The sequence below is a fragment of the Solitalea agri genome (genome assembly GCF_023914155.1).
In the GTDB taxonomy this organism is placed as follows: domain Bacteria; phylum Bacteroidota; class Bacteroidia; order Sphingobacteriales; family Sphingobacteriaceae; genus Solitalea; species Solitalea agri.
In genome coordinates this window covers 115344-344698 of record NZ_JAMWYS010000036.1, presented here as the reverse complement: position 1 = coordinate 344698, position 229355 = coordinate 115344, and the positions used below count along the sequence as shown (strand labels likewise).

At 37.8% G+C, this 229355-nt stretch carries 184 protein-coding genes, 4 tRNA genes and 1 riboswitch (1 of these 189 only partly in view); of the genes, 69 read left to right on the top strand and 119 right to left on the bottom strand.

From position 1 onward, the window contains the following. Window positions 1-97 precede the first annotated feature (97 nt). Together ggt and NF867_RS12445 are read right to left on the bottom strand one after the other, a co-directional pair. The gene (gene ggt, locus NF867_RS12450) at window positions 98-1822 is read right to left on the bottom strand and encodes a gamma-glutamyltransferase (protein ID WP_252588326.1); all 1725 of its coding nucleotides are present in this window, start codon (window positions 1820-1822) and stop codon (window positions 98-100) included. 184 nt (window positions 1823-2006) lie between these two features. Continuing rightward, window positions 2007-5750 (bottom strand): S8 family serine peptidase, encoded by a 3744-nt coding sequence (locus NF867_RS12445; RefSeq protein WP_252588325.1) that lies wholly within the window; start codon window positions 5748-5750, stop codon window positions 2007-2009. A 167-nt stretch (window positions 5751-5917) separates the two neighbouring features. Here NF867_RS12445 and NF867_RS12440 point away from each other — a divergent pair, with 167 nt between their 5' ends. Further along, window positions 5918-6388 (top strand): hypothetical protein, encoded by a 471-nt coding sequence (locus NF867_RS12440; RefSeq protein ID WP_252588324.1) that lies wholly within the window; start codon window positions 5918-5920, stop codon window positions 6386-6388. On the opposite strand, the gene NF867_RS12435 is transcribed toward NF867_RS12440, so the two are convergent. The 4 genes from NF867_RS12435 to NF867_RS12420 all read right to left on the bottom strand — a co-directional run bounded on the left by NF867_RS12435 (window position 6382) and on the right by NF867_RS12420 (window position 12482). Then, window positions 6382-6801 carry a response regulator gene (locus NF867_RS12435; protein ID WP_252588323.1) on the bottom strand — a complete coding sequence of 140 codons (420 nt, stop codon included), beginning with the start codon at window positions 6799-6801 and terminating at the stop codon, window positions 6382-6384. The genes NF867_RS12440 and NF867_RS12435 overlap by 7 nt on opposite strands. 95 nt (window positions 6802-6896) lie before the next feature. Continuing rightward, window positions 6897-8198: a TolC family protein gene (locus tag NF867_RS12430; RefSeq protein ID WP_252588322.1), complete on the bottom strand. Its 1302-nt coding sequence runs from the start codon at window positions 8196-8198 to the stop codon at window positions 6897-6899. 20 nt (window positions 8199-8218) lie between these two features. After that, a complete protein-coding gene (locus NF867_RS12425) occupies window positions 8219-11332 on the bottom strand; it encodes an efflux RND transporter permease subunit (protein WP_252588321.1) in 3114 nt (1037 codons plus the stop codon). A gap of 82 nt (window positions 11333-11414) precedes the next feature. Further along, entirely contained in the window at window positions 11415-12482 is a 1068-nt protein-coding gene (locus NF867_RS12420; RefSeq protein ID WP_252588320.1) for an efflux RND transporter periplasmic adaptor subunit, read from the bottom strand. Window positions 12483-12731: 249 nt separating this feature from the next. Here NF867_RS12420 and NF867_RS12415 point away from each other — a divergent pair, with 249 nt between their 5' ends. The 7 genes from NF867_RS12415 (at window position 12732) to NF867_RS12385 (ending at window position 22726) form a co-directional block, all read left to right on the top strand. Beyond that, complete coding sequence (locus NF867_RS12415) at window positions 12732-14441, top strand: DUF1800 domain-containing protein (protein WP_252588319.1); 1710 nt, start codon at window positions 12732-12734, stop codon at window positions 14439-14441. 56 nt (window positions 14442-14497) lie between these two features. Beyond that, the gene (locus NF867_RS12410) at window positions 14498-16078 is read left to right on the top strand and encodes a DUF1501 domain-containing protein (RefSeq protein WP_252588318.1); all 1581 of its coding nucleotides are present in this window, start codon (window positions 14498-14500) and stop codon (window positions 16076-16078) included. 904 nt (window positions 16079-16982) lie between these two features. Beyond that, entirely contained in the window at window positions 16983-18086 is a 1104-nt protein-coding gene (locus NF867_RS12405) for an MBOAT family O-acyltransferase (RefSeq protein ID WP_252588317.1), read from the top strand. A gap of 11 nt (window positions 18087-18097) precedes the next feature. Then, entirely contained in the window at window positions 18098-19006 is a 909-nt protein-coding gene (locus NF867_RS12400) for a hypothetical protein (protein WP_252588316.1), read from the top strand. 35 nt (window positions 19007-19041) lie between these two features. Next, a complete protein-coding gene (locus NF867_RS12395; RefSeq protein ID WP_252588315.1) occupies window positions 19042-19284 on the top strand; it encodes an acyl carrier protein in 243 nt (80 codons plus the stop codon). 9 nt (window positions 19285-19293) lie between these two features. Continuing rightward, window positions 19294-20700 (top strand): AMP-binding protein, encoded by a 1407-nt coding sequence (locus tag NF867_RS12390; protein WP_252588314.1) that lies wholly within the window; start codon window positions 19294-19296, stop codon window positions 20698-20700. A gap of 259 nt (window positions 20701-20959) precedes the next feature. Further along, complete coding sequence (locus NF867_RS12385; protein WP_252588313.1) at window positions 20960-22726, top strand: M61 family metallopeptidase; 1767 nt, start codon at window positions 20960-20962, stop codon at window positions 22724-22726. A gap of 81 nt (window positions 22727-22807) precedes the next feature. Here NF867_RS12385 and NF867_RS12380 read toward each other — a convergent pair whose 3' ends face one another. The 3 genes from NF867_RS12380 to NF867_RS12370 all read right to left on the bottom strand — a co-directional run bounded on the left by NF867_RS12380 (window position 22808) and on the right by NF867_RS12370 (window position 25506). Beyond that, window positions 22808-23776, bottom strand: coding sequence for a CapA family protein (locus NF867_RS12380; RefSeq protein WP_252588312.1), 969 nt, complete (start codon window positions 23774-23776; stop codon window positions 22808-22810). Window positions 23777-23938: 162 nt separating this feature from the next. Further along, window positions 23939-24445: a PaaI family thioesterase gene (locus NF867_RS12375; protein ID WP_252588311.1), complete on the bottom strand. Its 507-nt coding sequence runs from the start codon at window positions 24443-24445 to the stop codon at window positions 23939-23941. A gap of 20 nt (window positions 24446-24465) precedes the next feature. Continuing rightward, window positions 24466-25506: an NAD(P)H-dependent flavin oxidoreductase gene (locus tag NF867_RS12370; protein ID WP_252588310.1), complete on the bottom strand. Its 1041-nt coding sequence runs from the start codon at window positions 25504-25506 to the stop codon at window positions 24466-24468. Window positions 25507-25779: 273 nt separating this feature from the next. Here NF867_RS12370 and NF867_RS12365 point away from each other — a divergent pair, with 273 nt between their 5' ends. Together NF867_RS12365 and NF867_RS12360 are read left to right on the top strand one after the other, a co-directional pair. Further along, on the top strand, window positions 25780-27540 hold the full coding sequence (locus tag NF867_RS12365) for an AMP-dependent synthetase/ligase (protein ID WP_252588309.1): 1761 nt from the start codon (window positions 25780-25782) through the stop codon (window positions 27538-27540). Between the two features lie 374 nt (window positions 27541-27914). Next, window positions 27915-29693 carry an AMP-dependent synthetase/ligase gene (locus NF867_RS12360; protein ID WP_252588308.1) on the top strand — a complete coding sequence of 593 codons (1779 nt, stop codon included), beginning with the start codon at window positions 27915-27917 and terminating at the stop codon, window positions 29691-29693. Between the two features lie 192 nt (window positions 29694-29885). On the opposite strand, the gene NF867_RS18400 is transcribed toward NF867_RS12360, so the two are convergent. After that, on the bottom strand, window positions 29886-30737 hold the full coding sequence (locus tag NF867_RS18400) for a sugar transferase (protein ID WP_279640077.1): 852 nt from the start codon (window positions 30735-30737) through the stop codon (window positions 29886-29888). Between the two features lie 1646 nt (window positions 30738-32383). On the opposite strand from NF867_RS18400, the gene NF867_RS12350 reads away from it, so the two are divergent. Continuing rightward, on the top strand, window positions 32384-33466 hold the full coding sequence (locus tag NF867_RS12350; protein ID WP_252588307.1) for a right-handed parallel beta-helix repeat-containing protein: 1083 nt from the start codon (window positions 32384-32386) through the stop codon (window positions 33464-33466). Between the two features lie 109 nt (window positions 33467-33575). On the opposite strand, the gene NF867_RS12345 is transcribed toward NF867_RS12350, so the two are convergent. From NF867_RS12345 to NF867_RS12260, 18 genes are all read right to left on the bottom strand, one after another. Further along, window positions 33576-34808, bottom strand: coding sequence for a glycosyltransferase family 4 protein (locus tag NF867_RS12345; protein WP_252588306.1), 1233 nt, complete (start codon window positions 34806-34808; stop codon window positions 33576-33578). 35 nt (window positions 34809-34843) lie between these two features. Further along, entirely contained in the window at window positions 34844-35986 is a 1143-nt protein-coding gene (gene wecB, locus NF867_RS12340) for a non-hydrolyzing UDP-N-acetylglucosamine 2-epimerase (RefSeq protein WP_252588305.1), read from the bottom strand. Between the two features lie 51 nt (window positions 35987-36037). Next, window positions 36038-37159, bottom strand: coding sequence for a glycosyltransferase family 4 protein (locus tag NF867_RS12335; RefSeq protein WP_252588304.1), 1122 nt, complete (start codon window positions 37157-37159; stop codon window positions 36038-36040). A 69-nt stretch (window positions 37160-37228) separates the two neighbouring features. Continuing rightward, complete coding sequence (locus NF867_RS12330; RefSeq protein ID WP_252588303.1) at window positions 37229-38461, bottom strand: O-antigen ligase family protein; 1233 nt, start codon at window positions 38459-38461, stop codon at window positions 37229-37231. A gap of 10 nt (window positions 38462-38471) precedes the next feature. Next, on the bottom strand, window positions 38472-39863 hold the full coding sequence (locus NF867_RS12325; RefSeq protein WP_252588302.1) for a polysaccharide deacetylase family protein: 1392 nt from the start codon (window positions 39861-39863) through the stop codon (window positions 38472-38474). Between the two features lie 15 nt (window positions 39864-39878). Then, window positions 39879-40904: a hypothetical protein gene (locus NF867_RS12320; protein WP_252588301.1), complete on the bottom strand. Its 1026-nt coding sequence runs from the start codon at window positions 40902-40904 to the stop codon at window positions 39879-39881. Between the two features lie 7 nt (window positions 40905-40911). Beyond that, complete coding sequence (locus NF867_RS12315) at window positions 40912-41883, bottom strand: GNAT family N-acetyltransferase (RefSeq protein WP_252588300.1); 972 nt, start codon at window positions 41881-41883, stop codon at window positions 40912-40914. 90 nt (window positions 41884-41973) lie between these two features. Beyond that, window positions 41974-43071, bottom strand: coding sequence for a Gfo/Idh/MocA family protein (locus tag NF867_RS12310; RefSeq protein ID WP_252588299.1), 1098 nt, complete (start codon window positions 43069-43071; stop codon window positions 41974-41976). Between the two features lie 23 nt (window positions 43072-43094). Next, a complete protein-coding gene (locus NF867_RS12305; protein ID WP_252588298.1) occupies window positions 43095-43703 on the bottom strand; it encodes an acyltransferase in 609 nt (202 codons plus the stop codon). Further along, a complete protein-coding gene (locus tag NF867_RS12300; RefSeq protein WP_252588297.1) occupies window positions 43675-44820 on the bottom strand; it encodes a DegT/DnrJ/EryC1/StrS family aminotransferase in 1146 nt (381 codons plus the stop codon). Before NF867_RS12300 ends, NF867_RS12305 begins: the two co-directional genes overlap by 29 nt. Window positions 44821-44863: 43 nt before the next feature. Continuing rightward, entirely contained in the window at window positions 44864-46138 is a 1275-nt protein-coding gene (locus tag NF867_RS12295; RefSeq protein WP_252588296.1) for a nucleotide sugar dehydrogenase, read from the bottom strand. A gap of 54 nt (window positions 46139-46192) precedes the next feature. Further along, window positions 46193-48550, bottom strand: a complete 2358-nt coding sequence (locus NF867_RS12290; protein ID WP_252588295.1) for a GumC family protein — start codon at window positions 48548-48550, stop codon at window positions 46193-46195. Window positions 48551-48581: 31 nt separating this feature from the next. Next, the gene (locus NF867_RS12285; protein ID WP_252588294.1) at window positions 48582-49355 is read right to left on the bottom strand and encodes a polysaccharide biosynthesis/export family protein; all 774 of its coding nucleotides are present in this window, start codon (window positions 49353-49355) and stop codon (window positions 48582-48584) included. Window positions 49356-49733: 378 nt separating this feature from the next. Then, window positions 49734-50984 (bottom strand): outer membrane beta-barrel protein, encoded by a 1251-nt coding sequence (locus tag NF867_RS12280; RefSeq protein WP_252588293.1) that lies wholly within the window; start codon window positions 50982-50984, stop codon window positions 49734-49736. Beyond that, a complete protein-coding gene (locus NF867_RS12275) occupies window positions 50968-51579 on the bottom strand; it encodes an RNA polymerase sigma factor (RefSeq protein WP_341870047.1) in 612 nt (203 codons plus the stop codon). Before NF867_RS12275 ends, NF867_RS12280 begins: the two co-directional genes overlap by 17 nt. A gap of 182 nt (window positions 51580-51761) precedes the next feature. Continuing rightward, window positions 51762-52208 (bottom strand): hypothetical protein, encoded by a 447-nt coding sequence (locus NF867_RS12270; protein WP_252588292.1) that lies wholly within the window; start codon window positions 52206-52208, stop codon window positions 51762-51764. A 275-nt stretch (window positions 52209-52483) separates the two neighbouring features. Beyond that, window positions 52484-52560 (bottom strand) — tRNA-Met (locus NF867_RS12265). 94 nt (window positions 52561-52654) lie between these two features. Continuing rightward, window positions 52655-52731 (bottom strand) — tRNA-Met (locus NF867_RS12260). A 222-nt stretch (window positions 52732-52953) separates the two neighbouring features. Between NF867_RS12260 and era the strand changes: the two genes are divergently transcribed. The 3 genes from era (at window position 52954) to NF867_RS12245 (ending at window position 55686) form a co-directional block, all read left to right on the top strand. Further along, window positions 52954-53832 (top strand): GTPase Era, encoded by an 879-nt coding sequence (gene era / locus NF867_RS12255; RefSeq protein ID WP_252588291.1) that lies wholly within the window; start codon window positions 52954-52956, stop codon window positions 53830-53832. A gap of 149 nt (window positions 53833-53981) precedes the next feature. Further along, a complete protein-coding gene (der, locus tag NF867_RS12250; RefSeq protein WP_252588290.1) occupies window positions 53982-55286 on the top strand; it encodes a ribosome biogenesis GTPase Der in 1305 nt (434 codons plus the stop codon). 199 nt (window positions 55287-55485) lie between these two features. Then, window positions 55486-55686 carry a PG1828 family lipoprotein gene (locus tag NF867_RS12245; protein WP_103789711.1) on the top strand — a complete coding sequence of 67 codons (201 nt, stop codon included), beginning with the start codon at window positions 55486-55488 and terminating at the stop codon, window positions 55684-55686. Between the two features lie 59 nt (window positions 55687-55745). Here NF867_RS12245 and NF867_RS12240 read toward each other — a convergent pair whose 3' ends face one another. Further along, window positions 55746-57383 carry a S41 family peptidase gene (locus NF867_RS12240; RefSeq protein ID WP_252588289.1) on the bottom strand — a complete coding sequence of 546 codons (1638 nt, stop codon included), beginning with the start codon at window positions 57381-57383 and terminating at the stop codon, window positions 55746-55748. Between the two features lie 196 nt (window positions 57384-57579). On the opposite strand from NF867_RS12240, the gene murQ reads away from it, so the two are divergent. Next, a complete protein-coding gene (gene murQ / locus NF867_RS12235) occupies window positions 57580-58386 on the top strand; it encodes an N-acetylmuramic acid 6-phosphate etherase (RefSeq protein WP_252588288.1) in 807 nt (268 codons plus the stop codon). A gap of 8 nt (window positions 58387-58394) precedes the next feature. Beyond that, entirely contained in the window at window positions 58395-58964 is a 570-nt protein-coding gene (locus NF867_RS12230) for a hypothetical protein (protein ID WP_252588287.1), read from the top strand. Window positions 58965-59021: 57 nt separating this feature from the next. On the opposite strand, the gene NF867_RS12225 is transcribed toward NF867_RS12230, so the two are convergent. Next, window positions 59022-59363, bottom strand: a complete 342-nt coding sequence (locus NF867_RS12225) for a hypothetical protein (RefSeq protein WP_252588286.1) — start codon at window positions 59361-59363, stop codon at window positions 59022-59024. A gap of 175 nt (window positions 59364-59538) precedes the next feature. Between NF867_RS12225 and NF867_RS12220 the strand changes: the two genes are divergently transcribed. Beyond that, window positions 59539-60762 (top strand): hypothetical protein, encoded by a 1224-nt coding sequence (locus tag NF867_RS12220; RefSeq protein WP_252588285.1) that lies wholly within the window; start codon window positions 59539-59541, stop codon window positions 60760-60762. A gap of 49 nt (window positions 60763-60811) precedes the next feature. On the opposite strand, the gene phoU is transcribed toward NF867_RS12220, so the two are convergent. The 8 genes from phoU to NF867_RS12180 all read right to left on the bottom strand — a co-directional run bounded on the left by phoU (window position 60812) and on the right by NF867_RS12180 (window position 68224). Next, entirely contained in the window at window positions 60812-61498 is a 687-nt protein-coding gene (phoU, locus tag NF867_RS12215; RefSeq protein WP_252588284.1) for a phosphate signaling complex protein PhoU, read from the bottom strand. Window positions 61499-61628: 130 nt separating this feature from the next. After that, window positions 61629-62381, bottom strand: coding sequence for a phosphate ABC transporter ATP-binding protein PstB (gene pstB, locus NF867_RS12210; RefSeq protein WP_252588283.1), 753 nt, complete (start codon window positions 62379-62381; stop codon window positions 61629-61631). Between the two features lie 80 nt (window positions 62382-62461). Next, window positions 62462-63319, bottom strand: a complete 858-nt coding sequence (pstA, locus tag NF867_RS12205) for a phosphate ABC transporter permease PstA (protein ID WP_252588282.1) — start codon at window positions 63317-63319, stop codon at window positions 62462-62464. Then, window positions 63312-64190 (bottom strand): phosphate ABC transporter permease subunit PstC, encoded by an 879-nt coding sequence (pstC, locus tag NF867_RS12200; RefSeq protein WP_252588281.1) that lies wholly within the window; start codon window positions 64188-64190, stop codon window positions 63312-63314. The genes pstA and pstC overlap by 8 nt, the downstream gene beginning before the upstream one ends. A 102-nt stretch (window positions 64191-64292) precedes the next feature. Then, window positions 64293-65303 (bottom strand): PstS family phosphate ABC transporter substrate-binding protein, encoded by a 1011-nt coding sequence (locus tag NF867_RS12195; protein WP_252588280.1) that lies wholly within the window; start codon window positions 65301-65303, stop codon window positions 64293-64295. 197 nt (window positions 65304-65500) lie between these two features. Next, window positions 65501-66076 (bottom strand): hypothetical protein, encoded by a 576-nt coding sequence (locus tag NF867_RS12190; RefSeq protein WP_252588279.1) that lies wholly within the window; start codon window positions 66074-66076, stop codon window positions 65501-65503. Between the two features lie 95 nt (window positions 66077-66171). Further along, window positions 66172-67521, bottom strand: a complete 1350-nt coding sequence (locus NF867_RS12185; RefSeq protein ID WP_252588278.1) for a hypothetical protein — start codon at window positions 67519-67521, stop codon at window positions 66172-66174. Window positions 67522-67639: 118 nt separating this feature from the next. Beyond that, window positions 67640-68224: a YceI family protein gene (locus tag NF867_RS12180; RefSeq protein ID WP_252588277.1), complete on the bottom strand. Its 585-nt coding sequence runs from the start codon at window positions 68222-68224 to the stop codon at window positions 67640-67642. 239 nt (window positions 68225-68463) lie between these two features. Further along, a riboswitch (SAM riboswitch) is annotated at window positions 68464-68565 on the top strand. Window positions 68566-68710: 145 nt separating this feature from the next. Here NF867_RS12180 and metH point away from each other — a divergent pair. Together metH and metF are read left to right on the top strand one after the other, a co-directional pair. Further along, window positions 68711-72415 (top strand): methionine synthase, encoded by a 3705-nt coding sequence (metH, locus tag NF867_RS12175; RefSeq protein ID WP_252588276.1) that lies wholly within the window; start codon window positions 68711-68713, stop codon window positions 72413-72415. A gap of 94 nt (window positions 72416-72509) precedes the next feature. Next, window positions 72510-73463 carry a methylenetetrahydrofolate reductase [NAD(P)H] gene (gene metF / locus NF867_RS12170; RefSeq protein WP_252588275.1) on the top strand — a complete coding sequence of 318 codons (954 nt, stop codon included), beginning with the start codon at window positions 72510-72512 and terminating at the stop codon, window positions 73461-73463. A 63-nt stretch (window positions 73464-73526) separates the two neighbouring features. Here the strand turns inward: metF and NF867_RS12165 are convergent, their stop codons facing one another. From NF867_RS12165 to NF867_RS12150, 4 genes are all read right to left on the bottom strand, one after another. Further along, a complete protein-coding gene (locus NF867_RS12165) occupies window positions 73527-74828 on the bottom strand; it encodes a RagB/SusD family nutrient uptake outer membrane protein (protein ID WP_252588274.1) in 1302 nt (433 codons plus the stop codon). Window positions 74829-74845: 17 nt separating this feature from the next. Continuing rightward, a complete protein-coding gene (locus NF867_RS12160) occupies window positions 74846-77956 on the bottom strand; it encodes a SusC/RagA family TonB-linked outer membrane protein (protein WP_252588273.1) in 3111 nt (1036 codons plus the stop codon). A gap of 535 nt (window positions 77957-78491) precedes the next feature. Beyond that, window positions 78492-79055, bottom strand: coding sequence for an SRPBCC family protein (locus tag NF867_RS12155; protein WP_252588272.1), 564 nt, complete (start codon window positions 79053-79055; stop codon window positions 78492-78494). A gap of 116 nt (window positions 79056-79171) precedes the next feature. Beyond that, entirely contained in the window at window positions 79172-80122 is a 951-nt protein-coding gene (locus tag NF867_RS12150; protein WP_252588271.1) for a glycosyltransferase family 2 protein, read from the bottom strand. 93 nt (window positions 80123-80215) lie between these two features. Between NF867_RS12150 and NF867_RS12145 the strand changes: the two genes are divergently transcribed. From NF867_RS12145 to NF867_RS12135, 3 genes are all read left to right on the top strand, one after another. After that, window positions 80216-81685 carry an ArnT family glycosyltransferase gene (locus tag NF867_RS12145; protein ID WP_252588270.1) on the top strand — a complete coding sequence of 490 codons (1470 nt, stop codon included), beginning with the start codon at window positions 80216-80218 and terminating at the stop codon, window positions 81683-81685. Window positions 81686-81695: 10 nt separating this feature from the next. After that, window positions 81696-82616 carry a ribosome small subunit-dependent GTPase A gene (gene rsgA, locus NF867_RS12140; RefSeq protein ID WP_252588269.1) on the top strand — a complete coding sequence of 307 codons (921 nt, stop codon included), beginning with the start codon at window positions 81696-81698 and terminating at the stop codon, window positions 82614-82616. Between the two features lie 192 nt (window positions 82617-82808). Continuing rightward, window positions 82809-83357 (top strand): RBBP9/YdeN family alpha/beta hydrolase, encoded by a 549-nt coding sequence (locus NF867_RS12135; protein WP_252588268.1) that lies wholly within the window; start codon window positions 82809-82811, stop codon window positions 83355-83357. Between the two features lie 79 nt (window positions 83358-83436). Here the strand turns inward: NF867_RS12135 and NF867_RS12130 are convergent, their stop codons facing one another. From NF867_RS12130 to NF867_RS12115, 4 genes are all read right to left on the bottom strand, one after another. Continuing rightward, complete coding sequence (locus NF867_RS12130; RefSeq protein WP_252588267.1) at window positions 83437-85884, bottom strand: hypothetical protein; 2448 nt, start codon at window positions 85882-85884, stop codon at window positions 83437-83439. After that, the gene (locus NF867_RS12125) at window positions 85850-86890 is read right to left on the bottom strand and encodes a hypothetical protein (protein ID WP_252588266.1); all 1041 of its coding nucleotides are present in this window, start codon (window positions 86888-86890) and stop codon (window positions 85850-85852) included. Before NF867_RS12125 ends, NF867_RS12130 begins: the two co-directional genes overlap by 35 nt. Window positions 86891-86967: 77 nt before the next feature. After that, window positions 86968-87906 (bottom strand): DUF3078 domain-containing protein, encoded by a 939-nt coding sequence (locus tag NF867_RS12120; RefSeq protein ID WP_252588265.1) that lies wholly within the window; start codon window positions 87904-87906, stop codon window positions 86968-86970. A gap of 179 nt (window positions 87907-88085) precedes the next feature. Beyond that, window positions 88086-90104, bottom strand: a complete 2019-nt coding sequence (locus tag NF867_RS12115; RefSeq protein ID WP_252588264.1) for an alpha-ketoacid dehydrogenase subunit alpha/beta — start codon at window positions 90102-90104, stop codon at window positions 88086-88088. Between the two features lie 125 nt (window positions 90105-90229). On the opposite strand from NF867_RS12115, the gene NF867_RS12110 reads away from it, so the two are divergent. From NF867_RS12110 to NF867_RS12090, 5 genes are all read left to right on the top strand, one after another. Further along, window positions 90230-92662, top strand: coding sequence for a hypothetical protein (locus NF867_RS12110; protein ID WP_252588263.1), 2433 nt, complete (start codon window positions 90230-90232; stop codon window positions 92660-92662). An 80-nt stretch (window positions 92663-92742) separates the two neighbouring features. Next, window positions 92743-93399 (top strand): leucyl/phenylalanyl-tRNA--protein transferase, encoded by a 657-nt coding sequence (gene aat, locus NF867_RS12105; protein WP_252588262.1) that lies wholly within the window; start codon window positions 92743-92745, stop codon window positions 93397-93399. Between the two features lie 642 nt (window positions 93400-94041). Further along, a complete protein-coding gene (locus NF867_RS12100; RefSeq protein WP_252588261.1) occupies window positions 94042-94704 on the top strand; it encodes an SPFH domain-containing protein in 663 nt (220 codons plus the stop codon). Continuing rightward, a complete protein-coding gene (locus NF867_RS12095) occupies window positions 94661-94882 on the top strand; it encodes an SPFH domain-containing protein (protein WP_252588260.1) in 222 nt (73 codons plus the stop codon). Before NF867_RS12100 ends, NF867_RS12095 begins: the two co-directional genes overlap by 44 nt. 29 nt (window positions 94883-94911) lie before the next feature. After that, window positions 94912-95091 (top strand): type II toxin-antitoxin system antitoxin, encoded by a 180-nt coding sequence (locus NF867_RS12090; protein ID WP_252588259.1) that lies wholly within the window; start codon window positions 94912-94914, stop codon window positions 95089-95091. A gap of 66 nt (window positions 95092-95157) precedes the next feature. On the opposite strand, the gene NF867_RS12085 is transcribed toward NF867_RS12090, so the two are convergent. Then, complete coding sequence (locus NF867_RS12085; RefSeq protein ID WP_252588258.1) at window positions 95158-96546, bottom strand: LutB/LldF family L-lactate oxidation iron-sulfur protein; 1389 nt, start codon at window positions 96544-96546, stop codon at window positions 95158-95160. Window positions 96547-96705: 159 nt separating this feature from the next. On the opposite strand from NF867_RS12085, the gene NF867_RS12080 reads away from it, so the two are divergent. The 4 genes from NF867_RS12080 (at window position 96706) to NF867_RS12065 (ending at window position 99666) form a co-directional block, all read left to right on the top strand. Continuing rightward, a complete protein-coding gene (locus NF867_RS12080; RefSeq protein WP_252588257.1) occupies window positions 96706-97533 on the top strand; it encodes a YrzE family protein in 828 nt (275 codons plus the stop codon). Between the two features lie 2 nt (window positions 97534-97535). Next, window positions 97536-98531 (top strand): hypothetical protein, encoded by a 996-nt coding sequence (locus tag NF867_RS12075; protein WP_252588256.1) that lies wholly within the window; start codon window positions 97536-97538, stop codon window positions 98529-98531. A gap of 45 nt (window positions 98532-98576) precedes the next feature. After that, the gene (locus NF867_RS12070; protein WP_252588255.1) at window positions 98577-98987 is read left to right on the top strand and encodes a hypothetical protein; all 411 of its coding nucleotides are present in this window, start codon (window positions 98577-98579) and stop codon (window positions 98985-98987) included. A gap of 292 nt (window positions 98988-99279) precedes the next feature. Then, window positions 99280-99666, top strand: a complete 387-nt coding sequence (locus tag NF867_RS12065) for a response regulator (RefSeq protein ID WP_252588254.1) — start codon at window positions 99280-99282, stop codon at window positions 99664-99666. A 61-nt stretch (window positions 99667-99727) separates the two neighbouring features. Here the strand turns inward: NF867_RS12065 and NF867_RS12060 are convergent, their stop codons facing one another. The 10 genes from NF867_RS12060 to NF867_RS12015 form a co-directional block, all read right to left on the bottom strand. Continuing rightward, entirely contained in the window at window positions 99728-101308 is a 1581-nt protein-coding gene (locus NF867_RS12060) for a M28 family peptidase (protein ID WP_252588253.1), read from the bottom strand. A gap of 90 nt (window positions 101309-101398) precedes the next feature. Beyond that, window positions 101399-101830, bottom strand: a complete 432-nt coding sequence (gene rpiB / locus NF867_RS12055) for a ribose 5-phosphate isomerase B (RefSeq protein WP_252588252.1) — start codon at window positions 101828-101830, stop codon at window positions 101399-101401. Between the two features lie 118 nt (window positions 101831-101948). After that, window positions 101949-102830 carry a twin-arginine translocase subunit TatC gene (gene tatC / locus NF867_RS12050; protein WP_252588251.1) on the bottom strand — a complete coding sequence of 294 codons (882 nt, stop codon included), beginning with the start codon at window positions 102828-102830 and terminating at the stop codon, window positions 101949-101951. Window positions 102831-103153: 323 nt separating this feature from the next. After that, window positions 103154-104494 carry an acetyl-CoA carboxylase biotin carboxylase subunit gene (gene accC / locus NF867_RS12045; RefSeq protein WP_252588250.1) on the bottom strand — a complete coding sequence of 447 codons (1341 nt, stop codon included), beginning with the start codon at window positions 104492-104494 and terminating at the stop codon, window positions 103154-103156. A gap of 111 nt (window positions 104495-104605) precedes the next feature. Next, window positions 104606-105091 carry an acetyl-CoA carboxylase biotin carboxyl carrier protein gene (gene accB / locus NF867_RS12040; RefSeq protein ID WP_252588249.1) on the bottom strand — a complete coding sequence of 162 codons (486 nt, stop codon included), beginning with the start codon at window positions 105089-105091 and terminating at the stop codon, window positions 104606-104608. A gap of 118 nt (window positions 105092-105209) precedes the next feature. Next, window positions 105210-106193 carry a beta-ketoacyl-ACP synthase III gene (locus tag NF867_RS12035; RefSeq protein WP_252588248.1) on the bottom strand — a complete coding sequence of 328 codons (984 nt, stop codon included), beginning with the start codon at window positions 106191-106193 and terminating at the stop codon, window positions 105210-105212. A gap of 149 nt (window positions 106194-106342) precedes the next feature. Continuing rightward, the gene (plsX, locus tag NF867_RS12030) at window positions 106343-107281 is read right to left on the bottom strand and encodes a phosphate acyltransferase PlsX (RefSeq protein WP_252588247.1); all 939 of its coding nucleotides are present in this window, start codon (window positions 107279-107281) and stop codon (window positions 106343-106345) included. A 21-nt stretch (window positions 107282-107302) separates the two neighbouring features. Further along, window positions 107303-107494 (bottom strand): 50S ribosomal protein L32, encoded by a 192-nt coding sequence (rpmF, locus tag NF867_RS12025; RefSeq protein WP_103789768.1) that lies wholly within the window; start codon window positions 107492-107494, stop codon window positions 107303-107305. A gap of 36 nt (window positions 107495-107530) precedes the next feature. Continuing rightward, entirely contained in the window at window positions 107531-108058 is a 528-nt protein-coding gene (locus NF867_RS12020) for a YceD family protein (RefSeq protein ID WP_252588246.1), read from the bottom strand. A gap of 193 nt (window positions 108059-108251) precedes the next feature. Beyond that, a complete protein-coding gene (locus NF867_RS12015) occupies window positions 108252-109247 on the bottom strand; it encodes an isoaspartyl peptidase/L-asparaginase family protein (RefSeq protein ID WP_252588245.1) in 996 nt (331 codons plus the stop codon). Window positions 109248-109421: 174 nt separating this feature from the next. On the opposite strand from NF867_RS12015, the gene NF867_RS12010 reads away from it, so the two are divergent. From NF867_RS12010 to NF867_RS11995, 4 genes are all read left to right on the top strand, one after another. Further along, the gene (locus tag NF867_RS12010; RefSeq protein ID WP_252588244.1) at window positions 109422-109976 is read left to right on the top strand and encodes an NUDIX hydrolase; all 555 of its coding nucleotides are present in this window, start codon (window positions 109422-109424) and stop codon (window positions 109974-109976) included. A gap of 16 nt (window positions 109977-109992) precedes the next feature. Further along, a complete protein-coding gene (locus NF867_RS12005) occupies window positions 109993-110829 on the top strand; it encodes a chromate resistance protein ChrB domain-containing protein (RefSeq protein ID WP_252588243.1) in 837 nt (278 codons plus the stop codon). 79 nt (window positions 110830-110908) lie between these two features. Next, the gene (locus tag NF867_RS12000; RefSeq protein WP_252588242.1) at window positions 110909-111361 is read left to right on the top strand and encodes a chromate resistance protein ChrB domain-containing protein; all 453 of its coding nucleotides are present in this window, start codon (window positions 110909-110911) and stop codon (window positions 111359-111361) included. Next, entirely contained in the window at window positions 111343-112527 is a 1185-nt protein-coding gene (locus NF867_RS11995; protein ID WP_252588241.1) for a chromate transporter, read from the top strand. Before NF867_RS12000 ends, NF867_RS11995 begins: the two co-directional genes overlap by 19 nt. Before the next feature lie 25 nt (window positions 112528-112552). On the opposite strand, the gene NF867_RS11990 is transcribed toward NF867_RS11995, so the two are convergent. Both NF867_RS11990 and NF867_RS11985 read right to left on the bottom strand, forming a co-directional pair. Next, window positions 112553-113134 (bottom strand): non-canonical purine NTP diphosphatase, encoded by a 582-nt coding sequence (locus tag NF867_RS11990; protein WP_252588240.1) that lies wholly within the window; start codon window positions 113132-113134, stop codon window positions 112553-112555. After that, a complete protein-coding gene (locus tag NF867_RS11985; RefSeq protein WP_252588239.1) occupies window positions 113124-113699 on the bottom strand; it encodes a hypothetical protein in 576 nt (191 codons plus the stop codon). Before NF867_RS11985 ends, NF867_RS11990 begins: the two co-directional genes overlap by 11 nt. Window positions 113700-113837: 138 nt before the next feature. Here NF867_RS11985 and NF867_RS11980 point away from each other — a divergent pair, with 138 nt between their 5' ends. The 3 genes from NF867_RS11980 (at window position 113838) to NF867_RS11970 (ending at window position 116851) form a co-directional block, all read left to right on the top strand. Continuing rightward, the gene (locus NF867_RS11980; RefSeq protein ID WP_252588238.1) at window positions 113838-115217 is read left to right on the top strand and encodes a peptidylprolyl isomerase; all 1380 of its coding nucleotides are present in this window, start codon (window positions 113838-113840) and stop codon (window positions 115215-115217) included. 228 nt (window positions 115218-115445) lie between these two features. Continuing rightward, window positions 115446-116411 (top strand): AAA family ATPase, encoded by a 966-nt coding sequence (locus NF867_RS11975; protein ID WP_252588237.1) that lies wholly within the window; start codon window positions 115446-115448, stop codon window positions 116409-116411. A 248-nt stretch (window positions 116412-116659) separates the two neighbouring features. Next, a complete protein-coding gene (locus NF867_RS11970; protein WP_103789778.1) occupies window positions 116660-116851 on the top strand; it encodes a cold-shock protein in 192 nt (63 codons plus the stop codon). Window positions 116852-117005: 154 nt separating this feature from the next. Here NF867_RS11970 and NF867_RS11965 read toward each other — a convergent pair whose 3' ends face one another. The 8 genes from NF867_RS11965 to NF867_RS11930 all read right to left on the bottom strand — a co-directional run bounded on the left by NF867_RS11965 (window position 117006) and on the right by NF867_RS11930 (window position 130644). Further along, a complete protein-coding gene (locus NF867_RS11965; RefSeq protein WP_252588236.1) occupies window positions 117006-118634 on the bottom strand; it encodes a S8 family serine peptidase in 1629 nt (542 codons plus the stop codon). Between the two features lie 5 nt (window positions 118635-118639). Next, the gene (locus NF867_RS11960) at window positions 118640-119995 is read right to left on the bottom strand and encodes a TlpA family protein disulfide reductase (protein ID WP_252588235.1); all 1356 of its coding nucleotides are present in this window, start codon (window positions 119993-119995) and stop codon (window positions 118640-118642) included. 158 nt (window positions 119996-120153) lie between these two features. Next, window positions 120154-121515, bottom strand: a complete 1362-nt coding sequence (locus NF867_RS11955; protein WP_252588234.1) for a TlpA family protein disulfide reductase — start codon at window positions 121513-121515, stop codon at window positions 120154-120156. Window positions 121516-121669: 154 nt separating this feature from the next. Then, window positions 121670-123310 (bottom strand): RagB/SusD family nutrient uptake outer membrane protein, encoded by a 1641-nt coding sequence (locus tag NF867_RS11950; protein ID WP_252588233.1) that lies wholly within the window; start codon window positions 123308-123310, stop codon window positions 121670-121672. Window positions 123311-123329: 19 nt separating this feature from the next. After that, window positions 123330-126761 carry a SusC/RagA family TonB-linked outer membrane protein gene (locus NF867_RS11945; protein ID WP_252588232.1) on the bottom strand — a complete coding sequence of 1144 codons (3432 nt, stop codon included), beginning with the start codon at window positions 126759-126761 and terminating at the stop codon, window positions 123330-123332. A 24-nt stretch (window positions 126762-126785) separates the two neighbouring features. Then, the gene (locus NF867_RS11940) at window positions 126786-127838 is read right to left on the bottom strand and encodes a FecR family protein (protein WP_252588231.1); all 1053 of its coding nucleotides are present in this window, start codon (window positions 127836-127838) and stop codon (window positions 126786-126788) included. 163 nt (window positions 127839-128001) lie between these two features. Then, complete coding sequence (locus tag NF867_RS11935) at window positions 128002-128631, bottom strand: RNA polymerase sigma factor (RefSeq protein ID WP_252588230.1); 630 nt, start codon at window positions 128629-128631, stop codon at window positions 128002-128004. A 93-nt stretch (window positions 128632-128724) separates the two neighbouring features. After that, window positions 128725-130644, bottom strand: a complete 1920-nt coding sequence (locus NF867_RS11930; RefSeq protein WP_252588229.1) for an OstA-like protein — start codon at window positions 130642-130644, stop codon at window positions 128725-128727. Between the two features lie 111 nt (window positions 130645-130755). Between NF867_RS11930 and tilS the strand changes: the two genes are divergently transcribed. Further along, complete coding sequence (gene tilS, locus NF867_RS11925) at window positions 130756-132066, top strand: tRNA lysidine(34) synthetase TilS (RefSeq protein ID WP_252588228.1); 1311 nt, start codon at window positions 130756-130758, stop codon at window positions 132064-132066. Between the two features lie 157 nt (window positions 132067-132223). On the opposite strand, the gene NF867_RS11920 is transcribed toward tilS, so the two are convergent. The 6 genes from NF867_RS11920 to NF867_RS11895 all read right to left on the bottom strand — a co-directional run bounded on the left by NF867_RS11920 (window position 132224) and on the right by NF867_RS11895 (window position 136722). Beyond that, window positions 132224-132754, bottom strand: coding sequence for a dihydrofolate reductase family protein (locus NF867_RS11920; RefSeq protein WP_252588227.1), 531 nt, complete (start codon window positions 132752-132754; stop codon window positions 132224-132226). 53 nt (window positions 132755-132807) lie between these two features. Further along, on the bottom strand, window positions 132808-133239 hold the full coding sequence (locus tag NF867_RS11915; RefSeq protein ID WP_252588226.1) for a DUF1801 domain-containing protein: 432 nt from the start codon (window positions 133237-133239) through the stop codon (window positions 132808-132810). Between the two features lie 80 nt (window positions 133240-133319). Then, entirely contained in the window at window positions 133320-133628 is a 309-nt protein-coding gene (locus tag NF867_RS11910) for a YdhR family protein (protein ID WP_252588225.1), read from the bottom strand. Window positions 133629-133957: 329 nt separating this feature from the next. Next, window positions 133958-135064 carry a ligand-binding sensor domain-containing protein gene (locus NF867_RS11905; protein ID WP_252588224.1) on the bottom strand — a complete coding sequence of 369 codons (1107 nt, stop codon included), beginning with the start codon at window positions 135062-135064 and terminating at the stop codon, window positions 133958-133960. 136 nt (window positions 135065-135200) lie between these two features. Next, the gene (locus NF867_RS11900; RefSeq protein ID WP_252588223.1) at window positions 135201-135941 is read right to left on the bottom strand and encodes an NYN domain-containing protein; all 741 of its coding nucleotides are present in this window, start codon (window positions 135939-135941) and stop codon (window positions 135201-135203) included. Window positions 135942-136182: 241 nt separating this feature from the next. Next, window positions 136183-136722, bottom strand: a complete 540-nt coding sequence (locus NF867_RS11895) for a MauE/DoxX family redox-associated membrane protein (protein ID WP_252588222.1) — start codon at window positions 136720-136722, stop codon at window positions 136183-136185. Between the two features lie 410 nt (window positions 136723-137132). On the opposite strand from NF867_RS11895, the gene NF867_RS11890 reads away from it, so the two are divergent. The 6 genes from NF867_RS11890 to NF867_RS11865 all read left to right on the top strand — a co-directional run bounded on the left by NF867_RS11890 (window position 137133) and on the right by NF867_RS11865 (window position 142403). After that, complete coding sequence (locus tag NF867_RS11890) at window positions 137133-138299, top strand: HlyD family secretion protein (protein WP_252588221.1); 1167 nt, start codon at window positions 137133-137135, stop codon at window positions 138297-138299. A 30-nt stretch (window positions 138300-138329) separates the two neighbouring features. Next, window positions 138330-140483 (top strand): peptidase domain-containing ABC transporter, encoded by a 2154-nt coding sequence (locus tag NF867_RS11885; RefSeq protein WP_252588220.1) that lies wholly within the window; start codon window positions 138330-138332, stop codon window positions 140481-140483. 150 nt (window positions 140484-140633) lie between these two features. After that, on the top strand, window positions 140634-141014 hold the full coding sequence (locus NF867_RS11880; RefSeq protein WP_252588219.1) for a hypothetical protein: 381 nt from the start codon (window positions 140634-140636) through the stop codon (window positions 141012-141014). A 110-nt stretch (window positions 141015-141124) separates the two neighbouring features. Then, complete coding sequence (locus NF867_RS11875; RefSeq protein ID WP_252588218.1) at window positions 141125-141304, top strand: hypothetical protein; 180 nt, start codon at window positions 141125-141127, stop codon at window positions 141302-141304. Window positions 141305-141321: 17 nt separating this feature from the next. Further along, window positions 141322-141501, top strand: a complete 180-nt coding sequence (locus tag NF867_RS11870; protein WP_252588217.1) for a hypothetical protein — start codon at window positions 141322-141324, stop codon at window positions 141499-141501. A 185-nt stretch (window positions 141502-141686) separates the two neighbouring features. Continuing rightward, on the top strand, window positions 141687-142403 hold the full coding sequence (locus NF867_RS11865) for a CPBP family glutamic-type intramembrane protease (protein ID WP_252588216.1): 717 nt from the start codon (window positions 141687-141689) through the stop codon (window positions 142401-142403). A gap of 554 nt (window positions 142404-142957) precedes the next feature. On the opposite strand, the gene NF867_RS11860 is transcribed toward NF867_RS11865, so the two are convergent. After that, the gene (locus tag NF867_RS11860) at window positions 142958-143401 is read right to left on the bottom strand and encodes a hypothetical protein (RefSeq protein WP_252588215.1); all 444 of its coding nucleotides are present in this window, start codon (window positions 143399-143401) and stop codon (window positions 142958-142960) included. A 218-nt stretch (window positions 143402-143619) separates the two neighbouring features. Here NF867_RS11860 and NF867_RS11855 point away from each other — a divergent pair, with 218 nt between their 5' ends. Continuing rightward, complete coding sequence (locus NF867_RS11855; protein WP_252588214.1) at window positions 143620-144621, top strand: sensor histidine kinase; 1002 nt, start codon at window positions 143620-143622, stop codon at window positions 144619-144621. Then, window positions 144618-145319: a LytR/AlgR family response regulator transcription factor gene (locus tag NF867_RS11850; RefSeq protein WP_252588213.1), complete on the top strand. Its 702-nt coding sequence runs from the start codon at window positions 144618-144620 to the stop codon at window positions 145317-145319. Before NF867_RS11855 ends, NF867_RS11850 begins: the two co-directional genes overlap by 4 nt. A 247-nt stretch (window positions 145320-145566) precedes the next feature. On the opposite strand, the gene NF867_RS11845 is transcribed toward NF867_RS11850, so the two are convergent. The 4 genes from NF867_RS11845 to NF867_RS11830 form a co-directional block, all read right to left on the bottom strand. Continuing rightward, complete coding sequence (locus NF867_RS11845) at window positions 145567-145752, bottom strand: KOW motif-containing protein (protein WP_252588212.1); 186 nt, start codon at window positions 145750-145752, stop codon at window positions 145567-145569. Window positions 145753-145801: 49 nt separating this feature from the next. Further along, entirely contained in the window at window positions 145802-146344 is a 543-nt protein-coding gene (locus NF867_RS11840) for a GNAT family N-acetyltransferase (RefSeq protein WP_252588211.1), read from the bottom strand. A 120-nt stretch (window positions 146345-146464) separates the two neighbouring features. After that, the gene (locus tag NF867_RS11835) at window positions 146465-146959 is read right to left on the bottom strand and encodes a DUF2975 domain-containing protein (RefSeq protein ID WP_252588210.1); all 495 of its coding nucleotides are present in this window, start codon (window positions 146957-146959) and stop codon (window positions 146465-146467) included. 373 nt (window positions 146960-147332) lie between these two features. Next, window positions 147333-148772, bottom strand: a complete 1440-nt coding sequence (locus NF867_RS11830; RefSeq protein WP_252588209.1) for a nucleoside recognition domain-containing protein — start codon at window positions 148770-148772, stop codon at window positions 147333-147335. A 237-nt stretch (window positions 148773-149009) separates the two neighbouring features. Here NF867_RS11830 and NF867_RS11825 point away from each other — a divergent pair, with 237 nt between their 5' ends. From NF867_RS11825 to NF867_RS11805, 5 genes are all read left to right on the top strand, one after another. Then, complete coding sequence (locus NF867_RS11825; RefSeq protein ID WP_252588208.1) at window positions 149010-149489, top strand: hypothetical protein; 480 nt, start codon at window positions 149010-149012, stop codon at window positions 149487-149489. Window positions 149490-149632: 143 nt separating this feature from the next. Beyond that, the gene (locus NF867_RS11820; protein ID WP_252588207.1) at window positions 149633-150508 is read left to right on the top strand and encodes a UbiA family prenyltransferase; all 876 of its coding nucleotides are present in this window, start codon (window positions 149633-149635) and stop codon (window positions 150506-150508) included. Next, window positions 150505-151605 carry a type III polyketide synthase gene (locus tag NF867_RS11815; protein ID WP_252588206.1) on the top strand — a complete coding sequence of 367 codons (1101 nt, stop codon included), beginning with the start codon at window positions 150505-150507 and terminating at the stop codon, window positions 151603-151605. Before NF867_RS11820 ends, NF867_RS11815 begins: the two co-directional genes overlap by 4 nt. A 24-nt stretch (window positions 151606-151629) precedes the next feature. Further along, the gene (locus NF867_RS11810; RefSeq protein ID WP_252588205.1) at window positions 151630-152337 is read left to right on the top strand and encodes a methyltransferase domain-containing protein; all 708 of its coding nucleotides are present in this window, start codon (window positions 151630-151632) and stop codon (window positions 152335-152337) included. After that, window positions 152327-153454, top strand: a complete 1128-nt coding sequence (locus NF867_RS11805) for an NAD(P)/FAD-dependent oxidoreductase (protein WP_252588204.1) — start codon at window positions 152327-152329, stop codon at window positions 153452-153454. Before NF867_RS11810 ends, NF867_RS11805 begins: the two co-directional genes overlap by 11 nt. A gap of 231 nt (window positions 153455-153685) precedes the next feature. Here the strand turns inward: NF867_RS11805 and NF867_RS11800 are convergent, their stop codons facing one another. The 16 genes from NF867_RS11800 to serS form a co-directional block, all read right to left on the bottom strand. After that, window positions 153686-155218 carry an MFS transporter gene (locus NF867_RS11800; RefSeq protein WP_252588203.1) on the bottom strand — a complete coding sequence of 511 codons (1533 nt, stop codon included), beginning with the start codon at window positions 155216-155218 and terminating at the stop codon, window positions 153686-153688. A gap of 222 nt (window positions 155219-155440) precedes the next feature. Beyond that, the gene (locus NF867_RS11795; RefSeq protein ID WP_252588202.1) at window positions 155441-156940 is read right to left on the bottom strand and encodes a calcineurin-like phosphoesterase C-terminal domain-containing protein; all 1500 of its coding nucleotides are present in this window, start codon (window positions 156938-156940) and stop codon (window positions 155441-155443) included. 8 nt (window positions 156941-156948) lie between these two features. After that, window positions 156949-159171 (bottom strand): kojibiose hydrolase, encoded by a 2223-nt coding sequence (locus NF867_RS11790; protein WP_252588201.1) that lies wholly within the window; start codon window positions 159169-159171, stop codon window positions 156949-156951. A gap of 15 nt (window positions 159172-159186) precedes the next feature. Continuing rightward, the gene (locus NF867_RS11785; protein ID WP_252588200.1) at window positions 159187-160863 is read right to left on the bottom strand and encodes an alpha-amylase family glycosyl hydrolase; all 1677 of its coding nucleotides are present in this window, start codon (window positions 160861-160863) and stop codon (window positions 159187-159189) included. A 146-nt stretch (window positions 160864-161009) separates the two neighbouring features. Further along, window positions 161010-162539 (bottom strand): RagB/SusD family nutrient uptake outer membrane protein, encoded by a 1530-nt coding sequence (locus tag NF867_RS11780; RefSeq protein WP_252588199.1) that lies wholly within the window; start codon window positions 162537-162539, stop codon window positions 161010-161012. Window positions 162540-162559: 20 nt separating this feature from the next. Continuing rightward, window positions 162560-165868, bottom strand: coding sequence for a TonB-dependent receptor (locus NF867_RS11775; protein WP_252588198.1), 3309 nt, complete (start codon window positions 165866-165868; stop codon window positions 162560-162562). A 151-nt stretch (window positions 165869-166019) separates the two neighbouring features. Beyond that, complete coding sequence (locus tag NF867_RS11770; RefSeq protein ID WP_252588197.1) at window positions 166020-166979, bottom strand: FecR family protein; 960 nt, start codon at window positions 166977-166979, stop codon at window positions 166020-166022. 118 nt (window positions 166980-167097) lie between these two features. Further along, window positions 167098-167805 carry an RNA polymerase sigma factor gene (locus tag NF867_RS11765; RefSeq protein ID WP_252588196.1) on the bottom strand — a complete coding sequence of 236 codons (708 nt, stop codon included), beginning with the start codon at window positions 167803-167805 and terminating at the stop codon, window positions 167098-167100. An 84-nt stretch (window positions 167806-167889) separates the two neighbouring features. Then, entirely contained in the window at window positions 167890-171330 is a 3441-nt protein-coding gene (locus NF867_RS11760; RefSeq protein ID WP_252588195.1) for a pyruvate carboxylase, read from the bottom strand. A gap of 735 nt (window positions 171331-172065) precedes the next feature. Continuing rightward, window positions 172066-172671: a thioredoxin domain-containing protein gene (locus NF867_RS11755; RefSeq protein ID WP_252588194.1), complete on the bottom strand. Its 606-nt coding sequence runs from the start codon at window positions 172669-172671 to the stop codon at window positions 172066-172068. A 79-nt stretch (window positions 172672-172750) separates the two neighbouring features. After that, a complete protein-coding gene (locus NF867_RS11750; protein ID WP_252588193.1) occupies window positions 172751-173350 on the bottom strand; it encodes a hypothetical protein in 600 nt (199 codons plus the stop codon). A 74-nt stretch (window positions 173351-173424) separates the two neighbouring features. Further along, window positions 173425-174423 (bottom strand): aspartyl protease family protein, encoded by a 999-nt coding sequence (locus NF867_RS11745; protein ID WP_252588192.1) that lies wholly within the window; start codon window positions 174421-174423, stop codon window positions 173425-173427. 178 nt (window positions 174424-174601) lie between these two features. Next, window positions 174602-174790, bottom strand: coding sequence for a hypothetical protein (locus NF867_RS11740; protein ID WP_252588191.1), 189 nt, complete (start codon window positions 174788-174790; stop codon window positions 174602-174604). A 78-nt stretch (window positions 174791-174868) separates the two neighbouring features. Next, window positions 174869-175186 (bottom strand): hypothetical protein, encoded by a 318-nt coding sequence (locus NF867_RS11735; RefSeq protein ID WP_252588190.1) that lies wholly within the window; start codon window positions 175184-175186, stop codon window positions 174869-174871. Between the two features lie 86 nt (window positions 175187-175272). Then, a complete protein-coding gene (locus NF867_RS11730; RefSeq protein ID WP_252588189.1) occupies window positions 175273-176097 on the bottom strand; it encodes an HlyD family secretion protein in 825 nt (274 codons plus the stop codon). A gap of 284 nt (window positions 176098-176381) precedes the next feature. Beyond that, a complete protein-coding gene (gene serS, locus NF867_RS11725; protein WP_252588188.1) occupies window positions 176382-177653 on the bottom strand; it encodes a serine--tRNA ligase in 1272 nt (423 codons plus the stop codon). A gap of 131 nt (window positions 177654-177784) precedes the next feature. Between serS and rsmI the strand changes: the two genes are divergently transcribed. The 3 genes from rsmI to NF867_RS11710 all read left to right on the top strand — a co-directional run bounded on the left by rsmI (window position 177785) and on the right by NF867_RS11710 (window position 181830). Continuing rightward, a complete protein-coding gene (gene rsmI / locus NF867_RS11720) occupies window positions 177785-178525 on the top strand; it encodes a 16S rRNA (cytidine(1402)-2'-O)-methyltransferase (protein ID WP_252588187.1) in 741 nt (246 codons plus the stop codon). A gap of 99 nt (window positions 178526-178624) precedes the next feature. Beyond that, a complete protein-coding gene (gene lnt / locus NF867_RS11715) occupies window positions 178625-180271 on the top strand; it encodes an apolipoprotein N-acyltransferase (RefSeq protein WP_252588186.1) in 1647 nt (548 codons plus the stop codon). A gap of 272 nt (window positions 180272-180543) precedes the next feature. After that, entirely contained in the window at window positions 180544-181830 is a 1287-nt protein-coding gene (locus tag NF867_RS11710) for an acetyl-CoA hydrolase/transferase family protein (protein ID WP_252588185.1), read from the top strand. A 143-nt stretch (window positions 181831-181973) separates the two neighbouring features. Here the strand turns inward: NF867_RS11710 and NF867_RS11705 are convergent, their stop codons facing one another. The 3 genes from NF867_RS11705 to NF867_RS11695 all read right to left on the bottom strand — a co-directional run bounded on the left by NF867_RS11705 (window position 181974) and on the right by NF867_RS11695 (window position 185346). Continuing rightward, window positions 181974-182879: an ROK family protein gene (locus NF867_RS11705; RefSeq protein ID WP_252588184.1), complete on the bottom strand. Its 906-nt coding sequence runs from the start codon at window positions 182877-182879 to the stop codon at window positions 181974-181976. A gap of 124 nt (window positions 182880-183003) precedes the next feature. Continuing rightward, entirely contained in the window at window positions 183004-184692 is a 1689-nt protein-coding gene (locus NF867_RS11700) for an NAD+ synthase (RefSeq protein ID WP_252588183.1), read from the bottom strand. Between the two features lie 75 nt (window positions 184693-184767). Next, window positions 184768-185346 (bottom strand): porin family protein, encoded by a 579-nt coding sequence (locus tag NF867_RS11695; protein WP_252588182.1) that lies wholly within the window; start codon window positions 185344-185346, stop codon window positions 184768-184770. A gap of 191 nt (window positions 185347-185537) precedes the next feature. Here NF867_RS11695 and gldB point away from each other — a divergent pair, with 191 nt between their 5' ends. The 3 genes from gldB (at window position 185538) to msrB (ending at window position 188053) form a co-directional block, all read left to right on the top strand. Beyond that, window positions 185538-186557 (top strand): gliding motility lipoprotein GldB, encoded by a 1020-nt coding sequence (gene gldB / locus NF867_RS11690; RefSeq protein WP_252588181.1) that lies wholly within the window; start codon window positions 185538-185540, stop codon window positions 186555-186557. A gap of 96 nt (window positions 186558-186653) precedes the next feature. Beyond that, a complete protein-coding gene (locus tag NF867_RS18395; protein ID WP_279640076.1) occupies window positions 186654-187445 on the top strand; it encodes a patatin-like phospholipase family protein in 792 nt (263 codons plus the stop codon). 92 nt (window positions 187446-187537) lie between these two features. Next, on the top strand, window positions 187538-188053 hold the full coding sequence (msrB, locus tag NF867_RS11680) for a peptide-methionine (R)-S-oxide reductase MsrB (protein ID WP_252588180.1): 516 nt from the start codon (window positions 187538-187540) through the stop codon (window positions 188051-188053). Window positions 188054-188087: 34 nt separating this feature from the next. On the opposite strand, the gene NF867_RS11675 is transcribed toward msrB, so the two are convergent. The 7 genes from NF867_RS11675 to eat all read right to left on the bottom strand — a co-directional run bounded on the left by NF867_RS11675 (window position 188088) and on the right by eat (window position 199536). Beyond that, on the bottom strand, window positions 188088-190169 hold the full coding sequence (locus tag NF867_RS11675) for an LTA synthase family protein (protein ID WP_252588179.1): 2082 nt from the start codon (window positions 190167-190169) through the stop codon (window positions 188088-188090). A 235-nt stretch (window positions 190170-190404) separates the two neighbouring features. Beyond that, entirely contained in the window at window positions 190405-193194 is a 2790-nt protein-coding gene (locus NF867_RS11670; protein ID WP_252588178.1) for a phosphoenolpyruvate carboxylase, read from the bottom strand. A gap of 209 nt (window positions 193195-193403) precedes the next feature. Then, a complete protein-coding gene (locus tag NF867_RS11665) occupies window positions 193404-194768 on the bottom strand; it encodes an aldehyde dehydrogenase family protein (RefSeq protein ID WP_252588177.1) in 1365 nt (454 codons plus the stop codon). Between the two features lie 27 nt (window positions 194769-194795). Then, complete coding sequence (locus NF867_RS11660) at window positions 194796-195494, bottom strand: gamma-glutamyl-gamma-aminobutyrate hydrolase family protein (protein WP_252588176.1); 699 nt, start codon at window positions 195492-195494, stop codon at window positions 194796-194798. Between the two features lie 16 nt (window positions 195495-195510). Then, window positions 195511-196659, bottom strand: a complete 1149-nt coding sequence (locus NF867_RS11655) for an iron-containing alcohol dehydrogenase (RefSeq protein ID WP_252588175.1) — start codon at window positions 196657-196659, stop codon at window positions 195511-195513. A gap of 197 nt (window positions 196660-196856) precedes the next feature. Next, entirely contained in the window at window positions 196857-198215 is a 1359-nt protein-coding gene (locus NF867_RS11650) for a glutamine synthetase family protein (RefSeq protein ID WP_252588174.1), read from the bottom strand. Next, complete coding sequence (gene eat / locus NF867_RS11645) at window positions 198184-199536, bottom strand: ethanolamine permease (protein ID WP_252588173.1); 1353 nt, start codon at window positions 199534-199536, stop codon at window positions 198184-198186. The genes NF867_RS11650 and eat overlap by 32 nt, the downstream gene beginning before the upstream one ends. Before the next feature lie 435 nt (window positions 199537-199971). Here eat and NF867_RS11640 point away from each other — a divergent pair, with 435 nt between their 5' ends. Together NF867_RS11640 and NF867_RS11635 are read left to right on the top strand one after the other, a co-directional pair. Beyond that, on the top strand, window positions 199972-201357 hold the full coding sequence (locus NF867_RS11640; RefSeq protein WP_252588172.1) for an alpha-amylase: 1386 nt from the start codon (window positions 199972-199974) through the stop codon (window positions 201355-201357). A gap of 63 nt (window positions 201358-201420) precedes the next feature. Continuing rightward, window positions 201421-202389: a hypothetical protein gene (locus NF867_RS11635; protein ID WP_252588171.1), complete on the top strand. Its 969-nt coding sequence runs from the start codon at window positions 201421-201423 to the stop codon at window positions 202387-202389. A gap of 74 nt (window positions 202390-202463) precedes the next feature. On the opposite strand, the gene atpG is transcribed toward NF867_RS11635, so the two are convergent. The 6 genes from atpG to atpB all read right to left on the bottom strand — a co-directional run bounded on the left by atpG (window position 202464) and on the right by atpB (window position 207731). Then, window positions 202464-203342, bottom strand: coding sequence for an ATP synthase F1 subunit gamma (atpG, locus tag NF867_RS11630; RefSeq protein ID WP_252588170.1), 879 nt, complete (start codon window positions 203340-203342; stop codon window positions 202464-202466). An 84-nt stretch (window positions 203343-203426) separates the two neighbouring features. After that, a complete protein-coding gene (atpA, locus tag NF867_RS11625; protein ID WP_252588169.1) occupies window positions 203427-205001 on the bottom strand; it encodes a F0F1 ATP synthase subunit alpha in 1575 nt (524 codons plus the stop codon). Between the two features lie 35 nt (window positions 205002-205036). Continuing rightward, window positions 205037-205594, bottom strand: coding sequence for an ATP synthase F1 subunit delta (gene atpH, locus NF867_RS11620; RefSeq protein ID WP_252588168.1), 558 nt, complete (start codon window positions 205592-205594; stop codon window positions 205037-205039). A gap of 81 nt (window positions 205595-205675) precedes the next feature. Further along, window positions 205676-206170: a F0F1 ATP synthase subunit B gene (locus NF867_RS11615; protein ID WP_252588167.1), complete on the bottom strand. Its 495-nt coding sequence runs from the start codon at window positions 206168-206170 to the stop codon at window positions 205676-205678. Window positions 206171-206275: 105 nt separating this feature from the next. After that, entirely contained in the window at window positions 206276-206485 is a 210-nt protein-coding gene (gene atpE / locus NF867_RS11610) for an ATP synthase F0 subunit C (protein WP_103790345.1), read from the bottom strand. An 85-nt stretch (window positions 206486-206570) separates the two neighbouring features. Further along, on the bottom strand, window positions 206571-207731 hold the full coding sequence (atpB, locus tag NF867_RS11605) for a F0F1 ATP synthase subunit A (RefSeq protein WP_252588166.1): 1161 nt from the start codon (window positions 207729-207731) through the stop codon (window positions 206571-206573). Window positions 207732-207889: 158 nt separating this feature from the next. Here atpB and NF867_RS18335 point away from each other — a divergent pair, with 158 nt between their 5' ends. Then, complete coding sequence (locus NF867_RS18335) at window positions 207890-208015, top strand: hypothetical protein (protein WP_256471397.1); 126 nt, start codon at window positions 207890-207892, stop codon at window positions 208013-208015. A gap of 317 nt (window positions 208016-208332) precedes the next feature. Here the strand turns inward: NF867_RS18335 and NF867_RS11600 are convergent, their stop codons facing one another. From NF867_RS11600 to NF867_RS11590, 3 genes are all read right to left on the bottom strand, one after another. After that, on the bottom strand, window positions 208333-208554 hold the full coding sequence (locus NF867_RS11600; protein ID WP_252588165.1) for an AtpZ/AtpI family protein: 222 nt from the start codon (window positions 208552-208554) through the stop codon (window positions 208333-208335). Beyond that, entirely contained in the window at window positions 208511-208939 is a 429-nt protein-coding gene (locus tag NF867_RS11595; protein WP_252588164.1) for a bactofilin family protein, read from the bottom strand. Before NF867_RS11595 ends, NF867_RS11600 begins: the two co-directional genes overlap by 44 nt. An 81-nt stretch (window positions 208940-209020) precedes the next feature. Then, window positions 209021-209884: a murein hydrolase activator EnvC family protein gene (locus NF867_RS11590; RefSeq protein ID WP_252588163.1), complete on the bottom strand. Its 864-nt coding sequence runs from the start codon at window positions 209882-209884 to the stop codon at window positions 209021-209023. Between the two features lie 193 nt (window positions 209885-210077). On the opposite strand from NF867_RS11590, the gene porW reads away from it, so the two are divergent. Both porW and NF867_RS11580 read left to right on the top strand, forming a co-directional pair. Then, the gene (gene porW, locus NF867_RS11585) at window positions 210078-212774 is read left to right on the top strand and encodes a type IX secretion system periplasmic lipoprotein PorW/SprE (protein ID WP_252588162.1); all 2697 of its coding nucleotides are present in this window, start codon (window positions 210078-210080) and stop codon (window positions 212772-212774) included. Window positions 212775-212782: 8 nt separating this feature from the next. Beyond that, entirely contained in the window at window positions 212783-215017 is a 2235-nt protein-coding gene (locus NF867_RS11580) for a penicillin-binding protein 1A (protein ID WP_252588161.1), read from the top strand. A 110-nt stretch (window positions 215018-215127) separates the two neighbouring features. Here NF867_RS11580 and NF867_RS11575 read toward each other — a convergent pair whose 3' ends face one another. Next, window positions 215128-216087, bottom strand: a complete 960-nt coding sequence (locus NF867_RS11575; protein WP_252588160.1) for an isopenicillin N synthase family dioxygenase — start codon at window positions 216085-216087, stop codon at window positions 215128-215130. Window positions 216088-216306: 219 nt separating this feature from the next. Between NF867_RS11575 and NF867_RS11570 the strand changes: the two genes are divergently transcribed. Next, window positions 216307-217155 (top strand): dienelactone hydrolase family protein, encoded by an 849-nt coding sequence (locus NF867_RS11570; protein ID WP_252588159.1) that lies wholly within the window; start codon window positions 216307-216309, stop codon window positions 217153-217155. A gap of 62 nt (window positions 217156-217217) precedes the next feature. On the opposite strand, the gene NF867_RS11565 is transcribed toward NF867_RS11570, so the two are convergent. From NF867_RS11565 to recO, 4 genes are all read right to left on the bottom strand, one after another. Next, entirely contained in the window at window positions 217218-219359 is a 2142-nt protein-coding gene (locus tag NF867_RS11565) for a glycoside hydrolase family 97 protein (protein WP_252588158.1), read from the bottom strand. Window positions 219360-219723: 364 nt separating this feature from the next. Beyond that, window positions 219724-219798 (bottom strand) — tRNA-Val (locus tag NF867_RS11560). 24 nt (window positions 219799-219822) lie between these two features. Further along, window positions 219823-219897 (bottom strand) — tRNA-Val (locus tag NF867_RS11555). Window positions 219898-220031: 134 nt separating this feature from the next. Then, window positions 220032-220766, bottom strand: a complete 735-nt coding sequence (gene recO, locus NF867_RS11550; RefSeq protein WP_252588157.1) for a DNA repair protein RecO — start codon at window positions 220764-220766, stop codon at window positions 220032-220034. Between the two features lie 89 nt (window positions 220767-220855). On the opposite strand from recO, the gene NF867_RS11545 reads away from it, so the two are divergent. After that, window positions 220856-223222, top strand: coding sequence for an efflux RND transporter permease subunit (locus NF867_RS11545; protein ID WP_252588156.1), 2367 nt, complete (start codon window positions 220856-220858; stop codon window positions 223220-223222). A 5-nt stretch (window positions 223223-223227) separates the two neighbouring features. On the opposite strand, the gene NF867_RS11540 is transcribed toward NF867_RS11545, so the two are convergent. After that, a complete protein-coding gene (locus NF867_RS11540; protein WP_014681542.1) occupies window positions 223228-223548 on the bottom strand; it encodes a helix-turn-helix domain-containing protein in 321 nt (106 codons plus the stop codon). 409 nt (window positions 223549-223957) lie between these two features. Here NF867_RS11540 and ileS point away from each other — a divergent pair, with 409 nt between their 5' ends. The 4 genes from ileS to NF867_RS11520 form a co-directional block, all read left to right on the top strand. Continuing rightward, entirely contained in the window at window positions 223958-227323 is a 3366-nt protein-coding gene (gene ileS, locus NF867_RS11535) for an isoleucine--tRNA ligase (protein WP_252588155.1), read from the top strand. Window positions 227324-227352: 29 nt separating this feature from the next. Beyond that, a complete protein-coding gene (locus NF867_RS11530; RefSeq protein ID WP_252588154.1) occupies window positions 227353-227751 on the top strand; it encodes a TraR/DksA family transcriptional regulator in 399 nt (132 codons plus the stop codon). Window positions 227752-227785: 34 nt separating this feature from the next. Beyond that, window positions 227786-228397: a lipoprotein signal peptidase gene (locus tag NF867_RS11525; protein WP_252588153.1), complete on the top strand. Its 612-nt coding sequence runs from the start codon at window positions 227786-227788 to the stop codon at window positions 228395-228397. Window positions 228398-228627: 230 nt separating this feature from the next. Further along, window positions 228628-229355, top strand: the 5' portion of a protein-coding gene (locus tag NF867_RS11520; RefSeq protein ID WP_252588152.1) for a S1 family peptidase. It continues 448 nt past the right edge of the window; 728 of the gene's 1176 nt are visible here — the first part of the coding sequence; it begins with the start codon at window positions 228628-228630; its stop codon lies beyond the right edge, outside the window.

Sequence of the window (229355 nt, the reverse complement as noted above, 5' to 3'; positions counted from 1 at the left end):
AACAAATCCTGCTTTAACTTGTTGATAACCCCTGAAAATAGAAAGAGGCCGTCCTTTTGAGACAGCCTCTTTAGTTATATTAAATATTTTGCTATTTCTACCACCCTTGAGAGTTATCGTCGCCCCGCTTATCGGCACCGGTTTGATAAGTTCCTGATGGAGTTCTTAAAATCGCATCGGTTCTTCCAATACCATTTCTCAATTCAAGCATATACCCTTTTTGCTTTAAGGCTTCTAGAGTAGCAGCAGCTACGCCTTTTTCTTCGTACTGAACAACATCAGGCAACCACTGAAAGTGAACCCTTCCTGCATCAACAGCTTGTTGCATGTTCATATTATAATCAATAACGTTCACTATAGTTTGAAAAACTGTGGTTATAATGGTAGAGCCTCCCGGAGTTCCCACTACCATAAATAGTTGCCCATCCTTTTCTACTATTGTAGGCGTCATAGAGCTTAGCATACGCTTACCTGGTTGAATTGAGTTTGCCTCTCCGCCTGTAACTCCATATAAATTCGGCACACCCGGTTTTGCACTAAAATCATCCATTTCATCATTTAATAAAAATCCAGAGCCCTGCACAAAAACGTGTGATCCATAGCTGTTGTTTAACGTGGTAGTGATAGCCACCGCGTTTCCTTCCTTATCAACAATTGAAAAATGGGTAGTTTGCTCACTTTCTTTTTTCGGTGATCCATTAGTTGGTCCTAAATCACCGGGCTTTATCATTGAGCTAGGTGTTGCTTGTTCGAAAGAAAAATTGGCCATTCGAGTTTTCAAGTATGACTCATTCAACAATGCATCTACCGGAACTTTGTAATATTCAGGATCGCCTAAGTAGGCTGATCTGTCGGCATATACCCTTCTTTCGGCTTCGGTAATTAACTGAATGCTTTTTATGGTGTTCCAGCCCATGGCTTTTAAGTCATAAGGTTCAACCATTTTTAAAAGCTGAAGCAAAGCAATTCCGCCACTCGAGGGAGGTGGCATCGAAATAATTTTATACCCTCGATAATCATCTTGCAATGGTTTACGCCAAACCGACTTATAATTTTTAAGATCTTCTTTGGAAATCAGACCCTTTCCGAAGACCATTTCCTTAACAATATTATCTGCGGTAATACCTTCATAAAAACCAGCCCTACCCTTATCTCTTATCAGTTCCAGCGTTTTTGCCAAATCTTCCTGTTGTAAAACATCCCCTTCTTTCCAGTCATCAGTATTAATTAAGTAGCTGCTAGCAGGTTGATTATATTTGATAAAATCAGGTTTATGCTTATTCATTTCACGGGCTTGCATAGCCGTAATCTTAAAACCAGTACGAGCCAATTGAATTGCCGGCTCAATCAGTTCTGCCCATTTCAACTTGCCATATTTTTTATGAGCTTGTACCATCCCATCTACAGCCCCTGGCACTCCAGCAGATAAATGGCCATAAATACTTAGATCCTTAATAACATTTCCCTGAGCATCAAGATACATGTCTTTATGAGCTGCAGCTGGTGCAGTTTCCCTGAAGTCGAGCGAATTTACCTCGCCTTTCTGCGAACGATATACCATAAAGCCTCCGCCACCAATATTTCCGGCATTGGGATAAACAACAGCCAAGGCAAAATGAACTGCCACCGCAGCATCTACAGCGTTTCCACCTTTTTTTAGAATAGCTAGCCCTACTTTTGATGCCTCACTATGCGCCGTAACTACAGCCCCATTTTTGTAACCATCGCTACTCTCTTTATCCGGATTAACAATTGAAAAGGAAACAAGCAGAAATGAAAGGAGGATAGTTGAAAAAAGGAATTTGAATTGATTAAGGTTCATTGAGTTTATTGATAAGTGATACAAACACTAAATTACCAGGAGATAAAAAACAAAAGCGTCTTTAAATTAAAAGACGCTTTTTCAACATTAAATGAAATTATATATAGACTTAAATAAGATAATTGATTCATTCAAAAAATAATTAAACCGGTCTTTCCAAATCAAATCTCTACTTTTTAATTTTTTATTTGATCACCGTTAATTTATCTGAATAAACTTCGTTATTGATAATTACCCGAACAAAATACACCCCCGGATTAAATCCATCCAAGCGATAATTCTTATTCATATACCCACTAAAACTACTTGCTGTTTCATCAACAAACAATTGACCTAATGCATTTATTATTGAAACTCGAACTTTTGAAGGTTCCCAAACATTAAACTGAACAGTTACATCTTCAGATGTTGGAACCGGGTAAAGTTTGAGCCCGATATCTTTGGGAACATTGGGCAATTGATACGCTATCTCATTTGAGGTAGCGCTGCAATTATCAACTAATTTTACTATATAAACTCCAGAATGGATCGGCGTATATGTTGGCCCTGTTGCTCCCTCTATAGGAACGTCGTTTAAAAACCATTGCATTGAACCCTCAACATTCGCGGTAAGGATATCATTATTAAGTGTTATTTCCACTTTTTGAAGCGTGGCGACAGACCTTGGGCTTACACATCCTAATGCTTTAACCTCCATATCATAGAAATAATACCAATAATTATCAGGCCCGGTGGTGCCACTTATACTTGCGGTATTACCCGTAATATCCAAAACTCCTGGAATAGATATCGGGTAGCTGATTGGTGTATCTTGTTTATTACGGAAAATGGTCGCGTCATTTTCGTAGGCAATATTGATAAGGTAATTGCCAACAGTTGGTATTTTTAAATTAAGATCATAAACGGCACCCTGATCGTTACTAACCGTTGGTTGCGATCCTGCCGCTTCGGGGTTTCTGGTAGCCTTTACATTAAGTTTAACCGATGACACTTCAACCCCGGTTTGTTCATCCGTAACAGTAAATGTTATTGTTCCTGAATGACCAATGTACAAACGAGCTCTTTGCAACACAATCGGTGCATTAACTGTTAACCTTACTGAAGGTGTAAACTGATTATATGCATTATCACCACTTCCGTATACGGTACGAGTTGTAGGGCCAACCTTTCCTGAGAAATCATTAAGCGCTCCATAAATTACTGATGGCTTTGTGCTGACATAGGCATTATTTCCAACTGCAATTGGATTTGAGGAGGTGGCAGAATCAAACCAATATACCGTTCCGTCCGTTACCGAAGACCTTAGCAATAAGCCCTCATCATCACAAGCAATAAAATTCAATTGTGGAGCTTCAGGGTTTACTGCAATCGAAACTGCGGTTCGAATCGAGTCATTGCTTCTCACCTGATCAGTAGTCAAGCCAGTATAGCATTTAAACAAATATGAAGCTCCCGATACCGTTACAAAGCTTTCATTAAAGATAAAATTGGTTTCTGCATCCGGGCTCAACACTTCATTAATTGTTCCTGTTAACTTTTTAACCAAGGTTCCATTGGCACTAATTTCTACCGCAACTGGTATTGCACTTGCACTCTTGCTACCATAATTTTTTACTGAAACGGCCACTTTCATGACGTTGTTTGCACATGAAAAATTCTCTGGAGATACTAATGCACTTACTCCAACATCATTGGAAGGAGGTGTAATTTTTAACGCGTAATCTTCTGTTTCTCCTTTTAGATAGTTTCCACACGCTAAAACACTAGCGCTCTGCGACGTTTCAGTCAAAACAAGTCGCATCCTTAAAATATCACCTACATTAACGGTAGATGGAATGGAAATATTAGTATTAAACTGCCCCGAGGCATTTAATAAACTACTCGTAGCAACTGCCTCCCCCGAATCATCAAAACTACCATTGCCGTTCCAGTCAACAAATAATTTAACAAACCCATTAGTACTTGCCGAACAAGCATTTAACACAACATTTATTGGCAAAGTTTGTCCCGGCTCAGCCAATGCCGGATTGTTTAAATAACTTGAATATCCACTACAAGCTGAACTAGTGTTATTAAAGTTTCCAATTTTAACGCTACCAATTTTCAGGCCGGTTGTTCCAGTTGCTGCAGAAGTACAATACGCATTACCTCCAACTCCTGTTGCAATTAATGAAAAAGCCTGTTGCCTGTTTTGTAAAGTATTCTTATGGGTAACTGTTATTGTATATGTTTCACCAGGCTCGGTATTATCAATCAGAATTTTCTCGACGTTATCTCTAAAGTTATCACCCTTTGAGGCATTATTTGCAGGATTGGAAGGATCCAAAATCCATGGCTGAAAAACATCTGATCCCTTGGTAACACGAACATCCAAATCATTCAATAGTTTACTGGAAAGATCATCAACCGTACCATCAGGAGTTGCTGTGGCTGCTGGATCGGTCCAGCTAATGCTTACCGAAAGAGGCTCTCTTCCTGATGCAATTACTTTCAACTCGTAACTTTTTCCTTGCTGAAGCACTTGCTCGCTTATTATGCTGTACTTTCCATTTTCAGCAATAAGGGTAGCTGCATTTGCAGTGTTCATTACTCCCCAGCCCATTTTATAATCAGGACCAGCAGCATTGCCAGCTTCATCCGCAGTGTGAATAATCAGCCCTTTGAGCGTGGCTGAACGCATAAAGTTTCCATTATTGAATTTTGAGAACTGTTCTTGCAGTAACAATGCAGACCCAGCAACCGATGGCGCGGCCATCGAGGTGCCACTCAATATGCCATAATCATCATCACTACCTGCCAAGGTCGACAATACATTAATTCCGTTAGCAACTATATCAGGTTTTATTCGCCCATCATCAGTTGGCCCCCAGCTGCTAAACGGTGCCAATCGCACATCAGATGCCTTTGTATAGCCATTGTCCAAACCATAAATAGCTCCAACTACCAGTATATTTTTAGCATTGCAATTGGTGGATAAATTATCGTAAGAATCATTACTTGAAATAGCCCCCTGAACTCTTGCACTTCTCAAGGTAAAGTTACCTGCAGCATTGCGTTGATAATAGGGTTGGCCAATATCTGGGCCATTTTGGTTTTGATTATTCCCGGCCGACTTAACAATTAAGTAATAAGGTGATTTAAAAGAGATATCATCCCAGGCAGCCACAGAAGCATCATAATCACCAAACTTATAATCTTCAAACTTCCCATCTTCACCGTACCATTCCCAATTAGGATCGGTATCCGTGCCTGCTCTCGATTCGCGAAAATACCAACCCGCAATATTTCCGTATGAATGGTTAGATACCAGTAAACCATACTTAGCAACAGCAGTTGCCATTTCGGCATCATCATTATTAAAATCGAAGCCGATCAAGGAAGGAGCTTTAAAGGCCATGCCTTTTGCGGCCGGATTTAGGCCCGCAGCAATCATTGTTCCACCAACGTGTGTCGAATGATCTTGTGAATCAGTCGTTTCATCACCTGATTTTATACGGCTTTGAAACTCACGATGGGTAAATAGCGGTTGGCCGCCATCCCATATTGCTAGCTTATCTCTTAAAATTGAACTTGAACCACTTAAGCTAAAACCGGTCGAACCACCCGGCCAAACTTTAGCAGTTCCGATGGTGACTGCTGATTTAATATTGCTATTGGTTGTAACATACACTAACATCCCGTTTGCATCAATACGGTGCACCGCAATAATATTACCTTTAGAATCTACTGTACGAAGAGGCAAGCCTCTTTTTTCAGCAAAAAGCTTTGCCTGCTTAAAGTTTTTCTCATGTTCATCATGAAGTTTACTCGCTAGTTGCTTAAGTGATTTCCGCTGTGTTTTAGTTACTTCCTTATATGACTGAGCACTAAGAATAGACGGTAATACAATTGAAATTATCAGAAAAAGGAAACCTAAACGGATCTTCATGAATGTGAATTACTTTTTGTTTACGAAACACTAATTTATTCTTTTTTGAACAAACCAATTAGTTCGATGATATCAGATGTAAGTTTTAATACTATTTAACTACAAAAGTTACTTTTTTGTCGGCCAAACCAACAATTCTGTTTTATAAATTGTTTAGCTTTATTAGTATGAAGCCTATTTTATTGACGTATTGCTTTTTGTCTGCTATTTTCTTGCCAAATAGTTTTTATCAAAAAACTGATCCTAATACATTTTCAGATAGTAGCGGAGTTTGCGGAACGGTAGTATTCCGATCGGGGAATTACATGCCATCAATTGGGGAAAAGAAATCGGCGAACCAGGGAAAAGCCATTGAACGCGAAATTGTATTTTATGAGCTTACCAATGTAAATGAAACTACTGCCAACGGCTCATTTTACAGTAATATAAAAACTAGGGAAATAAAAAGAGTTTGGTCAGATAAAATGGGGAAGTTTAAAGTTTTACTTCAACCGGGTAGTTATTCCGTTTTCGTTAAGGAAAAAGAGGGATACTTTGCCAACCGTTTTGACGGACACAACAATATATGCCCAATTGAAGTAAAAAAGGATAAAATGACTGAATTAAATTTGGTTGTTGATTATAATGCGGCTTATTGATCTACCTCATGCTGTGCCGAAAACTCTTCTTCCAATATCTGACGCGTTAACGGTTTTCCTAAGAACTTTTTAACAAACTTATAGTTGCTAATTCGCTCATGGTCAACAGGATCAAGTGATGAAGATAGCATGTATATTTTGCATTTTTCTAAAATAGAAGGATCTAACTGCTCAAACATCTTGAGAAAATCAAAACCATTCATTTCAGGCATTCTTATATCTAGGAAGATCAATTCAGGGAGGTCCAGTTTTTTTTCCAGCTGCTTTTGAATATAATCAAGCCCGTCTTTAACAGCCACTACACAATGTACATTTTTGACAAAATGATAGTTGACAAGAATTTTCTTGTGTATCAAATTATCGATCGTACTATCGTCAATAATAAGCGCTGAATTAAATATAAAGTTCTCCATCCACTCTAGTTCTGGTTTTTGGTAATTGCTTATACGTAGAATGCCAATACAAAGTTCTATATTATGAAAAAAAAACTACAAAAACCAATGTATCTCTATCGAACATTTCCCGCAAGTAATTTTAAAGCAATTTCTGCCGTTTTTGCATCGTACTGAGCATTGATATATCTAAAATCGGCAATAATAAAATTTTGCTGAGCCTGCCGCAATTCCAATTGGGTAACACTTCCCAGTTTATATTTTTCAAAGGTAATATCTTGATTTTGAAGGGCCACCTGTCTGTTTGCAGCTTCAACCCCCACCAGAGAAATACTGTTTTGATAGTTGATATATGCCGTACTTAATTGAGCATCCAAACCCTGCTTCAACTGTTCATAGAGCAAACCAGATGTGTTAATTTCCGTTCTGGCATTTTGCTCCCTCTTATTCTGAATTAAGCCATTAAACAAATTAATTGAGGCAGTTGCGCCATAATTTAACCCATTGTTCAGATTAGACAATACCTGACCATAGCTAGACTGTGACTTTGTATAATTATACCCCGTATTTAACTTAACTAGCGGAAAGCGATCACCTCTTATTTCTTTATAGGTTAATGAAGCAATGTTTTTGTTCAATTGAGCCGCCTTTAACTGAGGGTTATTGGTCAGAATGCTTTGCCTTACCGTTTCATATTTCAGCCCATAATCAATAATGATAGTATCAGTAACATTAAAATTGGTAGTTACATCCCTTGCCAATAATTGATTCAAAAGTATTTTACTCGATTGCAGGTTTTGCAATTGGCGCATCAGGTTTGTGGTGTCGGCATTTAAATCAACTGTTGAGTTTAACACATCCAGCTTAGAGGCCTTACCTACCGAATATTTGTTGGTTTCGTCTTTCACCCGTTTCCTCGAAAGCTCCAAAGCATCCCGTAAACTCTTCGTTTGATTTTGCTGACTTACTACTGTATAATAGGTGGAAACAATGGCATAAACCGTTTGCAAAACAGTAATTTGTGTATTGGTTTCGCCCAATTTCTCAAACTCCTTGTACTTATCATAGGTTGCAAACATTCTTAACCCATCAAAAATGGTCCAGCTTAAACCTACATTTCCGTTATAACTATGCGATTCAGCCCAGTTACGATTTTGGATGGAGTCAGTATTAAACACTAGCCTAGTATTCACTCTGCTCCCATTAAAACCAGCTGATGCACTAGCTACCGGTAAAAGTGTTGTATAAAGATCACGGGCATTATTAGTGCTAATTTTCTCGTCATTACGGGCAATTCTTATTGAATAATTATTCTCCAACCCTATTTCAATGGCTTTATTGATATCTAATAGTTCCTGTGCTTTTGAACTAGCGGAGCATAAAAGTACAACCAATAAAGCTGTTGTTATTTTTTTCATTCGTTAATATTGTGTAATGCCTAAGCTTCGGCAGTAATTAATTTTGGTTCTGAATCCTTATCTTCTGATGCATGTTCATCAGGATGAGGCTTATGCTCTTGCGACATGTATGAATAGATGGCTGGAATAACAAATAAAGTTAATGCCAGGGAGAACAAAATACCTCCAATAACAACTATCCCCATACTCATACGGCTTTTTGCTGCGTCACCTAAAGCCATTGCTATTGGCAATGCTCCTAAAGCAGTAGCTAAACTGGTCATTAAAATTGGACGTAAACGAGCAGCTGCAGAATCTCTGATAGCCTTTTGCAGTGGAACTCCCCGCTCTTTCAATTGGTTAGCAAACTCAACAATCAAAATACCATTTTTAGTTACCAAGCCCACCAACATAATAATACCAATCTGACTAAAAATATTAATGGTTTGGTTGAATAACCATAATGAGAAAACAGCTCCTGCAATTGCCAGAGGAACCGTGATCATAATAATTAATGGATCAACAAAGCTCTCGAATTGGGCTGCCAATATTAAGTAAATAAGCACCAGTGCCAATACGAAGGCAAACATGATATTTGAAGAACTTTCGGCAAAATCTCTTGAAGCTCCATTCAAAGAAGTTTGATATGAATCATCTAATACCTTTTTCTTAATTGCATCCATAGCAGCAATACCATCTCCTATAGTTTTGCCTGGTGCTATACCTGCCGAAACTGTTGCTGACGTAAATCGATTGAAATGATATAATTGCGGAGGGGAACTGTTTTCTTCAATCTTGATCAGGTTATCCATCTGGATCAACTTATTCTGATTATTACGAACAAATATTGAAGTAAGATTAGAAGGATCTTCACGGTCAGAACGATCAAACTGGCCAATTACCTGGTATTGTTTACCATTCATAATATAATAGCCAAATCGCTGACCACTTAAGCCTAGTTGGAGTGTTTGTGCCACATCAACAAATGAAACGCCTAAAGCTTTGGCCTTATCTCTATCGATGGTAATATTAAGTTCGGGTTTATTAAACTTCAAGTTAACATCGGTCATTGTAAAAGTTGGATCCTTCTGCACCGCCTCCATAAACTTAGGCAGTATTTCTTTCAGCTTTTCGAAAGTTGGAGCCTGTAATACATACTGAATCGGTAATCCACGGCCTCCTCCTGCTGAAATAGTTTGCTGTTGAATAACAAAGGTCCTGGCTTCTGACATGCCCGATGTTAGCTTAGTAAGATAGTCGGCAATTTGTTGTTGTGAACGAGTTCGCTGATCCGGATCTTTTAATCTCAGTCGACCAAAACCCGTATTAGTTGCCGAGTTACCGAAACCTGGAGCTGTTACCGTGAGCAACACCTGCTTTTCAGGAATTGAGTCCATTACCGTTTGTGTGATTTTCTTCAGGAAGTTATCGGTATAATCATATGAAGCTCCTTCGGGTGCTGTTACTGAAAGACTAATGAAGTTACGATCGTCCAGCGGAGCTAACTCCGATTGAAGCATTTTTCCAAAGAAAAAGATCATGACAACACAAAGTCCGATAAGCGGAAATGCCATCCAACGCTTGGACAGGAAACTGTTTAATGAAGACCGATAGCTCTCAACCATGTTCACAAACAAAGGCTCGGTTAGTTCATAAAAACGACTTTGTTTTTGGTTTTTACGAATTAGCTTCGCATTAAGCATGGGCGTTAAGGTCAATGATACAAACGCAGAAATCAATACTGCTGCGGATATCACGATACCGAACTCACGGAACAACCGGCCAACAAATCCTTCTAAGAAGATAATTGGTAAGAATACAGCAGCAAGCGTTATTGAAGTAGAAATAATAGCGAAGAATATCTCGTTGGAACCTTTGATAGCAGCCTCAAACGGCGATAATCCTTCCTCCACTTTTTTATAAATATTCTCGGTAACAACAATACCATCGTCAACAACCAAGCCTGTGGCCAAAACAATGGCCAACAAGGTAAGTACGTTAATGGAGAAGCCCATCAGGTACATAATAAAGAATGTACCGATTAACGAAACCGGAATATCAATCAACGGACGAAATGCAATTCCCCAGTTTCTGAAGAAAATATAAATGATCAACACAACCAGGATAAGGGCTACACCCAATGTTTCAACTACCTCGTTGATTGACTTTTTGATAAATATGGTATTATCTAAGGCTATATCGGTTTTATAATCTTTTGGCAAATCTTTTTTGATCTGCTCATATCGCTTATAAAACTCATTGGAAATATCAATATAATTAGCTCCTGGTTGAGGCACCAGAGCCAAACCAATCATTGGTATCCCCGACTCACGAAGCATGGTCTCTTCATTTTCAGGGCCTAAAACTGCACGACCAACATCGCTTAAACGAATAATATTCGCTCCATCATTTTTTATTATCAGGTTATTGAACTCTTCCTCGGTCGACATATTACCGGTTGCATTTACGGTCAATTCCGTATTATCGCCGGTAATTTTTCCGGTTGGCAATTGAACATTCTCCCTATCGAGCGCATTCTTAACATCAAGGGTGGTTAATCCATAAGAAGCCAGCCTGATCGGGTCGATCCACAAACGCATTGCATAGCGCTTTTGTCCCCATATTTGAATGGAACTTACGCCAGGAATAGTTTGCAGACGCTCCGCCAACACATTTTCGGCATAATCACTAACTTCTAATTGGTTTCGAGTATTACTCTGCAAGGTCATCGAAATGATTGCATCAGAGTTGGCATCGGCTTTACTTACTACAGGCAAACCATCAACATCTTTTGGTAAACTTCTGGCAGCCTGCGAAACCTTATCGCGGACATCGTTTGCCGCATCGTCAAGGTCTTTGCTTAAATTAAATTCGACGGTAATATTGCTCGAGCCCTGGTTGCTTGCCGATGATATGGTACGAATTCCGTCAATGCTATTGATGGCTTTTTCAAGTGGCTCGGTTATCTGCGATTCAATTACATCAGCATTTGCACCCGGATAACTGGTACGAACATTTACAATTGGAGGATCAATGGACGGGTATTCACGTACCCCTAAATATTTAAAACCAATATATCCGAACAGAATAATAATGATATTCATTACTATTGCCAGTACCGGACGCTTAATGCTGGTGGTGGATAAACTACTCATTTCAGTAAGTTCTTTGTTAGATTAATTAGTATTAAAAATAGATTTCGATAAAACCTCTGACATTGTCAGTCATTTTAACTCTTTAATTAATACTAACTTTTACAGGCGTTTCCGCTTTTAACGACATAATACCTGTTGTAATAATTGTATCTCCGGCATTAATACCCGATAACACCTGAACCCGGTTGCTGGTACGTGCGCCAGTTTCAATTAATGCATCTTTGGCAATTCCGTTCTTACAAACAAATACTTTCTTACCCTTTAACAATGGAACAACTGCTTGTGTTGGCACAAACAATGCATTTTTTACTTCTTTTAATGCTAACTCCACTTTTGCAAATGAGCCTGGAAGCAAACGTCCATCGTTATTAGGCGCTGTTGCTTTTAATTCAACAGTACGGGTGGTTTCATCAATTTGAGGCTCCAAGGCGTAAACGGAAGCTTTATGAATTTCGTTGCTGCCCTCAACTGTAAATGTTACCGTTGATTTTGCTTTGATCAGGGCCACATATTTCTCTGGAACTGTGAACGTAATTTTTGCGGGATTTACATTCACCAAGGTAGTAATATCTGTTTGAGGGGTTAAATAATCGCCTACCGAAACTGAGCGTAATCCAATGGTTCCACTAAAAGGAGCTCTGATTTCTGTTTTAACAATTTGAACACGGATCAATTGTGTTTCAGCCTTAAGAGCGTTTAAATCAGCTAAAGTCGCATCGTAATCTTCTTTACTAACGGCTTCTTTTTCTAGCAAGATACGAGCGCGGTACTCTTTTTCTTCAGCCAGCTTTTGCATGGTCAAAGCCTTTTGCAGCTGAGCCTGAAGATCCTTGTCGTTAATCTTTATAAGCAATGCGCCTTTGGCAACATTGCTACCTTCTTTGAAATAAATATTTGTAATTAAACCAGAAGCTTCACTCCGAATGGCAACTTGTTCGTTTGAAACGATGTTTCCGGTTATATTAAGTTTATCGGTAAAATCTTCTGACTTAACAACTATACCATTTACAGCAACAGGTCCTCCGGGTTTACCTGCATTTTTACCACCTCCTGCCTTTTCATTGCCTGGTGAGGGAGCTGTGATACGATGGTAAATGAGGTAACCTAGCACTAGAGTTATGCATGTGTAAATGATGTGTTTAACTTTCATCGATTGCTGTTGTGTTTGCGTTTTGGGAAATATGTGTGATAACAAATTTATGGCAAGTAAGTTGATTTTATTTTAAATCCATTTTCTGTATCAACGTTTTTACTCTGAAATTGACAATATTTAGCCAACCCCAGCATTCATAAACAGTATAAAAATCTTATTGTTTGTTAATTGCTTTGCTTAATAGTCAGGTCGTTGTAACCCAATTAACTTTTTGTTCGTTAAAAACGTTACAAACAGTTAAACCCCATGAACCGACGCTCATTCTTAAGTTCTTTTGACCCCTATTTTTTTCCAACCTTAAGAAATAAACCTCTATCTCCACCCGAAACCATTCAACGACCCACATCAACATTAGCCACACAATCTTCGTGGGGGGAGGAAGAAGCTAAGCATCTTATTCGTCGTGCAACCTTTGGTGCCTCAAAAAAACTAGTCGCTCATGTTCAAAGCCTTGGTTTAAACGGAGCTGTAGCTAAATTATTAGCTAATCTTTCAGATCCTTTTCCTCCTCAAAATGAAGATGAAGATAATTTAAGTTCTCCAACTGACTCTTGGACCACCAAAGCTTTTATTGATGGCGACATGAACGGCAAACGCTTAAATAGTTTGCGAGCCTGGTGGATAGGCTTAATGCTGGAACAGGATACCTCAAAGTCTGAAGGTTTTAATATCAGGGAGAAAATGACCTTGTTTTGGCATAATCATTTTGTCACTGAATCAGGAATTGTTGATGAAGCACGTTACTGCTATCAGTACAATGCTTTACTCAGAAAACAAGCCACCGGTAATTACCGAACACTTTTAGAAGAGATTACGGTAAATCCAGCAATGTTGAAATACCTCAATGGCGATAGCAATACCGCATTCAACCCGAATGAAAATTATGGCCGCGAATTGCTAGAGTTATTCAGCATTGGAAAAGGCCAACAAACGGCCGACCCTGTTGGAGATTATACCTATTACAACGAAAACGATGTTAAAGCTTCGACCCGAGTATTAACAGGCTGGCGTCATCAGGTTACGAACAACGTTCCAACGGCTTACTTCACACCTCAGTATCACGATCAGAAAACTAAGATTTTCTCGGCTCGATTCAAAAACTATACAATCCAACCGCAAGGAGATGTTGAGTATAAAGAACTCGTCAACATGATTCTTACTCAGTCAGAAGATCCATTAGCATCGGCAAAGTTTATCTGTCGTCGGATTTACAGGTATTTTGTTTATTACCAAATCGATGAATTCACCGAAAAAAATATCATAACTCCTTTAGCCCAAACCTTATTCAACAGCAATTACGAATTTAAGCCTGTATTGCAACAGCTTTTTATGAGCCAGCATTTCTATGATGTGCTTAATCGGGGCTGCGTGATTAAGAACCCTATTGATTATGTAGTTGGCCTTGGAAAAGAATTTGAATTAATGACCACTGGTTCAGTTGACACTCCTGGTGATAAATACAAAGCATGGTTTAAACTTTATGAAGAAGCGATGCAAATGCAACTGGCCTTGCTAGACCCACCCGGCGTTTCGGGCTGGGCAGCTTACGGACAACAGCCTGCTTACCATGAATACTGGATAAATTCAGACACCATGTATCAGCGTAAAGGTTTTACAGATCATATTATAACCGGTCTAGATGCTAATGGATTGATGCTTTCAATCAATACACTTGCGTTCTTAAAGAAAAACTTCACTCAGGCCGATCTTTCTAATGCCAGGGTAATGATCGACAAGGTAACTCAGTTTCTTTTACCAGTTGTTTTACCATTAACTCAAGAGCAAAAGGATACGCTATTGTTTGAGGCCTTACTCATGGGTTTATCTAATGATCCAAATTATTGGACCAACCACTGGACCGATTATACGAGCAATGGGGCCACTACAGAAATAACTAAAATGCTAAAATCATTTTTCACTTACTTACTGGCAATGCCCGAGTATCACCTTAGCTAACTGAATTTTGAAATAGCTCAACCTGTTTCTTATTCAGTTCATCTAAATTATCACATATGCGCAGAAGAGACTTTATACGATATACATCAGCCGCCTCCATCCCGGTTTTGGCTGGCGGTTTTCAAATGAAAGCATTGGCCAGTACTCCTTTGCTCGATTTGCTTTCTCAAACTGAAACCGATAAGGTTTTGGTTATTATTCAATTAAACGGAGGGAATGACGGTTTGAACACAGTTATTCCTTTAGATCAATATTCGAATCTGGCAGCAGCCAGAGCTAATATTTTATTACCAGAGCCTAAGATCTTACGTCTTACCAATAGCACCGGCCTTCATCCTTCAATGAAAGCTTTACATTCTCAATATCAGGATGGTAAAGTTCGGGTGATTCAGAATACCGGGTATTATCCCGCCAATCAGTCACACTTTCGATCGACAGATATTTGGTGGACTGCCCCGAATAATATTACGAAGGTGATTGAATCGGGTTGGATTGGGCGATACCTTCAGGGAATTTATCCCGGATACCCGGAGACCAAGTATGACCACCCACCGGCTTTGCAAATTGGAGCTATTTTATCATTGGGCTTAATGGGCGAATTAAGTACTCCGATGGGAATCTCTGTTAGCAGCCCCGAGGTCTTCGATTACCTTGCACAAGGTGCTGCCGATGCGAGTATTCCCAAAACTGCCGCAGAACTTGAGTTGAAATATATTCGTAATATGTCGGTTGTTTCTGGTGATTATTCTGAAGTATTACGCCAGGCCATTCAAAAAGGAGCAAATCTTTCTACTAAATATCCGGCTTCATCTGTTAAAAACTACCTTGCTGCTCAGCTAAAGGTAGTAGCTCGTTTGTTAGCAGGAGGTCTAAAAACCCGCATTTTCATCGTAAACATGGGTGGTTTCGACACTCATGCCGACCAAACTAACAAAGATTCTACAGGAACTTTATCAGGAACTCATGCCAATTTATTAAAGAATTTATCTGATGCCATTGCTGCCTTTCAGGATGATTTACAACTATTGAAATTGGACCATCAGGTAGCAGGATTTACATTTTCAGAATTTGGCAGAAGAATACGTTCAAATGCCAGCTATGGAACCGATCATGGCGCAGCGGCACCAATGTTTGTTTTCGGCTCGGGAGTAATTCCAGGTATTTTGGGAGCGAACCCTCAAATTCCGAAAAATGCCGGCGCCGGTGATTGTGTAGAAGCGGATGAAGACCACGATTTCAGAAATATTTATGCCACCATTTTAAATCAATGGTTTGGGGTTTCACAAACGGAGCTTTTACGAGTAATGGACAATAAACCTGATTTAAAAGCCGATTTAAACATTTTCAGAACTAAAGATCAAATTGATAATAATAGCCAAGGCAAACTCAAGTTATTGGTCACTTTCCCTAACCCTTTTACCGACTATACCACTATTCGTTTTATGTCGGGCAACGGTCCAGCCAAAATGAACTTAATTGACACCTCTGGAAAAATCATACGAGAAATTATCAATGAAAACCTTACAGAGGGGCAGCACGAAGTTACTTTACATAAGAATGGGTTATCAGATGGAATCTATTATATCCATATTTATCAGGGCAATGAAAAAGACACCATTCTGCTAAGAGCTGTCTGATTCATTTTCCATCTAATACCAGAATTTAAGTAAAACTACGGGAGCAAGTAACATTAATTTTCCGTAAATTCTATTCATAAATAATCAAGTTTATGCACCGAATTTTAATGTTACTTGTGATTCCTACACTCTTAATTTTATCTAAGTTAATCGTTAGCACAATTTGGTTAATTAAGATGATTTTAGTCAAACTAAAATAGGTCTTCCCTATTTTTAACCTCCTCTATTTTAACAAACTACACAGATTTAATAGCACACTTCATAGAAAAGAAAATTTAGTATACAGTTCATGTATCAATTAATGAACAAGCAACTATTATCTATAAAACCTATAGATTTTATATTTTAAAGCCTCTTTTTCAACTAAATCTTTAATTATCAACTGTAAATATTCGCTAATATTCAATAAAATGATGTTTAAACACTTGTTTACTGTCCTGGAAATAGCTCACTTAACAAAAAAATAACGTAAGAAGCAATTTATGTGGCATGAAATATGAAAATCGACCGGAAAAAATTGGGATATATAAAATAGCTCAACCGCTATTTTCCAAACCAACGAAATTTTCCAGTATTTACTTATTTCAAAAAAATGAATTTCAATACGCTCTACTTCATTTTATTTGTATGTTCTGTTGTTGCATTATTTTGTACTGTTAATCAAAGGTTTCGCATTTATGTTTTACTAATTGCGAGTTGCCTATTTTGTATTTCCTTTTCCTTTGTTCATTTCTTAATACTTTTAGGTACTGTTGGGTTTAATTATCTTATTGGGTTAGGAATACAATCTCCTCGATTTTTTAGCAAAAAGACAATTTACTTAAGTGGCCTAATTGCCAATATTGCTTTTTTAGCCTATTACAAATACGCTAATTTTTTTATTAACAATATTCAGGAATCACTAATGTTTGTTGGTTGGCCTGGACATCTTAACAATCTCAACATTATTGCTCCCATTGGTTTATCTTTTTTAACCTTTCAGGCGATAAGCTATTTAATTGATATAAAAAGAGAAGCAATTGAACCTGAAAAGAATTTTTTTCATCTAACAATCTACTTCTTATATTTTCCTAAAATTTTAGCGGGCCCAATAGAGCGTGCTAATACTTTTCTATCACAACTTAAACAACCCTTAAAAGCCTGTCCATCTACAATAAAGGATGGCCTAAAGCTTTGTTTATTAGGTTTCTTTAAAAAACTCGTAATAGCCGACCGACTTACAGAATACGTTAACAAAGTCTACGACGCCCCCGATTATTTTAGCTCGCAGGCATTAATTGCAGCAACCATATTCTTTACTATTCAACTTTATTGCGACTTTTCTGGATACTGCGATATAGGTATGGGTATTTCGAAGATGCTAGGCATTAAGTTGACTAAAAATTTCAACCATCCATTCTTTGCTGAATCTTTTACAGATTTCTGGAAACGTTGGCATATAACGTTATCGTCATGGTTAAGAGACTATGTTTTTTTACCCTTATGTGGTCGCCGGGCAAAACACATAAAAATCTATAGAAGCATCATAATCGTTTTTGCTATTAGCGGTTTATGGCATGGGGCTAACTGGACTTTTATTGTTTGGGGATTATTACATGGCGTATTCATAGTAATTGAAAATATAATTAAAAGAATTTTCAAAAATCATGAGTTCAATTTAATCCCCCAACAGCTGGTTATATCCCTAAAGATCGTTTTAACCTTCTTTTTAGTGACCGCCACTCGGGTATTTTTTAGAGCTAAAAATATAGATGAAGCCTTATACATCTTTAAACGAATGTTTACTATCGCCGGCAATTTTGATTTCTCTGAAGGAAGATTTTTATTTTTCCTTGCGATAATAATGCTTCTCATTTATGAAATAACGGCAGAATACTTTAGTAAGAAATTAATTTCATTGAGCAACAATTCTCGACTACTTAAGCTAGGCTTTACAGTTACAATTATAGCTTTAATAATACTTTTAGGAGAGTTCAATGGAGGAAGATTCATCTACGCACGCTTTTAACATTACCAACTATGTACCAGTTAATTAAGCAGTTACTTTTAATCACATTTCTACTTATAATTATTGACAGAAGTACTGGGTTTTACTTTGATAAACTATTACCCAGTGTGAAATGTGGATACTACGGAAAAATCAACTCCTATCTTTCGACTGTTGAAGCCTATGATATAATAATTTATGGTAATTCAAGAGGAATGCATCAGTATGTTCCTAAAGTATTTGAAAACAACTTGTCATTAAGAGCGATTAATGCAGGGATAGACGGAGCTGGCTTGCCATTTTATAAAGCTTTAATAGAATATCAATTAAAGCATCATAAACCTAAGTTAATTATAATAGACATTAACAACAGAGAACTCGAAAGCTCCATTATTGGAGATAAAGAGAATGCACTGAATTATTTATCGCCATTTTTAGCTTCAAAACCTGACTTAAAAGCAAGCTTAGCACTGTCCACAAAAGATGAGTTATTATATAATTCGGGCCTGTACAGATACAATACTAAATTTTATGGAATTATCAGAAGCCTTTCCTGTTCTGATAAACTCCAAAACGGGTATTCTCCTTATGTAGGAATTGCGGCTAAAGATATGAGAGATTATAAGGAGCCTGAAAGTGGAATTGACAAAGAACGAATTGAACTGCTTGAATCAATAATCGAACTATGTAAACAATCAAATGTAAAACTACTATTCGTTTTTTCTCCTAAACGAGATATCGACGACCGATCATTCAAGTCCAGAAAGCTTCTCAACAACATCTTCGATAAATACAATCTCCCTTATTGGGACTTCACTGTTAACGACAACTTTAAAGCTAAAAACATTTTCTACGACGCGGCGCATCTAAATCAGGAAGGAGCTGCGCTCTACAGCAAATTCCTTTCGATGAAAATATTAAGTAGCCGCATGCTCAATTAATGAGACTAAAATCCTATCAATTTATAACTATAACAATGAATAACACTGAAAAATTAATTAATGTATTCTCAAACGCTCTGGGAATCAATAAAGAAAAAGTTAATGAGCAATTAAGCTACCAATCAGTCAAGCAATGGGACTCCATGGCCCATATGGTTTTAGTTGCCGAAATCGAAGATTCATTTAATATTAACATTCAGGATAAAGACATTACCCAAATGGATACTTTCGGTAATACCAGAAACCTATTAGAAAAATATAATGTTCAATTTGACTAGCTCATCTATATGAAATTACTGGATCTTATTAAAGAAAATCAAGCCTTAACGTTTAATGATTTGAAACAAAACAGGGTGTTTCAATTTGACGAAATGCTCTATAAAGTGCCTGATTTACCTGAGTATAAGTTTCTGATATTTCATTACTCCAATAATTCGATAGAATCGCTAATGGCCTTTTTCTCCTACTGGAGCTATGAAAATACGGTCATCACATTATTAAGCGATTCTATCTCATTAGAACTAAAAAAAAACCTGGAAGAACTTTATAATCCATTATACATTTCTGATCAAACCAGAGAAATTATACCTGATTATGGAGATGTAAGCAAAAACCTCCCTTTTAAATTATTCAAATCATTAACTGCAAAAGAATGTTCAATTGCGGCAGAAATAAAACTATTATTATCAACGTCTGGAACAACTGGCTCTCCGAAACTTGTAAAACTATCTGAACAAAACGTTGTTGAAAATGCTTTGTCAATAATTGATTATTTACCTATTAAACCTACTGATAGAACTCCGCTTAATTTACCGATTCATTATTCGTATGGCTTGTCTGTACTAACTTCAAACGCCATTGCTGGGGGCATAATTTATACGTCAGTTGATGATATTTTAAAACAAAGCTTTTGGGAGACATTTCAAAAACTTGAATTTACAAGTATTGCAGGGGTTCCTTTCGTTTATGAAATGTTGGCCCGAATAGGATTCTTAAATAAAGAGCTAGCATGCCTACGTTATTTTACGCAAGCGGGTGGCCGATTGAATGAGGACTTGATTGAAAAGTTCTACTACTTTTCTGTAAAGAATGAAAGTAAGTTCTACGTAATGTATGGGCAGACTGAAGCCACCGCTCGAATGTCATACTTACCACCTGATCAAATTGTAGAAAAATCCGGATCAATTGGAAGGCCGATAAAAAACGGAACCTTTATCATTGACCCTGAAACTAATGAATTATGCTATAAAGGGCCCAATGTTTTTGGAGGATACTGTGAAACCCACTTCGATTTAAACACGTATGTTCAACCTGAATGGCTAAAAACAGGAGACCTTGGCCGAATTGACAAAGATGGCTTTATCTACATAACCGGTCGATTAAAACGTTTTGCTAAAATTGCAGGGTATAGAGTTAATCTGGATGAGCTTGAAAATCTTTTGAAAGGACATTTTCATCTAACAAATTTAGCCTGCATAAACTTTCTGGATAAGAAGATATTGCTGTTTATCACGAATGATCGTGCTAATGATACAGAACTACTGCTTGAATACATCCGGGATCAATTTGGTATTCACCATACTTTAATAAAAGTTGAAATCATTGATGAAATACCTTATACATTGAATGGCAAAGTAAACTACCAACAGCTTCAATCTAACGCTGTGGAGCCCAATGTAAATCGTATCGGATAGAATTTTCAACTAATATCTGCCTAATAAAAGACTTCCTGATCTTACTTCAATTATCATCAATAATTACTTGATGTAGAATCCTAAAATAGTAGGACTATTTATAAGATAAATTCATAAAACTGAGAGCAACAGCACATTGTCACTTTTTTATTACTAATTAATGCACCCAATGAGCATTAACATTTTCGTAATATTGCCCCACACGAAAGAGAAGTAAATGAAAAAGTTAAGCGCGCTAATCTTATTATCCGTATTTTTTATGAGTACAGCCTCAGCCGCCGAAACCCAATTGAGCTATCAATTGTCGTTTGACGATGCAGCACAGCACTATGTTGATGTTAAAATGGACATTAACAATTGGAAAGGCAAAGACCTGATTGTTAAATTACCTGTTTGGGCCCCAGGATCGTACCTTGTACGTGAATTTGCCCGTAACGTTGAGCAGTTTCAGGCAGTATCTGGATCAACACCTTTAAAGGTTCACAAGATCAACAAGAACACTTGGAAAATTTCAACAAACAAAGTTTCGTCTATTAGTATCAGATACAAGGTATACGCCTTTGAGTTAACAGTTCGTACAAGCTTTATTGATGCTGCTCACGCCTACTTAAACGGAACAAGTATATTCATGTATATTGATGGCAAGAAAGAGCTTCCATCAACAATAAAAGTTACTCCAACTAAAAACTGGAAAGAAATTTCAACTGGTTTAGAAGCTGTGAATGGAGATAAATGGACATTATCGTCTCCTAACTATGATATACTTGCTGACTCACCTATTGAAATTGGCAATCAGGAGATCTTGAAATTTGAAGCTGCCGGTGTTCCTCATGAAATTGCATTATATGGAGGAGGCAACTATGATAAAGCAAAGTTAACTCGTGACGTTAAACAAATTTGTGAAGAAGCAACCAAGGTATTTGATTCACATCCGTGTAAACATTATACTTTTATTGTTCACTGTATGCCATCAGGAGGTGGAGGTTTAGAACACTTAAACTCAACTACTGTTCAAACCTCTAAGTTTGGCTTTAGCAATGATAAATCATACAAATCATTCCTTTCATTAATTGCTCACGAATATTTCCACTTGTGGAATGTGAAGCGTTTACGCCCAGAGGTTCTAGGCCCGTTTGATTACGATAATGAGAACTATACAACCATGCTTTGGTTCTCAGAAGGTTTTACTGCTTACTACGATAACTTATTGACTCGTCGTGCCGGCTTCTATACTCCGGATGCTTATCTGGACATACTTACCACCGACATTAACAAGGTTGTGAACCAACCAGGAAACTATGTTCAACCAGTGGCTGAAGCTAGTTTCGATGCTTGGATCAAGTACTACCGTCCTAATGAAAACTCAAGCAATTCAACTATTTCCTATTATGATAAAGGCTCAATTTTAGCCTTAATTTTAGATATGGAAATTTTGCGCGATACCAAAGGAGCCAAAGACTTGGACGACCTGATGAAGTATTTATATAACGAATTTTACCTGGGTAAAAAACGTGGCTTTACAGATGCTGAATTTAAAGCAGCCGCCGAAAAAATTTGCGGACGTAATCTGGATGAGTTTTTCATCAACTATGTAAACGGAACATCGCCTATTCCATTTAATGATTACCTGAGTGCTGTAGGCTTAAGCTTGGTAGATCAAAATGCTGGAAGTCGCGCTGAGATCAACTTTGGTGCAAATACCAAAACTGATAACGGTAAAATCGTCGTAACATCAGTTACCAAAGGTACTTCGGCATATGAAGCGGGAATTAATGTAAACGATGAAATTATTGCTTTTGATAATTACCGCGTTGACGATCTTGCGAAATGGTTAGGATACAAAAAAGTAGGCGACAAAGTAGATGTATTAGTTAGCCGTGAGGGCTTTTTAATTACTATTCCGGTAACATTAAAAGCTAATACAAACGTAAAATATAAATTTGTAGCCATTAAATCGGTTAGTACGGAACAAGCTAAATCGTATAATTTCTGGATGAAATTTGATACTCAGGCAGGAGCAAACTAACAGTTCCTACCTAAAAAAGCAGCGGATAAAGTAAATCTTATCCGCTGCTTTGGTTTTAATAAACTACCATCAGTCATATTTTCAATTTACTAAAACCTCTCCATTTGAATTAATGATTGTACCGAATGCCGCCGAAAGTTGCTGCATATGCCCCAGAATATCTTCGTGCTCAAAATTTCGAGCAATACGAGCCTGCATATCTTTCATTACAATAGGTATCAGTTTTACTTTCCTTACTCCGTTCTTATCGATTTCGCAGTTAAAAAAACATGTTTGATTATTTTTTAGCTGCGGATTTAAATCGTAATCGTCTATTAAATCACCAGTGTCATACATAATAAGCTTACCATTATATATTTCAACTCCCTGACAAACATGAGCTCCATGTCCGTGGATAATGTCAACACCGGCGTCGATAATTTTATGAGCAAATGATACAAACTCCGGCAGGGGCGTATCATTCATTTTATCTCCCCAGTGAATACTTAAAATCAATATATCAACCTTATCCTTTATCCCTGCTATTGCATTCTTAATAGTCGTAATATCGCCTACCTGCACATAATTGGTTCCAGGCTTATCAACTGCCATCCAATAAGGCTCATTATCAGTAAAACCTAACAGCCCTATTGAAATACCGTTCTTCGAAACAATTACAGGCATTGCGGCTTGCTGCATATTATTTCCGGCTCCTATATGATGTATTCCTGCTTTGTTTAAAAGGTCAATGGTTTCAAGCATACCTTCCTCATAAAAATCAAGAATATGATTATTGGCGATGTTTACCACATCAATCCTGGCTTCCACTAGCGTTTGAATTCGATTAGGTTCGGCCTTTAAATTAGTCGACTTTCTTTTTTGTTGTTTATTATAATGAGTAAGTGGTGCCTCCAAATTAACCAAATTAAGATCTGTCCCTTTGAACAATGGAAGCATATCACCCCATGGATATGAAAAACCATTTTCAGTTATTTTATCATTTACCATGCCCCCTATCATTACATCGCCGGTAAACCCAATAGATACAGGTGTGTGATTTTCGTAAGCCATATGATTTGAGTTATAAGACTATTAAAGAAAGTTGGTTTGTACAGCAGGAACTGTTACCTATTAAATTTAATCAAATTTTACTGCTTTTTAAATAGCCGTCTAAAACAATCGCCTTTCGTGGTATGAAACGAAAGACGATGGCATTATCGTTTAATTTATAGACTAAACTTTAGTTTTAACCTTATCCCATTTTTTTATCTGCCAGTTTACTGTTGCAGTACAAACAAGGTTATTCTGTAGATCATAAACCGGCAACTCGAAATTCTTGAAAACCGCATCATTAAACATCAGCTCACTATTTATCGATTCGGCATCTTTAGTATCAAACCTGAAGTTCACATTTACATCTGTTTTGCCCTGAAAATGATAGTCCATGTGCAACTCTTTCATAATAATGCGATAATCTGTAGTCCCCAATACATTCATCAATTGCAAGCCACAGGCATATTCACAAAGTGTGGCCAACCCACAGGCATGCAAGCCTTTAATATGATTCATGTTTTTACGGATATAAGGCATTTTAATTATTACTTCGTCTTCCGTTATACTCGTAATTTCAAATTTATGTGGACTGTTAAAGGGGATTGCTCTCCACAAAATCCGGTTTAATATCCAACGATCAAATGACGACTTCTTCGCTTTATTGATAAAACTATTCAATTGTTTCATATTGGCTGTTTCTCAATTTTTTACTCCTGATTAATGATAGTGGTTTTGGTTCCTGAAAACTCATGTTGTAAATTGATCAGGGCTTCTTCCACTTCATTTACTAATCGTTTAGTAATCTCACTTGTTGGTAAAATATCGTTGATTAACTCAACAGACTGACCTGCACACCATAAGGTTTTATAATTATTCGGATGAATGGCCGCTTCTAGTTTTTTCATGCCTTTTACCTGAACCAGCATTTTGAAGTATTTCTTAGTGGTTTTATTGGAAGAAAGTAATTTTTCGAACCAGTTTTGCTTATAACCCATTTTTTGAGCATATGGAGTATTGATAATGTTGCAAGGAGTTCCAGATAACTTTTCTGTTAGCACTATGTCTTCCATTTTAGCATCAATTATACTCTGCTTATAGGCATTACTTACTGTACTTTCTGTTGAATTGATAAAGCGTGTACCAATAGAAACACCCTGTGCCCCTAAACTTAATGCCGAAAGAATTCCTTCTCCATTGGCAATACCGCCTGCCGCAATAACAGGAATAGCTGGAAAATGATGTTTTAACGAAGGAACCAGCAAATGAAGCGGACTCGGCCCTGCATGTCCACCAGCGCCCTGCCCCACAGCAATAAATCCATCGCAGCCTAAACTTGCACACTTGGCTGCATGTTCAATATTGGTAACATCACAATAAACCTTGCCTCCGTACGAATGAGCCAATTCAATTACCGGCTTTGGATTTCCCAAAGAGGTAATATAAAATGGCACTTTATGATCGCCGCAAATCCTTAAGTGTTTTTCAAACAAGGGATTTGAACGCTGAACAATTAAGTTAACCCCATAATTTCCAGTAAATTCTGGATTTAATTCTTTATAACTCTGTAAGTCACTTAACACCTTTGCCAGCTCACCTTCATTTCTATAGTTCAAACTTGGAAAAACTCCCATTATTCCGCTCGAAATTGCAGCTCGCATCATTGCCTCATTGGAAACCAAAAACATTGGAGCCATGATAATTGGATATTCAATTTCAAGCTCCTTTGTCATTTTATTGCTTATCTTCATATAATCAAGCGTTTACGGTACCTATTAATTGAATTGGGGTTTATAGTGGCAAGATAAATAAAGAAAAAACAATCTCAAATAATTATGCATGCATATTAATTTATTTTGAATAAAATTCGCTTTTTGAGATAAGAATATTATTTAAAAGAAATATTTCATGATTTAGTTCAGTTATTTATCATTATAAAAATCGTATTCTTGCCAATACTATAATTAATAAACCTCGTATATAAGCGTTACCAAACCGCTTATTCTGCAATAAATTATTAACCAATGGATGTAAATACTATTGTTGGACTGTTTGATTCTTTGGAACAACGCTATTCTTCAAAGCCCGTATTATGTGCTAAGGAAAACGGTAGGTGGAGAGAATACAATGCTAAAGAATTTAAAGATAATGTAAATCGATTGAGCACCGGTTTAATTGCTCTTGGAATCGGCAAAGACGACAAGATTGCAAACATGTCTTTTAATCGCCCTGAATGGAATTTTGTAGATTATTCCATTGCTCAAATTGGGGCTATTCATATTCCCTTATACCCTACTTTGGCCGAACAAGACATTCGGTTTATTTTAAATGACGCAGAAGTTAAGGTAATTTTTGTTTCTACAAAAGAGATTTACGACAAGGTCAACAGTCTAAAATCTGAAATTCCTTCTTTACAAGCTATTTATACTTATGATGAGGTTCAGGAAGCAGAATCGTGGAAAAAGCTTTGCGCCCATGAGAACGAAATCAATCAGGTTGAAATTAACCGACGTAGAGATCAAATCACCGAGAATGATATTCTTACTATCATTTACACTTCGGGCACCACGGGAACTCCCAAAGGCGTAATGCTTAGCCATAAAAATATCGTAAGCAATATCAGGGCTCTGCACGATTTTATACCTCCTGGTGTTGAACGCTCGTTAAGCTTTTTGCCTTTATCGCATGTTTTTGAACGCGTTGCCGGCTATCTATGTATCGATCTAGGTATAAGTGTTTATTATGCTGAAAGTATCGAGGCCATCTCTGCTAATCTGCAGGAAGTTAAACCTCATTTTTTCACCACAGTCCCTAGATTACTCGAAAAAATCTATGATAAAATTACCATTAAAGGATCAGAACTTACCGGTGTTAAAAAACAACTGTTTTTCTGGGCGTTAAATTTAGGTTTGACATATGAACTGAATGGAGCAAATGGTTGGTGGTATGAAATGCAATTGAAAATTGCAAATAAGCTAATATTCAGCAAGTGGCGGGAAGCTTTAGGCGGTGAAGTTAAACTAATAGTATCGGGTGGTGCCGCATTACAAAACCGATTGGCGAAAGTATTTATGTCGGCAGGAATTACCGTACTTGAAGGCTATGGTTTAACAGAAACTTCACCGGTCATAGCAGCAAATCATTTCGATCCAAAAAATTATAAATTCAATACTGTAGGAAAACCCATAAATAATGTTGTGGTTAGAATTGCAGAAGACGGGGAAATCCTGTGTAAAGGTCCTAATGTTTTTGTAGGATATTATAAACGCCAAGACTTGACCGAGAAAGCTATTGATGCTGAAGGATGGTTTCATACAGAGGATATTGGAGAACTTGACCGTGACGGTTTTTTAAGAATTACCGACCGGAAGAAAGAGATGTTTAAAACTGCCGGGGGTAAATATGTGTCCCCTCAAGCCATTGAAAACAAGTTAAAGGAGTCATTGCTTATTGAACAAGTACTTGTAATAGGAGAGAATCAGCGATTTCCAGCCGCGCTTATTGTTCCCACGTTTGACAATCTAAAGGAATGGTGTTCCCGACATTCGATCAATTACACTTCCAATATCGAAATGATCAAACATCCCGAAGTGCTGGTTAAGTTTCAATCGGAAATTGACAAACACAATAAAGTGTTCGGAAAATGGGAACAAGTGAAAAAGTTTGAACTACTTCCTAAAGAATGGACAATCGACGGTGGTGAAATGACACCCAAGTTAAGTTTAAAACGAAAAGTAATTTTCAATAAAAATCTTGAGCTTATAGAACGAATATATGCTCAATAAGCTTTAAAAACAGCCAGCAACATTTATTTTAAAGGGAGCACATCTAGCTATGTGTTCCCTTTATTTTTTCCTTAACTATACTTCATTTTTTTGATTCCATGTGGCTTATTTTTTGTTTAGCCTAAAAGTAGATTACTACAATAATTCCTAATGCCAAAATAATAGTTAACTAAAAACTAAAAAGAAAAAATATTTGTTGGCATATTGGAAATTTAATCTATAAAAATATATTTGTACTAAATACTGTTTTGGTATAAGGTTTAATAAAGGCGAACGATTTTGCTGTTGGTGTTAAATTATTTAAATTTTATCGATAGGTTCAGTATTAATATTTAAAAGCCAACTCAAATCAATACACACCTTAACCTTACCTTATGATGCGAATCAATACTATCGTAGACCTGCTTAACACTTTACCCGAGCGTTATAATGGCAGAGAGGTGCTTGCCAGCAAAAGAAATGGAAAATGGGTAACCTACACAGCAGAACAATTCCGTGAGAATGTTGACCTGCTTAGTCTGGGTCTACTGCAATTGGGAATTGGTAAACATGATCGGGTAGCAAACATGTCACCTAATCGACCTGAATGGAACTTTGTGGATTTTGCGATCCTTCAGATCGATGCTACTCATGTCCCCCTATATCCTACCCTTGCAGAAAACGACCTAAAATTTATTTTAAATGATGCCGAGGTAAAAATTCTTTTTGTAGCTAATCAGGAGCTTTTTGATAAAGTTCAGCGTGTGCGATCAGAAATTCCATCATTAACATCGGTTTACACTTACGACGATGTTGTTGGGGCAAATTCTTGGGAGCAAGTAAAACAATTAGGGCAAAAAGGAGATCGTTCAATTCTGAAAGAATGGAATGAAATGGTTACTCCAGATGATTTGGTTACCTTAATTTACACTTCAGGAACTACAGGAAATCCTAAAGGTGTCATGTTAACTCATAGCAACTTAACCAGTAACGTATTATCCTGTCAGAAAATATGCCCTGAGGGCACACTTAAAGCATTAAGCTTTTTACCTCTTTCTCACATTTTTGAACGAATGGTTGTTTATATGTACATGTCAAAAGGCATTTCAATTTACTATGCCGAAAGCATTGACACCATTGCAGCCAACCTTATGGAAGTAAAGCCTGACTGCTTCTCAACCGTTCCCCGATTATTAGAAAAGGTATATGATCGTATTGTCGCCAAAGGTTCTGCTTTAGCCGGTGCAAAGAAGAAGCTTTTCTTTTGGGCGCTTGATTTGGGTCTAAAATATGAACATGACGGCAAAAATGGCTGGCTTTATGAACAACAACTTAAACTTGCCCGCAAGCTAATTTTTTCCAAATGGAAAGAGGCATTGGGTGGAAATGTTAAAGCAATAGTTTCTGGAGGAGCGGCATTACAGGAACGTCTTGCCCGTGTTTTTTCAGGAGCCGGAATACCTGTATTAGAAGGCTACGGATTAACTGAAACTTCACCTGTGATTGCTGTCAACACGTTAGAACCAGGGGGGCATAGTTTTGGAACAGTGGGTAAAGTTATTGAAGGTGTTGAAGTAAAAATTGCCGAGGATGGTGAAATTTTGTGTAAAGGGCCAAATGTGATGAAAGGATATTATAATCGTCCCGAATTAACAGCCGAAGCTATTACTAATGGATGGTTTCATACGGGAGATATTGGGATAATTATTGATGGTAAATACCTTAAAATTACTGACCGTAAGAAAGAAATGTTCAAAACAGCTGGAGGCAAATACATAGCCCCTCAAGTTATTGAAAACAAATTCAAAGAATCAACTTTTATTGAGCAGATCATGGTTATTGGAGAAAATCAGCGTTTTCCATCAGCTATAATTGTACCTGCATTTATAGTACTAAAAGATTGGTGTGAGAAAAATAATATTCAATGTTCTACCAATGCCGAAATGGTTAAACATCCTGAGGTTATTGCTAAATATCAGCAGGAAATTGACAAATACAATGAAACATTCGGCAAATGGGAAAAAGTGAAAAAATTTGAAGTGCTAAGTAAAGAATGGTCGATTGATGGAGGCGAACTTACTCCGAAGCTGAGTTTGAAACGTAAAATAATTTTAGAGAAGAATAAAGCACTTGTTGACAAAATTTATGCTCAAACTGAGCAAGTTGCTGTCTAAGATAGTTTGTTTTGTGTTTGTAAGGCTGTTTCAATGATGGAGCAGCCTTTTGTATTATCAGGGCATTTCAAAAAGCTAGAACTTCATTGCATAGAATAAAGAATACAATGAAGTTCGATGTAAAATATTAGTTGGTAGTCACTCTAATGAATAATATAAACCTATATTACTTATATACTCCCATAAAAGGCATTAACTAGGCAATCCTTTATCCATTCGCACTGAATTATAATCATCATTTATTATTGGGTTATCTAAAATATCAGCATCTATATCTGATAACATTGAAGTAGATGAGTAATTCGGATTCTGTATATATTCTTTGTTACTTTTAAATTCAACTTTAAATCTTACCTTAATATTAGAAAACCTATTCCAGGTTGTATTTGCAGGCTGGTAAACAACTTCTGAATTAAGATCTTCCATGATATTCATTAGTACTGGCGCCTTCGTTGGTGGAACTGTTGTCACACAGCCAGGTTGGTTAATTCCAATCCCAAGAAACACCGTTCTAAATGTTTTAAATAAAATCTCTATATCGATTTTAAAACTTGCATTTTTAACATACCAAATATCATAGGAAAGTTTCTGATCCCAGGTTAAGGAGTTTCTCCCATTTACCTGAGCCCATCCTGTGATACCCGGTAAAACATCCTGCCTACATCTTTGTGAGTCGTCACTAAATAGCAGATATTCCCGCATTAAAGGACGAGGTCCCACTATGCTCATTTCACCTAATATAACATTGAATAACTGGGGAGTTTCATCGAGAGATGTTTTTCTAATAAAAGTTCCAATAATAGATAATCTTTCATCATCAGGAAGCAGTTTACCATCCTTTCCACGAGCATTGCTCATTGTCCTGAATTTGAACATTTTAAAAGGTTTTTCGTACCTGCCGGGTCTAATTTGAGCAAAGAAAGGATTTCCTTTTAAAGAAATCGCCAATATAATTGAAAGGAGAACAAAGACTGGCATAAGCAGTATACATGCCGTTATTGAAATAGCAAGATCGAGAGCGCGTTTAGATAGAGAGTAATTCATTGATAAGACAGTTTAAGGTTTCACATATATTGTAAAGTAGAATTGTTTATATATTAAAACGGACTAAAAATTTAACAGAAGTAACTGAGTTACTCCATTAAAATTACCTATGCTGCAACACAAGCAAAGTTTGAATCAACAAGAATACCGAATAAAGGATTGTGGAATGTTTATGAATACACTTTGCCTATTGACAAACTTGTTTAACCAAGAGGAATAAACAAAATCAGCCGATTTGAAATGATTTATAAAAAGGCAATTGGCCTGAGATAATCTTTTCCTTAGAACGCTAAGATGTGCTGACATCTTAAGAAGGCCAAAATGTAGAAGTCCCAGATGATGGGATAAGAAATATAAAGTAAAAAAAGCTTCTTTTTTTACTTTGAGAGAGAGCGTAAACATAGATATGAACTGAGTATCAAACTCTTACATAAACAAACTAGTATTTGACTGTTCCATACTTTGCAATTACTTAGCCAAAGTAACTTTTCATTGATAATTGAACAATAAATAAAGGTTATCCTTTTATGAATCAACAAGCTTAATGACCCTTCAAACCTTTATTTAATACTGTAGAAACGGAATAACGACTTTAAATAGATTGATTTAAGTTACAATTTTTTTGTCATTTTATAAACTACACGGGCTCAAATTCTTACGAGCTAACCGCCATTAAAAATCCCTTTTATGTAAAAAAGTATACAATTTAATATGAAAACTATTGAGAAACGCCACTGCCAAATTGGATGACAAAAAAAAGAAATTCTAATAATAAGGGTCAGCCTAGAACCTTACTCCCCGATACCTGATCAGAATATGAGAACAAACTTCACACTATAAAATTCGCGGAGTAACAGCAATTGAAAAACCTATTTCCCGAATAGATTATTAAGAAATTTAAGGCCTGGATTCTCTGATTTAACTCTTGGACTCAAAATTCGCATGGAAGATGATTGGTTATTTAAGAAGTATCTATTTCATTAATTAAATCTCTAATATCAACCTCTCATTCTTTTACATTTTCCTAACCCTTATTTACTAAAGTCAAAAGTTAAACATAACTAACTTATAGTTACATAGTTGCGTTAGCTTAAGCAAAAAACTCTCATTTAGGGAATACAATTCCCCTTAATGATATACATAAACCACTAATTTTTTAACCGCATTAAAAATTACACTAAATTTTTATCTCCTAAAATGCTTTCGGGTTGAGGCTTCCATACTCCAAAAAAATATCAATAGTTAAAATATATACTCAACTATTAATATTAAATAATAAAGCTTAAAATATTTGTTTAATCAGAAGCGCTCCTACAAACACATAAACTACTCATTTTCAAAAGAATCCATCATAGGCATTCTTATTGCAAAAACAAGCCGGAAACAGTTCTCAGAAATTCTGATGTGACAGTTCTCCACGCTTTCTACTCTCACAAAATTTTATTGGCAAATACTTTTTGCTCATTAATGAGCATTGATTAAAACTTATGTCTGTATCATTTTAGACCTACATATATATCTAAAGTATGATTTAGATAAGAGTCAATATCAAGTGAATATGATTTTTGGGAGGAATAAAAGAATTCTTCAAACACTATCAAACCAACTTATTAATTAATAATTATAACTCAAAACGAAAATTAAAAATGCGCAAGAATTTCTTTAAATTAGAGCATAACAAGATTTGCAAAATCAATATGCTTCCGTTCTTATTCGCTTTCAGTTTTTCAGCTTTAGTTTCTTGTCAACAAGAGGAAATTAATGGACCAGCAGCCGACACATCCATAAAGGCAAGAGATTCCTCAAATTTCAACAACACATTAGTTACTGAAGCCACCACAGTTACTCCTACTTACACGGTGAGCACTTATGACCAATTAAAGTCAGCTTTATCAAAAGCTAACAGTGGCCAGGTTGTGTACCTTGCGGATAATGCGGAGATCAACATGACTGGTAAAGGGGCTTTAAAGGTTCCTGCGGGTGTTACTTTAACCAGTGGGCGCGGCAAAACCAGCACAACCTTAGGTGGACTAATTTATACAACTAATGTTGCTCATGGCAATATGTTAACCGCTGGTGGCTCTGGAGTAAAATTCGTAGGCTTAAGAGTTAAAGGAGCTAATACAACTACCAGCAGAACGTCATCTGCCTATTGCCGCGGCATATATTCAAGTTTTCCAAATTTAGAAGTCGACAACTGTGAGATTTATGGATGGAACCATGCAGGTGTTTATTTGGCAGATGGGGCAACAAATGCCTACATTCATCATAGCTACATCCATCACAATCAACAGAGTGGATTGGGATATGGTATTAGCATGGGTAAAGCAACGGCTAAAATCATGAACAATTACTTTGATTATAACCGGCATGCAATAGCAGGCTCTGGAATTAGTGGGTCAGGCTATGAGGCAGCTTATAATACTGTAATGCCACACGGGACCGAACACTCATTTGATATGCACGGATACGGAGGAGATGGGGCAAATTATATAGCAGGAGATTATGTAATTGTTCACGACAATCTCTTCTATATGACAGCATACAGCGCAATTACAGTTAGAGGAACTCCTAGAGAAGGGCTAAATATTTACAATAATAAATTTGCCCATAAATCACAGATCGATGCAATGAATATATATACCTCTACAAGTAAAAGAGTAATCGGCACTAATTCTTATAGTATTGTTATATCTGCAAGCATAAATCCAGGTCCAAAAAGCTTGTAATAAAATATCATTTCATTTGGCCCCTATTCCGACGAATGGAATAACTGACTTAAATAAGAAATCCCCAGCTTCAGCATGGGGATTTTTTATTCTCCTAAAGATCAAATATTTAAAATTTATAAGCTGTCCTAAGATTCTCATTTGGCAAAACACTTAAGACACCATCTAACATTTTTTTTGCCAAAATATTCTTGTCAAATTGCTGTACAGCTATAATTCTGGCGTTTTCCACATACTCACTAATCAGTTCTCGATTGGCAGAAAGTTCGATTAATAAATTAGCTAACCCAACAGGATCCGTTGCATCTATTGTAAATCCACAAGAATTTTCAGTTAAAAAACTCTTTATCCAACCTTGCGTAGTTTGAACCACTGGAAGGCCAGCGGCCAATGATTCGAATAATTTATTTGGAGAAGAGGTATCTAATAAAGGTGCACTGGCTAACGGAATGAGCGATACAAATGATTTTTGCAGCAAAGCCACCAATTCTGTTTTAGGCATTAGATCTAGTATTATAAAATTGGAAACCCCCTCCTCTTTTGCCTTACTTTTAAGGAATTCTTTCTGCTTACCGTCACCAACCAATACAATTTTTATTTGCTTATTCCCTTGTCTCATTAACTCTTTTGCTGCATTGTATAATAATTCAGAGTTATTGGTTGTTCCAATATTACCTGTATAAATGGCAATCAGATGTGAGCTAAAGTAATCGGGAACTTTGATAGAATTAATAGGTCGGGAAAAAAGATCGATGTTTGCAGAATTGGTAACCGAAATTATCTTATCCAAATTAAAACGCTGTTTAATATTATCCTGCATTCCTGGAGATAAAACCACAATAAGATCAGCAGCTTTATAGCAAGCCCGTTCCAATTTATAAGCAATGTTTTGAGCAAATTTATTTTTTAATCCGCCTAATTCAATGATTGCATCTGGCCATAAGTCTCTTACTTCAAATACGAACTTTCTTTTTTTGATATATTTTGATATTAAACCCGGAATACCAACTGTCAGAGGCCCTGAAGATGCAATTACTACATCAGCAGGCAATGATAAAGCATAATACGATGCTACTAAGCCATACTTAATAAATGAATAGAGCCGAGTAAAAATCGAACTCTTATTATTAACCTTAACGTTTATAATTTTAACCCGAATACCATCTATTATTTGCTCATCTATAAAACCATTTGCCTTTAAATCCGACTTAGCAAAAACACTAGTTATAACAGTAACCTCATGGCCCTGCTCTACCCAATACTTTGCAAATTCATATACGCGAGTTCCCCAAGAGCCTTTGGGGGTTGAGAAATACTGATAAAAATATACTATTTTGAGCATGATAAATGTATTTGTAAAAGTGTAACTCGCTAGTGCTATTTTACTCCAACAGATTCTCCCTTTAGAATATGTCCAGTAGAATGATTGGTTAATAATTCAGTTATTATGTTAACAATACGTTCTGCTGATCTACCATCCCATAACTCTGGAATTCCACCCTCCTTCCACTCTCCTCTAAACAGCCGCTCCATTGCCGGCTTTATCGCAGAAGGCTCAATACCCAGTAATTCATTAGTTCCAACAGTACATGTTTCAGGCCTTTCCGTAGAACTTCTTAATGTCATACACGGAACATGCATAATCGTCGTTTCTTCTGTAATTCCTCCTGAATCTGTTATTACTGCTTTGGCATTTTTCACTAAATAGTTAAACTCGAGATAGCTCAATGGTTCAATAAGGTGCAGATTTTCTGCATCAATGTTTAACAGATTAAACATTTTAGCCGTCCTTGGATGTACAGGAAAAACAATTGGCAATCCCTTTGATGAAGCAATAATCTCTTCCATCAGATCTGTAAAGGTTGATGTACTATCAACGTTTGAAGGACGATGCAGGGTAACAACTATAAACTCATGCTTTTCGAGATTCAAAATATCCCATATTGGAGGTTTCTTAAGATAAGGCATTTGCTTGATTAAGGTATCAATCATCGTGTTACCCACAAAAAAGATTCTATCTTCCTCAATACCATTTTTAAATAGGTTTTCATTTGCCACTCTGGAGGTGGTAAAGAAATAATCCGTTATTGAGTCAGTAACAATCCTATTGATTTCTTCAGGCATAGATAAATCGCCAGATCGGATACCCGCCTCTACATGCGCTACCTTAATACCTAGTTTCTTTGCAGCAATAGAACAAGCCATTGTTGAGGTGACGTCACCAACCACCATACATAAATCAGAGGGAGATTTAAGTAATAATGCTTCATACCCCATCATAATTTTACCGGTTTGCTCTGCTTGGGTTCCTGAGCCAACTTCCAGATTCAAAAAAGGGTGAGGAATATTTAGTTGAACGAAAAAATCTTCGCTCATTTTTTTATCATAATGCTGACCGGTATGTATTAATCTATATTGAAGATCAACTTCATTATTAGACTGTGTTTTTTCAATAGCATTAATAATCGGTGCGATCTTCATAAAATTAGGACGGGCACCTGCGATGATGTCAATTAACATAGAGAGTGTAAGAATTAGATTAATAATTAAGTTTATAACAGGTTCTTTACTTTACGAAGCCACCCATCTTTTATATGATTCTATCATTTTTTGCTCTTCATTTAACCATGTATAATGCTCTAAAACAGCCCTTCTGCCTCTTTCCCCCATTTCTCTGGCTTCATTATCATTTTTCATCAAATAATTGATTGCCGCAGCTATTTCTTCCGGATTCGTTGGATCAACACATATACCGCAATTATGTTCATCTATAATACTTTGCCATAAAGGGAATTTTGAAGCAATAACCGGTATACCGGCAAGCATATATTCAAACATTTTAACCGGCAAAGAATCGATATAGTTAATAGTAGGCTGTAAGGTTACTAAACCAATTTTAGATTCATCCAATACCTTTACCACATTTATCCTATCTAGGAAACTTAACTCATTGACCTTTGACCATCCCTCGTATGCTATTACCTCATTCCTCAAAGAATCTGATTCAAATACTCCTCCTAAATTAAGTCTTAAGCCATTGGTAAATTTCATTGCCTGAACCATCTGCTTAATACCCCGCACCTCTGAAATCCCTCCTATATAGCACAGAACCTGCTTCTTCTTATTCCAATCATTATGTTTTATACCTTCAGTCATAATTGGATAATTTCTTACCTCAATTACATTCTTATTTAACTTATGATAACGTTCTTTTATAAGAGGAGTCACTGTCACAATTCCTGTCATCTTTTTTGATAAAATCCCCTCGTATCCTTCGACTAAAAATGAAAGAGGTCTTTTCATAACGGAAGGAATATAAGCCTTAGCTAACACCTGACGAGGCAAATCTTCGTGAACATCATAGATAACTCTTTTACCTTTCCTTGCTAACAACCAACCAACAATCAGCAGCTCTGGATCATGAATATGATAGAGATCTGAATTAAGCTTTAAAGCCTTACTATAAATTCTATAACCGATACTTGTTACTCTCTCTAATCTATTTTTGTACTTGCCAACATCATGGATTTTTACTTTATCTTTTTCTTCATATCCATTCCCATCAGCAACAATTAAATTAACATCATAACCTGCATTCGCTAAACTTTGACATTCCTTATAATAAATTCGTACATCATACCTCCGATGAACCGAGGTCAAATGGCAAACCTTCCTTTTTTCGAGCGTAATCATAATAAGTAAAAGCTTTTAATAAATCATCTTTAAAAGAGTCTTGAATTTCTTGGAATCTGTTTACAAAAATCAGACCTCTCTAACCATCTTGTGATCAACTATATAAATTGGCTCTGATTTCTTATTTCTTGTTTCTTCAAAAATCAATGCATTACAAATTGCCAAAAAACAACCCGACAAAGCAAAAATGTCTTTACTATTACTGAGATAAAGCGAGACAAATGCAGTTAAAAAGAAATAAGTAATAATTAAACCATACCTCAACAATAGCTCCTTATCCTCTTGCTGCCTAACTTTTCTTATCATCTTTATCATGTAATTAAACAGATAAACAAAGAAAATAATAAGCAGTATCATCCCGGGAATACCTGTTTCAAATCCTATTTCAAGAAATAAATTATGAGGAGTATCAATGATGTCTTCGCCAGTCATTTCTCTTGCAAAAGAACCAAAACCAGTACCAAAAACAGGTCGTTCTAAAATCAAGTCAACACTTTTAGATTGGTATGAAACACGTGTATCAAAAGATTTATTCCCTCTAACAGAGGTAATGCTACCAAATCGTTCAATAAGACGTTCACTTCCTTCCCATGATAAGAAAACTGCCCCGATTCCAATTAAAACTCCATAAAACAAAACGAGCTTCTGAACATTAACGATATACTTTAATGAATAGTAAACTACTATCATTAATGTACCAAAGAGAATAGGGCTTCTTGCTCCTAAAACAACCATACTAATAAAAAGCAAGAGTTTAAAAAGTATATCAGGAAGCTTATTTTTTGGAAGATTTAGTATTAGGGCACTGCATAAAAAAATAGATAGAAATAAATAGTTTGGAACAGCTGTTTCCTCTTGCTTCCCAATTATGGTAAACATTTCCATTTTATGCATTACAAAGGCCCTTATTACTAATAATGCCCCAATCAACGCATAAGCATTGTAAATAGATATGAAATATTTAATATCATTTTTGGTTCTAATAAACAGAAAAGGAATAAAAAACAAAATGAACACTAGTACCGTTTTCAGCAGTTTGTGCTTAAATATTTCGGGGGAAGATGTATAAATACATGAGAATATAATCCAGGTTAATAAGGCTCCCAGTATAATCAATATCTGCTGTATGTTTTTTGAAATAGGAATTGTTTTAGGAGAAATAAAATACAATAAGCCAAGTCCCAAAAAACCTACATATAATGGATCCAGTACCCATATCGGAATCCATTTTAGATATCCAGACTTTAGAACAAGCATGAAAAAAAAAGCAAATAAAAATGTTCTAAAAGAAGTACTTATCATATTCCTCAATTTAAACAAGCGCTTTTACCAGCTGAAAATATTTCAGCTTTTGATTCTTAGATATAACATAATTGTTATGATAAAGCAGGCTAAACTCCCCTCCATAAAACTTACATAATTTACTTAATTCGATTACTTTCTGAACCGCATTTTTAAAATCAGCCATTTTAAAAATAGAATGATCCATTACAATTAATGGCCGCTCCAAAAGCTTAAGTCTTTTTCTATTCTTTAGGTCAAATACTTTATAGGGATAACAAGTACCCGCTCTAAAACCCATTAACTCGCTTGAACCTACTGAAGAATCATAATCTGCACCCATTTCGTCCCATATAGACCAGGTAACAGGATTTTTCCATCTCAAGTAATGGTGTCTTCCTCCCCAAAATTCTTGCCGAACTCCTAATTCACTACATAGCCGTTTAAACTTCTTAAATTCACTCTGAGTTTTCTGCAGGTCGCAATATGTTGTATAACTAGGATGTACTCCTAAAATATGCCCCCTTTCTCTAACCCTTACCATTAAATCTTTATAAAATTGTTTTTCAATATCATACCGGACATCAATCGTTCCCTTTCCCTGCTCCACAATAAAATTAAATTCACTAACAACCCCTAATGACTCACTAACATCCATTAAGTAATCGATGTTATTCATAGGATCAGGGTTCTCATGTAGTCTTTCTTTCTTTACAATTTTTGAGTAGAGTCTTCGGGTCAATAAAGCTGGTGATTTCCTTATGAACAGATCACCAGCACAGCTTTTCAAAAAGTTTTCAAGATTAACTTCATGAGAAAGTGAGTAATCCATATCGTGGCTTAAAACAAGTTTATAGTTTTTTTTCTTTGGAGAGATATAATTGAACTTTGTTCTTAACAACTCTTCGAGTATCAAAACATACTCATTAACAATTGGTCTATCGTAAATACCTTCTTTATAAAGTATTGATTCCCGGCTAGGAAATCGACCATGCTTATCAGTTACCTCGGATGTAGCTTCTTCATACAGCGTTAGACAAAAAAATATGCTTCCAATTAAATCAATATCGAAATAAGAATATTCATCATCTTTAAAAAAAGGTCTATGGTCACTTGCTCCGTATAGTACAGGAACAGTATGTTGAATAAACCTATCTTTTTGAAATTCATCCAAACTTCTTCTTTTTAATGGCAGCTCAGGAAGAGTAGATTGATTTAGCCATTTATCATATGGAGTTTTAAATAATATTTCAGGAAGTATTATGCGACCATTTTCTCCTCTAACATTTAGTTCTACATCTAAACGCTCATCCTCAAACAACAATTCATACTCCACCCCTATAAAGTCATTGAAAATAACATCACTTATATATCTTTTCTCTTCATTATAAGAATTGGGAAATTTTATAATTAATGTACACATAACGAATCTTTGACATTATATTTTTCCAATAGAATCAAACCCAAAAAAGAGTGCCAACCTATAAAGAAATCTATTGGCCTTATAAATAGAATAATAGGGTAGCTGATTGGCTCCAAACTTTACTAAGACCTTTTCATTATCCAGCGACAACTTTCCAAAAAACTCCATCTTATTTACGTTCAATGAAGCTATGTCAACAGCTTTATTTACCATGGAGATAATGGAATCATCATTTGAATCTTTACCCCCCCATATTATTGTATAGGCACTATTTGAATCCCAAACAACTAACATTAGGCTTTCAACACTACCGGTATGATTTGTACAACAAATAACCTCACCTGCATCGAGTTTTTTTAACGCTTCATAAACCTTATTAAATACTGAATAAGAAGAAAGCCCCTGTTGTTTTCGTTTCTTACACTGATCTTTAAAACTCTGGTATTCATGAACAGATGGAAGTCCAGTCTTAATTACACTCCCCCCTGAATGAAGGTCCTTTTGTTTCCTGGCAGGCATGACCATTTTGAGTTCTTTCCATTTTAGTATATTATCAATTAAATGAGAATAATTAACTGTTTGATGAAAGCCCTTCCAATAAAAAGGTTGCCAATTTGTAAAGTGACTGCCGAAAGTCTGACTTATGAAAGAAAGGTTCGGCAATTTGTTTATTAATTCATTACAAACATGTTTTTCATGATGCGCCTTTTTATAAATCTTTGAGGATGTACTTGGTCTGATCCACACGCCCATGAACGGGGTCAATGCGGGCACTTTACTTATTGTGTGATTAAATTTTCTTTGAATAAAATAAGGCCAAGCACCTTGAATGATTCCATCGGCCTCCACTAGTACCACATCCCAATTATCTTCTCCACATACTAAATCTAACCACCAATCTTTATTAAATACAGGGATTGCATTCTCTTGCTTGCATAGTATTCTGAACTCCTCTTTGCAAGTTAAAGAAACAGCTGAAGTTACCTTAACTTCCCCTTCTCCATTTAGAACATGTTTATCTTGATAATAGGTTATAATCATGGTTTTCTCAGTTGCTAAAAAACTCTTCCTTAATAAAATTAATTGTGTTCAGAAGTTTAGAATTTGTTTTAGATAAATTAATATACGGCTTTGCAATTGCTCCAAAACGGCGAAAGGACTCCGCAACCTCCTCAATCATACTTCCTTCAAAATCAAACGTATTACAATGAATACTTGCCATCTTAATACATTCCAAAACCGCCAAAGTTGCTGCTCCACAGTTTTTCAAATCCGGGTTTATCGCATTTATTAAATAATACGCTCTATCCGAATCCCAAACCAAAAACTTTGCACAATGAATATTACCTTGAGGATCAACTGCGTAAACAACTCTCCCAGACCTATTAGAGTAAACAGAATTATATAAATCTGTGAACAGCTTCTCTGAATATGAAATTATTTTATTTCTCTTAAGTAAGGATTGGCTGTAAAACTTATAAAATTCGCTAGCAGGGAGATCATATTTTATTTCAATTTGTTCCTTACGAGCCCTATTCAATTGCTGCCTTTTATTTTGATCAAAACCACTCATAACTGTATCAATATCCCGTATATTCTCAATCACATAGGTATAAGATGTAGACAATTGGAATCCACTATTATTACTGAAGGTACTTTCTTTTAATTTGTAATTAAATGATTGATGGAAACTTGCAAAGCCTGAAATTTTCATTGCCATTTCTGCGAATAATTCTTTTTGAAAGAAAAATTTTTCATCTTCTCTTTGCCCGGGAAAAGTTCTAAACCAAATGTCTGTAAACTGAGTTAATTTAGGCTTAGTGATCACTTTAACTCCGTGGCGGATTTTAAAATAAAGTGGCCATGCAGCCATTATTACTCCTCCCCTTTCAACAAGTATTGCATCCCAATAACCCTCACAACACACAATATCTAACCACCAAGCCTGGTTGAAAACATGAATACTGGATGCTTCCTGTTTACAGAGTTCTCTATACTTAGATTTATTTACCGTTTCCATATTAATTTACAGATAGATATAATTTATTGTTAGAATCTATTTTAAAAAATATATCCAAACACTTTCTATTATTTAAACTATCCATATCAGCTAAAACATCTTTGCTGTAACAGCTAATCGTTCAATTTCTGAATGATTGCTTAATTCTTTAATATGCTTCTTATTCGATGGGTTTGTTGCGTAAATCCGCTCAATAATTTCCACTACTTTTAAACCTTCTAAAGCATTAGTAGTTATTGAGCATTTATCTTTTAGTGTATCTACTACATTTTCAATTACGTAATGATGATTTTGAGCAGAACCTTTATATGCCCCATAATCATTACCTGGATTTGTTGGTGCAAGTTGAGGCATTGTATAGTCCTTTATTTGACAATACTCCACCTTATCCATGTACTGCCCTCCTATCTTCACGCTGCCGTTTTCAGCTATTATGGTCATACTGCTTTCAAGGTTTTCATTCCAAACAGAGGTTGAATAATTGATACAGCCCATTCCTCCTCTTTCAAGATCAAAACTAATAAACCCGCTATCCTCAAAATCAGTAAGGCCTTTGTGGTTAAAATCTGCGAATTTGGTTTGAGTATTCTTTAGGTCACCGAATAACCAATACATTATATCTATAAAGTGTGAGAATTGGGTAAAGAGAGTTCCTCCATCAAGATCTTTCGTCCCATGCCAGCTGTCTTTAGTATAATACCTGTTATCTCTATTCCAATAACAGTTAAGCTGTACCATGTAAATATTTCCAAGTATACCTGAATCTACAACCTCTTTAATCCAAACTGAAGGTGGTGAATATCGATTTTGCATTACTGCAAAAACTTGCTTATTAACCTGCAATGCTTTGTAAATCACTTTTTCGGCATCGAGCTTTGTTAATGCCAATGGTTTTTCAATAACAACATTTTTCCTAGCCTCTAAGCACTTCAGAGCTTGAGATGCATGATATCCATTAGGTGTTGCAATATTTATAACATCGACAGGTATTTCAGAAGAGAGAAACTCCTCAAGACTTTGAAAGAAAGGAACATTAAACTGATCAATCTTTAATGAAGAACAGTCTTTGATATCTATAAGTGCAACCAGCTCGGCCTCTGGATTGCGTAAAATCATCTCTGCATGACGTTTGCCAATATGGCCACAGCCAACTACAGCAAACTTGATTTTCTGATTGAGAGCGTACATAAATAAATGATTGAGAGTGTAAACTAACTTATTCTAGAAACATTATTATTTTCAATTTTATATTTCTGACTACTTTCCGGACAAATTGCTATCCCTTGATTATCAAAACTTAACCGATGCCCATACTCACCTACCCATCCAATTTGCTTTGCAGGGTTCCCCACAATTAATGCATATGGAAGTACATTCTTTGTCACAACAGCCCCCGCTCCAACAAAGGCATAAGCCCCGATATCATGACCACAGACAATTGTAGCATTGGCGCCAATTGATGCTCCTTTACCAACATGAGTTTTAGCGTACTGATCTTTTCTATTGATAGCACTTCTGGGATTTATAACATTTGTAAATACCATCGAAGGACCAAGAAAAACGTCATCATCGCAAGTTACTCCAGTGTAAATGGATACGTTATTCTGAACTTTAACATTATTCCCCAATACAACTTCTGGTGAGATTACAACATTTTGGCCAATATTACATCGCTCTCCAATTTTACAACGACTCATTACATGACTAAAATGCCATATTTTGGTACCCTCCCCTATTTCAGCCCCATCATCAACAATTGAGGTTTCATGAACGAAGTAATCTTTAAGTAGATCAGGCGTATTGTTTAATTGAACTGACATATGAAATTACACTGTTAGTAATAAAATCTAGTTGGACTTCGTCAAGTTCTGTATGCATTGGCAATGATAAAACCTGTGCACACAGAGCTTCTGATACCGGAAAATCTCTTTCATGATATTTTTCGGAACGAAAAGCTTCTTGCTTATATAAAGGCAATGGATAATAAATCATAGATGGTATTCCTTGCTCTTCTAAATGTTTCTTAAGTCCATTGCGATGTACCTCACTTAACTTCAACGTATATTGATGAAATACATGAGTTGAGTTAGGTTGTCTTTTGGGTATTTGAACGCCTTCTATTTTAGAGAATGCTTCATCATACCTATATGCCGCATAATTCCTTGATTTTGCATATTCATCAAGTTTTGCAAGCTTGACATTTAAAACAGCAGCTTGAATGGTATCTAATCTGGAGTTTACTCCAACAACTTCATGATAATATTTCTTTGACTGCCCATGGTTGGCAATCTTTTGAAGCTTTTTAGCAAAAGTTTCATCGTTGGTCATCAAAGCTCCTCCGTCACCATAGCATCCCAGGTTTTTGGATGGGAAGAAAGAAGTACAGCCAATATGTCCAATGGTTCCTGCCGATTTAACTATGCCATTTGAGAAAGTATACTGGGCACCCAAAGCCTGCGCAGTATCTTCAATCACGTATAATTGATACTTTTCGGCAAGCTGCATGATTGGCTCCATATCACAACACTGACCAAAAAGATGAACAGGAACTACTGCTCTGGTTTTTGGAGTTATTGCTTTTTCAATAAGATCTGCCGTAATATTAAAAGTATCCGGATCAACCTCAACCATCACTGGTGTAAGCCCTAATAAGGCAATCACTTCAGCAGTTGCAACGTAAGTAAAGGCAGGAACAATAATTTCGTCACCTGATTGCAGGTCTAATGCCATCATCGCAATTTGAAGTGCATCAGTTCCATTTCCACAGGTAACTACATGATTTACATTCAGGTATTGAGCAAGATTTTCCTGAAAGAGTTTAACTTCCGGACCATTAATAAAATAACCGTCATTAATGCAATTTTGTATAGCCGCATCAATGTCTTGCTTTATTTTAAGGTATTGACCTTTAAGATCAACCATTTGAACTTTTTCCATAGAGAGCGAGAACTTAAATTTGAAAGATTTTACACATTAAGTACTATAATCTTGCATCAACAATTTTCTTATCTAACATTCCTTTTGTATCAAAGATTACAGATGATTTATTATGAGTTAGATTATTGTATTCCAGTTTTTTAAATTCAGAATGAGCAACAGCTAAAACAACCACATCATAAGTTGTACCATTTAACTCTGGAAGTAATTTAATTTTATATTCCTCTTCTACCTCCTCTTTGTGAGCCCATGGATCGTAAACATCTACATGTAACCCAAACTGTTTCAACTCATTATAAATATCAATAACCTTAGAATTCCTAATATCTGGACAGTCTTCTTTAAATGTTACTCCAAGTATTAAAGCTTTCGAACCATCAATTTTATGCCCTTTCTTAATCATCAGCTTAACAACCTTATTAGCCACAAACATTCCCATATTGTCATTAATCCTTCGGCCTGATAAAATTACCTGTGGATAATATCCTAAACTTTGTGCTTTATGTAACAAATAATAAGGATCAACACCTATGCAGTGTCCACCTACTAGTCCAGGTTTAAAGTGCAAAAAGTTCCATTTTGTAGCGGCAGCTTCTAATACCTCACTCGTGTCAATATCCATTTTATCAAAAATCAACGAAAGCTCATTTACAAATGAAATATTAACATCGCGCTGTGCATTCTCAATGGCTTTAGATGCCTCAGCAACTTTAATGGATGAAGCTAAGAAAGTTCCTGCATCAACGATACTATCATAAATAGCTTTAACCTTTTTTGCAATTTCAGGATTGCTTCCACTAACAACTTTACGAATGGTTTTTAAGGTATTTACTTTATCACCTGGATTAATTCGCTCTGGAGAATACCCGCAGAAAAAGTCAACATTGAACTTCAAACCACTTTTCTTTTCGAGAACGGGTACACAATCTTCTTCTGTACATCCGGGATAAACTGTAGATTCATAAATCACTATATCTCCCTTTTTAAGAACGGAGCCAATCATCTCGGATGCCTTAAGCAATGGCCCAAGATCAGGGTTTTTAAAATGATCGATAGGTGTAGGCACCGTTACAATAAAGATATTGCATTGCGAAATTTGATCAATCTTAGAGGCAAATTGCAACTGATCTAATTCCTTTAACTCCTTACTATCAACTTCCAAGGTTCGATCAAACCCATCAATTAACTCCTTTATCCTCCACTCACTAATATCAAAACCGACAGTAGGGTACTTTTTTCCAAACTCTACCGCTAATGGAAGCCCAACATAACCTAATCCTATAACTGCTATTTTATCTTTAACTTCAGGTTGACTCATAATAGTTTCTATAAAATGAATTTATTATTATTAAAAAAGCGTTTAACTTAAATATCAGGAAACAAAACGTTCAAGTATTCCCTTCGAGGGTTTACTCTCCGCATAGTAATTTTTATATCCTTTATTATACAAAGGACCAAATTGATCAGCAGAATCAACTGAGTTAAGGACTATTCCCATATTCTTAAACTTATTAGACAAATACAGTTCTGTAATATTTCTCAATTGTTGATAATGAGTATGATTATATCTGATAACGTACAGAGACATATCGGCAAATTTTTCAATAACCATAGCATCAGAAACCAATCCAATTGGAGGACAATCCATAAGAACATAGTCATAATTTGGAATCAGTTGGCTCATAATGATTTCCAAATCATCATTAAGTAAAAGCTCTGCAGGATCCTCAGGAACTGTTCCACATCCAATGAAAAACAAATTCTCTGATATATCACTTTGTTCGATAATCTCCTCAGCATCAGCTGTTCCTTTTAGAAAGTCGGAAAGACCTTTCTTATAACCACGTTTTAAATAATGACTAAGAGTTGGTTTCCGCAAATCAAACTCTATAAGAACAACCCTCTTTCCTGTTAAGGCTATGCTTGCTGCCAAGTTAAGCGACACAAAGCTTTTACCTTCTTCACTTACACTTGAGGTTATTAAAATGGACCTATTGGATTTCCCAATATTTAGATAATGCAGGTTAGTTCTAAGGAATTTAAATTGCTCCGAAATAACAGTTTTGCTTCCAGGTTTGACCACTAACTGTTCTTTTGATTGATTTTTCCCTATTACTCCCAATATTGGAGCCTGGGTAATGTTAGCCACCAACCTTTGATCTGTTATTTTCTCTGATTTAAACATTGATTTTGACCAGAATCTCAAAATTGGCAATACGGTTCCTAAGAAGAAGGCAATAATAAATGTTCTTATCGGCACCGGACTAATAGGCAGAATACTACTGTGAGCTGGGTCAACAACGTTGCTATCATAAACTTTTGTATCGTAAGCAAGAGCCGTTTCTTCTCTTTTTTGAAGCAAGTATATATAAAGTCCCTCCTTTAAATTCTTCTGTCTTTCAACTGTAACCAGGTTTCTCTCCTTTTGCGGCACCGACCTAATGGAAGCATCGAATTTTGAATTATTACTCAATAAGTTATTACGTGTAAGCACTAATTCATTCTTTACTTGCTGAATATCAGCATTAATACTTTCCTGGCTATTCTTTATTTGCTCATTTACAGTTTCAACCAAAGGGTTCTTTTCCCCCATACTTTGGAGTAAACGAGATCGTTCCAATTCAAGATCATTGAGCTTACCTATTTTATCTTGCAGAACTTTATTATCCAACAGCAAAGCAGATGGAATTTGCTCTCCTGTGCTAATTGAAGACCCTAAATTATCAAACATCTTCAATTGAATATCAACCTGATTCAAACGAAGGTCATTTTCCTTAACTTTTTCTAAAAGGATAGCAGATTCAGAACTTATATCTGTTATTTCTTTACTTGATTTATACTGTTCTACATCCGCTTCTGCATTTTTAAGTTCAGATGACAATAATTGTAATCTATTATCAAGGAAAGTCAACGCTTTAAATGCTTCTTTCTTTTTTACTTCTAACTTTTGCTTATTGTATTCAACTATCAAATCATTCAAAATGTCTATTCCCTTTTGAGGAACAGATTCTTCCAATGTAATATTAAAAACTGTTGCATTTTCACTTGCCGGGGCAACCATCATCTTATCTCTATAACCTTCAATTGTAACATCCCTTGTTCTAAACTGTACAATTAATTTTTTATAGCTAGGATCTACCGGATACTTAATCAGATCTACCTTTATTATTCCATAAGGAGTTGAGATCTTTTCGCCGAACTTATAAACTTTGCTGTCATTATTGGTAATTCTAAATAGACTGGAACTAACTAGGGCAATTTTTACTTTATTTTCGTAAGCCTCATCATTTAAAGAATAAGTTGTGATTCGAATTGGCGAATTATTGTATAATTCTTTATTCCTCCAGGAACTGGTTATAATACGATCAAATGTATAAGGTTCGTCTAAAAAATAAGAAACCGTTAAATTCAGATCATCAACAACATTTTCCATTAAGAACCTGGTCTTCACGATCTCCATCTCATTATCTATTAACTTACTATCATAAAATACATTTAGCTCGTCAAGAACACTTTCTTTTTTTTCAGCCTGACCTTTAGGCACTTCTTTTACTAAAATAGATGTAAGTATGTCGTATTTAGGTCGAACTATCTTTAAATAGATTAATGACAATAACAAACAGGAAGTGATCGATATTACAAACCAATACCAGTTACGTAAACATTTATTAAAGAATTCTTTTAAACCTTTTTCAGATTCGTCTATATCATGGAAGGAAGATTGATTCATTTTGAGCGCGTTTAGACAATTAAAGTTAAAATTATTTTATCGCATAAATTGCTGCAACATTTAGTAATCCAACTAATATCGTTAATACTTGATATGTTCTATTCTCACTTGCATATACTTTACGTGGACCTGGTTCTACATAAATTACATCTCCTTTGTGTAAATAATAATATGGCGAAGTAAATACGTCGGTTTTATTCAAATTAATACGGGCAAATTGTCGAACTCCATTCTCCTCTCTGATTAATAAAACATTTTCCCTTAAGCCATATATCGTTACATCGCCAGCCATACTTAATGCTTCGGTAATCGTAACCTTTTCATTGGCAATATTATACACATTTGGCCGAGCTACCTCTCCCATAACTGAAATTTTAAAGTTCAGAAATTTTACTTTCACAGTAGGATCTTTAAGATAATTAGTAAGGCGAGATTTTACCAGGTCCGATACTTCATCGGTTGTTAACCCATCTACTTTTATTGTACCTATAATAGGCAGTTCTACATTTCCGGTTTTATCTACAAGGTATCCATCTATCTGACGTAACTCAAGTGAATTTGCGTTTCCTGCAGCTGATTTAGGATTAAACATTTCAGTAGCTTCAGGACTTAAACTGGAAATTTCGATTGAAAGGATATCATTTGCCTGAACTTTGGGAATGTAGTTATTTACCGCTTGTTGAGTTGCTGTTTGGCGGGTACCAGCATCTTTAAAATAGGCAATATTCTCAGTTGAAGAACATGAAATCGCTACAAAAGAAAGCAATAGCATGAAAGTAGAGTTTAAAAGGCGCGTAAATTTCATGGTATCCGATTATGATTTAATACACAGATGTTTTTTGCTGTGTATAATCAATTTATATACCAAAGTAAGCCAGTGCTTTAGTTATTAGCCAAACTTGTCGTTTAGCTTAAATAAATTTAACAAACATAATTACCTCATTCAACCTAATATCCGGCATTAATTTAGCCTTCTATACTTAAGAAAATCAAAAATCCTAAAATCCTCATAATCAAAAACATCTTCAAATACAAAACCTTCCGTAAGTCGGATCAGTTAAAAACATGAAGACAATCTAATTGGGTATAAATTAAAAAACATGCCCTTTTTTTAAGTCATGTTCAATAAGTGTACACAAAAGAATAGTTTATTATTGGTAATGCATATTTAATAACCAATAGTTTATTGTCTCCAAAATGAAAACTTTAGATTGACCCCAATTGAATTCCATCGAATCTGATCGGCGCCTAATCCTCCTAAAGGATATTTTAAATAAGGTTCAATAGATAATTGCTTTTTGCCAAGTTTACAATCAATTCCAGCGGACATGTTTAAGGTTCGGAACCAGTCAATTCGTGAGAACAAACTTCCCGAATTATCTATATTGAGTGATTCTCGTGTTCTCACTCCAGTCCCTGTGCCGAAGGGATAGGAATAATAAGAAGCTGAATATGAATCATTCACGTAAGAATAACTACTAAATCCTCCGGAAACAAAAAATGTATAATTAGCACTTGGAAAAGCAACTCTTACATTTACAGGAAGATCAATTGCAACCATGTTTGCTTTATAACTGTCAGGACTACTCACTACACCCGGATTATCATCATAAGCATTCATTTTTGCAGCAATACTTGCTGGTAAATCTGCATTATTACCTGAAAACTCTAAAGTTTGCTGACCTAGATTTAAACCGGTATTAAGTTGAACCCTTGATGTAAGGGGAATATTTAGATCAAGTCCTGCTTTATAGCCCAAACCATTATTCTCAGTCCCATTGGCATAACTCATAAATGATCCAGCCATAACAGAATAGTCAATATTCCTCCTTCTTTTCTGTTGTGTTTCACCGGCAATGTATTCCTTTACAAATTCAGGTTTTATTTCAATTTTATTATTAAGCGCTCTAATCGGACTTCGTTCAACCAAATTTAAATCAGGATGTTGAGAAATATGCTGTGATAATTGATTAATTTCTACAGCTGGAATTTTTTCCAGTTCCTCAACGAAAGCATTTTCAATATTTTCTAAGGCCAATGCTTCTAATGCTGGAGCAGTTAATGCATTCGGTCGACCATTGTTCGCTTCCACTTTAACTTTTGATTTTGGCAACTGAATAGAAGCATGCAGTTTAGTTAAGCTTTTCGCTGATTTAGATATGTTTTTCGACTTGACAATTTTCACTTCCAACTGTGGTGAAGTGAAAATTGACTTTTGATTAGCCAAATCTAAGTTTAAAGCAAATAAAGCCAGGATTGCCGCAGTACCAGTAACCGTCCATATCCAAATAGGGATAATTCTTTTCTTTTTACTATTGGCTTTTTGCCTCTGCATTAGCAATTGATCCCATCCTTCATTGGCGGAATGATCTTCATAATTATCGAAAACACTTCGAATATGATTAGAAAGTATTTTATCAAACCGCTCTTCCATATCCTTCAGTATTAAGTTCTTCAATAAGTTTTCTTAACTTTTCTTTTGCCCGAGATAGGTACACACGTGAGCTGCTGGTTGAAATGTCCAGCATTTGGGCTATCTCTTCATGAGCGTATCCATCAATTTCATACATATTAAACACCAGGGATTGTATTTCGGGCAGTGTGTTAAGCATTTGCAAAATATCTTTATAGCCTAACAAACTAATTGCATCTGCATTTTCCCAAACAGGTTCAGTTATTTCATCAATAGGTAGCTCACATTCGGCTTTAAGCAACCTGCGCTTTTTGTCAATTGTTTGGTTAATAATAATTTGCCGTAACCAAGGCTTAAAAGGACGTTGCGAATCAAATGAATGCAACTTGTCAAAAATTTTAATGAATGCATCATTTACTATTTCCAGTGCATCCTCCCTATTAATAGCGTATCGGAGCGACACCCCCATTGCATAACTATAAAACCGCTTGTAGAGCCGTTCCTGATAACGTACTTCACCTTTTCGGCAACGTTCGATGATTTCTGAATCAGTTAATTGGCCCAGTTTTATCATTTTACAGTCGCTCTTTCCAGCATTGGTTGATACGTTAAACAATACATTCTTTCTACTAGTAATTTTGGTAAGATTTAGATATTTCTTTTCGACAAAGAAACAAAGAGTTGAGCAGACAGGCGTGTTTTTAATTTCACGCTAACAAAATTCTGACAGACATCACTGATGGTTAACAGAATCCACCTGAACTACTCAACCTTTGTATTTACAACTAATCGATTTTTTTACTTTGCTGAGCTTATTGGGCTATACACCATAAACCCTTTGTTCTTTGCATAAATAATAACCGAATTGGTTTTTATTTCGTACAGATATCCGGCTTTCAAAAACACCAATGCTGCTTTGTCAAGAACTGGAGTAGCGTTATCCGGAGTAATTGTTCCAGGTGTTAACTTGTAGCTACCATCTAATTTATACGAACCAGCGAAGGCAACCTCTTCCGGTTTACCGGTAAATGATGCAAGGTTTTTCGACTTATCAAATGAAATTGACAGTGTACTTTTAGACAATGTTGTAGTTGCAGAATCTTTACCCGTTTTATCAAAATAATGCAATTCGGTTAATTTCCACGAGCCAGTAGGAATTACTGCTGTTGGCTTAGGATCATCATTATTGTTACATGCTGTAAACGCAAACGCTATTATTACTAAGGCTATTAATTTAGTTTTCATGTGTTCTCTTTTTTAATACTGTTTTTTAATTGGTCCGACACCGGACGAGAGCACCAACCTGTCGACAGAAGGCTTATAACAATTGATCTTACTCCGCGAAAGCAAAACCGCCTGTTATATCAGCCATTACGCTATCATTTTGATAAACGCTACAGCAACTATTAAAAAAGATCAACAAAAAATCATAATGAATTAATTTTCAGATGTTTATTTTTCAAAAAAAAGTAGGGAATTTTTCAATAAAAAAAGGCCGACTGGATTGTCGACCTTTTACTTGGGTAGCGGGAACCAGACTCGAACTGATGACCTTCGGGTTATGAGCCCGACGAGCTACCAACTGCTCCATCCCGCACTATTGTTTTATTTAAAGACTTGAACGGTCATAACTCCTCTTTAAAAGAGTCAAGTCTTAAAAAAGAAAGGTCGACGACGTGTCGACCTTTTCTTGGGTAGCGGGGACCAGACTCGAACTGATGACCTTCGGGTTATGAGCCCGACGAGCTACCAACTGCTCCACCCCGCACTATTTAATTTTGGGAATATTTGGCGTTCATTACTCGCCCTCCCTTTTGGGACTGCAAAGATAGAAATGATTATTAATTCCACAAAAATTATTTTTAAAAAAAAGCAAACCGTATCTTTGCGACCGGAGTTGCAAAAATGATTCGATAATGGTCAGCAAATGCAACTGATTAATTTTCAAGTCAATCACTAAAAATGATTGAGATTACCTTAAATCAATAAAATGGAACATAAAGCAGGATTTGTAAGCATTGTTGGAAAACCCAACGCAGGCAAATCAACCTTGATGAATATTTTGGTAGGCGAACGAATGTCGATTATCACTCACAAGGCCCAAACTACCCGTCACCGCATCATTGGAATTATCAATGATGAACACTCTCAAATCATTTTTTCAGACACACCCGGTATCATTCAGCCTAAATATGGTCTTCAAAAGTCCATGATGTCGGCAGTAAATGAATCTTTTTTAGATGCTGATGTTTTGCTTGTTGTAACCGATATCAACGAAAAACATGACGAGACAGATCTTATTGAAAAAGTGAAAAAATATGATGGCCCGGTAGTGGTTTTGATCAACAAGGTAGATCAATCTAACCAGGAAGAAGTAACTAAAAAGTTTGAGTACTGGCAAAAGGAGCTAAATCCTACAGCGATTATCCCAATCTCTGCCTTAAAAGATTTTAACACTGGGGCTATAATCAACTTTATTCGCGAGCACTTACCTGTTCATCCGCCTTATTATGACAAGGAAGAACTTACCGACCGTTCGGAACGCTTTTTTGTTGCTGAGATGATCAGGGAACAAATTTTTAAATGCTGCGAAAAGGAAGTGCCTTATAGTTCAGAAGTAGTCATTGTTTCGTTTAAAGAAGGAGACGATCTACACAGGATAAGTGCGGAAATTATTGTGGAACGCGAAACACAAAAAGCAATTATCATTGGCAAGGGAGGCACTATGTTGAAAAAAATTGCATCAGCGGCCCGATACGATATAGAGAAGTTCCTGGACAAAAAAGTTTTTCTGGAAGTTTTTGTAAAAGTCCTAGATGATTGGCGTAACAAAGATAACTACCTGAAAAGGTTCGGTTATGAGGGTTAAGCTTTAAAATCAATGCACAGTAAAAGTTTGATTTTACAATAACCACTTAGGAGCATAAGTACTCCTGATTTTAATAAACACATTTAATAATTACATCATATCAGACAACCTTTTTGGGTGTCTGAATCATGATTTTTGACTCGATAAGTATGAGTAATATAGTAGCTATAGTTGGCCGCCCCAATGTGGGAAAATCGACCTTGTTTAATCGTTTAACTGAAAGTCGTAAAGCAATTGTAGATGATATGAGCGGAGTTACCCGCGACAGACATTACGGAAAAGCTGAATGGCTTAATAACGAATTTATTGTCATTGACACCGGCGGATATGTAGCCAATTCTGAAGATGTCTTTGAAACAGCAATCCGAGAGCAGGTGATTATTGCCATTGAAGAAGCTTCCATCATTATTTTCATGGTTGACGTAACGACCGGCATTACCGATTTAGAAGACGATATTGCTAACATACTTCGTCGATCGAAAAAACCGGTGTTTGTTGTTGCCAATAAAGTTGACAATAACATGCTGGTGCATGAATCGGCGGTATTCCATTCATTTGGATTAGGAGACATTTACAATATTTCTTCGATGACAGGCAGTGGAACCGGTGAATTACTGGACGACATTGTGGCAAAGTTTGAAAAAGAAACCGAAGATGAAACTTCAAACCTGCCGAAATTTGCGATCGTTGGTCGCCCGAATGTGGGAAAATCCTCTATTATCAATGCCTTTTTAGGACACGACAGAAACATTGTTACCCCAGTTGCTGGAACTACAAGAGATTCGATACATATTCATTACAAGCAATTTGGACATGAGTTCATGTTGATTGATACAGCAGGTTTACGCAAAAAAACCAAAGTAAAAGAGAACATTGAGTTCTACTCTGTAATGCGTACAATCAAGGCTCTGGAAGAAGCTGATGTATGTATCTTGATGGTTGATGCAACTTCAGGTCTTGAATCACAAGATATCAACATCTTTCACTTAGCTGAAAAGAACCGCAAAGGCATCGTTATTTTGGTTAACAAATGGGACTTGATTGAAAAAGACCATAAAACCATTAAGAAGTTTGAGGATGCTATTAGAGAAAAAACTGCTCCATTTACCGATATTCCTATTGTTTTCACATCGGTGCTTGAGAAACAACGGATTTTTAAAGCTATAGAAGTAGCTCAGCAAGTATTTGAAAACAGAGCGAAGAAAATTCCTACTTCAAAACTAAATGATGTTATGCTGGAAGTAATTGAGCGTTATCCACCTCCTGCATTAAAGGGTAAATTTGTTAAGATTAAATATATTACCCAGTTACCTGGTTCTGCTCCTACATTCGCGTTCTTCTGTAACTTACCCCAGTATGTTAAGGAACCTTACAAACGTTACTTGGAAAACCAGTTACGAGAAAACTTTGACTTCAAGGGAGTGCCTGTGACGATTTACTTCCGTCAAAAATAAAGCAACAGATTGATAAGGATAAAGCAAACTATTTAACTTTTCTTTATCCTTTTTTCTTGTTGATTTACAGCAGTTAAGCCTTTACATTCAGATGCTATTCAACTAACTATTAGAACTTTAATGAAACTATTTTTGCATAATTAAAATCTTATTACTTACCTTTGCAGCCGATTTAAAAATCTAATTAAGAAGAAACAAAATGAAAAAAGTATTTGCATTATTATTAGCTGCTGGTGTATTTGCAGTTGTTGCATGTGGTGAAGGTAAAAAAGCTGAAGGTTCAGCAGATTCAGCTCAAGTTGATTCAGCTCAAGCTGCTACTGTTGATTCATTAGCTAACGCTGTTGACACTACTGCTAAAGCAGTTGATTCAGCTAAAGTTGATACTCTTAAGAAGTAATTCTAAAACCATAAAAAATCCCGTCTTGGTAAACCGAGACGGGATTTTTTTTATGTTTACTATTTTATAGAAACATTACCTGCTACCGATTCGGCTGAATCATGGATAGATCGTAACACAATCTGATCTTTACTGTTAAGAACTTTGTAATACCCCTCATCACTCCATAACCTTCGGGCTACCATCGCCTTTACCTGATTCTTTATCAAGCCTTTGCTTCGTTTTACATCTTCTTCATTTACAGGTATCTTTTGTTCTCTCGCTTCTTTAAAGAGCTGTTTCAGATCGTCATCAGAAACTTCGAATTTGGCTACAAAATCATTCAAAGAACTAAATGAGTTCAGTTTTTCCTGGTTGTAGTCCAGATAATCATAAGCAAAATCAACAATAAGTCCTTTATAAGATAAATAGCTGTATAATGCTGAATTTTCCGATGTATCAATAGGAATAAACTCATCCGGCATTATACCTCCTCCTCCATATACTGTTTTTCCCGAACGGGTAACAAACTTCTGCGAATTGAGAAAAGCAATTTTATTGCTATCTGCATTCAGCAGTTCCCCGTGCTTCATTCGATCGCCTACTTCATTGCGGTAATCATTAACACCATTAGCATATGATTTTTGTATACATCGACCTAAAGGAGTATAATATCGGGCAATTGTCAATCTTAATGCCGAACCATCGGGAAACATCACCTGATCTTGCACTAGTCCTTTTCCAAATGATCGTCTGCCAATAATCATTGCGCGTTCCGTATCCTGCAAAGCTCCTGCAACTATTTCACTCGCTGATGCTGAATTTTCATCTATTAATACTACTAAATTCCCTTGCTCAAATTCACCAGAACCAGTTGCAAAATACTGCTCTTTCGACTGTTTCCTGCCTTGGGTATAAACAATGAGCTGACCGTTAGGCAAGAACTCATCGGCAATGGCAATAGCTGCCCTTAAGTATCCTCCACCGTTTCCACGTAGATCAAGAACCAGACTCTTTAATCCATTCTGCTTCAACCTGTCCATCGCCATTAAGAATTCTTTATGCGTGGTGGCAGCAAACCTGCTAATTTTAATATAGCCGGTTTCACCATTTAACATATAAGCGGTTTCAATACTATTAAAAGGAACTTTGCCCCTTTTTACTTGAATGTGAGATATTTTGGCAACAGGAGACCTTAATATACCCAAATCAATGATAGTACCCGAGGGTCCACGTAAACTCTTAAAAAGTTCCCCATTGGGCATTCCCACAATCGACTTTCCATCTACATCAATAATCTTATCTCCTGATTTTAAACCAGCTTCTTCGGCAGGCCCTTCTCGCACTATATCAACAATCAGCAATGTATCTCTTTGAATATGAAACTCTATTCCAATGCCTTCAAAGTTTCCCTCCAATGATTCCGTTAGTGCCTTAAATTCTTGTGGATTTACATATTGAGAATGGGGGTCGAGTTTTGACATGATCGCGTCTATTGATTCCTGCTCCAATTTTCCTACATCAACCGAGTCGACATATCGATCTTGGATCACTTGTAATATTCGCCCCATCTTGTCAATTGGTCGCGAAGCAAACGGAAAGCTAAAGTTCAGTTCAGAAGTAGATGTATTGCTCATCCGCGATCCGACAATCATACCACAAGCCATCATTATTGCTGAGAGCAATGCGAAACGTAAATTACTTTTAGTGGTGCCCATAAAATTCAATCAGGTTCAAATTAATACAATTTATATTCCGCTCTTGTTCTAAAAATTAATAAAAGTATTGCAGAAAATTACTGATGCAGTTACCAATATGATTCGAAAATGTACAAAATTCCACAAATAGCTTATTTTTCATTATGATTTGATTGTGGCAATACAGAACTTTACCCCTGAAATTAAAACTACATTTATGCAAAGAATTACTGAATCTGATTCAAAGTACGAACATTTGGAAAAGATGTCGGTTAGTGAGCTTCTTCAAAACATCAATAATGAAGACAAAACTGTACCTTTTGCCGTTGAAAAAGCAATACCAAACATTGAGGCCTTAGTAAATGCCATTGTTGAACGTATGCTAACCGGAGGTAGGTTATTTTATATTGGAGCAGGCACCAGTGGCCGTTTAGGCGTTGTAGATGCATCAGAGTGCCCTCCTACTTATGGAGTACCTCATGATTTGGTTATTGGAATTATTGCAGGTGGTGACTCGGCTATCAGAAAAGCCGTTGAATTTGCAGAAGATGATGAAAAACAGGCTTGGATAGATCTTAAACCGTATAAAATCAACCCAAAAGATACTTTAATTGGCATTGCTGCTTCGGGCACAACACCCTATGTAATCGGGGGATTACAGGAGGCCAACAAGCATGGTGTATTAACGGGTTGTATAGTTTGTAACGCAAACAGTTTGGTGGCTGCAGAAGCGCAATTTCCGGTGGAAGTAATTGTTGGACCCGAGTTTGTAACCGGATCTACCCGTATGAAATCAGGAACAGCGCAGAAACTTGTCCTGAACATGATATCGACCTCGGTAATGATTAAGCTGGGCAGGGTTAAAGGAAACAAAATGGTTGATATGCAGTTAAGCAATCATAAGCTGGTTGACCGAGGTATAAATATGGTAATGAATGCCACAGGGGCCAACAAAGAAGTTGCTGAAAGGCTGTTGAACGAATACGGCAGCGTACGAAAAGCAGTAGAGAATTACAACAATTAAAATTATTAATGCACGATATAGAACCATATTACAATTGGCGTGATTACTACGTGGCTTCGGAAGACAAGCTATCGCCGTTCTATAACCGTGAGTACAGTGAATTTTATTTTGATAAAACAGTATATAACTACTACATACATCCCCAATGGGACTCTTTTGGATCAAACACTCTTTACCTAAAGGTTCTTTACGCCGACTACCTGCGCAGCTATTGCATAATTGAATTGATTGGCGAATGGAATGACTGCATTAACAATGATATTATGCTGTTAAAGCGGGAAATTCTTGAAGATATTATGGCTGAAGGAATCAACAAATTTATTCTGTTAGGTGAAAATGTACTCAATTTTCACGGATCGGATGATTCTTATTATGAAGAATGGTATCAGGAAGTGGAAGACGGATGGATTGTTATGGTTAATTTCAGGGAACATGTAATTCAGGAGATGAAAAACCATGGACTTGATTATTATCTGAATTTGGGCGGAGAGCTAGACAACTTTAGTTGGCGAGCATTAAAACCAACGCAGCTATTTAAAAACATCGATTCGATGATGACAAAGCGATTGGGAATGTAAATACAAAACGCCCGGGATAGTGCTAAAACTACCCGGGCGTTCTTTTTTTAAAAAATTCTATTGCATTGTTCTTTGAAGTTCTTCCCCATCAACGGTCATTTTCCATGTTCCGCTTTCTTCATGAGGAGGTTTACTAACCACAAAAGTGGTAGTAATTCCAAGAGCGCCAACTACAAAATTATTCCCTGCAAATTTTTGCAATGGACCATTTACACTTTTAGTACTTCCACCTTCCATGCGTTCATATTCCACACTTCCATCTTTGGTAATTACTAATTTCATTGAAAGTGATTCCCATCTGCCCACATAATTCATTTTGTCTTTTGGAATTCCTGGGCTTTTAATGTTACATGCACTCATTAAAATAGTGAATAATACAATAAGTATTTTTGATTTCATTTTAATGTATTTAGATGTTTTACTAAAATTGATTGACTTCTATTTAACTAATAATTAAAAATATTAAAAAATAAACAGTTATTATTCTTTAAATAATCTTAAGCTTATATTTGATCTCGCTTTTATTAAAGCAATTAACATTTACCTTTTTTAATCATCCTTGATTTTTTGCTATATGAAAAGACTTTACATTATCATTTTTGCAATACTAACAATTCCATTTTACACATCAGCTCAAAGTAACTTTGTTTCTGGATATGTCATTAAATTTAATGGTGATACTATCAAAGGCATGATAGATAATCGTGAATGGAACAATACTCCTAATAAAATCGTGTTTAAGAACGAATCTGAAAGCAGTTATAAAGCAACAGATATTTTAGGTTTTGGCACCACCAATGAGAATTATAAAAGCTTTAAACTGGATGTTACCCTTAATAAAAAGAATCAGCATGATCTGGTTGCCGATCAAGACCCTGTGGTTACAAAAGACACAACACTTTTCTTAAGGTTTTTAGTAAAAAGTGATTATGATGTTTATGTTTTGGTGGATAAGAATGACATCACCCATTTTTATATAATGCAAGGTAAAAAACCAACAGAACTGGTTCATTTTCAAAAGTTAATCACTGTAAATCAATCACCCTATTTAGTTGAAAACAATACTTTCAGAGATCAATTGACCGAGATTCTTAAAGCGGACAAGGCGTTGGCATGGAAGATCAAGAAAATGGGTTATTACGAAGATGAAATTGTCAACATTTTCAAGCATTATAATAAATCGAAGGGAATAAATGAATTAGGAAAGCAGCCCAAAAACCTCAATGAACGACTTATTGACTACAATATTATTGCAGGATTAGCTAACTCAAGCACATCAATTTATTATACTAGCGGCTGGGACAGAAGGGATTACAAACTAAACAATTCTGCTTCTCCTGTTATTGGTGCAGGCATAACTCTTTATCTGCCTCGCAGTCGGAGACAATTATCTTTTGACAATCAGTTGTTCTACTCGAACTATAGTCTGGAGTCGCCAAAGTATGCAGCTCCATCATATCTTAATGCATACAGTTTAATGAAATACAGTGCCCAGTATTTAAAAATGCAGAATATTTTCAGATATCAGTATCCCAAAGGCTTGATTAGACCTTATGTAGGTGCAGGAATGAGCTTCGGTTTATTGCTTTCATCAAAATCAACCTTTATTGGTAGTTTTTTAAGCACCAAACCGGTACCTAGACCAGTAGGGAGGGACCTTAAATCATTTGAGCCTGGTTTTGCATTTTTATTGGGTACTACATTTAACAGATTTAGGTTGGAGTTGCACAATGATTTTGGAATCAACCGAATTAATGTGACTTATTACCAGCTTAATCTGTGTTACAGATTAAACTAAAAGATAAAAGGGGCCGTAAAGCCCCTTTTATCTTTTATAACTTATATAGCTATTCATCTTCTTTACCCATGAAGCTGGCTTTTTTACCGTGCTTCAGCACTTTAGCTTCTAAAAAGAAAATTATTTCTTCAGCAATATTGGTAATATGATCGCCTATCCGCTCCAACTTTCGAATGATGGTTAGCAGATATAAAGCCTGCATAACGTTATCAATATTTCCTCTAATATGTTCTGCAATCAAATCGGCTGCCGCCCTGTTAATATCATCCAGAATGCTATCCATACTAAAAACTGTTCTGGCTAGCTTAGCATTACGTTCACTGTAAGCCCTGTTTGATGCATTCAACATCAACTTTACTGTTTCGGCCATTTCATGAAAACGACACTCTTCCAATAGCTGCTTATCAAAACCTTTTTCTGCTTCAATTACATAATGGGCAATTCCCTCGGCATTATCGCCGATTCGCTCCAGGTTATAATTTATCTTTAATGTGGCAAAAACAAAGCGCATATCCTGCGCAAACGGATTTAACAGTGTAAAGATATTCTCGCAGTCCTTATCAATTTTCAACTCATAGGCGTTAACACGCTTTTCGTTGAAGATCACCTCCCTTCCCAATCCTTTATCTTCATCTAACAACGACGAAATACATTTCTCGACCTGGCCTTCTACTAAACTAGCCATATCGTTCATCTGATAAAACAACTTTTGCAGTTCTTCTTCTAAATGTGTCATACTAAATGTGTCATAAAAATGCGATTAAAAACGCAAAGTATTTTTTAGGCAATAGTCCATAGACCCTAGCCACTACTAGTTAATTAAAAAACCATGGGCTATTAACCATGGACCAAGGAGAACCCAACCATCAACCAAATCGGCCGGTTACATAATTTTGTGTAGCCTCTTTAGCAGGATTTGTAAAGATGTTTGAAGTTTCATCGTACTCAATCAGCTCGCCGAGATAAAAGAATGCTGTATTATCGCTAACACGAGCCGCCTGTTGCATATTATGTGTTACAATAACAATGGTATACCGATCTTTTAGATCATGGATCAACTCTTCAATTTTAGCAGTAGAAATTGGGTCCAGTGCTGATGCCGGTTCATCCATTAATATTACTGAAGGTTCAACAGCAAGCGTACGGGCAATACATAAACGTTGTTGCTGACCGCCTGATAATGCTAAAGCCGATTTCTTTAAATCATCTTTTACTTCATCCCATAATGCGGCTTGGCGCAATGATTTTTCAACTGTTTCATCAAGATATTTCTTGTGAGAAATTCCGTTTATTCTTAAGCCGTAAGCAACGTTCTCATAAATAGATTTGGGAAATGGATTAGGCTTTTGAAATACCATTCCAATCTTTTTACGATGGTCTACAACATTAATTCTATTCTTATAAATATCTCGCCCGTCAATTAATATTTCTCCTTCAACACGGCAATTATCTATAAGGTCGTTCATACGGTTAAAGCAACGTAAGAAAGTTGATTTACCGCAACCCGAAGGACCAATAAATGCAGTAACGCTATTCGCTTTTATGCCCATACTGATACCTTTCAACGCATGCTTTTCACCATAGTGGAGATTAACGTCTTTAGCTTCTAACTTATTCATTTCTATTCATGGTTCATTGTTTATAGTACTGTTTATTTTTAGTTCATAACTACTACCATGAACTATCGACTATAAACTAATTAATACTTCACTCTTCTGTTGTGTCTGTTGCGTAAAAATACCGCAAAGCCGTTTAATATGAAAACAAACATCAGCAGTATAATAATTGCCGCTGCAGCATTCACCACAAAGCCAGATTGCGGACGGCTTGTCCAGTTGAAAATTTGGATTGGCAATACTGTAAACTGATCCATTGGAGTTTTAGGTGCGAAAGGAACATAAACCAAAGCACCTACCACAATTAAAGGTGCAGTTTCGCCTACCGCTCGCGACACGGCCAAAATCAATCCGGTAAGAATACTGCCAAAGCTAGCCGGCAATACAATACGACTGATCGTTTGCCAACGGGTTGCTCCCAGTCCATAAGAAGCTTCTCTCAATGAGCCTGGTACAGCTTTCACCGCTTCGCGAGTTGCAACAATAACTATTGGGAGTACCAATAACGATAAGGTTAAACTTGCGGCCAATATACTATTACCTAAGGCCAATAAACGTCCGAAAAGCTCCAAGCCCAAAATACCATAAATAATAGATGGAACACCGGCAAGGTTAGCAATATTGATCTCGATGAATTTGGCGAAAGGATTCTTCTTACCGTATTCTTCAAGATATACTCCAGCACCAATACCAATAGGGAATGAAATTATCAGCGTTAGCGTAACCACCCAAATCATACCGAGTAAAGCTGTATAAATACCGGCCTTGCCTGGTCTGCGTGAAGGCAGATTTGTGATAAAATCCCAGTTGATACGTGTTAATCCTACTGAAATAATATTATAAAGAAGCAACCCTAATACAATTAAACCTACTGATGTGCAGACAAGGGCAAACACTTTGAAAGCATTGTCTTTAATCTCGTTTTTCCGGGCGTTATTCATATCGCTGCACAAATTTACGTTTCATCCAAAACGAGATATTGTTAAGGATAAAGGTTAAACCAAATAATGTAATACCAGCGGCAAAAATTGAACGGAACTCAATTGAATTTTGAGGAACGTCACCCATGCTCACCTGCACAATATAAGTGGTAATGGTTTCTATAGAGTTTAATGGATTGAAGGTTAACCGTGGTTCTTGTCCAGCCGCCACAGCAACAATCATCGTTTCGCCAATCGCTCTTGAAATTGCCAGAATTACCGAAACGATAACCCCTGATGAAGCCGCAGGAAGCATTACTTTAAACGCTGTTTGCAAACGGGTTGACCCCATTCCGTAGGCCGCTTCTCGTAATGAATTAGGCACCGCACTTAGAGCATCTTCGCTCATCGACGAAACATAAGGAATGATCATGATACCCATCACCAACCCCGCTGATAAAGCATTGAAGCCCGCCAAAGAAGGAATGAAGCTTTGTAGTATAGGAGTAATGAACGTTAGGGCAAAGAATCCATAAACAACTGTAGGAATAGCTGCCAAAACTTCCAATAAAGGTTTAATTACTGCTTTAAATCGTTTATCGGCGTATTCGTTGAGGTAAACAGCAATGGTTAACCCCAATGGCAAGGCCACCAAAATGGCAATAAATGTGGTTAACAAGGTTCCGGAAACCAATGGTAAAATACCGAATTTCTTATTAGCGAATAACGGGGTCCATTCAGTACCGGTAAAAAACTCTACAATTGAAACATCCTTAAAAAACTGAAACGTTTCAATTGCCAGAATAATGATAATTCCGATAGTGGTTAAGACAGTGATTGAACTGCAGATTAGCAGTATTGCTTCAATTATCTTCTCTTTAACCTTTTGCATTTAATAAACTATAAATAATCATTTTACTCATGCAAACCCCGATACCTGTTTCATTAAGCAGATTTCGGGGCTTAGCATTTAACTATGTTTAAAGTGCGGAGCTTATTTTCCTTCTTCAATTTTAAGAAGGTCCGACATTTTAGTTCCTACGGTAGACTTACCTTTAACGAATACTGTTCCAGTAACTTTTTTCGCCAAACGTTCTTGAATTAATTTGTATTCATCATCATTCAATGGAACATAGCCAATCTCTTTTGCTAAAGTACCGGCTTTTTCGGTATAAAACTTAGCAAACTCAGCAACTTCTTTACGTTCAATTGACTTACCGTTAATATAAATAAAGATAGGGCGCGAGAGTGGTTGGTAAGTTCCATTTCCTACAGTTTCCTGGCTAGGAGCAACAGGACCGCTTCCTCCATCAATCGGTATTAATTTTAATTTATCCTGATTCTGCTCATAATAAGCTAAACCAAAATAAGCTAAACCACCTTTATCCTGAGAAACGCCCTTAACTAACACGTTATCATCTTCGCTGGCGGTATAATCACCACGAGAAGCACCTTTTTTACCGCAAATAGCTTCAGTAAAATAATCGTAGGTACCCGAGGCAGTTCCTGCACCATAAAGTTTTACCGGTTCTTTAGGAAAAGATGGACGAATTTGATCCCATGTTTTGATCGTTCCCTGAGCTGCTGGCTCCCATAATTTCTTTAGTTCGGCAACTGTTAAATGATCAATAAATGTATTTTGCTTACTTACAACAACCGCTAAACCATCAAAAGCTATTGGCAGCTCAATAAAGCTGACACCTGCTTGAGTGCAAGCATCAATTTCTTCAGCTGTTATTGGACGTGACGCATCACTGATATCGATCTCGTTTCTTGAGAACTTTTTAAAGCCTCCTCCTGTACCTGATTCGCCAACCGTTACGTTTACATCAGGCTGGTGCTCTCTGAATTCTTCCGCAACTGCTTCAGAAATAGGATAAACGGTGCTCGATCCGTCAATCTTAACAACACCAGTTGGTTGTTCGGCATTTTTATTCGCCTTTTGACCGCCTCCGCATGAAGTTAAAAATGCTGCGGCTGTAAGTAAAAGAAATATCTTTCTCATTTTTATTTCCTTGTATGGATATGTTTTCGGATACAAAAGAGAAGGAAAAAGATTACTTGAACATTAAACCAATGTTAAGTAAATGTTAAGTAACATTTTTTTAACAAATTATTTACACAAAATACTGAAAACAAATAAGTTAACTAGATTTTTTTAACAAATTATTTACCCAATTTGCTGAATATTTTAAGATTAAATTAATCTACCTGTACAACAAGGTTTAATTCAACTGTGCAAGAATCTTTAATTTCAACAATTTGACTGGCGTCTTTAGGGTTTAGTCCGAAATCATTAAAACGTATTGGTTGTGATCCGGAAATAATGAACCGATAAGGCTCTTTAGAAGAATGATAGGGAATAAGGAATTCTTTTCGTACTCCGGCAATAGTTACACCTATCTTACTATAGCCATTTCCGTTTTGATCAGACTGAAATGAAATCAATTCAATTTTGCCATAAGGAAAGCTTTCCACTTTCATAACCTTCCTAAAATCCTTGTTCATGAAAAAGTTGCCAGAACTAAACTTTTCCACTTCCAATTGATAAGCGCGAATGGCGGCTAGAACCTGTTTATTGTTAGCATTTGCCGGAATCTGAAAAACCCGGGCAAGATCTCCTTTATATTTAAAAGTATACCCGCCGAGCGAACTACGTCCGGTAATTTTTATAGTGCTTTCCGGAAGGATTTTAATTGTTAACCGCTCTTGTGCCTGAGCTACATCGATTAACAACAAGATGAGAGCAGCTATTGTTCCTATTAATCTTAGTCTCATATTTTAAACATGAATAATTGACTGAATAGATAATTGAACATTTAAATAGCAGCAGGCCAATTGGCCTGCTGCTCAAAAAAGTAATTTGTATTTGTTTAGAATGAAATAGCTGCTTCCATTACGAAACCATTAAATTGACCTCCGCTTCTGTAATCAGCTGTTGGAAAATCTTTGTATTGTTGTTTTACATATTCACCTTTTAAAAGAATGTTTTTGGTAATGAACCAACCAGCACTTGCTGCGGTACGATTAACTTTAATATCCTGGTTAACAGCGCCAAATGCCAACTGACCATCAACAGCATTGTAACGAGCTCCAACAAAAAGGTTTTCTGTGCGACCGAAACGATAAACTATATCTGCAGCATATTGATCAATCGATCTTTTAACTGCTTCAGTTGCAGCTCTACCTTTAGCTTTTTCATAAGTTCCATAGAGCTCAAAACCTTTATATTTTACAAACGCATTTAACATCAAAGCATCAACTTGCTGACTAAAACCAGGATTGAAACGACCTGACCAAGCAATGGCGGTTGAAGCATTAGGAGTGGTAGAACCTACACCATTCACCTCAGAATAAGTACCCCATTTTTCCATCACGTTTTGGTAATTAGAACCTGTTCTATCGCCCCAGTACAAGGTATTAAGTCCGTTACCAGTATTACCATTATGGTAATAGCTACCCGAGAAACGAGCCCTTAAGTCAGTGGTTAATTGTTTATCAACACCACCCTTTAAAATAATCGAAGGTTGTTTCTGCGCTTTTGGGTTAGCAATAGTAGTTTTAACAGAATCTACGTTTCCTCTTAACATACCACCGGTAATGCCCACCATTCCGAAGTAGCCATCTTTCTGAACGAAAATATCACCCCCAATTTCAGTTGCGAAAGCATCCATAATAAGGCCTTCCATGAAAGGATTTTGCAGAGTATGTCCACCATCCGATCTGCGGAAGTGCATATCGCCATAGTTAACTTCGTACTGACCAGCTTTAATAGTAGTGTACTTCATAACTTCGTTTAAGAAGCTAATATTAAACGGAAGTTTATCAATCTGTAAATAACCTCCTTTTACCCAAAACTCATTGTGGTGACGAGCCGACATATATGAGCTTACGTTTAAGCGAATGCCGTCTGCTAACTGAGCATCAATAAACAAATTGGCTTGGGCCTGCATAAACCCTGGAGAAAGTGGATATAGCTTATTTGATTTTTGATTATTCAGAGCCGTGCTTTTATGATCCAGTGACTGAAACTGTTGAGTAAAAGCAGCTCCCAATCTTAACTTTAAACCTTCAAAAGGAATGGTATCATTCTTACCGCTTTCATACTTATTAATACCGCGCTGGTCATATGGATTAAAATGTTGAATCTGATTGCTAAACTGTGCCATTGCAGTTCCATGAGCCATAAGAGCAGCACCTATAAATAATAAAATCTTTTTCATGCTATTCGTTTTTAGAAGTTAATTCATTGTTTGTTTGTGTGTTTGATTAATTGCTTGTGTGTTTGCTTGATTGTTCTTTTGTTTGTTTGAATATCTGATTGATTGTTTTTTAATTGATTTATTTAAATAATAGGTCGAATTCAATGGTTATATCATCACCGGTTCTAATAGCTCCCAGCATTGCCTTAGGTGGATCCACATTAAAATCAGTCATTTTCATAGCCTTTTTTCCTGTAATTTTCACCGAGCCATTAGGAAGTTGCTTCGCAACACCAGTAACTATTAGATCTTTCGCAACACCTGCTATTTTTACGGTAGCGAGCGCATTTACTTCTCCATTCGCACCAATACTGTTTACTTTCTTCAAACTGAAAGTTATTTGAGGATTTTTGTCTGCATTTAATGCCTTGTAAACATTTTTGTCCATTGAAGCTTCATAATAGCTTCCATCCTCTTTTAAACTTTTAATCGATTTTACAACCATCTGCACATCCATTACTTTGATGGCTTTTACAGTAGCTCCAGCTTTTTCAACCTGAATATCACCGGTTAGCTGCTCCACTTTACATCTCCAATCGTGTATGGTTGAAGTTCCTTTTATTAGAATTGAACTTTCCTTAGGAGATAATTTTTGCTGAGAAAAACTTATAAATGGTACTACAGATAAACACATTATCAATAGCACTCTCACTGTTCTTTTCATTCTTAGCCTTTCTTTTAAGTTTAAATTGCTTTGATTTATAATTCAAAAGAAGGGACAAAAGAGAGGCAAAAACATGACAGATGTCATTGTGTAAAAAATACACTTTCCTCGTATTTACAACCAACTGATAACCAATGCAGTAACGAATTTGAGCTTTTAAAAAAATTTTAAAAAAAAGAAGCTCCTTATTGATTGTATATTTTTTTTGCTATTTATCTGTCAAATAGTGACTTTTGTAACGCTTATAAAGAAAGACGGAGGGACTAGACCCGGTGAAGTCTTGGCAACCTGTGCTTACAAGGTGCCAAATTCTATCCCAGATAGATGGGAGAAGATGAGCAAAGTGGTTTCTCCACTTGATGAATCTAATAAGCAACAATAAAGTTTGAAACAGACTTGCTTAAACATCAAAACAATGTTTATAGCAACTACATAATTTTTAACTCCTTATGGCCAAGCCAAACAGGGTTAGCAGAGTAAAATTGAATGGCAGATATTAGAGAACTTCTTAAACACCGCATTTTAGTGCTCGATGGCGCTATGGGAACCATGATTCAGCGATATAAGTTGCAGGAAAGTGATTTTCGAGGAGAGCGTTTCAAGGATCATTCACATGATCTGAAAGGTAATAATGACTTATTGAGTATTACGCGTCCCGACGTGATCAAGGCTATTCATCGTGAATACCTGGAAGCCGGTGCTGATATTGTTGAAACCAATACATTTAGCGGAACCAGTATTGCTATGGCTGATTATCGCATGGAGGATTTGGTTTATGAGTTGAACTTTGAATCGGCCAAAATTGCCAAAGAAGTTACTGCTGAATTTAACAGTAAAAGCCCTGATAAGCCTCGCTTTGTAGCCGGTGCTATTGGCCCTACTAACCGAACCGCGTCTTTATCTCCAGATGTAAATGACCCGGGCTTTCGTGCCATTACTTTTGATCAACTGGTAGACGCTTATACTGAACAAGTTCGTGGCTTAGTTGATGGAGGCGCCGATATTTTATTGGTTGAAACCATTTTCGATACGTTAAATGCCAAAGCCGCATTATTTGCTATTGATCAATATTTCGAGGACCATCAGATCAAATTACCGATCATGGTTTCGGGAACTATTACAGATGCAAGTGGTCGTACGTTATCGGGACAAACTTCAGAAGCGTTCCTGATTTCTCTCGCTAATCATGATCTCTTATCGATTGGATTCAATTGTGCTTTAGGAGCAAAAGATATGCGTCCGTATTTGGAAGAGGTGGCTGAAAAAGCCCCATTCTTTGTTGGCGCTTACCCTAATGCCGGACTCCCAAATCAGTTTGGAGAATACGATGAGACACCGGAGCAAATGCTTGATCAAATTCGTGATTTCTTAAAGAGTGGATTTATCAATATTGTTGGAGGATGTTGTGGTACAACACCTGATCACATAAAAGCAATTGCAAACGAGGTGGCTAAATATACACCTCGAAAAAAAGCTGAGCCTCAACCCTATTTACGACTGAGTGGCTTAGAGCCGATTGTGATTACTCCCGAAACCAATTTTGTAAACGTAGGAGAGCGAACCAACATTACTGGGTCTCCAAAGTTTTCGAAATTGATTTTAGCCGGAGACTACGAAGCAGCCCTTACTGTTGCACGTCAACAGGTTGAAGGTGGAGCGCAGGTTATCGACGTGAACATGGACGAAGGTATGTTGGACTCGGAAGCCGCGATGATTAAATTCTTGAATCTCATTGCCTCAGAGCCTGATATTGCAAAACTTCCTATCATGATCGATTCATCGAAGTGGTCGGTTATTGAAGCAGGATTGAAGTGTTTACAAGGAAAAGGAATTGTAAACTCTATCTCTCTTAAAGAAGGCGAAGAAAAGTTCAAAGAACATGCACGCAAAATAAAACGTTACGGAGCGGCAACTGTGGTAATGGCTTTTGATGAAAAAGGTCAGGCCGATACCTACGCTCGTCGTATTGAAATTTGTGAGCGTTCTTACAAAATTTTAGTAAATGAAATTGGTTTCTCTGCCCAGGATATCATTTTCGACCCTAATATTTTAACTGTTGCAACTGGTTTAGATGAACATAATAACTATGCAGTTGATTTTATTGAAACTGCTCGTTGGATCAAACAAAATTTGCCACTTGCAAAAGTTAGTGGAGGGGTAAGTAATATTTCTTTTTCTTTCCGTGGAAATAATACGGTTCGAGAGGCAATGCATTCAGCATTTTTATACCATGCCATCAAAGCTGGTTTAGACATGGGAATTGTGAATGCCGGAATGCTGGAAGTTTACGAAGAAATTCCGAAGGACTTGCTTGAGCTGGTTGAAGATGTTTTATTAAACCGCCGTGATGACGCTACTGAACGGTTGGTAAACTTTGCCGAAACTGTAAAAGCAAAAGGCAAGACACTGGTTAAAGACGAAGAGTGGCGAAAAGACCCGGTTGAAAAACGCCTAAGCCATTCGCTGGTTAAAGGTATAATTGAGTACCTGGATGAAGACGTTGAAGAGGCCCGTCAAAAATACGATCGTCCGTTGCAAGTAATTGAAGGTCCGTTAATGGATGGAATGAACGTTGTCGGTGACTTATTTGGATCTGGTAAGATGTTTTTGCCGCAGGTGGTAAAATCAGCACGGGTTATGAAAAAAGCTGTTGCTTATCTATTGCCATTTATTGAAGCTGAAAAAATTGCTTTGCAACAGAGTGGGAATATTGAGGCATTAGAAGAATCTCATCGTTCTGGGGCTGGAAAAATTCTTCTTGCCACTGTTAAAGGCGATGTACACGATATCGGAAAAAACATTGTTGGTGTTGTACTGGCTTGTAACAACTATCAGATTATCGATTTAGGGGTAATGGTTTCGTGCCAACAGATTTTAGAAACTGCCCGTAAAGAAAACGTTGATATTATTGGACTAAGCGGACTGATCACTCCTTCGCTTGACGAAATGGTTCACGTTGCCAAAGAAATGGAGCGCGAAGGTTTTAACATTCCGTTATTAATTGGCGGCGCAACCACTTCCCGCGTGCATACGGCGGTTAAAATTTCACCTAATTATAACGGTCCGGTGGTTCATGTGTTGGATGCTTCCCGATCAGTGCCTGTTGCCGGAAACTTACTGAATGACGAACAAAAGGGAAACTTTATGACTGGCATTACCAAAGAGTATGATCAGTTGAGAGACTTCCACCTGAATAAAAAATCACAAAAATCATTTGTTTCTATTGAAGAAGCTCGGGAGCGTAAGTTTAAGCTAAACTGGGACGGATATCAGCCTGTTAAACCAAGTTTTACCGGAACAAAAGTTTTTGACAATTATGATTTAGCTGACCTGGTAAACTATATCGACTGGACTCCATTCTTCCATACCTGGGAACTTTATGGCAGCTATCCAAAGATCTTCAATGACGAAGTTGTAGGGACAGAGGCTAAGAAATTATATGCTGATGCTCAAACACTATTAAAAAGAATTGTAGACGAGAAATTGTTAACAGCTCGTGCTGTTATTGGCTTTTGGCCAGCTAATTCAATTGGCGATGATGACATCGAGCTTTATACTGATGATTCGAGAACGGAAAAGTTAACGACTATTCATACGCTACGTCAGCAATTGGAAAAAGCACAAAACATACCATACTTTGCCTTAGCCGATTTTATAGCTCCTAAAGAAACAGCTATTAAGGATTATTGGGGAGGATTTGCCGTTACCACTGGCATTGGCTTAGACAAATTGGTGGAAGAATTTGAATCACAGCATGACGATTACAACAGCATTATGGCCAAGGCCCTTGCTGATCGTTTAGCAGAAGCTTTTGCAGAGCGAATGCATGAGCTCGTTCGTAAAGAATACTGGGGATATGTGGCAGAGGAGCAATTCAGCAATGAAGAATTGATTGAAGAGCGCTACAAAGGAATCCGCCCTGCACCTGGTTATCCGGCTTGCCCTGATCACACCGAAAAGACCACGCTGTTTAACATTTTAAATGCTGAAGCTAATACAGGCATTATCTTAACTGAGAGCTTAGCTATGTACCCAACAGCAGCAGTAAGTGGATTCTATTTCTCTCACCCTGATTCGAAATATTTTGGATTAGGAAAGATCCAAAAAGATCAGGTAGAAGATTACGCGAAGCGCAAGAACTCCACTGTTGATGAAATAGAAAGATGGATGGCTCCGAATTTGGCGTATTAAAATTAATTGCGGATTTCGAATTGCGTGTTACGAGATCCCAGTTATTCAACAATTATCAATTAACGCCAAAACTTGAAATTCGTAATTAAAGAAAATGAAGATAACCGAACATATAAATAACGCTAAAAAACCGCTCTTTTCGTTCGAATTACTACCGCCAATGAAAGGTCATAGCATCGACCAGATTTTTGAAGCTATTGAGCCTTTAATGGAATTTGAACCTCCCTTTATTGATGTAACTTATCATCGGGAAGATTTCATCTATAAGAAACAGCCTAACGGCTTTTTGGAGAAGGTTTCAACGCGCAAACGTCCGGGAACTGTAAGTATTTGTGCGGCTATCCAATTTAAGTACAAGGTTGACGCCGTTCCGCATTTAATTTGCGGAGGTTTTACCAAAGAAGACACCGAAAATGCACTTATCGAACTTAAGTTTTTAGGAATCGACAATGTGTTAGTGCTTCGAGGTGATGCCCGTAAGGAAGATGGCGGTTTTATCCCCGAACCAGGTGGTCACTCTTATGCGTCAGATTTGCTGCAACAGGTTGTAAACCTCAACCAAGGAAAATATTTACATGAAGAATACAGCGGCAGTAACGGAACCGATTTTTGTATTGGTATCGCCGGCTATCCGGAGAAACACTTTGAAGCCCCTAATTTAAAAACTGACATCCGTTACCTGAAAATGAAGGTGGACATGGGCGCTGAATACATTGTGACTCAAATGTTTTACGACAATGAAAAATATGCTTCATTCGTAAAACTTTGCCGCGATAATGGCATCAATGTTCCAATAATTCCGGGATTAAAACCATTAACCACTAAAAAGCAATTAACCTTATTGCCAAAAGTGTTTAATATCGATATTCCTGAAGAATTAGCCGATGCCGTTGCTGATTGTAAAACAGACAAAGAGGTGAAAGAAGTGGGCATTGAATGGTGCATTCAACAATCCAGAGGCTTAGTTGAGCTAGGTGCACCCTGTTTACACTATTATACCATGGGTAAATCTGACACTATCAAAAGAATTGCGAAGGCAACTTTCTAAAGCTTAAAGATTCTATTAAAACAAAAGAAGGCTTCCGATTGGTAGCCTTCTTTTGTTTTGTTTCTAAAATCCTGGATCATCAGGTGTGTTTGTGTTATTATCCCTCTCAACCAAAGGATATGGATAAAAGTTCCTCCCCCGCTCTGAATTCGGCCGGTTAAATCTTCGCATATCTTCCAGTTTAAGTCCCGACATATAGAGCTCAATACATCGGTTTTTATAGATCTGGTCAAGCAACTCTTGCTGAGTGGCAACACTTGCTAAAGCCGGCAAATTTGCACCTAAACCGAAAGGATCAGTTGCTGCAGTTTTGGTTAATATTTTATTCAACTCTATCAAACCGTTCGTCAAATCATTTTTACGGGCATATGCCTCCGCTTTTATCAAGGTAATTTCCCCAGGTAAATAAACAGGGAATGGAGTATTTAATGTTTCGCCAAATCCCTTAATTCTAAATCGAGGGGCTATCGTCGGATTTATACTTGTGTAAAAAGGCACCCGCTTATCAGTAAGATCGGGCTGCAACGGAACTTTTAAACCTAAAGTTGAATCAACCGGCTGATAAACGTTATTTGAGGATGTGGCTGTTTCAAAAATCGGATTCTGAGTGGTTGCATCAAAGTTGAAAGTCGATTTTTTAGTAAGATCAACAGCATTAGCAGCAGCTAACGCAAGGTCATTGTTTCCACTAGCCATTGCATATCTTGCCTTTAAAGCATTCAGCGTGTTTACAATATCAATGCCCGGTGGAATATTAGCCATAAATGTTGTACTTATGGGGTTTGCATTTATAGCTGCCAGTGCCTGATCAATTGCTGTAATGGCAGCAGAAAAACCATCTTTCCTTGCCATAAATCCAACATTAACACCTATCCCATTAGGAACCTGCTCCCAGCTTTGAGACATATTTCCTAACGCCAAAGCTTTAAAAATGGTGGCATAGGCAATTAATCCACTAGCATAGTTTTTATCCGATTGCAATTGGGCGCCTTCAATTACTTTATTGGCATCATAAATAATCTTATTACTATTGGACCACATACCCGATAAAATGGTATTCGTGCCATCCACTGCTATCCCTCCTGTATTTAGTTGAGCCTCGGGTAAATTACCCGGATTTACTAAAAAAAGCTCCTTAGTGGTAAACCCATTACTGGTAACCGAATTATAGAGTGAACTTGTTCTTTGTGCCGTGTAATCACGCTGTAATCCCACTACGGCCCCTGTAAGCCCCTGTAGTGTTCCAAAAACTGCATCCTCCGGAACCCTTGTAGGATCCGTAAAGTCTTTCCCACAGCCAATAATCATAAAGAACAAGGCTATGAATGATACCCGGAACGTGTATTTCGTTTTAAATCTTTTCATGACTGTCTTGTTAAAGGTTAGAATTTAGCTTGAAGCCCAAAACTAAAGGTTCTGGGAATTGGTACGGCACCAAAGTCAACGGCACGAATTGCCGTACTCTGACCACCAGCATTCACCTCCGGATCATATCCTTTATAATCATCCCATGAAATAAGGTTACGGCCGCTCAAGCTCACTGTTAAATCTTTAAAAAATTTAAGCTTTCCAATATTATATCCTAATGAAATTTCACGGAGTTTAACAAAAGAACCATCATCAATACGCCATTGCTCAATGGTATAAATACCAGATATATATCCTCTTGGCAATAAACCCTTATGTTCTTGTTCTGCCACTTTACCATTTCCAACACCTTGCCGGGTCCTGAAATCGGCATTAAATACATCTACACCATGAACAGCATCTAACTGAACCCTCAATGAAAGCTTTTTATAAGCAAAATCATTAACCAAGGTTGATGTATAGTCAGGATTAGGATCACCTATTACTTTCCTTAACTGTGCCCCGGTAGGCAATCCATTTTCATCACGTTGAGTGGTATACTCCAAGACTCCATCTTGAGTTCCCCTTTCAAATTGTGGAATTCCAGCAGGATTGGTTACATAATTCCCATTTCCATCGGTTGCGAAAAAAGTTCCATAAAATACACCAATAGGTTGTCCTTCAATAACTGCAATAGGAGCGCCTGCGTTCGTACTTAACAATCGCAATGAACCGGTTCCAACAGCCTTATTCCTATTTCTGTTAAAAATAAATGACAGGTTCCAGTTGAAATTGTTACTCCGTACTGGTGTTGCATTTAAAACCAGCTCGATTCCTTTATTCTCCATTGCGCCAATATTATCAAGTAAGCTTGAAAAACCTGTTGTTGGAGCGGTTACCACTGGAAAAAGCAGGTCTTTAACCTTCTTATTATACCAATTAAACTGTACTCCCAACCTGTTATTCAAGAATGAGAGATCAGTACCAATTTCCAGCTCAGTTTGGCGTTCGGGAGCAATGTTCTGATTAGACAATTGTGCACTCGAATAAAAGGCTGATTTACCCAAAAATGGTGTTGTTAAATAACCATTGAATCGTTCAAAAGCACCAATGCCTGTTAAGTTTCCTGATTCTCCGTAGGCTAATCGAAGTTTAAACAGATCCCACCAATTTGATAATCCTAACCCATTCCAAAACTTAGCGGAAGAAAGAACATAACTTGCACTTCCCTTTAAATAAAGTTGATCTCGATTATCGGAACCAAATACAGATGAAGCATCGTACCTAATCGCACCAGTTATAAAAAGTTGGTCATTAAACTTCAAATTTTCCTGTAAGTACAGGCCGGAAATTGATATCTCGCTCCTGAAATCGTTTCCAGGCAAAACGGTACTGGCTCCATTTACAGTTTCTACAACGACACCTCTTCCCTGGAGCAATGAGTAAGATGACTTTTCATATTGACTTGAATAACCCACTTGTGTGGTTGAACTCAAGCTATTGGATATTGGCCATTCATAAGTTGCATTCACCTCGTTATTAATCTGGAATACTGTGTTACCTGCCTTGCTTGAATAACCGTTTTGTGTTGGGTCTAGTGTCGGACCTCCTCCATAAAAAGCCGGACTTACGTTATATGGAAATGGGGGAATAAATGTTTGTCCGTTTTGAGTGAAATTATCAATACCTAAGGTATAGTCAATTGTGAGATTTTTTACCGGGAATATTTTTAACCCTGCACTTCCGATAATCCGGTTAGTTTCCTGATGCTGTTTAACATCCTCAATGATGGAAAGTGGATTTACCCGACCCCTTTCTCCCACAGCCTTCAGTGTTCCAAGGTCACTTCTTGTATAAATATCATGGAAGTTACCTATGATGGTCACCGAGTTCATTGGAGAAAAAAAAGAGTTTCCATCCGGTTTCTCCTTACTTGCACTATTTATATAGTTTAAACCACCAGTAAAACTCACCCATTTTGCTATTTTCTGATCCAAATTAAACCGCAGTCCATACCTCGTAAAATTTGTATTCTTTATAATTCCTTCATTGGTAAAATAAGAGGCTGATGCAAAATATTTTGTTCCTTCATTGCCCCCACTAACAGAAATATTATTATCAGATCCGACAGCTGTCTGAAAAATATCATCCTGATAATCATACCGGGTAACGGGAGTGGTATTTGTTAAAGTTGGAGTTAGAATATCTTGAGTCTGAAAATCCGGTGATCCTCCAAATTTTGTTGGAGCCCTGTTTACATCTAATTTTTTTCTTACTTCACCTACCGTGAGTGCGGTAGAAAAACTAACAATTGGAGTGCCTTGGCTACCTCTTTTTGTAAAGATCTGTATAACCCCTGCATTGGCTCTTGATCCATAGATTGCTGCTGCAGCGGCACCATTTAACACTTCTATTCGTTCAATATCGGCCGGATTAATATCAGCCATCCTGTTTTGACCAATATTTCCCACAAAGTTTCCGCCGTCATAATTGCTAGATGTGTTGGTGACGCGGGTTGTTGAGTTATTTACAATCACCCCATCAACAATGTACAAAGGCTCTGAACCTGAGTAAACGGAACTTACCCCCCGCAATCTGACAGAAATACCTCCCCCCGGATCGCCGGAATTTTGAACTACCTGGGCTCCGGCTGTTTTACCCTGCAATGAAGCTAGCACATTACTTGTGGCCCCTTTAGTAAGCTGATCAGCCTTAACCGTACTTACATAACTACCCATCTGCTTTCGGGTGGTACCTGCAGATGCTCCTGTAACAATAACTTCATCCAAACCAGTTACATCGGATGCTAGTGCCATATTCACACTTACTGTTAGCTCATTGCCAAGGGTAATGGGTTGCTGCTTTGATTGATAACCAATTAATGAAAATTCAACAATGTAAGAGCCATTACTCAAATTTCCGGTAATGCTAAAACGACCATCGCCACCGGTTGCGGTTGCAAAGTTTGTGTTTTTAATAGAAACGAGCGCCCCTGATAGCGGTTCATGCGTAGTTAAATCTGTTACAACTCCATTGATAACATATTTATTAGTCTGCGCTATTCCCTTTCTTGGGGTTAATAACAAACAAATTGATAGCAAAGTCACTGAGAACTTTAGCCATCGCAAAAAGTAGATTTTCTTCATACTTCAAATGCTGGTTATGTTTAGAGATTTATTTAGAACATTGCATGTTTTTGCGGTAAATTTTTAAAACATTTATAATCAAGATAATAAATTTTCACTTTACAAAAAACAACCTATATTTTTCAGTTTGTCACTCAATGAAACAATATTGCCTTAATGCAGAAAAGAAGCGATTTCAATTTGTAAAATAAAATGGTTAAAAAAGTGTAAAAAAGGCTGCGGGAAAATTCTGAAAGGAAGATTGCGTTTTTATACAGCTTTTTTACTATCCTACTGAAATTCAACACCTAATAATTAGCATGAATAATTGACCCGCTTTTTCATTTGGTCAAACATTAAATTCTCATTTTTTTAACTAAATCGATTTTTTATTAATTTTTTTTTAAAAAAAAATTGTTTAATTAAAAATATTATTGGTAATATTGAAGAAGATTGAGAAAGTTACTAATTAGTCTCTTTCTTCATATACAACCTATATCATCCAATTTTGGATAGGCCGGCGAGCGAAAGCAAACCGGCTTTTTTATTTTGAAGTTTAAGGTTTAAGGACTGTTTCTTTTGTATCTACTTCCTCTTCCACTATTCGTTTTAGCATGGTCAATCCATCATCGAAATTTTTGCCCAAGGTTTTATCCATATCCATAAACATCATCATTACATTAAACGGAAAATCGTAATGGGTTTTAAATCCCCAGATTGCTGTTGTGGTGGTTCCTGTTCTTTCTGCGCTCAGCCATCCTTCACTTTGGCTCTCAAATGGCTTCATAAAAAGCATTTCGTAATCCATTCTCGAATCAGTGATTTTCTTATTGGTGATTATCCCTTCTCCTACGTTATCATTTCCTTTCCAGCTGTAAGATGAGCCAACTGATCCATCTTCACCGCTATAACTTTCTTTCATCTCCGGATCATACTTTTTCCATGGCGACCATGCCGACCATTTCTGAAAATGCACCATATGATCAAATACAACTTCCTGGGGAGCATTAATGACAATCGATCTTTCCAACAGGTAGTCCTTGGGAGCCCAAATACCTAGAATAATAAATATAGCCACTAATGCAATTAAAAAAATCGCGAAATACTTAAGAAGTTGCATATCACAGTTTATTGATTGATCAGTTATCTGAATTTATAGTTTAAATCTCTGATTTCAAATTAAATAAACGCTTACAACCCTCTTTAAATGTAAATTTTCTGAAATATTAATATGTGTTAAGCTTCCGCTTCTATATGAAATCGCGGACGGGCTTTTGTTTCGAGATAAATTTTTCCCAGGTACTCACCAATAACGCCCAACGCCAACAATTGCACTCCTCCTAAAAAATACATAGGTAAGGTAATTGAGGCCCAACCGGGCACCGTATAACCAAATGCCCATTCAAACAGCACCCATAAACTGATAATGATTGTACCAACAAACACGGTAAAACCAATATAGGTGATCATCTTTAGCGGAAAATTGGAGAAAGAAGTAACTCCGTTAACTGCCAGACTAAGCATTTGTTTAAACTGATACTTAGTTTCTCCCGCAATCCGTTCTTTTCGTTTGTAATATACTTTTGAAGATGGAAAACCCATCATTGGAAACAACCCTCTAAGAAAGAGGTTTACTTCCTTATATTTTTGTAATTCAACTAATACACTATTGGATAGCAACCTAAAATCAGCGTGATTATAAACCAGATCAACACCCATGCGTTTCATTAGCTTATAAAATAAATGTGCCGCACTACGCTTTACTGTTTTATCCGTTTCTCTACTCCCTCTAACTCCATAAACTATTTTCGACCCTGATTGATAATTCGAAATCATTTCTTCTATTACCGATATATCGTCCTGCAAATCACTGTCTAAAGAAATGCAGCAATCAACGTTATTGGTTACATAAGTTAACCCCGCAACAAGCGTATGCTGATGACCAACATGATAACTTAACTTGATGGCCCTAATAAAATGATTAGAGGATGATTGAAGAATGGACCAGGTACGATCTTTACTGCCATCGTCAATGAATAAAGCAAAACTATCTGAAGCTACCAAACCACGTTCAACGTAATCAGTTAAAAGCCTGAACAGATGATCAATAGTTATCTTCAACATTTCTTCTTCATTATAACAAGGAATTATTAATGCTAATTTTGGCAATTGACTATTCTTATTCATGAATCAATCTTAATTTTGACTTTTTAAAGATACCCTCAATTTTTATAACCAATAGGCATTTAGCATTATTTTCAGAAGTACACTGTTTTCCGAATGAATCAACCCATTACCAAAAGCACCTATCTCTTTCTTTTTACAATATGTTGTATCGTTTACTTGCTCGGATCTCTTGTAAAACACAACACAATAGACCTAAACCAAGTCATCTGTTTCACATTTAGTGCACTGGCCGCTTATTCGACCTTTAGACTGGCACAAGCGCTTTACAATAAAGAGACCGGCCAATTGGCAGCTTTAATCTTTGTAACCTCGCAGGCTATAATTTTTTCTATTGGTTCAATTAAGGCCGACACCATTTTAACCGGTAGCATAATTTTGGGTACTTGGCAATTGGTTGAATTTATCAAAAGCAAAAAACTAGTTAACCTGATTATTTTGTTCCTTGCCATTACCCTGGGAGTTATCATACAAGGACCGATTACTGCAGTCATTATAGGGAGCGCAATCGGGTGCAATCTTCTTTATTCGGATAAATGGAAAATATTATCTAACTGGAAATGGCTATCAGGCCTCCTTTTATTTCTTGGAGCATTAACCGTTGTATATTTCTGCCCTCTACCTGCAGCTATTAAAAATATTCTATTTCTTGAAAACTCAAGTAGTCAAGAACTATCAGCAAGTTTTAACTTTTCATTCTTTTATACTTTACTCTGGACCCTTTTCCCCTGGAGCATACTTGTTTTCATTGCGTTGACTTCGAACTGTAAAGCCTTTTGGAACGCTAAGTTTAAACCAAATTCAAACATCGACTTATTAGCACTTGGCGGTATTTTTATTGGATTTCTTTATTTGTTGGCAACGCAGTTTAAATCTCCTCAGTATTTAATCGTCTTAAGTCCATTTACAGCCATTTTATTGGCCTCTTTCCTTTATAAGCAGGTTCAATTACAAAACTGGAAAATGCTGGCAAAACTTGAAAAAATTCAATTATTAGTTATCGGACTACTCATATTAATTTGCTTGCTGGTAAATGTTTGGTTTTTCCCTATTCAAAATTTTGCAATCGAGATTGTTTCAGTTATATCCCTATCGGTTTTATTCTTTATTGTTTTACGAGGAAACAGGCAAGGCTATTTATATCGGATTATTGCTCCGTCTGCATTTGCAATTTTAGCTGCCATCTTTTTGGCTAGTACCAGCTTCTATCCGCAATTATTAACATACCAAGCAGATTACAAAATGGCTTTACTGGCAAAAGAACAGGCCATTCCTGCTGATCAAATCTATACTTACACGCCAACAGTTAGTGCTTTTAATAACCAATCAAATGACGAAGTTCCTAAATTGAACCCAGAACAGATTCAGGATAAAATCCACAAGAACAACAAGTTTTACCTTTTTATTTCTAATGAAAATATTAATGACCTTATAGCGCTTAAACTGCCAATTAAACGTCAGTTAGAAATACCACACTATGCCGGCTCTCTATTAAACATCGAGTTTCTGAATCCGCTAACTCGTTCAAAAACATTAAAAAAAGGATATTTACTCGAAATCAACTAATTTTGCAGGCTTGAAAGGAAAAGTAATTAAATCAACCGGAAGCTGGTACATAGTATTAGGCGATGATGGCAACTATTACGATTGTCGTATTAAGGGTAAATTCAGGATTAAAGGAATTAAAAGCACTAACCCTATTGCCGTTGGTGATGTGGTGGATTTTGAAATGGAACCCGGTGAGCCTACCGCGCTGATAGCCCACTTACACGATAGAGAAAATTACATTATCCGTAAATCTGTAAACCTTTCCAAACAAACCCAGGTAATTGCCGCCAATATGGACCAAGCCGTTTTAGTGGTAACACTAGGTGCCCCTCGAACCTCCTTGGGCTTTATTGATCGTTTTTTAGTAACCTCCGAAGCTTATCACATCCCTACTATTCTGGTTTTTAACAAGTATGATATTTATGACGATGAAGCAAAGGTATACCTTCAGGAAATAAAAGATCTATACGGACAGATTGGTTATTCTTGTTATGATGTTTCTGCCACAACTGGTTACGGAATTGAGGTAATAAAAGGATTGTTAAAAGATAAAACCACGTTATTTTCGGGGCATTCGGGTGTAGGAAAGTCATCATTAATAAATGCTATATTTCCGGAGAAGCAATTAAAAACAATGGCTATTTCTGAGGTTCACCAAAAAGGAATGCATACCACCACTTTTGCCGAAATGTTTGAACTTCCTTTTGGTGGATTTGTTATCGACACTCCCGGGATCCGTGAGTTAGGCGTTGTTGACATCGAACCCGAAGAGCTTTCAGGTTATTTTCCCGAACTCCGCGAATTTAGCCCTCAATGTAAATTCAATAATTGCACACACGTTCACGAGCCCGGCTGCGCCGTTATTAAAGGCGTTGAGGAAGGGCACATTGCCCCTACTCGTTACGATAGCTACATTAGCATATTCCACAATTTCGATTCAAGAGCATAGATCAGTCGGCAGTCTCCGGTCTGCAGTAAACAATACATAACCTGGAAGCTGGGAACTGGTGACCACAGACTGGAGGCTGAATATTTATGGCCAAAAACTCCTAATTAAGCACAAGGGAATAATATTTTTGTTCAACCTTCTACCTTAATTATTTTTCTTATCTTCGCAATCAGTAAATACTCTATAAAATCTATGGACAAAATAGAATTTGAAGCAGAAGTAGTAATTATACCTGGGTTGAATAACTCAGGAGAACAGCACTGGCAAACACACTGGGCCAACAAATATGGCTTTACACGTATAGATCAAAAGGATTGGGATAAACCTAAAAGTACCGACTGGATAAATGCTCTCGATCAGCAGTTAAATAAGCTGAATGACAAACCGATAATTTTAGTAGCTCATAGTCTGGGTTGTATTACCGCTGCTTTATGGGCGCAAAGTACTTCCAGAAAAATTAAAGCTGCTTTATTGGTGGCTCCTGCTGATACTGAGGCCAAAGGAATGCCTTCGGAAATTCAAAGTTTTAAACCAATCCCGCTGGAACGGCTACCATTTAAATCAATAGTTGTAGCCAGCACCAATGACAATTATGTTTCATTACAGCGGGCAAATAACTTTGCTCAATCTTGGGGAAGTGAGTTTATTAACGTAGGTGCTGTAGGCCATATCAACTCCGATTCTAATTTGGGTGAATGGGAACTTGGCCTCGAGTTGTTAAAAGAACTCGACAGATATTAAAAAAAGAAAGTCTTGCGGAATTTATAAGAATAATAGCCCATCACAATAACGATGGGCTATTTTAATTAGTTTCAAAAACCTATCTTCTACTTACAAAATCCCTCAGATAACTACATTCATTCACTGCTTTTGCATAAAAGGAAGTTGTTGAGTAGTTCTTTTTAAGGTCTATGAAATATTTATTATTTATCAACATTTCATAATATTTCGTGGCAGCCTGATCGTTTTTCTCCTGCCAATTTTCTTCGGTATACACCACCGCTGGGTATTTCACCCGCGAACTCAAACATTTGGCAGCCATAAATGAACATTTGGCTTTCAGGTTTTGGTCGGTGGTAAGTTTTTGAGCTTTCATATAGTATTGCTCAGCTGCATAATTATCAAAATAATCTTTTAAATAGGGTAAATCGTCAGCAGAATATTCTCCATCAGTAGTTGACCAATAATAGCTTACCAACAGCCAGGAGTTTCCATAATAACTCATATTATAAAATCCATTGGCCATCTGATAATAGCAAAAAGCAGCATTCTTCGAATCTTCCTTTGCTTTTTTCTCAAAGGCAAGCATTGTTTGGGCGAAGGTCAGTTTCGTAAATTTCTTCGTATCACGAGCTGTTGGCGCATGTGTATCAATAATCAGATCAACAAATGAATTTGCCGCCAAATAGGTTTTATAAGGTTCCTGCTCAAAATAATTAGTCGGCAGTTTTTTAAACGCGACTATAGCCTTTGCAAACTGATGTTCACGCAAATATGCTGTACCTTGTAATTCATTCATAAAATTGCCATTCAGCGTGCTCATGGTTTGGGTCATCAACTTTTCATAATCATTTTTGTTGGCTTTGGAGTTCAACTGAATCAGTTTTTCAATCTCCGCAGCAGTCAACTGGTTACGTAAATAATTTATAGAAGCGCCAATTGTCCAGTTAAAAGAATGATCGCCTTCCGCATTTTTAATTTCTTTCGAAGATACCATCTCACTCTGCATAATACATAAGGCCGATTTTACCTTATCATTTTGTTTTTCATACTTAGGAGACAGGATACTAAGCATTAAATATTTATTGATTTTGGCAAATGGAAGATCAGTTTCCCATGAATTTCCTTTGTATGCTAACTCGGCTTGCTTCTTACTTTCAAGCCATAATAACGAAGGATAAATTTTAGCTTCAAAGGCTGCATCCATTTTATCCTGTTCATTGATGGTTATCAGTAATCGTAATACTTCGAACTGATCCTTAACCTTCGCCGACATTTTCATTCCCTCAGCTTGCGATAAAACAGCCCTTGCGGACTTTAAATCACGCTTCATAAATTTTAAGTATGCGGCTGATACCTTCCAAAGTGCAGGTTCTGCTACTTTCTTTTCCGAGGCAGCCAACTCACAAAATCGAAATACACTATCAGCATACTTGCCTTCATTCTGCAATGATTTTGATTCGATATAACCCGCCGAAGTCAATCGTAAGGAATCCCTGGAATCAGCCATTGCCATTTTAGGAGACAAATAGGACTCTTCCAGTTTTGAAATCTCACGGATCAACAATACATCTAAACACTTAGCTTTAGCATCGTAAGCATAAACCTCCATCAAATCCTTAAGTGCATGGCCTGAGTTCCCTAAGGCCTCCACAGCTAACAAATCAGCCTTTTCGGTATTATTCTTACATAAAGGCAACGCTTGGGTATGATCGTATTGATTAAAAATAGCCAGGTAGCCTACATTCTGATAGGCGATGATCCGGTTGTTGTTACATTCGCTAAACACACGAGAAAACAAATAAGCGCTTTCGGCAATTCTGCCCACTTTACGTAATGCGCCGGCCTTTAAAGCTAGCGCCCAATAATAAACTGTACTTTCCGATTTGTTTGGCGCAACATAAGCATCAAAATAACTCAAACAGCCTTCATAATCGCCACTGTAATGTGCCAATCGGCAAATTTGAAATCCAAAGCGGAGCTTTAAGAATTTATCTTGCTTAATTTTTGACACTAACTGCTTCCCTTCTGTAATAAGTTGGATCATCGCGTTTACATTATGCTGCACAGGCTCCCACTCATTATAAGGTCCACTTATGTACGGTTCGCATTGTTTTGCAAAGTGTAAATAAGCAAGTGCGCCAGCATTCTTCTTCTTGGCCAGTTCAACAGCAAACTCGTTCTTACCTAAACTATCAGGCCATTCTGTCGTTTTTTGGCTTTTAATGAAATCGAAGGAAGCTTCATTATTCTTATAAATAGCCTTTAAAACCATCGAATCGGCAATAGATTCAACGTTTAAGTATTTTTTCCATTCGGCGACATTTTGCACGTTTCCGTCATGCGACTCACTAAAATCATATAAAGACTGGTAAGCGATATAATAAAAAGGCTTATAATCAGGATCGCCAGCCAGATGATTATTAAAAAAGGTAATCCGGTCATCGTATGGATCTTCCCATCCTCCACAGGCAATACCATATATTACAGCTCCGGTGAGTAAAACGAAAATGCTACCTAAAGCTATGGTATATTTTTTCAAGTTCATTTGTATGATAGTTGTTTAAAATAGATGAATCAAGATGAAATAAAATTACACGAACACTGTCTGTTGAGAGGTTCGTTGAACAGTACTTAGCTGCCTGAATAATATCACGGGCCGAATAACTTTCGTCTCTCAACACCTCTCCTTTTTTGAGTAAATACCCATTCAAATTTACGTTATTAAGCACTTGGTAACACCTTTTGCCCTGCTTCTCAAATACTTTTTCATTCTGAAAATCGGATGGTTTAAGATCCCGAAGCAGTCCGGCATAAAGCTGGTTCCTAAATAAAACCGACCATGAAAACAAGGGTAAAGCCACATCCAACTTTAATGGATAACTACTAAGATTAGCCAGATAATCTTCGATGGTGTGCTGATCGAGAATTGAATTATGATCGCCATATTTTCGCAGATCGCCCATGTTGTAGCACATTAACAATCCTTTATCAACTGGCGGAACGCCTTTTGAAGTTCGATACTTAATTTGATGCATACGGATAGTGGCTGAGAGCATTTTTCCTTTTAAGTATTCATGCTCTTTAACTCTTCGCAACAGTAGAAAATATCGAACCATTGATTGTTTGGTCCAATCGCAGTCAATCTGAATTTCGGCAGGGTTGATTTTCTGTAACTCACATTGGCGGCGTACAAAATGCATAATATTATCCGCCAGCTCATTTACAGCAAGTCTATCGACTTGCAGCAGGGTTTTATTGGTAATAAATACAACCGGAATAGGTTTTAATGTTGCTGGAAATTGTTGATTAAAAATCATTGGGCAAACAGGCCGTGCAGATTTTCTATTCACATCCCAGTCAACATCCAGAAAACGTAAATAAAGGTGATTAACATTCAGCGCCTTTAGCTCCTGCTGTTCTTTCTCATTTAGCTTAAATGATGTTTTCCAGTAATAAAATGCAGATTCAACCTGATGATGTTTTTCTCTTTTACAACTCCCAAAAGTAACTACTAAAAAAAGGCAATAACAGGTAAGATGTAATGGATTCATTAACGTAAAAATAGGAAGACTTACGCAGAAGGCGTAATAAAAAAGGAGAACCTTTGTCGATTCTCCCTTTCAGAAACCTATTCTTTACTCGAACTGTTAAATTTAAAGGTTAACCCGGCTCCAAATATTTCCTTAAACTGAAGTTGAGAGCGATAAGCTGTTTCTCCAGCGTCATTGGTATAAGGAAACGTGGTATCGTCGTCATAAATTAACTGTATACCGAAGTTTGCCGAAATAAAATTATTCACCTTCATAAAAAGGTTCAGCGTATAATTAACATCTACGTTTTGAGGGTTATCAAGGTAATTGGAATACAATTGCAGCATATGTTCGAGGTTGATATTCTTCATGATCTCATCCTTGCGGTAGGCCTGAAGAATAACGCCGAACTCATAGCGAGTATTCTTACCGGGATCCACTCCAAATGCACCTATAGAAGAAAGATAGTCGTCACTTACAAAGGTTATTCGGGAGGCCAGTGGTGAGAAATTTACCTTCCAGTTATCTGATTTCTTATAACTAATTCCGGGACCAAAGGCCAAATAAGCAGGGGCAAAAGGGCCCGAAATCAACGTACGTGCTCCATCTGCATCGTATTCATAACCATTGGCAAACTGACTCTGAAGATTTGCAAAGAACGATGCATACCAATATTTCTTCAATCTATAACCCAATAACGATCCTAATAAATAGCGGTCATCGGTTTTTCGAACACCAACATCCTTTTGCTTACTTAATCCGTAACCAATCAATACGTGATTATCCCAATTCCATCGTTCTTTGTTGTAATTAAAATTATAATCTAACAAGAGCGTACCAGCTAATGAGTTAACACCACCTGCCGCCCAGTTACTAAACGAACTTTGGTTGAACAGCAAAGAATTTTGCCCATTGATTGTCCAGGTTTTAAGAGTGTCCGGGTGGGTGGGGTCTTCAATTGCCTTTTGTACATTTTGTCCTTTAGAATAGGTTGCGATTATTAAAAATAGCGAGAGTAGAGTAGCGTACTTATTCATATGGAAGCAGTTTTAACTATTAAGTTACTTAATTTCAATAAAAACCGCATAAATGAAATTCACCATCAGCATTGAAAATTATCTAGCGGGTTCTTGATGGCCGCTTAAAATAAATCAATTTACAATAAAAAAAGCCCTGCCCTTTCAGACAGAGCTTGCGCTTTATTGTGAATTTAAAATTAATAACTCAACAGTTTTTTAATCGATTCATCCAGCCTTGCCTTGGCCATAAAATTATCTTCCAACGCTTTGTTCATCGGAATTGCGGTATCCAAGCTAGCACAACGCATAACCGGACTATCGAGATAATTGAACAAATGTTCGGCAATGTAAGCGGAGATTTCGGCACCAATGCCACAGCAAAGCGTATCTTCATGGAGAATCAATACTTTACCATTTTTCTTAACGGTTTCGGTTACTGCCTCAACATCCCATGGTAAAAGTGTACGCAAGTCAAGCACATCAGCTGATATTTCCGGGTGCTCTTTCAGGTAATCAAGTGCCCAGTGTACTCCCAAACCATAGGTAATTATAGAGATCTCATCTCCCTCTTTCACTAATCTGGCTTTGCCAATCGGAGTGGTGTAATAATCGTCATGGATTTCCTCGGTAATCCCGCGATATAAATATTTGTGTTCGAAAAAAATAACCGGATTCGGATCTTCAATTGAGGCGGCCAATAGCCCTTTTGCATCCGACGGAAATGCAGGATAAACCACTTTTAAACCAGGTGTTTTCACAAACCAGGCTTCATTACTTTGCGAGTGGAAAGGACCTGCTCCGGTGCCGGCACCTGTAGGCATACGCACTACCACATCGGCTTTTTGTCCCCAGCGGTAGTGGCTTTTTGCCAGGTTATTCACAATCTGATTAAATCCGCAGGTAACAAAATCAGCAAACTGCATTTCTACAATGGCCTTGTAACCATTAATTGAAAGGCCAAATCCAGCCCCAACAATTGCAGATTCACAAATCGGCGTATTGCGCACTCTTGCTTTGCCAAACTCTTCAACAAAACCTTGAGTAATTTTAAAGGCCCCGCCGTATTCTGCAACGTCTTGTCCCATAATTACCAGGTTTGAGTGACGTTGCATAGCCTGACGCATGGCATCCGAAATAGCATCTAAATAACGTTTTTCAGATTTTAATTCCGACAAAGGTTCAATCGGCTCCTCTTTCACCGGTGCATACATATCGGCTACTTCCGTTTCTGTATCAGCCACTATATCAACCTCCGAAAATGCCATATCAATAGCATTATCAATTTCTATTTTATTGCGAATTTTCAATTCACCAATATAATCCAAGGTGATCACCCCTTGTTGAAGCAGGTGATTTTCAAAATTCAGAACCGGATCTTTAGATCGCCATTCTTCAAATAATTCTTTAGGAACATATTTGGTACCCGATGCCTCTTCATGGCCACGCATTCTAAAGGTCATGCACTCAATCAAAACCGGACGAGGCGTATAGCGAATTTCATCAGCAATGCGCCTTATAGTGTCGTAAACTTCGAGTACATTGTTTCCATCAATCTTAATACCCTCCATTCCATAACCTTTAGCCCTATCCACCAAACTTTCACACTTATACTGCTCTGAAGTTGGAGTTGAAAGTCCGTAGCCATTATTTTCAATGATAAAAATCACGGGAAGATTCCAAACAGAAGCAACGTTTAATGCCTCATGGAAATCGCCTTCGCTGGTAGCACCTTCACCGGTAAAAACCAGGGTAGCTCTAAACCGATTCTCGATTCTATCGGCCAAAGAAATACCATCGGCCAAGGCCAATTGTGGTCCCAGATGCGAGATCATCCCAACAATTTTATGCTCCTGTGTACCGAAGTGAAATGACCTGTCGCGACCTTTCGTAAAACCACTCATTTTCCCTTGCCATTGCGCAACTAATCGTTCTAGTGGAATATTTCTGCTGGTAAAAACACCTAAATTTCGGTGCATTGGCAAAATGTACTCATCACCTTTCATAGCCATCGTTGCCCCTACTGAAATAGCTTCCTGACCTATACCCGAAAACCACTTCCCTACTTTCCCTTGTCGCAGAAGGATGAGCATTTTTTCTTCTATCATCCTGGGACGAAGAAGGTTCTTATACAGTTCGATGAGCGTTTCATTTGAGTACTGCTTATGATCAAATTTCATATAAACAGTGTTTTCTAAGGTTTCGATTGATGGTTCCATGGTTGAACAAGATGAAGAATATTTTCGATATTTTGCAATATGTTACAAATGAAAATTTTGTTATTATTATGAACTTTCATTTACCTCTCTTATCTATCTATCTATTTATTTATATACCCTTATTTATGAAAACAAAGTTTTTTTTAATTACTGCGTTGTTAGCCGTTAGTCTTAATTCCTTGGCCGATGACCCATTCCTTGAAATGTTAAAAAAGAAACTTATTGACCCTTATTCCAAATACTTTGCACAAAAAAGGGAACGGGTTTACTTACAGGTTAACCGATCATCATACCTCTCCGGAGATAATATCTGGTTTAAGGCATATGTGTATGATCCGGCAAATCGTTCCAGCTCAATGGAAACCAATAAACTCTATGCAGAGTTATTTGACAATAACGGCAAACTGGTGGAGCGCAAAATTCTATTTATATCAGAGGGTACTTCCAATAGCTTTTTCAGGTTAAACCACGACAGTAAAAGTGGCACATATACATTAAGAGCTTATACCAATTGGATGCGCAATTTTAACGAACAAACTTTTGCAACTCAAACTATTACTGTTATATCCGTAGGCAATCAGACACAGGATCAACCAGTTGTTACTCATGCTACAAGCACCACAACCGACGTTGATGTTCAGGTATTTCCTGAAGGTGGACAGTATGTAGAAAAAGCTGATAATCATTTTGGAATTAAAGTTACTTTGCCAAACGGACATGGTTCAGAAACAAATTGTTGGATATTAAATTCAAAGAATGATACCATCCAGAATTTTGCAACCAACAAATTTGGCATTGGAAATTTTGCCATGTATTCAGCGAGCAAAGAGCCTTATAAGCTAGGTGTAAGACTACCTAATGGACAAATAAAAGAGATCACATTACCAACACCTACTCCAACGGGTATAGCCATGCTGGTAAACAATTTAATGCCCCAAAAAGTACTGGTAAGTTTAAAAAGCAATCAGATAACGGTAGATAATTTGAAAGATAAATTAGTTCACGTATTTATTCATAACAACGGAAACATTTATCAGTCGAGCTATGCGAAGTTTAACGGAACCGAAACGTCCTTTTCAATCGACCGGTCAGTACTCGGACCAGGGATCAACTGTATCACTATTTTCAATGCTGATTTTAAACCGCTTGCCGAACGGGTTATTTTCAATAATTCAAAATCATTAAAAGGCGCTCTCAACATCAAATCAGTTCTTCAGAATGACACATTAACCATTGAGGCAAACACTTTGGACACTGCAGGAAAAGCAATTATCACCGATCTTAGCTTTTCGATATTGCCTTCAAGTACTATAGGCAATAACTTTAATAGCTCTTTATTGGCAGACGTGCTATTAAGTTCTGCCGTTAAGGGTACAATTGAGTCCCCTAACTACTACTTTGAAGAAATTAATAATGCAAAACGTTTATTCGAGCTTGATAATTTATTATTGACTCAAGGCTGGCGACGATATGAATGGCCTGATCTTTTAATTGATAAAGTTCCAGGTATTAAATATGAGTTTGAAAACGGTTATACGATCCAGGCAACAGCAGAAAACCGCTTCAAAGGAAAACCTGAAAAAAATTCACAGGTCTCACTTTTTGCACCTAATGACAACCTAATAACATCAGAACCTGTAGATGAAAATGGGCGTGTTTCATTTAATAATCTTTATTTAAGCGATTCCGGGAAAGTAATACTATCAGCTTCTACTGTTAAAGGAAGTTCATGGAACCGTAATCTGAAAGCAAACATTGTTTATCAGAAACTGGATAGCACCATTACGATTAACAAGTTTAATGTCCTCTCAAATTGGATTTCTCCTTCAAACACCTATATCAAACCATTAACTGAAAAGCTATTTGAGTTGAAAGAAGTAGTTGTAAGAACAGAGAAGAAAAAGGATCCGTTTGAAGGAAGTATTTATCGTTCTATGAATGATAGAACATATGTGATTACCAAAGAAAACTATAACCGTTACACACGTATTGAGGACTTACTTAGAAATGAGTTCTTTTTACAAGTCACTAGAACTGGCCTCGATGAGCTTATAATTAATATGGGACGAGGTGCGAATAGTTTCACAGGCAATCATAACCCTACATTAATTGTAGATGGTATGGTTATGAATGATCTAAGCTATTTATCTATCATTCCTGTTCAGGACATCGAAGCTATTGCTGTTAATAAATCAGGAAACTCCATGTTAGGAGGTCTTGGCAGCAATGGCTCAATCAGTGTGGTAACACGCAGAGAAGTAATTGACTTTGGACCTGATGGAATCAGCAGTTCACGTCAATTTATTGTGAAAGGTTATGCAAAACCAGTTGCATTTTATACCCCAAAATATGTTCTTTCTCCTGAATCGGAGACTTATCAGAAATATGCCAGCATTTATTGGAAGCCGGATCTTAAAACCGATTCGACCGGCAAAGCACAATTCAAATTTGCCATTCCTAAGGAAATAAAAGAACTGGCAATCAGAGCAGAAGGAATATCGGTAAATGGAACCATTTATTACGAGGATAAAAAACTGATTGTAAATCAGGAATTGTAGCGTATTTAAGATTAAAGACCTGAGGTTTGAATCGAGACGACTAAAATCTCAGGTCTTAAATCTAAAATTTATCTTTGTTTATGCCCATTTATGAACTTTCTGACGATCTTGTTTTCCCCCATCCATTACTAGCCGAGGAAGATGGTTTGCTTGCTTTTGGTGGCGACCTTCGACCCGAACGTTTATTGTTAGCCTATCGAAACGGAATATTCCCTTGGTATTCAGAAGAGGATCCGATTTTATGGCATGCCCCTAATCCACGTTTTGTATTGTTTCCAAAAAATGTGGTGGTTTCAAAAAGCATGCGGCAGGTTATGCGCAGCAATAAGTTTAAGATCACTGTTAACCAAAACTTTGAACAGGTGATTGCTAGCTGCAAATACATAGTCAGAAAAGATCAACCCGACACTTGGATCACAAAAGAAATGCAGCAAGCTTATATCCAACTCCATCAACTGGGCTATGCTCATTCTGTTGAGGTTTGGCAGAAAGAAGAACTGGTAGGCGGATTATACGGCATAAACTTAGGACGAGTGTTTTTTGGCGAATCTATGTTCCACTTAGTCAGCAATGCTTCAAAAGCAGCTTTCATTTACCTGGCCCAGCAATTTCCCTTCTCCATCATTGATTGCCAAATGGAAACCGAGCATTTAAAAAGCCTCGGCGGCCAAAGTATTCCGCTGGAAGATTTTTTATTAATACTGGATGTGGAGGCTGAAAAGGATTGTCTTTTATAAGCGTTTCATAGGATCATTCTCCGAGAAACCAAAATATATAAGTGCAGTCTGAACAAACATAACAAACTGCTGATTTATCCGCCCAATCGATATTAAAAAATGTAGTGACAGAAGTATTAAGTTGAGCTTCCCTTGAAAAAAATAATTGGTTTTGACAAATAGGGCAAACTAATTTCTTCCCTTTTATTTGAACAGGCTCAGGTGTTTTCTTCGAAAAAATGCTCATGAGTAAAATATATTCGTTAACAAATCAGCTAACAGCAACTTAAGTAAGGTGTTTGCCTCCTGGATTTAGTCAACAAAAATCCAATTTGTAAAACATACAATACTTTTATAATGCAGTTACTTTCACAAGTATAAGCTATTTAGGTTTAATGTGAACACTAACTATGATGCATTGTTTAAAAAAACACAGTGATTTAAGACCTCCTCAATTTTGCCATCTTTGATCCTGGCGATACTTTTCGTCCAAAATTCCTGCGACCCATACCACGAATTTACACATCCCCTATTCCTAAAAAAGTCATCTTTTCAACACTTATTTCTTTATGAAACCCATTCATTTTAACCATCAAGCCCTTGCCATTATCGATTTAATTATATAGTATTGTGATATCAAAATGATATTAACTATTTACCCCAATGAACGAAAAAATTAAAACACCTATCTCAGGCTTTGCCATGTTAGGTTTCGCAGTATTATGCTTAGCCGGCACTGCATTCTCATTTATCGCAGCCATTATACCGTTAGGAATCTTATTATTTCTGGTTGCTATTATCTCATTTATGGGTATCATCATTATCAACCCAAATGAATCCAGAGTATTAACTTTTTTTGGAACTTATGTAGGCACAGTAAAAGCGAATGGTTTATTCTTTGTGAATCCCTTGTATAAAAAACAGTCGGTTTCATTAAGGGCCAGAAACCTGAATGGTCAATCGTTAAAAGTGAATGATAAGATGGGTAACCCTATTGAAATTGCTGCGGTAATTGTTTGGCAGGTGAACGATACTGCAAAAGCAACTTTTTCGGTGGATAATTACACCCAATACGTGAACATCCAAAGTGAGGCAGCGGTACGGCATTTAGCCGGTAGCTGCCCATATGATAACCTGGAAGATGAAAACGCGACTCTAACTTTACGCGATGGAGCTGACAAAGTGAACGAAATGCTGGAGAAAGAACTTAATGAACGACTTGCTCCTGCCGGAATCACCGTTTTAGAGGCACGTATCAGTCACCTGGCTTATGCACCCAGCCATGCTGCAACGTCAGCAGGCCACCGCTGTGGTTGCTGCCCGTAAGCAAATTGTTGAAGGAGCCGTGGGCATGGTGCAAATGGCACTTGAAAAGCTATCGGAACGAGAGATTGTTCATTTAGATGAGGAACGTAAAGCAGCTATGGTGAGCAACTTATTAGTGGTTCTTTGCGCTGAAAAAGCCGTGAGCCCTGTATTAAATGCCGGAACACTATATAATTAATTCCGAAGTAATTAGAATATCTTAAAAGAATGGCTGCAAAAAAACCGTTTGTACTCCGACTGAACCCTGAAATGCTGAAAGAGCTTGAACGTTGGGCCGCTGCTGAATTCAGAAGTGTTAATGGCCAGATTGAGTATATACTTTTCGATGCGATCAAAAAATACAATAAGAATTTCAAGTTAAAAGACGAGAACGAGAAAGAAGAATGATTCAGTCCTGAGTCAGCAGTCACAAGTCAGCAGTATGCAAACTGGCAACTGCTGACTGAGGACTTTTTACTTAGTGTTATTCTTATGCAATTCGCGCCATTGTTCATTGAATGACTTTGGAGCCAAAGCTGGAAGCTCTCGTCGTTTACCCCATGTTTTACTTGCAAATTTTTTAAGAAAAAACGACTTCCACTTCCCTCCTAACATGTTCATGAAGCTTCGTTTCATCATACCTTTCTTCCAAAAATACCAGGTCCACATTTCCGACTTAGGTGCAAGATTTTCATTTACTGCGTCCCGCCTGTTCAGCAATAACATTTTATGAATATCAATATGAACAGGACAAACTTCAGAGCATTTTCCGCATAAACTGGACGCATAACTTAAATGCTTAAACTCCTCCATTCCACTCATATGAGGTGTTATAATGGAGCCGATCGGGCCACTATAAGTGGTTTCGTAAGAATGACCTCCAATGTTTTTATAAACCGGGCATCCATTTAAACAAGCCCCACAGCGAATACAATATAAGCCTTGTCGCTGTTCTTTCTGAGCCAGCAGATTTGTCCGACCATTATCCAATAAAACCACATACATTTCTTCCGGACCATCCATTTCTTCAGGTTGCTTTGGACCGCTAATAACGGAGTTATAAACCGTTAAGTTCTGACCGGTACCATGAGTAGCCAAAAGGGGCCAGAATAAGTCCAGGTCATAAATGCTGGGTATAATCTTTTCAATACCAACAATTGCGATGTGAACTTTTGGAAAAGTGGTGGATAGACGGGCGTTACCTTCATTCTCGGTTAAGCAAACACTACCGGTATCGGCAATCAAAAAATTTCCGCCACTAATTCCTATATCGGCAGTTACGTATTTATTACGCAAAAGCTCTCTGGCTTTTTGGGTAAGCTGCTCAGGCGTTGATTCTATTGGTGTTCCAAATTTCTCATGAAAAAGTTTGGCAATATCTTCTTTAGAAAGATGCATTGCAGGCGTTACAATGTGGTAAGGCTTTTGCCCCAGCAACTGAACAATATATTCTCCCAAGTCGGTTTCGAGGGCTTCAATACCATGATGTTCCAAAAACTCATTCAGTTCAATCTCTTCGGTAGTCATCGATTTCGACTTTACCATCGTTTTGGCATCATGTTTTTTAAAGATTTCCAGAATCTCCTTGTTGGCCTCATCGGCATTATTGGCCCAAATTACCTTGCCTCCTTTTCGGGTAAAGTTGGCTTCAAATTCAACCAAATATTTTTCAAGGTTCTCAATCGTACGCCATTTAATGATATTGGCTTTCTTCCGGGAGTTTTCGAGGTCAAAAAACCGTGAAATACCTCTGGCTACGGCTGTATCATATTTATTTATATTGTAGTTGATCTTACGACGATGCTCAAGATCAAAAGCCTTTAATTCGGCATCGGTGAGAAATTGCGAAGAATGCTGACTCATACAACCAAAAATAAATAAAATGAAAAATAATTAAGGTGTGCAAAACCGGCATTTTATGCACATTAAAACGATAGTTCTCAAATACTCAATGCCTTACATTTTGATTTTGAAGGCACAACAGCTACCTTTGAATAGCTGTAAATCAACAGTTTACATAAAATGTCTGCCGCACCCAAGCAAATCAGCCCTCTAAAATGGGTGATTATCTCCGCCATAGGTTTTATTCTTTTCCTATTGGCAGCATTGTTTTTTGTGTTTTTTTCATCCGAGTTAAGTAACATTACAGCCGGAACCTATTTCTTTTTACTTGTTATTATCGCAATGGTCGCAGCTGCATTTTTAGGAGGCGCATTACGATCACAAGCCAAATACAAGGGTAAAGCATATGGTGGAACTCTTGAGATCACCGGCCCGGCTGTTATTTTTTTTCTAATCCTTTATTTAGGCTATAAGAACCCACCACAACCCGCTTCGTTCAGTTTAATCATAACCATTTATGAAGCTGACGATAAAAATAAGCCTATAAAAACCGGCGACGTCACACTCATTTTTAACGATTATAAAGACACCAAAAGTTTAAACGCAGAAGGACAAGTTCTCTTTGCACAACTACCCACTTCACAAAAAGGTCAGCATGTAATAGTGCTGGTTAATGCCGATGACTATGAATCAAAGGAACTGAAAGTTACCATTCCAATGGATGACAATCCGGTAATTAACATTGGTTTAACTAAAAAACAATCCTTCGTTTCAATTCATGGAACCGTTTTTTCGCACAACGGTGAATTTGTTAAAAACGCTTTATTAAACATCAACGATGGATTAGCTGAGGGTATTTCTGACGAACTAGGAAACTTCAACTTTAGGGTTCCACTAAAAGCAGGCACCGAAGCTAAGCTACGGATTTACAAAAACAATAAAATTCAGCTTGATGAAAATATTATCCTTTCTGATGAAGTTTCGATGACCTTTAGAATCAATCAGTAATCATGAAACCGCTCTATTTATTTTTCCTGGTAATAATATCCCTGATAGACATCAACTGTGTACACGGGCAAAGCACGCAAAAATTCAAAGGGCACCTCATCCATAACAATAATAAAGTAGTGGCTCCTTTAGAAGTGCGGGTCGAATCTTTTTTAACCATCACCAACAATTCGGGATATTTTGATGTGGCCATACCTGCTGATCTGGTACAGGCTCGTATCGAATTAACAGATAAACGTTTTATGATTCTTTATCCAACGGGAGGCAGAGTGTTGATTCCTAAAGACCCTAAACTGGTGACTGATATTATTATTGCTGAATCGAGCGAGAACAAAACGCTCTCTGCTTACATTGATTACTCACGTAGGATAGAAAAAACTGTTGGAGGCAATTCAGCAGAAGTGCGGGCATTAAAGGCACAACTCGATTCAGTTACTGCTTTATTAACCAAACAATACAATTTAAAAGAAGCTGATTTAAAGTCGGCAATAGAACTTCAAAAAGGAAGAGAAACTACCTACACCCAACTCTCAGAAACCTTGAACGTTTATTTAAATGAAGCCAAAGATTTGGAAAACGCTTTTAAATACATTGCTGATTATGCGTTTCAAAATCAGGATGCACTTAAAGAGCTTATTGAAGCTATTAATTCTTATAATACCGCTTATGAAAAGCTAAATGCTGTTCATCAAAACTATTACACAGCAATAAAAAACAATTGGCAAAGCGATGAATTGGCTGAAAACTATAGCAATCTGACCGATTATGCTCTAAATGATTTGCATAAGAGCAAAATATTACCACTTAATAATTTATGTCGTTCGATCAATGATTACGTAAGCAAAGGAAAAAAAGACGATAACTTAAAGAAGCAGATTCTATCACAGGTGCAACAGGCGGTAAACAGTTTAACCCAAAGTATTCAGGTATTAAATGATAAAACTCAGGTGCTACTTACCAAACTTCAGACTAAAACAAGCCCATTGTCAACCGATTAATTTTTCGGTTTGATCAATGGATCAGATAATATTAACTCCACTGTTATGAAAACCATTAAAAAACTGCTATTAATAGCGCTGGCTATTATCCAGGCGCAGCAGTTAACCAGTTGTGGCGCAGAAACAGTTGCCGCCTTATTTATTCCGTTAATCTCAGCCAAAACATGGACCGATCAGGCTGACGCCACAAAGCAGCATACTTTTTTCTTTAATGTGGATGAAGATGGTAAAGCTAAAAGCAATTTTACCGGAAATGAAAATATTGAAGGTGTTCAGGATCATTTTGAAGGCTCTTTTGATGAAGAGTATATCGAATTCACCTATACAGAGATCAACTCTTCAGATGCAACCAAATTGGGAGCCAAATACACCGGTAAAATTGAAGGCAAACCTAATGGTAAACTAATGCGATTAAAAACCAATAAAGGCACTAATTTAATACTCACCACTGACTAAGACCTTTTAGAATTACATTAAGCAAATAGTTAGTTAATTAATTATTCAATTAATGCAAACTTTATAATATTTTTTTATATTGCAAAGTCAAAATTAGGGGACTGCTAATTCAGAAGACTCTCCTTGGATTTATTGCTATTCAAAGGATAGTCAAAATTGATATGATTCATTACCAAAAAATCATACTCAATACTATTAATTAGTTTACGCTCGTTTATGTATATTGGAATTGTGAAGGAGAAAATTCTTCATAGGCTTAGTAAGATTTACATTCGTTAAAAGACAATAAAAAATGGAGAATAGCCTTGAAAATTTAAAAGTTTTACTGGTTGAAGATCAACCCTTGAATCAGTTTTTAGCGATTACCATTTTACACCAGTGGAAAGTATTAGTTGAGGTTGCTTCCAATGGACAAATAGCAGTAGATAAACTCTCCAAAGGTCATTATGATTTAATCCTGATGGATATTCACATGCCTGTTATGGATGGGTTATCTGCAACTTCTATCATCAGGCAAGAATTAAATATAAAAACACCCATCATAGCCTTAACCGCAGATTCAACAAAAATTGGTGAAGAAAAGTGTAATGCCATTGGCATGAACGCTTATGTAAACAAGCCGTTTAAACCCGATATTTTGTATAATAAGATCTATAATCTGGTTTATCGTTACAACTAATTATTCCCTTTAGAACTTTTCCTACATAAATAAAAACGGGGGCTTTCGCCCCCACTTTCTTTTATCGGTTTACCGGAAAATCGTTTTTTACATCTACAACTGGTCTCTTGTCTTTATTTGCCAATTCCCAGGCGGTGGTAAATATCAGCTTAACACGTTTTGCCATTAAGTCGAAATGGATTTTCTCCACCTTATCACCCGGTTGGTGATAATCGGCATGAACACCGTTAAAATAGAATATAACCGGCACTCCATGCTTGGCGAAATTGTAATGGTCGGAACGATAATAAAAACGATTAGGGTCTTTTGGATCGTTGTATTTATAGTCGAGCTTGATGTTTACACTTGCTGCATTGGCCTCTTCGCTCGTTTTGTGCAAATCGGTACTTAACTTATCCGAACCGATCAGGTACACATAATTCGTATCAGCTAAGTGAACGTCATCAATTCGCCCTACCATGTCGGTATTTAAGTCGGTAATAGTTTTATCCAATGGAAACACTGGATTATCAGAATACCACTGCGAACCCAGCAACCCTTTTTCCTCACCTGTAAAGGTTAAGAAAAGAATACTGCGTCGAGGACCCTTACCGGCTTTTTTTGCATCAGCAAAGGCTTGCGCCATCGCTAACACCGAGGTAGTTCCTGATCCGTCATCATCAGCACCATTATTGATCTTGCCATTAACAATACCGATATGGTCATAATGCGACGAAAGCACCAATACTTCATCTTTTAAATCTGTTCCCGGCAAAAATCCCATCACGTTCATCGCCTTAACAGGAGTTTCATTCATCTTAAAATTAAGCTCAAACGCCTGATTCAAAACGGATGTTTGCGGCTTTGCTGTTGCAGTAATTTGTGCGGCAATCTCCGGAATAGACTTACCTGCTTGTTTCAATAACGCCGTTGCCAGTTCTTCTGAAATGTACACAACCGGAGTTTTAGCAGGCATATTTTGTTTGGAAGGAAAATCTATGCTTTTGGCTTTAACCTGAGCTGCATACGCGCTCATCGATGTCCTGAAATTTGGATAAACAGCCAAGATCAATTTAGGGTGCATAGCCTGCAGATCGCGTAGTTTCTTACGAGTATCTAATGTATAATCAGAGTAGCCAGCCTGACCGGTTACTAAACTCTTCCCTTCTTTATCGATAGGCTCGCCATTAAGCACCAAGACTACTTTATTGTTAACATCAACTGAAGCAAAGTCATTCCATTTAGGGGAATTAATCCCGTAACCGGCAAAAAGAAGCTGTGCTTCTTTCAGGTTTAACGACGATGGCATACTGTTGCCTGTCATCAAAAAATCTTCAGCAAACTTAAACACCGCACCATTTACAGTTATTGAAGCTTCTGCTATTGATTTCTCAATTAGTGGCACCGATTGGAAATACGAACCGCTTACCGGGGCTTCCAATCCGAATTTTTTAAACTGTGCAGCAATATAATCAGCCGCAAGGAGTGATCCTTTTTGACCTGTTTCGCGCCCCTCAAACTCGTCGGAGGCAATGATCGATAAATGTTTTTTAAGTAACGGAGCATTAATGTCATTTGCAAACCGGGCAGCTTCAGACTGAGCAGAAGCAATACCAAAGGTTGCCATGAACAATAAGGCCGATAAACCTATTTCTTTCTTCATTGGAATTAAATTGAATGGCTAATGTAATGCAAAAAAGAGGGATCGTACAAATTTGCACGATCCCTCAATGTAACTTTTATAGTAATGCTACTAAACGCAATCAATTTTATTAACCCGGTTTGCGTGACGACCACCTTCAAACTTAGAACTGATAAACTTCTGAGCTATTTCTTTGGCTTCATCCAATGAAACAAAACGGGCAGGAATACAAACCACATTAGCATCATTATGACTACGGGCTAATTCTGCCAACTCTGGTTTCCAGCAAATAGCCGCACGAATACCGGCATGCTTATTTGCTGTGATAGCTACCCCATTTGCACTACCACAAATTAAAATGCCTAAATCAGCTTCTTTAGCTAATACTGATTTTGCCAATGGATGAACATAATCAGGATAATCAACTGAATCGGTTGAAAAAGGGCCAAAATCTTTCGTCTCAACACCTTCTGCAGCTAATGCTTCAATTAAGGCTTTCTTGTATTCATACCCGGCGTGATCGCCTCCTAATGCAATTTTCATTTTATTTTTTGTTTAAAGCCTCTTCCCTCTACGAAAGAGCGAGAGATAAGGACGTTTGTTACTGATTAATATATTTCACACCATGGACATCAACTATGGACCATGGACTTGCTGTTTATTAACTATTATAAAATTTGGCTTCTTTCTTGGCTCTGTTCTTAGCCACTCCAGCCGATACTAAAATACTGATTTCGAACAAGATAAATAACGGAATTGACACGATAGTTTGGGTCATCATATCAGGACTTGGTGTAATAAATGCCGCCACTAAAAGAATAAGGACAGCTGCAAACCGACGGTTACTTCGCAAGAATTTAGGAGTAACAATACCTACTTTCGATAAGAAATAGATGATAATCGGCAACTCAAAGGTTAGTCCACAACCTAACGAGAGTGTACCTACGGTAGACAGGTAAGAATCTAACGAAATTTGATTAATGATCTCGGCACTTACGGTGTATGATCCTAAAAAGTTAATTGTAAGCGGAACGATAATGAAATATCCGAATAAAACCCCTATCCCAAATAACAGGGAGGTAAAGAAAATCAGTCCATTAGCATATTTACGCTCCTTAACTTGCAAAGCAGGCTTAATAAAGCGCCATAGTTCCCAAATAAAATAAGGGAATGCCAATGCTAATCCAACGAGTATGGATGACGTCAGGTGAATCATGAACTGACCGGCTAATTCGGTATTCATAATCACGAAATTGATCTTATTAACGCAAAAATCAGGGATGCTGTATTTGGCACCAATTTCACACATCTTACGATAAGTCCAGAAATCAGGATTTTTAGGTCCCAGGATCACCTGATCGAAAATGATTTCTTTATAACTAAAAGCTAAGCCTGTAAAAATGGAGATCGCAATAACTGAACGGATGAGATGCCATCTTAATTCTTCCAAATGATCGAAAAAAGACATTTCCGATTCTATGGTATGTTTCTCTTTTAAAATGTATTTGGTTATGAGGTTACTTCTCCTGCTATTATCAGCCATGTAAAATTATTGAGCTGCAAAAATACTTAAATCAATGAATTTTAGATGAAGATATTTTGACAGCCTGATTCTAACATTAAAAAGCCTTTTAATTGCCCAGCAAGTTATTTTTTAGGAACAATTTGGTAGCATCAAAGCTCCCGATGAGTTATTAGCCGTCACTTTATATGTTTCAATCTCGTCAATTACACGATCAAAAAAATACGATCGGCAGGCCATTGGTGGACCTTTATACTTGTATACTTGCTACTTCCCAAATTATACAAGAAAGGCGTATGAAGAAATTCTCCATACGCCTTTATATTTTAATAATTCAAAGCTATTTATTTATCCATTTCAAAAGTCTCCATGAACTTAGTGGTAAAGTTACCAGCTCTAAAGTTTGGATCCTGCATTAATTTAAGATGGAAAGGAATGGTTGTTTTAATACCTTCGATAACAAACTCACTTAAAGCACGCTCCATAGTCGAAATAGCCTCTTCACGTGTTTGTGCAACAGTGATCAATTTAGCGATCATTGAGTCGTAATTTGGTGGAATCACATAACCTGAATACACATGCGTATCAACACGAACACCGTGACCACCCGGTGAGTGGAAGTTGGTAATTCTACCCGGAGAAGGACGGAAGCCGTTCAATGGATCTTCAGCATTAATACGACACTCGATAGCATGCATAGTAGGCAAGTATGATCGACCTGAAATAGGCACGCCTGCAGCTACTTTGATCTGCTCTTTGATTAAGTCATAGTTGATTACCTCTTCGGTAACCGGGTGTTCTACCTGGATACGAGTGTTCATCTCCATAAAGTAGAAATTACGATGCTTATCAACCAGGAACTCAATTGTTCCGGCGCCTTCGTAACTTACTGCGGCAGCACCAGCAATAGCAGCCTCTCCCATTTTCTGACGAAGTTCGTCAGTCATAAACGGAGAAGGAGATTCTTCAACTAATTTTTGGTGACGACGCTGAATAGAGCAATCGCGTTCAGAAAGGTGACATACCTTGCCATATGAATCACCCACCACCTGAATTTCAATGTGGCGCGGATCTTCAACAAACTTTTCAAGGTAAATACCATCATTTCCAAATGCCGCTCCAGCTTCCTGACGGGCAGAGTCCCATGCATTCTCAAAATCTTCATCCTTCCACACAATGCGCATTCCACGGCCACCACCACCGGCAGTAGCTTTAAGAATAATAGGATAACCAATTTGGTTGGCAACAGTAATACCTTCTTTAACATCGCTCAATAAACCATCAGAGCCAGGAATTGTTGGAACCCCTGCATTTTTCATGGTTTCTTTAGCGGATGCTTTATCTCCCATGGAATTAATCATCTCAGGGCTGGCACCAATAAATTTGATACCGTTTTCGCGGCAAATAGAAGAGAACTTAGCATTCTCTGATAAAAAACCGTAACCTGGGTGAATTGCATCAGCATTAGTGATTTCCGCCGCTGCAATAATGTTTGGAATATTTAAGTATGAATCTTTGCTTGGTGCAGGTCCAATACAAACCGCTTCGTCAGCAAAACGAACGTGTAAGCTGTCACGATCTGCAGTTGAATAAACAGCAACTGTTTTTATGCCCATCTCCTTACACGTACGAATAATCCGTAACGCGATTTCTCCACGATTGGCAATTAATATCTTTTTAAACATGAATAAGCAATTTGAAAATTTGCGAGTTTGATAATTTGAAAATATAGCAGAAATTAGTTGAGAAGAAAACTCGTTTTCAAATCAACTAATCTTCGGATTTTCAAATTACAATTACATTGGCTCAACCAAAAATAACGGCTGATCGTATTCAACCGGACTAGCGTTGTCAACCAATACTTTTACGATACGTCCTGAAACTTCAGACTCGATTTCGTTAAATAACTTCATTGCTTCGATGATGCAAAGAACTTGTCCTGGACGAATTTCATCTCCAACGTTTACAAAAGAAGGTTTTTCCGGACTTGCTTGACGATAGAAAGTACCAATCATTGGAGATTTGATGGTAACTAAATTTGACTCGTTAGCAGCAGGAGCAGCCGGAGTTGCCGGAGCCGCTGGCGCAGCAGCAGGTACAGCAGCTGGTGCAGCAATTGCAGCAACTGGAGCAGCAGCAGGAACGGTTGTTTGAATAACTGTTTGAGCTTGTTGAGAAGCTGTTTTTATAGTAATCTTAAAATCTTTTCGTTCAATCGAAACTTCATTAACGCCCGATTTAGAGACGAATTTAATTAGTTCCTGAATTTCTTTGATTTCCATTAGTTTGTTTGTTAGTTTAAGTTGTTTATAAAGTTACCTACGAAAGTTTAAGTTAATGATTTAGTTTTCAATTAACTACATCAACTTCAATAAGTAACCACTGTTAGTTTCATAAAATTTAATAAGCCCATTTAAGGTAAACCGCGCCCCAGGTAAATCCGCCTCCGAAAGCAGCTAAGATAAGGTTGTCCCCCTTTTTCAACTTACCTTCCCATTCCCATAAACATAATGGAATGGTTCCATTGGTGGTGTTACCATAACGCTCAATGTTTACCATTACTTTTTCGGCAGGCATACCGCAGCGATCGGCAGTTGCATCAATGATACGTTTGTTTGCCTGGTGAGGCACCAACCATGCCACATCATCGGCAGTAAGATGGTTGCGCTCCATTACCTCCGCCGCTGTTTCAGCCATGTTGGTTACGGCAAATTTAAATACGGTTTTACCCTCCTGATAAACGTAATGCTCACGATTTTCAACGGTTTCACGCGAAGCAGGTTTGGCAGATCCTCCGGCTTTCATCACCAAAAACTGGCGACCAGCACCATCGCTTCTCAAGATAGCATCCTGAAAACCCAATCCTTCTTCGTTAGGCTCTAACAGCACAGCTCCACCGCCATCACCAAAAATGATACAGGTTGCGCGATCCTGGTAGTCGATAATTGCCGACATTTTGTCGATACCAATCACCACTACTTTTTTATACATGCCCGTCTGAATAAACTGAGCACCAGTTGTTAATCCGTAAATAAAACCAGAGCAAGCTGCACTAAGGTCATAACCCCAAGCATTCTTTGCGCCTATCTTATCACAAATAACGTTTGCTGTTGCAGGAAAAACATAATCGGGAGTGGCGGTGGTACAGATCACAAGGTCAATTTCATCAGCAGAGATACCGCGTTTAGCAAGTAGCCCTTCCATAATTTTCACCCCCATGTCTGAGGTAGCGCCCTCTTTTTGAATTCTTCTTTCTTTGATACCTGTACGAGATAAGATCCACTCGTCATTAGTATCAACCAATTTTTCAAGGTCTTGGTTCGTCAGTTTATCTTCCGGAGCGTAACCAAAAACCGAAGTTATTGCAGCACTAATTTTTGACATAATTTCGAAACTAATTATCGCAATTTTTTAAAAGAGCGCGGCAATAATAGGAAATTATTATGAAAATCCACGATTTTCACTTAAAAGAGAAACCCAACAACCTGATTAATTGCGAGAAATCAAGGTGTTGGGTTTCAGTAAATAATTTCTTATTGAAATGCTTGTTTAATCTTATCGATTAAGCCTGAGGTTATCAGATCACGTGAAAGCAACAACATATTCTTTATTGCTTCAGGACTTGATATCCCATGACCAATAACAACAGGAGCATTAACTCCTAAAATAGGACTGCCACCATACTGTTCATAATTAAAGCGATCGAAAAATTCATCTTTCAAACCTTTTTTACGAGTAAGAACATAGAATGATTCGGCCAGTTTTAAAATGATATTACCGGTAAATCCGTCACAAACAATTACATCAGCTTTGTCGTTGAACAAATCCCGTCCTTCGATATTACCAATGAAATTGAACATTTCGGTATCTTTCATTAAAGGATAGGTAGCTAAACTAAGCAAGTTACCTTTCTCCTCTTCTTCACCGATATTCATTAATCCAACTTTTGGATTGTTCACTTCATAGATATTTTCGGCAAGTAACTTACCCAAAATTCCAAATTGAAGTAACACATCCGGCTTACAGTCGGCATTTGCACCTACATCAAGTATAATGCCCACACCGCCACTAAGCTTAGGAACAATGGTAGGCATGCAGGGACGAATAACTCCGGGAATAGCCTTTACCGAGAACATGGAACCCACCAGCATAGCACCGGTATTCCCTGCACTTGAAAAAGCATCAATCTTACCCTCTTTTAGTAATCCGAAGCCTACAGCAATACTTGAGTTTGGTTTTTTAACAATGGCTTTGGTTGGGTGTTCACCCATACCAATAACCTCGTCGGTGTGAACAAGCTCAAAGTTGTTCACATCAAAACCAGCCTCAGAGCAAATTGCTTTCACCTGATTGCTGTCGCCGATTAAGACCAGATGCTGGTCGGCGGGCAGCACTTTAAAGGTTTCGATTGCTCCTAAAACAGCTGCTTTAGGCGCAAAATCGCCACCCATCACATCTAGACCAATACGCATGGTAAGATAGTGCTAGAGTTATTAAGCTTGTGCAGTATTCTCAACAATCAGTTTTCCACGGTAGTATAAGTTACCGTCAACTGTGTAAGCGCGGTGAGGCAAGTGTACAGCACCGGTAGTTTTACATACGAACAACGGAGTAGCCGATGCTTTGTAGTGAGTTCTACGCTTATCTCTTCTCGATTTCGAAAATTTACGCTTAGGATTTGGCATTTTATTAAAGTTTTATTAATCCAAAAATATTATTTCTTAATTATCTCTGAAGTTTTTCAAAGCGTCCCAACGTGGGTCGGAAGGCTTTTCATCACTTTCTTCATCTTCGGTACGCAGTGCTTTCAATTTATCCAACATTTCCTGATCGCAATAGCTTTTTTCACCGTCGCAATTGGTAATGATTGGAACTTGTAAATTGATGTACTCATAAATTAAGGGTGCCACGTCAAGTTCATAAGCAGCTCTGCTTATTACTATTATTTCTCCCTCATCATTTATCTCCGAATCTGAAATTTTAAAAATTTGTCGCTCACTTGTCTCAATATCCTGTGGATATGGAGCCAAACAACGATCACAAGAAACCTCAATTGTACCTTTCAATACAAAATCAAGCATAAACATGGTCTCTTGCTTATTGAATGTCAGATGTACTTTAACATCCCCGTTTTTCACTAATGAATATTCGAACTCGTCGAAGAATTTCTTATCGATCGAATACTCAAACTCATTTATGCCCAGCTTTAAGCCGACAAAGGGAATAATATACTCTTTATTCGGTTTCAATGTACGTACCTCTAAATTAGCCCGCAAAAGTAGATATTATTATTTAAATATGAAAGAAGAATTTAGAAATGAAAATTGAAACTTCAACATAACCAGCCTCTTTCATGGTTAATCTGAAAATTTACACTATACTAAACCGATTCACAATTTAATAATCCCCCCTTTATGCCCATTTATTATTAATTGAAATAGTTTATTTATATATCTCGATTACGATTTTTCCGTCCTTTTTAACATATCCACGGTACATTCCTTCTGTACAAAACGACATGGCAATATCACCTCTACGATTAATCGCTATAAGTCCACCGTCGCCTCCGGTTGCCGGAACTTTTTTCATGATTACCTCGTCTGCCGCTTCTTTCAAACTTAAGCCTTTGTATTCTACCAGAGCAGCCACATCATGTGCAACTACGTTACGGATAAAGAATTCGCCCCAACCGGTGCAGGAAACCGCACAGCTATTATTATTTGCATAAGTACCAGCACCAATAATTGGAGAATCCCCAACGCGGCCAAAGCGCTTATTGGTCATTCCTCCTGTTGAAGTAGCTGCTGCAATATTTCCGTAAATATCCAAGGCACAAGCTCCAACAGTCCCGTATTTATAATCTTTGTTGCCGGGTTGTTTTAACAACTGGGTAGTCTTTTTTGTCGAATCAGCATGATCAAGTTGTATTTTATCTTCTTCCATTGCTTTTTGCAATTGCTCCCAACGCTCTTTGGTATAAAAGTATGATGGATCAACAATGGTTAACGCTTGGTCTTTAGCAAACTGTTCCGCGCCTGAACCGATCATCATTACATGTGGCGACTTTAACATAACCGCTTTCGCTGCTGAAATAGGATTTTTAATAGTATGAACCGAAGCAACTGCTCCAGCCATCAATGTTTTCCCATCCATAATAGATGCATCCATTTCATTCTTCCCATCGTGCGTAAAAACAGCTCCTTTACCCGCGTTAAACAATGGTGAATCTTCCATGATGTTTACTGCCGCTTCAACAGCATCAACACTCTTACCTCCCTTTTGCAGCACGTTGTACCCTGCTTGCAAAGCCTGAGTTAAAGCTGCACGATAGGCGGCCTCTTTTTCTGGAGTCATGTTCTTTTTTAGAATGGTTCCGGCTCCACCATGAATAACTAATGCAATATTTCCTGTGTCTGTTAAGTTATCGACTGTCTTCATTTCTGTTCTGGATGACTTTGTGGTACAAGAAAATATGACTGTAAATATTATTGCAAACAAGCAAACTGAAAGTAAAAAACTTCGCATAATGAGTGATTAATTTTTGGTTGAAACCAAAGTAAAGGAATTTTCGGCAAAATCATTGTATGTTTGATATACGAATAACACTATTTTATGTCGACCGAACTGCACTGGCGAAAATTATCTTCCGAATACTTAGTAAAAGATGAGTGGGCAACACTTAGAGTTGATTCATGCCGTATGCCTAACGGAAAAATCATTGAACCCTATTATGTTCTTGAATACCCCAATTGGGTAAATGCTGTCGCTTTAACGGAAGACAATGAAGTAATTATGGTACGGCAATATCGCCATGGGGCAGAACAAACCATGCTCGAGATCGTTGGCGGTGTAATTGACGCCACTGATTCATCACCCGAGGAAACGGCGAGAAGAGAGTTGTTGGAAGAAACAGGTTATGAATTTACTTCCATTGAGCCTACCGTAACCCTTTACCCAAATCCTTCCACCTCTTCGAACAAGGTATACAGCTTTCTAGCTCGTGGCGGTAAAAAGGTGCAGGGCCAGGTTTTAGATCATTCCGAAGAAATTTTAGTAGAGCTGATCAGCCTTGATGAGTTAAAAAAGCTCCTGCTTGACAATAAGATTCCACAAGCCATGCATGCCTCTGCAATATTTTATGCCCTTCTTAAATTAGGCAAATTGTAAAAGCCCCCATCAAGGAATGAAATGGATCACCCGTGAACGCCCAAAGATTGATCGAATTGCCTGCCCTTGGCTGATAAGGCGCTTTATTGATAAAGAAGCAGAATTTATTTATGTGCCTTTCGACCAAGTAAAAAAACAGGCTGAACTACTCGATGCAATTCCTTTTGATATTCCAGATGTAGAATTTACTCATTACGAAGATTACTGCACCTTCGATTATTTTGTTAAGAAATATAAAATAGAAGACCCTGCCATACACCGAATTGCTGTAATAGTTCGCGGTGCAGATACCGATAAACATGACCTTTCACCACAATCAGCGGGGCTATGGGTCATCTCGGCTGGTTTGGCATTTAATATTAAAAATGATTACGAACTGCTGGAGCAGGGTATGATCATTTATGATGCTTTATACAGCTGGGCCCGTCACTTACAAAACGAAACACATACCCAAAATCCGTTTGAAAAGTTGTTGATGCAAGTACTGAACGACTATTTGAAAACATCACAAAAACCCACCCCCAAATGGGCTAAAGAACTAAAAAATATAATTCAGGACCAGATCGATACGCAACTAAGCCTATCATTAAAAGATATTTCTAAAGACCTTAACGTAAACCCCTCCTATCTTTCCAGAGAGTTCTCAAAATATTTCGACGATCTTTCTTTCGGAGAGTACATCCGTAAATTACGCATTGAAAAAGCTATCCAGCTCTTACAGTCACCCGTTTATTCATTGACCGAAATCGCTTATTTAACCGGTTTTTCCGACCAAAGTCATTTTACTCGGATTTTCAAAAAGTATACCGGTCAAAACCCTTCCGAATTCAGAAAAAATCTTTCGAAAAAGTAAATTCTATACAAAAACGTCAAATTCGTCCTATTTCAAACCAGCAAATCCTACTAAACTTGTAGTCTATTGTTTTTTTCAAATGAAATGGATCACAAGAGAGCGCCCCAAAATTGACCGTATTGCTTGTCCCTGGTTGATTAAAAACTTTGTGGATAAAGAAGCGGAATTTATTTATGTCCCCAAAGAACAGGTTTTTGAGAAAGCCAAAGAGTGCCAGGCGATCCCATATGATATTCCGGGAGCCGAATATTCACATATAGGTGAGCTATGCACTTTCGACTATATATTGAATAAACACCAATTGCAAGACCCTGCACTACTTAAACTGGCAATGATTATCAGGGGAGCCGACACTAACCGCATGGACCAGGCTCCGCAGGCTGCTGGGCTATGGGCCATTTCGGCAGGCTTATCTTATCTGTATCAGGATGATCACGAGCAATTAGCAATTGGCATGAAAATTTATGACGCCCTGTATGCATGGGCAAAATACGTTCAAAACGAGAAACACACATGGAACCCACACTTGTAAAAACACAACCCAACTACTCTTTATTTGCACTGGTAAAGTATTTTTTAAAACTAGGTTCAATAGGCTTTGGCGGTCCAATTGCCTTAGTTGGTTATATGCATCGTGATCTGGTTGAAACTCGACAATGGATTTCTGAAGAAGAGTACAAAGAGGGTTTGGCCCTAGCTCAATTAGCTCCCGGCCCTTTAGCTGCACAGCTTGGTATTTATTTAGGATTTGTTCATTATGGCGTTCTAGGAGCTACTTTAGCAGGGATAGCCTTTGTAATTCCATCCTTCATTATGGTGTTATTACTTGGAATCGCTTACAAACTTTACGGTGGACTGGTTTGGATGCAAGCTGTTTTTTATGGGGTTGGATCGGCCGTTATTGGCATCATTGCTATTAGCGCATATAAATTAACCACAAAATCTGTTGGCAAAATTGAACTCGATCTTTTAAAGAAGAACTGGCTTTTATGGCTCTTTTATCTATCAGCAGCCATTATTACTGTACTAACTGAAAGGGAAGAAGTATTGTTATTCATTGCCGCAGGAATGCTTTACATGGTTATAAAAGCACCACCTCTTTGGATGCGTAAACCAAGAACAGTTTCCTCCATTTTATTGATCAGCTTTACAATGGGGCAATCAGAATCAGGTGTTCTCACCAAAATTGCATGGTTCTTTACAAAGGCAGGTGCATTCGTTTTTGGCAGCGGCCTTGCAATCGTCCCTTTTTTGCATAGCGGCGTAGTTGACCAATATGGCTGGCTAACCGAACAGCAGTTTATTGACGCAGTAGCGGTAGCCATGATCACACCGGGCCCGGTAGTTATTACTGTTGGTTTTATTGGTTACCTGGTAGCAGGAGTACCGGGAGCCTGTGTTGCCGCATTAGCTACGTTCCTTCCATGTTATTTATTCACCATTATTCCGGCGCCTTACTTTAAGAAAATAGCTGGCAATAAGAGTATAAAAGCTTTTGTTGATGGAATTACGGCGGCTGTTGTAGGCGCCTTGGCAGGTGCGGTAATTGTTATTATGCTTAGAACAGTAGTGGATGTACCTACACTTTTAATTGCAATTGCTACAGCAACAATATTGATCTATACTAAAAAAATACCCGAACCTATTATCATTGTTGCTGCAGCGGTAATAGGTATTGCTCTCAAGTTTTTAGCATAGATTATATGAGCGTGACTAATTAGTGTTAGCTATTTTCTTTCAGAAACGCTACCAACTTTTCAACTGCTCTGCCCCGGTGGCTAATAGCATTCTTTTCGTCCATGCTCATTTCTGCGAACGTAATGTTATATCCATCAGGTTGAAAAACGGGATCGTAGCCAAAGCCGTCGGTCCCGGAGCGTTCATGGCGAATTGAACCTTCGACAATTCCTTCAAATAAGTATTCTTTACCCTCAATCACTAGTGAAATTACCGCTTTAAAGCGTGCCGTTCTATTTTCAACACCTTGAAGTTTCGCAAGTAATAGATCTATGTTTTTCTCATGATCACGTGAACCACTATAGCGTGCTGAGTATACCCCAGGTTCACCATTTAGCGCATCCACTTCCAAACCGCTATCATCCCCGAAACAATTCATTTCAAAGTTCTCATACACATACCAGGATTTTTGCCCGGCATTTTCGATGAAAGTATTTCCTGTTTCAGGAATATCTTCATTACAACCAATCTGATTCAATGTCAATAATTCAAAAGCGCCATTAAGCATGGCGTTTACTTCTTCTAATTTATGAACGTTGTTGGTAGCAAAAACTAATTTATTTGACATTAAAAAGTAATTTTAAGGCGTTCCACAAGACCATTTTCTTATTCTTATCGGCTTCAATTAATGATAATGAATCAGGAGACCGCATAATTGACACATTATTGAAACTGGTAGTGGCGTAATCGTGCATATTTAGGCTTTTGAATACTAACGAATCCGTCGGCAAACCAAAAGCAATTATTTTACTGCAGCTGAAAAAGCTTTTAAGCGCAGTTAGGTCAGCATTTTTATAATAAGCATAATTTAGAACGGCAACATCGTCCAAATTCATCTTTAAGGCACTTATCACCTTCAGGAAGAATTCTTTGTCCTTATCGATAATATATTTTGAATTCGGATAGTTTACCAAAACCAAAACATAACGATTGTTTTCTCCCAAATAATCAAAGCCTTCGGTTGCCTCTAATTGCACTTCCTCCACCTTTTCTACAACATTTGACTCCTGAATTACAGGACTTTGTGGCGCCTGAACACTATTATTCACCTCCCAATCATCAACACGATAAAGCGTTTCGGAGAACAAAGTACATAGCATTACCTCATCTGGATTTACCTGTAAATTTTCCATGAAGCAAAAATACATTTAATATCAAGGCAAAAAGGTAGTAAAACAATTTATTCACAAGTAAAATAAAAATGTATTTTTGGCAGTTATCTTAACTAGTTCAAAAGAATACGGCGATTGATAAAAGCCGGAAAATTACAGATGAAGAGACTTTTAACCTTAGGTTTACTATTACTTAGCGCTTGTGGAGCTTTTGCTCAACAAAAATCAATTGATAAAGTAGTTGGCGTTGTTGGCGATAAAATCATTTTACAGTCGGATGTAGAATCACAATACCTTGAATATTTACGTCAGCAAAATCCTCCGAATGAGAAAATGAAGTGTGTTATCCTGAATGATTTACTGCTTCAGAAATTATTACTTAATCAGGCCCAACTCGACAGTTTGGTAGTTGATGAGGCGCAAGTAGAACAAACTATTGATCAGCGTATTCAATACTTTACGCAACAAGTAGGCGGTTCAGTTGAAAAACTTGAGCGTGATTTACTAGGCAAGTCGGTTCTTCAATTTAAAGAAGACATTCGTCCATTAATCAGAGAACAATTATTAGCTCGTCAGATGCAGGGAAAAATCACTGAAGGAACCACCATTTCTCCAGCAGAGGTTAAAGCCTTTTATGATAAAATTCCGGTTGACAGCTTACCACTTTACAGTACCGAAATTGAAATTGGAGAGCTGGTAAAATATCCTTCATTCAGTAAAGAGCAAAAAGACCTGGCGAAAGCTAAACTGGAAGCTTTACGTGCACGGGTAAGAGCAGGTGAAGATTTTGGAACCCTTGCGGCACTTTATTCGCAAGATCCGGGTTCAGCAAGCCACAATGGAGAATTAGGCTTTTTTAGCCGTGGAATGATGGTAACACCTTTTGAAGCCGTTGCTTTTAAATTAAAACCAGGAGAAGTATCCCCAATTGTTGAAACCAAATACGGTTACCACATCCTTCAGTCAATTGACCGTAAAGGTGATCAGGTAAATGTGCGCCACATTTTGATCAAGCCTGAATTTGGGCAAAAAGAGTTGACAAAAGCTCAAACTGATCTTGACAGTGCGATTCTAAATATTCAAAACAAAAAGATAAACTTTGCTGAGGCAGCGGTAATATATTCAGATGATGTTGATACCCGCTCAAATGGTGGAATGATCCGCAACCCTGAGAACCCACGTTCAACCTCTATTCCGCTGAACTTGATCGGACAAATGGACCCAGAGTTACCTTCATTGCTTGACACTATGAAAGTTGGAACATTCAGTAAAGTGTTGCCATATGTTAATCCTCGTGAGGGTAAACAAGGATTCCGAATTATTTATTTCAAATCGCAAACCGAGCCTCACCGCGCTAACCTTGAGCTAGATTATTCAAGAATACAGGACTTTGCGTTGCAAGAAAAACAGCACAAGGTATTTGAAAAGTGGATCCAGAAAAAACGTACCGAAAAATACATCCGTATTGCTCCTGAATACAACTCTTGTGAAGAAATTCAAGGCTGGACAAAAAAGGAACAAACAAAAGCTTCAAATTAAAAATCAGTTTTTTATATTCAAGAGCTTAGCAATATAAAACTAAACCGGCTGTAAATCAGCCGGTTTTTTTATGGGCCACGCAAAATATTTATTACCCGATGGCTTTAATTTTGTTGTAAGGCTTGGTATTTGTACATTCAAGCCATCATAATAATTCGGCAGTCAAGTGCTACCTTGTTATTTTGACGGATATAAGCAATAAACTTCATAATAATTCAGAATTTAAGTATGTCGTTATACAGTTCAGAAGTAGAAGCAGTAGAAGCCCTGACCGCATCCTATAAAGAAATCCAACAGGAAGTTTCAAAAGTAATTATTGGACAGGAAGATGTTATAAAATCGGTATTAATAGCCATTTTTAGCAACGGACATTGCTTGTTAGTAGGGGTACCGGGCCTGGCAAAAACCCTATTAGTGCAAACTGTTTCGAAAGTGCTCGACCTGAGCAACAACCGCATTCAGTTTACACCAGACTTAATGCCATCTGACATTACCGGTTCTGAAATTTTAGGCGAAGACCGTAGCTTTAAATTCATCAAAGGACCATTGTTTGCCAATATTATTTTGGCTGATGAGATCAATCGTACGCCGCCAAAAACGCAGGCCGCATTATTAGAGGCTATGCAAGAACGTGCGGTAACTGCCAGTGGAGTTACTCATAAGCTACCGAAGCCATTCTTTGTTCTAGCAACTCAAAATCCAATTGAACAGGAAGGAACTTACCCATTACCTGAGGCCCAACTGGACCGCTTCATGTTCAATATTAAACTCGATTATCCTTCGTTTGAAGAAGAATTACAAGTGGTTCGCAATACCACTTCGAATCAAAAACCTGAACTGACCAAAATAATTTCAGCTGAGCAAATCGACTATTTCCAGCATTTGGTACGAAATATACCTGTTACCGACAATGTATTGAACTATGCTGTAAAATTAGCCAGCAAAACCCGTCCTGGCACCCTACATGCCACAGACAGAGTAAACCAATACTTAACCTGGGGTGCGGGCCCAAGAGCCTCGCAGTTTTTAGTATTGGGAGCAAAATGCCACGCAGCCATAATGGGCAAGTATTCTCCTGATATTGAGGACATTCAAGCTATAGCTACTGAAGTTCTTCGTCACCGTATTGTAAGAAATTACAAGGCCGAAGCTGAGGGCATTAGCGTTGAATCATTAATTAAAGGGCTTTTTTAGCCCCTAATCTTCAATTATTTAAACTTTTTATCATATAAGTGTAAATAAATGAGAGATATAGTTGGTTTTGTGAATAATTAAAATCACCTTTGCAAAGCTTTGGTACTGAATAAGCTGTTAAGTTAAAATTTAGTTTTTCCTTTTCACCCAATTCCATTTCCAAATCTTGAAATAATAAAACTGACTCGCGGATTACTCAATGGTAATTTGAGAGTTAAAATAGAATTTTAAATTAATATCAAAATAAAATGCAAACAGGAGTAGTAAAATTCTTTAATTCAACCAAAGGTTTTGGTTTCATTAAACATGATGATTCTAACAACGAAACTTTCGTTCACGTTAGTGGTCTTATTGATGAGATTAAAGAAAACGACCGAGTTCAATTCGAACTTGAAAGAGGTAAAAAAGGCATGAATGCAGTTAACGTAAAAGTTATCTAGTCATACACAATATTTATTTCGGATAAGCCTGTAATGAAAATTACAGGCTTTTTTAGTTTCTTTAATTGTTTTAAAGTTTAAGTGCTCAATTAAAACAAAAAAAGCGCTGCCCAAAGACAGCACTTTCGAAATTAAACTACTGCAAAGTATACAACTACTTTTTGGTGGTTTTTACTTTTGAAGAATTTGAAGCTTTACTCATTTCTTCGGCCAGTTTAATTGCATTATAAGCATTTACAATCCCTCCGGTTACGGAAAGTAGGCCCATCTTGCTTTTCATTCTTTTCTTTGGAACAGGGCTTACAATCTCTTTTACATCAGTGGCAGATTTTAACAATACTTCTTTTAACTGAGCTGCTGTTAATGTTGGATAGTATTCCCATACCAAAGCTGCAACACCTGAAACCACCGGTGCAGCCATACTGGTTCCTTGCATTTCACCTGAACGGTTATTTACCATGGTTGATAAAATATTAACTCCTGGTGCAAAGATATCCACCTCTTTTTTGCCATAGTTTGAAAAATTAGCTGCAATTGCGTTTGGCGTGGAGGCTCCAACAACTATATAGTTGCTCAATGTTCCCCCTTTTAAAAGATGTTTGGTTGGATAGGTGCAGATACTATCTAAATTTTTTGAATCATTGCCGGCTGCATGCACCAATAATACTCCTTTAGACTCGGCGTATTTCATAGCGTCGTCAATCCATTGCTTACCCGGAGAAAGCGGTTTGCCAAAGCTCATGTTAATAATTCTTGCTCCATTATCAACCGCGTAACGAATACCGTTGGCAATATCTTTATCGTATTCATCACCCTGCGGAACTACACGAACCGTCATCAGTTCAACATTATCGGCAATTCCCTTAACATCATTGCTGTTATTTCGCTGAGCGCCTACAATACCGGCTACGTGTGTACCGTGACCTGACTCAGGGAAGTACAACAGGTTATTTCCATAGTAATGATCTTTATTATCATTGGGATCATCGCCAACCTTGCTCCTTTCAGTAATTTCTAAATTACTTACTTCAGTCAATCTTTTTTTAACACTCTCATAAATCTCTCTTCTCATTTGAATTGCGGCAGCAGAAGAACGATCTCCTTTTAAGTTGTACATCTCCATTGCCAACCATGCTTGTCCCCTTTTCAGCTTAGGATCATCCGTTTTATAATCCCTAACCTGTTCGTACGTAAAGTTGGTAGTACCATAATAAGCTTTAACTACTGAATCGATTGTTACCACCGACTCATAAATGAGCTTCATTAATTCGAAATGAGTCCGGGTACGTGTAACCGAAAGTTTTGGAACCAATTGATGCAGATAAGCCAAATCAGCGGAATTCGTAATCTTCGTGGTATCATTATTATATTTCTTTAATAAATGAAGATATTCCCTGTCGGCTTCCTGGCTTGCATCAACTATATTCTGCTTTCCGTCTTTACTGCCCAGGAAATTCCATCCGTGAATATCATCAACATATCCATTTTTATCATCATCAATTCCATTTCCAGGAATTTCTTTCTTGTTGGTCCATAGCACGTTTTTCAAGTCATCATTTAAGGTATCAATGCCTGTATCCAAAATAGCTACTACAACCTTCTTAGATTTCTTTCCAGGTAAAAGTTCCTTATAAGCTCGTTCTGCCCCTACTCCATAAACGCTATCCGTTTCTTTAGAAAGTAAATGCCAGTTCAATGGTAATTTGGGTTTATTCTTTTGTGCAAATGCCGACGAGCACAGCCCCATCATACAAATTACGTTCAGTATTATTTTTCTATTCATGCTCTTTATGATTTTTTAAGCCACTCTAAAATGGTTTCTTTTAATTTAGGATCACTTGGACGAGGAGCATCTACATTGATAATGTTGCCTTTTTTATCAAACAACATGAAACGAGGAATGCCCGTAATTTGATAGTTGGTCATAATATCAGGGGATGCACCTGCAAATAGTTGAACACCTTTCATGTTTTCAGTGGCGACAAAGTTTTTCCATTTCTCTTTATCTTTTATATTATCAACGGAAACGCTCATAAATACTACATCTTTACCACGAAACTCTTCTTCCAGTTGTTTTAATGCGGGAATTTCTCTTTTACAAGGACCGCACCAGGTAGCCCAAACATCAACCAATACGATTTTACCTTTAAAATCAGTCAACGAAACCTGTTTCTCGGTTAGATCGGGGTAGGTAAAGTTGATCGCTTTTTCAGTAGGCTTAAAAGAGGCCAGTTTAGCACCAGCTGCTTGTGAACGTAGTTTTTGATCTGCTGTAATAAAGTACTTACCGTATTTGTCAACCATTTCCTGGTAGTTAGTAAAAGATCTGGCGTAAGACACGTTTTGTAACGCTAGCTCACCTTTCATCTGATCATTAGGAATTAACGCAAGTGCATTATCAAGTTTGCGATCATCGCCTTTAAGCTTGAAATAAGCTAAGGGCTCTAAAATACGGGCTCCATAAGGATATTTTAACAGATCAATATTGGATAGATAGAATGCAGGATCCAGGTTTTTTAGGTAATCATTATACTCTTCTACTTTAGCGTGTGCAGAGCGAGGAGTGCTTAATAAGGTCATTGTATAGAAAAGGACGTCGTAATTGGTCGTTTGAGCCAGCAACTGATCAAACTCTTTATTACCTGAAGTTTTACCTTTCATCCAATCTTTACTCTGATTAGCAGCAGCTGTAATCATAGGAAATAACTGTTTGTAGTTTTTGTTAAAGCTACCAACCGTATTATATTCCAATGAAGCAACTGTGTTATGCCATTGAGTAAGTAATGCATTTTCTTTTGAATTCGTTCCCTTTAAAACGTAGCTCGTATCATTGATTTCGAAGTTCAGCTGATCGGCTCCTTTAAAGTAAAATTTGTATTTGCCTTTCATACCGGCTATGCCTTCACCCGTACCTACCACATAATAGCCTTTATATTCGGGTTTGAAGATAAAGCCAAAACTTCCGTCGGTAGCCGGGATTGAGGTAGCAATTTCTTCCATCCGTCCTTCCACTATTTTAAATAGTTTGATAGTTGATGGTTTGGTTTTTAATTTTCCTTTAATTGCTGAAAGATCTTGTGCTTGAGCAGACAATGCTGTTACTAAAAACAACGCAGCGACTGCTAAATATTTTTTCAATTTCATATAAATGGATTGTTAATTTTAGGTGAAACACGAGAAGCAAGATAATTACCCCAATAAAACCTTAACATTTTTGCTACAAAGCTTTTGAGGATTACGAATAAAAAAGGGGAAGCCTAAACCTCCCCCTTATTTAAGTTAAAATTGATCGTTTTTATTCCCTATGACTTTTTAAGCCACTCAAGAATGGTTTCCTTTAATTTAGGATCGCTCGGACGCGGTGCATCAACATTGATAATATTTCCTTTTTTGTCGAATAACATAAATCGCGGAATACCTGTGATCTTGTAATTTTTGGCAATATCTGACCAACCTGAAGCAAACAATTGAACGCCTTTCAATCCCTGATCAGCAACAAATTTTTTCCATTTTTCTTTATCCTTTTCCTCATCTACCGAAACACTCATAAAAACAACATCCTGCGCTCTCAACTCTTCCTCCAATTGTTTTAACGCAGGTATTTCCTTTTTACAAGGACCACACCATGTTGCCCAAACATCAACCAACACCACTTTACCTTTAAAATCAGTTAAAGAAACTTGCTTATCATTTAGGTCGGGATAGGTAAAATTAATTGCCTTATCGGCAGTTTTAAAGGTGTTAAGATTTGCACCTATTGCCTGAGAACGTTGCTTTTGCTCGGTCGTAACAAAGTATTTGCCGTATTTATCCACTGTTTCCTGATAATTGGTATATGAACGAGCATTGCCCGCATTCTCTAAAGCAAACTCCCCTTTCAATTGTTCATTTGGTATTTCATTCATAGCCATATCAACTGATTTATTTTCATCAAGCCTGATCCTGTAATATGCCAGCATGCTTAATGCCCTGGCACCGTACGGAAACGTTAAAAGATCAGTAGTTGAGAGAAAATGAGCCGGCTGGAGATTTTTGAGGTAATCAGTATAGTCAGCTTTGGCTGGATGTGCTGAACGAGGGGTATTTAAAAATTGCAGCGCATAAAAAGCAACATCATAATTAATAGTTTTTGACAGCAATGCATCAAACTCCTTATTGCCTGATGACCTTCCTTTCATCCAGTTTTTACTTTGTTCAGCAATAGCGGTCATCAGGGGAAAAACTTCCTTATACGTTTTATTGAAGTTAAGCGCATTGTATTGCAAAGGGTAAAGTGTTGTGTGCCATTCGGTTAAAAGCTTGTTTTCTTTTGAGTTTTCACCTGTTAAAACGTAGGAAGTATCATTTACTTCAAGATTTAACTTTTCATTCCCCTTAAAGTAAAACACGTATTTATCTTTCATACCCATTTTGCCTTCTCCCCTACCAATCACATAATATCCTTTATAATCAGGTTTGAAGTTAAAGCCAAAAGAGCCATCAGTTGACGGAACTGCATTGGCAATTTCATTCATTCCTCCATTAACAACTGTAAATAATTTTACCGAAGCACTCTTTTTTCCCGTAATTTTTCCGTTCACCTGAACCATATTTTGGGCATGAACGCCAAAACACGCTCCGCTTACTAATAGCAATACTCCTAATAATTTCTTTTTCAAATTCATATACGATGGTTTTTTGAATGATTACCCAAATTCGTTAGCTATTACCCCAGTTAAAACGTTAACATTTTTGCTACACATTTTTTGATAATAAAAAAAGGGAAGCCTTTTTGGCTTCCCCATATTTAGGTTAAACTTGGTTGTCTTTAAGTTGGCTTTATTTCCAATAGAAATTCTGAACCATCTTTTTATTATTGTTCATCTCTTCAATAGGAATTGGCGTGGTATAAAATTTAGCAGGGAACGGACGTGTTTCAACAACTTTTGGACTATAGGTTTTTACACCTGTTGTAGTATTTAATGATACCGTTATACCTTTAATGGTTAATTGATCAGGTTGATCAGCGATTCTCCAACGGCGAACATCCCAGAAACGGAAATCTTCAAATGCTAATTCCACTTTACGTTCGCGGCGAATACGATCGCGCATATCCGATTGTGATAAACCAACCGGTAAATTAGGCAAACCAGCACGAGTTCGCAATTGGTTAACGGCATTATAAACACTCTCATCAGGGCCAGCAGCCTCATTTTCAGCTTCAGCGTAGTTAAGAAGAACCTCTCCTAAACGAATTAGAATCCAGTTTTGATCACTACCCGTAACTGTATTTGCGAAATCCAAATTGGTTTCATTAGCAAATTTGCGCAGGTAGTAATTGGTTTGTGATTTGAATAAACCACCGTTGTTTATATCATATCCGCCTGAATAAAGCTGCATCACTTTTCCGCGATAGGTTGAACCATCGTAAACCACAGTAGCATAAAAACGCTTGTCGCGATTCAGATATGGATTTTGTGCATCATACAATGGTGATTCTGAAGGCAGCTTACCATCTGTTAGCTCGTAAGAGTCTACCAAGTTTTGGGTAGGATTCCAACGCGCATATCCCCCCTGGGAACCGGGGCTGATGTAATAATCTAATTTATGTCCACGTTCCGCTAAAATATTATTGTACTGAACTGATAAAATTGCTTCCGGGTTATTCTTAACGGTAAATACCTTTGAATAATCTGCATTCAATATATATCCCGCCATATCCATTACCGCTTTGCTGGCTGTAGCCGCTTCTGCCCAGCGACCTGCATATAACAACATGCGACCTTTCAGGGCCAAAGCAGCCCCTTTAGTAATACGACCGGCTTGAGAAGTGTAAGAAGCCGGGATTTCACCCAACTCTGTTGCTGCCTGATCCAATTCCGACACAACATAGTTTACACATTCAGTTTTGGTATTGCGAGGGACCGAAATCGAGTCCGTCCCGAAAACCATTGCTTTCTCAATGATTGGTACGCCAAGTGGTTCTGGGTTAGCAACCGGATCATCACTAAACATATTTGTTAATTGAAAATAATATAGGGCGCGAAAGAAACGTACTTCTGCTTTCATACGCTTTTTCAAATTCTCATCGCCAGTAACACCTTCAATACGCTGAAGAAAATCATTCGCTCTGCGAATGTTTTGATAAAGTGCTGTCCAGTTGTTATAAAATACTACCTTATCGGCTGCACTCCAGTTTGCTTGGGTGGCATTTGCATACCTTTCTGTACTAAATATATCATTTGCTAGTCCATTATCACCGATATCGGTTGTTACATCCCAATTAAGCACATTACCTGAAGTCATCGCACCAGGCAGCGTTGAATAAAAATAATTAACGTAATTATTAACCAGATTTATGTCGCTCCATACTGTTTCATCGGAAGTACGCGAAAGGTCTTGCTTATCTAATACATCTTTAGTACAAGAAGTAATGGATAAACAAATAACAACTCCTGCTAAAATTTTTATGATTTTCATTAAATAAACTCCTTGCTAATTAAAATTTAACATTTAAACCCATTGCGAATGTGCGTTGAGGACCATAATATCCCCAGTTGTTATTATTCTCTGGATCCATAAACTTCACCTTTGAGAAAGTCAATAAATTTCCTCCTTGTACAAATACAGTAAAGGCGTCCAAGCCTAAGTGTTGAATAAACATTTTAGGAAGAGAATAATTTAATTGAACGCTTCTCAAACGAAGGTATGAACCGTCCGTTCCGTAGAAATCAGATTTCTTAGTATTATTTCCTGAAGTGGAAAGACGAGGCCAAGAAGCATCAGGGTTATCAACGGACCAGCGATCTAACTGACGTTCATCAAAATTTGCCCAGGTTTGAGCAAGGTTATTATTTGTATAATCTGCAGCACCCACAAATGCAAGATCAACTGAGATATTTTTATAGGAAGTACCCAGATTGAAAGCATAGTTAACTACCGGAATAGTTGAATTATCTACCACATATACATCTTTAGTGTCCAATATTCCATCGCCATTTAAATCAGCGTATTTAATATCGCCCGGCTTAATTGTTTTATTTTTTTGGCCATCCTGGTCAACCGGATAAGCATCGATTTCTGCCTGGTTTTGGAACAATCCCAACGATTTGTAGAATCTATCAACATTGGCTCCTAATTCATTATGTCTATTTACATCCCATTCAGGCAGACCAGCAACTTCTCCAGAAAAATCAATAATTGTTTTTGTTTTTGAGATGTTTCCGGTTACGTAATATCCCCAGTTTTTAGTGATTTGATTACGGTGCGTTAAACTTAACTCAAAGCCATTGGTATGGGTTTTACCTTGATTTTGTTTAGGAGCAACAGCTCCAAAAGAAAGTGGCACAGTTGCACTTGAAGTGAACATTGGTGTTAATAAATCGTAAGCTTGTTTGTTGTATACATCAAACTCACCTGATAATAATCCTTTCCAAAGTTCAAAATCAAGACCAATATTATATGAACGTACTTTTGCCCAAGTAAAATTAGGGTTAATGGTGCTTGTACCAGCAAATACAGAAGTTGCATAAGCTCCATTCCAAATATAGCCATTAGCACCCGTGCTCGCCACGCTATAACCGGTTTGGTAAGCGCTATAGCCTGATCCGCTCTCATCACCCGCCATTCCATAAGAAGCACGCAATTTTAAATTATTGATAAAGTGTTGATTGTTTTTTAAGAAGCCCTCTTCAGAAATTCTCCAGGCGCCGGCCACTGAAGGGAAGAATCCCCAGCGCTTATCTTCAGGAAAGTTTGTTGAACCTTCGTAACGGTAGCTTCCTTCCAGGTAATATTTTCCAAAGTAGCTATAGTTCAAACGACCAATATAGCCAGCACGACCAGTTTCATACCCAAGTCCAGTGTTGGTAATGTTGGCATCACCGGCAAACAATTGATCGGTTTTATTAGAAAAAATATTAGAACGGCTAGCCTGCAATCTTTCACCGTAAGCTTCCGTAGACTCAAACATTGCTAAAGCAGCAACGCTATGCTTTCCAAAAGAACGGTTATAGTTTAAGCTAAAATTCTTTGTATTGAAACTCGATTTGTTAAATATTTCTGACAAAGTCGGCTTTTGGTCATTCCCTTTTGCATCCACACCGGTAACGGCATTATAGACGCCATTTGCATCGGCTCTGTAAAGTTTAAATGGAGTGCTGAAGTTTTTATTGAATACCGTAGAGCGATCAATGGAAAGCATACCTTCAGCAGAAAAACCCTTCACGAATGGCACTGTATATTTCGCTTTAATTTTTCCTGTAAAGAAATTACTCTCCGTTAACGCATAACCACCATTTTGCGCCGCATACACTGGGTTTTGAGCAGACGTTAAGAAAGCAGCAGGCAAGCCATTGCTAAACGTTACCGGTTGTAATGGACTCTGGCTAAACAATTGTCCATAGAGCCCTCCAAACCCACCATTCGGAGTATTTGCACTTTCCAGTTTATAGTTAATATCAGCAGATACATCAAGGTTTTTAGCGATTTTAGCATCCAGGTTGGAGATGAAGGAGTAGCGTTTAAAATCATTATCAATTTTCAAAAGTGATTTCTGCTGATTTAAACCTCCTCCCAAATAATACTTCATCTTATCATTGCCACCGGTTACGTTAAGGTTATAATTTTGACCATTAGAAAATTTCTTCAAGCCCTGCTCTGCCCAGTTAGTTTGTGCATACCTATCAGGGTTAGAGTTGGTTCTGATTATTTCCAGATCTGCATCAGAATAAGCAGCGGTGGCTCCACTGTTGATTGCACGTTCATTTTCCAGAAGCGCTTGCTGGTATCCATCCAAAAATTTAGGAAGTTTGGTAGGTTGCGAAAAGGTTGTCGAACTTGAAAAATTAAACTTAGCTGGACTTTCTTTACCTCGCTTAGTAGTAATAAGGATTACACCGTTAGCACCTCGGGCTCCATAAATTGAAGTGGAAGCAATATCTTTCAACACCGTTACGCTTTCAACGTCATTAGGATCAATGTCATTGATACCAACTTGATTGGTATAACTTGCGTTAGTGCGTGCAACACCATCCACCACAATTAGCGGAGTAGCCAGTAAGGAAGTAGACCTGATTAAGATAGAATTGTCTTCAGAACCAGGCGCGCCACCTCTTTGTGCAACAATCAAACCCGGAGTATTACCGGCTAAAGCTGTACCTAAATTAACACTTGGCATTTGCTTAATGCGTTCGTTGGAAATAGTAGCTACGGAACCAGCAACGGCTTCTTTCTTCTGTGTTCCATATCCCACTTCTACCACCTGAACTTCATTTAGAAGATGGGACTCCATGTCCAATTCAGGATTAATAATACTGTTTTTACCTACGGTAATTTCAACCGGTTTATAGCCCAGAAATGAAAAAACCAAGACGCTACTTTCATTTGGAACATCAATTGTGTAGTCGCCATTCACATCAGAAGTTGTACCTAAAGAGCTTCCTTTAATACTAATGCTTACGCCGGGAAGTGCTTCACCGGTTTTTTTATCGGTCACATGTCCTTTAACAGGAGTAGCAATTATGGTAGAGTAAGATGACGCAATTGATTCAAGTTCTTCATTTTTAACTTTATTAATTACCTTCTTTGCTTTAATGATGTAATTTTTTTCGTCAACTTTCTTATAGCGTAGGCCAAGAGGAGAAACCAGCTCGGCTAAAGCTTCCTCAATAGTTAAATCCTTTAGGCTATTCACATCAATAGAAGTAAAACATCCTTTAATGGAACTGTCTTCGAAAATGATATTTACTTTAAAGTACTCCTGTAAAGTGCTCAATGCATGCTGAAGGGGCTCGCGTTGCTCTGAATAAGCAGAAGGATTTTCAGTCTTGCCGGAAAATGCTCTGTTAGCCAAATCTTGAGACATAGCCGGCTCCAGGGCCAAGCTAATGGCTCCCAGTGCCATTAACAGCTTAGGTAATTTTCTCTTCATTTTTCTTCAATTGGATTAGGTGGATTAATTTTTTTCTTGAATTATGATGGTTTTATTCCCGGGGTCTTTCTTAATTTCCACGTTCAACAAATCGCTCAGCACTTTAATCAGGTCATCAATATTTTCTGAAGAAACTGAACCTGAAATGGTTCTGCCTTCTAAAGATTTGATATTGACTTTAACTGTGTAGCCGAAATTGTCTTCAATGGTTTCGGCTATCTCTTTGATATTATTTTTCTCAAAGGTCAGCTGATGCTGTTTCCATGAGGAAGCATGGATTGGATTAACTGTTTGTTTGACAACCTGATCTTTCTTTTTAGAATAAGAGATCAAGTCGCCTGGTTTCATGATAAGACTTGCTTTATTGCGATCGTTAAAGGTTAACATCACTTTACCAGTAGTTAAAACAACCTTGGTGGTATTTCTTCTGGTTTTAACATTAAAAGAGGTTCCTAAAACCTGAATATTCATATCAGGTGTATGCACCACAAAGCGCTCACTGTTTTTTATATGCTTTTGATCTTTATTAAGGTGTTTTACCTGGAAGTATGCTTCACCATCCAACCACAGTTCACGGATCTGATCTTTATCCCATGAACGAGCATAACGAACTTTTGAATTCGCGTTTAATGTAACTTCAGAACTGTCGGGTAAGATAATTTTGGTTAGCTCACCGTAGCCGGTACTTAGGTGTTTAAAACTGAAGTATTCATAACCCCAATAAGCACCTAAAGCTGTGATAAGCACACCTGACAATACCGCGGCGACTTTTAACCAATTAGGAATCAGGCGACGAACAAGCGATTCATTAGCGCTTCCGTGTCCTAAAGACTGTTTCATTTTTGCAGAGAAACGAACCTCTTCATCCAATGAAGGTGTATGCTCTGTAAAAGCTAACTGCTCAATCCACAAACGGGCTTCAGCAAAACGTCTATTTAATTCAGGAGATTGGTTAAGAATACGACCCCACTTCTCTTCGTCTTCAGGCAACGAAAGTTGCACCCAACGAATAAAAGATTCGTCAGTAATTAATTCCTCTACCGTGTACTTATGATCATCTTTATTAAGCTCACTCATCCTCTTTTAGTATCAGATTTTTTACCTGTACACATGAGAATAAAAAATTACCCCACCATTAGTGAAATTTTTTCTTTTGCTCATGTCTTTTTTCTCAAATAAGAAAATCAGTCCAAGCCCAAGGATGTTTTCGGGGGTAAAAAGTAAGGAGGTAACGTTTTCGCTAAATCATTCTTTTGAACATGGCTAGGAATAGCATTACTGGCTGAGGGCCGGCATGTTCTCGAAGAGTGCTAATTGCTCTGGCAATTAACTTATAGGTCCCCTTCTGTGTCAATCCCATAATTTCTGCAATTTCAGGATAAGAGAAACCTTCGTAATATTTTAAATAGATCGCTTCTTTTTGTCGGTCTGTTAAATGATCTATCGCATTGTTGATAAGTATCCGAACGTGATTCTTCTTTTCTCTATCGATCACATCAGCCTCCGGACTTTGCTTTACTTCTAAGTTGAAAGCTTCCACTTGCTCTAAGTCATCGGTTGAACCCACTGAATAATGGCGTGTATCACGCAGATGATTAAATAAATGTCCTCTGAAAGATTTGAAAAGATAATTTCGAACAGAAACCGGTATGTTTAAAGAAATCCGGTTGTTCCAAATTTTTACGAAAAGATCATGAATAAGGTCATTTACCAGATCTGAGTCGGAAGTGTATTTATGCGCGTAGTTGTAAAGCTGACGGTAATAAATAGTATAAATTTGTTCATAGGCTTTAAGGTCGCCTTCTTTAAAAGCCACCCAAAGTTCCACCTCATTTATGCCTATTATTTTACTTACTTTAACCAGGGTCATCTAAACAACTGATATTCAATTACCAGCGCAAATATATAATTAAAAATATCTAAGCAATTTACCCGTATGGTAATATGTATGTTATTGAACTCTTTAATCCTTCAAAAATGTAGACTTCTTTTTGGGGCTTGATACCGGAGGTTTTTGGGGTTTTTCGGCACCTTCGTTTTGATGAATTACTTTCCGTTTAGGCTTTCCTTCCTCAAACTCTGAAGAATCTTCCAGCGTTTTAACAGCAACTATTCTGTAGATATCCTCTTTAGAAACCGGACGTTCTTCCACACGCCAGTTAAACCCTTTTAGTTTGTCTTCCCCTGCCTCAATCTTATCCAATGGAAACAGGCTACCTTCAACATCCTTATCCATTCTCACAGTAGCCAGCTTATTATCCTTAAAGGTTAGCAGCATAGTACTACAAATTGCCCGATTCATTCCGGTATATCTTACCGAATCTTCTTTCGGATAATAAATACTTTCACCATTACCGATCACATTTAGTCGCATGAGTTTGCTATCCTTAAAAAAGCCTACCATGTTTTTACCGCTAATCTGGTTAAACATCGTTGAGTCGCCTTCTATTCCGACTAAGAATGCCGAAGTATTCAGCTTCATCCGGTCAATTTTTTTATTCTTAATCTCAATATCGATTTGATGGGCGGTCATTTGTGAACCTTGCGTCCATACTGCGGGGGCTTTATAACAGCGCATGGTCGAATCGGCGTAGGTGTAAACCAATGAATCGGCCACGGCTTGCAAATCGGATTTATACATTCGCACATGACGATAAGCATAAAGTATCCGATGGCGGGTAGTATCAATTTTAATATTGGCCAAACTGTCGTTGCTTTGCTTTAATAGACTATCGGCAACATTATTTTCATTCAAAGCCAACATAGTCGAATCTGTTTCTTTTTGAACAGGCTTCATGGGCTCGGTAATTCCCGGACCAGTTGGCGGAAGGTTCGATTTTGCAAGAGTTTTAGCATTCACCTTATTTACTTTTGCCAATTTACTCGAATCAGTTTTGATTACCGGTTTGGATTGTTTAGCATTTATTGGTTTCGACAGCGTAGTCTTTAATGTGTCGGCAGTTAAATAGATCGTATCCTTTTCCTGAACCACCACCAATAAGGCCCGCTTGGTTACAAAGGCAATCTCTGTTGGTTTATCATATTGGCCATAGCCTCCTGTTAGAACTGTATTATCGGCAGTATCAATAAAATGTACATTTTTAACAGCCTTACCAAATCCGGCTCTTTTATCATAATAAAGCGTATCACCTCTGAGTGTCTTCGATCCTGATTGGTAGTAGGATTTCTCATTGAATTTAGCCTGATCGTTTGCCGTACTGTACCATCCGTTTTCGGTGTATAGGAAATCGTCTTTCCCCTTAATTCGGGTTGGTCCAAAGAAATAGGCTACACGAGAGTTGGTATTATACTTAATGGTATCGCTGGTAATTTCAGTTTGAGGTGTTTTAATCTTTACATTATACCTGAAAAAAGCATCCTTTGAGCCGACAAAATAATATCCTGTATTGCTGGTAAGCACATTTTGCTGATTGGTAATTTTACCCGCATTCGGATAAGTTCCCACCCGGGTAATCATGTCATACACCAGGTACTCGGTAGTTAAAACCGCTTTACCGTCAGATAAGGTCACATTCTCAAATAATTCCGCCCGACGGGTATTACCATCGTACTTCAATTTCTTTGCTGTTACCGTAATTGTATCAGCCTGAACAATACGCACACTTCCATAAGCATCCAGCTTATTTTCCTTTTCAAAATAATTAGCACTATCACAGTACATCAAAGCATTTTCATGTCTGAAACGGCAATTTCCAACGAAATGGGTGATACCCTCATTGACTAAGATGTTAGCATTGTCAGCGTTTTCAATTTGTACACGCGTTGGCTTTTTCTGAGCTGCAACATTTCCTGCACAAACGCAAAATAAAATCAGGAGAAACAGATAGCGATATTTCATCAGGGCAAAAATAACTTTTTTCATGTATTTAGGCGGGTAACATTTATGGATTGATAATTTAACCCATCTAAAAAATGTTCAAACATTTATCTTGTGTATTGTTAATCTTCCAATAATCATGTAGGTTTAAGCCCTATGAATACTCTTTCCGACTTTTTGCTTCCGTTTAAGAATTTTATTACCACCCAAGGTTTGTTTAATCCAAATGAAAAAGTTTTACTTGCTGTAAGTGGTGGCGTTGATTCGGTAATGATGGCCAGGCTTTTTGAGGCAGCTCATTTTAATTTTGGTATTGCCCATTGTAATTTTCAGTTACGAGGGGCCGATGCCGATACTGATTCTGCATTTGTTTCTCAACTGGCTCAAGAATTAGGAGTAGCATATCATCAGGTGAAATTTAACACTCTTGCTTTTGCCGAAGGGCGAAAGATTTCAATACAAATGGCGGCCCGCGAACTGCGTTACAGCTGGCTGCGTGAGATAAAGAAAGAATATGGGTACGATTACATTGCTGTTGGCCACCATAAGAGTGATACGGTAGAAACAGTGATGATCAATATGCTGCGTGGTACAGGACTTGCCGGCCTACACGGTATTTTGGCTAAACGGGATGACATTATCAGGCCATTACTATTTCTTACCCGTGATGAAATTGAGAGCATGGCCAATATGTGCAGCGTAAATTTCAGGGAAGATTTGAGTAATCGATCTTCAAAATATGTGCGTAACAAACTTCGCAATGAGGTGATCCCGATCTTAAAAGAGATAAACCCAGATTTAGAACGGTCGTTTTCGCAAACCATTGAATATGTAAAAGAAAGTGAAGAGTTGGTCAATCTATATCTCGATGAGAAACGTGAATTACTTTTCAAATTTCAAAAAGATGAAATTTTGATCGACATTGAAAAGCTACAGCATGAAAAACAGCTTCACGGCCTTTTATATGGACTTTTAAGGCCTTACGGTTTTTTGTCGAGCACCGTTACCGAGATTATCGGTGCATTTGATGCCCAACCTGGCAAACAGTTTTATTCGCCATCACATAAAATATTAAAAGATCGAACAGAACTGATACTCACCAGCCTCAGCACCGAAACTGAGCCACTGTCTATTGAACGTTTATTTAACGCCCGTGTAGAAACCAATAAATCATTCGGAATTCCTTTTAGCAACCAAATCGGTTGTTTCGACTACGATAAACTGAAGTTTCCATTGGAAGTGCGCAACTGGCAAGCCGGCGACGCGTTTACTCCACTTGGAATGAAAAGTAAAAAGAAACTCAGTGACTTTTTGATCGACCTGAAAATACCGCTCAACGAAAAAGAGAAAGTGAAGGTGGTACTCTCGGGTACCGATATTATTTGGGTGGCTGGATATCGCATCAACGATCGCTATAAAATTACCCCCAATACACAAAAGGTTTACATTTTAGCGATGAAGGAGTAAGTATTACCGATTGGTTAGGGCAGTGGCAAAAGAAATAGAATTTGGCAAACTACTTCATATGAATTGATTGTCAATTTTCATGTTGGCCGGTTGAAGGTTGAACGATCACCAGTACATTGAGCATAGCCTGTCGCCTTACCTAATTCATTAGTAAATATCATTCCCGATCTCTTTCATAATGACTTTTTACAAGTCCATTAGAAAACACTTCGGTTCGTATATGTTTAAAATGAAGGTCGTTTTGAAGATAACCAAATAAGGGAATGCCCCTTCCTAAAACCTCTGGCACCTTTGTAATAACCATCTCATCAATACAGTCTTCCTTTAGAAAGCTTTGTATTACTTTTCCTCCGTCAACATAGATATTCGAAAAACCTTCGTTGGCAAGATAATTTATCAGCTCTCTCGGTTCCATTGAAAGTATAGTTACTTTCTCCCTTAGATGATCAGGTACTTGCTTAATGGTGGTGCTTAATAAGTAAACTTTTTGTTCATAGAACCAGGAAGGGAAAGTAATGACTTTTTCATAAGTGCCTCTTCCAATTACAATAACGTCTATTTTGCTTATGAACTCTTGATAACTATCGTCAACCTCCTGGTTTTGAAACTTGACAAGCCATTCGATGTCGCCATCATTTCTGGCAATAAAGCCATCAAGACTTGTTCCTATGTAAATTGTCGTTTTCATTTATTGAGGCTCAAATTGGCAGCCATAGATTCAAAGCGTGGGGAAGGCTAAACCTATTGATAATGCTTCGCCTCTAACCCATCCCGAATTGCTACTTCAAGTATATCAATGTTTATATCCTTCAGTTTTTTGAACTTAATGCAATACCCTGTCACACTGGCTTTACCAAGTTTTTCTCCATATGCCTTGGCTAAGTATTTCTTATCGTCAATACCAAGAATATAGACTGAGATTCCGGTCGTATTTGCACTCAACCCGATTTGATAGAATTCCCGTGTTTTTCCATCGGCATATTTTATGGTCTGAAATCCATAACCTATGTTAGGATTAGAAACCGTTTTATTCTCACTGTTTTTACCATCCAGGAACCATAATTTACATGCTGGTATTACTTGCAGAATGGTATTATGCAAGGCTTGCATATCACCACGTTTTGGTTCAGGTTGACTAGTAATATACTGTGTAATTTGCTCTTCTACGCTCATATTAAAATAATAGGTGCTTAATTACCTTTTAGTCCAAATATCTATCGCACTCGCTTTATTTATATCCGAAGCTCTCCTCCCTATCTTAACCCCCTGGTAATTAATGAAGCATTTTGATTTACTTCAAAGTCAACTGAAGAAACATTTTTCACGAACGGTCGACTTACAACTGCTTTTACAAGGTCAGAATGCATAAAGTTTTCCATTGCAGTTTTATTTTCCCACAAATAGAAACCTCCAAAAGTATTTTTCTCTTCATCTGTCAACCAAACTTTTGAAATAAGACCTTGTACTTTCGCTAAAATGGGAGCATCAGGCTCTACCATTTGTTCAAGATATTCCGCCTGGGAGATATCTTTTAATTGATAAGTGATTAATTGTGCGTGCATTATTCATTCGTTTATAATTGTTAATGGATTTTATTTATAGGCGATCATTTGAAGATTTAGATTTGTTGCTTCCATAAATTCTCCCATTTTCCTATCAAGTTACGGCATTTTAAGCAAAAGATATAGTGGGCAATTCGCTTGCGAATGCTTGTTAAATTTGATAAGAAGAACCTAAACGAGTTTAATTAGGAATTCTTTGTGATGACAGTCGAGAGTTTGATTTTCTCTTATGAATATCACATACCCTTTAGATAAGCCTATACCCCACTCTAATTATGGATAATCACTTTTAGGAGAATTCTCCGATGAAAAATTCCATAACTGTTAATTTATTTGATGATAAACTCGGTGAATGTCGTTCCGTTGAATTTGCATATACCATTGCCGTCTGTCCCAAACCACAGTTCTCCGTTTTTGTCCTTATAAATGGTATTTACCGCATTGCTTGTAAGTCCGTCTTTGGTTGTGTAATTAGTCAAGTTGTTTCCGTCATATTTCCAAACTCCTGCATCAACTGTTCCTATCCAAATATTTCCACCATTGTCTTCGTTAATCGCATATATACGAGCCAAAGTTCCTAAACCAGGTTTTCCAGAAGCTCTAAAGTCAGGGTTATTAAGCCCTTTTTCTTCTGTGAAATTTGACAAAGCTTTTCCGTCATATCGGAATAATCCGGCGCCATTATTTCCAAACCAAAGGTTACCCTTACTGTCTTCAAATAAACCAAGAACGGCAGGACCCGCCAGTCCTTTTTCTTTAAACCAAGCCAATGTTTTGCCATCATATCTGCATACTCCTTCTGCTTGTGTTCCAAACCAAACATTTCCAGTCTTATCTTTTAGGATACAGTAAACGCCATAGCGACTAAGAGAAAAAGGGGTGCTGGTCTGTGCATTTGAACTTGATGGGGCAAACGGCAAATAGTCAAGTGAAGGATTGCTGTATCTGAACACGCCACCACCAGCGCAAAACCATAAATCGTTGTTTTTTGATCTCCAGTCAGTTTCTGTACCGTTAGTTATTTTGACTTTATTAGTAGGTGTTGTGAATTTAGCACCGTCAAATTTACTAATGCCGAATACGCCTGTTCTAAACCAAATATTCCCCAAATCATCTTCTTGAATGTGTAATACTTGATTGTCTGCAAGTCCGTCCTTCACTGTAAATTGTGTCAATGTTTTTGTGTCGTAACGATATACCCCTGCTCCATTTGTCCCAAACCAATAATTGCCATTTCTGTCTTGAAAAATACTTCTGATATTTTTGTCTATACTAATGCCTGTTGCATTCAAGCTATTAAGTTGAGCCGTTGAGTTTGGCTTGTTGCCCTCCTTGTTTGAATTGTTATTTTGCATTTGTCCGTTGCATGAATTCAAGTAAATGAGCAGAAAAGTGATTACTATAAACTGCGTTGAAATTGTTTTTAAACTTTTCATTTATATCACTCTGTTAACTGTTGGGACGTGGTATGTACGAGTTGCCACAAAATGCTTTATAGAACACTCCTATTATAAGAATTCCTATGCAATTTGAAGACCCGCTGCGTTAAGACTTTAGGTAACTCAGGGGTAGTTATTTTTGTTTTAAGTAGATGTGTCTGATATTATTTAAGCCGGAATCTCTTTCATCAATTTCAAACCTATTGATATCTTTTATTAGTGGCAGTAATTTTTGAAATCCATAATTTCTTGGGTCGAAGTCAGGTTTCTTTTTAAGAATGTAGTTTCCTAAACTTCCCAAAAATGCCCAGCCTGTTTCGTCTGCCAAATCATTAACACTTTCTGTTATAATTCTAATCGTTTCGGTATCTACTTTACTGATGGGTTCTTCCTTTTTGGCTTTTGCAGTCACTTTAGCGATACTGGTGGTTTCCGTTTTAGGTGTCTTTAAGATTTCCAGATAGATAAATTTGTCACAAGCCGCAATAAAAGGCTTTGGTGTCTTCCGTTCCCCAAAACCAATTACGGTCATTCCTGCTTCTCTAAGCCTGGTAGCTAATCTGGTAAAATCACTATCACTCGAAACGATACAAAAACCATTTACTTTCCCAGAATAAAGAATGTCCATAGCATCAATTATCAATGCACTGTCGGTAGAATTCTTTCCTGTAGTATAGCTGTATTGTTGAATAGGCGTGATCGCATTTTCAAGAAGAACATTTTTCCAACCCGAAACAGTCGGCTTGGTCCAATCAGCATAAATTCGTTTAATTGTAGGGGTTCCATTTTTAGCGATTTCTTCAAGCATTTCTTTCACATTTGAATATGGAACGTTGTCTGCATCAATTAATACTGCTAATTTATCTTCTGTCATGTTGACGTTGTTATTTTTATTGTCGCCTGGTATAATTACTGCTTAACCAGTTTTACTTAAAAGTACAAATTAATATGGAGGTCTCTGGCTGGCCGAGTGCAACAAATAGTTCCAGAGGAGGAATTTCATGTTGAGTAAGCCGGTTTTACAGGCATGATTCTTTCAATACCATAAGAGCCCTTGGACCTGATTCCCGCTATGCTAAAAATCATATACCTCTGGCTTCGGTTGCCATGGGCACTTACATCTTTAATGTGATATAATATTCTGCTATTCTTAATCCAACAAATAGAACAAGCGCAATCGTTAATTTCAAAAGCAGTTTCATTTTAGGCTGGTCCCTTTTCGGTGTCTCCAGGAGCGTATTTATACTCCTAATTAGTTTGTCTCTATTCAGCCACAATATTATCAAAATCAATAGTTGATAGAATAGGGCGGCTTTCAAAGCTCCAGGATTCACATTAAAATAAATATCCTGAATAATCACATTTACAAGTATTGTCGAAGCTAATAAACATCCGATTATCCTTGTCTTCTTAAAAAGAATGAGCGTTCCGCCAATTATTTCAAAGACGCCTAAAGTTATCGCAAAGGAATTTGAATATCCATAAAATGCCCACATCAATTCCATTCCGGTCATTTCTGAAACCATTTTATCAATTTTAGTAGCACCATCAAATTGAACCAATTTACCTCCTCCATAAATAAGCATAGCAAAAACCACGATCCAGCTAATTGCATTTTCAAAAATTTCAATTTTATCTTTCTTATCAAATATCATTTTGTAATAGATTATTTGAGCTTGTGGTTAACAAGTTTCCACGCACTCCAATGTATGTAAAATCTAATATACTAGCGCTTAGCGCCCCTGGTTTCATTGGCAATCTGATTCTTGGCGCACTAAGATTTCAGATAACATGAAAATATTTAAAAGAGGTTAAGGCATTAGAAGAAACGATCCGCTAAAACAAGCTTTGAAATCCCGAAACTAGACAGGTCAAACACACTAAATTGCTTTTTTGATCTGATCCTGAAAACATTAGACATTTATAACTGACAAAGAAGTCAGTTTCTTTTGTCTCGTTTATAAAAACCAACTCACGGTATTTAAATTGCTTACTAACAACAACTACCTATAATCTATATAATTAAGTATAAGCAGCTATTTATTTAAACTATTTATATCCTTCTATGAATAACAAAATATTCCCAGCTGAAGTAATGGACTTTAGCATTGAAACCTGGTTGCCTCAAATAAAGGTGAGAAGTTTAATAATTTACAATAGCTTTTTGCTCTTTGTTTTTCTAATATTACTCTCGCTTCCCTTCAGCTATATAGATGTGACTGTTAAAAGCAGTGGTGTTATAAGACCGATAACTGAAAAATATGAAGTAAAAACATTACGAAGTGGGACAATTTCAGAAATAGGCACAGAAGATGGGAAAAAGGTCACTAAAGGACAAACATTAATAGTTCTTTCCCGAGAATCAAACAGAAGCAAATTTTCAGAAAATGCATTCTATATTAACGAACACCATCAATTCCTTCATGATCTCCAACTGCTTACTACGATAGATCTAAAGCAAGAAATCCCCGTCAATAAACTTCATTCCCCTTTATATAAACAACAATATACCAGGTTTCAATATTCGTTATTAGAACAACAGTCTTTATTCGAAAAGACCCGATTAAGCTATGAGATCAGTGAAAAGTTATTTGCTCAAAAAGTGATTGCTTCAAAGGAGTTTCAAGATAACAGGTATGAATATATTAAAGCAGAAGCTGCATTACAAGCTTTAATCGAACAACAACGCAGTTTATGGCAAGAAGAAATGTCTAAATACCAGCTTTCTATAACCAAAATAAAAGCTGAGCAAAAGCAATTAGAAACAGAATGGACTAATACCGAAGTGAAGGCCCCTGTCAGTGGAACTCTTCAACAATTCACCGGAAAGTATATTGGAGGACAAGTTCAGGCAGGAGAAATGCTTGGTTACATCTCTCCAGATTCATCCTTAATTGCAGAATGTTACCTACCATCAAAAGATATTGGATACATAAAACCTGGCATGCGAGTGAAGTTCCAGGTTGATGCTTTTAATTATAATGATTGGGGAGGTATTAATGGGCGAGTTGTAGCCATTGATAATGACTTTGTTCAAATAGACAACAAACTTATGTTTAGGGTAAAATGTGCACTTAATCAAACTGAACTCTATCTCAAAAACGGATATCATGGTAAATTGAAAAAAGGAATGTCATTGCAAGCTCGTTTTGTACTTACCCAACGTAGCCTCTTTCAACTTTTGTATGACAAAATAGATGATTGGCTAAACCCTAATAAAATTAGCAGTTAATCCTCCGTAAACGATACACTCTACTTCAAAATGAAAAAGGTAAAACAACGAGATATAACAGACTGTGGAGCAGCTTGCCTTGCATCAGTGGCTGCTCATTACAAATTGCAAATTCCGGTTGCACGTATACGTCAGTTGGCTGGGACTGATAAAAAAGGAACCAATGTGCTGGGAATAATAGAGGCTGCAGAGAAACTTGGATTTCAGGCAAAGGGTGTAAAAGGTCCCTTTGAAAGTCTTAACAAAATACCGAAACCAGCAATTGCACATGTTATTGTAAAGGAGGTTCTGCATCATTATGTGGTAATTTATGACGTTACTACAAAGCACGTTGTAGTTATGGACCCTGCAGATGGAAAAATTCATCACATTTTACACGAAGAATTTAAAAAGCAGTGGACCTGCATTCTGATCCTTTTAGTTCCGAACGATGATTTTAAAATCGGCAACGAAAAACAGTCCAATCTTAAGCGTTTTTGGCACTTACTGCGCCCCCATAAAGCAGTAATGATGCAAACTCTTTTCGGGGCAGCAATTTATACATTACTTGGCCTGAGCGTATCCATTTATGTTCAGCAACTTATTGATAGAGCGCTGCCCGAGAGCAATCAAAACCTGCTAAATCTGTTAAGCATAGGTATGATTCTGATTCTTCTCATGCAATCATTTATTGGTTATATGAAAAGTGTTTTTGCAATAAAAACAGGGCAGCAGATTGATGCAAGATTAATACTGGGTTATTACAAACATTTACTCAAACTTCCTCAAACTTTTTTTGATACCATGCGAGTTGGTGAGATACTTTCTCGGGTAAATGATGCTGTAAAAATCAGGGCTTTTATAAATGATATTGTATTAAATATGGCTGTAAACGTGTTAATGTTATTTTTCTCCTTTGCATTAATGTTCACCTATTACTGGAAAATGGCTCTAATTAGCTTAATCATTATTCCTGTATACAGCCTTGTTTACATAATTAGCAATAGCATTAACAAAAAGTTACAACGAAAACTCATGGAAGATGCTGCCAATCTCGAAACACAATTGGTAGAATCACTAAACGGAGTGAGCACAATTAAACGTTTTGGGTTAGAAGATTTTGCCAATGTAAAAACGGAGATACAATTTGTAAAACTTTTGAAAACGATTTATTATACCACTATCCGAAGCTTGGAGATCGGGAACATTACAGATTTTTTATCAAAGGTTTTTACCATCATAATTTTATGGCTAGGTTCTACATTTGTTATAAAGGGAGAAATCAGCCCAGGAGAACTACTTTCATTCTATGCACTTATAGGTTACTTTACTGGTCCTGTTTCGCAACTGATTTCATCCAATAAATCAATGCAAGAAGCGTTGATTGCAGCCGATAGATTATTCGAGATTCTCGATTTAGAAAGAGAAGAAAGCACAGAAAAAATTCAACTTTCAAAAGAACAAATCGGAGACATTGTATTTGAAGAAGTCGCCTTTAGATATGGTACGCGGATACAAGTTTTCAATAGTTTATCCGTCAACATACCCAAAGGAAAAATTACTGCTATTGTAGGTGAAAGCGGTTCGGGCAAATCAACCATTTCTTCCTTAATACAAAATTTATATCCGTTACAAAAGGGTTCTATTAAGCTAGGATCTGTACATACCAACCATATAAGCGCCGATTGTCTACGAACCCTTGTAAGTGTTGTTCCTCAACAAATTGACTTGTTTGCAGGCAGTATTATCGAAAATATTGCCATTGGGGACTTTCGCCCTGATGTTCAAAAAACACTTGAAATTGCCCAATTACTAGGCATTAATGAGTTTGTGGAGAAAATGCCAGGTGGATATCAGACCCTATTAGGCGAACACGGGGTAAATCTTTCAGGTGGACAGCGTCAACGAATAGCCATTGCAAGAGCGATGTATCGCGACCCCGAAGTATTAATCTTAGATGAAGCTACTTCATCGCTCGATCCTGTAGCCGAACAATATGTTCAAAAAGCAATAGCCGCCTTGAAAGAACGAGGTAAGACTATAATACTGATTGCCCATCGGTTAAGCACAGTTATACATGCTGATCAAATCATTGTTCTTGAGAATGGAAAAGTAGCAGAACAAGGCACTCATTATGAGCTGCTCAGAAACCAACGAGTTTATACAAAATTATGGCAGCATCATCAGGGATTAGTAATCTCCTAAAAGCTGTTTGAGAATTTTATAATTATTTTTTTACTACACCTAATTTATTTACCATGAAAAAAGCATTAAAAATTATTGGAGTTATCCTTATTGCACTATTCTTAATTGAATTGATAATTAATTGGCAGGATATGAAAGCCGGTTTCATGGATGGGTGGAACGGAAAATAAAAACATTCTTTCTTTATTAAAACTAGAACATCAACCTATGAAACTATTTGATTATCTCGAAAGATTACAACGCCTACATTTTCTAATTAAACGCAAGCAAACCGGTACACCACAAGGCCTTGCATCTAAATTATGCTTAAGAACCAGTCAACTTTACAATGTAATTGAAGAGTTAAAAAGGAATGGGGCCCCAATCACTTATTGCCGTATAAGAAAAACATTCTTTTACAGTGTACCTTTTGAAATCAACATTCAATGCGAGTTTAAAGTTTTAGCAGAAGAAGAAAAGCAAATAAATACTGGTGGTTTATTTTTTTCAAAAAATTTCTTCCTTCCAATTTTATTGGAGTCTGGGTTTTAATATTTGAACTGTTGCAACCGTGCTATAATTTCTGTCGCACGTAAAAAAAGCAGATAAAGCGGATACCGAAAAGCTTGGAAAGAGTAGGATTAAACTAATAGTATTATATTATGAATGATTTAAAATTCTTGGATGTAGTTGATATTAATGCCATTGAAGCTTCTTGTACCAATGGAGGAGGTGGACCAGGGATGTATCCTCCTGGGCACTGGAAATATGGTGTAGCTTTTGTTTCAGGCTGCTTCGAAAACTTTTGGGCTGGCCTTAGTGATGCATTAAATGGAGAATAACTTAATTTAAAGAAACTATGAAAAATAACAATTTATTGCTTACTGACCTTAATTGCGCCGAGCTATTAGAAGTCAATGGTGGTGCCATTGATAAAGACTCTTGGTCTTACCGTCTTGGACATGCAGTTGGTGACACTTTAAATCAAGTTGCAGGAGTTGCCTCTAGAGCGCTTGATCTGGTTTATGGCCTGTTATAAACTATGTATTGGGGCTGTGCCAAAAGGTCCAGCCTCATTTTGTGAGTTAATTTAATATGACAGGTGAAATTTTAACTAAAATCCTTGAATTAATCTTGCAATACATAAGCTCTTAAACATTTAGCAGTAAAAGTGATCAAAAAAATCCTATTTAGACCTTTGGATAAATCCTTCTTTATTATAAAATGAGAGATATTTTTAATTTTATTTTACATCCTTCAATCCAATTATTAAAGGAAGATAATATTAGAAACAAACTTATCCGATTTAAGAATTGTATATTGTTTTCAATTGCATCTTTATTTATTTCAAGCATTCTAATTTACCTGATAAACTTTGTAATCAATCAATTTGGCATACACCCAAACATCATAGATATCCATAAAAAAGGCAGGTCTTTGCTAAACCATTATTCATTCACACAAGCTTGGCTACTTTCAGCTTTTATTGGCCCCGTTTTAGAAGAATTAGAATTCCGTCTGTTGCTCAATCCATGTCGTATTACAATTGCAATATCTTGTTCATTATTTTATTGGGTTCATAACGGAGGCTCTTTTAAAACCGAAACGCTACTAACTGCGAACTTCTTATTTTTAACAATTCAATCTTTGTTTTTCGCATCGTTTTTATATTACCTAATAACCGAAACTGTAATTGAAGAATTAAAGCATTACAAATATAAACTCCTTGTTTGGGGGACTATATTAGTATTTACTTTTGTTCACCTGAAAAATTTTGAGCCATTAACCTTTCCTCTTTTACTATTATCCCCTATTTTGTTATTGTATATATTCTTTACAGGCTGGGTTCTTACTTATCTTCGTCTAAGAAATGGTATTCTGTGGGCAATTATCTTTCATATTCTACACAACACAAGCTTAAATCTTATAAAAGGTTTTTAATTATTAGAACACATGAAAAATATCACACTTCAAATAAAGATTGAAAACAATAGCTGTTGGATTTGAAATTTACCGTTTGGTTAGATATGCAACAGAATAATTAAATATTATGAATATGGATTACTCTTTAATTCAAAAAGTTGCCTGTTTTTGCTTCATACTTGGAGTTTTTATAGGGGGTGCAGTAGCATTTATACAACATCTAAAAGGTGTTAATTAAACCACGATATGAGTCTGTTTAATTAACAGACTCAAACTGCTAAGTAAAATGATCTATTTTGATCATTACAGCAGGCCATCAAATAGGTAAAACAATCAGTAAAGCACCTGACTATGTTAGACATTAAAGCAGAAACACTATTATCAAACAAATTTATTAGAATTGGCTTAATTATCCTGATGGTAGGTCTATTGCTTTATATGGGCGCTAAGGCTGGTTACACTTTGGGAAAGTTTTGGTATTACATAACACATTAAATTAAGTCTTCCGTTTTATTTACAATCTGAAGTTCCACAACGATAAGACTTTAGATAAAATGTTTTTAGTCTCACCTCTATTTTCCAGCCCACACATAGGCCCTGAACACATACCGCCAAGGCATTCCAATAATTGGTATGATCACCCAAATAAACACATTGGCCATTTCTTCAGCCGCTGAACCGGCCAATTGATTGCTGATCCACAACGGCCAGGCAACAACAATAAGCCACAGTGATTTGTAAAAGACCATGAACAGCATGATGGGAAGCATTTTAAGGGTATGAAAGACACCAAGTATAGACATTGTTGAATAGGCAGCCCATACACACCATGCAACCCCGGTGATAGGTTTCCACTGACCCTGATGATTGAAAATGGTGTTCCAGGAATCGAACCCAACAAAAACAAACATGAGCAGGAAGAACGAGCGCATGATGTAAATATTGATTCGGGGAACGCCCTGATAGTTTACATGATCAGGTTTAAAAAGATTGCTGATAAAGGATTTGATGTTCATAAATAGCTCTATTTTGTTTTCACCAAATGTGCTTCCTTGCATCCGCGTTGAGAAATTAACGTGATGGAAAGGGGGCTGAACATGACGGAAACGATGTTATGAATGACGAATAAGTTCGTCAGCAAAATTTATTTGTTCGTCATCCTGGCGGTCTTGTCTGTCAGCTTTGCTGGAGAGCGATATAAAAAAGCAGAGATTTGTTTCAAAAATGATTTGTGATGAGTAACAAACAAAAAATAGTGGTGTGGGTGGTGTTGACGGCAATCGTCTTTTCATTGTTCTGGTGGTTGTGCCGTTTGGCTATGCCAGAGATCTCATTGCCTTTCGCCATCGGCATAACGACCATCGTTGTTGGTGGATTATTCTCAGGGTACCATGCCTTTAAAATTTGGTTCAAAGAGCTTGAACAGCGGCATAATACACTAGTGGTAATATTGGCCTGTGGAATGCTGGTTTCGTTTGTAGGCATCGGTATATTGGTGAATAAGATGATCGCGAAGACCGAGTTCATGGAGTTCTCTTTCACCGTGTTGTTGTTGTTCTTTCTCAATTTTTGCATTGGCGCCTTGGTTGGTCTGGTGAGAAACCGCATGAAAAGGAGGATAGAAACCGCTCGCCGGGAACTTGCGCATAGCAAAAGTGAATTACAACTGTTGCAATCACAGCTTAGCCCGCATTTTCTATTTAATACACTGAATAACGTTTATGGGCTTTCGATCACCAACCATGAGAAGGTACCGGCTTTGCTTCTGAAGCTTTCGGAGTTGTTGCGTTACACGGTTTACGACGCAAAGGAACTATTCGTCCAGCTTGCCCATGAAGTCGAGTACCTCAAAAATTATATCGATTTTGAAAAGATACGCTTGGGTAACAGGCTCAACCTGAAATTGAACTTTGACGGCATTCGCCATGAGTCGTTCGAAATACCACCCATGTTGCTCATTATCTTTGTAGAGAATGCCTTCAAGCACTCGCGTGAAACCCGGGGAGAACAAATAATGATCGATATTGCACTAAGCAATACTGAAGATGAAGTTGTATTTTCAATAAAGAATTCATGTTTTAAAATGGCAACTGATGCTTTACCTCAGGAAAAGCATTCGGGGTTTGGGCTCGAGAGCGCACGGAAACGATTGAATCTCTTGTATGAGAACCGTTATACGCTCACAATAAAGGAGTCGGAAAATGAATACACCGTTAATTTGAAGTTAAAAAGATGATGATCAAATGCCTTATTCTGGATGATGAGCCGATTGCACGACAGATCCTGGAAACGTATTGTGGCTATTTGCCAGAGCTGACAATTGTAGCCAGCTGTCAAAATGCGCTCGAAGCAAAACAAATAGTCGAGCATGAGCATGTCGATCTCATCTTCACAGACATCAACATGCCGGTCCTAAATGGCCTTGCATTCATCAAGACTTTGCAACAAGCTCCGCAGGTGATCTTCACTACGGCATACAAAGAATTTGCCCATGAAGCATTTGATATCAGCGCCTGTGATTATTTACTGAAACCCTTTTCGGTGGAACGATTTATCATCGCTGTAGATAAAGCAAAACAAAAACTAACGAAAGGTACCGGCAATGTGCAGCTACCGGCTACTGAATCTTTCATCTATGTACGATCAGAAGGGAAGATCTTTAAAGTTGATTTTGAAATATTGCAGTATGCCGAGGCCAGTGGTAATTATGTAAAAGTTGTGACCGACAATGAGACCTTTACAACTTCCATGACATTCGCAAGCTTTGAAGCATTGCTCCCTAAATCAAAGTTCTGCCGCGTGCATCGGTCATTTATAATTAACAAATCGAAGATCCGGGTTATTGAAGGGAACAGGATTGTGATTGGCGAAAAGGAAATTCCCATTGGTTCTAATTATAGGGACCAGTTTTTACTGGAGATTGGAGTAAAGTGATAGGCGGAGAGGTATTACTTGTCTCCAAATGCAATTCTTAGATATGCAGGCACCACTGCCAATCGAACTCCCTCCCTGAAAAACCCCTAATTGATTCAATTTAGCAATATATACACTCCAATCATCTGAATTTGTATTGTCGCTATCGCTATGCATAAGTATAATGTAGTCTTTCATATTTCTTTATAGTCAAGATGAACTGATGTTCTGATTCCCGCTACACTAAAACTTCAGCTAATGAGGTTACTCAATTTTGCACTATTACATTTTTTGCAAGCGTTTTAAACCGAACACCATTTTCTTGCACAACTGTAATGGTTAGATGCCCGGTTTTGCTGATATTTAAATCGGTAACAGTACCCGATTTTCCTTTATGCGTTCCATTAATAACATAGCATTGATCACCATCTTTTAATTTCTCTGAATTGTTCATGTATTTTCAATAACTAGAGGTTCGCGGTTTGTGATTTTGTTTCCTTCATCTAATTTTCAACATTTAATGTCATAGAAGTATAGTCAAAAGAACAGCCATCAATTCTAAACATATCTTTTGTTATACTCAATTGCTCAAAATTCATTTTTTCGTAAAGTTTGATTGCAGGGAGATTATTTGTCAACACTTGCAAATCAATCCAACTAATTTTTTGATTATCTCTACAGTAGCCAATAACGAACTCCACTAATTTTTGACCTATTTTCAAATTACGAAAATTACTGTCAACGCCCATTCCGAGTAATACTCTATGTTCTGAATTCAACTGATTATGAGAACGTATGTCGATGTGTCCAACAATCTTGTTCTCTTCATTTATTGCTACCCAAACTTTCCTCCACCCTGTTTCATTATTCTTTTTATTCATTCCGTCTTCAAATTTTTCCTTCCAATTGTTGGAGAGTTCGGATTGCTGTTTAGAAAGGGGTTGAAAAAGAACTGTTCCGTTCTGCCCATTTTCAGAAAGATGAATTGTCAGGTATTGAATAAAATCGTCTAGTTTATCTCTATCTAATTCTTTAATTGAAATCATTTGCAAATTAATTTGAAGTCGGGACTCATTTGTGTTGCTCTAGTTATAATACTATGCTAGCGGTAACTTTTCTAATAGTGCGCTAAGGCTTCAGATAAACCGGATACTGCTAAGGTCAAATTATTTCTTTGACTGCTCAAATAATTGTTTGTAATCTGATTTTAGATCCGCCCCATCTTGCAAGATTTTTTCAAGCACTGCCACGGAAACAGTAACTACTAGAGAAACAAAAGTAGCTACAATACATATGGCAAGAAAACCCGCAGGGTCGTCACCTTCATTGTGAAATATCCTTATATATAGTCCTGCCATCACAATTAAAATGCTCATTACAATTGTGCAATATTTTATACTCTTTAAAGTTCTCACCGAGTTTTGTGAGAATGATTCATTTTGTCCGATATATCCAAGTAATTTGAACGCCTTATACAGTGCAATAAAAAATGGGATAGACGAGGCATATCCATACAAGATTAACGGATCAGAGTAAATACTAAACAGCTCTAAGTTTGCGGCTCTCCCCTCAGTCAAGGGAAACCGAACCATGATAACTAGTGCCAGAATGCCAATAAGCACAATGACTCCCTGAAGAAATGTTGTTGAACTTTGTTTCATAAAAGAGTTTAATTGTTACTTGATTCCATTACTGTCGCCTGAGGCTTGCCTGTAACCAGTTTATACATACACTCAAATTGGAGGTAAATTCCAAAGCTATTATATTAACGGTCTGAGATCTTGATTTCATTTGTAATCTGATTCTCGCGATGCTAAGAATTTAGATAACAAGAGGAAAATACAATTTATACTTTAAAACAATAAAGCTCGGGCTTATGCTCGAGCTTTATTGTTTGGGTTGCTATTTTGTGTTACAAACACTAAGCAGTATTTGGCACGCGTTGCTAACACGCGCGAGCTGAGAATGACAAAGGGAGCCCAAAAGCTCCCTTTTATTTTATTTTCAGTAATATTTAATGATTAACCAAATTAGTTAAAAAAACCAGGTCGCCACTAAAATAGCAGTAATCACGCAAACTACATCGACTAAAAGCATAGTCCCTAAAGCGTAGCGCGTGTTTTTTATATTAACGGAACCAAAGTAAACCGCAATCACATAAAAAGTACTCTCGGCACTGCACTGAAAAATACTGCTCAATCTTCCGGTTAGGGAATCGGCGCCAAAAGTATTCATCGAATCTATTAAAAAACCCCGGGATCCTGCGGAACTAAAAGGTCTAAGCAACGCTACTGGTAAAGCATCTGTGATTTCTTTGCTTACTCCCATATTGGAAAATGCAAAAGCAATCCAATTGCTGATAATTTCAAACAACCCGCTGTTTCTGAATAAAGAAATAGCAACTAACATCCCTAAAACATAAGGAAAAATGGTAACTCCCGTTTTAACGCCATTATTGGCTCCCGTAACAAAGGTCTCATAAACAGTGGTTTTGGCCTCCCCAAATTTCTTTTCCTTAACAAATGATAAGATCAAAGTAGCAACAATAATTCCGACCAATATCAATGCTGAAAGATTAGATGTAAAGTAATTTTTTCCTATTAAGTCCAAATGGTTTACATACATCAACAAGCCTATAATTGCGGCAATTAACACCATGAGTCCTATGACCAATGACGCGCTTTTGAAGTTAATTTTTTGCTTTACTCCCACAATAAGAAAAGCAGCAATAGTACCGATAAAGGAGGTGATGATACAAGGCAGCATCACATCGGCTGGGTTTGCGGCGTTGGCAGCTGCACGATACCCAATTATAGAAGTCGCAATTAAGGTAAGTCCCGAGGCGTGAAGACACATAAACATGATCTGGGCATCACTGGCTTTGTCTTTTTCGGGGTTTATTTCCTGTAAACTTTCCATGGCTTTTAATCCAAAAGGTGTGGCGGCCGAATCCAATCCCAAGAAATTGGCGGCAAAGTTTAAGGTCATATAGGATATCGAGGGATGATTTTTGGGGATACTAGGAAACACTTTCACGAACACCGGGCTCAATACTTTTGCTAATTTTTCGGTAGCTCCCGAAATGATTAAAAGTTCCATCAATCCACAGAAAAATGCCAAATAAGCAATAAGCGGCAAAATCAAATCGATCAAAGTGCTTTTACAGGTAGGCAAAAGTCCGTCTGATTTTTGAACGCCACTGAAAATTTTAACCGTTTTGTTTTTATATACGTAAGTCGTATCCGGATTGGTAGCTATCTTATTAACCACCATCGTTTGGTTTGGCGCTTTTTCAATGCTGTCTTTTACAAAAACAGGAACCTGATTAATGTATTTTTCAGAGATTAAAATTGGGTCGTCTTTTTTTCCATTCAAAATAAAATCAATGGTGTAACTGTTTCCCGTAAATAAACTGACAACAACGAATACAATTGAAGAAATGAAAATAGAGAGCCAAAATCTGCTTAATACCATAATTTGTAATTTTCGTAAAAGTAATAAATCAATAATAATCACTATTGATCAACAAAAATTAAAGAAGGATTAAGCTTCATGTGCCTGAAATAAGGCACTGATACAAATAGCATTATATGGTTTTCTGCCTGCTAAAATAATTATTCTTCCTATCTGTCCCCTCCTAATTTCTTTCTACCACCCCCACTATCCCTGCAAAAAAATTTCTATTTTGCCTGCGAAACATTGCTTATTGGCATGAAAGAAAAACCTCTCTTTGTAGAAAAACAATTTTTGGGATTGAGCCGTAGCTGGCTGCTTACCAGGCTGGTGCTGGCTATTTTTTGCTTTATCATTTATTACATTGAAGAAAACCGCGACCGTAACGCCGATCTGTTGTTGGTGGTGGGTGTTTCAATCTTAATCATTTCGGGCTTATTAACGTTTATCATCCATTATAAAACCTCCATTTACGAGCAATCGATGGTGCTGGATGGTTTTTGGACCACCAGTCGCGTAAAAATTGACTTTGGCAGTATTAAAAGTGCTGAAAAAGTGCTTTACAGCAACTTTATGCTGAACAACCCGGTATATAACCTGCATAAAAAAGGAACTATCCGTTTTTATACCCGAGGTAAATATGCCATTAAGCTTACCGATAAAGACGGCCTGGTGTACCTGATCGGCAGTCAGCATTGCGATGAAATGGTGCGTTTGATTGGGGAAAGGATTAGATAGTCCATAGTCGATGGACCATAGATCATAGTGTCCAGTCCACAGTCCTAGCTCCTTTATCCATGAACAATCGACTATGGTCTATGGACTGTCAAGTATCGACTATGGACTATGAACTATCGCCTATGAACCATGAACCACAACCTATGAACCAAATCAAAAACACCCTCCTACTTCTCCGTTTTCCGTTCTCTCTTTTTTTAATGCCGGTTTTTGTGTTCGCCATGAGCCAGGCCGAGGCAATTCATTGGTCGACTTCAGTTTTAGCTTTTATTATTCTTCACCTATTTATTTACCCGGCCAGCAACGGTTATAACAGCTACATGGACCAGGACGAAGGAAGTATTGGAGGCTTAAAGCATCCGCCAAAGCCCACAAAAAAACTGTTTTATGCAGCGCTCTGTCTCGACCTCTTGGGATTAACTCTTTCCTTCTTCATTTCCACCATTTTCTTTCTGTGTTTGCTTGCTTACATTTTGGCTTCAAGAGCTTATAGCTATAAAGGCATCCGTCTGAAAAAATACCCGTACCTGGGCTTTTTAGTGGTGATTGTTTTCCAGGGAGGATTTACCTTTCTGATGACCCTACATGCAGCAACCTTGTTGGACCTAAAAACAATTACTGACATCCATGTATGGGCAATGATAGCCAGCAGTTTATTACTTGCCGGGGTTTATCCGCTAACCCAGATCTATCAGTATGAAGAGGACCTGAAAAACGGGGATATAACGCTCAGTTATAAATTGGGCTACCGGGGGACATTTATTTTTAGTACTATTTCCTTTCTTCTGGCTAACCTCTTTTTCTGGCTCTATTTTACAGAAAAAGGATTTATCAATAATTTTTATATCCTTCAACTATTTTTTATTCCCATTGCTTTTTATTTCGTAAGTTGGTTTATCAAGGTTTGGAACAACCCTTGCAATGCAAACTATGAGCATACCATGCGCATGAACCTCATTGCTTCGGTTTGCCTGAATGTTTGTTTTATTACGCTTTTCATTATAAACCAAGTAGCATGAGTAAAATTATTTCAATAGCCACCGCGAATCCAACCTTTAAGCATAAACAAGAGGATATTTTGCAGTACATGACTGAGGTTTTGCAGCCATCATTAGATGAGAAAAAGCTATTGAATATCCTTTACCAGCGAAGTGGCATAAAAACCAGGTACTCTGTTTTACCCGAATTTTCAGAACGTTATGCCAGTCATCACGCTTCATTTTTTGACAATGTGGAAGAAGACCCTGCATTAGAAGCACGGATGAAAGTATATCATCAGCATGCCGGCAATTTAGGTATGGAATCGGCCAAAAAATGCATGGAAGGATTTGTTAAACCGGCAGAAGTTACTCACCTGATAACAGTAAGCTGTACAGGTTTATCGGCCCCGGGTTTAGATATTGAGCTGGTAGAACTTTTAGGACTGGAACATACCGTTTATCGGACTTCTGTAAACTTTATGGGTTGTTATGCAGCCCTGCATGCCCTAAAACATGCCGACTTAATTTGTAAAGCCTACCCTAATGCCCGAGTGTTAATTGTTTCTGTGGAAATTTGCACGATTCACTTTCAGGCCAAGAATGACATGGATAACATGATGGCCAATTTACTGTTTGCTGACGGGGCAGCTTCGGCTTTAGTTTGTTCTGATGAAGCAGCAACTCAGAACAATTGGAAAGGCTTGCAAATTGAAAACACCCATTCAGAAATCCATTTTAAAGGGAAAAAGGACATGGCTTGGAAGCTTTCGGAAACCGGCTTTCTAATGACCCTGAGTAACTACATTCCTGACTTGGTGGAAGCCGGCATCAAAAACCTTGTTGCTAAAACCGTTGAAGCAATAGGAAAAGCCCAATCGGATATTAAACATTGGGCCATTCATCCTGGAGGAAAGCGTATTTTAGATGTTGTTCAAAAGGAATTAACCATCTCCAGCACTGATCTGCAAGCAGCTTACTCCACACTGGAACACTACGGCAATATGTCGTCGCCAACAATTTTGTACGTACTAAAAGATATAATGGACACGAAAGTAAATTGGGCCGAAAAAGAAATGGTGTTTGCCGCCGGATTTGGCCCGGGATTGACCATGGAAAGTATGATCCTTTCCAACTAATATTCACCTTGAATTGGTTCCGGAATGAATTTCAGCATCCGTTCATACCAGCAGGAATTGCTCGATGCAGAACATATCCCCTACAATGACCTTGCTCAGAACCTGCGGGAACTGGATGTGATCAACCGTTTATTAGGCGGGCATGCCATAACGATCAAAGGTATTAGCAGCTTAACTAAAAACCTGAATCAACCTATAACTATTCTCGACTTAGGAAGTGGTGGAGGTGATACTTTACGAGCCATAGCCCGTTGGGCCAGAAAAGTAAATAAGAAGCTGAACCTGATTGGCGTTGATCTTAAACCTGAATGCATCGACTTTGCCCGGAAAGAAAGTGCCGATTTTCCCGAAATTTCATTTATTCAATCCGACTACAGGGCTATTGATGCTTCCCAGCTCCAGCCCGATATCATTATTTCTTCCTTGTTTTGCCATCATCTGCAACAACAACAAATAGTTGAGCTTTTACAATGGATGAACGAGAATGGCAAAATGGGTTTTGTTATCAACGATTTGCATCGCCATCCATTAGCCTATCATAGTATCCATTTGTTAACCATGCTTTTTTCTAAATCGTACCTGGTTAAAAATGATGCAAAGCTTTCGGTTGCCCGTGGATTTAAGCTTAGTGAGTGGAAGGAGCTATTAAAGAAAGCCGGTATCAGTAATGCCAATATCAGTTGGGAATGGGCATTCAGACATTTAATTACTGTACGAACCCATGGATTTTGAAGTAGCAATTATTGGCGGAGGCTTAGCCGGTTTAGGCTTAGCCATTCAACTATCCAAAGCCGGGCATCGGGTCATTCTGTTTGAAAAGGAGCAGTATCCTTTCCATAAAGTTTGTGGCGAATATATTTCGATGGAATCATGGGATTTTCTTGAATCACTAGGTATTCCTTTGGATGAAATGAAACTTCCCCGTATCACCCGACTACATATTTCTGATTGCAATGGCCGAGTACTTCAGCAAAAACTTAATCCGGGAGGTTTCGGAATCAGTCGCTATACATTGGATGACCAACTTGCAGCAATTGCCAAATTACATGGAACTGAACTCATGCAGGGCGTTAAAGTAAGCGATATTCAATTTGAGAATGATCAGCATTACCTCAAAACCTCTTCAGGAGATTTTACAGCCAAAGTAGTGTGTGGTGCCTGGGGTAAGCGTTCAAACCTCGACATTAAGCTTAAGCGACCGTTCATTGAAAACACCAAATTAAAAACCAGGCAATATATCGGTGTTAAATACCATGTAAAACTTGATTTTCCTAAAGATTTAATCGAACTACATAATTTCGAAGATGGCTATTGCGGCATTTCGGCAGTTGACAATAACCGTTTTTGTTTGTGCTACCTTACCACTGCCCAACAACTTCAGCAAAATCAGAATAACATTAAACGTTTAGAAGATCGTGTTCTAAAGAAAAACCCCTTACTCGACAATTACTTTTCGAACGCTGATTTTTTATATGAGGAACCGCTGGCGATCTCGCAAATAAGCTTTGCTCGCAAACAGGCCGTAGAAGATTATATTTTCATGGCGGGTGATTCGGCAGGTATGATAACGCCTTTATGCGGAAACGGTATGAGCATGGCTTTGCATGCTTCGAAACTATTGAACATTGTACTGACTGATTATTTAAATGGAAGCATTAGCCGGACACAGGCTGAAAAGCAGTACGATCAACTATGGCGAGAGAACTTTAGCACAAGACTCAGTGCCGGAAGGGTTTTTCAAAAGTTATTCGGGAATCCGACGGTAACCAATCTCACCCTAAAATCGCTGTCTCATTTACCGGCATTAGCATCAAAATTAATTGACTTAACCCATGGAGGGCCATTTTAAGGCTTTCCCGATAACGCGATCGGGACTCAGACTGACATTAACAGCTTTATCACCTTGAGCGAGGCTTCGACTTCGCTCAGCCTGACATTATTCCCAGTTTATCACCCTAAGAGTAGCTTTCCTAGCGGGCTCAGTCTGACGCCATCACCTTGAGCTAAGTCGAAAGATCGACTTTGCTCAAGGGACTACGCTAAGTCTTTTCAGGCAATCTTCGATATAAACAAAATGGACTTATACCGTTTCGTTCACTGCCTGCTCTACATTCTCGGGCTCCTCAACATTCTTTTCTTTTATAAACAACAAGCCGATAACAAAACAGATCAAAGCAATGCTAATCGGATAAATTAGTCCGGCAAAATGATTTCCGGTACTTAACACCAGTATTGTTGCAACTGTAGGTAATAATCCTCCTATTACCCCATTACCCAAATGATAAGGTAAGGACATCGATGTATAGCGAATATGCGTAGGGAAAAGCTCCACCAGAAATGCTGCAATAGGGCCATAAACCAAGGTCACAAAAAGTACCTGGATAAATATCAGGGCTATTAACCAGATAACGTTTTGCATCCCCAAGCTAACTTCTTGCTTTGTTTCAATTTTGGAAGTATCAGTTGAACCTGTCGCTGTGGTTTTTGTTTCTTTTACTTTAGTTCCATCGTCATAAAAACGGGTTTCGATAACTTTACGGGCATCGGCACCATCAGGCATTGTAACCATCGATCGTTCCACTAATCGCGAGGAAGTAATTTCTGTTTTCAACGATATATTGGCCGTATTATCCATTGCTTTATAAATAGGATAATAACCTATTGCAGCTATCAACATACCCGCGAGCATTATTTTCTTTCTGCCTATTTTATCCGAAAGCTTTCCAAAAACAATAAAGAATGGCGTACCCAGTAAAAGCGCAATAGCAATGATCACGTTCGATTGTACAAACTCGATATTCATTGTTTTTTGCAAGAACGACAAAGCGTAGAATTGCCCGGTATACCAAACCACTCCCTGCCCCATGGTGGCACCAAATAAGGCCAACAGCACCATTTTCAGGTTTTCTTTATTTCCAAAACTTTCCTTCAGCGGATTTTTAGCCACTTTTCCTTCGGCCTTTAACTGTGTAAACATTGGCGATTCGTGTAAGCGAATACGGATGTAATACGACATGATGACCAAGAACACCGATAATAAAAATGGAATTCGCCAACCCCAGGCGCTAAAGCTATCTGCAGGCATCACCGTACGGGTTATCAAAATTACCCCTAACGATAAAAACAGTCCTAGTGTGGCCGTAGTTTGAATAAAGCTGGTATAATAACCCCTTTGGTTTTGTGGTGAATGTTCAGCCACATAGGTGGCAGCTCCTCCATATTCTCCTCCCAGTGCAAGCCCCTGAATCAGTCGAAGCGCTAAAATGATAATGGTGGCAAACACCCCTATTTTCTGATAAGAAGGCACCAAACCGATGGCAAAAGTGGCTCCTCCCATTAACAATAAGGTTAGAAGGAAAGTGTATTTACGCCCCACAAGGTCACCTAATCGGCCAAAAACAATGGCTCCAAATGGACGAACGATAAAGCCTACCGCAAAGGTTGCCAGCGTAGCAATGTAGGCCAATGTAGGGTTAGATGCCGGAAAGAACTTCTCGGCAATTATCAGTGAAAGGCTGCCGAATATGTAAAAGTCGTACCACTCAATGAGCGTACCAGCGGAGGAAGCAAAAATAACTTCCCAAATTTTGTTTTTTGGTTGAATTGTTTGCATACGAATAAATTGGTTGCCAAAAAGATAGAGAATTTATCCGTTCAAATACAACTCAAAAAACCATGAAATCCAATCAATTTATAGTTTGATTTTAGCATTCAATTGTCCAAAAACAAAAAAGCGGCCTTGCGGCCGCCCAGCTTATTTGATTTGGTCTCTTTTCAACAATCCTTCTAAAAGCTTTGCTGATTGATTCCTTTTAATTTTCTACTAACACAAAAGCTAACTCAACACCTTATTGCTTGTATAAACAGTGCCAAATCGATCCGTTACTTTTACCACAATTTCTTTTGCAGTTACTGATGGCTTTAATGTAAAAAGGTGATCTGTTATGATAGGTTCAACCCATTTACGCATTGCAGGCAAAGTAGGGCCATCATATAATTCAAGCGCAAGAGGGTCGTAGTCAGTAATTCGGGTTAATGATCCTTTTTCCACCCCGTCTTCCAGCCATTCCACTTTCCAGTATTCATCCCAATTCCAAACATTTACCAATAGCTCATCCGGGTACTTTTTGTGATAACCTTTATTGTAAACCTCCAACTGGTAATTTTTATCCTTTCCGGTTGATTTATAGAACCAGGACAATTGGGTTCCGTTCACTTCAAAAACTCCATAGCCAGCAGGAGTTCCATCCCCACAGCAGGGACCGCTCCACCAGGCTCCGCAAGCGGTACCTAAATTATGTTCCATTAACCGATCGCTGATAATCACATTTTCATTCCAATGGGTATGGCCTGAGATAATATGAGTGTTGAAAGGCTCCAGGATCTTATACAATTGTTTCCGGTTGGATAACACACTCACGATGTTTTCTTCTTTTAAACCCAAGCGTTTTTTCTCAGCTGTATCTGAAGGAATATGCATTACCACAATAACCAATGAATCTTTAGGGACCAAGGCCAGGTCTTTTTCAAGCCAGCTTAACTGGCTCTCAGTCAAGTACCCGATATAACGTTTGCCGGCTCCGATAGAGAACACATTATCCAAAACAACATAATGAGCCTTTCCTCTATTAAATGAATAATACGTTGGTCCAAAATGTTCCTTAAATGTAATGGCCGAAAATTCATCACTCCTCACATCATTATAATCCATATCATGGTTACCAAGCACCTGAAAAAAAGGAACGCCTGTTAACGCGACAGCCTGTTTATAATCGGCAAAAAGCTCATGCTTATCGAAAACCAGGTCGCCACAACAAATTCCATGAAAAGGCTGATCGGAATAAACCTTTGCCAATTCGGCTAAATCGGGAGCAGTAGTTGATACTAATAGATCAGCATCTCTTCGATTCATTATTTGAGGATCAGCCCAAACAGCAAAGCGATGTTTATCATCTGAATCAACGGCTAATTTTTTCAATCCGAAATCAGCAGTAAAAACCTTTTCATATTTATTGATAACCCTGTAGAATGAGGCTATGCAGTTTTCATTTTCAATTTGAAACCCAGCCGGAATAGAGATATGAACAAACTCCGCAGTTTTATTACTTAATAACCTATAGAAACCGTTTTTATCGGTTTGTGTACAATTGATACCATCGCTTACTGTTACCCCCGCTATTCCCTTTCTCCCCTCATGAACTTTCCCTTTAAGCGTGATAAATTCTACCTGATTTAATGACTTTGCTGAATGCTCAGCAGCATTAGCCACTCCTGTAGGTATTGCGGCCACCGCCCCAAGTAAACCTAAATTCCTAAGAAAATCTCTTCTAAACATGCCTTGGTTTACTTCTTTATGAGATAAGTAGCCTTAGCAGGGCCCACTCCTTTTATGGTTAATGACTTCCAATGAGCAGGCAGTTTACTTTTCACTTGCTGAATGCCTTTTGGTGTAATATCTAATCCGCCAAAACCCATTAAAACCGCTTGCAGCACCCCTCCGGCACCGGTCGCGAAATAGGGGTTTGTTCCGCCTTTGGTTTCGGCAATTACCCTGAAAGGAGGATTTAGATTGGGGATAAATGCATCCTGAAAATAATGATAGGCTTGTTTTTCATCTCCCAAACGCGCATAGAGTAAGGAGAAAATAGCCTGCGTCATTGCCGGGGTACCTGAAACAGGAACCCGTGTTTGGTAGTATTTGAGATCCTTTTGGATCTGCTCTTCAGTGGTGATCGCTTTAAGCGGGTAGGCCAGCAAATTCACATCAGCCTGCTTAATGGGTTCTCCATTATAGGTAGCGTGTTCGCGGGTAACGCCATCAGGAAATTGAAGAATAGGGATATTTTTAGCCACCAGGCTCCAATCAGCATTTTCCAGTTTACCTAATAACTTTGCAGCTTGGTTAGCGATTTCCAGATTTGCTTTGGCTACCGCATTTGTGAACGCATCATTATCAACATTCTCGGCCCATTCATCCGAAGCCACCACATTTTTTATATCAAACTTGCCCGGGCCGTTGCGTTCAACACGACTGGCCCAAAAATCGGCGGTAGCTTCAAGAATTGGCCAACCTTTGTTTTTCAACCATTCTTTATCCTGAGTAACACAGTAATAATTCCAGGTTGCAAAGGCAACGCATCCTGTTATATGATGCTCAAATGGACCACTTAAGGCCCAAACAGGTGTTTCCTCGGCACCTGATTCAGCACTTTCCCAGGGAAACCTGGCACCTTTATAGCCGTGCGAAAAGGCATTTTGCTTAGCAACTTCTAAACGCTTAAATCGATAGTCGATCAATGATTCGGCTATTTCGGGGTGTAAAACCAGCAAAGGAGGGAACATCCAAGTGTCGGTATCCCAAAAAACGTGTCCATTATATCCTAAACCCGATAATCCCATTGGCGACAGTGACATTCCCGAACCTGCCCGCGAGAAAGCATACAAATGATACAGCATGCTTCTAACATCTTGCTGAGCCTGATCGTCTCCTTCTATCAAAATATCACTCTTCCATAAATCATCCCAAGCCTTGTTGTGCAAGCTGATTAGGCGCTGCTTACCTTCCATTTTGGCAAAAATTGTGAGTCGTTCCGCTTCATTCAAAGGATCGGGATGATGAGCTGTACTTAAAATAGCCCCTGCTATTGCATATGAATAGGTAGTTCCGGCTTGTATTTTCTTTGTAAACCGCATGCTATGTTTATTATTATCATACATAGCATGAATTATATTGGGCTGCAGATCTTTAGGTTCCTCAAATAAAAAGGTGGTTGACGCAGCCAAGCCAATTTTACCGGTCGGACTTTTAGCCGTTGTGGTAAGCAAACTGATGGTTACATGCGAGCGGGCAATCTCATTAAAGTAATTTTGGGCATCACGCAAGGCATCAGGCGTTTCCATCGTATTGGAAGCACTTATCTCTACATCTTGCTTCGCACTTATACTTATATCAACCAGTACCGAATACGGCAGGTGCCTTAATGAATAAACGGTATAGCTTACGGTGGCCTTTTCACCAACATTAAAGGTAGAAGTAAAACTTCCATTCTTCATATTTAGCTGTTGGGTAATGTTGCTGATATTGTTTGCCGAGATTGACTTCCCATCAATTGACAAGCCCATGTTCAGCAAATTAATACTGTTAATAAAGTTACTTACACGCCCCCGGCCATAAAGGTCATAGGCCCCGGCGAGTACAATATTTTTAACTTTAAAAGGCTCGGGAGATGAAACAATACCAACCATGCCGTTGGCTACACTCACCCCGTAATAATTAGATGGGTCGATCTTATCGGCTTTGATTACCCAGGGATCAACCTGGGCGTTAACATTTATTGCAGTAAGCAAAAATGCTGCAACTAAACAAAATGCGCATTTACCGTATGATTTAATTTTAGAATACCAATTTGCTACGCTTCGACTCCGCTCAGCGTGACATTCAGCGGGAAGCTCAGTGTGACGTTCAGCGGGAAGCTCAGTGTAACGTTCAGCAGGGAGCTCAGCGTGACGTTCAGTGGGACGTTCATAGATAGAAAAGATCCAACTTTTAAAATTATACTTGATCATAAGTCTAATCAGATTTTAGTTTAATTTAAAAATACCATAACCGCAGGCCTTTGCAGTAATGATTAGTCCTTTACTTTTATCGGCGTTCAACTCTATCCCATCAACAATGGCTGAGTTTACCTTTTTAACCTTTTTATCAGCTTGAATATGAATTGCCTGTTCTTTTGCTGATGGATTGATAACTATCAGGAAGGTTTCGTTTTTGAACTTACGCTGATAAACCAAAGGATAAGTATGCTCAGCTGTATTATAAAACTTAATTATTCCTTCTGTTCTCAAAGCCTTTGAAGTACTCTTTAAAGCCAACAGCTTACGGGTGAAATGAAGCAGTGAGCTTGAATCAGCTAATTGAGTAGCCACATCAGGACGGTTCAATGAAGAATCAAGCGGCAAATAAAACTTCCCAGGGTCGGCTCCGGAGAAACCTGCACCTTTGGTTTTATCCCATTGCATAGGCGTTCTAGTTCCGGCACGATTTCCTTTGCTTAGCACGCTGCCTTCTTTATTGGGTAAACCGCTGATATATTTCATTCCAATTTCATCGCCATAATAAACCAAGGGAACGCTTGGCAGGGTTAAGAAAAACACCATTGCGGCCTTTAACTGCTCCAAGGTATTCCTGTCGCCACTTGCCGGGCGCTGAAAATCATGATTGGACGTTGGTAAACACAAATAGCCTTTACCCGCAATAACTTCTTTTAATTGCTGATTATAGATATTGATGAAATTGACAGGAGAGCCATTACCCTGACTACTGAAATAACAGGTATCATGTCGGTAAACGCCTTCTTTATTAAAGAACATGGAGCTATAACCCGAATTGCGCAAATGGATGAGAAAATCCATCATAAAATTAGCTTTGATCGATTTGGCCGGGTCACCCCATTCGGCAATTAATATCCCATCCGCATATTTCGACTGAAAATGAGAACGGATGTCTTTCCATAACTTATTTGTTGCCGCTAAGTCAGGGTCGTTCTTTACTAAAGATCCTGCCATATCCACCCTGAACCCATCAGCGCCTTTATCCATCCAAAAATCCATGATCCTGATCAATTCAGCTTTTGTCTTTTGAGGCCCTTCTGCTGTTACCGGTTGTTCCCAGAGATTAGCAGGATTGGGTTTGCCATAACCATAATTCAAGGCTGGCTGAACATCAAAAAAGTTCTTACGATAAGTACCGTTACGTTCAAATTTCCCGGCAACAAACTTTTCAGGTTTTAAGGTTGAATCGTTCGTCCAGATGTATCGGTCCGAAAATTCGTTTGGTGTTTGTTGCTGAGAGGCTTTGAACCATGGATGCTGATCGGAGGTATGCCCTGCCACCAGGTCCAAACAAACCTTGATGTTTCGCTTATGAGCTTCTTTAAATAAATTCTCCAAATCTTGATTGGTACCATATCGGGGAGCCACTTTGTAGTAATCCGTCACGTCATATCCGGCGTCAAAAAAAGGAGACTCAAAACAAGGGTTGATCCAAATGGCATTACAGCCCAGCCATTGAATATAATCAAGCCGTTGAGTTATACCTTTAATATCTCCAATGCCGTCATTATTGGTATCCTGAAAACTCTGCGGATAGATCTGATAAAACACGGCTGTCTTTAACCAAACGGGGACCGGTCGTATTTTTTGGGCCAAAAGCGAGCCTGTAAACATTGTAAAGCACAATGCAATTACGAATTGCTTCATCTATATAATTGTAAAAATTGCCAGGAAATCACTTACGCAATGATCATTGCGAAGTATGAAAAGAACATAATACGTTAGTTAACCATTGGCAGCCTTCACAAAACAAAGGCCGCCAATAGTGGTTAACATTCCTACAATCGTATTTTTTAATTATATCCTATATTCTGAGTTAAATTAGGATTAGCCTCAATTGCACTAATAGGAATTGGCAGTAACACCATGTAAGCCGGTGTTTCAAAATTCTTCTCGGCACGAGGAGCTGTGTATTTATTGAAGCGGATCAAATCGGTTCTACGATTTCCTTCCCAATACAATTCATAACCGCGTTCATTCAAGATTTTATCTAAATCGAGTTCAGTATAAGCGGGTTGCCCACGTTTGGTGTTTCGTATATAGTTAATATCGGTTAAAGCACCTGCTACATCACCTGCTCTAAATCTCGCCTCAGCACGAATAAGATAGGTATCGGATAAACGATACAGCGGAAAATCATTCCCAGCATTTTGACCCGGAGATGTGGTAGAAGGATTAGGAGCAAACTTAACAATACGCACACCTTGCTCTTCTTTTGAGTTAGAAATGCTGAAATCTTTCGTATAGATAAGCGGCGCTCCGGTACGTGTTTTTAATGCAACTCCTGCAATTGAATATTGCTGACCAATTAATAAACCCTGATTAAAGCCTAACTGGCTAACAAGGCGGGTGTCTTTAAAGCGTTTATCATTAACATCCCAGGTATCAACAAAAGCAGGGGTGGTACAGCAACCATTCAATAAACTGGTATACGTTCCAAATTTCTGGTTATAATGCAGCGTAATTGAAGGAGATGCCAAGCCGGTTAAGCCATTGGTTTCATCATAAATAACTGATAAAATTGACTCAGTACTCTGTAAATAACTAGCATTATCGTACTGGAATAAGCCCCAGTAGTCATCAGCAACTTTATACTGGTTCGAGTTAATAATATCGTCGCAAGCTTTAATTGTTTCCTGCCATTTTGCTTTCCCGGTATAAACCTCATGATTTAAGTAAACATTCGCCAGTAGCATTTGAGCTGCTGCTTTTGTTACCCTTCCATACGGAATATCTGCTTTATTCTTTAATACCGGAATAATCTCATTCATCTCTTTGATGATACGTTCAACAGCCTGCTCACGATTATAAATAGTAGGTTGTTTTGAATAATCAGTTTCAGTGTACTCTCTGAAAGGAAACTTTCCGAAGGCATCGGCAAGCTTGAACATGCAAAGCGCTCTGATAAATCTCACCTCAGCAATGTATCCATCCGTTTTCTCTGATTTAGGGAAAGCCGATAAGTATTGCAAGGCCACATTACAACGGGTAACACCAATCAAAAAGCTATTCCAGGTGTTACGGATATAAATATTAGTTGGTTTATAGGTATGCGTACAAAGTGACTGATAGTCAACTGAAACCCAATCAGCCCCTCTTGCCGGCCATGCCAACTCATCGGTAGTTGCCAATAAAGTTCCCCAAACACCTGACCTGCTATTCAAATCCCGAAGGTAAGCATAGGCTGGAGCAGCAATCATCTCCACATTTTTACTATCTGAAACAACGTTTCCTCCGTTAGCCTCATCTAAAATTTCTTCTTTAACCGAACATGCAGTTAGGGAAAGAGTCAAGGCACTAACTAGAATATATATTTTTTTCATGCTTAATTGTCATTTAGAATTTAGAATTCAACATTTACTCCGAAAACAACAGTACGAGCTTTTGGATAAGTAGTCCAATCGATACCCATTGAAGGCACACCACTTGCTGAGTGATCGGCGTTAACCTCAGGATCGTAACCAGAGTAATCAGTAATTACAAACAGGTTGTTACCGGTAACGCTGAAACGCAACTTACTCAACCAGTTGATATTTTTCACATTAACGGTATAACCCAAGGTTGCATTCGACAAACGTAAAAACGATCCGTCTTCAATAAAGCGGCTACTGTAGGTTAATGTACCGTTTGAATTTTCGGTACTTTGAGCAGCTTCTTTTGTTGCATTCCATTCTTTAGAAATCAGGGTGTTCTGATTCATAATATTTGCAACGTTGTTATAAATCTTATTGCCATAAACGCCATTTAGGTTAACAACTAAGTCTAAGCCTTTGTAGCTTACACTTGTATTAAAACCATAGGTTAACTTCGGCAAGGCCGATCCTAAAGACTGCTGAATTTCAACTCCGTTGGCGTCTTTTTCAAAAAGACTATTACCCAACTCATCAAACCCTAAGAACTTACGACCCCAGAAAGTACCAATAGGATAGCCGTTTTTGATAACCTGTGAAGAGAACCCTGTAATACCCGGACCACTTGGAGCTCCTGTTGTGATCTGACTCATTGGTAAACCTGACACTTCATTTTTAATAGTTGTGAAGTTCACGCCTGCATCCCAGGTAAGACTTTTATTATTTACAATGATACCGGTTAAGCCAAGTTCAAAGCCCCTGTTCTTAATTTTCATATTCGGAACGTTGGACCATACGGTAGTGGTTGGTGCAGGAGCAACGGAGAATACTTGCAACAATACGTCGCTGGTTGTTTTATCGAAATAATCGATGGTACCGGTAATACGTCCGTTTAAAAAACCAAAATCAAGGCCGGCATTCACCTGGTTAGTTGTTTCCCAGCGGATATCAGGATTTGGTGTACGGGTAAGAGTAATACCCGAGGTTACATTCTTGGCAGATCCATCTAAAATGGCATTGTTGCCGGAAGAAGAAGAACCTAACAATATTTGAGAGATCTTATTTGGAATTTCCTGATTACCGGTAATACCCCAGCCTAAACGCATTTTCAAATTGCTGAAAACACCCAGGTTTTTAACAAACTCTTCCTCATTTAATTTCCACGCAACCGAAGCCGATGGGAACAATCCATATTTATTATTTGCACCAAACTTGGTTGAACCATCACTTCTTAGTGTGGCAGTAACTAAATACTTATTGTTTAAGGTGTAATTAACACGGCCAAAAAATGATTGTAATGCATTTTTAGTAATTGACGAGCCAACAGTAGCTGCTTTAAAGTTCCCTAAAGCTAAGTTATTGATGTAATCAAAGTCGGTGATAGTAAAGCCGTCTTCGGTAAATCTATAGGTGTAGATTTTAAACTGCTGGTATGAATGACCTCCTAATACATTAAAACGGTTATTCTCATTAATGTTGAAATCATAGGTCAGGTAATTCTCAATTAAATTACTCGACAGAGAAACATCGCTGATATCCACCGTACCTTTATTCGTTAAGTAAATAAGGTTTTGATTTTGCATTACCTTCCTCGATGCTTTTGATTGATCAGCAGCCAAATTGATCTTGTATTTCAAGCCTTTGATAATTTCAAATGATCCGCTGATGTTACCCATAACACGGTCGGTTTGATTATTATCGCTAGTCAGGTCGATCATTGCCAAAGGATTACGCACATCAGCACTCATCTGCTTAAACGTACCATCCTGGTTGTAAACAGGCAAAGTAGGATTCAATTTTAATGACGATAAGATCACGTCGCCCTCAAAGCCTCCGGTTTCACCAATAGGCACACGCTGATCGCCTGTACGGGCTGCAGTTAAATTAGCTTCTAAACGTAATTTATCATTTATCAGGTTTTGGATCACATTAAAACGTCCGGTATACTTCTCTAATCCGGTTTTCTTAATGATACCTTCCTGATCTAAATAACTTAATGAAGCACGATATGAGCCTTTATCATTACCGCCACCATAGGATAAATTATGACTTTGAGTACGGGCAGTTCTATAAATTTGGTTCTGCCAGTTAGTGTTAGACCCATAATCAGCACCTGTTAACCCCTTATCAGCTCTGAAAGAAAGGAATTCTTCAGCGTTCAATAAGTCTAATTGTTTTGGAAGTTCAGCTACTGAGGTACTTGCCGAATACGTCAAAACCCCTTTGCCTGATTTTCCTTTTTTGGTTGTAATTAAGATAACGCCATTCGCTCCACGAGAACCATAGATCGCGGTTGCCGATGCATCTTTCAATACATCCATGCTTTCAATATCATCCGGATTTAAGAAGTTTAGCGGATTTTTTGTTGCTGCACTACCCGTTCCGGAAATTGTTGCCCCACTAGGTTGTACATCTGTAATATCTAATGGAACTCCGTCAACTACATAAAGAGGATCCTGCCCCGAACGCACGGAATTCGACCCCCTGATACGAACTGATGCGCCAGCACCCGGCTCTCCACCATTGTTAACCACGTTAATACCCGGCATACGACCCTGAATTAAATCAACCGGGTTAACAGCCGTTCCTTTATTAAAATCTTTATTATTAATAGTTGCTACTGATCCGGTAAGGTCTTTCTTATTCACTGAACCATAACCTACTGCCACCACCACTTCTTTCAACCCAATAGCATTGCTTAATAACTTTATGTTAATGGTAGTGTTGCCACCAACCCTAACTTCCTGTGTTGCCATGCCCAGATAGCTGAATATCAATACCGATTCGCTTGAAGGAACAGTAATTTCATACTTTCCATTAACATCGGTAGTAGCACCAATAGTAGATTTTTTAACACTCACCCCAACACCTGGCAAAGCGATCCCTTCCTCATCAGTAATGATTCCGGTTACTTTGCGACTTTCTTCCTTTATACCCTGATTAGCTTGAACGGTTTTAAGAAGGATAAGATTGTCTTTTTGAATGGTGAAATTGACATTTGAGCCACCAAACAATGAGTTTAGAACCTCTTGAACAGATTTATTTTTTACATGCAACGAAACTTTTCGATTAACATCTAATTGTTCGCGTTGGTAAAAGAACCGATAAGAAGTTTTTGCCTCGATGGCTTTAAACACCTCTGTGATAGGTGTATTATCAAAATCAAGTGATAGATTTTGTGATTGCGAAAATGCTGTTCCTAAATTAAACGTTGCCACCAACAGGATAATCAGCATACATTTAAACCCTACCTTTTTTCCTTCTTTTTTAGGATTAAAGTAGTTTTTAATTATTTTTTGCATAGTTTTAATTAAAGATTAATTCAAAAGTTCATTTAAGTTGATCTTGCGTGCCGAAAGACTCTTCGACCTTTCTTTCGGCACATTTTTTTATTAATTCCTCGTTTGTAATCCTTTTTATTTCATAAGCAATAAGTTTTGTTTTCCTAATACATTAAGGTTGTTTCTCAATCATTATTACATTGCCACTAACCAGCTGATATTTAATCGGAAGTGTTTCTTTAATTAAATTCAGCACCTGAATAATATTTTCATTCCTAATACTTCCATCATAATGGTATTTAAACAATGATGGATCATTAACTTCAAACTGCACGTTGTATTTGCTTTCCAGAATTTTCAGCAGGTCCCTAAAGTTTTTATTTTCAAATCTTACCTCTGCTTCTTTCCATACTGAAGCCAGGTCCGCCTGAACTGTAGTTAAGCTCGACTGTTTTTTCTCTTTGTTGAACGTAAACTGCTGGCCTGGAATCATTAGGGTCGGTTTAATTGCGCTGATATCGCTCTCGGGCAAAATTTCAATAGAACCTTCCTGAAGGGTAGTTATTACCTCTTTATTTTGAGGATAAGCTTTCACATTGAAAACCGTTCCGTGTACTGCCACCTTATACTGACCGGCATGAACAATAAATGGCTTTTCAGGCATTTTTGTAACCTTAAACCAGCCTTCCCCCTTCAAAAACACTTCTCTTTTATCAGAAGAGTTGAGCTTATAGGTTAACTCAGAATTTGCGTTTAAGAAAACCGTTGAACCGTCGGGTAAAATTGTTTGTGAAATGGATTTATTGTCGGCAATAATTCTAATTTCTGACTCATTGGTCTTTTTACTAAAATAAGGCTGAAGAGCAACAACAGAGATTAGCATTCCCAAGATAAAAATGGCTGCCCTTGACCCAACAAAAGTCATCAAGCGAATCATCTTTTTCCGTTTTTGCTGTTTTTCATTTTCAGCAATCGTTTCGCAAATCTTTTCGAAAAGAGGCGCAGTTACTATTTGCTCTTCTGTCGAACTTTCGGTTTGCTCCAATTGCTTATATAGATCATTCTTAATTTCAAACTCCATTTCAGGGTTGTAAAACGATTGAATGATCTTTTCCTTGTTTTCTGATTCCATAATTATATGCTCACAAAAAGCGCATGATCACCTTTTAACATCGGTCATCTACTACTAATACGTACAAGTAATCGCAACTACTCACGCGCTCATTAAAAAAATTAAAAAGAAAATTGTCTTAAGAGAAATAGAAGAATGCGAGGTACAGTATGTACTTGGAGTCAATATGCTCTTTCAGAAAAGCCATTGCCCGGTATACCTGATTTTCTACCGTTCGTTTAGAAATATTTAACTGTTGAGCAATTTCGTCATAACTCAAGCCATCAAATCTGCTCATGGTAAACACCTGCCTCCGTTGTTCGGGCATTTGAGCGACTAAATTATTTAACTGATTTTGAAGATCATTTAATGCCAGTTTATTCCAGGTTGAGTCATCTTCCTCCGTTTGTTGGAAAACGGATAGTTCGGAATACATTTTTTCAAGCTTTCGTTTTCTAAGCTGATCGTAAATAAGATTTACTGCTATTTTAAAAATATAGGATTTGAAATTTTTCGACAAATCCAACTCTTCACGTTTATTCCAAACCTTCACAAAAACATCTTGCACCAACTCTTCTGCATCAAGGGATGACTTTAGGTAAGAGTTTCCAAACTTGTAAATCCTGGGTGCATACAAATCAAACAGCTCCTTAAACATAGCCTGATCAAAATCTCGCTCAACAAAAAACGTACTATCCTCAGAAACTTTATTCAATTTAAACAGTGATTGATTTTCAGGATCGAAAGATACGCAAAGTACATTTACATACACAACACTTATAAGGTAACGAGTCAGATGGTCATCTGGTATAAGATCGCTGCTAATCTCAAAACCAATTTCAGGCATTTAAACTATAACCATGCAGAAACAAAATAAGCGGCCTTGCGGCCGCTCGTTCCCAAATTATAGTTAAAAAGATTAAAAAGATTGCTAATTCATTTCCAACACCAAATCGTCGGTATTCACCAATGTTCCCGCCTCAAGTGTGATGGTTCCTACAGTAAAATCATGCGAAGCAGTGATATTCGTTTCCATCTTCATCGCTTCCACCACAAACAGTGGCTGATTTTTCTTCACCGCCTCACCTTTCTTTACAAAAATCTTCGACAACATACCTTGCAATGGCGCTCCAATATGTTTTTCGTTTTCTTTGTCGACCTTACGGTTTTCCTGCTTAAGTACTTTGATCGACTTATCCAAAACATCAATGTTTCGGGTTTGTCCATTCAACTTAAAGAACACCGTACGCAAACCGTGTTCGTCGGCCGGACTTATACTCAATAATCGAACCAACAAGGTTTTTCCAGGAGCAATTTCAATCGTAGTTTCCTCGCCCAGCTTCATGCCATACAAAAAGTATTTAGTCGGAATGCTTGAAACATCGCCGTATTCGTTCCAAAACTTCAAACCTTCTTCAAATACCTTTGGATAGAATTTGTACGAAAGGAAATCAGTAAACTGAAGATCGGGACCAAATTGCTGCTTAAATGCCTCAAATTCTTTTTCAAAATTAATAGAAGGCAGGTGCTTGTTAGGGCGATCGTCGTAAGGTTGTTTATCTTTTAGTACAATCTTTTGCAACTGCGCCGGAAATCCACCTGCCGGTTGTCCAATTTCTCCCTGGAAGAATTGAATTACCGATTCAGGGAACGAAATACTTTCGCCCTTGTATAAAACGTCTTCCTTGCTAAGGTTATTCGAAACCATGAATTGCGCCATATCACCTACCACTTTTGAACTAGGCGTTACTTTTACAATATCACCGAATAATTCATTCACCTCAGCATAACGCTCTTTGATCATTTCAAAGCGCTCACCTAACCCCAAAGCAATGGCCTGCCCTTTTAAGTTCGAATACTGCCCACCAGGAATTTCATGCTGGAACACCTCCGCTGAACTGGCTTTCATACCTGATTCAAAAGGATAGTAGTATTCACGAACAGCTTCCCAATAAGTTGAATGTTGGTTCAATGATTTGATATCATATGCATTTTCACGTGCATGGAAACGCATCATTTCTACCACCGCATTAAAGTTAGGCTGTGAGGTTAGGCCCGAAAGAGCACCCAAAGCACAATCCACCACGTCCACCCCTGCTTCAATTGCCTTCAAGTATGTAGCAGGTTGCAGTGAAGATGTATCATGCGTATGCAGGTGAATAGGAATTTTTATCGTGTCTTTTAGCGCTGTAACCAATTCGGTTGCCGCATATGGCTTCAACAGACCCGACATATCTTTGATTGCCAGAATGTGTGCTCCGGCATTTTCAAGGTCTTTGGCCAGTTGTAAATAATACTTTAAGGTGTATTTGGTTTTCTTCGGATCGAGGATATCGCCGGTATAGCACAAAGCACCTTCTGCAATACCTCCGGTACGTTTGCGAACCATATCAATACAAGGCGCAATATTCTCCATCCAGTTCAACGAGTCGAAAATGCGGAAGATATCAACTCCCTTTTCCCATGATTTCTCAACGAAGCTCTCAATCAGGTTGTCGGGGTAAGCAGAATAACCAACACCATTACAACCACGGATAAGCATTTGCAACAGAATGTTTGGAACTGCCGCTCGAAGTAACTCTAAGCGTTTCCATGGATCTTCACGTAAAAAGCGGATACAAACATCGAAAGTAGCACCACCCCAAACTTCCATCGAGAATGTTTGTGGATGTGATTTAGCAAAACCTTCGGCAACCTTCAGCATATCATAGGTACGCATGCGCGTTGCTAACAACGACTGATGACCATCGCGGAAAGTAGTATCGGTATAGTGGATCTTCTTTTCGTTTTTCAACCATTCTGCAAACTTCTCCGGACCAAGTTCCGTTAACAGATCTTTGGTTCCTTTAGGATAAGGAGCCGTTTGATCGAATGTAGGGATGATCGGTTTTTCGAAACGTGCGTTAGGATTAATCGAGGTTACATCAGGATTACCATTAACGGCAATATCTGCCAAAAACTTTAATGTTTTTGTACCACGATCGAGCCTGTTCTTAAACTTAAACAACTCCGGATGATCCTGAATAAATCCAACGGTAGCTTTACCTTGCACAAACTCTGGAACTGAGATCAGGTTCTCCAAAAACTGGATGTTATTCTTAACACCACGGATACGAAATTCGCGTAAGGCACGGTGCATTTTTTTTGCAGCATCATCCAAGTCATTACCCCAAGTACTTACTTTCACCAACATAGAGTCGAAGAAAGGACTGATTTTCATACCCGGATAGGTAGAACCTTCATCCAAACGCACACCGAAACCTGTGGCATTCCGGTAGGTAATCAGCGTTCCATAATCAGGTTTGAAGCCATTTGCCGGATCTTCGGTAGTAATACGGCATTGCATTGCCACCCCATTATAGCTGATCTTGCTTTGATCGCCCAAGCCAATTTCCGGATCGGTTAATTTATAACCATCGGCCACATACAGCTGGGTTTTAATAATGTCGACCCCGGTGATCATTTCGGTTACCGTATGCTCAACCTGAACACGTGGATTTACCTCAATAAAAAAGATATTCTCTTTCCCGTCTACCAAAAACTCGACGGTACCAACGTTATTATAATTTACTGTTGAACAGATTCTGATAGCATATTCATATAGTTTATTGCGTGTTTCCTGCTTTAAACCAACTGAAGGGGCAACTTCCACCACCTTTTGAAAACGGCGCTGTACTGAACAGTCGCGTTCAAACAAATGGCGAATGTTACCGAAACTATCGGCTACAATCTGAATTTCAATATGTTTTGGATTCTCAATGAATTTTTCAAGGAAAACGGTGTCATCACCAAAAGCATTCTTAGCTTCGCTCTTCGCTTCGCGGAAACCTTTTTCCAGCTCCTCATCATTACGAATTACGCGCATTCCTCTTCCTCCCCCACCTGCAGCAGCCTTCAGCATTAAGGGATAGCCAATTCTGTTCGCTTCTTCCAGGGCTACATTAAAGTCAACAAGGTCTTTCTCATTATCCTCAATGATCGGAATTTTAGCCTTTTTTGCGTTCTCTTTTGCAATTACCTTATCTCCCAAGGCCTCCATCACATCAGGACGAGGACCAACGAAAATAATTCCGTTGTCGGCACATTTTTGAGCAAGGTCTTTGTTTTCTGAAAGGAAACCATAACCGGGATGAATTGCATCAGCCTTACATTGCTTAGCAATCCGGATAATTTCATCAATATTGAGGTAAGGTTTTAAAGGATCATTATCCTCACCGATCTGATAAGCTTCGTCAGCTTTGTATCGGTGTAAAGAATAACGGTCTTCGTAGGTGTAAACGGCAACAGTTGAAATGTTTAGCTCGTTACATGCGCGGGCAATACGAATAGCAATTTCGCCCCTGTTGGCAATGAGTACTTTCCTGATCTTCATTATTTAGGTTGAATTTTTAACGTTACTCTGCTGGTATTCCATAAAGAATATGCCAGTTTGAGGTTTGCATTGCGTTCAAGAAACAATAACTACTTTATTGAAACTTTAGCCTTATTAAAATTAAAACAATAAAGACTTTTTATTCTAAAACAATTATTATTTCTGAACCAGCAATGCCAATTCATTAATCAGGAGCTCATAGTCGACAGGCTCGGCGCCGTAAAAATAGAAAAAAATTAAAGTCTCACTAAAATTTATTTCCGAAAAGAAACGTTTCACAAATAATCGTTGACAAGTATTCAAATTGCTAAAAGCATACTTGGCTTTTAAGTAATCAACAGAGAAGTCGAAATTGTTTTGAGTTTTTTGTCAGAGCAATATATTTCTAACGAAAATAGAGCATAGGATAATATTCTCCGAAAGCATTCAATGTTGAGGCTTTAATATCTTGTATGGATAGTGTTAAAACTTCAGATAGTTCGAATAGGCCAGTAACTTCTTTTTGTTCCACTTTTGTAAGTTCAATTAAATTTAATTTGTCTGATTTCTTTTTGAGATTATTTATGTTTTATATTCTCAACAGACAACTCTTGCCTGCTCACTTTTGCTTTATTTAGCTTCAGTATTACAGGAATAAACTTCCCCCTCTGATAAAATCAGAGGGGGAAATAATTTCTAAATCAAATTGCTTTATAGACAAGACCGATCTTAAGTTTTTAGAGCTAATAGCTAATCTTATAATAAAGATGCTAAAGGTAGTTTTTTAAGTGCCTTTAAATTTTCTTCTCTAGTGAACTCCCACGTTGTGTGAAATAAAAATTTGTTCGAAGAATCAAATACGATATAGCTGCAATAAGCCATCTTTCTAGTATTGCACTCAGAACACAATTGTGATATAAAATTGGTTATTCTCGAAAGGCCTCTAGATTTTTCCCCATAAATATTTTTATCAAGAATAAATGCAGGTTTATAGTAAAATAGATGATTTTTAAGATAGCGATAATTATAAATCAATCTATCATATTTGTCGCCAGTAATTAGAAATAGTTCAAAGTTGTTTTGATGCTCTTTGAAGAAGGAAATTAAGCCCGGCATTTCATTTCTGCATGAGTCGCACCAAAAAGCATAAAATAATACTACCTTATATTGTTTTTTTGACAGTTTCACTAATGAATCTATTGAGTGAAAATCTGAAAAGTAAATTTTTACAGTACTATCCTGTGGATTGTAGCTAAGTATTTCAGGGATATTAGTTAAGGCATCTTTTAATTTGTAAGGCTGAGTTTGTGAAAAAGCAGGGAAACATAATAAGTTAAGAATAAGAAGCATTTTATAGTTCATAGGCTAAAAAGAAGTGGTATAATTATGATGGGAAAGAAGGCATTTTTAAAAGAATAAGGGGACAATACCCCTTATTCTTTTATTGTAGATTTATTCGGTACCCTCCAAAATGACCTAAGTGTTTATTAAAAGGATAATATCCTTTATTAAAAGTAATATTTTTCCCCAGTTTCATTTTAGTGTTTAAAGTGAAATTCTCTTCAATAGGGAGTGATAATAAAATTTCAGGAGTAGGAATTGGCAAAGGTTTACTAAGCAGGATTTCAATATAGTATTGTTTCCTTTGATTATCATATCTCAAAAATGTTGAATGGTTTGTTGTTCCAGACAATACAGATTGACCAGAGTTTTCTGTATGTTGGGACTGAATTTGATTTTCTGATGTTGGAAACCAATCTGCGTTGCATAATCCCCAACCTCCACATTTTTTGCTTGCCCTTCCCCATTCCTCCCATTCTACGATTAAAATGCCGTCTTCCTTTTCATTTCTATATATTGATGATTCGTTTACAAAATATTTACTAGCATTTTCTGTACAAATAGTCTTTGCAATTATAGTTTCGTGTTCAAGAGAATATTGATCATCGTTAAAATGCTCCTCTTTTGAACAACTTATAAGTATTAATCCCCAAATTAAAAGTGTGCTAAATCCATTTAATAATGATTTTGTAATTTTCATAGGTCAGAGTTTTAAGTAATTGTTTGATATTTTATTAAACTATATAAAAGATCTATTTTCATAGATGGGTGTTTTTATTGTGAATATATGGTTAGTGGAGTATTCCAGTTCTCTGCCTTAATTGACACAGACTCTTTTTTAAGCATATCAGAAATCTTACTCTCAACTTCACACCTGATCTGTGGTGTAATATTTTCCAGATTAATATTGTTTAATTGAACTATTTTACAGCCAAGATACAACCCTGCTTTATCCGCAGCAGATCCTTTTAGTAGTCCACTGACAGTAGCCTTGTTATTTAAAATGGTTATTTTAAGTCCAATTGTTTTGGTCGTATAATATTTTCTCTCTATAGGTTTATGAATAAATAGATTTTTAGACAAATAATCTATGGTAACAATATTATTTTGAAGCAGATCCACTCCAATGAATCTATTATTTCCTGAAAACAAAATGTGTAATTGATTGACTTGTTTTTGATTGAGTTTAGGGTCTTTTAAAGTCAGTTTCGGAATGCTTAAAGATGTATTTTGAGTATGGAGTGAATTTATAAGTTTAGAATAATATTTTAAGCTATCGGAATAAAATATAGTGTCATTAGATCTAAGATTAACATCTCCTCTAAATCCCGTATCAAATATTAATTTTTTAAAAGGATGGTCATTTATGGTCAAATCAAGATAGATTAATCCTTCTCTTAACTTAAAAGGAGCTCCTTCGGTTTTATTCTTTATAATAGAACTTTCAGAAAAACTTAATTTAAGACTTTCATAATCAATAGTCCAACTGCCTCTTTTTAAGACATTACTACCAATAATCCCATCGATATTCTGACATGGAAATAATTGGTTTAAGTCAGCCACAATAGCCTCTACATCAAAAAACTTATACCCCTCTATTGTAATAGAATCAATTTTGATCATCGGAACTCTTTGTGTATTGCCGTAAAAGTCAGTGTTGATAACATATCTGTTAACGCGGTAATTTGATTTCTCAACAATGGTAGTATTTAGGATGCAGATGTTTGAGCCAGTATCAAAAAGAAGGGTTTTTCCAGGTCCTCCATCACCCAAATTAATATTGGTTAAAAAAACAAGACCGTCGTAATTTATAAATGGTGCTGTAAATTTACTCAGCTGGTTAATTGATTTTGATTGTTTATACGAAAGATTACATGAGTTTATTACTAATAATAAGCTTATCAATAAAGGAGAGATTCCTTTATTGATAAGTTTGCTAAAATAGATCGAACTATTGCTCAACTCTTTGACCATCAACATACACTTGAGTTCTATCATTTTTGTCTGTTGCTGCTAAATAAGCAATTGCAACTATTACCCCAACTACTAATAGTTCAAGTAAAAAACCTCCATTAGTTTCATTCATTTCTGAGGCATTAAGTACTTTTAGCCCTAGATTGTTTAATTCTTGTTCTTTCATTTTCTTGTTAGTTTTTTCAACAGACAACCTTTGCCTGTTCACCTCGACTTTATTCAGCTTCGGTATAACAAGAATAAATTATAACACTCTGATAAAATCAGAGTGAAAATTAGATTTATAAAAAGCATATCCACCATTTGCTTGCTGCTCCAAATCAGTAAGTATTTTGAACGCACAGTTTATTTCTATTTCAAATGGAACGGAATAATAATAGCTTTTCTTGATTCTGCAGTATTCTATAGGTGCACCTTGTATTTTTAATTCATCTACAATGCAATATAAGTGACTGGTACTTAAATTAAACTTTTTTGCCAATTCAGTTGGAGTTCCGGTTTGTTTTCGCTTAATTAAAAGATGTAGGCGTTTTAATCGCTCGAGATAATCAAATAGTTTCATAGATAGATATAAGTTTTGTTAAGAGTAAATATCTTTATCTGCCTTCCTCCCGTATATTAACAGGTCCCATCACATTTCCAATAACTTTAGAGCCTTTTATGGCAAATTGTTTCCCCTTTCTGAATCTGACCGCCTTCATATTTTCCTGTAAATTGCTGAAATGTGCGACTTATTAGAGCCATTATTTCGGTTTGACCCCAATCTTTCTCCAGTTCATTTTGTTCGGCCTTTAAGCGGGTTAAAGCAAGTGTATTATTAGTTTTTTCTTCCTGCCAAATGCTTCGCTGCTGTTCAACGAATGCTTGTAAAGCGGCTTTTGCTTTATTAAATTCAAAATTGTAATCTCGGAATTCTTTCAGTGCAATTACTTTCTGATCAAACAATTTCTTATTCATTTCATAGTTTGATTGTGCTTTTTCGAATATGGCTTGCTGTTCAAGGAAGGAATATCTGAATTTACTAAACTGCTGCTTAAATAGTGGTGACACTAATTGATTTAATGGAATCTCACTTTTTAAGTCAATTGAGATAAGTAGCTTAAGGTCTTCGTCATAATGAAGATGCTCCTGAAGGGATAACTCATTTTCGGAAAGCTTGCTTTTGTTGGATTCGCGATCAAGAATTAATAATGTTTGACCTTTTAAAACTTTCATTCCATCGTAAACATATATTTGTGAGATGGAACCAGCGTTCAGAGGTTTTACCTCATATTTTTCCGTTATAGGTCTAACTCTAACTATACCTCCACTTTTAATTGATATATCCACTCTAATAAATGGAAGTAAAAGCAAGACTGTAAGTATAAAAGCTAAGATACTGTTGTAAATAATCAGGCTTTTAATTTTTAGCTGAGGCAACCATAATTCAGAAGTAAAGTCGATTATTTCGACAGGGAAAATTTTGTTATTCATGGAAGCAATAAAATTCTATAGTTTTAAATAGCTGCTGAGCTTAATCAATAAATAGATGTTGTCGAGCAATTTAAATACGAAGAAAAAATTCTAAAGAATAATATTTAACAAAATGACTTTTCTGTCAGTTAGAAGGTAAAACAGAAGTCTTAACAAGGAGATTTATAAGGATCAATGCCTCTAATATACTCTGACTCTTAAGTATTTCCCCTTATTCAAAAATCTCATCAACAAAAAAGGGAACGCATTCGGCGTTCCCTCTATAATAGTTTCATTAAAACTCATTAATCAATATACTCGAACTTAGTATAAGGCACCAATGCTGCCGGAATTTTGATCCCTTTTTCGGTTTGGTTATTCTCCAATATTGAAGCCACAATACGCGGTAAAGCCAAGGCACTTCCGTTAAGGGTGTGTGCCAACTGTGGCTTACCTTCTTTGCCTTTGTAGCGCAGTTTTAAACGATTAGCCTGGAAGGTTTCGAAGTTGGAAACCGAGCTAACCTCTAACCAGCGCTGCTGGGCGGTCGAGTACACCTCCATATCGTAGGTTAAAGCAGAAGCAAAACTCATATCACCACCGCATAAACGTAAAACGCGGTACGGCAACTCTAACTTTTGCAGCAAGGTCTGCACATAGGTGCTCATTTGCTCAAGTGTTTCGTATGATTTATCAGGATGAACAATTTGTACAATTTCAACCTTATCAAACTGATGTAAACGGTTCAAGCCACGTACATGCGCACCATAAGAACCTGCTTCACGACGGAAACAAGGCGTATAAGCTGTATTCTTAATAGGAAGATCTTCTTCTTTTACAATTTCATCACGGTACAGATTGGTTACCGGAACTTCTGCCGTAGGAATAAGGTATAAGTTATCTTCGCCTACAAAATACATCTGCCCTTCTTTATCAGGCAACTGTCCTGTTCCAAAACCTGATGCCTCATTAATCACAATTGGAGGCTGAACTTCGAAGTACCCTTCTTTTTCTGCTTCCTCCAAAAAGAAGTTGATCAACGCGCGCTGAAGTTTGGCACCTTTACCTTTGTAAACCGGGAAACCGGCTCCGGTAATTTTGTTACCTAATTCAAAATCAATAATATCGTATTTAGTCGCAAGCTCCCAATGTGGCAATGCCCCTTCTGGCAAAGTTGGAATGGTACCGTTGGTTAATACTACATCATTTTCTTCTGGTGTTGCCCCTGCAGGCACTGAACTATGTGGAAGATTTGGCAACTGAACTAATTTGTTATGCACTAATTGCTCTAACTCACTTAGCTCTTCACCTAATACTTTAATATCTTCTTTTAATAATGAAGTGGTTTCTTTGATCTTCTCAATTTCTTCTTTGCGACCGGACTTTACCAACTCCCCGATGCTTTTTGCCATGGTATTTGACTGCGAAAGCACATTATCTAGCTGTACCTGGGTGGAACGGCGTTTCTGATCCAGGTCTAAAATTTCATCTACCAGTTCGAGCTGTTTAAAGTTTTTTTTGCTCAAACGGGCCAAAACATCCTCTTTATTCTCTCTGATGTAGTTAATTTGCAGCATCGTTTCTCAAATTTGTGCGTAAAGATAGAAAATTTTGATTACGGGTTACGGATTGATGGTTGAAGATTAGCTTGCTACTTTTTTAACATCATGAACTTTTAACTCGTAACTCCCAACTCATAACTATAATCATGACCGGAAAACTATACCTCATACCTACCCCTGTTGGCAACCTGGAAGACATCACCCTTCGGGCCTTACGCATTTTAAAGGAGGTGGACCTTGTTTTAGCAGAAGATACCCGCAACGGAGGTCAGTTACTAAAGCATTTTGGTATCGATAAAAAAATGTTCTCGCATCACCAGCACAATGAGCATAAGGCTGTTGCCGAGGTGATCAAGTTTTTAAAAGAAGGATTAAACATTGCCTTAATAAGCGATGCAGGAACCCCCGGAATATCCGACCCTGGTTTTCTTTTAGTTCGTGAGTGCATAAAAGAAGAGATTGCATTGGAAACACTGCCCGGCGCCACAGCGTTTGTTCCGGCTTTAGTCAACTCAGGTTTGCCTTGTGACCGGTTTTGCTTTGAAGGCTTTTTACCGGTTAAAAAAGGTCGTCAAACCCGTTTAAAAGAGCTCACTGACGAAGATCGTACCATGATCTTTTATGAATCTCCTCACCGCCTATTAAAAACATTGGAAGAATTTATTCAGTATTTTGGGGCAGAACGACAGGCCTGTGCATCGAGAGAAATCAGTAAGGTTTTTGAAGAAAATGTTCGCGGAACGCTAACAGAAATAAAATCGCATTTTGAAAACAATGTGTTAAAGGGTGAATTTGTAGTTTGCGTTGGAGGAAACGAAATCAAGGATAAAAAAACAAAGTATAAAGACAAATATTCAGTCGCTGAAGAAGAAGAAGAAATCGATTGATTTTAGCGTTTTGATTGTAGATTTTAGATTGCAATACGAATCTAAAATCATTAAGTCCTAAATCTAGAATCGTAAATCATTAAATCATAAATAAAATAAATGTTTAAACTAAAGAACTTACTTCTACCCACCTTAACCGGATTATTACTTTGGTTGGCTTGGCCACCGCTCCCTTTCGCTCCTCTTTTGTTTTTTGCTTTTGTTCCCTTATTGATTTTAAACGATCAACTAAAACATACACCAAAAGCTGGCGCGCGGATATTTAGAAACAGTTTCTTTGGCTTTTTTATCTGGAACACTCTTTCGCTGTATTGGATCTATAATGCCGGACAAGAGCTTGGCGTTGCCGGAGCTATCGGTATTGTAAGCGTCCCTTTGTTATTGGGATCCTTACTAATGAGCCTTCCTTTTGTAATGTTTCATCGTGTTCGAAGAAATTTTGGAGAAACAATTGGATTATTTGCGTTGATTTGCTGCTGGATCGGTTATGAATACCTGCACCAGGAATGGCAGTTAGCTTTTCCGTGGATGACCTTAGGGAACGGTTTAGCAGAATATCATCAGCTGGTTCAATGGTATGAATATACCGGAGCCTTTGGCGGCACGCTTTGGATCCTGCTGGCAAATATTATCGTTTATAGCATTTACAAAAAGTATAAACTCCTTAAAACCGAACAAAAATCTCTTACAGGACTAAGCTGGCTCTCGATTAGACTTGCGCTGCATTTAGCCATTCCGCTTGGACTTTCTCTTTGGATGTATAACCATTACCAGGAAGAAGGCAATCCATCTAACGTAGTTGTAGTACAACCTAATGTCGATCCGTTTTCAGAAAAGTTTAATGGATTACCTCCTGAAATGCAACTGGAGAGACTGATCAGACTTTCTGATTCACTTGGCCAGCCTAATACCGAATTTTTCATTTGGCCCGAAACTGCCATTATTCCATTGGTCAGAGAAGATAATCTTCCATATGATCAAAGTGTTGAACTCATTCAACGTTTCTTATCAAAATATAAAAACGGGAATGTGCTTACAGGTGCTGTAACTGTGAAATGGTATAATGATAAGAAAACCTCAACAGCGCGTTATAACAAGGAAAGCAGCAGGTATTACGATGTTTACAATGCCGGCTTATTGATTGAAAATTTGCCAAAAGTTCAGGTTTATCATAAAAGTAAATTGGTACCGGGAGTTGAATCGTATCCGTATTCATCAGTTTTAGGATTCTTAGGAAATATTGTTATTGATTTGGGAGGAACTTCGGGCGGCTACGGAAAAGACAATGCCAACCCGGTGCTTTACACCCAAAGCGGAATTGGGATCGCTCCGGCCGTATGCTATGAATCTATTTTCGGATCATTTATGGCCGATCATGTTTTACGCGATGCTCAATTATTGGCCATTATTACCAACGATGGCTGGTGGAAAAACACCTCGGGCTATAAACAGCATTTGCAGTATGCTAAGTTAAGAGCTATTGAAACCCGCAGAAGTATTGCTCGCTCGGCAAATACTGGTATATCGGCATTCATTAACCAACGTGGCGACATTATTAAACAAACCAGTTGGTGGACGCAAACAGCTATTAAAGCAGATCTTAATTTAAATACCAAACTTACTTTTTACAGCAAATACGGTGATATCATAGCTGTTTTAGGCAGCATTTTCGCCTTTGGATTCATTATGCTTTCTTTCTTGTGGAGGTTTATAAGCAAAGGACGTCCAAAATTTAATACTCAATAATAATTCAACCCAGAGCCATACGTTGAAAACTTTAGATAAAGAGTATATACCCAACAAAACCATCTGTTTTATCCAGGTGGTTTTGTTGTTTTATAAAGACATTGATTTAGTGATATTTACCTTCCATTTTGCTATTCAATAAATTGACTTAAGTCATCTTTTAAACTGGATGATTTTCTTAGAATTGCCAAATTGTAACCTGACTCCCATAAACCCTATATAATTTAGTATCAATTGGGTAAAACAGGTTTGTTAAGATTAGAGCAAAGCTTATGAAACCGCCAATAAATTATCAGAGTCCAGCAGAGGCTTTATCCATTATTCAATCGGGTAACCGCATTTTTGTACAGGGTAGTGCTCAAACACCTGCTTACTTACTGAAAGAATTGGCAAAACAACACAGCCGGTTACAAGACGTTGAATTTGTTTTCATTTCTGTGTATGGAGATATTCATGTCGACAAGCCTGAATATGCCAACAGTTTTTCAATCAATTCTCTTTTTGTTTCAGCATCTGTACGAACCGGTGTTAATGAAGGATTTGCTGATTATGTGCCAGTCTTTTTAAGTGAGATTCCGCGTCTGTTCAAACAGAGTGTACTTCCCATTGATGTGGCCTTGGTGCAGGTTTCACCACCAGATCATCATGGATACTGCTCTCTGGGTGTTTGCGTGGATGTTACCCGGTCGGCAGTGAACTCAGCAAAGTATGTAATTGCCCAAGTAAACCCTAATGTTCCCAGAACTCATGGCGATGGTGTTATTCATTGCAGCCGGTTTCATGCATTGGTTGAGTGTAACGATCCGTTGCATGAAGCCAGTTTTGGAGATAAGGCCACCAAAACTGATCTAATAATTGGTGAATACGTAGCCGGATTGATTGAGGATAGAAGCACTTTGCAAATGGGCATTGGCTCCATACCTGATGCAGTACTGCGTTGCCTTGGCAATCACAAAGATCTGGGTGTTCATACCGAAATGTTTAGCGACGGAATAGTTGATCTTTTTGAAAGAGATATCATTAACAACAAGTACAAAAAGATACATGCGAACCAAACTGTGACGGGTTTTGCGCTAGGAACACGAAAGCTTTATGATTATGTGAGTGACAACCCTGCCTTCCATTTCCTGGATATTGAATATGTGAATGATCCTAATGTGATTAGTTGCAATGATAAAATGGTAGCTATCAATAGTGCCATTGAAATTGATATTACCGGACAGGTGTGTTCCGACTCGATAGGAAGTTACCAATTTTCGGGTGTTGGCGGACAAGTTGATTTTATGAGAGGGGCCGCCATGAGCGAAGGTGGCAAGCCCATTATCGCCTTATCATCCCGAACAACTAAGGGTGTACCGCGTATCGTTCCTTTCTTAAAAATGGGAGCAGGCGTAGTCACCACAAGGGCTCATGTTCACTATGTGGTTACGGAGTACGGAATAGCCAATTTGTTTGGAAAGAATTTCAGACAAAGAGCAAAGGCTCTAATCGATATTGCCCATCCTGATGACAGGGAAGGATTAGAGCGCTCTTGTATGGAACGATTCAAAGTCTTTTAGGGCATGCTAAATCACCGTATCTATTCCGCTTTCTAACCAAATAAATCTATCACTCTCCCCTGAATGGGCAACTGTATTTTGTAAATCATAAAAAAACCGCCTAATAAAATACTAGGCGGTTTTACTATCTAAATAAATATTCCCTAATCAAAACAAAGTGATGCAGCACCCAACAGTCCGGCATCATTACCTAAAGAAGCTAAATAAAGTTTAAGGTCTTTTAGATAATAAGGTGTTAAATAGTGTTCAAGCTGTTTTTTAATACCTGGTTCGATGAACTGATAGGCTGCTGATAAACCGCCTCCAATAATAATGGTTTTAATATCCATAATGCGGATAAAAGAAACCAAGCCTTCGCCCAAAATTTCACCGACTTCGTAAAATACGCTGCGGGCAAATTCATCACCTTCAGTAGCAGCAACTACTGTACGAGTTGCAGAGATAGGCTCTGTGCGGGAAACTTTTGTCGGACCTGAATAAGTAGCCAATCGCTCACCAATCAAATCAATAATCCCTTGTTTACCAATATTCTGTTCAAGCGTTTTATTATTTCTTGATGGAATATGTCCTAACTCCAAACCATTACCATCGCCGCCGGTGAAAATACGACGATCGATCACCGCTGCACTGCCAATTCCGGTTCCCAAGGTAATGAATCCGTAAGTATTAGGAATTCCTTTTTTTGCAAAATGCAGTTCGCCCAAGGCTGCGGCGTTTGCATCATTTTCAAGAAAAATGTCCATTCCAGGAAAACGTTTTTGAAATGCTGACTGCAATTTCGTTCCGTTTATTTCGGGTATTGCAGTAATTTCGATTGGAGTAGAACGGTCTTTAGTAATAGTGCCCGGCAAGCCGATCCCTATCTTTTGAATGTCCTTGTGATTGATCAATCGATAAACAATTCTATCAAGAAGGTTTTCCACGAACTGGCCGTTTTTTCTTAATTCGGCAGTTTCAAAACTTTTGAAATCCTGGATCTCTCCAGTATTGTCAACGATTCCGGTTTTAACGTGATTCCCCCCCACATCTATACCAAGATATCTTTCCATAATAATAATTTGTGTGGGCGGTAAATTTACTTATTAAATTGATTTTTAAAAGACCTTGTTGTAAAAAATACACTTTCCTTAACAACCTAACAACAAGCAAATTACCACTGATTTTAACTACTACTTAAAAAATATATTTACCAACAATAGGCATACGACGACCAACTCCAAAGGCTTTTGACGAAACTCTTAATATTGGTGGTGTTTGATGACGTTTATACTCATTAATATTAACAAGCCTTAATATACGCTTAACAAGGGCTTCATCATAGCCTTGTCCAATTATTTCTTTAGAACTTTTTCTTAATTCGATATACTGATACAACACCTTGTCAAGCACATCATATTCAGGCAGTGAATCACTGTCTTTCTGGTCGGGCCGCAGCTCTGCCGAAGGCGCCTTTGTAATAATATTTTCGGGGATTATTACTCCATTTCTATTTATATGGCGAGCCAAAGCATATACCTGCATTTTATACACATCACCAATTACCGAAAGGCCTCCACACATATCTCCGTAAAGGGTACCGTAGCCAACTGCATTTTCACTTTTGTTCGAGGTGTTCAATAAGATATAACCGAACTTATTCGACATGGCCATTAACAACACCCCGCGGATACGCGCTTGCATATTCTCTTCCGTAAGGTTAAAAGGCAGATCTTTAAACTGAGGTTTTAAGGTTGACTCAAAGGTTTCAAAGATATTTTTAATCGGAATAATTTCATGCTTACAGCCAATGCGATTAACCATATCTATTGAATCATCAATAGAATGATCGGTAGAATATTGAGAAGGCATTAAAACGGGCAATACATTATCTTTTCCCAAGGCTTCCGCGGCTAAAGCCAAAACCACTGCTGAGTCTATTCCTCCCGACATCCCTAATGTAGCCTTATTAAACCCCGATTTGATAAAGTAATCTTTTATTCCTAAAACCAGGGCATTATAAATACGTTCGATGGTTTCGTGTTCGGCAACATCTATTACACTGTTATTATCCTCGTTTTGCCAAGCTCCTTGAATTACTGTTTTGCCAGACTCAAGGGTAATAAAATCACTGTTAAACTCTACGTATGATAAGTCTTCCTCAAAGTATTTCATTTCTTCAACCAAGCGGCCGCTGGCATTCATCACCATTGAACCACCATCGAAAATAAGTTCGGTTTGGGCTCCAATATGATTTACATAGATCAATGGCAAATTGTACTTCTCACAATTATTACCCAAAACCTTAAGCCTGTCTTCACGGTGGCGAAAATCGAAGGGCGATGCAGCAATATTGATCATCAGATCAGGCTTTTGATGAATTAACTCATCCATTGGTGCTTTTACATACAACGGATCTTCATCAACGTTCCAAAGGTCTTCACAAATGGTCAGAGCAATTTTTTTCCCTTTAAATTCAATTAGCTTAAACTCCGTATTAGGTTCGAAATAACGGTACTCGTCAAAAACATCGTAAGTAGGTAAAAGCGTTTTATTCACTTTTGCCTTAACAATACCGTTTTCGAGGAAATATGCAGAATTAAACAGGTTTTTGCCTTCTAATTTTGGATTTACAGATGGCGCTCCAACAATTGCCGCAATGCCTATACATTCAGCCGCAATTAGTCGAATAGCCTCATCGCAATGCTCAATAAACTCTTCGAACTCCAGAAAATCACGGGCAGGATAACCGCAAATGGCCAGTTCTGAGAAAACCACCAAATCTGCATGTTGAACCTTTGCTTCTTTTACTGCTTGAAGAATCTTCTTCGTATTCGATTCAAAATTGCCAATGTGATAGTTTAATTGAGCCAGTGCGATTTTCATATTCAGTTTCAGGTATATTTTTTAAATTGCCACAAAGATAAAAAGGTTTTAAGGATGAATGTTTAATTCTTCGTCCTAAAAGAAAATACCCAGATTAAGCGCCATATAGGAATTTGTAGCTTTGCCAGCATCAAAAACATCTGTAAAGCCATTATTAAAACTAAGGCCCAAGGCCAAACGCGTACTATTATCAAAATAATACTCATAACCACCACCAATCAGCAATCCTAAGCGCATTCCATTGATATTGTCCTCAACATCTTTATCATCAAAATCGGTGGAAATACCATTGATCGTTTCAGTTCCATTCGCTTTAGCCCCAATATTAAATCCGGGCACAAATCCGAACTGCCCGTAGAACTGACCTTGGCCAACTTTATTCGTTTTAAGTTTCATTGAAAGCGGGATCTCAATATATTTTAATTTATAGGTTGTTTCAATTCCATTTTGTGAGTCGCCCTCTACAACTGTTCCTCCCATACTAGTAATCGCAAACTCGGTACTGAAAGCATAGCGCTCTTTTACATAAAAATCACCCATAAGGCCATAAGAAAAACCTGTTAACACTCCACTATTCGAGCCCTGACCAGGTTTCATCCAACCAAATAAAGGATGAACTTTTAACCCAAGGTCAAAATTTTGCGCTTTGCTCATAAATCCGATGCATATCAACCCAATAATCAAAAATGTTCTTTTATACATAGCTATTTTATAAATATTAACGTTTGTTCTTGTTTTATAACAATTTGGCTTCTCAACAACTGATTAGAAAATCATATTTCTTAAATCGTACTTTTCACTTTATTAAATACCTTTGCCAGCATTAATTGAAACCAAAATATTTTATGCCGAAGATAAAGATTGTGATCATTTGCCTACTGTCCATATTAAGCCTGTTTAGCTGTAAAAATGATAAAAGACATCCTGACATCTCAAACATCAATCTTTCAGTCAAAATTGACCGTTTTGACCATGATTTGTTTAACGTTGATACTGCAAACCTGGTACAATCGGCTGCTCAATTAAAGGCAAAGTATCCCGATTTTTACCAAATCTATTTTCGCAATATTTTAAGAAACACCGATCCGGTTGACACGAACAACCTGCAGTTGATCTCAATGATTAAATCTAATCGCGACTTTACACTCCTAAAGCATGATGTGGATTCAGTATACCCTAATTTAAATGACATTGAAGAACAGTTTACCACTGCCTTTAAATACTATAACTATTATTTCCCAAAGCAGCAAACGCCTAAGTTACTCACCTATATTGCCGATTTTCAATTAGGTGCCAATACCGTAAACAATACCCTGGCAATTGAGCTTGATATGTTTATGGGCAGCGGCTACCGTTTTTATCAATCGAAAAATGTTAACCTTCCATATTTCATTCAACGAAAGCTAAACAAAGATCATATTGTTCCGTTTGCCTTAAAAGCATTTGCACAACAGCAGTTCCCAATGGATGAAAGCGATAAAACGCTGTTGCATCGCATGATTTTCAACGGTAAGATCTTGTACTTTTTAGACAGCACCTTACCGGATGTGGCAGATAGTGCAAAAATTGGCTTCTCTCAAAAACAAATTGACTGGTGCAATACTTATAAAGCTGATATGTGGACAGATTTCATGGCTCAAGGTATTTTATATTCAACAGATGAATTGAAATATGCAAAATACTTGAACGATGCCCCTTTCACCTCTGGACTGGAAAATGACTCTGCGCCTATGCTGGGCGTATGGACCGGTTGGCAGATTGTTCGCAAATACATGGAAGAGCATCCGGAAGTAACTCTGGCACAATTAATGAACGAAACCAACAGCCAGAAAATACTTAAAGAGTCGAAATATAAACCGAAGTAAACGATACCCAGTCGGCAGTACTTAGACAGTACACAAAAGCCTGAAAGCTAATGACCGATGACTGGACTGAAAACTGGCGACTGAAAATAGCAGCATATGAAAATTGGTTTGGTAATGTCGGGCGGAGGTATCCGCGGAATTGCTCATTTAGGAGTAGTAAAAGCGTTGTACGAAGAAGGAATATCGTTTTCAAAAATCTCCGGAACAAGTGCAGGAGCTATTGTGGGTGCATTTTTAGCCAATGGTTACCATCCCGATTATATACTCCACACTTTTAAGGTCACCAACCTTTTCAGGTATATAAAACCCACCATTAAAGGTTTTGGATTGCTTTCGCTGCAAAACACCAATATCCTCTATCAACAGTTTCTTCCCAAAACTTTTGAAGAACTGAAAACGCCATTAGTGGTGGCCGCCACCGACATTGGCAACGCCCGTATAGCTTATTTTTCATCCGGAGAATTAATTAAACCCATTCAGGCATCGAGTTGTATTCCAGCGGTTTTCAAACCAATTGAAATTGATGGAAAAGTATACGTTGATGGAGGGTTATTGGATAATTTCCCGGTTGAAGTGATCATGGATGATTGCGATTTTATTATTGGGTCATGCTGTAATCATCTCGAAAAAATTGACGCAGTAAGTGGCATTAAGCTAATTATTGAACGCTCTGTAATTATCAGCCTTAACGCCCGAACCGATAGCAAAAAGTCGTTATGCAACGTTATCATTGAGCCTAAAGGCTTAGGGGGCACAAGTCTGTTTCATGTTAAACGCACTGACCAAATTTTTGAAATGGGCTATCTGGCTGCAAAACAGGAGCTGGCGAACAACCCTGAACTTAAGGCCATCGTAAGCAACAGTAAACTACCTCAGCTAGAAAAATAGCTTCTATTGTAATATTTTACTTGCTATTTCTTAAAAACAAAACCGAACGGCTCTTCGTTTCGTAACTATAACTGAATTTAAGATTCGGTACAATGAAAACAGTTAGAATTACCCTAGTATCTGCATTTCTGCTAATGGCAAGCTGTTTAACGGCTTGTGCTCAGCAAAAAAGTTCGGATTCAAAATCGGAGGATAAAAAAATGACCTATAAAGTTCAAAAAACTGAAGAAGAATGGAAAAAAGAGCTTAGTGCTGAACAGTACACGGTATTGCGTCAAAAGGGAACAGAAAGACCTTTTACCGGCAAGTACGAAAACTTTTATGAAAAGGGCTCTTACCACTGTGCGGCTTGTGGTGCAAAACTTTTCGAATCAGGCACCAAGTTTGATTCGCATTGTGGCTGGCCAAGTTTTGACAAAGCTATTCCTGGCACCATAGAATATCATAAAGACGTCAGCTTTGGAATGATTCGCACAGAGGTGACTTGTGCAAATTGCGGAGGCCACTTAGGACATGTATTTGACGATGGACCAACCGCTACGGGGGACCGTTACTGTATTAATTCGGTATCGTTAAAGTTTGAACCTGATACGGAAGTAAAAAAATAAAAAAACGTCTCGGTTAAACCGAGACGTTTTTTTATTACAAAGCATTATATTTCTTATTGGCCAGCATCCACGATGCACATTGATAAAACGCCACCGTTTCTTTCAGATGTTGATCATTGGTTACTTTTTGAAGTTTGCTACCATCTTTGAAATTTGGGATATACTGCTCCGATCGTTTTACCGGAGATAGAACCGATAATGTATCATTCTCTATTAACCCTAAACTTTGATAGGTGCTGATAAAAGCATGCTCTTCGCCTACCGTGGTTTGATATAAGTCTTTACCAAAAAACTTACTACGATAATTTAAGTTAAGCAAGCCAAGCAAAGTTGGAGCAATATCTATTTGCGCCATCAAACGGTTTTCAACCTTAGGCTGAATAAATCCGGGGGCATAAATTAAACATGGAATATGATACTTGTTGACCGGCAAATCAGTTTTTCCTGCACTTGAAGCACAATGATCGGCAACAATTACAAAGATTGTATTATTAAACCATGGCTTTTGAGAAGCTTCACGAATAAACTTACCAATGGCATAATCGGTATATTTTACACCACCATCTCTTGTTTGCTTGCTCGATGGAATGTCGATACGTCCATCAGGATAAGTATACGGACGATGGTTGCTGACAGTCATTACCTGGGTGAAAAATGGTTTTCCTTCTTTGCTATTCTTATCCAAAACCTCCATTGCCAGTGTAAACAAATCTTCGTCGGCAACACCCCAAATATTCTCATAGTGAACTTTATCAGCAGGAATGGCACTTCGGTCGATCACCTCATACCCATTACCACTAAAAAACTCTTTCATATTATCGAAGTAGCTATACCCTCCATAAACATATTGAGTTTTATAACCCTTACTGCGCAAAACCGAACCAATGGTAAACATATTATGATTATCAGGACGTTTAACCGTACTTTGTCCAGGTGTTGGAGCAATTCCCATTGAAAGTGCTTCTAATCCGCGCACTGTTCGAGTACCGCTTGCATAAAGGTTTCCAAACAGTAAACTATGCTTCGCCAATGAATCTAAATTTGGTGTAATGTTCTTGGTATTACCAAAAGTTCCTAAAAAATCGGCACTTAAGCTTTCAACACTGATCAGGACAATATTCTTTTTTACCTCAGGCTTATCATGAGTAACGTCTCGCTCAATATTAAAAACGTCATCGCTCACAAATTTGGCATTTGGAGCGCTTAACTCCTTACGAAGAATTGTGAATGCTTCCTTGTCAGATAAGCGTTTATAAAACTTATTATAATCAAGTTGATTATTCTGAAACGCTTCGCCGAACTGATAAACACCATTTCCGGCCAGTTCATTGGCAAAAGTATTTGAACTGAAAAGTCTCCAGCCACTGTTAACCATATAATAAGATAACAATGGGGTGATCAATAAGGAAACTGCCACTAAGCTTCTTTTCAGCACGGGAGAATGAGCCTCAACGCTTTGAATTAAGGGTTTGCGAATTAACCAGAATATACCACTGCTTACAAGTGTGACTATTGTAATAATAACTGGTAATGGGTATGATTCCTGAATATTGCCGACTACTTCATTTGTATAAATCAGATAATCAACAGCAATAAAGTTATAGCGTGTTCCGAATTCATTCCAGAAAAACCATTCGCTTACTCCATTAAATACCAACAGCCAACAAACAATAAAGAAATCAACAATTAGCACCCATTTACGCCATTTTAATCTAAATGCCTCATCTTTCTTCCATAGAAACAAATAAATAGCAAGACGCAAGATCACATAGCCCACAAATCCATAAAAAATACCTTTATTAAAATCAGAAGGAATAATATCGGTGAACAGCATTATGCTGATTAAGCCAGTAATAACACCAACTAAAATGTAGATATACGGTTTCTTATAAACGGTATCGTTATAAAACCATAAATAAAGAACAAAAGGAACAATGGCGAAAGAAGCCATGCACAAATCGTATAAAAGCCCTAATCCGTACACACCTAATAGCGAACTATAAGAGCCTTTAAGGTCAGTTGTAGGATGAAAAATCAATACTGTACGCGTTATCATCGATACGATAACAATAGTTGATACAAGGATCAGAATTGGTGAGAATCTTTTGGGTTTCAAGTTGATTAACATCGGGTTAATTTTTGCGACCGCAATGTTAAGCAAAAATATTCAAACAAAACTTGACACAACTCAAGTAATTAGCTATCAACAGATTACAAACCGTAAAAATGATATAAGATTGACATTAAAACAATCATTTCATTCGGCATTAACGTAGTTGGCAATAAAAAAACGTCCTTGAATTTAATCAAAGACGTTCTGTTTACTTGTAAAATTTGCTTTATTCTGGTTCTTATCCGGTAGTACCCAAAGCACTTGCAATTGCATTAATTGAAGTAAGGAGGGTAATCAGAATATTTTCTGTTTCGGCAGTAGTTGCGCCATTTTTTTTCATTTCACGCCATTGTTTCAATAGCCTGATTTGACTATGGTGAAGTGGCTTTAAAGCTACTGCCCTCAATTGTGTGGAGTGATATCTATTCTCGCGACGTTCTTCAAAGCTATTGTCCTGAAGTTTGAGGAACATTTCCCTGGTACGGTTAAGCTCTTCTAATAGTAAGCCTAAAATTTCTTGCTTCGCGTCCAGATTTGTCATTAAATCTGCATAAGCTTTTATAATCTCTTCATCAGTTGAATCAAGTGACGACTCCACATTGGTGAATACGTAACGAACCAATGCATCTGAGTTTAATGCATCTTTTAAACGTTTGAACTCTTGGGGTTGCTCATTATACAAACGTTCAAGGGTATATCCAACACCATACCAGCTAGTCATGTTGCAACGCGTTTGATTCCAACTGAACACCCATGGAATTGCCCGTAGATCGGCCAAAGTACGTTCTCCAGTTCTGCGTGCCGGACGAGAACCTATTTTACTTGATTCAATCGCATCAATTGGCGTAGCCTGACTGAAGAAATGAATAAAGTTTGGATTATGGATCAATTTGCCATAAAACTCACAGCTCTCATTAGCCATCCATTCGAAAATAGAAGCTAATGGATGTGGCTTTCTTTCAGTGTGTTGTTGTTTTAACGTTGATGCAGCTGTTCCGGCCAATAAAAGCTCCAAATTATAGCTGGCGTTCATTTTATTGGCGTATTTCTGCTCAATGGTTTCACCTTGCTCTGTTTCACGTAAATCGCCTTGTAGCGAAGAGTGAGGCAATGCCTGAATAAACCAGTTTGCAGGTCCTGCACCACGGCTTACTGAACCACCACGACCATGGAAGAAGCGAATACGCACTCCATGTTTTTTACCGACTTCAGCAAGTGCATATTGTGCTTTATACAATGACCATTGTGAGGCTAAAATACCACCATCTTTATTACTATCACTATAACCCACCATTACCATTTGTACCAAATCAGCTCCACCAGCTTGTTTACCCTGGTAAGCTAAGCTTCTTTGCGTAACTGGATGAGAAAGGAAGGTTTCCATGATCTCAATACTGTTCTCAAGGTCGCCGATAGTTTCAAACAATGGCACTACCGGTAAATGGCAAACCAAGCCTTCATCGGTAAACTCTGATAAGCCGGCTTCGCGTTGTAACAAATAAACCGCAAGCAGATCAGAAACACTACGGGTCATACTTACAATGAGTGAACCTATTGCAGCACTTCCGTATTTTTCTACATGTTTTGCCAATTCGTCATACGTTTTAAGTACAGCACTGGCATTGTCTTGCAATTTAATTGAAGGGTGAACGAAAGGACGGTTATACTGAAGTTCACAATTCAAGAACATTTGTTTACGATCTTCGGTCCAATCTGCGTAATTATCGCCATGCAGTGCACTTGCCTGTAATAACTGATCAATTGCCTTATCATGGAATGCCGAATTCTGACGTACATCCAATTTTGCTAAATGGAAGCCAAAGGTATCAACAACGCGAATTGCATTGTTCAAATAACTTAAAGCAGCTCTTTTAGCTCCATATTTAATCATCGATGCTCTTAAAAGCACCAAATCATCCAATAATTCTTTTGAATATCTATAACCAATCTCACCCTCTTTAAGTTCGACCAGGTGGTTACGCTTAACTTTAACCGGCAGCATTGCCAAACATAAGTTTACAAACTGACGGAAAGCCTCGCCTGAGTTTCTAAAGAAGGCTTCATCTCCTTCTTTTCCTAAGACCGCCCGCATCTCAAGCATTCGCTGCTGCAATGCCGGATCGGCATCTTCAAATGAATGCGTAAAACTTAATTTACGAACCAATTCGAGCAATGAACGGCGAATAACAACAAACGCATTTAAACGAAGTGTTTTTAATGTTTCAGCCGTAACCTGGTCAGTTACCAATGGATGACCATCGCGATCGCCACCAACCCAGTTCCCAAATGAAATTTTCGGACGACTACGTATATCTTCGATCATTGCCGAGTCGAAACCTGCATCAACCCATGCCTGCTCTAAACGACGATCGAGAATAGGAAGAACTTCTGGAAACACATTGGTCAGGTAATGTAATACATTACGTAACTCCGACTCTACATTTGGTTTCTCTAAATAGATCTCTCCTGTGCGCCATAATGAATCAAGAATAAGTTTGATCTCATCCGTGATCTGGGCTTGCTCCTGCTCAGAAAACATTGAATTCTGACGCTGTACCAACAGCAGGTACAAATGACGATGATGCTCTAAAACAGTAATTCGCTTTGCTTCGGTAGGGTGCGCTGTTAATACTGGCTCAACTTTAACTGTATTTAATTTTTCAGCAATCTGCCCAGCTGTTAAACCTTCATTTTTTAACGTATGTAGTTTTTGAGCCCAAAGGCCATTGGCGCTCGAAAGTTGGTCATTCTCTTTTTTACGACGATACTGAACAGCTCCATTTACTTCTATTAAATTCAGCATATGGAATACCATTGAATACAACTGGATATGCTTTACAGTAAATTCTACACCCTTAGGAGCTTCTTCATGTATCCACGGAATAAAACGGGAAAGTTCCTTCTCTCCGCTTTCTTCCAATACTTCTTTCAAGCATGTTAAAATAAATTCCAGATCATGGAATGAATTTCCCATCCGTTCTTTAACCAAATGCAGGTCATTCAGTAGTGCATCACTCAGGTGTTCCATTTTGTACAAATTGAATTGAAACGCAAATTAAGAAATATTATCATTTTGTCAATGCATTATTTAATTTATTGTCATTTTGTTATTTAAATTAACGAATATCTAAAAGCAATAAAATATTAGGAAAGATCGACTAAGTGTATTGTAAACAATAAGCCCTTGTTCTTTTAGAACCAGGGCTTATTGAATAAAATTATTCAAGGGCATTTCAATTATCCCCTCATATGCCATGCTTTAGGCTTTGTAAATACCCGAAAACCTTGATGAGAAAGAGTGGCGCCGATACCTGAATGTTTCCGGCCGCTCCAGGGCAGAGCCGCACTCACCCGGTCGCAGCAGTTCCAGTAACCTGTTCCGGAATTTATTTGTTCTAGTATTCTTTCAGCGCGGTCTTTATCATTAGAATAGACTGCTGCCGTTAATCCATATTGGGTATCTTGCATCAACTTTAATGCTTCCTCGTCATCTTTCACTTTCATAATACCGATAATAGGACCGAAACTTTCTTCTTGCATTACCCTCATCCCATTTGTCACTTCTGTCAAAACCGTAGGTTCAAAATAATACCCTTTTCCATCAGACCGACGACCTCCAGTTTGAAGTTTTGCACCCATTTCAATAGCTTCATTTACTTGTTGATCAAGAATACTTAATTGATTCTTTCGGGTTAACGGACCTATGTACACACCATCTTCTGTAGGCAATCCCACCTTCCATGATTTCACCTCTTTTAAAAAAGCATCAACATACTCATCATAAATCCGCTCATGCACATAAATACGCTCTACGGCACAGCAGCTTTGTCCATTATTGTAAAATGCACCATCTGCGGTTGAAGCGGCTACTGCTGTAATATCGTTCACATCATCAGCAACATACAGAGGATCTTTACCTCCTAACTCCAATTGACAAGGAACCATTTTTGGAGCAACCCGTTCATAAATATATTTTCCGGTTTGGTAAGACCCTGTAAAGAAATAGCCGTCAAAATCCATATCCAGCAAAGCTTCTCCAGTTGTTTTTGCACCAAGCGCTGTTTGAAAGACTTGGTCAGGAACTCCCGCTTGTTTTAATAATTTACCTATTTGTATACCCGTTAGCGTTGAGAACTCTGAAGGCTTATACATCACCGCGTTGCCAGCTAACAAAGCCGGAATAAATACATTTACACCAACCAAATAAGGATAGTTCCAGGCGGAGATATTACAGATAACTCCTAAAGGCTCATATGTAATTTTCTCTTTTAGACCTTCATCAATTGTCATCCATTCATCGCTTAAGTACTTTTCAGCATTATTGAGCATCCATTTAATACGATTTCTTGCTCCATTTATCTCATTGCGACTTTGCTTTAATGGCTTTCCTACTTCAGAGGTAAGCAATCCTGCTAAATATTCTGTTTCCTCTTCCAGCAAATGATAAAAACTGAGAATAATCTTTATCCGTTCCGCTAATGGTTGCCGAGCCCAAGCGATCTGTCCAGTTTGAAGAATGTCAAACTTCCGATGGAGTGTTTCCTGGGTATCTTCAGCTATTTCAGCAATTATTTCTTCTGTAGCCGGATTAATAATATTCATAGAGGTAAGTTTAGAGAACAAAATGAACTACACTGATTTTTTCCTTGAAGCAGTTAGAAAAGCATTTTTTATGTTTTTCACAAAAGGGTTATTCTGATCGTTCATACGCTCAGGGTGCCATTGAACCATACAGAGGAAAGACTTGACATCAGGTTCTTTCCACTCAATAGCTTCAACAACCCCATCGGGCGAGCGGGCACTGACCTTTAATAACTCTCCAACCCTATCAACACTCTGGTGGTGATTACTATTGATCAATCCTTGTTGTTGGTTCAATACTTTTGATAGCCATGAAGAATCATCGACTTGTACCTGATGATACTGATCACTACCATCTTGGAGTTTCGCATGAGATGGTTTACCCCATGAAGGAATATCTGGAATAAGTGTTCCTCCGAAATAAACATTAGCAATCTGCAATCCTCGGCAAATACCCAAAATTGGCAGGCTATCCGTTATCGCCAGTTCCAACAATTGTAACTCAAACTCATCGCGAATTTCATTCACATCATCAGCATAACAATAACTACTGTATTCAGGCTTATTATAAAACTTAGGATTTACATCTTCACCTCCGGTAAGCAACAAACCATGACACTTTTTGAGATCCTCAACGTTTGCCTTTGCAGGACTCAGCTTGATGATCTCAATATCATCACTGCCCGAAATTATCCAGTTGCTATAATTACTGTACTTACTGCAATCCGTTACACCTATAGTTAACATTTTTTAAACCTTTAGCTTATAGTGCTTTTAGATACAATGATTTAAAGTCATCACGTGTTACAGGTTTGGGATTATTTGGATGTGCAAAATCGGCTATTGCCATATCCGATAATGTTTCAATATGCTCTTCCCGAACGCCTATGTCACGTAATTTATGAGGGATGTTGATCTTCGAATTTAATTCAAACAAATAGTTAACCACTGCCTCACCTGTTTCCTCTTTTAAATCCAAGGCCCTGGCAATTCGCCTGAACTTATCCTCAAACCCTTTAATATTAAACGCCATTCCGTACGGAATATTTACTGCATTTGCCAAACCATGATGTGTATCTAATAATGAAGAAAGCGGATGGGCCAAAGAATGCACAACACCTAAGCCTTTCTGAAATGCAATGGCTCCCATCATTGATGCCATCATCATTTTACTTCGAGACTCCAAATCTGGGTTATTGGTAGCTCTCTCCAATGAATCTTTGATCAACGAAATACCTTCCAGGGCAATCCCATCACAAATCGGATGCAGATTTTTTGCGAGGAAAGCCTCCATATTATGTGTAAGCGCATCCATTCCGGTAGCAGCGGTAACAAATGGCGGTAGATCCATGGTAAGCAAAGGGTCGGCAAATACAATTTTGGCCATTAGTTTAGGAGAAAAAAGAATCCTTTTATGATGGGTTTCATCATCAGCGATGATAGCACTTCGCCCTACTTCACTTCCTGTACCGGAGGTTGTTGGAATGGCAATGAAATGAGGGACCTCATTCGTTACATAGATATCTCCTCCTATCAAATCGTCATATTTAAATAGATCTTCACGATGATTAACACGTAAAGCTATGGCTCTGGCAATATCCAAAGCCGCTCCGCCACCAATTCCAATAATTGAATCGCGGCTAGTGTTATCCCCAAATTCAACGCCTTTATAAACATCTGATTTCACTGGATTTTTATGGGTATCACAAAATACTTCTACTGAAATATTGTGCTTTTTGAGATCCTCCACTATTTCCTTAAAAAACGGAAGCTGCACAATTATACTATCGGTAACAATTAAAGGCTTATGTAAATCATTCGCTTTTAAATAAGCCGAAAGTTCCTTTACCGAACCTGCTCCAAAGCGAATAGTTGTCGGGAAATTATATTGGTATATTTTATTGAAAGTCATAGAGAAAAGAGTTTACCCCTAAATCCCCTAAAGGGGACTTTAAGGAAGTGCCGAATTGATAAATTTGAAGATACTTCTTACATAAGCCATTCATTATACAGTATTTGATATTATTCCCTCATTAATTTTATTTATCCATTTTTGCATTTATAGAGTTTCTTATATTGACCCAAAGTCCCCTTCAGGGGATTTAGGGGTCAAATAATCTCCATATAACGCTTCATTTCCCAATCGGTCACCACTTTGGAGAACTGGCGCCATTCCCAATCTCTTGTTGCCGTAAAATGATTCACAAAGTCTTCTCCAAACAGCTCCTTGGCAACCACAGAGTTTTTCATCTGTTGTGTAGCTTCATAAAGATTGTTAGGAAGTGTTCCATTTAAGTAGTCACGATACCCATTCCCAACGGTAGCCGGTTGTTTTAATTTAAGTTGATTTTTTACTCCGTACAATCCCGCTGCAAGGCAAGCAGCAATTGCCAGGTAAGGATTAACGTCTGAACCAACGACTCTTGTTTCTAACCGTGCAGATTTTTTATTAAAGGGCAATGCCCTTAATGCCACCGTTCGGTTATCAACAGACCAGGTTAGGGTAGTTGGAGCCCAGGCTCCTTCAACTAAACGTTTATAGCTATTAATGGTTGGTGCCATCATCGGTAAGATATGTGGCAGGCAATAAAGCTGTCCGGCAATATAGCTTCGCATAATACCGCTCATCTGCTGTTCGTCTTTCTCTTCGTAAAACAGATTCTTGGTTGATTCTAAATCCCACAAACTTTGATGAACATGCCCACTGCAACCGGGTAAATTTTCGGCGATTTTAGCCATAAAGGTGGCAATAACACCATGCTTGTAGCCAATTTCTTTTACAGCTGTTTTAAATAATGTTGCCCTATCAGCAGCTTCCAGCGCATCAGCATAAGTGATGGCCGCCTCGTAAACACCGGGACCGGTTTCGGTATGTAAACCTTCTATTGGAACCTGGAAGCGTTTAAGCAATTCAAAAAGGTCTGTCATGAATTCATTTTTCAATGAACTGCGAAGAATAGAGTAACCAAACATTCCGGGACTGAGCGCTTTAAGGTTTCGGTACCCCTTTTCATTTAGACTTGCTGGTGTTTCTTCAAAATTGAACCACTCGAACTCCTGTGAAAAATAGGGCTTGTAGCCTTCTTGTTCACATTGAGATAAAATCTTTTTCAACAACTGACGAGGACAAACCACAGCAGGTACATTATCAGCATTAATAAAATCACCCAGAAAGAAAGGAATATCATTTTCCCAAGGAATTTTTCTGAATGTATTCATATCGAGTTGAACCAATGCGTCAGGATAACCGGTATGCCAACCTGTAAATTGAACATTATCATAGGCTGCGTCATTAATATCCCAACCAAAAGTCACATCACAAAACCCTAGACGGCCTTCCACAATCGACAAAAATTTATCCGTAGAAATATATTTTCCTCTTAAAACTCCATCAATGTCAGCAACTGCTAATTTCACTTTCCCGGAACTATGCTGATTAACGTAATCCAGAATTTCCTGTGTTATCATAAACAAGTGAGTTGTGAGTTTTGAATATTTTAAATAACAAATAGGTAATTGCGAGGAACGTGAGGTAAATCAAACCCAGCTTAACGTTATAAATGAACATGGCAATAAGCGAGAAAGAAGCAATTACTAAAGCTATTATGGGAAACAACGGATAAAATGGAACCCTGAACGGACGAGCTAATTGAGGCTGCTTACGTCGCAATACAATTAATGAGATCATGGAAATGATATAGAGGGTAAGGGCTCCAAATACAGAGAGGATAATTAATTCCCCTGTCCTTCCGGATAATAATGCGATAATGCCTATGACCATATTACCCAACAATGCATTTGCGGGTGTTTGAAATCGTCCTGAAATTATGCCTAGAATAGGGGGCATATTTCGAACTCTACCCATTTCATAGGTGGAACGACCAGCGGCCAGAATTAATCCGTGAAAAGAAGCAATAAGACCAAATAGGCCTATTGTAATTAAGAGGTGATACATTACATGATTATCTCCTGTAATTTTAGCTAACGCAAGAGGAAGTGGAGAGTCTGAAGTCGTGCCGGAAGTGCCATTTTTGAATACTATTGTTTCCCATCCACCAACACCTATAGAATAAACGAAAACTAACCCGCATAAGATCACTAAAGTAAAAATGGCCCAGCCAAACCCCTTAATAATGTCTTTCTGAGGATTCTTTGTTTCTTCTGCGACATTTGCTACACCCTCTATTCCTAAGAAAAACCATATGGCAAATGGAATTGCAGCAAAAGCACCGGACCATCCATTAGGAAAAGCATTTCTGACAAAATTTTCAGTTTTAAAGCTTGAGGCACTTATACCAGCAAATAATAATAATTCGCCTACTGCCAATACAGTTATAACTGCCTCAAAAGAAGCAGCCGCTTTAACTCCATAAATATTCAGGGCGGTAAATAGGAAATAGACAACCAGTGCACTGGCTAAGATTGGAATCTGAGGAAAAAAAGCATTAAAATAAGCTCCAATGGCAAATGCAATGGCGGGAGGTGCAAAAATAAATTCTACTGTTTGGGCTATACCTGCAACAAATCCCACCTCCTTTCCCAGAGCCTTACCTGCATAATCAAATACACCGCCCGCTTTGGGTACTGCACAAGCTAATTCTGTGTAGCTAAAGGTAAATGTAACATACATCGCCATAATCACAAGAGTGGCAATGGCCATTCCGAGCGTCCCCCCTTTTTCCAAACCCAGGTTCCACCCAAAATACATACCTGATATTACATAGCCCACTCCTAGCCCCCATAACATAAATGGACTCAAGGTTTTTTGCAAGCCATTCTTTGTATCCATAGGTTATCCTATTTTACTTTAAAATAAGATTTAAAAGCTGAAATTCAATAGGATAACTTTATATAATCTATAATTTGGAAGAAACCCCTACTTATAAATATAAACCATAAACCTCATGAAATTTGGATACTTAGGCCAATTATTGCTATAAGTCGCTTTAGCTATTATAATCATCTAACTGTATATAAATGCTTTATCAAACAACAACTTGTTTATTTAATTAAAATTAATACGATGAAAAACCATTTGTTAATTTGAAAAAATATTATATTAGTTAATTCTATGTTAGATTAACATCCTTAAAAGAGATTGATTGTAGTAGTGGTAAATGTTAATTAAAGGAGTTTGCGAAACTCAGAAATCCTTAATTATAAAACAGCCAATTATCATTAATTAATTATATAACAACCAATTTATCTTTTAACAGCCAGTATTATGAAAAAAAACATCTTGATTGCCTTTGGCTTAAGCTTGGTATTTAGCTTAAGTCAGTGCAAACGCGAAAATGATTTACCTCAGCCAGAACAATCTTCCGAAGTAGCTGACCTAAAAAAAACGAAAGCTGTAGATGCTGCCGCCGGCCTGGGTGGGCCAGTGATGATGCAGGCTTTTTATTGGGATGTACCAGCCGGAGGCACCTGGTGGAATGTGGTAAAAGGAAAAGTAGCTGCTTGGAATACAGCCGGCTTTTCGTCAATCTGGCTTCCTCCAGCCAGTAAGGCACAAAACGGGGCATTTAGTATGGGCTATGATCCTTTTGATTATTATGATTTTGGCCAGTACAATCAAATGGGATCAACCGAAACTCGATTCGGCTCAAACACTGAATTAACCAGTTTAATTACTACTGCCCATAACAATGGTCTGGAGGTATATGCCGACATGGTTATAAATCACAACAGCGGTGGAGCTTCTGAATTCAACCCATTTACAAATAGCAATACCTGGACAAAATTCACTCCTTTGTCAGGAAAATTCTCCCGAAGCTATTATGATTTTCACCCTAATGATGCGCATGCAAAAGACGAAGGTGCTTTTGGCGATTTTCCCGATTTGTGCCATAGCAAACAATGGGTAAAAGATTGGCTCTATCTCCGTACAGATGCGGTAGGAAAGTATTATAAAAACACCATGAAATATGATGGATGGCGATTTGATTATGTTAAAGGCTTCGGAGCATGGGTTGTTCGTGACTATGTAAATGCCGTTGGAGGCTTTGCCGTAGGAGAGCTTTGGGACTCCAATGTAGACGTATTAAAAGGCTGGGTAGATGGAACAAACCGCACCTCTTCGGCTTTTGACTTTGCCTGTTATTATAAAATGGATGAAGCTTTTGATGGCAATAACATGTACAAATTAAATGATGACATGCTATGGAAAAGAGATCCATATAAGGCCGTTACTTTTGTAGCTAATCATGACACGGATATTATTTATGACAAATACCTTGCTTACGCTTACATACTTACCGCCGAAGGGTATCCATGTGTATTTTACCGTGATTATGAAGAATGGCTTTCAAAAACTAGGCTTAATAATTTGATATGGATCCGCAGAAATCTCGTGAGCGGATCTACCACCAATTTGTATACAGACAATGATGAATATATTGCCAGAAGAAACGGGAATCCAGGCATAATCGTTTATTTAAATGACTCGGATACATGGCAGGAAAAATGGATTACTTCAAATTGGGCAAGCACCCAAATCAAAGATTATACAGGTAGCTCAACCTGGGTACCCACTACTGAAGCAGATAAAAGAGTGAAGATACAAGCACCTCCACACAGTTATACAGTTTGGTCAAAAGTAGGGTATTAAAAACAAGTTTTGAAAGGGAATACTTGTAACCGGGTATTCCCTTTTCAATAAATAAACAAAAGCATGAAACATTCTTTAGTTATTGCCATTACGTTTTTTATTCTTTCAGACTGCACGTCTTTTAATAAAAAAAACACTTCTGTTGGCAAATTACATTTTGATCCGGTTCAAATTCAGTCAAAATTATTAGATGGTACAGCACATTTGGAAGGAGACTTAAAACAACAGAAATTATTGCTTGAGATTAAATTAGAGAACAATGGAAATACAGATGTGGATGTAGAAGATCTGGACCTGGAAACAATGGAAGGTTATCAGGCTAAACTAATTGGCCCTGACATAAAACAGTTCACACTTAGGCCAGCCACCGATACATTGATCATTCTTCAATTTAAACCAATAAATGATATTGAGCTGTACATGCAGACCGGAGAAAGTGGAAAATTCAAACCGATTTATAATTTGTCTTTAGTTTGTGTGGGGAATGAAAACGACCCTATTAAGGCACATTTCAACGTTTTAGAACAAGATTTTGCTGAATACGAGAAGAATTACAGACAAGCGGTTGTTATTTATAAATTTAACACAGACGCCTATTTTACTGAAAAGCAAAAGGAATATCTTCGTCAACATACACACACCTCACCATTTGTGCATTTAAGCAATCAGGAAATTGCCGTTTCGGGCTTGAATTTCCGATTACAATCTTTCCAAAGAAATGACACTTTATATGCACAAGTCTTTATTGTCAATCATGCAGAATTTCCTATCAAAGTTAATTCAAATAACTTTGATATTGTTGACGAAAACTCTTCTATAATTGACAAAAATAGAACCATTCAGTTTAAAAAAATAGCAGGACAACAGGAAGAAGCTACAATTTTAAGAAAAGGAGATCGAGGACTAATCAATCTATCAAAATATTTGAAAGGAACTGATCGAAAAAGATTGAGAATTTCTTTTAAAAATACATTCTTTATATCCAATGATAAATCATTGTTTTACGAGAACCCGGAGCTAGTTAAACTATAATGTAAAAAAATCAAATACACAAAAAGCCCCGATTCTTTTGGAACCGGGGCTTATCAAAATAACTTTTATACGTTTTATGCCTCTGCTAATGCATTAGCACCAGAAACGATCTCAAGGATTTCGTTAGTAATAGCAGCCTGACGAGCCTGGTTATATTGAAGTGTTAAGCTTCTTAACAATTCACCGGCATTATCAGTTGCTTTATCCATTGCAGTCATACGTGCACCGTGTTCGGCAGCATGTGAATCTAACAATGCTTTGTAAAACTGTAAGCGGATTGATTTAGGGATCAACTCTTCTACAATTTCTTCTTTTGAAGGCTCAAACAAATAATCAACTTTACTTGTTTTAGCATCCTGAACAGCTTTTGGTAAAGGCAACAATTGTTCGTGAGTTAAGATCTGAACAGCCGCATTTTTGAATTGGTTGTAGATCATCTCAACATGGTCGAACTTACCAGCGGCGAAACCATCCATAATGGCCTCTACAATGGCAGAAGCATTGGTAAAGTTTAACTTATTGAAAACCTCGTTATTATTACCAATTACCTGAAATTTTGCACGGGTATAAAAGTCTTGTGATTTTTTACCTACAGCAACAATATGCAATTTACCTTGCTTTTGGTGCTCAGCATATTTTTCAGCTATCAGGGCGTTAGTGGCTTTAATTACGTTATTGTTAAAAGCACCAGCCAAGCCACGATTAGATGTGATAACCACCAATAACACGTTGTTTAATTCGCGTTCTTGAGTGAAAACATTATCCATATCAGCAACTGAATCACTCAAATTAGCAAGCATATCTTTCAACTTGTTAGCATACGGACGCATTTGAACAATAGCATCTGTGGCTCTGCGAAATTTTGCTGCCGAAACCATTTTCATGGCTTTGGTAATCTGTTGCGTTGACTTAACAGACGCGATTCTAAGACGTACTTCTTTTAAGTTGGCCATTTTATATTTATTTCGGGTTTCGTGTTACGAGTTACGAAATCTAATTTCCGTAACCCGCAACCCTTAACTCGGAATTAATTTGAATTAGTATTTTGATGAAAGCTCTTTAGCTACAGTTTCCAAAACGTTGGTTACTTCGTCTGTTAATTGACCTTTTTTCAATAAGTCAAGAACGTTTTTATAACGAGCATCTAATGCCTGAAGGAACTCAGCTTCAAACTCTCTTACTTTATTTACAGGCACTGCACGTAACAAACCTTTGGTACCTAAATAAATAATTGCAGTTTGTTTCTCAACAGTAAGTGGAGAGAACTGTCCTTGTTTAAGGATTTCCACGTTACGAGAACCTTTATCTAATACAGCTTTAGTTGAAGCATCTAAGTCAGAACCGAATTTAGAGAAGGCCTCTAACTCACGATACTGAGCCTGGTCAAGCTTTAAGGTACCAGATACTTTCTTCATTGATTTGATCTGCGCGTTACCACCCACACGAGAAACCGAAATACCTACGTTGATAGCCGGACGAATACCTGCGTTGAACAAGTTCGACTCAAGGAAGATCTGACCATCGGTAATTGAAATTACGTTGGTAGGGATATATGCAGAAACGTCACCAGCCTGAGTTTCGATAATTGGAAGCGCCGTTAATGAACCGCCTCCTTTTACTTTACCTCTTAATGAATCAGGTAAATCGTTCATTTGCTGAGCGATTTCGTCAGTTGCGTTGATCTTAGCAGCACGCTCTAATAAACGTGAGTGTAAGTAGAATACGTCACCTGGATAAGCCTCACGACCTGGTGGACGACGTAATAATAAAGATACCTCACGGTATGCTACTGCTTGTTTAGAAAGATCATCATAAACGATCAATGCTGGACGACCAGTATCACGGAAGAACTCACCAATTGCAGCACCTGCAAATGGAGCGTAGAATTGCATTGGAGCAGGATCAGCAGCTGATGCGGCAACAATTACAGTATATGGCATTGCACCGTTTTCTGTTAATGTTTTAACGATGTTAGCTACGGTAGAGTTTTTCTGACCACAAGCAACATAGATACAATAAACAGGATTACCGGCTTCGTAAAATTCTTTTTGGTTGATGATGGTATCAATAGCTACAGCTGTTTTACCAGTCTGACGATCACCGATGATTAACTCACGCTGACCACGACCGATAGGAATCATCGCATCGATAGCTTTAATACCAGTTTGCAAAGGCTCGTTTACCGGCTGACGGTAAATTACCCCTGGAGCTTTACGCTCTAATGGCATTTCAAAAGTTTCACCAACGATAGGTCCTTTACCATCGATAGGCTGGCCAAGGGTATTAACAACACGGCCCAACATACCTTCTCCAACGTGGATAGAAGCAATACGGGTGGTACGTTTTAAAGTGTCTCCTTCTTTGATACCTTCTGAAGGACCCAACAATACAACCCCTACGTTATCTTCTTCAAGGTTCATTACAACACCTTGTAAACCATTACTAAACTCAACAAGCTCACCAGATTTAACTTTGGTTAAGCCGTATACACGAGCGATACCGTCGCCCACTTGCAACACCGTTCCTATCTCTTCTAACTCAGCTTCTGACTTGAAGCCCGCCAATTGCTGACGTAGAATTGCCGAAACTTCGTCGGGTCTTACTTCTGCCATGATATTTTAGTTATAATTTTTACTTTTTTACTTGATTAAATTTGAGCTACAAAACCCTTGCTTACCAATTGATTTTTTATCGTTCTCAACTGTTTGGCAATACTCGTATCAAACTGTTTATCACCTACTGTTAAAACGAAGCCCCCAACTAAATCAGGATCAACTTTAGCTTTTAAGATCACTTGTTTACCTAATTCTTTCTCAAGATTGGCAATAAGTTCAATTTTATTTTCGTCGGTAAGTGCCGATGCCGAAACAATCTCTGCCTTTACAATTCCTTTTAGCAAATTGTAAAGTTCAGCAAACTGCTTTGCGGTGGTATATAAATACTCCTCGCGACCCTTAGCAATCATCAGATTAAAGAAAGTGATGGTCACATTGTCTACTTTATCAATAAACAAGCTATTCAATATCTTCTTTTTGCTAGCGGGAGCAACGATGGGATTAGCCAGCACTGCACGGAGCTCTGAATTAGCTTTAACGGTTTGATGAAGCAACATCATATCATTGTTGATCGCTTCTACCTTGTTTTGTTCAATGGCAAGATCAAGCAATGATTTAGCGTACCGTAAAGCAACTTTAATTTCTGACATATTTCTCTTAATTACGGGTTCCCGGTTTCGTATTACGGGTTAAACCAATTGGAATAACACGCAACTCGCAACTCGTAAGTCTTAGTTTAGTTTTACGTCTTTTAACAACTCAGCAACGAGAGTTTGCTGTTCACCAGCATTCTCAAATTTCTTGCGAAGAACTTTCTCTGCAATTTCAATAGAAAGAGTGGCAACCTGGTTTTTCACTTCAGCTAAAGCCGCATTTTTCTGAGCATTGATCTCATCATGTGCTTTTGCAATCATCTTAGCGCCTTCAGTTTGTGCATTATGCTTAGCTTCAGCAATAAGATTATCTCCAAAGGTTTTAGCTTCCTTCAAAATCTTATCGCGCTCCAAACGCGCATCTTTTAATAGTTTATCGCTTTCCTGATTTAAACGGGTTAACTCTTCTTTCGCTTTATCAGCTGCACTTAAAGCGTCTTCAATTGAACGCTCACGCTCATTTAAAGCCGACACAATTGGTCTCCAGGCAAATTTGCCCAAAAGAAGAATAAGGAAAATAAAAGTAAGCGTGGTCCAAAAAACCAATCCAATGCTTGGGGTTACTAAATCCATTATATAAGATGGTTATAAAAAGTTCTTTTAATAAATCTGGTCAAATGTCTCTTTTAAAACTAAGCCTGTTGCCAATCGCCGCAGGCTTAATTTTAATTGCAATAATTATCGAGTACCTAATAAAGCTACTACCACACCGAATAAAGCAACACCTTCTACAAGGGCTGCAGCGATGATCATTGCAGTTTGAATTTTTGAGGCAGCCTCTGGTTGGCGAGCGATACCTTCCATTGCAGAACCACCAATACGTCCGATACCTAAACCAGCACCAATTACAGCTAAACCAGCACCAATTGCAGCAATACTTCCGATCATTTTGTTATAGATTTATTTAGTTAAAAAATATTTACATGTTTAATAAGACCATGGTCAATGGTCGATAGTCCATAGACTATTTATTTTAATGATGATGCTCTTCAACTGCGGTACCGATAAATAAAGCGGTAAGCATAGTGAAGATGAATGCCTGCAGGAACGCAACCAATAATTCCAAAACATCCATAAACAATACGAATGCTACTGAAACCGGAGCGATATACAAGGTTTTAAAAATGAAGATCAACGAGATCAAGCTCAAAACAATAATGTGGCCTGCAGTAATGTTTGCGAACAAACGAATGATCAATGCAAATGGCTTAGATAATAAACCAATTACCTCTACCACCAACATAATTGGATATAACCACCAAGGTACATCCGGAGCCAATACGTGTTTCCAGTAATATTTGTTACCGCTGAAGTTGGTAACAAGGAATGTGATGGTTCCTAAAACAAAGGTTACAGCAATATTACCTGTTAAGTTAGATCCTCCTGGGAAAATCGGAATTAAGCCGATTAAGTTATTAATCAGGATAAAGAAAAACACCGTTAATAAGAACGGCATGTAACGAACATATTTATGACCAATGTTAGGGCGGGCAACTTCGTCACGAACAAATACAATGATTGGCTCGATAAAGCTTTGCAAACCTCTAGGAGCTTTTCCTTCACGCTTTCTATAAGCAGCAGCAACACTGAAGAATACCAGGCAAAGGATAATTGCCGATAAAAACATTGAAGCAACATTTTTGGTGATTGAAAAATCCAGTGGTTTAGCATTTGTAGGATGCTCGTCTTCTAAAGTCAGGTATTGACCTTTTTCATTAGCAGTTTCAGCTGCGTAATAGATCTTGTTTTCAAAACGAACAAATTTCTGTCCGTCTTTTTCAACTACATGTGTACCTTCCTGATCGTGGTGAAATTCTGAAGAATTGAAAGTCACAATTCCAGCATCCGTTTTTAAAATAACTGGTAAGCCAATTGAAGTATGACCCCACAAATGCCAATCATGTGAATCGGAAATGTGTTCCATAATTACTTTGGTAGGTTCAAATGGTTCTTCACCATGGCCGGCAGCATGACCCTCACCCTCAACATGCGCTTCAGTTACATGAGCACTGTCTTTTAATACGGTTTCATTATGTTCTGAGTTGGCAAACGCCGAAGCATTAACTCCTGCGATAAATGCAAAAATCAGCGATAAAACGAAAAGTTTTTTAAGAAAAAGTGTGTTTAAGCGCATTTATTTAACGATTTTCTAATTTTTTTTGGTCGCGCAAGTTATATATTATATTATAAACTTCAAATACTGTGAACAATAAATATAAAAGAAAGAAGTTGCTGATGAAGGTCAATCGATCAGTAACCATGTTCTTATAAATAAACACTAACGCCATAGTCATGCACAGAAGCATTTTAAAAACAACCGCCACCAATATTGCCAATACCGAAAACTCTCCACCTTTCTTTATTCCGAATCCGGCAAACACAAATGACAACAATGTAATGAAGGTGAAGAAAAAATAGACCACCCATATTTTATCCATCAATAAATTCTTATCCGGAAAAAAATAGTGGATACCTCCTATAATAAGGGCAATGGTAAGAGAAAAGATGATCAGCTTCTTTAAAAACGGCAGTAATATCTGTATCAAAACGCTTTCTGAAAATATTCGCGCAAAGATGTGAAATTTTATATTAGTTAACTATATGATTTGCAGATATTTTAATGGAAGGCTGACGGTAAATCCTAATCTAACTATTTTGTATTGTTAAACGGTGATATTGTTAAACAGCCATTAATTGATAATGGGCGCAATTTAACAATATCACAGTTAACCAGGTTATTCTTGTAATTGCTTTATAATAAAATAAAAAGAAAGGGCAATACCCAAAAGGCAGCCCAATATGGTAAACCATGGATGTTCTCCTTTTACATATTCATCGAGCTTAACTCCGCCAAAGGCGAAGGCCCCGATAATTGCAATCATCTGAAAACCCATACCCGAATACCGGGCATAACTACGCAACAGCGCTCTCCGCTTTTCGTCCGTTGGTTTTTCCATATTCTTCTGAATTGATATGCAGCTTGGTCTGAGCTCCCATATTACATTTACCAGTAAATACAGCACCTGATTCAACTACCATCTTATTGGTATAAATATCGCCATGCAAACGGCTGGTGGTTTTCAGGAACAGTAATTCACTTACTTTAATATCGCCGTGCAGAGCCCCTGAAACATCAGCATTCGCACAAACAATACTTCCTTCTACTGTACCTGATGTCCCAATAACTACTTTGGCCGATGAATTTACGTTTCCTTTAACAGTGCCATCAATACGAATATCACCTTTACTAACTACATCGCCGGTAATGCTGGTGCCTGCACCTATTAGGTTAATAGAGCCGTACGACTCCTCCTCTTCTTGAGATTTGTCTTTTTTGAACATGGTTTGGTTGATTTGGTTAACGCTTTGGTTTGTTGCTCGTAAATTTAAAAATTAATTACACTTACGTCCTAACTTCTAAAATTAAAATTTTAAATGCTCGGCAGGATTTACCGAAACACCATCACTCCACAACTCAAAAGCAAGCTGCGGACCATTGATCTCTTTACCATTATTGCCGGTAATGGCAATTAATTCTCCGACATTTACATAGTTTCCTGTCTTTTTGAACACGGCCGAACAGTTTTTATAAATTGAAATAACATTTGCGGCATGCTGAATGATAAGCACATATCCCGTTTCAGTAGTTAATCCACTATATAAAACAATACCGTTAGCAACCGATTTCACCTCTGCTTTGGGACCGGTGGCAATAACCTCATATGCCTTATTTGATTTTAAGTCATAACTTACCATTACCTTCCCTTCAACTGGCTTAACCAACTGTAAATCAGCGATTGAATACTTCGAAGAAACTTTTTTCATCCCTTCCACATTATTTTTTTCTTCTCCCTCTATAAAATCTCTTAAGTCATCAACATCATTGGGGTATTTTTTATCCAAATCGACAGCTGATTTTGCTAACTGTGGAATGGAATCGGCATTGGAGCTTCCCACTTTACCATCAATTACATTTTTAACATTCTCCAGATATTTTTGCTGGGACCTGAACATTTGCTCAAGCGAATCAGCTTTCATAGCAGCTTCTGCAACATTCTTCTTTAATGAAACATCAGCGTAACCCGGAATATACTCTTTTAAAGGGGTAAAGATGATCAGGCAGGCTGATAAGAACATGAGCACCATTGAGCCTACTCCCACTCCAACAAACACATTTAACAGGTTCAGTGTGAATGAGATATTCTCCTCGAAGGTGTCGTGGTTAAGCACCACCAATTTATATTTAGTTTTAAGTTGTTTAACTAATTTTTGTTTACGGCTTGGCATTGGTAAAATTGTTTAAGGTTGCAACAGGATTCTGAACAGACACACCTATTGTTGGTTCGTTAAATCGTTTTACTGTAAAAGGTTAAAAATTGTTTACTTTTTGGCAAGATCATTTCTATAACACGTAGGCTTTATTTTAAGTTAAGTTTGATTTCAATCGTTTATATTTGCTAACAACAAAAGGTACATTCCATTGCAAATACCGTTAAAAAACAAGTTACTACCATTGCTTTGTGGCGCAGCGCTTTTAGCGGTTGGAGCCTGCAAAATGTATGATCCAATGGGCAATCGCGTTGGCGTTGTAAAGGGAACTTACCATAATACTACTGCTCGTTTCAATGCCTATTTTAATGCCAAAGAACTCTTCAGAAAAAATGTTACCAATTTCGAAACCGGATATTCAATTTCCTACTCCAATATTTTACCACTTTTAAAACTACCTGATGAAGGTGCTTCGGCAGGGATGACCGGAGATATGGACCTGATTGTAGAAAAATGTTCAAAAGTTATTGCTAACCATAAAGTAAGCAAGTGGACCGATGATTCATACATGCTGGTAGGTAAAGCATATTTCTATAAGGGCGATTATTACAATGCGGCACAGGCTTTCCAATATGTTTACAATACATTTCCGAATAAAGATTTAAAAGAGGAAGCCCTGGCATGGACAGGTTTATCAAAAATGCAGGATAAACTTACAGAAGATGCAATAGCTGCTTTTGAAATGGCTGAAGCCAATATTTCAGATGCTAAAAAATCGAAACGATTTGTTTATACGGCCATTGCTCAATTCAATATAAATCAAAAAAACTACGATAAAGCCGCAGTCGCTCTTGAAAAAGCAATTAAAGCGGTAAAAAAGAATGCCTTGCTGAAGGCTAACTATTACTATGTTCTTGGGCAGGTTTACGAGAAGAAAGAAGATTACATAGCTGCTGTAAATGCCTTTAAACAAGTGCGGGGAATGCAGGTTCCTTATGAATTGGAACTGGCTTCAAAAATTAATGCTTTCCGTTTGACCAATATTTCCGAAGGTGGTAATACAGATGATTTGATAAGAAAGCTGAATGATCTTTTAGATGATGAAAAGAATACAGGTTATAAAGATCAGATTTACTTTGTTTTGGGAGCAATTGCACAGCGTAAAAATCAGGCTGATTCCGCTATAGCCCTTTATAAGCTTTCAGTATCAAACAGCGGTAAAAACCTGAATCAAAAGGCACTATCTTACTCACGAATTGCCAATATTTATTTCGAAAACAAGAACTATGATCAGGCACATTTATATTACGATAGTACCCGGGCATTTATTCAGCGTGATTTACCTGATTACGACAAGATTATTGAGCGAGGAAATAAACTTGATGAACTGATTGTTAACATTAAAACTATCGACCGTGAAGACAGCTTACAACATGTTGCCGCTCTTCCCGATGCTGAAAGAAACAAAATTATTGATGCAAAGGTTGCTTATATACAAAGCCAGATAAGGGAAAGTAAAATGGAGCAAAATCAGGTCACCTCCACCTATAACACACAGGCCATTAATCGTTTTAATAATGCAGAGAGCAGTGGTTCAACCTGGTACTTCAATAATAACAATGCTATTGCTGCAGGTTATAATGAGTTTGTTCGCCGTTGGGGAAATCGTCAACTAGGCGACAATTGGCGTATAAGCAGTGCCCAGGGAATAGCTCCCAAAATATTTGATACGGACCCTTCCTTCGATCTAAAAAAGCTGGATGCTGCCCAACCGGATAAAATTAAAACCATTCTTGTTAATAATTTGCCATTAACGCCAGCCAAGCTTGATTCATCAAATTTGTTAAAACAAAATGCGGCTTTGCATTTAGCCACTATTTATGATGAAGATCTGGAAGAATACAACGCTGCTATTAAGTATTATGAGATAGCTTTAAACAATCCACCTCCATTAAAAAACGGGGATGAGATTGTTTTCAATCTAAACCGTTTGTACGCATTAACTGGCAATACAGCGAAAGCAGAAGAGTATAAAAGTCGCTTATTTAATCAATACCCTGGGTCATCATATTCCATGGCAATGCGGAACCCGGGAGTGGCACAAACGGAAAACAATACAAAAAAGGAGTTTGAAGGTTTATACGAAGCGGCGTACAAGGATTATTCGAATCGGGACTATGACAAAGTAATTGAGGCGAACAATGTATTTCAGGCAACTCAGGCCAACCCATATTTAAAATCGAAGTTTGCATTGTTAGCGGCACTTGCTGTTGGCAAAACACAAAAGGTGGCTCCTTTTGAGGCTGAATTACGAAAAATACAACAGAGCTATCCGAATGAGGAAGCCAGCAAGCAAGCAGGCGACTTCATTGCTTCAATAGAAACTAACAGAGCAGATTTTGATGCTCGGGAGTTCGCGCTGGAAGAAAGGTCAATAGCCACAGCCAATGATGCCGTTTCAATAAGTAAACGATTTGAGGCTGAAAAGAAAGCGGAAGAACAGCAGCGTGATCGGGAATTAGCAGATGCTGAAGCAAAAAGCTATTTCAAAAAAGCTTCCGAAAACGCGGTGTATACTTTTGTTATTTCGGTTAATAATCCAACAGCAAACCTAAACAGGATCCGCCAAGGCATAGGCCAGTTTAACAGAAGCCTATATTCCGACAAAAACTACACGCACAACAGCAAAGTCATTAATAATGAAACTCAGCTGATATCGGTAACTCCGTTTCCAGATGTGGAAACAGCCAAAGAGTATTACAGGAGATTTAGAGATTCGCGAGAGGAAATTGTAGGATTACCGGATGACAAATATGACTTTTTCATTATTACAACTGATAACTTTGCACGATTAGTGAGCCAGCAAACCGTAGAAGAATACAGAGATTACTTTAGAATTAATTTTTAAGACCAATAATGACCAAATCGCAATTAAGTAAAGAAGATTTACGCAGGTATATTAAAAACTTTTGGTTGCTCATTTTAGGAGGCATAGGAGTTTTCACCCTTTTTATTTTATCTATCGCATTGGGCCTTTTTGGTAAGATGCCCTCATTCAGAGACCTTGAAAACCCTAAAAGCAATATTGCCTCTGAGCTTATTTCGGGCGATGGAAAAACAATAGGTACTTATTACCTTGAAAATCGCTCTTTCGTTAAGTACAGTGAGTTATCTCCTAACATTGTAAATGCATTGATTGCTACTGAGGATTCCCGCTTTTATGACCATTCGGGTATTGATTTTAGCAGAACCTTTACTATTGTATTTTACAACCTGATCGGGAAACGCCAGGGAGCAAGTACCATTACGCAGCAATTGGCTAAAAAGCTGTTTGGTCGTCAAAAAACTAATATCTATGTAACCAAAATTAAAGAATGGGTAACGGCAGTTAAACTCGAACGAAATTATACCAAACAGGAAATTCTGGCTATGTACCTTAATACGGTAGATTTTGGCAGTAATGCTTACGGTATTAAAACTGCTGCGAGAACATTCTTTAATACCACACCAGATCAACTTTCGGTAGAGCAGGCAGCCTTACTAATCGGTATTTTAAAAGGACCTAGCTATTATTCCCCTATCCGGTATCCAGAACGAGCATTATCCCGCCGAAATACCGTACTGGATCAAATGGTGAAAAATGATGTTCTTACTTCAGAAAATGCATCACTTGCCAAAACTCGTGAAATTAAACTGGATTATAACCCTGAAAGTCATAACGAAGGCCTTGCAGCATATTTCAGAGAACATCTACGCTTAGAAATTTCTAAAATGTTAGATGATGGAACGATTAAGGCTAAACCAGATGGCAGTTCTTACGATTTATACAGAGACGGTTTGAAAATTTACACAACAATCGACTCTCGTATGCAACAATATGCAGAAGAAGCGGAAGCTGAGCATTTAAAAGACTTACAGCAGCAGTTTATAAAACACTGGAAAAATATGGGTAAAGATCCGATAAGTGATCTTTCTCCGGGAGCCTTAGAGCAGGCAATGCGCCGAACAGACCGTTACCGCGAGCTAAAAGAATTGGGTAAATCAGACTCTGAAATTCTAGCAGATTTTAAAACTCCGGTAAAAATGACCGTATTTAGCTGGAAGGGCGAAATTGATACTACCTTAAGTCCAATTGACTCCATTAAATATTACAAGCGTTTCTTACGCTCGGCAATGATGTCAATGGACCCTCAAACCGGATATGTTAAGGCATGGGTTGGGGGCGATAACTTTAAGTTCTTTAAATACGACCAGGTGGCCACTGGAGCACGTCAGGTGGGATCTACCTTCAAACCATTTGTTTACACAGCAGCTATTGACAACGGGTTTTCTCCTTGTATGAAAGTACCAAATGAGCCTGTTGTTTTTGAAGATTTCGACAATTATTCTCCTAAAAATGCCGATGGTAAAACAGGAGGCATGTATACCTTAAGGGAAGGTTTAGCACAATCAAAGAACCTTATCACCATGTTTTTGATGAAACAGCTGGGACCAAAAATAGTCTCTAAATATGCCCATGATATGGGTATAACAGCTGAAATACCACCTTATCCTTCTATCGGACTAGGGGTAGCAGATATTACACTTTATGATATGGTGGGCGCATACAGCACCTTCGCTAACAAAGGTATTTGGACCAAGCCAATCTACCTATTACGTATTGAGGATAAAAATGGTAATATTATTTATGAGAACAAGCCTGAAATTAAACAGGCCATTAGTGCTCAAACAGCTTATGTAATGTGTTTTATGCTGAAAGGAACCACCACATTACCGGGTGGTACTGGTTTGCGCTTGCGTGGGAAATATAAAATGGATATGCCTATTGGTGCTAAAACCGGAACAACACAAAATCAAAGCGATGGTTGGTTTATGGGGGTTACACCAAGTTTAGTTACCGGTGTGTGGACTGGTTGTGAGGACCGTAGCATGCGTTTTCATTCACTTAACTTAGGAGAAGGCGCTAATACTGCATTACCGGCCTGGGCTTTGTACATGAAGAAGGTTTATGCCGACCCTACACTTAAAATCTCTAAAGGCGACTTCGCCCGCCCAGATACTATCGCTATTGAACTTGATTGTACAAAATATGCAACCGAAGCTCCTCCTGCAGAAGAGGGCGAAGAAGATAAAGACAGATTAGGTTTTTAAAAAGGTCTAAGTCCAAAATTCAATAAAAAAGCGCAATCGAACTTCGGTTGCGCTTTTTTTGTTGAAATACCCCTTATCTCGTACTTCTTATTTTGTCATTCTAACTTCCTTTACTTCTTTAGGCCTATTTCGCGTAACCGTTCATCCAAATATTCGCCGGCTGTCATGTCTGAAAATTGCTTAGGTCTCTCTGCTGTAACACAAGAATCTAAACAGGTTAAATCCATGCCTGATTTTGGATGCAGGAAGAATGGCACCGAGAAACGAGAGGTCTTCATCAATTCACGAGGAGGGTTTACTACGCGATGTGTTGTTGAAACCAATTTTCCATTGGTTAATCGTTGAAGCATATCCCCTACGTTCACCACAATATCTTGTTGTCCCGCCTTGATAGGGAACCACTCGCCGTCACGAGTTAATACTTCCAAACCATCAGCACTAGCGCCAATTAACAGAGTAATCAGGTTAATATCTTCATGAGCACCGGCTCTAACTGCATCAGGAGAAATAGCATCGGGATCTTCAATCGGGAAATAATGAATGCAGCGAAGAATACTATTACCGTTCCATACCTTTTTATCAAAATATGATTCCTCTAATCCTAAATAAACGGCAATCGCCTTAAGCAGTTCTTTTCCAGCTGCTTCAAGTTTTTTGTAAACTTCTTTAGTAATTGTATTAAACTCCTGAAGTTCATTTACCTCCAAATTGTCGGGATAATCATCTTTACTTAACTCCTCCCCTTCCACATACTGGCCAATTTGCCAGAATTCCTTCAAATCAGGAGTTTTAGCACCCTTTGCCTGCTCTCTACCTTTACTGGTATACCCTCTTTGTCCAGCCAATTCAACTTTCTCATAGCTTTTCTTTACTTCTTCAGGCAATCCAAATAATTTCTTAACCTGAACATATAAAGCATCAATAAGCTCATCGCTTAACCCGTGATTCTTAATCGTTACAAAACCGGTATCATTAAACGCATGACCAACGGCTTCTGAGAACTTCTTGCGTTGCTCAGTACTACCGTTCACGTAATCGTTTAAATCTAAACAAGGAATATTAATTGACATATTTTTTAATTGATTGATCGATGAATTTAATATTTTTTCAGGAAGTTCTATTGTTAATAACCCCGCAAAAATAGCTGTAAATTTCAATATTCAATTAGCAATCAAGGCAATCAGAAAGAAGAGTTTTCAACATTGAGAGCTCTTAAACGTTCCATGAAATTATTTACATTTATATCAGTAAACCCATTTAATCAACGTCTGATTTCTAAACAAACTATTATGAAAAAGCTGTTCTTATTAGCCATCGTTTTCATTCCATGCTTATTGTATGGGCAAACAAAAATGAGTTGTTGCCAGGTACAATCTCCAACCAGTACTGAAGAGTTTGCGATGCTTTCAACTGATAAGCAATTTGTAAACTCACACCCCGACCCTATTCCATTTGACTATAAAAGTGAGATTGGAAGAGATGTGATGATCCCTTCAGCTGATGGCAAAGAAGTACATATTTATGAATTCAAAGCTGCCAAACCGACTAACAATTACATTTTTGTTATTCATGAATGGTATGGCCTCAACAGTTACATAAAGCAAGAATCGGAAAAGCTATATCATGATTTAGGTAATGTAAATGTGATAGCACTCGATCTTTATGACAAACAAGTTGCTACCAACCGTGATGACGCCTCTAAATACATGCAAAGTGTTACGGAAGAAAGAGCCCACGCTATTATTAACGCAGCCATCAAATATGTGGGAACCAAGGCCAAAATTGCGACAATAGGTTGGTGCTTTGGAGGAGGTTGGTCATTGCAAACTTCACTTTTAGCTGCTTCACAGGCTGCTGGATGCATAATGTATTATGGAATGCCTGAAAAAGACGAAGCAAAACTAAAAACATTGAAAGCTGATGTACTCGGGATTTTTGCAGAGAAAGACAAGTGGATCTCTCCGGAAGTGGTTAAGGAGTTTGAAGAAAACATGAAAAAAGCCGGCAAAAAATTAACAGTAAAATCATACAACGCCGATCATGCATTTGCTAACCCTAGTAATCCTCAATACGATAAAGAGTCAACAGCTGATGCGTATACCCTTAGTCTGGCATTCCTTAAAGCACGACTCAAATAAAATAGTCCAGAAACTATAAACAAAAAGCGTGAGGAATTTACCTCACGCTTTTTGTTTATGTCTTATTTCAATTGCTTTAATCCTTTTAATGATTCAGCATCTTTTGCTTCGATTAGGCTGATTGCATAACCTCCACCTGGAGCGGCTTTAAGCATTAGTTTTGTTTTATTGGTTACAACTCCTTTGGTAATAGTGTACGATTGAGGATTTTTCTCATAATGTGCATCCTTACCATCAGCATAAACCGTAGCAACATATTTTTTATTCGGATCAAGGAAATTGAATGTTAAGTTAGAAGTATGACCGTTTTCATCACTGGTACAACCTACAAACCAGTTATTGGTTCCTTTGGCTTTACGAGCTACAGTAATATAATCACCTGGCTCAGCTTCAAGGTATTTACTGTCGTCCCAATCTACGGCAACATCCTGAATAAACTGAAACGCATCCAAATGCTTATTGTAGCTTTCAATTACGTCAGCAGCCATTTGCAGCGGGCTATACATGGTCACATATAAAGCAAGTTGACGGGTTAGGGTGCTATGAACAAATGAATTATTATCTGGATTAAGGTTGCTGATTTTGGTCTCAAAGATACCCGGTGTATAATCCATCGGACCACCCATTAAACGTGTAAATGGCAAAATAGTAGTATGATCAGGGTTACTGCCTCCAAATGCTTCATATTCTGTTCCGCGTGCGGCTTCATTACCGATTAAATTCGGATAAGTGCGGCATAAACCGGTAGGACGAACAGCTTCATGGCCATTAACCATAATTTTATAATCGGCAGCTTTTGTAACTGCATACAGATAATGATTCACCATCCATTGATTATAATGGTTTTCGCCAGCTGGCAAAATGTTTCCCACATAGCCACTCTTTACGGCATTGTAACCGTTAGCCACCATAAACTTATAAGCCGTATCAAGATGACGCTCATAATTACGAACCGATCCAGAAGTTTCGTGGTGCATGATCAATCGAACCCCTTTACTTGCGGCGTAGTCTTTCAATTCCTTTACGTTAAAATCAGGATAAGGAGTTACAAAATCGAATACATAATCCTTAGATTTTCCAAACCAGTCTTCCCATCCAATGTTCCAACCTTCCACCAAAACAGCATCTAAGCCATGCTTAGCAGCAAAATCAATATATTCTTTTACGTGAGCAGTATTGGCAGCATGTTTACCATTTGGAGTAGTTTTAGAGTAATCGAGCTCACCTAACTTTACCGAATTAAGGTTGTTATAAGACCAGGTACTTTTGCCGGTGATCATTTCCCACCAAACACCCACATATTTTATAGGTTTTATCCATGATACATCAGTGTATTTGCAAGGGTCGTTCAGGTTAAGAATTAATTTTGAAGCAAGTATTTCGCGGGCATCATCACTTACCATTACGGTTCTCCACGGCGATTTACAAGGTGTTTGTAAATATCCTTTGTCTCCCTTTGCATCTGGAGTTAACCAAGATTCAAAGATCATATTCTTGTCATCAAGGTTCAGATGCATACAAGCATAATCAATCAAGGCAGCTTCGTGGATATTGATGTACAATCCATCTTTACTTTTCATCATCAACGAGGTTTGCACACCTGTAGGAGAAAATGGTTGTTGAGAGGCATTTGGCGTAACCGCCTCTTTCATTTTTGTTCTGATTTCAGAAAGATTTGAAGTTACGGTACTGTATTCCTGTGTATCATAATCACCCGGTAACCAAAATGCTTTATGGTCGCCGTTCATGGCAAACTGCGTTCTTTCTTCTTTAATAATGAAATAGTTCAAGTTATCCTGCTGAGGAAATTCATACCTGAATCCTAAGCCGTCATCATATAACCTAAATCGAATTTGTATAAACCTGCTTTGCGCTTTTTGATCTAAAACCACCAATAACTCTTTATAATGGTTGTTAATGGTTTTAACCTCACCCCACACCGGAGACCAGTTTTCATTCACCTCATCAAATTTGGTTTCCTTAACCGTAAATCCGTTTAGCAATGAAGGTCCTTCTTTTAGCTCTAATCCAAGTTTACTGGTTTTAATAACTTCTTTACCCTTATAAATTAATTTATACGTTGGGCTACCATCTGATAGCTGAAATGATAATTTAAGATTACCATTTGGCGAAACAAGTTCCTGAGCCATTGTTGCCAATGATAACATCAAAAGCAGCATGAGGCTTAAAGCATTTTTTTTCATATTAAATAGTGATTAAATATTCCCTTCCGGAATACGCATGTAATTGGTTGTGAATATATATTTTAAGAATTTGGCTGTTTCGTTTTAAAATATACTAAATAGAAATGTTTAATACCCAGATGTTGAGTATAGCTGTTAAAATATAAATGTATTAATATCTGCAACACTTTGGGTGTTACAATTAAAATTTGAGCTTAATTAGTAATTGTTAGCACCAATTATTGCTCCTGGCTGTTTCATAAAAATGCATGAAAATTTCCATACACAAAATGAAAAGTACTTACTACAGGTTCTTTTTGGCTGTTTTAAACCTATATGACTTCTCAAAAAAAAAGCCTCAGAATTTCTGAAGCTTTAGATTTTGTGGGAGATACTGGGTTCGAACCAGTGACCCCCTGCTTGTAAGGCAGGTGCTCTGAACCAGCTGAGCTAATCTCCCTAAACGATGGTTATTTAATTCTAGTGGGAGATACTGGGTTCGAACCAGTGACCCCCTGCTTGTAAGGCAGGTGCTCTGAACCAGCTGAGCTAATCTCCCATCGTTTTGGGACTGCAAATATGAGGTCTTTTTTATAAAACGCAAAATGTTTTTTGAAAAAATCTTTGAGCCATTAAAAACCTACTGATTATCAGCCAGAAATTTTCACATCAATTTAACAATCCACAGAACTATTAAGCTCCAAGCACCTCTTCGAGTACTTCAAATGATTTTAACTTCCCAAAATTATCTACATGTAACTCATAGTAGTTAATTAAAGCATGCAATAGCACTTTTCGCTCAGCAGAACTAATCCGAAGTTGTTCCATATGTTCAAAGTTTAACTGCATAAGTTGGGATATGTAACCGCTATAAGGCTGAACAACCACTTGCGAATGCATTGGTCTTACATTGGTAAACACTGCGTCTTTTAAGTCGAAATATTCGTTAGTCAATTCATCATTAACAACTGGGTAAAACCCTAAAAACCTGGCAAGATGCACCAGAAAAATCAAATGAAAGTTGGTTGGACTTCCCTGATAAACATCTAAATACTGCAATGAATTATAAACAAAAGAAAATAACTGAGGCTCTTCCGTTTCTTGCTTCAAACATTTATAGATCACCTCATTTAAAAATTGAAGAATGCTGCTTTTTATCAGATGAAAAGGTGATGATGTATAAGGTGGAGAATTTCTTAACTCTGAAATACGCTGCAAACCGCCGGTATTTTTATAATAAATCACCATTTCAACCAGATTCAATGGTTGAAACAAACTGGCTGGAAATTTAGCTTTAGGCTTTCGCACCCCATTTACTATAAACGACTGTAAGCCAAATTGCTCGGTAAAAACAAACACTACCATACTGCTTTCAGCATAGTTAGTGGTTCTCAAAACAATTCCTCTGGTTTTTTGCAGTGCCGACAATTTTTAGCGTTTAAATGAGTTATCAAACTTAAATCAAAAATCGCAAATCAAAGTAAATACGTACTTTCGCTTCGCTTATTTTTCAAACCATGTGGACATTTATTTCGAACTTCATTCTTAAAAATCGATATATTTTACTCATCTGTATCCTATGTGTTACCGCTTTTATGGCCTACCATAGTAAGGATCTTCAACTGGCATATGCAGGTAGCAAGGTACTTCCCCTAGACGATCCTTCTTATGTAGAATACAATAAATTTAAATCGAAATTTGGAGAAGATGGAGCTGTTTTGGTGATCGGCGTAAATGATAAACGAATTTGGGAGAAAGATGCTTTTAATGACTGGTCGAAATTAAGCAATGATATTAAATCAATAAGAGGCATTCAAGAAGTGCTATCAATCGGAAGAGTTTTTGAATTGAAAAAAGACACCTCCACAAGAAAATTTGTCTTAGCCCCTGTTGTTACTCAAGCGACAGCATCACAAACCGCTGTTGATTCCTTAAAACAAAAGATTGAAGGCTTGAAGTTTTATGATGGACTTTTGTTCAACACAAAAAATGGAGCTACCTTAATGGCCATAACCTTCGACAAGCAAATTCTGAATTCGAAATACCGAGGCAAAATTGTAAACAACATCAATCAGCTTGCCGAAACATTTGCTCAAAAACACAAAGTTGAGCTTCATTATTCAGGCCTGCCATGGGTTAGAAGCAAACTATCAGATAAAATTGCTAAGGAATTCGTACTGTTTCTACTGCTGGCCTTAATTGCAACAGGAATAGTTTTAGCCATGTTCTTCCGACAATTCCATGCTGTCTTCTTCCCTCTTTTAGTGGTTATCAACGGAGTGATTTGGGCCTTAGGGGTTATTGCTTTGTTCAACTACCAAATTTCATTACTGCTTGGAATTGTTCCGGCATTAATCGTAATCATTGGTATTCCAAACAGTGTTTTAATATTAAACAAGTATCATAACGAGTTTAAGAAAACCGGCGACAAAATGCATTCGTTGGCTGTAGCCATTCAAAAAATTGGTCCTACAGCTTTGCTTGCAAACGTTTCTGCAGCAATCGGCTTTGGTGTATTCTCATTTACCAATAGCGCTATTTTAACGGAATTCGGACATGTAGCTGCGATTAATATCATTGCAACTTACATCTGTTCAATGATTATGGTACCGATAATTTTCAGCTTCCTTCCGGCTCCATCAACCAAGCATACACGTCACCTTGAAGCAAAACGCATCACTGCATTTCTAAAGAAAATTGATTACCTCGTTTTTCATCACCGCAAGGCCATTTACATTACCTCTGCAGTTATTGTTGCCATTGCCCTTTATGGAGTAACCAAGATGCGTGCAAATGGATTTGTTGTAGATGATTTGCCTAAAAATGATCCGATTTACAAGGACCTGAAGTTTTTTGAAAAAAACTTTGATGGCGTTCTTCCTTTAGAAGTGAGTATTGATACCAAAAAGCGCAACGGTGTAATGAATTCATCTTTCATTCATCGCATTGATAAATTTCAAAACATGGTTTCTTCTTATCCGGAGATTTCCAGAGCTCTTTCGCTGGATGAAGTTTTAAAGATGGCCACTCAAGGTTTTTACAATGGTAATCCTTCACAATATCGTTTACCCAATAATATGGAACAAGCGTTTATTCTTTCGTATGCAGGTAAATCGGGAGGTAAAGACTCCGGAAGCATGTTGAAAGCCTTTATAAATAAAGATAAAAGCGAAACTCGTGTAAGTTTTCAAATGGCCGATATTGGTTCGGAAAAAATGAATGTGCTTCTGAAAGAGCTTGAGGCACGTACCGATTCTATCTTCCCGAAAGATAAATTTAACGTGGTATTTACCGGCTCTAGCCGAATTTTCGTAAAAGGAACCGACTATCTGGTTGAAAATTTAAAGGAAAGTCTTTTATTGGCTATTGGTCTAATATCAGTGATTATTTTTATTCTGTTCCGCTCATTAAGGATGAATGGCATTGCATTAATTCCGAATATTATTTCACTGATTTTTACCGCCGGCATTATGGGCTATGCGGGCATCAATCTAAAACCATCAACCATTCTCATCTTTAGCGTAGCGTTCGGATTGGCCAATGACCAAACAATTTACTTTTTAACCAAATATCGCCAGGAACTCGAAAACCCCAACAATACCATATCTAAAGCTATAGCTTTGGCTCTAAGCGAAACCGGAGTAAGCATGATTTATGCAGCAGGAATTTTATTCTTTGGTTTTGGAATTTTTGCGGCTTCTAACTTCCAGGGGACTATGTGGCTCGGCATTTTGGTATCTATTACCCTGTTAGTAGCATTATTATCAAACTTGATTTTGGTACCTGCGCTGCTGCTAAGTCTAGAGCAGCGCATTAACCGCAAAAAAATTGCACATCCATTAGTTCAAATGAACATGGATTTAACAGAAAACGGTAACGATTAATTAGTCTAACTTTTCTCAAGCAATGAAATTACTTTTTTCTGAAGTTCGATGATCTCAGCTTCTCTAAGAGCTAATTTGTCTTTTAACTGCTGGAGTTCGCTATTGTACTTTTTCTGTTCTTCCTGATTATGATAAGTAATTAACTCAACTGCAGAAAGACCGAACAACTGCGCTATCTGATCTAATCTTGAGAAGTTGATATCAGTAAATCCACTTTCAATCTTTGAAAAAGCCGGCGCGGTAATTCCTAGCTTCGTTGCAACCTGTTCCTGTGACCAGTTCCTCGACTGTCGGAGCGATTTAATATTTTTACCTATTGAGTTCATTAAGGCAGAATTAGAGCGTTAACAAGTTAGTTTTTAGATAATATTTAAGAAACAAAATTATAGGTTGATACCTTTACTGCTTAAGATGGATAAAAGGGTAAATCATAACCTGCGTAAAAACCTAATATTAAGTTAATTAATTTCCAGCTAAAAAAATAATGCCAATAAAATAAAAGTTAATTGTATACTAAGTTAACGAATTATCGTAACTATAAGTTTATCAAAATTCATAAACTTTATGTATCTCAGCGCTTTACAAAAGAAATATTTCTTTCTATTAATCTGATTGTTCTTTAATTAACATATCTCTTTCCTTCTGTCTTTGCCTTAAAAGAAAATCAAAAATTTGGAGTAAAAACTTTAACTTTGCGTCCAATTTTAAACACACATCAGATTAGTTTTTAAGGCTTTGAAATACAGAGAATATAAACAGTTAGATTTATCGGCAATTGGAAACGAAGTATTATCGTTTTGGGAAAATGAAAAGATTTTCGAAAAGAGCGTAAGCTCTCGTCCTGCTTCAAAACCCTACAATTTTTACGAAGGCCCCCCTTCTGCTAACGGAATGCCTGGTATTCACCATGTTATGGCCCGTGCTATTAAGGATATTTTCTGTAGATATAAAACTTTAAAAGGGTTTCAGGTAAAGCGAAAAGCGGGTTGGGATACCCATGGCTTACCGATTGAGCTTGCAGTTGAAAAAGCCTTAGGAATTACCAAGGAAGATATTGGTAAAAAGATTTCTGTTGACGATTACAACCATGCCTGCCGCAAGGAGGTTATGAAATATACTGATATATGGAACGACCTGACCGTTAAAATGGGCTATTGGGTTGATATTGAAAATCCTTATATCACCTACGAAAACGACTATATTGAAACGCTTTGGTATTTACTAAGCGAATTATATAAAAAAGGATTGTTATACAAAGGTTATACAATCCAGCCTTTCTCTCCTGCCGCAGGAACGGGATTAAGCTCCCACGAACTTAACCAACCAGGAACCTACAAAATGGTAAAAGACACTACCATTGTGGCCCAGTTTAAAGTAACTGAGGAAGGCGTTAAAAAAATCGAGCATTTTATCAGTGGAGCCTCCTTAAACGCTCAAAACTGTTTCTTCCTGGCATGGACAACCACTCCTTGGACCTTACCTTCAAATACCGCTTTGGCAGTTGGTAAAAACATTGAGTATGTAATTGTAAATACTTTTAACCAATACACATTTGAACCTGTAACGGTTGTCTTAGCTAAAGATCTTTTCAGAAAGTATTTCTCAGAAAAGAATGAGGATATACCAATGGAAAGCTATAATGCAGGAGATAAAGCTATTCCATTCAAGATAGTTGGTTCTGTTAAAGGCAGTGATTTAGATGGAATCCGTTACGAGCAGCTTTTGCCTTTTGTTCAGCCTGATAACGGCGATGCTTTCAGGGTAATTGTTGGCGACTTTGTTACTACTGAAGATGGTACCGGTATTGTTCACATTGCGCCTTCATTTGGCGCTGACGACTTTCGTGTTGCCAAGCAAAACGGAATTGGTTCATTAACCTTAGTTGATCGCCAAGGTCGTTTTATAGAGACAGCTGGTGAATTTGCTGGTCGTTATGTTAAAGAAGAATATTATTCTGATGCAGAACGCACCGCCGAAGATTTCAAGCCTACAGATGTGCTTATTGCCATCAAATTAAAAGAAGAAAACCGTGCATTTAAGGTCGAGAAATATGAACACAGCTACCCTCATTGCTGGCGTACCGATAAACCGGTTTTATACTATCCATTAGATTCATGGTTCATTAAAACCACTGCGTTAAAAGATCGCATGGTTGAACTGAATAAAACTATTAACTGGAAACCTGAATCGACCGGAACAGGTCGTTTTGGGAACTGGCTGGAAAATTTAGTTGACTGGAACCTTTCTCGCTCTCGTTATTGGGGAACTCCCCTTCCTATCTGGAGAAGTGTTGATGCAGAAGAAGAAGTATGCGTTGGCGCTGTGGCTGATCTTCAAAAACACCTGGAAGAAGCAGTTGCGTCTGGCTTATTATCTGCTGAAGAAACTCAGGCTAACGTAACTTATCTTGAGAAAATCAAAACGAATGGCCATGACCTGCATCGTCCGTATGTTGATGATATTGTTTTCGTTAAAAACGGTAAAACGCTTTATCGCGAGTCTGATCTGATCGACGTTTGGTTTGATTCTGGAGCGATGCCTTATGCTCAATGGCATTATCCATTTGAAAATAAAGAAATATTTGACTTAAGCTACCCTGCCGACTTCATTGCAGAAGGTGTTGATCAAACCCGTGGATGGTTCTTTACCTTGCATGCAATTGCAGTAATGTTATTTGATTCGGTAGCATTCAAAAATGTTGTTTCAAATGGGTTAGTATTGGATAAAAACGGGAACAAAATGTCTAAACGTTTGGGCAATGCTGTTGATCCATTTGAAACCATTAGTAAATACAGTGCCGATGCTACGCGTTGGTACATGATCTCTAACGCTTCTCCTTGGGATAACCTAAAATTCAATCTAGAAGGCTTAGATGAAGTTCGTCGTAAATTCTTCGGAACGCTTTACAACACCTATTCATTCTTTACTCTTTATGCAAATATTGATGGCTTTAAGTACAATGAAGCAGAGGTGCCTTTAGCTGAACGTCCGGAAATTGATCGTTGGATCATTTCCTTGCTTAATTCATTGATTAAAGAGGTTGATGAATGTTATGCTGACTATGAGCCTACCAAAGCTGCTCGCGCTATTCAATCATTTGTTGATGAGCATTTGAGTAACTGGTATGTTCGTTTATGCCGTCGTCGTTTCTGGAAGGGTGATTATACCCAAGATAAGGTTTCCGCTTATCAAACATTATACAGATGTTTAGAGACCATCGCGCAGCTAATGTCTCCGATTGCACCGTTTTATAGCGAGCGCTTATTTACTGACCTTAATGCGGTAAGCGGTCGTCATAAAGTTGAATCAGTGCATTTGTCTGATTTTCCTATAGTAAATGAGTCAGAAGTAGACAAGGAGCTTGAAGAACGTATGGCCATGGCGCAGGATATTTCTTCAATGGTGCTTTCACTTCGTAAGAAAGTTGACATAAAAGTTCGTCAACCGCTTAATAAGATTTTATTGCCAGTACTTGACAATGAGTTTCAGGCTAAAGTGGAGAAAGTAAAAGACTTAATCCTCTCTGAAACAAATATTAAGGAAATACAGTATATACTTGATACAGCAGGAATTCTGGTTAAAAAAATCAAACCTAACTTTAAAACCTTAGGGCCAAAAGTTGGTAAAATGATGAAAGAAGTGAGCCAGGCTGTAGGTAATTTCTCACAAGAAGATATTACTTCAATTGAGCGAGACGGCTTCTTTAACCTACACCTGAATGGTGAAGCATTTAAGCTGGAAGTAGTAGATGTTGAAATTCTTTCAGAAGATATTCCGGGCTGGTTAGTAACCAACATGGGCAAACTTACAGTTGCTTTAGATGTTACTATAACAGATGATCTTAAACAGGAAGGTATTGCACGTGAGTTGATTAACAGAATTCAAAACCTTAGAAAAGACAAGGGTTTTGAGGTTACTGATAAGATTAATGTTAAACTCGAGTCGAATGATTTGGTAGATACTGCTGTCAAGAACTTTTTACCATACATTAGCGCCGAGATTTTAGGCACTAATTTTGATTTGACAGAGTCAGGTTTTAACACCGCAGACACGATAGAAATAGAAGATACTAATCTAAAAATTGAGATAGAGCGCATTTAAACTTAAACAAAAGGAAAAGAGAAAACATCATGGATAATAATGGAACCCAGGTGACTGAAAAAACCAGATATTCAGACATTGAACTTCAGGAGTTTAAAGACCTTATTCTGGATAAACTTAACAAAGCAAAAGCTGAGTTGCATATTTTGGCTACAAGCTTAAGTAATCCCAATGAAAATGGAACTGATGATACTGCAGGAACATTTAAAGCGTTAGAAGATGGATCGGCAACATTGGAGAAAGAGCATGTGAATCAATTGGCGGCCCGTCAAAAGAAATTTATTGAAAATCTTGAAGCGGCTTTGGTGCGTATCGAAAACAAAACTTATGGTATTTGCCGTGAAACCGGTAAACTGATTCCAAAAGAACGTTTACGTGCTGTTCCACATACTACTTTAAGTATGGAAGCTAAATTAAAGCAATCATAACCGTTAAAGTGACTTATTGAATAAATAATATACTTTGAAAAAATCAATTAAAGCAATCCTTATCATCGTTTTGGTGGTATTGGCTGACCAACTATTGAAAACCTGGATCAAGAACAATATGTACATTGGCCAGGAATTTAATATAATCGGCAACTGGTTTATTATTCATTTTACTGAAAACAATGGGATGGCGTTTGGGATGGAGTTTGCCGGAGAATATGGCAAATTGTTCTTAACGTTGTTTAGAATAGCAGCTGTAGCAGGTATCGGATACGGAATTCATTACGTAATCAAACATCGATATCCATTTGGTTTAGTAGTTGCTGCCAGTTTAATTTTTGCTGGTGCATTAGGAAATATTATAGACAGCGTATTATACGGGGTTATTTATAGTTATGCGCCCTTATTTCATGGTCGCGTTGTTGACATGTTCTACTTCCCACTTGTTCAAGGCCATTTTCCAGAAGCATTTCCAATTTGGGGAGGTCAGGAATTCGTGTTCTTCCGTCCGGTATTTAACGTTGCGGATGCAGCCATTTCTACTGGCGTAGCCATGATCCTGGTATTTCAGAAACGATATTTCCGGGTAATGGAAAAACCTCCAATTGAAGAAGATGACACTCAATCAGAAGTAGTTGAAGCATAAAACTTCAATCTTAAATAGAACGGAAGAGACCTTAATCTCTTCCGTTTTTTTTATTGCCTTTCTAATTAAATAGCCACCCTTATAATACCATTGTAAGCGTTAAGCCTCTGCCCTTTTATAACTATTATTAAAAAGTTTATTTTTTGCTTAATAATATTTTCCAGATTTTTGGCCTCCATTAATTATATACATCATCTATTTACTATTCAGAATTATTATTCTTTCTACATATGAATGCATCCTTTAACAACGAAAATCATACGCCATCTCAAGATCCTGAGAAGCAAAGAAGTAAATGGTTAGTACCAACCATATGCGTTATTGCAGGAATCTTTCTAACTATCTTATTCTTTAAAGCCGGTGACTTACAGAAATTATGGTCTGGAACGTCGACTGATAGTCTTAAATGCGGATTAAGTCAAACCGCGATATATGAAAAGTATAAAAACAGTGTTGTGTTGGTTGCCAATAGCTATGTGTATGAAGTAAGTATAAAAGGTTCGGAGCCGATTCAGTTTACGGTAACAGATGGAGGAGAGATAGCTCCATACGATCAGTACGCCAATAACCCTATTACCATTACAGGTACAGGTTTTTTTGTCAGTAAAGATGGAAAACTGGTAACTAACCGCCATGTTGCCTCTCCATGGACAGTTAATGCATCAAATGATTTTTCAGCAATTAAGGCTACTATTAGTTACATGGTTCCTGATGATATTGAGCCCGCTCAGATTGCAAATTATATCAAACAACACTGGACCGATGAAATTACCGAAGGGAATGAAGATGAGTGGGAAGCGATACAAAGTTCGCCTGATTCTTCAGTTGCTAAGGCTGATTCATCATCATCAGATATAACCATTAACATTCCGGAGCGAAAAACACATCATTCACTAGACACAAATCAAATAAGCATTAAAGGAAAAATTGTTCGCTTAGGAATTGCTATGCATAACAG

Coding starts and splice junctions, on each gene's coding strand:
- NF867_RS12230 (WP_252588287.1), top strand. CDS start 58,395: ATGCACGATATAGAACCATATTACAATTGGCGTGATTACTACGTGGCT.
- NF867_RS18400 (WP_279640077.1), bottom strand. CDS start 30,737: ATGAATTACTCTCTATCTAAACGCGCTCTCGATCTTGCTATTTCAATA.
- NF867_RS11615 (WP_252588167.1), bottom strand. CDS start 206,170: ATGGATTTAGTAACCCCAAGCATTGGATTGGTTTTTTGGACCACGCTT.
- NF867_RS12150 (WP_252588271.1), bottom strand. CDS start 80,122: ATGAATAAGAATAGTCAATTGCCAAAATTAGCATTAATAATTCCTTGT.
- NF867_RS12085 (WP_252588258.1), bottom strand. CDS start 96,546: ATGAGTCAGCATTCTTCGCAATTTCTCACCGATGCCGAATTAAAGGCT.
- serS (WP_252588188.1), bottom strand. CDS start 177,653: ATGCTGCAAATTAACTACATCAGAGAGAATAAAGAGGATGTTTTGGCC.
- NF867_RS11730 (WP_252588189.1), bottom strand. CDS start 176,097: ATGAATAACAAAATTTTCCCTGTCGAAATAATCGACTTTACTTCTGAA.
- metH (WP_252588276.1), top strand. CDS start 68,711: ATGGCAGATATTAGAGAACTTCTTAAACACCGCATTTTAGTGCTCGAT.
- NF867_RS11600 (WP_252588165.1), bottom strand. CDS start 208,554: ATGGAAAAACCAACGGACGAAAAGCGGAGAGCGCTGTTGCGTAGTTAT.
- NF867_RS11800 (WP_252588203.1), bottom strand. CDS start 155,218: ATGCAAACAATTCAACCAAAAAACAAAATTTGGGAAGTTATTTTTGCT.
- NF867_RS18395 (WP_279640076.1), top strand. CDS start 186,654: ATGAAAATTGGTTTGGTAATGTCGGGCGGAGGTATCCGCGGAATTGCT.
- NF867_RS11760 (WP_252588195.1), bottom strand. CDS start 171,330: ATGAAGATCAGGAAAGTACTCATTGCCAACAGGGGCGAAATTGCTATT.
- NF867_RS12160 (WP_252588273.1), bottom strand. CDS start 77,956: ATGAAGAAAATCTACTTTTTGCGATGGCTAAAGTTCTCAGTGACTTTG.
- NF867_RS11790 (WP_252588201.1), bottom strand. CDS start 159,171: ATGATCAAGTATAATTTTAAAAGTTGGATCTTTTCTATCTATGAACGT.
- NF867_RS12080 (WP_252588257.1), top strand. CDS start 96,706: ATGTCTGCCGCACCCAAGCAAATCAGCCCTCTAAAATGGGTGATTATC.
- NF867_RS11835 (WP_252588210.1), bottom strand. CDS start 146,959: ATGAAACAAAGTTCAACAACATTTCTTCAGGGAGTCATTGTGCTTATT.
- accB (WP_252588249.1), bottom strand. CDS start 105,091: ATGGAAATCAAAGAAATTCAGGAACTAATTAAATTCGTCTCTAAATCG.
- NF867_RS11700 (WP_252588183.1), bottom strand. CDS start 184,692: ATGAAAATCGCACTGGCTCAATTAAACTATCACATTGGCAATTTTGAA.
- NF867_RS11820 (WP_252588207.1), top strand. CDS start 149,633: ATGAACCAAATCAAAAACACCCTCCTACTTCTCCGTTTTCCGTTCTCT.
- NF867_RS11635 (WP_252588171.1), top strand. CDS start 201,421: ATGAAACATTCTTTAGTTATTGCCATTACGTTTTTTATTCTTTCAGAC.
- NF867_RS11575 (WP_252588160.1), bottom strand. CDS start 216,087: ATGTCAATTAATATTCCTTGTTTAGATTTAAACGATTACGTGAACGGT.
- atpA (WP_252588169.1), bottom strand. CDS start 205,001: ATGGCAGAAGTAAGACCCGACGAAGTTTCGGCAATTCTACGTCAGCAA.
- NF867_RS11780 (WP_252588199.1), bottom strand. CDS start 162,539: ATGAAAAAAATATATATTCTAGTTAGTGCCTTGACTCTTTCCCTAACT.
- atpB (WP_252588166.1), bottom strand. CDS start 207,731: ATGCGCTTAAACACACTTTTTCTTAAAAAACTTTTCGTTTTATCGCTG.
- NF867_RS11920 (WP_252588227.1), bottom strand. CDS start 132,754: ATGAAAACGACAATTTACATAGGAACAAGTCTTGATGGCTTTATTGCC.
- NF867_RS12415 (WP_252588319.1), top strand. CDS start 12,732: ATGAACCGACGCTCATTCTTAAGTTCTTTTGACCCCTATTTTTTTCCA.
- NF867_RS12000 (WP_252588242.1), top strand. CDS start 110,909: ATGAAATGGATCACAAGAGAGCGCCCCAAAATTGACCGTATTGCTTGT.
- NF867_RS12015 (WP_252588245.1), bottom strand. CDS start 109,247: ATGAAGACAGTCGATAACTTAACAGACACAGGAAATATTGCATTAGTT.
- rsmI (WP_252588187.1), top strand. CDS start 177,785: ATGACCGGAAAACTATACCTCATACCTACCCCTGTTGGCAACCTGGAA.
- NF867_RS12430 (WP_252588322.1), bottom strand. CDS start 8,198: ATGAAAAAAATAACAACAGCTTTATTGGTTGTACTTTTATGCTCCGCT.
- NF867_RS12125 (WP_252588266.1), bottom strand. CDS start 86,890: ATGAATCCATTACATCTTACCTGTTATTGCCTTTTTTTAGTAGTTACT.
- NF867_RS12295 (WP_252588296.1), bottom strand. CDS start 46,138: ATGAGTCAACCTGAAGTTAAAGATAAAATAGCAGTTATAGGATTAGGT.
- NF867_RS11985 (WP_252588239.1), bottom strand. CDS start 113,699: ATGGAAAATTTACAGGTAAATCCAGATGAGGTAATGCTATGTACTTTG.
- NF867_RS12155 (WP_252588272.1), bottom strand. CDS start 79,055: ATGCAACTTCTTAAGTATTTCGCGATTTTTTTAATTGCATTAGTGGCT.
- NF867_RS11980 (WP_252588238.1), top strand. CDS start 113,838: ATGAAGAGACTTTTAACCTTAGGTTTACTATTACTTAGCGCTTGTGGA.
- NF867_RS11905 (WP_252588224.1), bottom strand. CDS start 135,064: ATGAAAAGTTTAAAAACAATTTCAACGCAGTTTATAGTAATCACTTTT.
- atpH (WP_252588168.1), bottom strand. CDS start 205,594: ATGTCAGAAATTAAAGTTGCTTTACGGTACGCTAAATCATTGCTTGAT.
- NF867_RS11545 (WP_252588156.1), top strand. CDS start 220,856: ATGTGGACATTTATTTCGAACTTCATTCTTAAAAATCGATATATTTTA.
- NF867_RS12330 (WP_252588303.1), bottom strand. CDS start 38,461: ATGATAAGTACTTCTTTTAGAACATTTTTATTTGCTTTTTTTTTCATG.
- NF867_RS11955 (WP_252588234.1), bottom strand. CDS start 121,515: ATGAATTTGAAAAAGAAATTATTAGGAGTATTGCTATTAGTAAGCGGA.
- NF867_RS12290 (WP_252588295.1), bottom strand. CDS start 48,550: ATGAATCAATCTTCCTTCCATGATATAGACGAATCTGAAAAAGGTTTA.
- phoU (WP_252588284.1), bottom strand. CDS start 61,498: ATGACACATTTAGAAGAAGAACTGCAAAAGTTGTTTTATCAGATGAAC.
- pstC (WP_252588281.1), bottom strand. CDS start 64,190: ATGCAAAAGGTTAAAGAGAAGATAATTGAAGCAATACTGCTAATCTGC.
- NF867_RS12035 (WP_252588248.1), bottom strand. CDS start 106,193: ATGTCAAAAATTAGTGCTGCAATAACTTCGGTTTTTGGTTACGCTCCG.
- NF867_RS11650 (WP_252588174.1), bottom strand. CDS start 198,215: ATGATAACACAGGAAATTCTGGATTACGTTAATCAGCATAGTTCCGGG.
- NF867_RS11705 (WP_252588184.1), bottom strand. CDS start 182,879: ATGGAAAGATATCTTGGTATAGATGTGGGGGGGAATCACGTTAAAACC.
- NF867_RS11590 (WP_252588163.1), bottom strand. CDS start 209,884: ATGCCAAGCCGTAAACAAAAATTAGTTAAACAACTTAAAACTAAATAT.
- NF867_RS11865 (WP_252588216.1), top strand. CDS start 141,687: ATGAGAGATATTTTTAATTTTATTTTACATCCTTCAATCCAATTATTA.
- NF867_RS12120 (WP_252588265.1), bottom strand. CDS start 87,906: ATGAATAAGTACGCTACTCTACTCTCGCTATTTTTAATAATCGCAACC.
- NF867_RS12070 (WP_252588255.1), top strand. CDS start 98,577: ATGAAAACCATTAAAAAACTGCTATTAATAGCGCTGGCTATTATCCAG.
- tilS (WP_252588228.1), top strand. CDS start 130,756: ATGAATACTCTTTCCGACTTTTTGCTTCCGTTTAAGAATTTTATTACC.
- NF867_RS11825 (WP_252588208.1), top strand. CDS start 149,010: ATGAAAGAAAAACCTCTCTTTGTAGAAAAACAATTTTTGGGATTGAGC.
- NF867_RS11795 (WP_252588202.1), bottom strand. CDS start 156,940: ATGTTTAGAAGAGATTTTCTTAGGAATTTAGGTTTACTTGGGGCGGTG.
- NF867_RS11810 (WP_252588205.1), top strand. CDS start 151,630: ATGAATTTCAGCATCCGTTCATACCAGCAGGAATTGCTCGATGCAGAA.
- NF867_RS11775 (WP_252588198.1), bottom strand. CDS start 165,868: ATGCAAAAAATAATTAAAAACTACTTTAATCCTAAAAAAGAAGGAAAA.
- NF867_RS11770 (WP_252588197.1), bottom strand. CDS start 166,979: ATGGAATCAGAAAACAAGGAAAAGATCATTCAATCGTTTTACAACCCT.
- atpG (WP_252588170.1), bottom strand. CDS start 203,342: ATGGCCAACTTAAAAGAAGTACGTCTTAGAATCGCGTCTGTTAAGTCA.
- NF867_RS12180 (WP_252588277.1), bottom strand. CDS start 68,224: ATGAAAAGAACAGTGAGAGTGCTATTGATAATGTGTTTATCTGTAGTA.
- der (WP_252588290.1), top strand. CDS start 53,982: ATGAGTAATATAGTAGCTATAGTTGGCCGCCCCAATGTGGGAAAATCG.
- NF867_RS12425 (WP_252588321.1), bottom strand. CDS start 11,332: ATGAGTAGTTTATCCACCACCAGCATTAAGCGTCCGGTACTGGCAATA.
- NF867_RS12145 (WP_252588270.1), top strand. CDS start 80,216: ATGAATCAACCCATTACCAAAAGCACCTATCTCTTTCTTTTTACAATA.
- pstB (WP_252588283.1), bottom strand. CDS start 62,381: ATGAATAAGTTAGAAGCTAAAGACGTTAATCTCCACTATGGTGAAAAG.
- NF867_RS11750 (WP_252588193.1), bottom strand. CDS start 173,350: ATGAAAATTACAAAATCATTATTAAATGGATTTAGCACACTTTTAATT.
- NF867_RS12225 (WP_252588286.1), bottom strand. CDS start 59,363: ATGAAATCAAAAATACTTATTGTATTATTCACTATTTTAATGAGTGCA.
- NF867_RS12095 (WP_252588260.1), top strand. CDS start 94,661: ATGCTGCAACGTCAGCAGGCCACCGCTGTGGTTGCTGCCCGTAAGCAA.
- NF867_RS11990 (WP_252588240.1), bottom strand. CDS start 113,134: ATGTCAAATAAATTAGTTTTTGCTACCAACAACGTTCATAAATTAGAA.
- NF867_RS11900 (WP_252588223.1), bottom strand. CDS start 135,941: ATGACAGAAGATAAATTAGCAGTATTAATTGATGCAGACAACGTTCCA.
- era (WP_252588291.1), top strand. CDS start 52,954: ATGGAACATAAAGCAGGATTTGTAAGCATTGTTGGAAAACCCAACGCA.
- NF867_RS12280 (WP_252588293.1), bottom strand. CDS start 50,984: ATGGAAGAGCGGTTTGATAAAATACTTTCTAATCATATTCGAAGTGTT.
- eat (WP_252588173.1), bottom strand. CDS start 199,536: ATGGATACAAAGAATGGCTTGCAAAAAACCTTGAGTCCATTTATGTTA.
- NF867_RS11665 (WP_252588177.1), bottom strand. CDS start 194,768: ATGAATATTATTAATCCGGCTACAGAAGAAATAATTGCTGAAATAGCT.
- NF867_RS11785 (WP_252588200.1), bottom strand. CDS start 160,863: ATGAAGCAATTCGTAATTGCATTGTGCTTTACAATGTTTACAGGCTCG.
- NF867_RS11595 (WP_252588164.1), bottom strand. CDS start 208,939: ATGTTCAAAAAAGACAAATCTCAAGAAGAGGAGGAGTCGTACGGCTCT.
- NF867_RS11815 (WP_252588206.1), top strand. CDS start 150,505: ATGAGTAAAATTATTTCAATAGCCACCGCGAATCCAACCTTTAAGCAT.
- NF867_RS11975 (WP_252588237.1), top strand. CDS start 115,446: ATGTCGTTATACAGTTCAGAAGTAGAAGCAGTAGAAGCCCTGACCGCA.
- NF867_RS12325 (WP_252588302.1), bottom strand. CDS start 39,863: ATGTGTACATTAATTATAAAATTTCCCAATTCTTATAATGAAGAGAAA.
- NF867_RS11970 (WP_103789778.1), top strand. CDS start 116,660: ATGCAAACAGGAGTAGTAAAATTCTTTAATTCAACCAAAGGTTTTGGT.
- NF867_RS12130 (WP_252588267.1), bottom strand. CDS start 85,884: ATGAACTTGAAAAAATATACCATAGCTTTAGGTAGCATTTTCGTTTTA.
- NF867_RS11695 (WP_252588182.1), bottom strand. CDS start 185,346: ATGAGCAAAGCGCAAAATTTTGACCTTGGGTTAAAAGTTCATCCTTTA.
- NF867_RS11935 (WP_252588230.1), bottom strand. CDS start 128,631: ATGACCCTGGTTAAAGTAAGTAAAATAATAGGCATAAATGAGGTGGAA.
- NF867_RS11710 (WP_252588185.1), top strand. CDS start 180,544: ATGAAACCGCCAATAAATTATCAGAGTCCAGCAGAGGCTTTATCCATT.
- NF867_RS11895 (WP_252588222.1), bottom strand. CDS start 136,722: ATGATATTTGATAAGAAAGATAAAATTGAAATTTTTGAAAATGCAATT.
- NF867_RS11880 (WP_252588219.1), top strand. CDS start 140,634: ATGGGTGGAACGGAAAATAAAAACATTCTTTCTTTATTAAAACTAGAA.
- NF867_RS12165 (WP_252588274.1), bottom strand. CDS start 74,828: ATGAAAAGATTTAAAACGAAATACACGTTCCGGGTATCATTCATAGCC.
- NF867_RS12110 (WP_252588263.1), top strand. CDS start 90,230: ATGAAAACAAAGTTTTTTTTAATTACTGCGTTGTTAGCCGTTAGTCTT.
- NF867_RS11670 (WP_252588178.1), bottom strand. CDS start 193,194: ATGGAACACCTGAGTGATGCACTACTGAATGACCTGCATTTGGTTAAA.
- NF867_RS11755 (WP_252588194.1), bottom strand. CDS start 172,671: ATGAACTATAAAATGCTTCTTATTCTTAACTTATTATGTTTCCCTGCT.
- NF867_RS12270 (WP_252588292.1), bottom strand. CDS start 52,208: ATGAAAACTAAATTAATAGCCTTAGTAATAATAGCGTTTGCGTTTACA.
- NF867_RS12220 (WP_252588285.1), top strand. CDS start 59,539: ATGAAAAGACTTTACATTATCATTTTTGCAATACTAACAATTCCATTT.
- NF867_RS12405 (WP_252588317.1), top strand. CDS start 16,983: ATGTTTGTTGGTTGGCCTGGACATCTTAACAATCTCAACATTATTGCT.
- NF867_RS11915 (WP_252588226.1), bottom strand. CDS start 133,239: ATGAGCGTAGAAGAGCAAATTACACAGTATATTACTAGTCAACCTGAA.
- wecB (WP_252588305.1), bottom strand. CDS start 35,986: ATGTTAATTGACATCATCGCAGGTGCCCGTCCTAATTTTATGAAGATC.
- lnt (WP_252588186.1), top strand. CDS start 178,625: ATGTTTAAACTAAAGAACTTACTTCTACCCACCTTAACCGGATTATTA.
- atpE (WP_103790345.1), bottom strand. CDS start 206,485: ATGATCGGAAGTATTGCTGCAATTGGTGCTGGTTTAGCTGTAATTGGT.
- plsX (WP_252588247.1), bottom strand. CDS start 107,281: ATGCGTATTGGTCTAGATGTGATGGGTGGCGATTTTGCGCCTAAAGCA.
- NF867_RS11540 (WP_014681542.1), bottom strand. CDS start 223,548: ATGAACTCAATAGGTAAAAATATTAAATCGCTCCGACAGTCGAGGAAC.
- NF867_RS12010 (WP_252588244.1), top strand. CDS start 109,422: ATGTCGACCGAACTGCACTGGCGAAAATTATCTTCCGAATACTTAGTA.
- NF867_RS11930 (WP_252588229.1), bottom strand. CDS start 130,644: ATGAAAAAAGTTATTTTTGCCCTGATGAAATATCGCTATCTGTTTCTC.
- NF867_RS12380 (WP_252588312.1), bottom strand. CDS start 23,776: ATGGCTTACGAAAATCACACACCTGTATCTATTGGGTTTACCGGCGAT.
- NF867_RS12090 (WP_252588259.1), top strand. CDS start 94,912: ATGGCTGCAAAAAAACCGTTTGTACTCCGACTGAACCCTGAAATGCTG.
- NF867_RS11830 (WP_252588209.1), bottom strand. CDS start 148,772: ATGGTATTAAGCAGATTTTGGCTCTCTATTTTCATTTCTTCAATTGTA.
- NF867_RS11805 (WP_252588204.1), top strand. CDS start 152,327: ATGGATTTTGAAGTAGCAATTATTGGCGGAGGCTTAGCCGGTTTAGGC.
- NF867_RS12115 (WP_252588264.1), bottom strand. CDS start 90,104: ATGGAACCATCAATCGAAACCTTAGAAAACACTGTTTATATGAAATTT.
- murQ (WP_252588288.1), top strand. CDS start 57,580: ATGCAAAGAATTACTGAATCTGATTCAAAGTACGAACATTTGGAAAAG.
- NF867_RS12315 (WP_252588300.1), bottom strand. CDS start 41,883: ATGGAAACGGTAAATAAATCTAAGTATAGAGAACTCTGTAAACAGGAA.
- NF867_RS12240 (WP_252588289.1), bottom strand. CDS start 57,383: ATGGGCACCACTAAAAGTAATTTACGTTTCGCATTGCTCTCAGCAATA.
- gldB (WP_252588181.1), top strand. CDS start 185,538: ATGCCGAAGATAAAGATTGTGATCATTTGCCTACTGTCCATATTAAGC.
- NF867_RS11960 (WP_252588235.1), bottom strand. CDS start 119,995: ATGAAATTGAAAAAATATTTAGCAGTCGCTGCGTTGTTTTTAGTAACA.
- NF867_RS12335 (WP_252588304.1), bottom strand. CDS start 37,159: ATGATTACGCTCGAAAAAAGGAAGGTTTGCCATTTGACCTCGGTTCAT.
- NF867_RS11870 (WP_252588217.1), top strand. CDS start 141,322: ATGAAAAATAACAATTTATTGCTTACTGACCTTAATTGCGCCGAGCTA.
- NF867_RS12370 (WP_252588310.1), bottom strand. CDS start 25,506: ATGAAGATAAGCAATAAAATGACAAAGGAGCTTGAAATTGAATATCCA.
- NF867_RS11765 (WP_252588196.1), bottom strand. CDS start 167,805: ATGCCTGAAATTGGTTTTGAGATTAGCAGCGATCTTATACCAGATGAC.
- NF867_RS12075 (WP_252588256.1), top strand. CDS start 97,536: ATGAAACCGCTCTATTTATTTTTCCTGGTAATAATATCCCTGATAGAC.
- NF867_RS12400 (WP_252588316.1), top strand. CDS start 18,098: ATGTACCAGTTAATTAAGCAGTTACTTTTAATCACATTTCTACTTATA.
- NF867_RS11995 (WP_252588241.1), top strand. CDS start 111,343: ATGGAACCCACACTTGTAAAAACACAACCCAACTACTCTTTATTTGCA.
- NF867_RS12060 (WP_252588253.1), bottom strand. CDS start 101,308: ATGAAGAAAGAAATAGGTTTATCGGCCTTATTGTTCATGGCAACCTTT.
- NF867_RS12420 (WP_252588320.1), bottom strand. CDS start 12,482: ATGAAAGTTAAACACATCATTTACACATGCATAACTCTAGTGCTAGGT.
- NF867_RS11850 (WP_252588213.1), top strand. CDS start 144,618: ATGATGATCAAATGCCTTATTCTGGATGATGAGCCGATTGCACGACAG.
- NF867_RS11565 (WP_252588158.1), bottom strand. CDS start 219,359: ATGAAAAAAAATGCTTTAAGCCTCATGCTGCTTTTGATGTTATCATTG.
- NF867_RS12195 (WP_252588280.1), bottom strand. CDS start 65,303: ATGAGAAAGATATTTCTTTTACTTACAGCCGCAGCATTTTTAACTTCA.
- NF867_RS12390 (WP_252588314.1), top strand. CDS start 19,294: ATGAAATTACTGGATCTTATTAAAGAAAATCAAGCCTTAACGTTTAAT.
- NF867_RS11640 (WP_252588172.1), top strand. CDS start 199,972: ATGAAAAAAAACATCTTGATTGCCTTTGGCTTAAGCTTGGTATTTAGC.
- metF (WP_252588275.1), top strand. CDS start 72,510: ATGAAGATAACCGAACATATAAATAACGCTAAAAAACCGCTCTTTTCG.
- NF867_RS11655 (WP_252588175.1), bottom strand. CDS start 196,659: ATGACTTTCAATAAAATATACCAATATAATTTCCCGACAACTATTCGC.
- NF867_RS11860 (WP_252588215.1), bottom strand. CDS start 143,401: ATGAACATCAAATCCTTTATCAGCAATCTTTTTAAACCTGATCATGTA.
- pstA (WP_252588282.1), bottom strand. CDS start 63,319: ATGAATAACGCCCGGAAAAACGAGATTAAAGACAATGCTTTCAAAGTG.
- NF867_RS12185 (WP_252588278.1), bottom strand. CDS start 67,521: ATGAAAAAGATTTTATTATTTATAGGTGCTGCTCTTATGGCTCATGGA.
- NF867_RS12375 (WP_252588311.1), bottom strand. CDS start 24,445: ATGAAACAATTGAATAGTTTTATCAATAAAGCGAAGAAGTCGTCATTT.
- NF867_RS11875 (WP_252588218.1), top strand. CDS start 141,125: ATGAATGATTTAAAATTCTTGGATGTAGTTGATATTAATGCCATTGAA.
- NF867_RS11740 (WP_252588191.1), bottom strand. CDS start 174,790: ATGAAAGAACAAGAATTAAACAATCTAGGGCTAAAAGTACTTAATGCC.
- NF867_RS12345 (WP_252588306.1), bottom strand. CDS start 34,808: ATGCTCAAAATAGTATATTTTTATCAGTATTTCTCAACCCCCAAAGGC.
- NF867_RS12365 (WP_252588309.1), top strand. CDS start 25,780: ATGGATGTAAATACTATTGTTGGACTGTTTGATTCTTTGGAACAACGC.
- NF867_RS11840 (WP_252588211.1), bottom strand. CDS start 146,344: ATGATTTCAATTAAAGAATTAGATAGAGATAAACTAGACGATTTTATT.
- NF867_RS12300 (WP_252588297.1), bottom strand. CDS start 44,820: ATGGAAAAAGTTCAAATGGTTGATCTTAAAGGTCAATACCTTAAAATA.
- NF867_RS12435 (WP_252588323.1), bottom strand. CDS start 6,801: ATGGAGAACTTTATATTTAATTCAGCGCTTATTATTGACGATAGTACG.
- NF867_RS12310 (WP_252588299.1), bottom strand. CDS start 43,071: ATGTACGCTCTCAATCAGAAAATCAAGTTTGCTGTAGTTGGCTGTGGC.
- msrB (WP_252588180.1), top strand. CDS start 187,538: ATGAAAACAGTTAGAATTACCCTAGTATCTGCATTTCTGCTAATGGCA.
- NF867_RS12350 (WP_252588307.1), top strand. CDS start 32,384: ATGCGCAAGAATTTCTTTAAATTAGAGCATAACAAGATTTGCAAAATC.
- NF867_RS12285 (WP_252588294.1), bottom strand. CDS start 49,355: ATGAAATTTACGCGCCTTTTAAACTCTACTTTCATGCTATTGCTTTCT.
- NF867_RS11530 (WP_252588154.1), top strand. CDS start 227,353: ATGGATAATAATGGAACCCAGGTGACTGAAAAAACCAGATATTCAGAC.
- NF867_RS11660 (WP_252588176.1), bottom strand. CDS start 195,494: ATGTTAACTATAGGTGTAACGGATTGCAGTAAGTACAGTAATTATAGC.
- rpmF (WP_103789768.1), bottom strand. CDS start 107,494: ATGCCAAATCCTAAGCGTAAATTTTCGAAATCGAGAAGAGATAAGCGT.
- NF867_RS12410 (WP_252588318.1), top strand. CDS start 14,498: ATGCGCAGAAGAGACTTTATACGATATACATCAGCCGCCTCCATCCCG.
- NF867_RS11845 (WP_252588212.1), bottom strand. CDS start 145,752: ATGAACAATTCAGAGAAATTAAAAGATGGTGATCAATGCTATGTTATT.
- NF867_RS12440 (WP_252588324.1), top strand. CDS start 5,918: ATGAAGCCTATTTTATTGACGTATTGCTTTTTGTCTGCTATTTTCTTG.
- tatC (WP_252588251.1), bottom strand. CDS start 102,830: ATGGCTGATAATAGCAGGAGAAGTAACCTCATAACCAAATACATTTTA.
- aat (WP_252588262.1), top strand. CDS start 92,743: ATGCCCATTTATGAACTTTCTGACGATCTTGTTTTCCCCCATCCATTA.
- NF867_RS11890 (WP_252588221.1), top strand. CDS start 137,133: ATGAATAACAAAATATTCCCAGCTGAAGTAATGGACTTTAGCATTGAA.
- NF867_RS11570 (WP_252588159.1), top strand. CDS start 216,307: ATGAAAAAGCTGTTCTTATTAGCCATCGTTTTCATTCCATGCTTATTG.
- NF867_RS11945 (WP_252588232.1), bottom strand. CDS start 126,761: ATGAAGAGAAAATTACCTAAGCTGTTAATGGCACTGGGAGCCATTAGC.
- NF867_RS12360 (WP_252588308.1), top strand. CDS start 27,915: ATGATGCGAATCAATACTATCGTAGACCTGCTTAACACTTTACCCGAG.
- NF867_RS12100 (WP_252588261.1), top strand. CDS start 94,042: ATGAACGAAAAAATTAAAACACCTATCTCAGGCTTTGCCATGTTAGGT.
- NF867_RS18335 (WP_256471397.1), top strand. CDS start 207,890: ATGCACAGAAGCATTTTAAAAACAACCGCCACCAATATTGCCAATACC.
- NF867_RS12445 (WP_252588325.1), bottom strand. CDS start 5,750: ATGAAGATCCGTTTAGGTTTCCTTTTTCTGATAATTTCAATTGTATTA.
- NF867_RS11910 (WP_252588225.1), bottom strand. CDS start 133,628: ATGCACGCACAATTAATCACTTATCAATTAAAAGATATCTCCCAGGCG.
- NF867_RS12245 (WP_103789711.1), top strand. CDS start 55,486: ATGAAAAAAGTATTTGCATTATTATTAGCTGCTGGTGTATTTGCAGTT.
- NF867_RS12305 (WP_252588298.1), bottom strand. CDS start 43,703: ATGTCAGTTCAATTAAACAATACGCCTGATCTACTTAAAGATTACTTC.
- NF867_RS11885 (WP_252588220.1), top strand. CDS start 138,330: ATGAAAAAGGTAAAACAACGAGATATAACAGACTGTGGAGCAGCTTGC.
- NF867_RS12065 (WP_252588254.1), top strand. CDS start 99,280: ATGGAGAATAGCCTTGAAAATTTAAAAGTTTTACTGGTTGAAGATCAA.
- NF867_RS12385 (WP_252588313.1), top strand. CDS start 20,960: ATGAGTACAGCCTCAGCCGCCGAAACCCAATTGAGCTATCAATTGTCG.
- NF867_RS11735 (WP_252588190.1), bottom strand. CDS start 175,186: ATGAAACTATTTGATTATCTCGAGCGATTAAAACGCCTACATCTTTTA.
- NF867_RS11940 (WP_252588231.1), bottom strand. CDS start 127,838: ATGAGTGAGCTTAATAAAGATGATCATAAGTACACGGTAGAGGAATTA.
- NF867_RS12005 (WP_252588243.1), top strand. CDS start 109,993: ATGAAATGGATCACCCGTGAACGCCCAAAGATTGATCGAATTGCCTGC.
- accC (WP_252588250.1), bottom strand. CDS start 104,494: ATGTTTAAAAAGATATTAATTGCCAATCGTGGAGAAATCGCGTTACGG.
- NF867_RS11950 (WP_252588233.1), bottom strand. CDS start 123,310: ATGAAAATCATAAAAATTTTAGCAGGAGTTGTTATTTGTTTATCCATT.
- NF867_RS11855 (WP_252588214.1), top strand. CDS start 143,620: ATGAGTAACAAACAAAAAATAGTGGTGTGGGTGGTGTTGACGGCAATC.
- NF867_RS12135 (WP_252588268.1), top strand. CDS start 82,809: ATGGACAAAATAGAATTTGAAGCAGAAGTAGTAATTATACCTGGGTTG.
- NF867_RS11580 (WP_252588161.1), top strand. CDS start 212,783: ATGACCAAATCGCAATTAAGTAAAGAAGATTTACGCAGGTATATTAAA.
- NF867_RS11965 (WP_252588236.1), bottom strand. CDS start 118,634: ATGAATAGAAAAATAATACTGAACGTAATTTGTATGATGGGGCTGTGC.
- rpiB (WP_252588252.1), bottom strand. CDS start 101,830: ATGAAAATTGCATTAGGAGGCGATCACGCCGGGTATGAATACAAGAAA.
- NF867_RS12190 (WP_252588279.1), bottom strand. CDS start 66,076: ATGAGACTAAGATTAATAGGAACAATAGCTGCTCTCATCTTGTTGTTA.
- NF867_RS12395 (WP_252588315.1), top strand. CDS start 19,042: ATGAATAACACTGAAAAATTAATTAATGTATTCTCAAACGCTCTGGGA.
- ggt (WP_252588326.1), bottom strand. CDS start 1,822: ATGAACCTTAATCAATTCAAATTCCTTTTTTCAACTATCCTCCTTTCA.
- NF867_RS12320 (WP_252588301.1), bottom strand. CDS start 40,904: ATGATTATAACCTATTATCAAGATAAACATGTTCTAAATGGAGAAGGG.